The sequence below is a fragment of the Streptomyces sp. NPDC001843 genome (assembly GCF_042891955.1).
Taxonomy (GTDB): domain Bacteria; phylum Actinomycetota; class Actinomycetes; order Streptomycetales; family Streptomycetaceae; genus Streptomyces.
Map to the genome: position 1 here is coordinate 94,058 of NZ_JBIATQ010000009.1, position 224,428 is coordinate 318,485.

206 protein-coding genes, 4 tRNA genes, 3 pseudogenes and 1 riboswitch (1 of these 214 only partly in view) are annotated in these 224,428 nt (G+C 70.8%); of the genes and pseudogenes, 114 read left to right on the forward strand and 99 right to left on the reverse strand.

All coding sequences use genetic code 11. From position 1 onward, the window contains the following. Together ACFYZQ_RS22990 and ACFYZQ_RS22995 are read right to left on the reverse strand one after the other, a co-directional pair. The coding region (locus tag ACFYZQ_RS22990; protein ID WP_389150667.1) for a TIR domain-containing protein at positions 1 to 3,733 on the reverse strand (3,733 nt) is incomplete at its 3' end. 261 nt (positions 3,734 to 3,994) lie between these two features. Continuing rightward, positions 3,995 to 4,132 carry a hypothetical protein gene (locus ACFYZQ_RS22995; protein WP_389150670.1) on the reverse strand — a complete coding sequence of 46 codons (138 nt, stop codon included), beginning with the start codon at positions 4,130 to 4,132 and terminating at the stop codon, positions 3,995 to 3,997. A gap of 221 nt (positions 4,133 to 4,353) precedes the next feature. On the opposite strand from ACFYZQ_RS22995, the gene ACFYZQ_RS23000 reads away from it, so the two are divergent. The 4 genes from ACFYZQ_RS23000 (at position 4,354) to ACFYZQ_RS23015 (ending at position 9,842) form a co-directional block, all read left to right on the forward strand. Then, the gene (locus ACFYZQ_RS23000) at positions 4,354 to 4,998 is read left to right on the forward strand and encodes an RNA polymerase sigma factor (RefSeq protein ID WP_389150672.1); all 645 of its coding nucleotides are present in this window, start codon (positions 4,354 to 4,356) and stop codon (positions 4,996 to 4,998) included. After that, a complete protein-coding gene (locus tag ACFYZQ_RS23005; protein WP_389150675.1) occupies positions 4,995 to 6,080 on the forward strand; it encodes a CU044_5270 family protein in 1,086 nt (361 codons plus the stop codon). Before ACFYZQ_RS23000 ends, ACFYZQ_RS23005 begins: the two co-directional genes overlap by 4 nt. Further along, a complete protein-coding gene (locus tag ACFYZQ_RS23010; RefSeq protein ID WP_389150678.1) occupies positions 6,081 to 9,455 on the forward strand; it encodes a S8 family peptidase in 3,375 nt (1,124 codons plus the stop codon). It abuts the gene before it with no gap. Positions 9,456 to 9,575: 120 nt separating this feature from the next. Next, positions 9,576 to 9,842 carry a tyrosine-type recombinase/integrase gene (locus ACFYZQ_RS23015; RefSeq protein WP_389150681.1) on the forward strand — a complete coding sequence of 89 codons (267 nt, stop codon included), beginning with the start codon at positions 9,576 to 9,578 and terminating at the stop codon, positions 9,840 to 9,842. A gap of 274 nt (positions 9,843 to 10,116) precedes the next feature. Here the strand turns inward: ACFYZQ_RS23015 and ACFYZQ_RS23020 are convergent, their stop codons facing one another. From ACFYZQ_RS23020 to ACFYZQ_RS23030, 3 genes are all read right to left on the reverse strand, one after another. After that, on the reverse strand, positions 10,117 to 10,464 hold the full coding sequence (locus ACFYZQ_RS23020) for a hypothetical protein (RefSeq protein WP_389150684.1): 348 nt from the start codon (positions 10,462 to 10,464) through the stop codon (positions 10,117 to 10,119). 95 nt (positions 10,465 to 10,559) lie between these two features. Beyond that, positions 10,560 to 10,826, reverse strand: a complete 267-nt coding sequence (locus tag ACFYZQ_RS23025) for a hypothetical protein (RefSeq protein ID WP_389150686.1) — start codon at positions 10,824 to 10,826, stop codon at positions 10,560 to 10,562. Between the two features lie 288 nt (positions 10,827 to 11,114). After that, positions 11,115 to 11,450 carry a hypothetical protein gene (locus ACFYZQ_RS23030; protein ID WP_389150689.1) on the reverse strand — a complete coding sequence of 112 codons (336 nt, stop codon included), beginning with the start codon at positions 11,448 to 11,450 and terminating at the stop codon, positions 11,115 to 11,117. 468 nt (positions 11,451 to 11,918) lie between these two features. On the opposite strand from ACFYZQ_RS23030, the gene ACFYZQ_RS23035 reads away from it, so the two are divergent. Next, positions 11,919 to 12,359 (forward strand): hypothetical protein, encoded by a 441-nt coding sequence (locus ACFYZQ_RS23035; protein WP_389150692.1) that lies wholly within the window; start codon positions 11,919 to 11,921, stop codon positions 12,357 to 12,359. 432 nt (positions 12,360 to 12,791) lie between these two features. On the opposite strand, the gene ACFYZQ_RS23040 is transcribed toward ACFYZQ_RS23035, so the two are convergent. Beyond that, positions 12,792 to 13,214, reverse strand: a complete 423-nt coding sequence (locus ACFYZQ_RS23040; RefSeq protein ID WP_389151348.1) for a MarR family winged helix-turn-helix transcriptional regulator — start codon at positions 13,212 to 13,214, stop codon at positions 12,792 to 12,794. Between the two features lie 112 nt (positions 13,215 to 13,326). Between ACFYZQ_RS23040 and ACFYZQ_RS23045 the strand changes: the two genes are divergently transcribed. Next, positions 13,327 to 14,166 (forward strand): alpha/beta fold hydrolase, encoded by an 840-nt coding sequence (locus tag ACFYZQ_RS23045; RefSeq protein WP_389151351.1) that lies wholly within the window; start codon positions 13,327 to 13,329, stop codon positions 14,164 to 14,166. Between the two features lie 1,665 nt (positions 14,167 to 15,831). On the opposite strand, the gene ACFYZQ_RS23050 is transcribed toward ACFYZQ_RS23045, so the two are convergent. Together ACFYZQ_RS23050 and ACFYZQ_RS23055 are read right to left on the reverse strand one after the other, a co-directional pair. Then, positions 15,832 to 17,598 carry an ATP-binding protein gene (locus ACFYZQ_RS23050; protein ID WP_389150695.1) on the reverse strand — a complete coding sequence of 589 codons (1,767 nt, stop codon included), beginning with the start codon at positions 17,596 to 17,598 and terminating at the stop codon, positions 15,832 to 15,834. Positions 17,599 to 18,037: 439 nt separating this feature from the next. Then, complete coding sequence (locus tag ACFYZQ_RS23055; protein WP_389150698.1) at positions 18,038 to 18,505, reverse strand: NUDIX hydrolase; 468 nt, start codon at positions 18,503 to 18,505, stop codon at positions 18,038 to 18,040. A gap of 18 nt (positions 18,506 to 18,523) precedes the next feature. Between ACFYZQ_RS23055 and ACFYZQ_RS23060 the strand changes: the two genes are divergently transcribed. The 12 genes from ACFYZQ_RS23060 to ACFYZQ_RS23115 all read left to right on the forward strand — a co-directional run bounded on the left by ACFYZQ_RS23060 (position 18,524) and on the right by ACFYZQ_RS23115 (position 25,829). Further along, positions 18,524 to 19,303: a GntR family transcriptional regulator gene (locus ACFYZQ_RS23060; RefSeq protein ID WP_389150701.1), complete on the forward strand. Its 780-nt coding sequence runs from the start codon at positions 18,524 to 18,526 to the stop codon at positions 19,301 to 19,303. Between the two features lie 139 nt (positions 19,304 to 19,442). Then, positions 19,443 to 19,796 (forward strand): hypothetical protein, encoded by a 354-nt coding sequence (locus ACFYZQ_RS23065; protein ID WP_389150704.1) that lies wholly within the window; start codon positions 19,443 to 19,445, stop codon positions 19,794 to 19,796. 3 nt (positions 19,797 to 19,799) lie between these two features. After that, positions 19,800 to 21,155: an FtsK/SpoIIIE domain-containing protein gene (locus ACFYZQ_RS23070; RefSeq protein ID WP_389150707.1), complete on the forward strand. Its 1,356-nt coding sequence runs from the start codon at positions 19,800 to 19,802 to the stop codon at positions 21,153 to 21,155. Positions 21,156 to 21,237: 82 nt separating this feature from the next. After that, positions 21,238 to 21,450, forward strand: a complete 213-nt coding sequence (locus ACFYZQ_RS23075) for a hypothetical protein (RefSeq protein ID WP_389150709.1) — start codon at positions 21,238 to 21,240, stop codon at positions 21,448 to 21,450. Continuing rightward, positions 21,447 to 22,112 carry a DUF2637 domain-containing protein gene (locus ACFYZQ_RS23080; protein WP_389150712.1) on the forward strand — a complete coding sequence of 222 codons (666 nt, stop codon included), beginning with the start codon at positions 21,447 to 21,449 and terminating at the stop codon, positions 22,110 to 22,112. Before ACFYZQ_RS23075 ends, ACFYZQ_RS23080 begins: the two co-directional genes overlap by 4 nt. A gap of 19 nt (positions 22,113 to 22,131) precedes the next feature. Further along, positions 22,132 to 22,323, forward strand: coding sequence for a mobile element transfer protein (locus ACFYZQ_RS23085; RefSeq protein ID WP_389150715.1), 192 nt, complete (start codon positions 22,132 to 22,134; stop codon positions 22,321 to 22,323). Between the two features lie 10 nt (positions 22,324 to 22,333). Beyond that, a complete protein-coding gene (locus ACFYZQ_RS23090; RefSeq protein ID WP_389150718.1) occupies positions 22,334 to 22,489 on the forward strand; it encodes a hypothetical protein in 156 nt (51 codons plus the stop codon). 24 nt (positions 22,490 to 22,513) lie between these two features. Then, positions 22,514 to 22,837 carry a SpdD-like protein gene (locus ACFYZQ_RS23095; protein WP_389150720.1) on the forward strand — a complete coding sequence of 108 codons (324 nt, stop codon included), beginning with the start codon at positions 22,514 to 22,516 and terminating at the stop codon, positions 22,835 to 22,837. A gap of 89 nt (positions 22,838 to 22,926) precedes the next feature. After that, a complete protein-coding gene (locus ACFYZQ_RS23100) occupies positions 22,927 to 23,121 on the forward strand; it encodes a hypothetical protein (RefSeq protein ID WP_389150723.1) in 195 nt (64 codons plus the stop codon). Further along, a complete protein-coding gene (gene repSA, locus ACFYZQ_RS23105; RefSeq protein ID WP_389150726.1) occupies positions 23,114 to 24,493 on the forward strand; it encodes a replication initiator protein RepSA in 1,380 nt (459 codons plus the stop codon). Before ACFYZQ_RS23100 ends, repSA begins: the two co-directional genes overlap by 8 nt. Further along, on the forward strand, positions 24,490 to 24,678 hold the full coding sequence (locus ACFYZQ_RS23110; RefSeq protein ID WP_388361263.1) for a helix-turn-helix domain-containing protein: 189 nt from the start codon (positions 24,490 to 24,492) through the stop codon (positions 24,676 to 24,678). The genes repSA and ACFYZQ_RS23110 overlap by 4 nt, the downstream gene beginning before the upstream one ends. Beyond that, positions 24,678 to 25,829 (forward strand): tyrosine-type recombinase/integrase, encoded by a 1,152-nt coding sequence (locus tag ACFYZQ_RS23115; RefSeq protein WP_389150729.1) that lies wholly within the window; start codon positions 24,678 to 24,680, stop codon positions 25,827 to 25,829. The genes ACFYZQ_RS23110 and ACFYZQ_RS23115 overlap by 1 nt, the downstream gene beginning before the upstream one ends. A 68-nt stretch (positions 25,830 to 25,897) precedes the next feature. On the opposite strand, the gene ACFYZQ_RS23120 is transcribed toward ACFYZQ_RS23115, so the two are convergent. The 3 genes from ACFYZQ_RS23120 to ACFYZQ_RS23130 all read right to left on the reverse strand — a co-directional run bounded on the left by ACFYZQ_RS23120 (position 25,898) and on the right by ACFYZQ_RS23130 (position 29,152). Beyond that, positions 25,898 to 25,973, reverse strand: a tRNA-Arg gene (locus tag ACFYZQ_RS23120). Between the two features lie 62 nt (positions 25,974 to 26,035). Next, on the reverse strand, positions 26,036 to 27,709 hold the full coding sequence (locus ACFYZQ_RS23125; protein ID WP_389150732.1) for an IclR family transcriptional regulator C-terminal domain-containing protein: 1,674 nt from the start codon (positions 27,707 to 27,709) through the stop codon (positions 26,036 to 26,038). 135 nt (positions 27,710 to 27,844) lie between these two features. Continuing rightward, complete coding sequence (locus tag ACFYZQ_RS23130) at positions 27,845 to 29,152, reverse strand: M6 family metalloprotease domain-containing protein (protein ID WP_389150735.1); 1,308 nt, start codon at positions 29,150 to 29,152, stop codon at positions 27,845 to 27,847. 297 nt (positions 29,153 to 29,449) lie between these two features. Between ACFYZQ_RS23130 and ACFYZQ_RS23135 the strand changes: the two genes are divergently transcribed. Together ACFYZQ_RS23135 and ACFYZQ_RS23140 are read left to right on the forward strand one after the other, a co-directional pair. Further along, positions 29,450 to 30,094 carry a TetR/AcrR family transcriptional regulator gene (locus ACFYZQ_RS23135; protein ID WP_389150737.1) on the forward strand — a complete coding sequence of 215 codons (645 nt, stop codon included), beginning with the start codon at positions 29,450 to 29,452 and terminating at the stop codon, positions 30,092 to 30,094. 182 nt (positions 30,095 to 30,276) lie between these two features. Then, complete coding sequence (locus tag ACFYZQ_RS23140; RefSeq protein ID WP_389150740.1) at positions 30,277 to 31,803, forward strand: MFS transporter; 1,527 nt, start codon at positions 30,277 to 30,279, stop codon at positions 31,801 to 31,803. A 42-nt stretch (positions 31,804 to 31,845) separates the two neighbouring features. Here the strand turns inward: ACFYZQ_RS23140 and ACFYZQ_RS23145 are convergent, their stop codons facing one another. Beyond that, on the reverse strand, positions 31,846 to 32,355 hold the full coding sequence (locus ACFYZQ_RS23145) for a MarR family winged helix-turn-helix transcriptional regulator (protein ID WP_389150743.1): 510 nt from the start codon (positions 32,353 to 32,355) through the stop codon (positions 31,846 to 31,848). 104 nt (positions 32,356 to 32,459) lie between these two features. Here ACFYZQ_RS23145 and ACFYZQ_RS23150 point away from each other — a divergent pair, with 104 nt between their 5' ends. Further along, complete coding sequence (locus ACFYZQ_RS23150; RefSeq protein WP_389150745.1) at positions 32,460 to 33,251, forward strand: dioxygenase; 792 nt, start codon at positions 32,460 to 32,462, stop codon at positions 33,249 to 33,251. Between the two features lie 63 nt (positions 33,252 to 33,314). Here the strand turns inward: ACFYZQ_RS23150 and ACFYZQ_RS23155 are convergent, their stop codons facing one another. Further along, positions 33,315 to 33,833, reverse strand: a complete 519-nt coding sequence (locus ACFYZQ_RS23155; RefSeq protein WP_389150748.1) for a GNAT family N-acetyltransferase — start codon at positions 33,831 to 33,833, stop codon at positions 33,315 to 33,317. A 195-nt stretch (positions 33,834 to 34,028) separates the two neighbouring features. Here ACFYZQ_RS23155 and ACFYZQ_RS23160 point away from each other — a divergent pair, with 195 nt between their 5' ends. After that, positions 34,029 to 35,027 (forward strand): RNA polymerase sigma factor RpoD/SigA, encoded by a 999-nt coding sequence (locus ACFYZQ_RS23160; protein ID WP_389150750.1) that lies wholly within the window; start codon positions 34,029 to 34,031, stop codon positions 35,025 to 35,027. Positions 35,028 to 35,547: 520 nt separating this feature from the next. On the opposite strand, the gene ACFYZQ_RS23165 is transcribed toward ACFYZQ_RS23160, so the two are convergent. Further along, positions 35,548 to 36,513 (reverse strand): helix-turn-helix transcriptional regulator, encoded by a 966-nt coding sequence (locus tag ACFYZQ_RS23165; protein ID WP_389150752.1) that lies wholly within the window; start codon positions 36,511 to 36,513, stop codon positions 35,548 to 35,550. 62 nt (positions 36,514 to 36,575) lie between these two features. Between ACFYZQ_RS23165 and ACFYZQ_RS23170 the strand changes: the two genes are divergently transcribed. From ACFYZQ_RS23170 to ACFYZQ_RS23190, 5 genes are all read left to right on the forward strand, one after another. After that, positions 36,576 to 38,090 (forward strand): MFS transporter, encoded by a 1,515-nt coding sequence (locus ACFYZQ_RS23170; protein ID WP_389150754.1) that lies wholly within the window; start codon positions 36,576 to 36,578, stop codon positions 38,088 to 38,090. A 207-nt stretch (positions 38,091 to 38,297) separates the two neighbouring features. Next, positions 38,298 to 39,059: a DeoR/GlpR family DNA-binding transcription regulator gene (locus ACFYZQ_RS23175; protein ID WP_389151354.1), complete on the forward strand. Its 762-nt coding sequence runs from the start codon at positions 38,298 to 38,300 to the stop codon at positions 39,057 to 39,059. Further along, complete coding sequence (pfkB, locus tag ACFYZQ_RS23180; RefSeq protein ID WP_389150757.1) at positions 39,056 to 40,003, forward strand: 1-phosphofructokinase; 948 nt, start codon at positions 39,056 to 39,058, stop codon at positions 40,001 to 40,003. Before ACFYZQ_RS23175 ends, pfkB begins: the two co-directional genes overlap by 4 nt. A 301-nt stretch (positions 40,004 to 40,304) precedes the next feature. Then, positions 40,305 to 42,359 (forward strand): fructose-specific PTS transporter subunit EIIC, encoded by a 2,055-nt coding sequence (locus ACFYZQ_RS23185; protein ID WP_389150760.1) that lies wholly within the window; start codon positions 40,305 to 40,307, stop codon positions 42,357 to 42,359. 108 nt (positions 42,360 to 42,467) lie between these two features. Beyond that, positions 42,468 to 42,719, forward strand: coding sequence for a hypothetical protein (locus tag ACFYZQ_RS23190; protein ID WP_389150763.1), 252 nt, complete (start codon positions 42,468 to 42,470; stop codon positions 42,717 to 42,719). A 40-nt stretch (positions 42,720 to 42,759) separates the two neighbouring features. Here the strand turns inward: ACFYZQ_RS23190 and ACFYZQ_RS23195 are convergent, their stop codons facing one another. The 3 genes from ACFYZQ_RS23195 to ACFYZQ_RS23205 form a co-directional block, all read right to left on the reverse strand. Next, the gene (locus tag ACFYZQ_RS23195) at positions 42,760 to 43,506 is read right to left on the reverse strand and encodes a DUF6227 family protein (protein WP_389150766.1); all 747 of its coding nucleotides are present in this window, start codon (positions 43,504 to 43,506) and stop codon (positions 42,760 to 42,762) included. Positions 43,507 to 43,663: 157 nt separating this feature from the next. Beyond that, positions 43,664 to 44,884, reverse strand: a complete 1,221-nt coding sequence (locus ACFYZQ_RS23200; RefSeq protein ID WP_389150769.1) for an Ig-like domain-containing protein — start codon at positions 44,882 to 44,884, stop codon at positions 43,664 to 43,666. Positions 44,885 to 45,046: 162 nt separating this feature from the next. Continuing rightward, entirely contained in the window at positions 45,047 to 46,075 is a 1,029-nt protein-coding gene (locus ACFYZQ_RS23205; RefSeq protein WP_389150772.1) for a P1 family peptidase, read from the reverse strand. A 51-nt stretch (positions 46,076 to 46,126) separates the two neighbouring features. Here ACFYZQ_RS23205 and ACFYZQ_RS23210 point away from each other — a divergent pair, with 51 nt between their 5' ends. Further along, positions 46,127 to 46,303: a hypothetical protein gene (locus ACFYZQ_RS23210; RefSeq protein ID WP_389150775.1), complete on the forward strand. Its 177-nt coding sequence runs from the start codon at positions 46,127 to 46,129 to the stop codon at positions 46,301 to 46,303. A 28-nt stretch (positions 46,304 to 46,331) separates the two neighbouring features. On the opposite strand, the gene mscL is transcribed toward ACFYZQ_RS23210, so the two are convergent. From mscL to ACFYZQ_RS23240, 6 genes are all read right to left on the reverse strand, one after another. After that, entirely contained in the window at positions 46,332 to 46,790 is a 459-nt protein-coding gene (gene mscL, locus ACFYZQ_RS23215; protein ID WP_389150778.1) for a large conductance mechanosensitive channel protein MscL, read from the reverse strand. A 102-nt stretch (positions 46,791 to 46,892) separates the two neighbouring features. Next, positions 46,893 to 47,519: a hypothetical protein gene (locus ACFYZQ_RS23220; protein WP_389151357.1), complete on the reverse strand. Its 627-nt coding sequence runs from the start codon at positions 47,517 to 47,519 to the stop codon at positions 46,893 to 46,895. A 184-nt stretch (positions 47,520 to 47,703) separates the two neighbouring features. Then, on the reverse strand, positions 47,704 to 48,537 hold the full coding sequence (locus ACFYZQ_RS23225; protein WP_389150781.1) for an S-methyl-5'-thioadenosine phosphorylase: 834 nt from the start codon (positions 48,535 to 48,537) through the stop codon (positions 47,704 to 47,706). A 75-nt stretch (positions 48,538 to 48,612) separates the two neighbouring features. Continuing rightward, a complete protein-coding gene (locus tag ACFYZQ_RS23230; RefSeq protein WP_389150784.1) occupies positions 48,613 to 48,939 on the reverse strand; it encodes an FmdB family zinc ribbon protein in 327 nt (108 codons plus the stop codon). A 67-nt stretch (positions 48,940 to 49,006) separates the two neighbouring features. Then, entirely contained in the window at positions 49,007 to 50,302 is a 1,296-nt protein-coding gene (locus ACFYZQ_RS23235) for an MFS transporter (protein WP_389150787.1), read from the reverse strand. 253 nt (positions 50,303 to 50,555) lie between these two features. Next, positions 50,556 to 52,058, reverse strand: coding sequence for a potassium/proton antiporter (locus ACFYZQ_RS23240; protein ID WP_389151360.1), 1,503 nt, complete (start codon positions 52,056 to 52,058; stop codon positions 50,556 to 50,558). Between the two features lie 239 nt (positions 52,059 to 52,297). Here ACFYZQ_RS23240 and ACFYZQ_RS23245 point away from each other — a divergent pair, with 239 nt between their 5' ends. Continuing rightward, complete coding sequence (locus tag ACFYZQ_RS23245; RefSeq protein WP_389150790.1) at positions 52,298 to 55,144, forward strand: penicillin acylase family protein; 2,847 nt, start codon at positions 52,298 to 52,300, stop codon at positions 55,142 to 55,144. 32 nt (positions 55,145 to 55,176) lie between these two features. Here the strand turns inward: ACFYZQ_RS23245 and ACFYZQ_RS23250 are convergent. Further along, a pseudogene (locus tag ACFYZQ_RS23250) lies at positions 55,177 to 55,746 on the reverse strand (5-formyltetrahydrofolate cyclo-ligase); the annotation flags it as partial. 132 nt (positions 55,747 to 55,878) lie between these two features. Between ACFYZQ_RS23250 and galU the strand changes: the two are divergent. The 7 genes from galU to ACFYZQ_RS23285 all read left to right on the forward strand — a co-directional run bounded on the left by galU (position 55,879) and on the right by ACFYZQ_RS23285 (position 61,320). Continuing rightward, positions 55,879 to 56,781: a UTP--glucose-1-phosphate uridylyltransferase GalU gene (gene galU / locus ACFYZQ_RS23255; protein WP_389150792.1), complete on the forward strand. Its 903-nt coding sequence runs from the start codon at positions 55,879 to 55,881 to the stop codon at positions 56,779 to 56,781. Between the two features lie 5 nt (positions 56,782 to 56,786). Continuing rightward, positions 56,787 to 58,109, forward strand: a complete 1,323-nt coding sequence (gene glp / locus ACFYZQ_RS23260) for a gephyrin-like molybdotransferase Glp (RefSeq protein WP_389150795.1) — start codon at positions 56,787 to 56,789, stop codon at positions 58,107 to 58,109. Between the two features lie 64 nt (positions 58,110 to 58,173). Beyond that, positions 58,174 to 58,686 carry a cyclic pyranopterin monophosphate synthase MoaC gene (gene moaC, locus ACFYZQ_RS23265; protein WP_389150798.1) on the forward strand — a complete coding sequence of 171 codons (513 nt, stop codon included), beginning with the start codon at positions 58,174 to 58,176 and terminating at the stop codon, positions 58,684 to 58,686. Next, positions 58,683 to 59,189, forward strand: a complete 507-nt coding sequence (locus ACFYZQ_RS23270; protein ID WP_389150801.1) for a molybdenum cofactor biosynthesis protein B — start codon at positions 58,683 to 58,685, stop codon at positions 59,187 to 59,189. Before moaC ends, ACFYZQ_RS23270 begins: the two co-directional genes overlap by 4 nt. A 20-nt stretch (positions 59,190 to 59,209) precedes the next feature. Continuing rightward, complete coding sequence (locus ACFYZQ_RS23275) at positions 59,210 to 59,812, forward strand: GNAT family N-acetyltransferase (protein ID WP_389150804.1); 603 nt, start codon at positions 59,210 to 59,212, stop codon at positions 59,810 to 59,812. A gap of 160 nt (positions 59,813 to 59,972) precedes the next feature. Further along, positions 59,973 to 61,172, forward strand: a complete 1,200-nt coding sequence (gene glpR, locus ACFYZQ_RS23280) for a gephyrin-like molybdotransferase receptor GlpR (RefSeq protein ID WP_389150807.1) — start codon at positions 59,973 to 59,975, stop codon at positions 61,170 to 61,172. Positions 61,173 to 61,246: 74 nt separating this feature from the next. Next, a tRNA-Ala gene (locus ACFYZQ_RS23285) sits at positions 61,247 to 61,320 on the forward strand. Positions 61,321 to 61,505: 185 nt separating this feature from the next. On the opposite strand, the gene ACFYZQ_RS23290 is transcribed toward ACFYZQ_RS23285, so the two are convergent. From ACFYZQ_RS23290 to ACFYZQ_RS23335, 10 genes are all read right to left on the reverse strand, one after another. Then, on the reverse strand, positions 61,506 to 61,916 hold the full coding sequence (locus ACFYZQ_RS23290) for a hypothetical protein (RefSeq protein WP_389150810.1): 411 nt from the start codon (positions 61,914 to 61,916) through the stop codon (positions 61,506 to 61,508). Between the two features lie 83 nt (positions 61,917 to 61,999). Next, positions 62,000 to 63,259 carry a hypothetical protein gene (locus tag ACFYZQ_RS23295; protein WP_389150813.1) on the reverse strand — a complete coding sequence of 420 codons (1,260 nt, stop codon included), beginning with the start codon at positions 63,257 to 63,259 and terminating at the stop codon, positions 62,000 to 62,002. Between the two features lie 34 nt (positions 63,260 to 63,293). After that, complete coding sequence (locus ACFYZQ_RS23300) at positions 63,294 to 64,094, reverse strand: IclR family transcriptional regulator (protein ID WP_389150816.1); 801 nt, start codon at positions 64,092 to 64,094, stop codon at positions 63,294 to 63,296. Next, positions 64,091 to 64,819, reverse strand: a complete 729-nt coding sequence (locus ACFYZQ_RS23305; protein WP_389150819.1) for an MBL fold metallo-hydrolase — start codon at positions 64,817 to 64,819, stop codon at positions 64,091 to 64,093. Before ACFYZQ_RS23305 ends, ACFYZQ_RS23300 begins: the two co-directional genes overlap by 4 nt. Beyond that, a complete protein-coding gene (locus ACFYZQ_RS23310) occupies positions 64,810 to 65,940 on the reverse strand; it encodes a M20 family metallopeptidase (RefSeq protein ID WP_389150822.1) in 1,131 nt (376 codons plus the stop codon). Before ACFYZQ_RS23310 ends, ACFYZQ_RS23305 begins: the two co-directional genes overlap by 10 nt. Continuing rightward, entirely contained in the window at positions 65,937 to 66,884 is a 948-nt protein-coding gene (locus ACFYZQ_RS23315) for an ABC transporter permease (protein WP_389150825.1), read from the reverse strand. Before ACFYZQ_RS23315 ends, ACFYZQ_RS23310 begins: the two co-directional genes overlap by 4 nt. After that, on the reverse strand, positions 66,881 to 67,834 hold the full coding sequence (locus ACFYZQ_RS23320) for an ABC transporter permease (RefSeq protein WP_389150827.1): 954 nt from the start codon (positions 67,832 to 67,834) through the stop codon (positions 66,881 to 66,883). Before ACFYZQ_RS23320 ends, ACFYZQ_RS23315 begins: the two co-directional genes overlap by 4 nt. Beyond that, entirely contained in the window at positions 67,827 to 69,392 is a 1,566-nt protein-coding gene (locus tag ACFYZQ_RS23325) for a sugar ABC transporter ATP-binding protein (protein ID WP_389150830.1), read from the reverse strand. Before ACFYZQ_RS23325 ends, ACFYZQ_RS23320 begins: the two co-directional genes overlap by 8 nt. 16 nt (positions 69,393 to 69,408) lie before the next feature. After that, positions 69,409 to 70,476, reverse strand: coding sequence for an ABC transporter substrate-binding protein (locus ACFYZQ_RS23330; protein WP_389150832.1), 1,068 nt, complete (start codon positions 70,474 to 70,476; stop codon positions 69,409 to 69,411). Between the two features lie 347 nt (positions 70,477 to 70,823). Further along, positions 70,824 to 72,170, reverse strand: a complete 1,347-nt coding sequence (locus ACFYZQ_RS23335; protein ID WP_389150835.1) for a helix-turn-helix domain-containing protein — start codon at positions 72,168 to 72,170, stop codon at positions 70,824 to 70,826. A gap of 214 nt (positions 72,171 to 72,384) precedes the next feature. Between ACFYZQ_RS23335 and ACFYZQ_RS23340 the strand changes: the two genes are divergently transcribed. The 4 genes from ACFYZQ_RS23340 to ACFYZQ_RS23355 all read left to right on the forward strand — a co-directional run bounded on the left by ACFYZQ_RS23340 (position 72,385) and on the right by ACFYZQ_RS23355 (position 78,449). Beyond that, positions 72,385 to 73,005: a hypothetical protein gene (locus tag ACFYZQ_RS23340; protein ID WP_389150838.1), complete on the forward strand. Its 621-nt coding sequence runs from the start codon at positions 72,385 to 72,387 to the stop codon at positions 73,003 to 73,005. A 103-nt stretch (positions 73,006 to 73,108) separates the two neighbouring features. Further along, positions 73,109 to 73,573, forward strand: a complete 465-nt coding sequence (locus ACFYZQ_RS23345; RefSeq protein ID WP_389150841.1) for a hypothetical protein — start codon at positions 73,109 to 73,111, stop codon at positions 73,571 to 73,573. Between the two features lie 232 nt (positions 73,574 to 73,805). Continuing rightward, on the forward strand, positions 73,806 to 77,645 hold the full coding sequence (locus ACFYZQ_RS23350) for a DNA-binding protein (protein ID WP_389150844.1): 3,840 nt from the start codon (positions 73,806 to 73,808) through the stop codon (positions 77,643 to 77,645). 447 nt (positions 77,646 to 78,092) lie between these two features. Beyond that, on the forward strand, positions 78,093 to 78,449 hold the full coding sequence (locus ACFYZQ_RS23355; RefSeq protein WP_389150848.1) for a hypothetical protein: 357 nt from the start codon (positions 78,093 to 78,095) through the stop codon (positions 78,447 to 78,449). A 225-nt stretch (positions 78,450 to 78,674) separates the two neighbouring features. Here ACFYZQ_RS23355 and ACFYZQ_RS23360 read toward each other — a convergent pair whose 3' ends face one another. Further along, on the reverse strand, positions 78,675 to 79,154 hold the full coding sequence (locus ACFYZQ_RS23360; RefSeq protein ID WP_389150851.1) for a GNAT family N-acetyltransferase: 480 nt from the start codon (positions 79,152 to 79,154) through the stop codon (positions 78,675 to 78,677). A gap of 77 nt (positions 79,155 to 79,231) precedes the next feature. Between ACFYZQ_RS23360 and ACFYZQ_RS23365 the strand changes: the two genes are divergently transcribed. Then, complete coding sequence (locus ACFYZQ_RS23365) at positions 79,232 to 80,035, forward strand: exodeoxyribonuclease III (RefSeq protein WP_389150854.1); 804 nt, start codon at positions 79,232 to 79,234, stop codon at positions 80,033 to 80,035. Here the strand turns inward: ACFYZQ_RS23365 and ACFYZQ_RS23370 are convergent. After that, positions 80,032 to 80,676, reverse strand: coding sequence for a MerR family transcriptional regulator (locus ACFYZQ_RS23370; protein WP_389150857.1), 645 nt, complete (start codon positions 80,674 to 80,676; stop codon positions 80,032 to 80,034). The two genes, ACFYZQ_RS23365 and ACFYZQ_RS23370, sit on opposite strands and share 4 nt — an antisense overlap. A gap of 131 nt (positions 80,677 to 80,807) precedes the next feature. Between ACFYZQ_RS23370 and ACFYZQ_RS23375 the strand changes: the two genes are divergently transcribed. From ACFYZQ_RS23375 to ACFYZQ_RS23390, 4 genes are all read left to right on the forward strand, one after another. Further along, positions 80,808 to 82,340: a flavin-containing monooxygenase gene (locus ACFYZQ_RS23375; protein ID WP_389150859.1), complete on the forward strand. Its 1,533-nt coding sequence runs from the start codon at positions 80,808 to 80,810 to the stop codon at positions 82,338 to 82,340. After that, complete coding sequence (locus tag ACFYZQ_RS23380) at positions 82,337 to 83,266, forward strand: alpha/beta fold hydrolase (RefSeq protein WP_389150862.1); 930 nt, start codon at positions 82,337 to 82,339, stop codon at positions 83,264 to 83,266. The genes ACFYZQ_RS23375 and ACFYZQ_RS23380 overlap by 4 nt, the downstream gene beginning before the upstream one ends. Continuing rightward, positions 83,263 to 84,147, forward strand: coding sequence for an SDR family oxidoreductase (locus ACFYZQ_RS23385; protein ID WP_389150864.1), 885 nt, complete (start codon positions 83,263 to 83,265; stop codon positions 84,145 to 84,147). Before ACFYZQ_RS23380 ends, ACFYZQ_RS23385 begins: the two co-directional genes overlap by 4 nt. Before the next feature lie 124 nt (positions 84,148 to 84,271). Beyond that, positions 84,272 to 84,499, forward strand: a complete 228-nt coding sequence (locus tag ACFYZQ_RS23390; RefSeq protein ID WP_389150867.1) for a hypothetical protein — start codon at positions 84,272 to 84,274, stop codon at positions 84,497 to 84,499. 61 nt (positions 84,500 to 84,560) lie between these two features. Here ACFYZQ_RS23390 and ACFYZQ_RS23395 read toward each other — a convergent pair whose 3' ends face one another. After that, positions 84,561 to 87,851, reverse strand: coding sequence for a S41 family peptidase (locus ACFYZQ_RS23395; RefSeq protein WP_389150869.1), 3,291 nt, complete (start codon positions 87,849 to 87,851; stop codon positions 84,561 to 84,563). Positions 87,852 to 88,016: 165 nt separating this feature from the next. Between ACFYZQ_RS23395 and ACFYZQ_RS23400 the strand changes: the two genes are divergently transcribed. The 6 genes from ACFYZQ_RS23400 to ACFYZQ_RS23425 all read left to right on the forward strand — a co-directional run bounded on the left by ACFYZQ_RS23400 (position 88,017) and on the right by ACFYZQ_RS23425 (position 93,636). After that, on the forward strand, positions 88,017 to 88,622 hold the full coding sequence (locus ACFYZQ_RS23400) for a TetR/AcrR family transcriptional regulator (protein WP_389150872.1): 606 nt from the start codon (positions 88,017 to 88,019) through the stop codon (positions 88,620 to 88,622). Positions 88,623 to 88,773: 151 nt separating this feature from the next. Continuing rightward, entirely contained in the window at positions 88,774 to 91,011 is a 2,238-nt protein-coding gene (locus ACFYZQ_RS23405; protein WP_389150875.1) for an MMPL family transporter, read from the forward strand. A 142-nt stretch (positions 91,012 to 91,153) separates the two neighbouring features. Further along, positions 91,154 to 91,489, forward strand: coding sequence for a hypothetical protein (locus ACFYZQ_RS23410; RefSeq protein WP_389150878.1), 336 nt, complete (start codon positions 91,154 to 91,156; stop codon positions 91,487 to 91,489). Then, complete coding sequence (locus ACFYZQ_RS23415) at positions 91,486 to 92,331, forward strand: EamA family transporter (protein WP_389150880.1); 846 nt, start codon at positions 91,486 to 91,488, stop codon at positions 92,329 to 92,331. Before ACFYZQ_RS23410 ends, ACFYZQ_RS23415 begins: the two co-directional genes overlap by 4 nt. A gap of 66 nt (positions 92,332 to 92,397) precedes the next feature. Beyond that, positions 92,398 to 93,288, forward strand: a complete 891-nt coding sequence (locus tag ACFYZQ_RS23420) for an NAD(P)-dependent oxidoreductase (RefSeq protein ID WP_389150883.1) — start codon at positions 92,398 to 92,400, stop codon at positions 93,286 to 93,288. Between the two features lie 72 nt (positions 93,289 to 93,360). Continuing rightward, on the forward strand, positions 93,361 to 93,636 hold the full coding sequence (locus tag ACFYZQ_RS23425; RefSeq protein WP_388802370.1) for a DUF1876 domain-containing protein: 276 nt from the start codon (positions 93,361 to 93,363) through the stop codon (positions 93,634 to 93,636). Between the two features lie 16 nt (positions 93,637 to 93,652). On the opposite strand, the gene ACFYZQ_RS23430 is transcribed toward ACFYZQ_RS23425, so the two are convergent. The 6 genes from ACFYZQ_RS23430 to ACFYZQ_RS23455 all read right to left on the reverse strand — a co-directional run bounded on the left by ACFYZQ_RS23430 (position 93,653) and on the right by ACFYZQ_RS23455 (position 98,492). Next, positions 93,653 to 94,828, reverse strand: coding sequence for a serine hydrolase domain-containing protein (locus tag ACFYZQ_RS23430; protein ID WP_389150885.1), 1,176 nt, complete (start codon positions 94,826 to 94,828; stop codon positions 93,653 to 93,655). Positions 94,829 to 94,910: 82 nt separating this feature from the next. Continuing rightward, positions 94,911 to 95,357, reverse strand: coding sequence for an organic hydroperoxide resistance protein (locus ACFYZQ_RS23435; RefSeq protein WP_389150887.1), 447 nt, complete (start codon positions 95,355 to 95,357; stop codon positions 94,911 to 94,913). A 106-nt stretch (positions 95,358 to 95,463) separates the two neighbouring features. Beyond that, positions 95,464 to 95,922 carry a MarR family winged helix-turn-helix transcriptional regulator gene (locus ACFYZQ_RS23440; protein WP_389150889.1) on the reverse strand — a complete coding sequence of 153 codons (459 nt, stop codon included), beginning with the start codon at positions 95,920 to 95,922 and terminating at the stop codon, positions 95,464 to 95,466. Beyond that, positions 95,919 to 96,704: an energy-coupling factor ABC transporter ATP-binding protein gene (locus ACFYZQ_RS23445; protein WP_389150892.1), complete on the reverse strand. Its 786-nt coding sequence runs from the start codon at positions 96,702 to 96,704 to the stop codon at positions 95,919 to 95,921. The genes ACFYZQ_RS23440 and ACFYZQ_RS23445 overlap by 4 nt, the downstream gene beginning before the upstream one ends. After that, positions 96,692 to 97,453 carry a cobalt ECF transporter T component CbiQ gene (cbiQ, locus tag ACFYZQ_RS23450; protein ID WP_389150895.1) on the reverse strand — a complete coding sequence of 254 codons (762 nt, stop codon included), beginning with the start codon at positions 97,451 to 97,453 and terminating at the stop codon, positions 96,692 to 96,694. Before cbiQ ends, ACFYZQ_RS23445 begins: the two co-directional genes overlap by 13 nt. Before the next feature lies 1 nt (position 97,454). Beyond that, positions 97,455 to 98,492: an energy-coupling factor ABC transporter permease gene (locus ACFYZQ_RS23455; RefSeq protein WP_389150897.1), complete on the reverse strand. Its 1,038-nt coding sequence runs from the start codon at positions 98,490 to 98,492 to the stop codon at positions 97,455 to 97,457. 142 nt (positions 98,493 to 98,634) lie between these two features. Here ACFYZQ_RS23455 and ACFYZQ_RS23460 point away from each other — a divergent pair, with 142 nt between their 5' ends. Further along, positions 98,635 to 98,964 (forward strand): SsgA family sporulation/cell division regulator, encoded by a 330-nt coding sequence (locus tag ACFYZQ_RS23460; protein ID WP_388802348.1) that lies wholly within the window; start codon positions 98,635 to 98,637, stop codon positions 98,962 to 98,964. A 23-nt stretch (positions 98,965 to 98,987) separates the two neighbouring features. On the opposite strand, the gene ACFYZQ_RS23465 is transcribed toward ACFYZQ_RS23460, so the two are convergent. The 3 genes from ACFYZQ_RS23465 to ACFYZQ_RS23475 form a co-directional block, all read right to left on the reverse strand. After that, on the reverse strand, positions 98,988 to 100,658 hold the full coding sequence (locus tag ACFYZQ_RS23465) for a penicillin-binding transpeptidase domain-containing protein (RefSeq protein WP_389150899.1): 1,671 nt from the start codon (positions 100,656 to 100,658) through the stop codon (positions 98,988 to 98,990). Positions 100,659 to 100,763: 105 nt separating this feature from the next. Then, entirely contained in the window at positions 100,764 to 102,377 is a 1,614-nt protein-coding gene (locus tag ACFYZQ_RS23470; protein ID WP_389150901.1) for a penicillin-binding transpeptidase domain-containing protein, read from the reverse strand. Positions 102,378 to 102,506: 129 nt separating this feature from the next. Continuing rightward, entirely contained in the window at positions 102,507 to 103,403 is an 897-nt protein-coding gene (locus tag ACFYZQ_RS23475; protein ID WP_389150905.1) for a LysR family transcriptional regulator, read from the reverse strand. Between the two features lie 131 nt (positions 103,404 to 103,534). Between ACFYZQ_RS23475 and ACFYZQ_RS23480 the strand changes: the two genes are divergently transcribed. Beyond that, positions 103,535 to 103,924 carry a VOC family protein gene (locus ACFYZQ_RS23480; RefSeq protein WP_389150908.1) on the forward strand — a complete coding sequence of 130 codons (390 nt, stop codon included), beginning with the start codon at positions 103,535 to 103,537 and terminating at the stop codon, positions 103,922 to 103,924. 28 nt (positions 103,925 to 103,952) lie between these two features. Here ACFYZQ_RS23480 and ACFYZQ_RS23485 read toward each other — a convergent pair whose 3' ends face one another. Further along, on the reverse strand, positions 103,953 to 104,648 hold the full coding sequence (locus ACFYZQ_RS23485) for a TetR/AcrR family transcriptional regulator C-terminal domain-containing protein (protein WP_389150911.1): 696 nt from the start codon (positions 104,646 to 104,648) through the stop codon (positions 103,953 to 103,955). Positions 104,649 to 104,753: 105 nt separating this feature from the next. Between ACFYZQ_RS23485 and ACFYZQ_RS23490 the strand changes: the two genes are divergently transcribed. Beyond that, positions 104,754 to 106,130 (forward strand): serine hydrolase domain-containing protein, encoded by a 1,377-nt coding sequence (locus ACFYZQ_RS23490; RefSeq protein ID WP_389150914.1) that lies wholly within the window; start codon positions 104,754 to 104,756, stop codon positions 106,128 to 106,130. Between the two features lie 42 nt (positions 106,131 to 106,172). Here the strand turns inward: ACFYZQ_RS23490 and ACFYZQ_RS23495 are convergent, their stop codons facing one another. Further along, positions 106,173 to 107,912 carry a dolichyl-phosphate-mannose--protein mannosyltransferase gene (locus ACFYZQ_RS23495; protein ID WP_389150917.1) on the reverse strand — a complete coding sequence of 580 codons (1,740 nt, stop codon included), beginning with the start codon at positions 107,910 to 107,912 and terminating at the stop codon, positions 106,173 to 106,175. A 119-nt stretch (positions 107,913 to 108,031) separates the two neighbouring features. Between ACFYZQ_RS23495 and rsmI the strand changes: the two genes are divergently transcribed. The 6 genes from rsmI to ACFYZQ_RS23525 all read left to right on the forward strand — a co-directional run bounded on the left by rsmI (position 108,032) and on the right by ACFYZQ_RS23525 (position 113,949). Then, a complete protein-coding gene (rsmI, locus tag ACFYZQ_RS23500) occupies positions 108,032 to 108,883 on the forward strand; it encodes a 16S rRNA (cytidine(1402)-2'-O)-methyltransferase (RefSeq protein WP_389150919.1) in 852 nt (283 codons plus the stop codon). Positions 108,884 to 109,146: 263 nt separating this feature from the next. Next, on the forward strand, positions 109,147 to 109,563 hold the full coding sequence (locus tag ACFYZQ_RS23505; protein WP_389150922.1) for a hypothetical protein: 417 nt from the start codon (positions 109,147 to 109,149) through the stop codon (positions 109,561 to 109,563). Positions 109,564 to 109,712: 149 nt separating this feature from the next. Then, positions 109,713 to 110,603 carry a TatD family hydrolase gene (locus ACFYZQ_RS23510; RefSeq protein WP_389150925.1) on the forward strand — a complete coding sequence of 297 codons (891 nt, stop codon included), beginning with the start codon at positions 109,713 to 109,715 and terminating at the stop codon, positions 110,601 to 110,603. 114 nt (positions 110,604 to 110,717) lie between these two features. Further along, entirely contained in the window at positions 110,718 to 112,139 is a 1,422-nt protein-coding gene (locus tag ACFYZQ_RS23515; protein WP_389150928.1) for a ubiquitin-like domain-containing protein, read from the forward strand. Between the two features lie 47 nt (positions 112,140 to 112,186). Beyond that, entirely contained in the window at positions 112,187 to 113,059 is an 873-nt protein-coding gene (gene rsmA, locus ACFYZQ_RS23520; protein ID WP_389150931.1) for a 16S rRNA (adenine(1518)-N(6)/adenine(1519)-N(6))-dimethyltransferase RsmA, read from the forward strand. After that, positions 113,056 to 113,949, forward strand: a complete 894-nt coding sequence (locus ACFYZQ_RS23525) for a 4-(cytidine 5'-diphospho)-2-C-methyl-D-erythritol kinase (protein ID WP_389150934.1) — start codon at positions 113,056 to 113,058, stop codon at positions 113,947 to 113,949. Before rsmA ends, ACFYZQ_RS23525 begins: the two co-directional genes overlap by 4 nt. A gap of 5 nt (positions 113,950 to 113,954) precedes the next feature. On the opposite strand, the gene ACFYZQ_RS23530 is transcribed toward ACFYZQ_RS23525, so the two are convergent. Continuing rightward, positions 113,955 to 114,572, reverse strand: a complete 618-nt coding sequence (locus ACFYZQ_RS23530) for a Uma2 family endonuclease (RefSeq protein ID WP_389150937.1) — start codon at positions 114,570 to 114,572, stop codon at positions 113,955 to 113,957. Between the two features lie 182 nt (positions 114,573 to 114,754). Between ACFYZQ_RS23530 and ACFYZQ_RS23535 the strand changes: the two genes are divergently transcribed. The 4 genes from ACFYZQ_RS23535 to ACFYZQ_RS23550 all read left to right on the forward strand — a co-directional run bounded on the left by ACFYZQ_RS23535 (position 114,755) and on the right by ACFYZQ_RS23550 (position 121,203). Further along, positions 114,755 to 116,560 (forward strand): ABC-F family ATP-binding cassette domain-containing protein, encoded by a 1,806-nt coding sequence (locus tag ACFYZQ_RS23535; protein ID WP_389150940.1) that lies wholly within the window; start codon positions 114,755 to 114,757, stop codon positions 116,558 to 116,560. Positions 116,561 to 116,774: 214 nt separating this feature from the next. Then, a complete protein-coding gene (locus ACFYZQ_RS23540; protein ID WP_389150943.1) occupies positions 116,775 to 118,541 on the forward strand; it encodes a PQQ-binding-like beta-propeller repeat protein in 1,767 nt (588 codons plus the stop codon). Between the two features lie 73 nt (positions 118,542 to 118,614). Beyond that, entirely contained in the window at positions 118,615 to 120,324 is a 1,710-nt protein-coding gene (locus ACFYZQ_RS23545; protein WP_389150946.1) for a PQQ-binding-like beta-propeller repeat protein, read from the forward strand. Positions 120,325 to 120,525: 201 nt separating this feature from the next. Then, entirely contained in the window at positions 120,526 to 121,203 is a 678-nt protein-coding gene (locus tag ACFYZQ_RS23550; RefSeq protein WP_389150949.1) for a LuxR C-terminal-related transcriptional regulator, read from the forward strand. A gap of 133 nt (positions 121,204 to 121,336) precedes the next feature. Here ACFYZQ_RS23550 and ACFYZQ_RS23555 read toward each other — a convergent pair whose 3' ends face one another. Together ACFYZQ_RS23555 and ACFYZQ_RS23560 are read right to left on the reverse strand one after the other, a co-directional pair. Continuing rightward, positions 121,337 to 121,666, reverse strand: coding sequence for a hypothetical protein (locus ACFYZQ_RS23555; protein WP_389150952.1), 330 nt, complete (start codon positions 121,664 to 121,666; stop codon positions 121,337 to 121,339). 21 nt (positions 121,667 to 121,687) lie between these two features. Beyond that, positions 121,688 to 123,373, reverse strand: a complete 1,686-nt coding sequence (locus tag ACFYZQ_RS23560; protein ID WP_389150955.1) for a sodium:solute symporter family protein — start codon at positions 123,371 to 123,373, stop codon at positions 121,688 to 121,690. A 121-nt stretch (positions 123,374 to 123,494) separates the two neighbouring features. Here ACFYZQ_RS23560 and galT point away from each other — a divergent pair, with 121 nt between their 5' ends. Genes galT through galK form a run of 3 tightly spaced genes read left to right on the forward strand, consistent with a single transcriptional unit; the run spans position 123,495 to position 126,675 of the window. Then, positions 123,495 to 124,553, forward strand: coding sequence for a galactose-1-phosphate uridylyltransferase (gene galT / locus ACFYZQ_RS23565; RefSeq protein ID WP_389150958.1), 1,059 nt, complete (start codon positions 123,495 to 123,497; stop codon positions 124,551 to 124,553). Continuing rightward, positions 124,553 to 125,521: a UDP-glucose 4-epimerase GalE gene (gene galE / locus ACFYZQ_RS23570; protein ID WP_389150961.1), complete on the forward strand. Its 969-nt coding sequence runs from the start codon at positions 124,553 to 124,555 to the stop codon at positions 125,519 to 125,521. Before galT ends, galE begins: the two co-directional genes overlap by 1 nt. Then, positions 125,521 to 126,675, forward strand: coding sequence for a galactokinase (galK, locus tag ACFYZQ_RS23575; RefSeq protein ID WP_389150964.1), 1,155 nt, complete (start codon positions 125,521 to 125,523; stop codon positions 126,673 to 126,675). Before galE ends, galK begins: the two co-directional genes overlap by 1 nt. 90 nt (positions 126,676 to 126,765) lie before the next feature. Here the strand turns inward: galK and ACFYZQ_RS23580 are convergent, their stop codons facing one another. The 6 genes and pseudogenes from ACFYZQ_RS23580 to ACFYZQ_RS23605 all read right to left on the reverse strand — a co-directional run bounded on the left by ACFYZQ_RS23580 (position 126,766) and on the right by ACFYZQ_RS23605 (position 130,267). Beyond that, the gene (locus ACFYZQ_RS23580) at positions 126,766 to 127,446 is read right to left on the reverse strand and encodes an SMI1/KNR4 family protein (protein WP_389150967.1); all 681 of its coding nucleotides are present in this window, start codon (positions 127,444 to 127,446) and stop codon (positions 126,766 to 126,768) included. Positions 127,447 to 127,483: 37 nt separating this feature from the next. Continuing rightward, a pseudogene (locus ACFYZQ_RS23585) lies at positions 127,484 to 127,824 on the reverse strand (helix-turn-helix domain-containing protein); the annotation flags it as partial. A 9-nt stretch (positions 127,825 to 127,833) separates the two neighbouring features. Next, positions 127,834 to 128,850 (reverse strand): zinc-binding dehydrogenase, encoded by a 1,017-nt coding sequence (locus ACFYZQ_RS23590; protein ID WP_389150970.1) that lies wholly within the window; start codon positions 128,848 to 128,850, stop codon positions 127,834 to 127,836. 46 nt (positions 128,851 to 128,896) lie between these two features. Then, positions 128,897 to 129,265 (reverse strand): MerR family transcriptional regulator, encoded by a 369-nt coding sequence (locus ACFYZQ_RS23595; RefSeq protein WP_389150973.1) that lies wholly within the window; start codon positions 129,263 to 129,265, stop codon positions 128,897 to 128,899. A gap of 65 nt (positions 129,266 to 129,330) precedes the next feature. Next, complete coding sequence (locus ACFYZQ_RS23600) at positions 129,331 to 129,549, reverse strand: hypothetical protein (RefSeq protein ID WP_389150975.1); 219 nt, start codon at positions 129,547 to 129,549, stop codon at positions 129,331 to 129,333. A 73-nt stretch (positions 129,550 to 129,622) separates the two neighbouring features. Beyond that, complete coding sequence (locus ACFYZQ_RS23605; RefSeq protein WP_389150978.1) at positions 129,623 to 130,267, reverse strand: TetR/AcrR family transcriptional regulator; 645 nt, start codon at positions 130,265 to 130,267, stop codon at positions 129,623 to 129,625. A gap of 125 nt (positions 130,268 to 130,392) precedes the next feature. On the opposite strand from ACFYZQ_RS23605, the gene ACFYZQ_RS23610 reads away from it, so the two are divergent. Next, a complete protein-coding gene (locus tag ACFYZQ_RS23610) occupies positions 130,393 to 131,094 on the forward strand; it encodes a rhomboid family intramembrane serine protease (protein ID WP_389150981.1) in 702 nt (233 codons plus the stop codon). A 79-nt stretch (positions 131,095 to 131,173) separates the two neighbouring features. On the opposite strand, the gene ACFYZQ_RS23615 is transcribed toward ACFYZQ_RS23610, so the two are convergent. Beyond that, the gene (locus tag ACFYZQ_RS23615; protein WP_389150984.1) at positions 131,174 to 131,629 is read right to left on the reverse strand and encodes a GNAT family N-acetyltransferase; all 456 of its coding nucleotides are present in this window, start codon (positions 131,627 to 131,629) and stop codon (positions 131,174 to 131,176) included. Between the two features lie 229 nt (positions 131,630 to 131,858). Here ACFYZQ_RS23615 and ACFYZQ_RS23620 point away from each other — a divergent pair, with 229 nt between their 5' ends. Continuing rightward, positions 131,859 to 132,626 carry a LuxR C-terminal-related transcriptional regulator gene (locus ACFYZQ_RS23620; protein WP_389150987.1) on the forward strand — a complete coding sequence of 256 codons (768 nt, stop codon included), beginning with the start codon at positions 131,859 to 131,861 and terminating at the stop codon, positions 132,624 to 132,626. Here the strand turns inward: ACFYZQ_RS23620 and ACFYZQ_RS23625 are convergent. Next, complete coding sequence (locus ACFYZQ_RS23625; RefSeq protein ID WP_388802278.1) at positions 132,585 to 133,082, reverse strand: MarR family winged helix-turn-helix transcriptional regulator; 498 nt, start codon at positions 133,080 to 133,082, stop codon at positions 132,585 to 132,587. The genes ACFYZQ_RS23620 and ACFYZQ_RS23625 overlap by 42 nt on opposite strands. An 89-nt stretch (positions 133,083 to 133,171) precedes the next feature. Between ACFYZQ_RS23625 and ACFYZQ_RS23630 the strand changes: the two genes are divergently transcribed. Both ACFYZQ_RS23630 and ACFYZQ_RS23635 read left to right on the forward strand, forming a co-directional pair. Then, on the forward strand, positions 133,172 to 133,984 hold the full coding sequence (locus ACFYZQ_RS23630) for a trans-aconitate 2-methyltransferase (RefSeq protein WP_389150990.1): 813 nt from the start codon (positions 133,172 to 133,174) through the stop codon (positions 133,982 to 133,984). Between the two features lie 2 nt (positions 133,985 to 133,986). Continuing rightward, positions 133,987 to 134,397 (forward strand): glyoxalase, encoded by a 411-nt coding sequence (locus ACFYZQ_RS23635; RefSeq protein ID WP_389151363.1) that lies wholly within the window; start codon positions 133,987 to 133,989, stop codon positions 134,395 to 134,397. Here the strand turns inward: ACFYZQ_RS23635 and ACFYZQ_RS23640 are convergent. The 3 genes from ACFYZQ_RS23640 to ACFYZQ_RS23650 form a co-directional block, all read right to left on the reverse strand. Then, on the reverse strand, positions 134,369 to 134,971 hold the full coding sequence (locus ACFYZQ_RS23640; protein WP_389150993.1) for a Uma2 family endonuclease: 603 nt from the start codon (positions 134,969 to 134,971) through the stop codon (positions 134,369 to 134,371). The genes ACFYZQ_RS23635 and ACFYZQ_RS23640 overlap by 29 nt on opposite strands. Before the next feature lie 84 nt (positions 134,972 to 135,055). Continuing rightward, entirely contained in the window at positions 135,056 to 135,733 is a 678-nt protein-coding gene (locus tag ACFYZQ_RS23645) for a TetR family transcriptional regulator (protein WP_389150996.1), read from the reverse strand. Continuing rightward, positions 135,730 to 136,737 (reverse strand): acyl-CoA desaturase, encoded by a 1,008-nt coding sequence (locus ACFYZQ_RS23650; protein ID WP_389150999.1) that lies wholly within the window; start codon positions 136,735 to 136,737, stop codon positions 135,730 to 135,732. Before ACFYZQ_RS23650 ends, ACFYZQ_RS23645 begins: the two co-directional genes overlap by 4 nt. A 312-nt stretch (positions 136,738 to 137,049) precedes the next feature. Here ACFYZQ_RS23650 and ppc point away from each other — a divergent pair, with 312 nt between their 5' ends. Continuing rightward, positions 137,050 to 139,782, forward strand: a complete 2,733-nt coding sequence (gene ppc, locus ACFYZQ_RS23655) for a phosphoenolpyruvate carboxylase (protein ID WP_389151001.1) — start codon at positions 137,050 to 137,052, stop codon at positions 139,780 to 139,782. 73 nt (positions 139,783 to 139,855) lie between these two features. Here ppc and ACFYZQ_RS23660 read toward each other — a convergent pair whose 3' ends face one another. The 7 genes from ACFYZQ_RS23660 to ACFYZQ_RS23690 all read right to left on the reverse strand — a co-directional run bounded on the left by ACFYZQ_RS23660 (position 139,856) and on the right by ACFYZQ_RS23690 (position 145,522). Then, entirely contained in the window at positions 139,856 to 140,404 is a 549-nt protein-coding gene (locus ACFYZQ_RS23660) for a hypothetical protein (protein WP_389151004.1), read from the reverse strand. Between the two features lie 42 nt (positions 140,405 to 140,446). Further along, entirely contained in the window at positions 140,447 to 141,049 is a 603-nt protein-coding gene (gene pth / locus ACFYZQ_RS23665; RefSeq protein ID WP_389151007.1) for an aminoacyl-tRNA hydrolase, read from the reverse strand. Between the two features lie 75 nt (positions 141,050 to 141,124). After that, on the reverse strand, positions 141,125 to 141,718 hold the full coding sequence (locus tag ACFYZQ_RS23670) for a 50S ribosomal protein L25/general stress protein Ctc (RefSeq protein ID WP_389151010.1): 594 nt from the start codon (positions 141,716 to 141,718) through the stop codon (positions 141,125 to 141,127). 195 nt (positions 141,719 to 141,913) lie between these two features. Beyond that, complete coding sequence (locus ACFYZQ_RS23675) at positions 141,914 to 142,894, reverse strand: ribose-phosphate diphosphokinase (protein WP_388802247.1); 981 nt, start codon at positions 142,892 to 142,894, stop codon at positions 141,914 to 141,916. 97 nt (positions 142,895 to 142,991) lie between these two features. Beyond that, entirely contained in the window at positions 142,992 to 144,440 is a 1,449-nt protein-coding gene (gene glmU, locus ACFYZQ_RS23680; protein WP_389151013.1) for a bifunctional UDP-N-acetylglucosamine diphosphorylase/glucosamine-1-phosphate N-acetyltransferase GlmU, read from the reverse strand. Positions 144,441 to 144,571: 131 nt separating this feature from the next. Then, positions 144,572 to 144,647 (reverse strand) — tRNA-Gln (locus tag ACFYZQ_RS23685). Between the two features lie 14 nt (positions 144,648 to 144,661). Further along, on the reverse strand, positions 144,662 to 145,522 hold the full coding sequence (locus tag ACFYZQ_RS23690; protein ID WP_389151016.1) for a hypothetical protein: 861 nt from the start codon (positions 145,520 to 145,522) through the stop codon (positions 144,662 to 144,664). Between the two features lie 167 nt (positions 145,523 to 145,689). Between ACFYZQ_RS23690 and ACFYZQ_RS23695 the strand changes: the two genes are divergently transcribed. Then, the gene (locus ACFYZQ_RS23695) at positions 145,690 to 146,991 is read left to right on the forward strand and encodes a sensor histidine kinase (RefSeq protein WP_389151019.1); all 1,302 of its coding nucleotides are present in this window, start codon (positions 145,690 to 145,692) and stop codon (positions 146,989 to 146,991) included. Positions 146,992 to 147,009: 18 nt separating this feature from the next. Here ACFYZQ_RS23695 and ACFYZQ_RS23700 read toward each other — a convergent pair whose 3' ends face one another. Further along, positions 147,010 to 147,504: an SUKH-3 domain-containing protein gene (locus ACFYZQ_RS23700; RefSeq protein ID WP_389151022.1), complete on the reverse strand. Its 495-nt coding sequence runs from the start codon at positions 147,502 to 147,504 to the stop codon at positions 147,010 to 147,012. A gap of 66 nt (positions 147,505 to 147,570) precedes the next feature. Then, entirely contained in the window at positions 147,571 to 148,098 is a 528-nt protein-coding gene (locus tag ACFYZQ_RS23705) for a YwqJ-related putative deaminase (protein ID WP_389151025.1), read from the reverse strand. Between the two features lie 226 nt (positions 148,099 to 148,324). Between ACFYZQ_RS23705 and ACFYZQ_RS23710 the strand changes: the two genes are divergently transcribed. The 6 genes from ACFYZQ_RS23710 (at position 148,325) to ACFYZQ_RS23735 (ending at position 157,228) form a co-directional block, all read left to right on the forward strand. Beyond that, positions 148,325 to 149,344, forward strand: a complete 1,020-nt coding sequence (locus ACFYZQ_RS23710) for an SMI1/KNR4 family protein (RefSeq protein ID WP_389151028.1) — start codon at positions 148,325 to 148,327, stop codon at positions 149,342 to 149,344. A gap of 7 nt (positions 149,345 to 149,351) precedes the next feature. Beyond that, complete coding sequence (locus tag ACFYZQ_RS23715) at positions 149,352 to 151,949, forward strand: SUKH-4 family immunity protein (RefSeq protein ID WP_389151031.1); 2,598 nt, start codon at positions 149,352 to 149,354, stop codon at positions 151,947 to 151,949. Between the two features lie 179 nt (positions 151,950 to 152,128). Next, positions 152,129 to 153,013: a cellulose-binding protein gene (locus ACFYZQ_RS23720; RefSeq protein WP_389151034.1), complete on the forward strand. Its 885-nt coding sequence runs from the start codon at positions 152,129 to 152,131 to the stop codon at positions 153,011 to 153,013. 174 nt (positions 153,014 to 153,187) lie between these two features. Next, positions 153,188 to 153,430 carry a hypothetical protein gene (locus ACFYZQ_RS23725; protein WP_389151037.1) on the forward strand — a complete coding sequence of 81 codons (243 nt, stop codon included), beginning with the start codon at positions 153,188 to 153,190 and terminating at the stop codon, positions 153,428 to 153,430. A 433-nt stretch (positions 153,431 to 153,863) separates the two neighbouring features. After that, positions 153,864 to 154,652 carry an ABC transporter ATP-binding protein gene (locus ACFYZQ_RS23730; RefSeq protein ID WP_389151040.1) on the forward strand — a complete coding sequence of 263 codons (789 nt, stop codon included), beginning with the start codon at positions 153,864 to 153,866 and terminating at the stop codon, positions 154,650 to 154,652. Beyond that, positions 154,649 to 157,228: an ABC transporter permease gene (locus tag ACFYZQ_RS23735; RefSeq protein WP_389151042.1), complete on the forward strand. Its 2,580-nt coding sequence runs from the start codon at positions 154,649 to 154,651 to the stop codon at positions 157,226 to 157,228. Before ACFYZQ_RS23730 ends, ACFYZQ_RS23735 begins: the two co-directional genes overlap by 4 nt. Before the next feature lie 80 nt (positions 157,229 to 157,308). Here ACFYZQ_RS23735 and ACFYZQ_RS23740 read toward each other — a convergent pair whose 3' ends face one another. Next, positions 157,309 to 157,683, reverse strand: coding sequence for a type II toxin-antitoxin system VapC family toxin (locus ACFYZQ_RS23740; protein WP_389151045.1), 375 nt, complete (start codon positions 157,681 to 157,683; stop codon positions 157,309 to 157,311). Next, on the reverse strand, positions 157,680 to 157,952 hold the full coding sequence (locus tag ACFYZQ_RS23745) for a type II toxin-antitoxin system Phd/YefM family antitoxin (protein ID WP_389151047.1): 273 nt from the start codon (positions 157,950 to 157,952) through the stop codon (positions 157,680 to 157,682). Before ACFYZQ_RS23745 ends, ACFYZQ_RS23740 begins: the two co-directional genes overlap by 4 nt. A gap of 189 nt (positions 157,953 to 158,141) precedes the next feature. Between ACFYZQ_RS23745 and mfd the strand changes: the two genes are divergently transcribed. Together mfd and ACFYZQ_RS23755 are read left to right on the forward strand one after the other, a co-directional pair. Then, complete coding sequence (mfd, locus tag ACFYZQ_RS23750) at positions 158,142 to 161,675, forward strand: transcription-repair coupling factor (protein WP_389151050.1); 3,534 nt, start codon at positions 158,142 to 158,144, stop codon at positions 161,673 to 161,675. Positions 161,676 to 161,687: 12 nt separating this feature from the next. Continuing rightward, entirely contained in the window at positions 161,688 to 162,035 is a 348-nt protein-coding gene (locus ACFYZQ_RS23755) for a MerR family transcriptional regulator (RefSeq protein ID WP_389151053.1), read from the forward strand. A 10-nt stretch (positions 162,036 to 162,045) separates the two neighbouring features. Here ACFYZQ_RS23755 and ACFYZQ_RS23760 read toward each other — a convergent pair whose 3' ends face one another. Then, positions 162,046 to 162,810, reverse strand: a complete 765-nt coding sequence (locus ACFYZQ_RS23760) for an SDR family NAD(P)-dependent oxidoreductase (RefSeq protein ID WP_389151056.1) — start codon at positions 162,808 to 162,810, stop codon at positions 162,046 to 162,048. A 233-nt stretch (positions 162,811 to 163,043) separates the two neighbouring features. On the opposite strand from ACFYZQ_RS23760, the gene ACFYZQ_RS23765 reads away from it, so the two are divergent. Beyond that, the gene (locus ACFYZQ_RS23765) at positions 163,044 to 163,877 is read left to right on the forward strand and encodes an HNH endonuclease family protein (protein WP_389151366.1); all 834 of its coding nucleotides are present in this window, start codon (positions 163,044 to 163,046) and stop codon (positions 163,875 to 163,877) included. Positions 163,878 to 163,937: 60 nt separating this feature from the next. After that, complete coding sequence (locus tag ACFYZQ_RS23770) at positions 163,938 to 164,681, forward strand: N-acetyltransferase (protein WP_389151059.1); 744 nt, start codon at positions 163,938 to 163,940, stop codon at positions 164,679 to 164,681. A gap of 18 nt (positions 164,682 to 164,699) precedes the next feature. Here the strand turns inward: ACFYZQ_RS23770 and ACFYZQ_RS23775 are convergent, their stop codons facing one another. After that, positions 164,700 to 165,449 carry a hypothetical protein gene (locus ACFYZQ_RS23775; RefSeq protein WP_389151061.1) on the reverse strand — a complete coding sequence of 250 codons (750 nt, stop codon included), beginning with the start codon at positions 165,447 to 165,449 and terminating at the stop codon, positions 164,700 to 164,702. A gap of 215 nt (positions 165,450 to 165,664) precedes the next feature. On the opposite strand from ACFYZQ_RS23775, the gene ACFYZQ_RS23780 reads away from it, so the two are divergent. The 6 genes from ACFYZQ_RS23780 to ACFYZQ_RS23805 all read left to right on the forward strand — a co-directional run bounded on the left by ACFYZQ_RS23780 (position 165,665) and on the right by ACFYZQ_RS23805 (position 172,922). Next, a complete protein-coding gene (locus tag ACFYZQ_RS23780) occupies positions 165,665 to 167,758 on the forward strand; it encodes an N-6 DNA methylase (protein WP_389151064.1) in 2,094 nt (697 codons plus the stop codon). Positions 167,759 to 167,881: 123 nt separating this feature from the next. Further along, positions 167,882 to 168,499 carry a hypothetical protein gene (locus ACFYZQ_RS23785; protein ID WP_389151067.1) on the forward strand — a complete coding sequence of 206 codons (618 nt, stop codon included), beginning with the start codon at positions 167,882 to 167,884 and terminating at the stop codon, positions 168,497 to 168,499. 38 nt (positions 168,500 to 168,537) lie between these two features. Next, complete coding sequence (locus ACFYZQ_RS23790; protein ID WP_389151369.1) at positions 168,538 to 170,031, forward strand: protein kinase; 1,494 nt, start codon at positions 168,538 to 168,540, stop codon at positions 170,029 to 170,031. 148 nt (positions 170,032 to 170,179) lie between these two features. Further along, positions 170,180 to 171,007, forward strand: coding sequence for a glycoside hydrolase domain-containing protein (locus tag ACFYZQ_RS23795; RefSeq protein ID WP_389151070.1), 828 nt, complete (start codon positions 170,180 to 170,182; stop codon positions 171,005 to 171,007). Between the two features lie 145 nt (positions 171,008 to 171,152). After that, the gene (locus ACFYZQ_RS23800; RefSeq protein WP_389151073.1) at positions 171,153 to 171,800 is read left to right on the forward strand and encodes a SurA N-terminal domain-containing protein; all 648 of its coding nucleotides are present in this window, start codon (positions 171,153 to 171,155) and stop codon (positions 171,798 to 171,800) included. A 120-nt stretch (positions 171,801 to 171,920) separates the two neighbouring features. Continuing rightward, positions 171,921 to 172,922, forward strand: a complete 1,002-nt coding sequence (locus ACFYZQ_RS23805) for a nucleoside triphosphate pyrophosphohydrolase (RefSeq protein ID WP_389151076.1) — start codon at positions 171,921 to 171,923, stop codon at positions 172,920 to 172,922. 57 nt (positions 172,923 to 172,979) lie between these two features. On the opposite strand, the gene ACFYZQ_RS23810 is transcribed toward ACFYZQ_RS23805, so the two are convergent. The 3 genes and pseudogenes from ACFYZQ_RS23810 to ACFYZQ_RS23820 form a co-directional block, all read right to left on the reverse strand. After that, positions 172,980 to 174,608: an IS200/IS605 family accessory protein TnpB-related protein gene (locus tag ACFYZQ_RS23810; protein WP_389151079.1), complete on the reverse strand. Its 1,629-nt coding sequence runs from the start codon at positions 174,606 to 174,608 to the stop codon at positions 172,980 to 172,982. Positions 174,609 to 174,742: 134 nt separating this feature from the next. Next, the gene (locus ACFYZQ_RS23815) at positions 174,743 to 175,273 is read right to left on the reverse strand and encodes a GNAT family N-acetyltransferase (RefSeq protein WP_389151082.1); all 531 of its coding nucleotides are present in this window, start codon (positions 175,271 to 175,273) and stop codon (positions 174,743 to 174,745) included. Further along, positions 175,270 to 175,673, reverse strand: a pseudogene (locus tag ACFYZQ_RS23820) (transposase); the annotation flags it as partial. The pseudogene ACFYZQ_RS23820 and the gene ACFYZQ_RS23815, both read right to left, overlap by 4 nt. Before the next feature lie 102 nt (positions 175,674 to 175,775). On the opposite strand from ACFYZQ_RS23820, the gene ACFYZQ_RS23825 reads away from it, so the two are divergent. From ACFYZQ_RS23825 to ACFYZQ_RS23870, 10 genes are all read left to right on the forward strand, one after another. After that, positions 175,776 to 176,039: a hypothetical protein gene (locus ACFYZQ_RS23825; RefSeq protein ID WP_389151392.1), complete on the forward strand. Its 264-nt coding sequence runs from the start codon at positions 175,776 to 175,778 to the stop codon at positions 176,037 to 176,039. Between the two features lie 223 nt (positions 176,040 to 176,262). Continuing rightward, the gene (locus tag ACFYZQ_RS23830) at positions 176,263 to 177,561 is read left to right on the forward strand and encodes a cytochrome P450 (protein ID WP_389151084.1); all 1,299 of its coding nucleotides are present in this window, start codon (positions 176,263 to 176,265) and stop codon (positions 177,559 to 177,561) included. Positions 177,562 to 177,706: 145 nt separating this feature from the next. Next, entirely contained in the window at positions 177,707 to 178,744 is a 1,038-nt protein-coding gene (locus ACFYZQ_RS23835; protein WP_389151087.1) for a transglycosylase family protein, read from the forward strand. A gap of 189 nt (positions 178,745 to 178,933) precedes the next feature. Continuing rightward, positions 178,934 to 179,118, forward strand: a riboswitch (cyclic di-AMP (ydaO/yuaA leader). Positions 179,119 to 179,122: 4 nt separating this feature from the next. Next, complete coding sequence (locus ACFYZQ_RS23840; RefSeq protein WP_389151090.1) at positions 179,123 to 179,827, forward strand: transglycosylase family protein; 705 nt, start codon at positions 179,123 to 179,125, stop codon at positions 179,825 to 179,827. Between the two features lie 317 nt (positions 179,828 to 180,144). Then, positions 180,145 to 181,446, forward strand: coding sequence for a phosphopyruvate hydratase (eno, locus tag ACFYZQ_RS23845; protein ID WP_389151093.1), 1,302 nt, complete (start codon positions 180,145 to 180,147; stop codon positions 181,444 to 181,446). A 111-nt stretch (positions 181,447 to 181,557) separates the two neighbouring features. Then, positions 181,558 to 182,034, forward strand: a complete 477-nt coding sequence (locus ACFYZQ_RS23850) for a septum formation initiator family protein (RefSeq protein WP_389151095.1) — start codon at positions 181,558 to 181,560, stop codon at positions 182,032 to 182,034. Between the two features lie 26 nt (positions 182,035 to 182,060). Further along, complete coding sequence (locus tag ACFYZQ_RS23855; RefSeq protein WP_389151098.1) at positions 182,061 to 182,585, forward strand: DUF501 domain-containing protein; 525 nt, start codon at positions 182,061 to 182,063, stop codon at positions 182,583 to 182,585. 95 nt (positions 182,586 to 182,680) lie between these two features. Then, entirely contained in the window at positions 182,681 to 183,646 is a 966-nt protein-coding gene (locus ACFYZQ_RS23860; RefSeq protein ID WP_389151100.1) for an exopolyphosphatase, read from the forward strand. Between the two features lie 444 nt (positions 183,647 to 184,090). Continuing rightward, on the forward strand, positions 184,091 to 185,473 hold the full coding sequence (locus ACFYZQ_RS23865; RefSeq protein WP_389151103.1) for an NAD(P)/FAD-dependent oxidoreductase: 1,383 nt from the start codon (positions 184,091 to 184,093) through the stop codon (positions 185,471 to 185,473). A 199-nt stretch (positions 185,474 to 185,672) separates the two neighbouring features. Continuing rightward, complete coding sequence (locus ACFYZQ_RS23870) at positions 185,673 to 186,959, forward strand: class I SAM-dependent methyltransferase (protein WP_389151372.1); 1,287 nt, start codon at positions 185,673 to 185,675, stop codon at positions 186,957 to 186,959. A gap of 67 nt (positions 186,960 to 187,026) precedes the next feature. On the opposite strand, the gene ACFYZQ_RS23875 is transcribed toward ACFYZQ_RS23870, so the two are convergent. Both ACFYZQ_RS23875 and ACFYZQ_RS23880 read right to left on the reverse strand, forming a co-directional pair. After that, positions 187,027 to 189,555, reverse strand: coding sequence for an ABC transporter permease (locus ACFYZQ_RS23875; RefSeq protein ID WP_389151106.1), 2,529 nt, complete (start codon positions 189,553 to 189,555; stop codon positions 187,027 to 187,029). Continuing rightward, positions 189,555 to 190,325, reverse strand: coding sequence for an ABC transporter ATP-binding protein (locus ACFYZQ_RS23880; protein WP_389151108.1), 771 nt, complete (start codon positions 190,323 to 190,325; stop codon positions 189,555 to 189,557). Before ACFYZQ_RS23880 ends, ACFYZQ_RS23875 begins: the two co-directional genes overlap by 1 nt. Before the next feature lie 409 nt (positions 190,326 to 190,734). On the opposite strand from ACFYZQ_RS23880, the gene ACFYZQ_RS23885 reads away from it, so the two are divergent. Beyond that, positions 190,735 to 190,817: transfer RNA gene (locus ACFYZQ_RS23885), tRNA-Leu, on the forward strand. A gap of 78 nt (positions 190,818 to 190,895) precedes the next feature. On the opposite strand, the gene ACFYZQ_RS23890 is transcribed toward ACFYZQ_RS23885, so the two are convergent. The 4 genes from ACFYZQ_RS23890 to ACFYZQ_RS23905 form a co-directional block, all read right to left on the reverse strand. Then, positions 190,896 to 195,008 carry a caspase family protein gene (locus tag ACFYZQ_RS23890; RefSeq protein WP_389151111.1) on the reverse strand — a complete coding sequence of 1,371 codons (4,113 nt, stop codon included), beginning with the start codon at positions 195,006 to 195,008 and terminating at the stop codon, positions 190,896 to 190,898. A gap of 4 nt (positions 195,009 to 195,012) precedes the next feature. Beyond that, positions 195,013 to 195,894: an antibiotic ABC transporter ATP-binding protein gene (locus tag ACFYZQ_RS23895; protein WP_389151114.1), complete on the reverse strand. Its 882-nt coding sequence runs from the start codon at positions 195,892 to 195,894 to the stop codon at positions 195,013 to 195,015. A gap of 149 nt (positions 195,895 to 196,043) precedes the next feature. Then, complete coding sequence (locus tag ACFYZQ_RS23900) at positions 196,044 to 196,295, reverse strand: hypothetical protein (RefSeq protein WP_389151117.1); 252 nt, start codon at positions 196,293 to 196,295, stop codon at positions 196,044 to 196,046. 193 nt (positions 196,296 to 196,488) lie between these two features. Then, positions 196,489 to 196,887: a helix-turn-helix domain-containing protein gene (locus tag ACFYZQ_RS23905; protein ID WP_389151119.1), complete on the reverse strand. Its 399-nt coding sequence runs from the start codon at positions 196,885 to 196,887 to the stop codon at positions 196,489 to 196,491. A 238-nt stretch (positions 196,888 to 197,125) separates the two neighbouring features. Between ACFYZQ_RS23905 and ACFYZQ_RS23910 the strand changes: the two genes are divergently transcribed. The 6 genes from ACFYZQ_RS23910 (at position 197,126) to ACFYZQ_RS23935 (ending at position 203,259) form a co-directional block, all read left to right on the forward strand. After that, complete coding sequence (locus ACFYZQ_RS23910) at positions 197,126 to 197,341, forward strand: hypothetical protein (protein WP_388803150.1); 216 nt, start codon at positions 197,126 to 197,128, stop codon at positions 197,339 to 197,341. A 97-nt stretch (positions 197,342 to 197,438) separates the two neighbouring features. After that, a complete protein-coding gene (locus tag ACFYZQ_RS23915; RefSeq protein WP_388803153.1) occupies positions 197,439 to 197,657 on the forward strand; it encodes a hypothetical protein in 219 nt (72 codons plus the stop codon). 108 nt (positions 197,658 to 197,765) lie between these two features. Continuing rightward, entirely contained in the window at positions 197,766 to 199,691 is a 1,926-nt protein-coding gene (locus ACFYZQ_RS23920; protein WP_389151122.1) for a hypothetical protein, read from the forward strand. A 409-nt stretch (positions 199,692 to 200,100) separates the two neighbouring features. Then, positions 200,101 to 200,781, forward strand: coding sequence for a hypothetical protein (locus ACFYZQ_RS23925; protein WP_389151125.1), 681 nt, complete (start codon positions 200,101 to 200,103; stop codon positions 200,779 to 200,781). Between the two features lie 188 nt (positions 200,782 to 200,969). After that, positions 200,970 to 202,145, forward strand: coding sequence for a 4-hydroxybenzoate 3-monooxygenase (locus ACFYZQ_RS23930; RefSeq protein ID WP_389151128.1), 1,176 nt, complete (start codon positions 200,970 to 200,972; stop codon positions 202,143 to 202,145). Between the two features lie 235 nt (positions 202,146 to 202,380). Continuing rightward, a complete protein-coding gene (locus tag ACFYZQ_RS23935) occupies positions 202,381 to 203,259 on the forward strand; it encodes a Bax inhibitor-1/YccA family protein (protein ID WP_389151131.1) in 879 nt (292 codons plus the stop codon). A 99-nt stretch (positions 203,260 to 203,358) separates the two neighbouring features. Here the strand turns inward: ACFYZQ_RS23935 and ACFYZQ_RS23940 are convergent, their stop codons facing one another. Further along, on the reverse strand, positions 203,359 to 203,589 hold the full coding sequence (locus ACFYZQ_RS23940; protein WP_388803168.1) for a DUF4287 domain-containing protein: 231 nt from the start codon (positions 203,587 to 203,589) through the stop codon (positions 203,359 to 203,361). Positions 203,590 to 203,694: 105 nt separating this feature from the next. Here ACFYZQ_RS23940 and ACFYZQ_RS23945 point away from each other — a divergent pair, with 105 nt between their 5' ends. Continuing rightward, entirely contained in the window at positions 203,695 to 204,006 is a 312-nt protein-coding gene (locus tag ACFYZQ_RS23945; protein WP_389151134.1) for a hypothetical protein, read from the forward strand. Between the two features lie 58 nt (positions 204,007 to 204,064). Here ACFYZQ_RS23945 and ACFYZQ_RS23950 read toward each other — a convergent pair whose 3' ends face one another. From ACFYZQ_RS23950 to ACFYZQ_RS23960, 3 genes are all read right to left on the reverse strand, one after another. After that, positions 204,065 to 204,847 carry a hypothetical protein gene (locus ACFYZQ_RS23950; RefSeq protein WP_389151137.1) on the reverse strand — a complete coding sequence of 261 codons (783 nt, stop codon included), beginning with the start codon at positions 204,845 to 204,847 and terminating at the stop codon, positions 204,065 to 204,067. Positions 204,848 to 205,127: 280 nt separating this feature from the next. Continuing rightward, positions 205,128 to 206,345 (reverse strand): acetyl-CoA C-acetyltransferase, encoded by a 1,218-nt coding sequence (locus ACFYZQ_RS23955; RefSeq protein ID WP_389151140.1) that lies wholly within the window; start codon positions 206,343 to 206,345, stop codon positions 205,128 to 205,130. 143 nt (positions 206,346 to 206,488) lie between these two features. After that, complete coding sequence (locus ACFYZQ_RS23960) at positions 206,489 to 207,526, reverse strand: SGNH/GDSL hydrolase family protein (RefSeq protein ID WP_389151143.1); 1,038 nt, start codon at positions 207,524 to 207,526, stop codon at positions 206,489 to 206,491. A 160-nt stretch (positions 207,527 to 207,686) separates the two neighbouring features. Here ACFYZQ_RS23960 and ACFYZQ_RS23965 point away from each other — a divergent pair, with 160 nt between their 5' ends. Next, positions 207,687 to 209,078, forward strand: coding sequence for a cystathionine beta-synthase (locus tag ACFYZQ_RS23965; protein ID WP_389151146.1), 1,392 nt, complete (start codon positions 207,687 to 207,689; stop codon positions 209,076 to 209,078). 387 nt (positions 209,079 to 209,465) lie between these two features. Here ACFYZQ_RS23965 and ACFYZQ_RS23970 read toward each other — a convergent pair whose 3' ends face one another. Beyond that, a complete protein-coding gene (locus ACFYZQ_RS23970) occupies positions 209,466 to 210,326 on the reverse strand; it encodes a helix-turn-helix transcriptional regulator (RefSeq protein ID WP_389151149.1) in 861 nt (286 codons plus the stop codon). Positions 210,327 to 210,472: 146 nt separating this feature from the next. Between ACFYZQ_RS23970 and ACFYZQ_RS23975 the strand changes: the two genes are divergently transcribed. Further along, entirely contained in the window at positions 210,473 to 211,234 is a 762-nt protein-coding gene (locus ACFYZQ_RS23975) for an SDR family oxidoreductase (RefSeq protein WP_389151151.1), read from the forward strand. A 12-nt stretch (positions 211,235 to 211,246) separates the two neighbouring features. Here ACFYZQ_RS23975 and ACFYZQ_RS23980 read toward each other — a convergent pair whose 3' ends face one another. The 5 genes from ACFYZQ_RS23980 to ACFYZQ_RS24000 form a co-directional block, all read right to left on the reverse strand. Then, positions 211,247 to 211,675 (reverse strand): hypothetical protein, encoded by a 429-nt coding sequence (locus tag ACFYZQ_RS23980; RefSeq protein WP_389151375.1) that lies wholly within the window; start codon positions 211,673 to 211,675, stop codon positions 211,247 to 211,249. Positions 211,676 to 211,747: 72 nt separating this feature from the next. Further along, the gene (locus tag ACFYZQ_RS23985; RefSeq protein WP_389151153.1) at positions 211,748 to 212,680 is read right to left on the reverse strand and encodes an ABC transporter substrate-binding protein; all 933 of its coding nucleotides are present in this window, start codon (positions 212,678 to 212,680) and stop codon (positions 211,748 to 211,750) included. 10 nt (positions 212,681 to 212,690) lie between these two features. Further along, complete coding sequence (locus ACFYZQ_RS23990) at positions 212,691 to 213,353, reverse strand: ABC transporter permease (protein WP_389151156.1); 663 nt, start codon at positions 213,351 to 213,353, stop codon at positions 212,691 to 212,693. Between the two features lies 1 nt (position 213,354). Then, positions 213,355 to 213,996 (reverse strand): ABC transporter permease, encoded by a 642-nt coding sequence (locus ACFYZQ_RS23995; RefSeq protein ID WP_389151159.1) that lies wholly within the window; start codon positions 213,994 to 213,996, stop codon positions 213,355 to 213,357. Next, entirely contained in the window at positions 213,993 to 215,030 is a 1,038-nt protein-coding gene (locus tag ACFYZQ_RS24000) for an ABC transporter ATP-binding protein (RefSeq protein ID WP_389151162.1), read from the reverse strand. Before ACFYZQ_RS24000 ends, ACFYZQ_RS23995 begins: the two co-directional genes overlap by 4 nt. 139 nt (positions 215,031 to 215,169) lie before the next feature. Between ACFYZQ_RS24000 and ACFYZQ_RS24005 the strand changes: the two genes are divergently transcribed. From ACFYZQ_RS24005 to ACFYZQ_RS24015, 3 genes are all read left to right on the forward strand, one after another. After that, positions 215,170 to 216,714 carry an aromatic amino acid ammonia-lyase gene (locus tag ACFYZQ_RS24005; protein WP_389151165.1) on the forward strand — a complete coding sequence of 515 codons (1,545 nt, stop codon included), beginning with the start codon at positions 215,170 to 215,172 and terminating at the stop codon, positions 216,712 to 216,714. Continuing rightward, on the forward strand, positions 216,711 to 217,553 hold the full coding sequence (locus tag ACFYZQ_RS24010) for a MurR/RpiR family transcriptional regulator (RefSeq protein ID WP_389151168.1): 843 nt from the start codon (positions 216,711 to 216,713) through the stop codon (positions 217,551 to 217,553). Before ACFYZQ_RS24005 ends, ACFYZQ_RS24010 begins: the two co-directional genes overlap by 4 nt. 99 nt (positions 217,554 to 217,652) lie before the next feature. Further along, positions 217,653 to 218,237 carry a hypothetical protein gene (locus ACFYZQ_RS24015; RefSeq protein WP_389151171.1) on the forward strand — a complete coding sequence of 195 codons (585 nt, stop codon included), beginning with the start codon at positions 217,653 to 217,655 and terminating at the stop codon, positions 218,235 to 218,237. A 7-nt stretch (positions 218,238 to 218,244) separates the two neighbouring features. Here the strand turns inward: ACFYZQ_RS24015 and ACFYZQ_RS24020 are convergent, their stop codons facing one another. The 5 genes from ACFYZQ_RS24020 to ACFYZQ_RS24040 all read right to left on the reverse strand — a co-directional run bounded on the left by ACFYZQ_RS24020 (position 218,245) and on the right by ACFYZQ_RS24040 (position 222,026). Then, positions 218,245 to 218,619: a hypothetical protein gene (locus ACFYZQ_RS24020; RefSeq protein WP_388803213.1), complete on the reverse strand. Its 375-nt coding sequence runs from the start codon at positions 218,617 to 218,619 to the stop codon at positions 218,245 to 218,247. Between the two features lie 16 nt (positions 218,620 to 218,635). Further along, positions 218,636 to 219,190: a roadblock/LC7 domain-containing protein gene (locus ACFYZQ_RS24025; protein ID WP_389151174.1), complete on the reverse strand. Its 555-nt coding sequence runs from the start codon at positions 219,188 to 219,190 to the stop codon at positions 218,636 to 218,638. 31 nt (positions 219,191 to 219,221) lie between these two features. After that, complete coding sequence (locus ACFYZQ_RS24030) at positions 219,222 to 220,043, reverse strand: transcriptional regulator (protein ID WP_389151177.1); 822 nt, start codon at positions 220,041 to 220,043, stop codon at positions 219,222 to 219,224. Further along, positions 220,040 to 220,432, reverse strand: a complete 393-nt coding sequence (locus ACFYZQ_RS24035; RefSeq protein WP_389151179.1) for a hypothetical protein — start codon at positions 220,430 to 220,432, stop codon at positions 220,040 to 220,042. The genes ACFYZQ_RS24030 and ACFYZQ_RS24035 overlap by 4 nt, the downstream gene beginning before the upstream one ends. Positions 220,433 to 220,604: 172 nt before the next feature. Then, positions 220,605 to 222,026, reverse strand: coding sequence for a diaminopimelate decarboxylase (locus tag ACFYZQ_RS24040; protein ID WP_389151182.1), 1,422 nt, complete (start codon positions 222,024 to 222,026; stop codon positions 220,605 to 220,607). Between the two features lie 97 nt (positions 222,027 to 222,123). On the opposite strand from ACFYZQ_RS24040, the gene hutU reads away from it, so the two are divergent. Together hutU and ACFYZQ_RS24050 are read left to right on the forward strand one after the other, a co-directional pair. Beyond that, on the forward strand, positions 222,124 to 223,803 hold the full coding sequence (gene hutU / locus ACFYZQ_RS24045; protein WP_389151184.1) for a urocanate hydratase: 1,680 nt from the start codon (positions 222,124 to 222,126) through the stop codon (positions 223,801 to 223,803). Between the two features lie 197 nt (positions 223,804 to 224,000). Beyond that, positions 224,001 to 224,428: the 5' portion of an allantoate amidohydrolase gene (locus tag ACFYZQ_RS24050; protein ID WP_389151187.1), read on the forward strand. 775 nt of this gene lie beyond the right edge of the window; 428 of the gene's 1,203 nt are visible here — the first part of the coding sequence; it begins with the start codon at positions 224,001 to 224,003; the stop codon falls past the right edge of the window.

Genomic DNA, 224,428 nt, shown 5'->3' on the forward strand with positions numbered 1-224,428 from the left:
GGTGGTAGCAGGTAGCGATGCCGGCGCGGTCGCCGAGCTCCTCCTTGGTGGTGAGGGAGGCGCGGTAGCGTTCCTCGGCCTGCTGGTAGTCCCCCCGCAGCTGGGCGATGATGCCGAGCTGGTGGTAGCTGGAGGCGATGCCGGAGCGGTCGCCGAGCTCCTCCTTGATGGTGAGGCAGGCGCGGTAGCGTTCCTCGGCCTGCTGGTAGTCCCCCCGCTCCTGGGCGATCATGCCGAGCTGGTGGTAGCTGGAGGCGATGCCGGAGCGGTCGCCGAGCTCCTCGGCCATGGTGAGGCAGGCGCGGTAGCGTTCCTCGGCCTGCTGGTAGTCCCCCCGCAGCTGGGCGATGATGCCGAGCTGGTGGGTGTAGGCGCCGGCGGGGCGGGAGCGGACCGGGAACCAGGTAAGAGTCTCTTCGATCAGGTGCTGTTCCCAGTCCCAGGCTCCCCAGGTGTGCAGCTGCAGGCACACGTGCTGTGTGACGGCGTCCGCTTGGTCGAGATCGCCGGCCTGGTGGTAGTGATGGCGTGCCTCGATGAGCTGGGTGATGTCGGCGGTGCGTGGCTGGAGCCGGACGATGAAGCGCCACTGCCAGTAGGCGGCGGCCCGCTGGTGGGCCGCGGTAAGGGTGTCGGGGTGGACGCGCCTGCGGAGGGCATCAGCGGTCCAGTGATGCACGGTCAGAGCGCTGGGTGAGCTGCCCGGCTCGTCCTGGGCCGCGGAGGCCGGTGAGATCAACCCGAAGTCCAGAAGCCGCTGCAACGCCCTCTCCGCCTGGGCGTCCAAGACGACCGGTGGCCGCCGCAACTCCTCCAGGACGGCCTGGTATTCGATGATTGTCTCGGGCGGCAGGCCCTCACCCTCGTTCAACCCTGCTCCGGCCGCGTGGGCTTCTGCGATCCGGGCGCTCACCGTTCGCAGGCGCCGGTGGAAGGCGGGGTCGGGTTCGGGGGGTGCGGTGAGATCCGACAGTTGCCAGGCGGCCCCGGTGACATCCACCGGAGTGCGGTAGACAGCCATCCCGTCCAGCAGTTGCCGCGCTCCTGGCACGCCGCCCAGCTGGTCGAGCAGGGTGTCGAGGAGGACGTCGTCGACCGCGAGGGTGACGGTCTCGGCCAACGCCGTGTCCAGATCACCCTGGACACCTGTCATCCAGCGTTCCGGATCGGCGACGCCGCGGGCCTCCAGAGCGGCCTCCATGCGGTCGGCGATGTCGGGGAAGCGTGCCTGGCCGCCGCGCAGTAGGGCGTCGAGGTATTCCAGCGCTCTCGGGTGGCCTCCGACATCGGCGTAGGCGCGCCGCTGCTCGGTGGGGGTGAGGGCGTCGAGGCCGGGCAGGCGCCAGATGAGTTTGCGGGTCTCCGCCAATGACAGCGGCCCCAGGTGGTGAGCGGTGAGCCGCTTGTGTGTGCGTCGGGGGAGGTGGAAGGGGTGGCGGCTGGTGACCAGCAGCCGGGTGCGCGGGCCGACCGCCACCCATGCGGCCAGTAGTTCCGCGAGGTCCCCGTCGGCGAGCTCCCATCCCTCGCCCGACGGCCCGGGGGTCAGGAGATCCTCGGCATTGTCCACGATCATCAGGGCCGGCAGGCTGGGCAACACGATCCGACGAACCAGCTCCCACCGGTCCCGCCAGGGAGAACTGGCGTCCGCCAGGGCCACGGCGACCCGCCGCAGGGGGTCCTTCTCCGCCAGATCCTTGTCCAGACAGTGGGCGTTCAGACACTGCCGCAAAGTTTCCAGGACGGCGTCGACGGTGCGGTTCGTAGCAGCCGCGACCGGCACGACCAGGATGCCCGCCGTGCCGTGGTGGTGCAGCAGCTCGGCGGCCAGGGTGGACTTGCCGACCCCGCCGATCCCGTGCACCAGCACCCCGGCCCGCTGAGGGTCCCGCAGGGCGGCCAGCAGCCGGCGCAGCTCGGCGCGGCGGCCGACGAACTCGCCGACCTTGCGCACCACCATGCCCTCCTCCAGCACCGCCTCCGGCACGACCCGCACCCGGTCGTCGCCGTGGGTGCGCTCGACCAGGGGCAATGGGGGACCGGCCAGGAACAGTGCCGGGGTGGCCCACTCCGGCCACCCAGCGCGCGGATTCCGCTCCTCCAGTAGCTTGCGGCGCCGCTGTTCCAAGGTGCGGCGGGCATCCGACAGCGCGGTCAGCGGGTTGGGATGCTCGGCCCGCGCCAGCCTCTGGTACATGTCCGCGGCCAGGTCGGTGGCGTAGCGGTCGGTGACGGCCTCGGTCATCGCCAGCACCGCCGGCACCCCGCGCTCCAGCAACGCGCGCGCCAGCCCCGCCCGGTTCCTCCCCTCCGCACCGGCATCAGTCGTGTCGCCGGGGCCCGTGCCGCCCGTATCCGGGTCCCCCTCGTCCCCGGTCGGCGGCCGCTCTGATGATGCCTGCGCGTCATGGGGCGCACCGTCGCGGGCGGTGGAGCAGCCGGCCAGTACCACCAGCGGGACCCCCCGGTCGGCGGGCAGCACCCCCATGAATCGCTGCGCGTCGACCTCGTCGGCGTGGCCCTGCTCGTCTTCGAGGATCAGCACCCCGGGGGCGGCGTGGCAGGACAGGTGCAGGATGTGGAAACGCTCCTGCTCCAGGGCCGCACGGATCTCGGCCAGGCTGCCCCAGTTCAGCACCCGGACATACGCGCCGTGCCCGGAGCGTGCCGGGTCGACCGCGTCCAGGATCCGCCCCAGTTCCTGCTCGTAGTCGAGGAGTTCGCCTCCGCCGAATTCGGGGCTGGCAACCACCGCCAGGATCCGCAACGGCCCCGGCACCTGTACCGCCACCGGTTCGCCGTCCCGCCGCACGGTGCGGTACAGCTCCACCTGCTCCGACAGCACCAGCGGACCCGCCGCACCGGGAACGGTCAGACTCTCCCACGGCAGATCCACCCACCTGGGATCATCCACCGCCAGCCCGATCCGCAACGACGCGTTCCGCGCCCGGGCCAGCCCCGCCTGCCTGACCAGTTCGCTCGCCGCCTCACCGTGCACGAACCGCTTTCCCAGCGCCTCACCCACAGCGGCCAGTGCCCCCGCCGGCCCTGCGGGAGCGGCCGCCTCCTCCAGCAGCGGCGGCCGCCGCAGGATCATTCCGCCCGTCGCCTGCGCGCGGACCCGTTGCAGCCCCCACAGCTTCTGCTCGAGATCACGGTCAACAGCCAGCGGCACACAGGACACCTCACGGTCCACGGTGGAGAACACCACCGATTCCGCGCCTATCCGTAACTCCCCCGCTACGGGCCCCTCTGGACAGTAGGCCGTGGGTGGAATCACCAACGACCCGCCCCGCTCCGGACGCCGCCCCGACGGCAGTCCCCGCACTGCCCGCTCCACCCGCCCGACGAGGTCCTCGTACTGGTGCGGGGAGGCCACATGGCGGAAGTCGACGTGCAGCCGTGAGGCGAGGAACGGCGGCAGAGCCACCTCACCCAGCAGGACCGGGATCAAACGCTGTCCCCGCTCCACCGCGGCCGTCACGGCAGCCGCGAACTCCTCACCGCACCAGCCCGAATCCATCCAGTGCCGGCTGACGACCGCCACCACCGCACCGGCCTTCGCCAGTCCGTCCTGCAAGCGGGACGCCACCAGGTCGCCCCCGGCGACCTCCCACTGATCCAGCCACACATCAAGACCCAGCCGGTGCAGGTTCTCCGCCAGCGCTCTGGCCCACCGCTCGTCCTTATGCGCGTAAGACACGAATACGTCGAACCGCCCGACACCCGTCACACCGCACCCCCGAACGGGGCACTCCCGCAGCAAGCGAGCGCCCCTGCAACTGGTCTTCACGCCGGCCACACCGTAGGGCAACCACAGTCCACCACGCCGGTAATGGCCTGATTCCCTCATACCCACCGACGCCCGGCGATAAGATCCGCAACCCCGCACATCTGCCTGAACGGAACGCAACGACCCGCCAGGCGGCCTCACACGAGGGCGGTGGAGTCTCAATGACCGAGTCAAGGGTCTCTGCTGGGCCGGGTGGCGCTGTCAGGCGTCGGTGTCGGCGGCCTCTTCAAGTAGATCCATGGCGTGGTTGTGGAAGCGGCGTTCGGCGTCGTGGCATGGGGCGTTGAAGAAGGCTCGTTGAGCTTCGGCAAGATCGCAGTCCAGCAGGCCCATGGTCACGGCCTCGACATCTCCAACGGCTTCTCGACCAGCCTGCGCACCCGAGGACCGGGTCCCGCATCAGATCGAGCGCCTTGCTCTCGGGCCCCGCAGCCTGAGCGGTGCGCGGCTGAGCGGCTGCCATGTCCACCGAGTCTCGTGCGGTCAGCGCCCCGGTGACCTGTGCGACGGCTGTGACGTGTCTCACCGGAACTCGCCCGCACCGGACGTCAGTTCAAGACGTGACCACAGATATGCGAACCCGGGTGCGAAACGGAGATCCGGACGCCTTCGCGGAACTCTTCGACGAGTGCGCCCGCGCGGTGTACAACCACGCCTTCCGGCTGACCGCCGACTGGTCGCTGGCCGAGGACGTGATGTCGACGACCTTCATGGAGGCGTGGCGGCGCCGGGCCTCGGTCGACGCCGAAGGTGGCTCGCTGCGGCCGTGGCTGCTGGGCATCGCCACCAACGTCGCCCGCTCCCACCACCGCAGCAACCGCCGCTACCGCAACGCGGCGAGCGCCGCGGCCGCCGCGCACGCCGCCGAGGAACGGGTCGAGGACCACGCCGAGGAGACCGCCGGACGCCTGGACGACCGGCGCCGTATCAACGCCACGCTCGCCGCCCTCAGCCTGCTCAAGCGCCCCGAGCGTGAGGTCCTGACGCTGTGCCTGTGGGAGGGGATGGAGTACGCCGAGGCGGCCCGTGCCCTCGGTATCGCGGTCGGCACCGTCCGCTCCCGCCTCTCCCGCGCCCGCGCCAAGCTGCGCAAGCTCGCCGATGCGCAACTGCTCGGAGAAAAACGGGAACCCACCCGCACGAACCGGCAGATAACAGGTGATCGCGGATACGCGGTCCGGTCCGCACAGGAAGGAAACCGATGAACGCCAGCCCCTCCCACCGGCCCCACCCGGCTGAGTGGACGGAGACGCAGAGTCTGCTGCCCTCCGCCGAGCGGGATCTGCCGGCGGGCCGCCACCAGTTCCACAAGGAGCAGATGATGGCCCGGATCCACGAAGACCTCCGTACCTCCTCCCGCACGTCCGCCACCTCTCCGGTCGCGCCCGTGAAGCGCTCCAACCCGTTCCTGCGCCGTACGATCCTCCTGCCCGCCGCGGCCTTCGCCCTGGCCGGCGCGGTCGCGGGCGCCCTCGCCCTCACCGGCGGCGGGACCCACGGCGGCAAGACCGCGCTGGCCACCGGCCCCGCACTGACCACCAGGATCGGCACCGCCGACGCCAAGGGCGCCCCCCAGCTCCTCGAACGCATCTCCCTGGCCGCCGCCGACACCGCCGCGCCCACCCCGCGCAAGGGCCAGTACATCTACATCGCCTCGAAGGTGGCCGACACCTACATCAAGACCGACGGCGACAAGAGCGAGGCGGTCAGCAACGAGCTGCACTCCCGCCAGGTCTGGAACTCCCTCGACGGCAGGGACGGCTGGCTGATCGAGGCCGGCGAGACCAGCGACAAGGGCATCACCCTGAAGAGCGACACCCCGTTCAGCGGCGCCTACAACGCCCTGGCCGGACTGCCGACCGACCCCGACGCGCTGCTGCAGCGGATCTACCGTGCCTCGGACGCCGTCCGGGACCCCGAAGTCCCGCGCGACCAGGCCGCCTTCGTCGCGATCGGCGATCTGCTGTTCGAGAGCTACCCGCCCGCCGAGGTCGGCGCCGCCCTCTACAAGGCCGCGGCCAAGATCCCCGGAGTCGTCTCGGTGGATGACGCGGTCGACGCCACGGGCCGGCACGGAGTCGCGATCGCGCGGGAGAACGACACCGACGGCGAGCGCACCGAGTGGATCTTCGACAAGAAGACGCTGCGGTTCCTCGGCGAGCGCATCGTGGTGGTCAAGGCCACGGCGGGCAATCCCCTCAAGGTCGGTACCGTCACGCACACCAGCGCGATCACCGAGCGCGCGGTCGTCGACGCCGCCAAGCAGGTTCCCGGGCAGGTGAGCTGAATGCGCGACAGAACCGCAAGCGCCGCGCTGGCCGCCCTGCTGGTGGCGGGGCTGATGACGGGCGTCTCGGTGGCCGCCACGGGCTCCGGCCTCGGCGTACGGACGCAGGACACCGCCACCGTCGCGGCGCCCGGCAGCCCCGCCTCCGGCGCGCGGACCGCCGGCTCCGCCTCCGCGGCCGGCCGGTACGTCACCCTCCTCACCGGCGACCGGGTCCGGCTGGACGCCCGGGGCCGGGTCACGGGCGTACGCCGGGCACCGGGCCGTGAGCACGTCCCGGTGTCCGTGCGCGGCGTCGGGGGCGATCAGTACGTCGTCCCCGCCGACGCCGCCGCCCTGATCGGCCAAGGCGTCCTGGACATGCGGCTGTTCGACGTCAGCGGCCTGATACGCGCCGGCTACGACGACACCCGGCGCGGCACGCTCCCGCTGATCGTGTCGTACGAGGGCAAGTCCGCCCAGCGTCGGAGCACCCAGAAGTCACTGGTCGCGGACGCGGACGCCACCGTGCGCCGGGAACTGCCCAGCGTGGCGGGCGCCGCGATCACCGTGCCCAAGGCCGGGGCCGACGACATGTGGCAGGCCCTCACCGAGGGGAAGGGAGTCGCGCGGGTCTGGCTGGACGGCCGGTTCAGGGCGCCGGCGGACGAAGACGGCGCGAAGGCCGGGGAGGCGGGCGGCGGCGTCGCGCAGATCGGCGCCCCGGCCGCCTGGGCGGCCGGATACGACGGCAAGGGCGTCAAGGTCGCCGTCCTGGACACCGGCGTCGACACCACACACCCGGACCTCGCGTCGGCGGTGAAGGCGTCGAAGAACTTCACCGGCACCGGCAGCACCGACGACATGGCCGGCCACGGCACCCATGTGGCCGCGACGCTCGCGGGCTCCGGCGCACGGTCCGGCGGCCGGTACAAGGGCGTCGCGCCCGGTGCCGGGATCCTCAACGCCAAGGTGCTGGACGACAGCGGCGAGGGCAGCGACTCCAGCGTCATCGCCGGCCTGGAGTGGGCCGCCGGGCAGGGCGCCAGGGTGGCCAACCTCAGCCTGGGCCAGGCCGACACCCCGGGGGAGGACCCGGTCGAGGCGGCGGTGAACGCCCTCTCGAAGAGCTCCGGCATGCTCACCGTCGCCGCGGCCGGCAACGAGGGTCCCGACGCGGGAACCGTCGACTCCCCGGGGGCCGCGGAGTCGGCGCTCACCGTGGGCGCCGTCGACGGCGAGGACCGGCTCGCCGACTTCTCCAGCACCGGCCCGACCGCCGACAGCGCGCTGAAACCGGACCTCACGGCGCCGGGCGTGGACATCGTCTCGGCGAGGGCGGCGCACGGCCACATGGGCGACCCGGCTGCCGACGGCTATGTCTCCATGTCCGGTACGTCGATGGCGACGCCGCATGCCGCGGGGGCGGCCGCGATCCTCGCCCAGCGGCACCCCGACTGGACCGGCGCACGGATCAAGCAGGCGCTCACCGCGTCCACCACCCCGACCACCGGCGCGACCGGCTACCAGCAGGGGACGGGCCGGCTCGACGTGTCCCGGGCACTGCAGGGGGCGGTGGCGAGCGAACAGACCTCCGTGTCCTTCGGCAAGCAGCTGTGGCCCCACACCGACGACCGGCCGGTCACCCAGCACCTCACCTACCGCAACGACGGCGACCACCCCGTCACCCTGGCCCTGACGGCCACCGCGACCGGCCCCGGAGGCAGCACGGCCCCCGAAGGCATGTTCACGCTGAGCACCACACAGCTCACCGTCCCGGCGGGCGGCACCGCCGGCGTCGATCTCACCGCGGACACCCGCGTCGAGGCGGCGGACGGCGCCTACTCGGGCACGCTGGTCGCCACCGCGCGGAACGGCGCCGACCCCGCTGCCGCACGGACCGCCTTCGGCGTCGTACGCGAGGCCGAGGCACATGACCTCACCCTGAAGTTCCTCGACCGCGGCGGCAAGCCCGTGAGCGCTCCGCTGACCGAGATCCTCGGGTACTCGGGCACGTACTGGACCACGAACCTCGAGGACTCCGAGCAGATCTCCAAGGGCGTGTACCGGGTGCGGGTCCCGCGCGGCGACTACGTCGTGGACACCGTGATGGACGACGCCAGGGGCACTTCCGCGCTGGTCCGGCCGCGGCTCTCGCTGACCGGGGACACCACGGTCGTCTTCGACGCGCGCAAGGCGAAGCCGGTCCGGATCACCGCGCCGCAGGGCGCGAAGATGTCCGACGGCCAGCTCAACCTCGCCGTGGGCACCGGAGACACCGGGAGCGAGCCGCACAACACCACCCTGTTCCTGGGGGCGTTCAAGAACCTGCGCACCGCGACCCTGGGCCCGGCCTCCCCGGCCGGGAGGCTCAGCACGCAGCTCGGCGGCCTGTGGCAGAAGGGCAGCACCACCTACCACCTGCTCCACAACCTGCCCGACCGCTTCCCCACCGGCTATCGGCACACCACGCGCATGAACGAACTGGCCCTGCTGAAGCGGACCTTCGGCTCGTCCGTCGCACACCGCAAGGGCATCGTCAACGTCCTGTGGAGCGGCCCCACCCTGTCGCTGGGCACGGTGAGCGACCCCTTCCCGCTGCCGACGACCGCGAAGATCTACGTCACCACGCCCAAGGGCTTCAAGTGGACGGCCAACCTGGGCCAGCGAAACGCCTCCGGAGACGACGATGACGTCTTCTACGGCACGGAGAGCGCGAAGTCGTACCAGGCGGGCCGGACCTATACGGCCACGTACAACGTCGGTGTCTTCAGCCCGATCACCGGCGGCCCGTACGGCGCACGGCGCGACGGCGACACCCTCGACCTGTGCGTCCCCGACCTCGCCGACGGGACCGGACACCCCGCGTCCTCCACAGCGAAACGCCACACCACGGTCACCGCGGACGGCAGCACCCTGCTCGACAACGACGGCGACCTCTGCCAGACCGTGGAGAAGCTCCCGTCCGTCCCGGCCCGCTACACGATCCGGACGAACATGACCCGCCCGCCAGGCGTGGCCGCGACCACGAGCCGCCTGGCAGCGGCCTGGACCTTCACGTCCAGCCCGTCCGACTCCGGCTCCCTGCCCCTCTCCACGGTCCGCTTCCACCCGAAGCTGACCCCGACCGGCACGGCCCCCGCGGGCCGCCGCACCACGATCCCCCTCTCCCTCCAGGGCCCGGCGGCCACCGACCTGAAATCCCTGACGGTGAGGGTCTCCTACGACGCCGGCAAGACCTGGTCCCCCGCCCCGGTGACCACCGCCCACGGCAAAAGGGCCCTCACCCTGACCCACCCGGAAAACGCCCGCTCGGTCTCCCTCAAATCCACCCTGACCGACACCACCGGCAACACCTACGCGGTGACGATCCTGAAGGCATACCTCCTGACCTGACGTGGTCCAGACACTCCTCGACGCGGTCACGCACCATCCGGAGCACTTCGCCGCTGCCGACCGCGACACCCGCCTTCGTCGGTCCGCAGAGGAGGGCAACTGCGGTGGAGAGGCGACTGGGTGAGGACCCGGAAGGCTGCGGGCGTCTCAGCCGAGCTGCACTTCCACGACCTTCGGCACACGGGCAACACGCTCGCCTCGACGGCGGGAGCCAGCACCCGGGAGTTGATGACGCGCATGGGCCACAGCAGCTCCCGAGCCGCGCTGATCTACCAGCACATGACCAGCGACCGGGACCGGGCCGTCGCCGAGCGGCTTGGGGCCATGATCCGGGGCGGCGGGGGAGCGGCCCCCGAGCCCTCCGAGAAGGACCCGGCGGGCCCGTAGCGGCACGCGTGTGGCACGGCGCCTGAAACGGCCAAGGGCCAGCCCGGGAGGAAACCCCTCCTGAGCTGGCCCTTCTGTCTGTGCCCCCGGCAGGATTCGAACCTGCGACACCCGCTTTAGGAGTTTTCCCTGGGCAGGGCTGTGACCCGCGGAAATGTCGTTGCGGTGCGTCTGGCCTGGGGACACACTCCTCCACAGATCTCACGTCTTCACGGTGCTTCCCGCCCCCGTGCGTGCTGAATACGTGCCGGTGGATGCTGCGGGCGGCGTCTTCTCAGACCTTCTCGACTCGCACGGTGTGGCCCGCGAGGAGTTGATTCATGTCGTCCGTGTCGGAGGTGAAGACGGTTGCCTGGGCTCCCTGCACGGCTTCTCGTCCGGCCACGGCCGCCAGGACGGCGTCGATGGCGTACTTGTGCCCATGCAGGCCGGCTGCTTTCAGCATGTCGCGCGCCATGGCGATCACCTGGTCGTCCGTGTGCACGATGCGGATCCGGGACAGCGTCCAGTTCCACAACGCCTGCCTCGATGCTTCGCGAGGGTCCCATGCCTCCAGGGTCGTGAGCGCCGAGGTGATGATCGGGATGTCGAGTCGCGGAGCCGTCTTGATGAGCGCGGCCATCTCCCGATCTCCCTGAACCGCCTTCGAGAGAGCCTCGGAGTCGAACACGAAGACGCGCTGCCGCGGCCGGTGCGTCTTCGCTCGGGCAGGGCGGTTCACGCAGCCTCGTTCGAACTCGGCTGCTGCTCGTCATGCCAGCCATCGATGGCGGCGATGCGGTCCAGCGCTGCTTGCTGCTCGTCGTCCGTCACGGCACCGTGCTCTTCTTCGAGGCGTTCGGCCAACTCGCGCAGCCGGTCCATGGCGTCCTGATGAGCAGCGGCGGCCGCGATGTAACCGGACACTCCGCGCGCATCGACGCGCTCCTTGATCGACTCCACCAGCTCTTCCGGCACGGTGATGGTGATCTTCCTAGTGGCCATACTTCAAGTATGCCAGGCTTTCATCCGTGCCGCATGGCTTCCTATCGGCATTACTGCGCCTTGTGCGGCCCCGCCGCCATGCGCGGCCTTGACAGGTGAGGCTGCCGCTCGCATCCGATTCGTCCGCCTTTCCGCCCAGCCCGCAGGCGTCCGTGCTTGTCTGCCACTGTCCGTCGGCGTTGTCTCTCAGTTAGTCACTCGCTGAGGCTGGGGTGTGGGTCATCAGCCAAGAACACTCCGGCCAGCGCCACGACGGCGGCCTCGGCATTCGGGGTGGTCAACACGAGCTCAGGGTTCGGAGTCCCGAACATGACCCCGTTCCACACCCGGAAGACAGGTGTGCCACCCGGCCCGCGTGTCGAAGGAGATGCTCCCCGGCAGGCTCTTCACGTCATCCCGCCCACCGGGCATCCAGGGCGGTTCACCGTCAGAGAAGCGAAGGTGGTTGTGGTTCATGAACGGATGCCACTGACTCAACTCACTTACCCGCGCAGCCGCGACCAGCTCCTCCTCGACGGCCGGTACCCAGGAGTCCGTATCGCGCACCGAGGCATCAGCAACCTGAGCTGATTCCTCCATCCATTCCCATGCGTCAATCAGGGACCACGTTCCGTCCTTCCTCATGCACCGAGTCTGGATGGCTGCGGCCTGGATGTCACTGTGCAGGGACGGGCCTCAGTTGGTCTTATGTGCCCATGCGTAAGGCATCGCGTCAGTGGTGTCGATGACCCACGGCTCCACGTACCGCGCGTGGCATCCGGTGCACCGCGCGACGAACTGGCCTCATCCTCGTCAGGTCGATCACGGCCGTCCGGGAGCTCGGAGAGGCTTTAGCTCGGCAAGGGGGTGACGACCGCTGGGGGCCGCTCTCGTCCGGCCTGGTTCGTCCCTGTTGGTGTCAGCAGTTGGTGTCAGACATCAGCTGGCGGCTTGACAGCCGGCCAGGTCGGCTATAGCTACCATATCTGCGGCGGCTATGGACTCAGCGGCTCGTGGCCAATGACTCTTCCGGGTGGTGCCAATGCCTGGTGAACGGCAACCCATCTGTGCTGCACTGGCCGGATGGGTGGCGCTCTGACAAGCCTCGTGGCCGTGGCAGGTACCTTACTTGGATCGTTCGTCACCTTCCTTTTCCAACGAAGGACGGCGGACCGCGCCGAAGCCTTCACTTGGAGACGGCTGACCCGAGAAGAACGACTGACCGCCTACAGCGGCTTTGCCGAGGCCGTCGTCGCCTACCGCCGTGCGCAGTACGACCCGTTCCATCGAAGGCTAGAAGATCAAAACAGCCCGGAGCTTGTCAGCGCGAAGACGGAGTCGTACCACCGTCGCATGATTGCGCAGCAGGCTCTCTTCCGGGTTCAGCTTGTCACCGATGACCCAGGTCTTGTCCCGCTCGCAGAAGGAGCACTTGAGGCCACCAGATTGATGGCCGAGGCGACGGACGGGCCCAGCCTGGAGAACAGCGTTGAGCGAGCCAAGCACGCGCTCAGTGACTTCCTACTCGCTGCGGGTGAACACATGCGCACCTGAACTCGTCTGTGCTCTGCTTCCGCTTTACGCCGCTGCTGCCTCTTCGAGCCGCACCTGCCCGCTGTCTTTACCCACCACTCTCCCCAGCTCCCATCCCGTCCGCCGTCGACCCACACACCGTGGAGCGGGCGTGGTTCATGGCGTCCAGGTGGAGCGCGCCACTGTACGAACGACCTGGACGCCATGGGCCGCGTCTGCTCGGCTCTGCCTGGGGCGATGGCGGACGGGATGGGAGCTCCCCGCGCACGCCCCTACGGACCCGCGGGCGGGAACGGCGCCCCCAAGCCGGACGTGAACCCGAACCGCAATGGCTGGTCGTTCTGGCTGCTTGATGATGGGTCCGGCGGGACCCTGCAGAGTATCCGGTACTCGGCGTAAGTTCGCGGAGGGTGACCTGTTGCCTGGCTTCCCGCCCATGTGGAGGCGGGCCGCCTAGTCCACGTCCACGTCGTCGAAGAGGTCGAGCATCCGGGTCAGCACCCGCGTGCACGCCCGCACGTCGGCCTCGGTCAGGTCGCCGCTCACCTGCCGCAGCAGGGCGTACTCGCGGGCGGTGACGGCGTCGATCACCGCCTGCCCCGCGCGGGTGAGCCGGAAGAGGGGGGAGCGCTTGTGGGCGGGGTTCGGGATGCTTTCGACCAGTCCACGGGCCGCCGCCTCGTTGGCCATGCGCTGGACGAACTGCCTGCTGAGCGCCTGATTACGCCCCATTTGCGGGACGGTCATGGGCCCGTCGTCGCACAGCAGGGCGAGAACGGCGCGGACGCCGACGGAGACGCCCTCGACCGCCTCCGCCTGTTCGACTTTGCGCTGCACCCGCCGGTACAGCGGACCCACCAGGGCGAACACCTCCATGAGACGGGGCGCGAGGGCATCCGGGGCGAGTGGCGCGTTCTCATCGGTCACGTCGGCGATTATGACACCTCGGTTGTCAAGTGCGAGAAAAGTTGACACTTTGGTTGTCATGATGGACAGCGCGAAAACACTCAAGACCTTCGAGACGGGCGACGGCCGGCTGGCATATCGCGACGAGGGCTCGGGGGCGCCGCTGGTACTGCTGCACGGCGGCTTCCTCGACCATCGGATGTGGGACGCCCAGATCCCGGTGTTCGCGCGGACCCACCGGGTGATCGCTCCGGACGCGCGCGGCCACGGCGCGTCCGCGAACGCGACGCGCCCGTTCCGCCACACCGACGACGTCGCCGCGCTGCTGCACCACCTTGGCACCGGCCCAGCGACCCTGGTCGGGCTGTCGATGGGCGGAGCGATCGCCGTGGACACCGCTCTCGAGCATCCCCATCTCGTCCGCGCTCTCGTCGTCAGCGGCGTTGGTACCAGCGAGCCCGACTTCCGCGACCCGTGGACGCGGGCCGCCAACGCCGCGTACTGGAAGGCACTCGGCGCGGGCGACCTCGACGCCTTCGTGGACGCGTTCGCCCGGTTCACATACGGCCCGCAGCGCACCGCCGAGGATGTCGACCCCGAAGTCGACCGGCGCGTAAGGGAGATGGCCCGGACGACGATCGCCAAGCACAGCGGCGGCGAACCCGACTACTGGGTCCGCCTCGTTGACACCTGGAACCGGGCAGCGGAGATCGAAGTACCCGTGCTGGCCGTCAACGGCGGCATCGACTCCGTCGACCACATCCGGATGGCCGAGCGCCTGGTCCGCACCGTGCCCCACGGCCGGACCACGGCGGTGGAAGGCACCGCGCACTACCCCAACATGGAGCGGCCGGACGCCTTCAACGCGATCGTCCAGGAGTTCCTGCACTCCGCGGTCGCTAGGGCGGAGAGGCGGACGTAGTGGCACGTGTGTGGCACTGCCCCTGAAACGGCCAAGGGCCAGCCTGGGAGGAAAACCCTCCTGAGCTGGCCCTTACGTCTGTGCCCCCGGCAGGATTCGAACCTGCGACACCCGCTTTAGGAGTTCGATCCGAGTGCGGCCAGACGGTGGCCGCGGGCGGTCGGGTCGGGCGTGCCGGGCCGTCCATGGGCGCCCGCGTCCGGTGCTGTTGATGTCACACGTGGATGTCAGCTGCTAGCGCTTCCTGCGAATCTTGCGCTTCTTCTCCTTGGCTTCCTTCTCCTTGCGCTGGGCCACACCGTACGCGGACCAAGGGCCCTGGTGGATTGGGCACCGCGAGGTCCCCGTCACCACCTTCCGCTGACAAGATCCTCCCGTCTTGGTCGGCGCACCACACTTCGCCACGCTGCTACCCCCAGGTCTCGTCTCGCGCTACATGAGCTTCTAGGCACCGTGGCCTGGCCCCTGCCGGCAGGGAAGGCGCGAACAGGACCTGCGGGAGCACGCGGGCGCATATCAAGGCACGCAGCTTGGCAGGCACTGTTCCCCGAGGCTCCAGCTCCGGGCATCATCAGCGTTCATGGATCTTCAAGGCTTAGGTGCTGTCGCGTCTGCTCTCGTCGCGTTCATCGGTATACCCGCTGCTGTCCTGGTCGGGCGCGCTCAGACCAAAGCTGCTGTACGGGCAGCCGAGGTTGGAGCTGAAGCAGGTCAAGCGCAGGCCCGAGCTGCTGCCGACGCGGGAATCGCACAAGCAGAAGCCACCTACCGCGCTGCCCTTGACGCTACCCGTGACCAAGCTCGCGCCGAGTATCGACAGTGGCGTCATACCCTGCGGCGGGAGGCGTGGGCGGCATTCGCGTCGACGGTGCATGAGGCCACCACGGCTGCTGCTGACCTGGTTAGTAGGGTCGAGCCGCATGAGGACTTCGACGGGCTGAAGAATGCCTGTATGGCTGCGAGTCGCGCCGTTCAGTTCGCATACTCAGTAGTTGAGCTGGAAGGTCCCGTGCACGTGGCGGAGCTGGCCAAGCGTGTGCGTGAGGGGGTTGACGCTGTCCTCCTGCGAGCTGCCAAAGCCGCAGGCGTCGAACGGGCGAATGGCGTCTTGCGTGCTATCGAGAACGGGCAGGGGCCAGCTGGCACCGACTTGGATGACGTCACGGCTGCGCGGGACGCTCTGCACGATCTACGTGCAGCGGCACGAGCCCAAGCGGAGGGCGGCAGCTATCCGATCAGGGCTGCGGGTGCGCGCAACGCTGCCGTAGCCGAGGCCCAGGCTCGTGCGCTGACGACCTTGGCGAGGTGCGGGGTTATCGGCCGGAGGGCGACGTTGTTAATCGACGATGCTAGGCAGGGGCTTGCCCCAGAAAACCGACGGAATACCTTCTACGAAGCACGCACGGCATTGGAGCAAAGCCTTGCAGAGTGGATTGAGTCTGCCCGCGCCTATCTAGATCGTGACAGTCACGACTGAGGCGATAAGGGCAGTGGGTTATGGCCCACCGCTCCTTACAAGAGCGACTTGGTTGGGCGCTCAACCTCGGCGAATTTCGGTGCTGACCTGCAGCGACGACCTGCAGACACGCGTGCCTCTCCGGCGCTGTCCGTCGACGTTGTCACGCAATCAGTCACTCAGCGCCATATGAGGAGTCGACCGAGCTGTCAGCCTGAGGCCCGCCACTTTGCGTTCTTGGAGCGCGGCCTGCCGATCATTGTGACCTGCCCTTTCTCTCTCAGGCTTTGGAGCGCAGCGATCACCTGGTGCTGGGCGAGTCCCGTACGTCCCTCGATCTCAGACCGTGAGACCTCTTCTAGTCCAATGGCATCTAGAACCTGCTGCTGCAAGGGGGAGAGACGGATATCCTCTGCTGGCTCCTCAAGATGAACTTCTTCCTCTTCTTCTGGCTCATTGATGGACAACTCGCCTTGAGAGGGAAGCGTGCCTGCTAGGTGATAAGTTGCAGCGCCACGTGTTCCTTGCAACTCGATTAGGTGTCGATCGACTAGTTCCTTTAGTTCTCGACCGGCGGCGCGGCTGTCCTGAATTCCGGTCGCCATTCGATACGTGCTATTAGTCATGATCGCGCCATTGCGCATCGTGGCGAGCGCAGTCATCTGCGACCGAGTAAGAGGGCGATTGTCGAGACTTTGCAGCCACGTCAATGCTTCTTCATCGAGTAGAGTGTGGTTCGGGAATTCCGCAGTGAACGATGCGATGTCATCCAGGAATCGCGGAGGCTCCATACCTGCCTCGGTAAGGGCGACTCGAATACGCGTGATTCCGCTGCCGCGATTTTCACACACCATGTGGCCGTCGCCGTATGGGGTGTCCTCAAGAATCTTGAGCAATGCCTTGTTTCGAGATGACGAGACGGTACTAGTTCCAAGGGCGCCGACTTCGACAGGTCCGTATAGCCCGCCAGGGTTACGAATTACTAGCCGGTCCGGATACATCTCGACCTGAACCTGCATTCCTCGGGCGTGCTCTGAGTAGTCGCGGTGAACAAGGGCATTTACCAGGGCTTCCCGAAGGACTTCCTCCGGATACTCCCACTCATCTACGCGGTAGATACCCGTAACGATGCTCCGGCGCTTCATGTTCCGCTTCAGGACGCGGATGCACTCGCTGACCATCGCAGGGATGGGTCCGTCGATTGCCCGATTTTCCGTGAATCGCTCACCTACTGAGCCGAGGATTCCAGGCTCGCTGGTGGGGTAGGCCACGAATGTTAGATCGAGCTGGGGCTCGTACGTCTGCGGGTACTCCCCGAATGCGAGAAGGCCGGCCAGGGTCGGAACGATCCTCCCCTCGTGCGGTCGGAGGACATTGAGCATAATCAAGGCGCGTTCATCGTCGACCCTGCGAAAGATCTCCCCCTTGGTGTCTCGCACGCGACGCAAGAACGAGGAGAGCAATTCTTGATTCAAGTCTGTCGGGCTGGCGAAAGAGATGGGCGTCGTGTCGTGACGGGGCTCGGTGCGATTGGATAGAAGGACTGACACCTCGTAGTCGGTGAATTTTCTATCCCCGTCGGCTACGCGTATCCGTGATCCTGCATATGGGCCGAGATTCCTTTTATAGCAAGGCCTCTGGTCGCGGGGAATCGGTGGGATGTAGCTGGTGATAACAGATTTACCGTCAATCTGGACAGTGGAGATCTCAGATCTGACGGGCGGCTCCATTTCTGAGCACACTGCAGCAAGCTGGGATTCGATTTCTGCAGGGTTGTCAACGCCGACGATTCGGAAGTCGTGCTTCTCATCCACTCCCAGAATAATCCAGCCGCCTTGGGCATTAGCTAGAGCGCTGATGCTTTCCCACAGCGTATGCGGGAATCCACGTTGCGACTTCTTGACCTCGCACGTGCTGTGATCTCCGCCGAGGTTCCTGCACTCTTCTAGCAGTGCCTCCAGCTCTGCTACGTCCATCCTGCCTCCTGCTGTGCCTCGTCAGGATGCACCCAGGGGTGCATCTGTAGACTCTACAGACAGATCTGTAGTCGTCTGTAGACATCTGTAGACCGCACATGCTCTACACAAGCTCTCAGGTCGGCGGAGCGGCTTTGGGCTGGAGCTGCTTTGGGGCGAGTGATCATGGCCCCGTAAGCTTCCGGCGAGTCGGGCAGTCTGTGGACCTGCCCGTTAAAGCACGACGTTGGGGCCATGATCTTAGAGGCTCGCCCCAAAGTGGCTGCCTAAAGCCGTGGAGCCGACCGTCCCAGCCACAGAGGGTGTCTCCCACCTCATGCCCGCAGCCGCTGAGCGCGCCGCCGGGCGCGGCCAGCCGGGGCGAAGACAGGAGGCAGGCCGCGCCGGCAGAGGCGGCGCGCCCGCGCCGTGCGCGGGCCTTGATGAAGTAGGGAAAGTTCTATCCCGCTGGGATGAGGTGCTTGCCGTCGTGGCTCCGCACGTGCGGGCCGTTGCCGTCCAAGGCGTCCAAGAGCCTGATCGCGAAGACCTCGGCCATGCGCTCCGCAACCTCGTCGGGCGTGAGCCACGCGACGGCTGTCGACTCGCTCGATGTCCGCTCGATGCCGCCGGAAGGCTTACAACGGAAGACCAAGGCCACAACGCCCCGGGTCGTGTTCTTGTAGACGCCGGTGAGCTCGTCCACCTCGACGTGGATGCCTGTCTCCTCAAGGACCTCGCGGGCGACACCTGCCTCGGGGGTCTCGTCGAGCTCGAGTACGCCGCCAGGGAGCTCCCAAGTGCCGTTGTCCGCCCGGCGGATCGCTAGAAGGCGGCCGTCCTCGCGTACCACCACTCCGGCCACAGATACGGAGTGCAGCGGCATCGACGACCTTGCTTCCCGTGATGTACTCATGTACAGGAGCATAGGAGGCAGAGAAGGACTATGGGAACTGCAGTAGGAGGAGAGAGGTCCGTACCTCGGTACGTACAGATCGCTGACGAGATCGTCCAGCAGATCAGGGCAGGCGTCCTCAAGCCCGGCGAGATGGTGCCGAGTGAGTCGGAGTTGGTAGACCGCTACGGCGTCTCGGGCGGCACGATCCGCAAGGCCATGGTCGAGGTGCGCGCGAGTGGGCTCGTCGAGACCCGGCACGGCAAGGGTTCGATCGTGAAGGATCGGCCGCCGGTACGGCATCGCTCTTCTGATCGCTTCCGGCGTTCGCTCCGGCAGGGCGGTAAGGCCGCATACCTGGCCGAGTCCGCACAGTCCGGCGCCACGGCCAAGGTGAGCGTCCTCTACATCGGTCCGATGGAGGCCCCGGAGGATGCGGCCCGGCGGCTGGGCGTTCCGGCCGGCACCCAGGTGCTCGCCCGGCGGCGCCTCTACTTCCGCAACGGCACCCCCGTCGAGACCGCAACGTCGTACCTGCCGTGGGATGTCGTAAAGGAGATCCCAGAACTCTTCGCCGAGAACCCCGGCGGCGGTGGCATCTATGCCCGCCTGGAAGACCACGGCCATGAGTTCGCCGAGTTCGTCGAGACGCTGCAAGCGCGTCCGGCATCCAAGGCAGAGGCGTCCGAGCTGGCGCTCAGTCCCGGCGCGCCGGTGGTTCACCTCATCCGCGAAGCGCGGACGACCGAGGGCATCGTCGTCGAGGTCTGCGACACGCTTATGGCCGCTGACCAGTTCGTTTTCGAGTACCGGATCCCCGCCGCCGACTGACGCGCGCTCAACTTCCCGCAGCCCGTCGCGAGTTCTTTTTCGCGGCGGGTTGACTCATGTATAGGAGTCAGGCACTCTTCTTCATGTCACTCATATACATGAGTGACGGAGTCCAGCCTCTATAGAGGAGTGATCTGCTGTGCGTCAGATTCCCGTCGACACCTCCAACGCGACCGTGATGGTCGCCAAGGCCCCGCAGCCCAAGGTCAAAGACCGCCGTACCGGCGAGATCGCCACCGACAAGGACGGCGTCACCCTGATGACGGTGGAGGTCATGTTCTCCACGCCGGATGAGGTGGAGATCCTCAAGCTCACCGTTCCGCAGCCGGGCCTCTCCGAGGACCTGGCCATGGGTACCCCGGTCGCTCTGACCGGGCTGGTCGCCTCGGCGTGGGAGAACGAGTTCAACGGCCAGAAGCGCCACGGCATCGCCTTCCGCGCGGTCGCCGTGACCTCGCTGGCCGCCGCTGCCGCGAAGCCGAAGGCGGCCTGAGCCATGACCTGGTTCACGGTCGCCCTGGTGCTGGTCGTCGCTGCCGCGGGTCTCCTGCGGTGGCGGCGCCCCGCCTGGTACTGGCTCGCCTTCGGCGCCACCCTCGCGGGCCTGCGGGTCCTGATCCGCTACGGCTCCGTCATGGACGCATGCGGCCTGACCGTCCCGCCCTCGCGCTGGCGCCTGGCCCTGGCCCGGGCCGCCAACCGGCCGATACCTGGCCCCCGCGCTCCGCGCATCCTGCGGCTGCGGCCCACCAGGACCGGCCTGGTGATGCGGCTCAAGCTCCGCCCCGGACAGGACGCCTTCGACATCGCCGCCGCCTCCGACCGGCTGCGCCACTCCTTCGCCATGTACGGCGTGACCTCGCGTGAGGTGCGCTCCGGTGTGGTCGAGGTCCGCATGACCGGCTACGACGTCCTCAAGCGGGTGCAGATGCCCGCCACGACCGACGTCCGGCCGATGCGGGTCCCGGTGGCGCTGCGTGAGGACGGCGCCGTGCACTACCGCGATTACCGCTCCGTCCCGCACGCGCTCACCCTCGGTGCGACCGAGTCGGGCAAGTCCGTCTATCAGCGCAACCTGGTCGCCGGACTGGCCGCGCAGGATGTCGCTCTGGTCGGGATCGACTGCAAGCAGGGTGTGGAGCTGTTCCCGCTGGCACGCCGGTTCTCCGCGCTGGCCGACACCCCCGACACCGCCGCCGACCTCCTCGACGCGCTCGTGGCGCATATGGAGGGCGTCTATCAGCTCATCCGTGCCGAGCAGCGCATCACCTCGGACGTGGCGGATGCGGAGATCGCGGCCGACATCTGGGACCTGCCCGAACACCTGCGGCCGGTGCCGGTCGTGGTCCTGGTCGACGAGGTCGCCGAACTCGCCCTGTTCACCAACAAGGAGCAGGAAAAGCGCCGCGACCGGATCATCACCGCGCTCGTCCGCCTCGCCCAGCTCGGCCGCGCGGCCGGCATCTATCTGGAGATCTGCGGGCAGCGCTTCGGCTCCGAACTCGGCAAGGGCATCACCATGCTCCGTGCCCAGCTCACCGGCCGCACCGCCCACCGCGTCAACGACGAGACATCCGCCAACATGGCCTTCGGCGACATCGCCCCGGACGCCGTCCTGGCCGCGATCCAGATCCCTGCCGAGATGCGCGGTGTCGCGATCACCGGCGACTCGACCGGCGGCTGGCACCGCATCCGCGCCCCACACACCACGCTCCGCCAGGCCGTCAACACCTGCAACCGGCACGCCGACAAGACCCCGGACCTGCCCGCCCTGGCCCCCTTCCGGCCCGCCCTCGGCATCCCGGCCCCGGCCGATGCCCCGGCCGTGGAGTCCATCCCGGCCACCGCCTGAACCCTCCCCTGTTCCACGGTCGGCGCGACCGCTTCGCGCCAGGTCCCTACCCGGCCCATGCCCGATAAGGAGATCACCCGCCATGTGCCCGAACTGCGAGGACTTCGTCCTGACCGTGGCGATGCTCGGCCAACTCGCCCTCTACGCCGACATGTTCGGTGCTGACCAGGACTTCATCGACACCCTCGGCCCGTGCCTGGCCGCCTCGCTGCCGGAGCCGCCGCCCGGACTGTTCCCGCCCGGCTACGACCCCACCGAGGGCCCGGAGTACCCGGGTGAGGGGTGGACGCCGTGACCCGTTCGATCCGCCCGGACGCCGTCCTCGTGCAGGCTGTGATCGCCGGAGCCCTGTCCTTCGCCCACCTGCACGACCTCGCCGCCGCCTCCGGGCAGTCCGGCTGGAAAGCCTGGGCTTACCCCGTCTCGGTCGACCTGCTCCTGGTCGCCGCCTGGCGACGCTTGCGCTCGGACGGTCCGTCCCGGCTGGCCTGGTGCTGGTTCCTCATCGCCCTCGTCGCCTCGCTCGGAGCCAACATCGCCACCGCCGGATTCCTCGACCTCGACCAGCCGCCCGCCCTGCTCCGCCTCGGCGTCGCCGGATGGCCCGCCCTCGCCTTCCTCGGCGGCACCCTCCTCGCCCACTCGCCAACACCCCCCGGTGACCGGGTGCCGGTCCCGCCGGCACCCGCAGCCCCGGCCCCCGGACCCGTTCCTGAGCCCGAATCGGCTCCCGCACTGGAGCCTGAGACGGCCCCGGCTCTGCCCGCCGCCGACCAGGCTCCGGCTCCGGCGTCTGCTCCCGCGGTGCCGGTCCCGGCCGCGCTGGTCGACCACGCCCGCAAAGTCGCCGACGACCACCAGGCCCGCACAGGCAGCCGCATCGACACCGACACCTTGCGCGCCCGCCTCGGCGTCCCCGCCCCTCTGGCTGCCGCCATCGCCGCCCAACTCGCCTAACTGACAAGGAGATTGACCCATGGCTGCCCGCGATCACTTCCACTCCGTGATGAGCATCGGCCCGGTGCAGATCGGCACCCACCGCGACCGCCACGGCCAGACCAAACACGCCGCCGTGTGCAGCGCGGACGGCTGCGGCTGGTCCGCCGACTACACCAGCGCCTCCGCCGCCCAGCTCGCCGCCCGCACCCACCGCTGCAAGATCCGCTAGGAGGCACCCCGTGCAGGTTCCGCTCTGGTTCGCGCTGCTCGTCGTCGGCTACCTCGGCGTCAAGCTCATCCGCCCGCCCGCCTGGCTCGTCGCCGTACTCCTCCTCGGCGGCTTCCTCCTCGCCGACAGCGTCCTCGCCCCCGCCATCAACACCTTCGTCAAGTAACCCGCCACAGAAGGGAGTTCAACCATGCTCCGCCCGAAGATCCCGACCATGCCCACCCCGACCGGCCGCGTCACCCCACCCGCCGTCGTCGTCGAGCCGACCACCGTCACCCCCGGCAGCCAGACCCCGGTCCCGCCGCCCGTCCCGGTGGCTGCGGCGTCTTCCCGGCCGATCGTGCAGCTCACCCCCGGCACCGCGCTCGCCCTCGTCGGCGGCGGCACCGCGGTCGTCCTGGCGGTCGGCGCCGTCCTGGTCTCCATGCTCCTCGCGGTCGCCATCACCGGCGCTTCGCTCGCCGTCGTCGCCGTGGTCGTCCGCTCCATCCTCGCCAGCGACAACCGACGTTGACCGGCCCCCGGAGCGGCCTTAACCGCCAAGTCTCGTCCGCTCCGGGCGCCGTCCCACTCCGAACCAACGATCCGGAAGGAACCTCCATCATGACCGGCCCCAACCAGGCCACCGCCACAACCGCGCGGATCTGCCCGAACTGCGACGGCTTCGCCACCGTCGCCGTCACCCTCGGCGGCCGCGACCGGCACGGCCACCTGCGCACCATCACCGCGCACTGCCCGGCCTGCAACGGTCTCGGCGTCACCCGCCCCCGCCGCATCCGGGAGGGTGCCCGTGTCTGACACACAGCTCGACCCGACCACCCTCGGCGACCTGCTGAGGGTGGCTTCGGCCCCCGACTATGACCGCTGGCAGGACCAGGTCCGCCGCACCGGCGGCTGCTCCGACCCGATCCACCTGACCGGCTGGGTCCTGCACAAGGACAAGACCACCGGCGAGACCCTGCACCACTACTCCACCGAGTCCGAACCGGGCGGACGTCTCCGCGTCGCCTGCGGCAACCGCCGTGCGTCCCGCTGCCCGTCCTGCGCCTGGACGTACGCGGGCGACACCTACCACCTGATCCGCGCCGGACTCGCCGGAGACGACCTCCGCGACATCCCCGCCACCGTCCGCGACCACCCGCGCGTCTTCGCCACCTTCACCGGCCCGTCCTTCGGCCCGGTCCACAACCGCCCTGACCGAGGCACCTGCCGCTGCGGCACCCGCCATGCCACCGACGACCCCGCCCTCGGCACCGCCCTCGACTCGGCGACGTACGACTACGCGGGCGCCGTCCTCTTCAACAATCATGCGGGCGACCTGTGGCAGCGTTTCACCACGCGCCTGCGTCGTGAGATCGCCGCCCGCGCTGGACTTACCCGCCGCGAACTCGCCGACCACGTACGCATCTCGTACGGCAAAGTCGCCGAATTCCAGAAGCGCGGCGCCCTGCACTTCCATGCCGTGATCCGCCTCGACGGCCCGGACGGACCCGACTCTCCGCCGCCCTCCTGGGCCAGCACCGACCTGCTCACCGATGCGATCCGCGCCGCCGCCCGGCACTCCTACACCTCGGTCTCCGTCCCGGCCGCCGCCGACCAGCCCGCCCGCGCGTTCCAGTGGGGCCGACAGCTCGACGTCCGGCCCGTGAAGGCCTTCGGGGACGGCTCCGACCTGACCGAACAGGCCGTCGCCTCCTACGTCGCCAAATACGCCACCAAAGCCGCCGAGAACACCGGCACCCTCGACCGCCGCATCGGCGAACTCTCCGAACTCGACCGCCACGGCGTCCCCGACCACACGCGCCACCTGATCGAAGCATGCAAGACCCTCGATCTGCTCTACCCGGACCGCCGCCTCTGGGCCTGGGCCCACATGCTCGGCTTCCGCGGCCACTTCAGCTCAAAGTCACGCCGCTACTCGACCACCCTCGGGGAGCTCCGCCAGGCCCGAGCCGACTTCCGCGCCGCCCAAGAGCGCGAAGCCCTCGGCCTGGACGACATCGAGCCGAACACCGTCCTCGTCCTGAGCGACTGGCAGTACGCCGGCCATGGCCACACCCCCGGCGAGTCCGCCCTCGCGGCCACCATCGCCCGCGACCTACAGCTCAACCGCGAAACAGCCCGAGAGGCAATACGCGACCAACTCGACCTGGAAGGAGCCGCAGCATGACCACCGCCACCCCCGAACTGCTGACCGTGCCCGACGTCATGGCGCGGCTCAAGCTCGGACGCTCCAAGGTCTACGACCTGATCCGTTCGCACCGCTTGGTCTCGATCAAGATTGACGGCGCCCGCCGCATCCCCGCCGACGCAGTACGGGATTTCATCCTCGGCCAGATCGAGGAGGCTGCCTGATGGCCAGTCAGCGCAAGCGCAACCCCAACGGCGCGGGCACCATCACCAAGCGCAAGGACGGCCGCTATCAGTGCGCGGTCTACGTCCTCCAGCCGGACGGCACCCGTGCCCGCAAGTTCGCGTACGGCAAGACATGGCAGGAGTGCGACACCAAGCGTCGTGAACTGCTGGCCAAGGTCGACCAGGGCGTACCCGTGCCCACCCGCTCGGCGAAGCTCTCCGACTGGCTGCCCTACTGGCTGGACAACATCGTCAAGCCCCGCCGGAAGCTCAGCACCTACGACAAGTACGAGACGCACGTCAGGCTCTACCTCGTGCCCATGCTCGGCTCCAAGCGGCTCGAATCCCTCGGCGTCGCCGACGTCCGACGCTTCCTGACCCAGCTGGAGCACAAGACGACAGCGGCCACGGCCAAGGAGTCTCACCGGGTGCTGCGTACGGCCTTGTCCGCTGCCTGCCGGGAAGAACTGATCGCACGGAACGTTGCGGGCCTCGTCGAGCCGCCCCGGGCCTCGTCACGTGAGCTGAGTCCCTGGACGCTCGACGAGACCTTGGACTTCCTCGCCGCCTCTCGGAAGGACCCGCTGTACGCGGCCTTCGTTCTCGCCATCGCCATGGGGCTGCGGCGCGGTGAACTCGTCGGGTTGCGCTGGACCGACGTAGACCTGGACAAGCGGGTCCTGTACGTCCGCCAGCAGACCCAGCGACGGCGCGGGGTCCTCTACGACGACGACACCAAGAACCGCCGCAACCGTGCCCTTCCGCTCCCGGCCATGTGCATCGCCCCGCTGCGCTGGCACCGGATGCGGCAGGTGGCTGCCAAGCAGCGCGCGGGGGAGCCGTGGGATGACGGCGGCTACGTCTTCGTCACCCGGAACGGCCGTCCGGTGGAGCCGCGCAACATGTACCGCTCCTTCACCCGCGTCGCCCAGTCCGCCGGCCTCCGCGTGATCCGGCTGCACGATGCCCGGCACGGGTGCGCCACGCTGCTCACCGCCGCCGGGGTGGCTCCCCGCGTGGTGATGGAGATCCTCGGGCACAGCCAGATCAGCATCACCATGGACGTGTACACGCACGTCGTACAGGACACCCAGCGCGAGGCCATCAGCCACATGGACCGGCTGCTCAAGAGGCGGCCCGGTCGTGAGTGACCGCCCCGGTTGATGTCAGAAGTGGATGTCAAAGGCCCCGGACCATGATCGGTCCGGGGCCTTTGCGCTGGTGCCCCCGGCAGGATTCGAACCTGCGACACCCGCTTTAGGAGAGCGGTGCTCTATCCCCTGAGCTACGAAGGCAGGGCGTGGTCGTGTTGGCCACTGGCGTCAGCGTACCGGATCTCGTCGGTGGGGGTGGGGAGTCAGGTCGGGGGGACGTGGGTGAAGCGGGAGGCGGTGTGGAGGTCGGTCTGGATGTGGGTGGCTGTGGCGGTGAGGGCGGGGAGGAGGTGGGTGACGCAGTCGTCCAGGGTGCGGCGGGCCGCGTGGGTGGAGATGTTGATGGCGGCGATGACCTGGCCTGTGCGGTCTCGGATGGGGACCGCGATGGAGCGGAGGCCTGATTCGAGTTCTTCGTCGGCCAGGGCGTAGGGGTGGGAGGGGGCCGACGGCAGTAGTGCGCGGCCGAGGGAGGTTGCCCGGGCGGGAAGGCGGGTGCCCACCGTGATGTCCGGTGAGAGGACTCGGCTCGTGGTGGCTCTGGCCGTTAGTTGGATCATGGGCTCCCTCCTGCTCGCGGACGGCTCCGGGGGCACCAGTACCGCCATGGCCGTCGACTCCCCCACCTGGTTCGCCAGCGCTCTGAGGTGCCAAGTGGCCAGCTGGGGCAGGGTCGTGCGGGAGAGGGGCGGGAAGCCGAGGGAGAGGACGCGGGGGGTGAGGGTGAAGGTGCGGCGGTCGGGGGACGTGGCCATCAGGCCCAGGTGTTCGTAGGTGATCAGGGCTCGTCGCGCTGTTGCACGGGCCAGGCCCGTCGCCTTCGCCAGTTCCGCCAGGGTCAGGTGCGCGCGGCCCTCGCCGAAGGCGGTCAGGACCGTGAGGCCACGGGCCAGGGATTCGACGAAGCCGCGGCCGAGTTGGGTCTTGGACGCCGTCGTCCAGGTCGCCAGGCCGGACGGGTGCGGGCCGGGAGACGTCGGCGGCGCGTCGCGCAGATCCGTTTCCATCGCCGTCACCGCCTCCCGCAGGCGGGGGAGCAGGGTGTCGCGCAGGCCGGTCGCCGTGTGGCGGCTGGTGTGGCTGACGACGTTCGCGGCGCAGGCCACCCGGCCCGTCGCCGGGTCCCGTACCGGTACGGAGACGGCCACCAGGCCCGGTTCGATCAGTTGGTCGTCCAGGGCGTAGCCGTCGGTTGCCGCCTGTGCGGAGCGGTGGGGGAAGTCCCCGTCGGTATCGGAGGCGGCGCCTGACTCGTGCCTTGTCCGGGGGACCGCCGGGAATCCGGTGTCCTCCGGGTCCGCTGCCCTGCGCGCGCGCCACCGCGTCCAGTCCGCCTCCGTCCAGTCCGCCGCGAACAGTGGGCCCGGCGCGGTGCGTTCGGCGGGGAGGAGGTCGCCGATGCGGAAGCTGAGGGACATCGCGCGGCGGCGGGTGGCCTGGTGGATGAAGCGGATGCCGTCGCCGTCGGCGACCGCCAGCGACACCGACTCGTCGAGCTCGTCGGCCAGGGCGTCGGCGCGGGCGTCCAGCAGCGCGGGCAGGTGGAGGGCGGCGAGGTAGGCGTTGCCGAGTTCCATCACGGGGGGCGCCAGTACGACTTCCCGGCCGTCGGGACGTACGTACCCCATGTGCTCGAGCGTCGCCGTGATCCGGTCCACGGTGGAACGGGCGAGGCCGGTGGCCCTCTCCAGCGCGCTCGGGCTGAGGGTGCCGCCCGCCTCGGTGAGCTCTCGCAGTACGGCGATCCCGCGGATCAGAGGGGTGACCGCCTCCGCCGGTGGCTCGGCGGTGCCCGCTGCGCCCTCGGTCCGTGCGGCTCCTGCGGCTTCCGCGGTGCCCCGCGGGGCGTCGGCGTCCAGTGCGGTGTTCGCGGGCATCGGCTCCGGCTCTCCGGTACGGCGGCGGTCTCCGTGCGACCGTCGCGGTACGGCGGCCACGTTGCGACCGTCGCGGTACGGCGGTCTCGGCACGCCTACCGTAATCCCAAGCGGTCCGGCGACCCCGTGGTGTGGCTAGCTCCGCGTCACCCGCACCCGGTAGTCCCCGGCCGAGTTCCCCTCGGTCACCTTCACGGTGATCCCCCGCAGCGGGTCCTTGAAGGTCTCCCCGGGGCCGAAGGGCGCGTCGGAGAGTTCGGCGTGGACGTTGGGGCTGCTGGTGCAGCCGCCGGAGTGGCCGTGGGCGTCGTAGACCTTGATGGGGCCGCTGCCGGTGTCGACGTTCGCGTCGACCTTGTAGACGAGGATGCCGGGGCTGCACACGGTCTCGTCGTTGCCGCCCTGGGCGCGCAGTTCCAGGGCGTAGCCGCTGTGGCCGCTGACCGGTATGAAGACGAGTTTGCGTCCGCCGGTGCGGTACAGCGGGGTCAGTTCGTACTCGGTGGTGCCGCGGGCCGCCGCGCAGCTGACCTGGGCGGGGTCCAGCCAGCCCAGTTTCCACTTGTGCCAGGCGAGCAGGTCGTTCCCGGCGCCCCAGTCCTCGCTCATGATGTCCCAGTGGCCGACCGCGCCGCCGCCCTCCTGGGTGTAGAGGTCGGGCAGGCCGAAGACGTGGCCGTTCTCGTGCGGGAGCACGCGGTAGCCGGTGAGGGCGTAGGAGCCGGATCCGTCGTCCTGGCGGGAGTAGACGAAGGAGGCGTTGGCGACCGGTGTTCCGTCGGCGACCGGCGCCTCGGCGTTGCCGGCGAACGTCACCGACAGGACCGTGTCCAGGGCGGGCGGGCCCGCGTTGGGGGTGATCAGCACGTTCAGCAGGTCGTACGAGTGGAAGTCCACTGCGGGGTCGGCGGCGGCCACGATGTCCTGGACCAGCCGGCGGTAGCCGGGGTCGAAGGGGGCGCCGCGCTCTATGCCGTAGGCCTTGAACGGTTTCGGCATGCGCAGCCAGTCGGTGACCGGTGTCTCGGGGCGGTAGTCGAGACGGCCGTAGGAGGCGGTGTGGAACCACTCCTGGGTCTGCGGGAAGAACTCGTGGAAGCGGTCGAGGGCGCGGCCCTGGCCGGGCGCGTCGGAGAAGTCGACCATGAGGGTCAGGGCACGGACGGTGCCGGTGGAGCGGGCGTAGCCGCCGGGCGTCGGTATGCCCTCGGTCATCTGGACGTCCGGCCCGCCGCTGATCATGCAGCGGGCGAGGGCGGGGGAGCGGGCCAGGGCGACCGGTCCGGCTCCGGCGGCGGTGGAAGCATCCGTGAGGTGTCCCGTGCCCGCCGAGGTGCTGACCGCGAGGGTCAGCGTGGTCACGGACGCGAGGGCGGCCACACGGCGCGGGCGTATCCGGTGTGCGCCCGGCGCACGCCGGCCGCTGGACGACTGCGGCTGCATGCAGGGACCTTCCGCTCCAGGCAGCCGCCGGTCGCCGACTGCACCCTTTCGATCACCCTGTGTCAGAGGGGTGCTGGGCGCGCGTTGGAGGAGACCGATCGTGGGTTTCTCGCCGGTACGCGAGCGGGGGGAGGGGGGAGGGCGGACGTGGAGTGATCCAGCTCACACACATATTCCTGCCGAGCCGGAAATAACCGGGGACTGTTTCCCCGTTTAGCCCTGTGTCCAAGCGAAACGGGGACTCATCCCCCGGATCGCCTCACCCGACGAGCTCACCCGACGAGTCAGGAGTACGCCGTGCCCACCGCGACCCCCGTGCAGCGCAAGGTGACCCGGCCGCGCGCCGACGCCCTGCGCAACCGGGAGCGGATCATCACAGCCGCCCGGGAGATGTTCGTCGAGTACGGCCCCGACGTGCCGCTCGACGAGATCGCCCGCCGGGCCGGTGTCGGCAACGCCACGGTGTACCGCAACTTCCCGGACCGCGACGCCCTGGTCCGGGAGGTCGTCTGCTTCGTCATCGACCGTACGGCGCGCGCGGCGGAGGAGGCTCTCGCGGAGACGGGGGACGCCTTCGCGGCTCTGGAGCGTTTCGTGCACACCGCCGCCGACGAGCGGATCAGCGCGCTGTGCCCGATGGTCTCCACCACGTTCGACCAGAACCACCCCGACCTCGAAGCGGCCCGCAAGCGGGCCGAGCAGACCGTCGAGGAAGTCATGGACCGCGCCAAGGCGGCCGGCCGGCTCCGCCCCGACGTCTGTGTCGGCGACCTGATGCTCGCCGTGAACCAGCTCAGCCGGCCCCCGGCCGGTGCGGACTGCATCAGCATGGACCGCTTCGCCCACCGACTCCTGCAGCTGTTCCTGGACGGGCTGCGGGCCCCGGCCCGCTCCGTACTCCCGGGTACGGCCGCGACCATGGAGGACTTCCGGCAGACCTGACCGATGAGTTCCGGGCCGTACACCGGTCGAACCCCGTAACAGCCGACCTCATAACAGCCGACCTCCGGCCGCCGTGCGCACGGCGAGCCGCCGATGCCCTCATGCCTTTTTCCTTACGGCGTCCAGGACGTTACTCATGACGTCCCCGACGTGCTTTACGACGTCTTGAAGTGAGTATCCCCATGTCAGAAACAGCCCCGGCCACCCTCGGCACCGCCGACCCCAACCGCTGGAAAGCGCTCGTCTTCATCGCGCTCGCCCAGCTGATGGTCGTCCTCGACGCGACCATCGTGAACATCGCCCTGCCCTCCGCCCAGCAGGACCTGGGCATCTCCGACGGCAACCGCCAGTGGGTCGTGACGGCGTACGCCCTGGCCTTCGGCGGTCTGCTCCTCTTCGGTGGCCGGATCGCCGACCTGTGGGGCCGCAAGCGGGCCTTCGTCATAGGTCTGGCCGGCTTCGCCGCCGCCTCCGCGCTCGGCGGTGCCGCGACCAACGGCACGATGATGTTCGGCGCCCGCGCCCTCCAGGGCGTCTTCGGCGCCATGCTCGCCCCCGCCGCGCTCTCGCTGCTCGCCGTGATGTTCACGGACGCCAAGGAGCGTGCCAAGGCGTTCGGCATCTACGGTGCCATCGCCGGTGGTGGCGGCGCCGTCGGCCTGATCCTCGGCGGCTTCCTCACCGAGTACCTGGACTGGCGCTGGACCTTCTTCGTGAACGTCCCCTTCGCGGTGGTCGCCGCGGCCGGTGCCTACTTCGTCATCCGTGAGCCGGAGGGCGGCCGCAACCGCTCCGCGCTCGACATCCCGGGTGTGGTCCTGTCCACGCTCGGCCTGGTGTCCCTGGTCTACGGCTTCACCCGCGCCGAGTCCGACGGCTGGGGCGACTCCCTGACGGTCGGCATGTTCGTCGCGTCCGCCGTGCTGCTGCTCGCCTTCGTGGTCGTCGAGTCCAGGGTCGCGGCCCCGCTGCTGCCGCTGCGCGTGGTCACCGACCGCAACCGCGGTGGCATCTACCTCTCGCTGGGCCTCGCGATCATCGCGATGTTCGGCCTGTTCCTCTTCCTGACCTACTACCTGCAGGTCGTGAAGGGCTACTCCCCGGTGAAGACCGGATTCGCGTTCCTGCCGATGATCGCGGGCATGATCACCGGCTCCACCCAGATCGGCGCCCGTCTGATGACCCGGGTCCCGGCCCGGCTGCTGATGGGCCCTGGCTTCCTGGTCGCCTCGCTCGGCATGCTGCTGCTGACCCGGCTGGAGATCGGCTCGTCGTACGCGACCCTGCTGCTGCCCGCGATGCTGCTGCTCGGCCTCGGCATGGGTACGGCGTTCATGCCGGCCATGTCCCTGGCGACCACGGGCGTCGAGCCGCGGGACGCCGGTGTGGCCTCGGCGATGGTCAACACGTCGCAGCAGGTGGGCGGTGCGATCGGTACGGCCCTGCTGAACACGATCGCGTCCTCCGCGACCACTTCGTACATCAAGGACCACATGGCGACCGCGGCCACCAAGCCGCAGCAGCAGCTGGTCCAGCTCCAGGGCATGGTGCACGGCTACACCAACGCCATCTGGTTCGCGGTCGGCATCCTGGTGCTCTCCGCCGCGATCGTGGTGACCTTCGTCAACGCCGGCAGCCCGGGCTCCGGCGCGGTCGCCTCCGGTGACGGGGTCGAGGACGAGGCCGCGGTGCCGGTGATCGCTCACTAGGCAGGGCGCCGCGGCTCCCTCAGGCAGCGCGCCGCGGCTCCCTCAGCGGAGCCACGGCAGGTCGGCACCCGCTTCGTCGGGCTGAAGGCCCTCGGCGACGATCTCCATGATCTCGCCGAGGGTCTTCTGCTGTTCCGGGGTCAGGCGCTCGAAGAGGGCCTGGCGTACGGCGGTGACATGGCCCGGCGCGGTGCGCCGCAGCACCTCGTACCCCTCCTCGGTCAGCACCGCGAACTGGCCGCGCTTGTCGGAGGGGCAGTCCTCGCGGCGTACCCAGCCGTTCTTCTCCAGGCGGGCGATGGCGTGCGAGAGGCGGGAGCGGGTGATCTTGGCCCTCATGGCCAGCTCGGTCATCCGCAGCCGGCGACGCGGGGCCTCGGCGAGTCCGACGAGCAGGCCGTAGTAGACGTGCGGCATTCCGGCGTCGCGCTGCAGCTGACGGTCGAGGAAGTCCTCCAGCAGCGTGGTGGCGTGCAGGTACGAGCGCCAGACGCGCTGCTCCTCGTCGGTGAGCCAGCGGTGCTCGTCGGCGGATTCGGATGCCGTGTTCATGCGTCCCACTGTACGGGGTGCCTTCTTGAAGCTTAAACAAGTGTGGCCTACACTGTTCGGTAGAGCTTGAGAGTTAAAGCAATCGTCGACGAGGGAGCCGCCTCATGTCTGCCACCGCGCCGGAGCGCATGCCCGCCCTCTACCTCAGCCACGGTGCCCCGCCGCTCGCCGACGACCCCGTCTGGCCGGGGCAGCTCGCCGCATGGTCCGCCGACCTGCCCCGCCCCAAGGCGATCCTCATGGTCTCCGCCCACTGGGAGGAGGCACCCCTCGCCCTCGGTGCGACGACGACCGTCCCGCTCGTCTACGACTTCTGGGGGTTCCCCGAGCACTACTACCGGGTGAAGTACGAGGCCCCCGGCGCACCGGAGCTCGCCGAGTCCGTACGCAAGCTGCTGCGCGCCCCCGGTATGCCCGTGCAGGACATCCCGGACCGCGGTCTCGACCACGGTGCCTACGTCCCCCTGGTGGAGATGTTCCCCGCCGCCGACATCCCGGTCCTGCAGATCTCCATGCCGACCCTCGACCCGGTGCGCCTGATGGAGATCGGCCGCAGGCTCGCCCCGCTGCGCGACGAGGGTGTGCTGATCGTCGGCTCCGGCTTCTTCACCCACAACCTGGCCGCGCTGCGGCACGCGGGCAACGGGGTGCCCAGCTGGTCCTCCGAGTTCGACGACTGGGGACGGCGTGCGCTGGAGACCCGCGACTGGGACGCTCTGCTGGACTTCCTCGACAAGGCCCCCGCGGGCCGCTACGCCCACCCGCGCACCGAGCACTTCGCCCCGCTCTTCGTCACCATGGGCGCGGCGGAGGCCGGCGATGAACTCGACGCGCAGAAGTCCGTGATCGACGGCTTCTGGATGGGCATGGCGAAGCGGTCGGTGCAGTTCGGCTGAGCGGCGGCCCGCGGTCGGCCGGGCGGCTGGGGATGCCGACCGCGGGCCGGGTCGACCGTGGGGTCAGAGCTCCTTCTCGTACCAGGCGACGTCCCAGTACCGGCCGAACTTGCGGCCGATCTCCCGGTAGGTGCCGATGTGGCGGAAGCCGAAGCGCTCGTGCAGCCGGGTGGACGCCTCGTTCGGCTGTGCGATACCCGCGTAGGCGCGATGCAGGTCCTGGCCGGACAGGGCCTCGAAGAGGGCCTTGTACAGCAGGGTGCCGATGCCGCGGCGGCCGGCGTGCGGTGCGAGGTAGACGGTCGTCTCCACGGACGTGCTGTACGCGGGCTTCGGCCGGTGGGGGCTGGACGTGGCGTAGCCCAGAATCTCCTGGGACTCCGCGGCCACGGCAACCATCAGGCGGTACGGGCCGTCTTCCGGGTGGGAGAGCAGCCAGGGGCGACGCTCCTCGGGCGTGAACGGCGTGATGTCGAATGTGATGGGCGTCTCACGCACGTAGTGGTTGTAGATGTCGGTGAGGGCTTCGAGGTCACCCTCGGTACCCGGCCTGACCTGCACCTCTGCACGCTCTGAGAGCATTGCACCTCCCTGTGTGGCCGGACAGGGTACTGCATGATCAGAAAAAACGAGGGGTGGGTTGGGAATTCTGTCCGGATTCCAGTCGTTGTTTCCTTCGGATGCCGGGCACCCGAGGAGAGTCCCAACCGTTCCACCCGCGGAGTGCCGAGTGTCCGCCTGGACCACCCGCTGACCCACCATCGCAAGGGAGCACGCATGGCAACCCGTGCCGTCGCCCGTCGTCAGTCCGCCACCGGCGAGACGACCGACGCGGCAAGCAGTGTTCGCGCCCATGGCGGCGAGATCGCCGACCGCGACCTGGTCGGCATGTACCTCGACGAGATCGCACGGACACCGCTGCTCGACGCCGCCAAGGAAGTCGACCTGTCCCAGACCATAGAGGCGGGCGTGTTCGCACGGCAGATCCTCGACGGGTACGAGGAGTCCAAGACGGACGCCACCCGTGAGGAGCTCGAGGCCCTGGTCGCCGAGGGGGAGCGCGCCAAGGACGTGTTCATCCGCTCCAACCTGCGCCTGGTCGTCGCCGTCGCACGCCGTTACCCCCGCAGCGGACTGCCCCTGCTCGACCTGATCCAGGAGGGCAACGCGGGCCTGGTGCGGGCCGTCGAGAAGTTCGACTACCGCAAGGGCTTCAAGTTCTCGACCTACGCCACCTGGTGGATCCGGCAGGCGATCACCCGCTCGATCGCGGACCAGTCCCGCACCATCCGGCTGCCCGTCCACCTCGTGGAGGAGCTGGGCCGCATCCGGCGTGTGCAGCGCGAGTTCAACCGGGAGAACGGCCGTGAGCCGGAGCCCTCGGAGATCGCCGCCGAGCTCGGCTCGACGCCCGAGCGCGTCACCGACGTGCTCGACTGGGCCCGTGACCCGGTCTCGCTGAACATGTCGGTGGACGACGAGGGCGAGACCCAGTTCGGCGACCTGCTCGAGGACACCTCCGCGGTGTCGCCCGAGCAGTCGGTGCTTACGCTGCTGCGCAGCGAGGAGCTGGACGATCTGATCGGCCGCCTCGACCAGCGCACCGCCTCCATCATCAAGATGCGCTACGGCATCGAGGACGGCCGCGAGCGCACGCTGACGGAGGTCGGCAAGGAGCACGGTCTGACCCGCGAACGCATCCGCCAGATCGAGAAGCACGCACTGCTGGAGCTGAAGAAGCTGGCCCGGAGCACCGGCTTCGACGCGGCCGCGTAGGGCGGCGGCGCAGGGCCTGCCCGGTGTGCCGATCGCCCCGGCGACCGCGGACGCGTACGCCGGGTGGCGGAAGACCGCGCAAACATGGCTCTGGAGCGCCGCTTCAACTCGTGGGGCCCCGGGAAAAACCCCTCGGGGCCCAGCAGTCCGCGGCCCTGACCCGCGCTCCCTCAGAGGGGGCACCTCCCAGCCGCCGTGAAGAGAGACGTGAGCGGAAACGTTCTCTCACCCTGATGCCACGTCCCGACGCACATCCCCCCCGGCGCCGGGACCTTCCCAGAGCCGGGCTTCGGTGCCTGTCCCCCCGGGTGCCGGAGCCCGGCTCCTCGGCGTCACGCGGGCATGCCGGGGCGGCGGGGCGGCGGGGCGGCGGTCCACCCCGTACCTGAACCCCGGGGTGAACCGCGGGCATGCCGGGGCGGCGGGGCGGCGGTCCACCCCGTACCTGAACCCCGGGGTGAACCGTCGGACCATAGATTTTGCCACACGGGTATGGCGCACCGCCGGTGGCACGAACTCCTCACAGGCACCCCGCCCTGCTCAGGCGCCCGCCCAACTCCCTCACGCAGGTGAGGAGTTCCTCGGGCCGCCGGACGACGAAGTCGCAGCCCACCATCGCCAGCCGCACTGCCAGCCACTCCATGGGGCCCCCGGACGTTCCGCGCACCACGCACCTCGCGGAGCCCACCGCCTCCGGTCGGCCCACCCAGGCCGGCACCCGGGACGCGACGAAGTCCACCGACTCCGCGAACTCGACCTCGTACTCGTACGCGTCCTGCCGTCCATGAATGGACTGGCGCAGATACTCCGCCGCGCTCCCCGTGGGCAGCTCGCGCGGGGTGAACCGCGCCCCGGTCGCGAACGGATCGCTCACCCGGTCGACCCGGAACGTGCGCCAGTCGTCCCGGTTCAGGTCGTACGCCACGAGGTACCACCGCCGCCCGGTCGACACCAGCCGGTAGGGCTCGGCCAGCCGCCGCGACTCGCTGCCGTCCTTGGCCCGGTACGCGAACCGCAACCGTTCCCGGCCGGCCACCGTCGACGCCATCACGGTGAGCGTCTCCGGTGCGATGCTCGCCCCGTCCCCGCTGGTCAGCGGGGTGGTAGCGGCCTGCAGCGTGGAGACGCGGTGGCGCAGCCGGGCCGGCAGGACCTGCTCCAGTTTCGCCAGGGCGCGCACCGAGGCCTCGTCGACTCCCGCCACCGCGTGCCCGGCGCCCGCCCGCAGCCCCACGGCGATGGCCACCGCCTCCTCGTCGTCGAGCACCAGCGGCGGCATCGCCTTGCCCGCGACCAGCCGGTACCCGCCGTCGGCACCCATCGTCGCCTGTACGGGATAGCCGAGCTCGCGCAGCCGGTCGACGTCCCGGCGGACCGTGCGGCGGGACACCCCGAGCCGCTCGGCGAGCTCGCCGCCCGGCCATTCGCGGGGCGTCTGGAGGAGGGAGAGGAGCTGGAGGAGCCGGGCCGGGGTGTCCGTCGTCATACGTCAGAGGATGCCGCAGAACTAGGACATGATCTGACCTACTCAGTCTCTACCTTCGGTGCATGACCTCCTCCGAGACCCGTAAGCCCACCCCGCACGAGGCGGCCGACCGCCGTCGCTGGTTCGCCCTCGCGATCGTGATGACCGCCGCCTTCATGGACCTCGTCGACGTCACGATCGTCAACATCGCGATCCCGTCGATCCAGCAGGACGCGGGCGCCTCCTTCAGCCAGATCCAGTGGATCACCGCCGGTTACGCCCTGGCCTTCGCCGCCGGGCTGATCACCGGCGGACGGCTCGGCGACATCCGCGGACGCAAGCGACTGTTCCTCGTCGGCGTCGGCGGCTTCACCCTCGCCTCCGCGCTGTGCGGCTTCGCCGCGAACCCGGAGATGCTGGTCGCCTCCCGCATCCTGCAGGGTGCGATGGCGGCGATGATGGTGCCGCAGGTGCTGTCGATCGTGCACGCCACGTTCCCGGCGCACGAGCGCGGCAAGGTGTTCGGGCTCTTCGGCGCGATCGTCGGCCTCGGCGCGGTCTCCGGTCCGCTGCTGGGCGCGCTGCTGACCGAGTGGAACCTGTTCGGCCTCGAGTGGCGGCCCATCTTCCTGATCAACCTGCCGGTCGGTGTCGTCGCCCTCCTCCTCGGCCGCCGCTTCATCACCGAGTCCAAGGCCCCGAAGGCGCTGAAGCTGGACCTCGTCGGCGTCGCGCTGGTGACGCTGGGCCTGCTGATGCTGCTCTACCCGCTCACCCGGGGCCGTGAGCTGGGCTGGCCGCTGTGGGGCTACGTGTCGATGGCCGGCTCGGTCGGCGTCTTCGCGGCGCTGGTGGCGTACGAGCGGCGCAAGAGCGCGCGGGACGGGTCCCCGCTGGTCGAGCTGTCGCTGTTCCGGGTGAAGAGCTTCGCGGCGGGCATCGCGGTGCAGACCGTCTTCGGGGTCGCGCTCGGCGTGTTCTTCCTGGTGTGGACGCTGTACATGCAGGTCGGCCTCGGCTGGAGGCCGCTGCGGGCCGGGCTGACCGGCGTGCCGTTCTCGATCGCGGTCTCCATGGCGGCCGGGCTCTCGGTGCAGAAGCTGGTGCCCCGCTTCGGCCGCAAGGTGCTCCAGGCGGGCGCCCTGCTCATGGCCCTCGGTGTCCTCATCTACATGGCGGAGGCCCACCGGTACGGCCTCGCGATCGCCTCCTGGCAGATGGCGCTGCCGCTGGTCGTCATGGGCACCGGCATGGGCCTGATCGTCGCCCCGCTGACGGACGCGGTGCTCTCCGAGGTGCCGCGGGAGCACGCCGGTTCGGCGTCCGGCCTGATCAACACCGTGCAGCAGATGGGTAACGCGCTCGGGCTCGGCCTGGTGTCGGTGGTCTTCTTCGGTTCGATCGGCGACCACCTGACCCGCCCGGAGGTCGGCCCCGCCTTCGTGAACGCGTTCCAGCACGCGCTGGGCTGGGTGGCCGCGGTGATGGGCGTGATCTTCCTGCTGATGTACGCCCTGCCGAAGCGTCCGGCGCAGCATGTGGAGGGCGGCGCGACCGAGCTGCCGGCGCAGGACAGGGAGCGGGAACTCGTGTCCTGAGCTCGGACGGGGTCCGGAGGCGGGGTTCCGCTCCGGCCGGAGGCAAGGGCCCGGCGCCATCAGGTGCCGGGCCCTTCGGCCTGCCCCGATCGCGGCCGGAAGTCCGTTCATGCCCGAATGCGGTCCGAACCCGTTTACTTTTCGGACATCCGGGCGTAGCCTCCGAATGAAACCACACGTTCGGGCATGAGTCGGAGGCGAACGGACATGTACGCACCGGAGCGGCAGCAGGCGATCCTCCGGCTCGCCCGTGACGGCGGCCGAGTGGACGTGCTGTCGCTCGCCGAGGAGTTCCAGGTGACGGCGGAGACGATCCGCCGCGACCTGAAGGCCCTCGACCGCGCCGGCCTGGTCCGCCGGGTGCACGGCGGTGCCATCCCGGCCGGACGCCTCGACTTCGAGCCGGACCTCGCCGAGCGCGAGGGCACCGCCGCCGACGAGAAGGACCGGATCGCCAAGGCGGCCCTGGCCGAACTGCCGACCGAGGGCACGATGATCCTCGACGCCGGCACCACGGTCGCCCGCCTGGCCGGAGCCATCCCGCTGGAGGCCCGGCTGACCGTGGTCACGCACTCCCTGCCGATCGCGGCCCGTCTCGCCGACCACCCGGGCATCCAGCTCCATCTGGTCGGAGGACGCGTACGGCACCGCACGCGGGCCGCCGTGGACGCCTGGGCGCTGCGCGCGTACGGCGAGATCCGCGCCGACGTCCTGGTCCTCGCCGCCAACGGCTTCTCCGCCGAGCACGGTCTGACCACCCCCGACCTCGCCGAGGCCGCGGTCAAGCGCGCGGCGATCGCCGCCGCCCGCCGCGTGCTGCTGCTCGCCGACGCCACCAAGCACGGCCAGGAGCACTTCGCCCGCTTCGGCGACCTGAGCGACGTGGACCTGCTGATCACCGACAGTGGGCTGAACCCCGAAGACGCCGTCGCCATCGAGCGCGGCGGTACGGAAGTAGTGCGCGCATGATCCTCACCGTCACCCCCAACCCGTCCCTCGACCGTACCTACGAGGTCCAGGCCCTGAAGCGCGGCGAGGTCATCCGCGCCGAGACCGAGCGCATGGATCCCGGTGGCAAGGGCGTCAACGTGTCGCGCGCGGTGACCGCCGCCGGGCAGCGCACCGTCGCCGTCCTGCCCCTGGGTGGTGCGCCCGGTGCGCTCGTCGCCGAGCTGCTCGACGCGCAGGGCATCGAGGTCGCGCCGGTCCCGGTCGCCGGGGCCACCCGCTCCAACATCGCCCTCGCGGAGGCGGACGGCGTACTGACGAAGATCAACGCGCCCGGCCCTGAGCTGTCCCGTCAGGAGCAGGAGCTGCTGCTGGAGACGGTCCGCGCGCAGTCGGGCGACGCCGACTGGATCGCGTGCTGCGGCAGCCTGCCGCGCGGCCTCGCCCCGGCCTGGTACGCCGACCTCGTCGCGCGGGCGCACGCCGCCGGCAAGCGCATCGCCCTGGACACGTCGGGACCCGCGCTGCTGGAGGCGCTGCGGGAGCGCCCCGACGTCGTGAAGCCGAACGCGGAGGAGCTGGCGGAGGCCGTCGGGCGCCCCCTGGCGACCGTGGGCGACGCGGTGAAGGCGGCCGAGGAACTGCGCGAGATGGGCGCGCGGGCCGTGCTCGCGAGCCTGGGCGCCGACGGGCAACTGCTGGTGGACGCCTCGGGGGCCTGGTTCGGCAGCGCGCGGGTAGACGCGGTACGCAGCAACGTGGGCGCCGGCGACTCCTCGCTCGCCGGTTTCCTGATCGCCGGCGGCAGCGGTCCGGAGGCCCTCGCCTCGGCCGTCGCGCACGGCGCGGCCGCCGTCCAGCTGCCCGGCAGTGTCATGCCGACCCCCGCCGACCTGGACCCGGCGGCGGTGACGGTCACAAGGGAGGTCCCGGTGAACCGCGATCTGACGGAGCCGGTGTCATGAACGCACGTACGCCCCTGCTCGCCGCCCCGCCCCGGCTCCTCGCCGCCCCCTCCCGGCGCCCCGAGCTGAAACGGTTCGCCATGAAGCGGCGAGACGCCCCGTTACTCGCCGCGGCCACCGGCCGGCAGGGCAACCTGAGCCGCTCTGCCGGCCCGCGGAGGCGGGGCTTCCCCGGTCCCGCCTCCGCACCCACCGCCACCCCCCACCCGGCTTTCCCCCACCCCGCTTCCCCCCACAGCACCCCCGTCCCCACCCCCGCCCACCCCACCCCCCGGGCGATACGCGTGCTAAGGAGCCCGCGATGAGCGAGATGATCACCGCGGACCTGGTCGACCTCGACCTGTCCGCCGACACCAAAGAGGCGGCGGCGCGCGCCCTCGCCGAGCGCATGGTGGCCCTGGGCCGGGTGACCGACCTGGACGGCTTCCTCGCGGACGTGGCCGCCCGTGAGGCGCAGATGCCGACCGGCCTCGACGGCGGCATAGGCATCCCGCACTGCCGCAGCGAGCACGTCACCGAGCCGACCCTGGCCTTCGGGCGCAGCGCCGCCGGGATCGACTTCGGCGCGCCCGACGGACCCGCCGACCTGATCTTCCTGATCGCCGCGCCGGCCGGTGCCGACGACGCCCACCTGACGATCCTGTCCTCGCTGGCCCGGCAGCTGATGAACGCCGAGTTCACCTCCGCGCTGCGCTCGGTGGGCGACGCCGCCGCGGCGGCCGCGCTCATCCGGGGCGAGGAAGCGGCCGACGAGGCCGGCGCATCCGAAGACTCCGCTGCGGCGTCGGCGGCGGCCTCCGCCGACGCCGCAGCGGGCGGCACGGCCCCCGCCGGGACTCCCGCCGAGGAGCAGCGGCCGTTCCGAGTCGTCGCCGTCACCTCCTGTCCGACCGGCATCGCCCACACCTACATGGCGGCCGAGTCGCTGGAGACCGCCGGCCGGGAGGCGGGCGTCGAGGTCGTCGTCGAGACGCAGGGTTCGGCCGGCTTCACCCGGCTCGACCCGGCGGTGATCGCGGCGGCGGACGGCGTGATCTTCGCCCACGACGTGCCGGTGCGCGACAAGGACCGCTTCGCCGGGAAGCCGACCGTCGACGTCGGCGTGAAGGCCGGCATCAACCGGCCCGGCGAGCTGATCACCGAGGTCCGTCAGAAGGCGGAGCGCGGCGAGGTCACGGCCGCCGCCGCGCCCGGCACGCCGGTCGAGCGGGCCGGGGACGCCGGCGAGGGCTACGGCACCAAGCTGCGCAAGTGGCTGATGTCCGGCGTCAGCTACATGGTCCCGTTCGTCGCGGCCGGCGGTCTGCTGATCGCCCTGGGCTTCGCGATCGGCGGCTACCAGATCAAGTCGGCGCCCTCCGTCATGGACCACTTCGTGTGGACCCAGTCGCACAGCTGGGCGGCCCTGATGTTCCAGATCGGCGCGGTGGCGTTCGGCTTCCTCGTCCCGGTCCTGGCGGGCTACATCGCCTACGGCATGGCGGACCGGCCCGGCCTGGTCCCCGGCTTCGTGGGCGGCATGATCGCGTCCACGATCAACGCGGGATTCCTCGGCGGTCTGGCGGCCGGTCTGATCGCCGGTGGCGTGGTGATGGCCATCCAGAAGGTCCGCATCCCGGCGGCGTTGCGCGGCATCATGCCGGTGGTGGTGATCCCGCTGATCTCCTCGGCGATCGTCGGGTTCCTGATGTTCGTGGTCATCGGCAAGCCCATCGCGTCCGCACAGAAGGGCATGACCGACTGGCTGAACGGCCTCTCCGGCGCCAACGCCCTGCTGCTCGGCGCCCTGCTCGGCCTGATGATGTGCTTCGACCTCGGCGGCCCGGTCAACAAGGTCGCGTACACCTTCGCCACCGCCGGTATCGCGGTCTCCAACCCCAGTGACTCCGCGATGAAGATCATGGCGGCGGTCATGGCGGCCGGTATGGTCCCGCCGCTGGCGATGGCCCTGGCCACCACCGTCCGGGGCAAGCTCTTCACCCAGACCGAGCGGGAGAACGGCAAGGCCGCCTGGGTCCTCGGCGCCTCCTTCATCTCCGAGGGCGCGATCCCGTTCGCGGCGGCCGACCCGCTGCGGGTCATCCCGTCCTCGATGGTCGGCGGCGCGATCACCGGCGCCCTGTCGATGACGTTCGGCGCCACCCTGCGCGCCCCGCACGGCGGCATCTTCGTGGTCCCGCTGATCGGCAACGCGTTCCTCTACCTGATCGCCATCGCGGCCGGTGTGTGCGTCACCACGGCGATGGTGGTCGTCCTGAAGGGCATGCGCAAGCAGGCCGGTGAGGCCGCGGGCACCGGTGCCGCGGCCGGCGCGGCCACGGGGACGGCGGAGCGGAAGCAGCCCGTCGCGGCGTAACCGCCGTCGCTTCTTCGCCCTTTGGGATGCTGTGAGTCCTTCACGGCACCTGCGAGATACGTCACGGTCCGGGACAGAAGTCCCGGACCGTGGTGTGTACTGGGGCTTATGCCTGCGCACGTCTCGATCCACCAGCTCGTGGTGGTCACCCTCCTCGCTCTGGCGACCGCCGCCTGGGTGACCGTCGTGACGGGCGTCCTGCGCCGCCGCCGCTACGAGGCCGCCGCACGGCGCTCCGCCCGGTTCCCGCGCGCCCTCCCGGAGCAGCATCCGCACGCCCCGGAGCGGGAGTCGGTGGAACTCACCCCGGCGGAGCAGGACGCCTTCGCCGGTCTGATACGTCGGCTGCACAGGCCGTAGGCCAAGCCGCGGCGGGCTCGGCGGGCTCGGCAGGCCCGGCTCAGGCCTGCTGGGCCGCCCGCCGCTCCATGGCGTCGCGGGCCGCGTCCTCCGAGGCGTACACCTCGCACATGTGCCGTCCGTCGGGCGTCGCCGTGTGCTCGACCTCCCAGAGGGAGAGCTCCTTGCCATCGTGCAGCAGGAAGGCGTGCTCGTAGAGCGAGAAGCTGGGCGTGCCCCGGCCGGTCCGGCTCGGCCGGCCGAAGGCCTGGGTGATCTGGTGGGCGAACGCCGTGGACAGCAGCGCCACCGTCTCCTCGTCCGGCCGGTCCGCGTTCTCCGCGCGGCGCAGCAGCCGGCGCGCGTGGTCCGCCGAGTCGTCCGGGGCGTACAGGTGCCGCGGCTCCGGGATCGGTGACAGCTGGGTCAGGACCGGCAGCTCGAAGTCCGGCGTGTCCGGCGGCAGCGGCAGCCGGGACGTGGCGGCGCGCAGCTCCTCCTCGTCCACGTACACCTCGTGCTGCGGCTCGCTGCCGGGCGCGGTGTTGTGCACCAGCTCCCAGAGGGTGACCGCCGAGCCGTCGGCCAGCAGCCAGCTGTGCCGGTACGTCTCGCGGTGCAGCCCGGCGCTGTGGTGGGCGGAGTGCAGCGAACTGTCGTGCGCCAGCGGGCAGTCCAGCTGACGCAGGCACTCGTCGGGCAGCTCGAAGGAGTTCAGGGCACGGCCGAGGAGCCGCGCGAGGTGCTCCTCTGGAGACTCGGGCGACTCGGCTGGTTCGTACGCTGCCGTCTCGTACGGAACGCTCAAGGCTTCTCCCGGCGTTGCTGCATGTCACCTTGTGGGTGCATACCGTAGCCCCTCGGTCGGACATCATGTCCGGGAACCGAGAAAACGTATGCTTGGGAAACGCGCGGGCCGCGCGGAAAATTCCCGCACGGCCCGAGTTCCCCTCAAAGACCGCCGGTCAGGCGTCACTTCCCGCGGTCCACTCGCTCCAGGACATGTTCCAGCCGTTGAGCCCGTTGTCCGGGGCGACCGTCTTGTCCGGGGAGTTCTTGACGATCACGACGTCGCCGACGAGGGAGTTGTCGTAGAACCACTTGGCGGTCGTGGCGCCCTGGGCGCCCTGCACGTCCGCGAGCCCCACGCAGCCGTGGCTGGTGCCCGTGCGCCCGAACGGCGGATTTCCCTTGTCGTACCAGTAGTTGCCGTGGACGAAGGTGCCGGACTGGGTCAGGCGCATCGCATGCGGCACGTCCGGGATGTCGTACTCGCCGCCGAAGCCGACCGTCGAACCGTTCATACGGGTCTGCGTGAACTTCTCGGAGATCACCATCTGCCCGTTGTACGTGGTGTGCTCCGGGCTGCCCGCCGAGATCGGGACCGACCTCAGGGTCTTGCCGTCGCGGACCACGGTCATGGTCTGCGTGTTGACGTCGACGGTCGAGACCTGCGAGCGGCCGACGGTGAAGGTCACCGTCTTCTTCTGCACGCCGTAGACGCCGTTCGCGCCCTGGACACCGTCCAAGTCGATCTTCATCGTGACCTTGGAGCCGGCCTTCCAGTACTCCTGGGGCCGGAAGTCGAGCCGCTGCGCGCCGAACCAGTGCCCCACCACCTGCTGCCCGCTGCTGGAGGTGACGGTGATGTGCGACCGGACGGCCTTCTTGTCGGTGATGGCCTTGTCGAAGGTGAAGGACACCGGCATCCCGGCGCCCACCGTGGCGCCGTTGTCCGGCGTGTAGGTGCCGATGAAACTGTTCGACGTCGAGACGGTCGTGAAGATGGAGTTGGCGGCGGCCGTGCGCCCGCTGCCGTCCTTCGCGGTCGCCGATATCTGGTACTTCGTCCCGCGCTCCAGCTGCCCCTTCGGCTTCCAGCTGCTGCCGTCGGCCGTCACGGCACCCGGCACGGCCTGTCCCGACCCCGCCACGGTCATCTTCACGTCGGTCAGCTTTCCGTCGCTGACCTTCACGCCGGTGGCGTTGATGGACGCGCCGGTCGAGCCGTCCTTCGCCGAGATCACTATCTTCGCGGTCGACGTCTTGGCGGAGGTCTTGCCGCCCTTGCCGTCGCCGTTGTCGGCGCTGGCGTCACCGCCGCACGCCGTGAGGGTGAGGGCGCCGACCATCAGGGCGGCACAGGCCCCCAGTACGCGCCGCGCTGCAATGTCCGGCGTTGTCACGGGCTTCTCCAGGTTCTTGTGTGGTGCGTGATCAGCTTCGGTGTGTGATCGAAGAGGGAACCCGGGCCGGGAGGGGTTCCAGCCGTGCGCGCTGAAGGCCACCACGTGACAGAACCAGGACAATTACAGCCGCCCGCGGACCTGGAGCCGCGGAACGGGGATTCACCGGGCGCCGTACAGCTCCTCGTACGACGGCCACGACCCGCCCGGTCCGGACACCGGCTCGGCGGCGCGTACGGCGCGGGCGATCGCCCGGGTGACCAGGTCCGGGCAGGCCGCGAGGAGGGGGTTGAGCGCGAGCGGGTCCTCGCCGGCGAGCGGGCGGGCCCCCGTGGCCAGGGCGAACACGGTGTCGCCGTCGTTGAGGAGATGGACCGGCCGGACGGCGCGGGCGATGCCGTCGTGGGCCGTGCCGGCCAGCTTCTGCGCCTGCGCCTTCGACAGGTCCGCGTCGGTGGCGACCACCGCGAGCGTGGTGTTGAGCGGCGGCAGCGCGTTGCGTGCGGCGGACTCGGCGATGCGCCGGCGCGCGGCCTCGTGGACGTGCGCCTCCGGATACTCCACCCGCCCCTGGAAGAACTCCCCGTACAGCACCCCCGTTTCCGGATCCACCGCCGACCCGACGGCGTTGACCACCACCAGCGCGGCCACCGTGACTCCCGAGCCGAGCACCGTGCTCGCGGTCCCGATGCCGCCCTTGAGCGCGCCCACGACGGCGCCCGTGCCGGCGCCCACGCACCCCTGGGGCACCGGAGCGCCGGGCGCGCTCGCCGCGGCCGCCTCGACCGCCGCCCGCCCCGTGGCCGCGTCCGGCCGGGCGCGGAAGTCCCCGCCCCGACCGAGGTCGAAGACACAGGCGGCGGGCACCACCGGCACGACGTGCGCCGGATCCGCCCCGACCCGCACCCCGCGCCCGCGCTCCTCGAGCCAGGCCATCACGCCGGCCGCCGCGTCGAGCCCGTACGCGCTGCCGCCGGTCAGCACCACCGCCTCGACCTTCTGCACCATGTTGCGTGGGTCGAGCGCGTCGGTCTCCTTGGTGCCGGGGCCGCCACCGCGCACGTCCACGGCGGCGACCGCCCCGCCCTCCGGCGCCAGCACGACCGTGGTGCCGGTGAGCCGGCCGTCGCCGATCCTGGTCGCGTGCCCCACCCGGAGACCCGTGACGTCCGTCAATGCGTCAACTGTCATACGGGCCAGTCTGGCCCGGCCCGGGACACAGGGGGCCCGTACCCTGGAGGTATGAGCAGCGCCCCCGACCCCGAGCCCCGCGAGCCGAAACCCCGGCTGGTCTTCGACGACCCGTTGGACCAGCAGTCCTCGGACGACACCGACCGAGGATGGGGCGAGCGGTCGGAACCCGACGCCGCCGGTGACCTCAGGCGCTTCCTCGACGAGAAGCCGCCCCACCACCTCTGAACCGCCCCGCCGCCCGCGCGGGCGGCCGCTACCGCTCGCCGCGGTCCAGGGCCCGCTGGGCGACCAGCTCGTCGCGGATCTCCCTGAGCACGTCCAGCTCGGTCACCTGCACGACCTCCGTCGTGCCCTCCCGCGCCTTCCTGCGGGCTTCCACCCGGGCCAGGTACCTGGACATCGGCAGGACCATCAGGAAGTACACCACCGCACCGGTGATCACGAAGCTCAGGGTGGCACCGAGGACGGATCCCCACATCAGCCGGATGCCGTGTGTGCCCTTGCACGACGAGCTCAGGCACGAGCTGTAGTTGTCCAGGTTCTTCGTGCCGACCGTTCCGACCAGCGGGTTGATTATCCCCTTCACCACCGAGTTGACGATGTTCGTGAAGGCGGCGCCGATGACCACCGCGACTGCCAGATCGACGACGTTGCCGCGCATCAGGAACGTCTTGAAACCCTGCCAGACGCTCGGTTCGTTCTTCTCGATCACCTAGGGGCCTCTCTTCGCATGCACAGGCTGTGGAACAAAGCGCTCCGCAACCTACGGCACGCCCCGGTGCCCCTGTCCACCGCGATGACCCCGGCGGGCGGCTCAGCACAGGGTCACCGCCAGCCGTGCCGTCGCGCTCGCGCCGACGAGCCGTGCCGCGGTGCGACGCGGCACCGCGAGGACCACCAGCGCCCCGCTGTCGGCGGCACCGTCCAGGGCCTGCGGCACTCTAGTGACCCGGGCCCCACGGGCGACCACTCGGGCGTCACCGCCCGCGGCGGGATCCTCGGCGGCGATGACGTCGACCCGGTCACCGGGCCGCAGCAGCCGCACGGTGGCCGCGTCCGCGATCCGGACCGGAGCCGTCACCAGGCCGTCCGCGGGACGCCGTGGCACCGGGGCCGCCACCGGATGCCCACGGGCCCGCCCGGCGCGGTCCGGCTCCGGCCCGGTGCGCGGTCCGGCCGCCACCAGCGCGGCAGCGGTCACGGCGAGCCCGGCCGCCAGTGCCCGCCTGCGCTGCCGTACCAGCCGCTGCAGCTGATACCGCCCGCCGCGCACCCGCACCGGTGCGAAGTGCGGCACCTCCGACGTGGCGGGGGCGTCGGGGCCGGGCGGGTGCGGAAAGGGAAGGGCCCAGGAAGGACGGGAGGGAGAGGAGGGAGGGGAGGGAGGGGAGGGAGGGGAGGGAGGGGAGGGAGGGGAGGGAGGGGACGGCGAAGGGGACATCTGCACGGGGACCACCACCTGTGGCGAGGAGACGAGGAATCGGCCTGCGATGCCACGATGAGGCCTCGCGCCTAAGCTCGCCGGAGCCGGTGGACGACCGGCGGATTGTGGACAACCCCGCCACCCGAACGCGTACTTCCGCCACCGCGGCACCACGTCGCCCCGCCACCTTGCCGCTGCGGCACTACGGCAGCGCGAACCCCGGATCCATCCCGCCCAGCGCGTTCGCGCACAGGCAGTCCCGGCCCGCGGTGTCGGGCAGCGCCGCCACAGCGTCGAACAGCACGCCGCGCATCCGGTCCACGTTGGCCGCGAACACGCGCAGCACCTCCTCGTGGGAGACGCCCTCGCCGGTCTCCGCGCCCGCGTCGAGGTCGGTGACCAGGGTCAGCGAGGTGTAGCAGAGCTCGAGCTCACGGGCGAGCGCGGCCTCGGGGTGGCCCGTCATGCCGACCACGGACCAGCCCTGCGCCTGGTGCCACAGCGATTCCGCCCGGGTCGAGAAGCGCGGGCCCTCGACCACGACCAGCGTGCCGCCGTCCACGGGCTCCCAGTCCCGGCCGCGGGCCGCCTTCAGCGCGGCGGACCGCCCGGTGGGGCAGTACGGGTCGGCCAGCGACACGTGCACGACGTTCGGAATGGTGCCGTCCGGCAGCGGCAGCCCGTCGAAGTAGGTGTTGGCCCTGGACTTCGTGCGGTCCACCAGCTGATCCGGGACCAGCAGTGTGCCGGGCCCGTACTCGGGGCGCAGGCCGCCCACCGCACACGGACCGAGGACCTGGCGCACACCGACGGACCGCAGCGCCCAGAGGTTGGCCCGGTAGTTGATGCGGTGCGGCGGCAGATGGTGCCCGCGGCCGTGCCGGGGCAGGAACGCGATCCGTCGGCCGGCGACCTCACCGAGGAAGAGGGAGTCGCTGGGCGCCCCGTAAGGGGTGTCCACCTGGACCTCGGTCACGTCGTCGAGGAACGAGTAGAAGCCGGAGCCGCCGATTACACCGATCTCTGCGTTCGCCATGCGCAGCACACTAGTCGTACCGGCAGACGCCGAAGACCCCGCCGTCCATGACGGCAGGGTCCCGTAAGAGAAAGGTCAGGCGGCCGAGCTGCCGGCGGAGCTCGAGGCCGACGAGCCCGAACCGGACGAGGAGGACGTCGAGGACGACGAGGACGTCGAGGACGACGAGCCGGAAGCGGTCGACGAACCCGACGACTTCGAGGCCGGGCTGCTGCTCGACGAGGAGCCGCGGCTGTCGTTGCGGTAGAAGCCGGAGCCCTTGAAGACGATGCCGACCGCGGAGAACACCTTCTTCAGGCGGCCACCGCAGTTGGGGCACTCGGTCAGGGCGTCGTCGGTGAACTTCTGCACCGCCTCGAGGCCCTCGCCGCACTCGGTGCACTGGTACTGGTAGGTCGGCACTGTCTTCCTCCTGGCACTCTCACTCGATGAGTGCTAACGACGATCCATAGTGACGTATTCCCGGGGATCAGTCCACCGTGACCGGCGCGCGGTGACCCACGCCACGTGCGACCGTCCGGTTGACGGACCGGGTGGCCAGCAGCGACCGCAGCGCCACCAGGGTCGCCAGGGCCAGCAGGGTGCCGGCCGCCGGCACCAGGAAACCGGCGCCGTCCCACAGGCGGTCCTCCAACTGCCCGGCGACGGTGACGGCGGCCGCCTGACCGAGTGCGACCGCACCGGTCAGCCAGGTGAAGGCCTCGGTGCGGGCCGCCGCCGGGACCAGGCTCTCGACCAGGGTGTAGCCGGTGATCAGGGCGGGTGCGATGCACATGCCGACCAGCAGGCCGAGCCCGGCGAGGAGGAGCACCGAGTGGGCCGTCCACAGGGCGGAAGCGGTCAGCGCGAGCGCCGCGTAGCCGACGACCAGGCGGTGCTGCGGGGCGGTCTTCCACGCGAGCGCACCGCAGACGAGACCGGAGAGCATGTTGCCCGCGGCGAAGGTGCCGTACAGGACGCCGTTCAGGCCCGGCTCGCCGATCGACTCGGTGAACGCGGCGAGCCCGACCTGCATACCGCCGAAGACCGTGCCGATGCCGAGGAACGTCACGACCAGGACGCGCACTCCGGGGACGCGCAGTGCGGAGACGTGCTTCACGCGCGCGTGCCCGGCGTCCGCGCCCACGGCGGGCTGGGTGCCCTTGCTCGCGGCGAACAGCAGACCGCCCACCAGTGTCAGCCCCGCCTCGGTGACCAGGCCCGCCGCCGGGGCCACGGTGGTGCACAGGGCGGTCGCCAGCAGCGGGCCGACGACGAAGGTCAGCTCGTCCGTGACGGACTCGAAGGCCGCCGCCGTGGACATCAGGGGCGAGTCCTGCAGCTTCACGCCCCAGCGGGCGCGCACCATCGGCCCGATCTGCGGTACCGAGGCACCGGTCGGAACGGCCGCGGCGAACAGTGCCCACAGGGGCGCGTGGGCCAGGGCGAGCGCGGTCAGGGCCAGGGCCGAAAGGGCGTGCACGAGGACCCCGGGGACCAGTACCGCGCGCTGGCCGTAACGGTCGGCGAGGCGGCCGCTGTAGGGCGCGAACAACGCCATGGACACACCGGTGGCGGCCGCGGCGGCGCCGGCCGCTCCGTACGAGCCCGTGGTGTGCTGCACGAGGAGCACGATGGACAGGGTGAGCATCGCGAACGGCTGGCGTGCCGCGAAGCCGGGGAGCAGGAACGTCCAGGCGCCGCGGGTGCGCAGCAGTCGCCCGTATCCGGGGCGGGAGGAAGCCGGCGAGGTGCTCGACGGCTCGGTGGTGACCGTGGACTCCACGGCCCGTGCCTTTCTGCCGCCTGGTAGCGCTGCCCCTCATCCCGTCGGGGGGCGCCGAGAGCTGTCCTCTTGCGCGGAACTGCGGTAGATACCGGCACCCGTGATCAGGGTGTCCCGGCCGCCATACGGTCGCGCCAGCTCTGCATCAGGCAGAGTTGGTTCGATCAAGGTTGCATACAGCCTTCGTATACAGCCTTCATCGTACAGGGATCAAGCGGCGCACGGCTGTGAAGAAGAGCACCGTGCCCCGCTCTCACCTGGGATTCGCGCCGTTCATCCCCAGCCAGCCGGCGAGCTTGCCGCCCCTCGCGACCGCGCGCAGGCGCCGTTCCGCCGCGTCCCGGACCGGGTCGGTGGCGACCACGAGCAGTTCGTCCCCGTGCCGCAGCACCGTGGTGGGCAGCGGAACAAACGATTTTCCCTCGCGGACGACGAGAGTCACGGCGGCTCCGGCCGGCATGCGCAGCTCGTGCACCTCGACACCGTGCATCCGCGAGCCCTCGGGGACCGCCACCGACAGCAGGTGACCGCGCAGCCGCTCCAGGGGCGCCGACTCGATGCCGAGGTCGGCGGCCTCGGTGCCGTCGCCGAGCCGCAGCGCGCGCGCCAGCCAGGGCAGCGTCGGGCCCTGGACGAGGGTGTAGACGACCACCAGGACGAAGACGATGTTGAAGATGCGTCGGCTGCCTTCCACGCCGTTCACCATGGGGATCGTCGCCAGGATGATGGGCACCGCGCCGCGCAGCCCGGCCCAGGACATCAGGGCCTGCTCCGGCCAGGGCACCCGGAACGGCGTCAGGCTGAGCACCACGCTCAGCGGACGCGCCACCATGGTGAGCCCCAGACCGATGAGGAGCGCGGGCACGACGTCGTCGCCCAGCTCGTGCGGGGTGACCAGCAGACCGAGCAGGACGAACATGCCGATCTGGGCGATCCAGCCGAGCCCCTCGGCGAAGCCGCGCGTGGCGGGCCAGTGCGGCAGTCTGGCGTTTCCCAGGACCATGGAGGCGAGGTAGACGGCGAGGAAGCCACTGCCGTGCGCCAGGGCGCCTTCCGCGTAGGCGGTGACCGCGATGGCCATCACGGCGATCGGGTAGAGGCCCGAGGCGGGCAGCGCCACATGCCTGAGGCCCCAGGCGCCGAGCCAGCCCACCGTGAGGCCGACGGCCGCGCCGATGGCCAGTTCCAGGGCTATCTCGCCCACCAGCACGTACCAGTGTTCGACCGGGCCCGCCGTGGAGAAGGCGACGACCAGGATGACCACAGGGGCGTCGTTGAAGCCCGACTCCGCCTCCAGCGTGCCCGTCACGCGCGCGGGCAGTGGGATCCGCCGCAGCACCGAGAAGACCGCCGCCGCGTCCGTGGAGGACACCACCGCCCCGATGATGAGCGCCTGCCGCCACTCCAGCCCGACCAGGTAGTGCGCGGCCGCCGCCGTGACGCCGACGCTCACCGCGACCCCCGCCAGCGCCAGGGTGGCGGCGGCCGGCAGGGCGGGTCTGATCTCCTGCCACTTCGTGCCCAGACCGCCCTCGGCGAGGATCACGACCAGGGCCGCGTAGCCGATGACCTGGGTCAGCTGGGCGTTGTTGAAGTGGATGTCCCCGATGCCGTCCTGGCCCATGAGGACGCCGATCGCCAGGTACACGAGCAGGCTGGGGAGCCCGCTGCGCGAGGAGATCCGGACCGCCGCGACGGCGACGAGCAGGACGAGGGAGCAGACGAGCAGGAGCTGGTCGAGGTGGTGGACGGACAGAGGCGGTTCCTCCCTTGGGCCCGGAAGGCGGGTTCCCGGCCAGTTTTCCGGTCGACTTCTGTGGTTACTTCGTTAGCTTACCTAATTCTTGACGATTTCTTGACGATCCACAAGGCAAGATCGAACGTCCGTCCGTGCCTGGACCCGACACCGCGTCAAGAGGCACCGGGCCCTGCGCCTATGGTTGCTCCAGCACTCCAGTACCGCCTGCCGCTCGCGTTAGGACAGCAAGGACAGCGATGCCCCCCAATACCACCGCCTCATCGGGTGACAAGCCCGGCAAGTCCGGCAGGAAGAAGGGGCGCAAAGCCCGTCTTATCGTGCTCGTCCTGGTGTTGGCCATCATCGGAGGCATCGCCTACGGGGCCTACTGGTCCATCAGCACCGTGCGCGCCTCCTTCCCGCAGACCAAGGGATCCATCACACTCGACGGCCTCTCCGGGCCCGTCGACGTGAAGCGGGACGGCTACGGCATCCCGCAGATCTACGCCTCGTCCGACGAGGACCTGTTCATGGCGCAGGGGTTCGTCCAGGCGCAGGACCGGTTCTACGAGATGGACGTGCGCCGCCACATGACCTCCGGCCGCCTGTCCGAGATGTTCGGCAAGGGCCAGGTCAAGAACGACGCGTTCCTGCGCACCATGGGCTGGGACCGCGTCGCCAAGCAGGAGTACGACACCAAGCTGTCGGCCGCCACGAAGAAGTACCTCCAGGCCTACGCCAAGGGGGTCAACGCCTACCTCCAGGGCAAGGACGGCAAGGACATCTCCCTGGAGTACGCGGCCCTGGGCTTCACCAACGACTACAAGCCGGAGAAGTGGACCCCGGTCGACTCGATCTCCTGGCTCAAGGCGATGGCCTGGGACCTGCGCGGCAACATGCAGGACGAGATCGACCGCGCCCTGATGACGAGCCGCCTCGGCCCCCAGCAGATCGCCGACCTGTACCCGGACTACCCGTACAAGCGCAACAAGACGATCGTCCAGGAGGGCCAGTACAACGAGCTCACCAAGGCGTTCGAGCAGGGCAGCGGGACCACGGGCAGCGGTACGACGGGCAGCGGTACGACGGGCAGCGGTACGACGGGCAGCGGTACGACGGGCAGCGGTACGACGGGCAGCGGTACGACGGGAACGACCGGCACCACCTCGTCCGGCACCGCGTCCGGCACCTCGTCCGGTTCGGCCGTCACGAGCCAGCTCGAGGGCCTGTACCACGTCCTCGACGACGTCCCCACGGCCGTAGGCGTGAACGGTCAGGGCATCGGCTCGAACTCCTGGGTGGTCGGCGGGCAGCACACCATCAGCGGCAAGCCGCTGCTGGCCAACGACCCGCACCTGTCGGCCTCGCTGCCCTCCGTCTGGTACCAGATGGGCCTGCACTGCCGGACCGTCTCCAGCAAGTGCCAGTACGACGTCAGCGGCTACACCTTCGCGGGCATGCCCGGCGTGATAATCGGCCACAACGCCGACATCGCGTGGGGCATGACCAACTCCGGGGTCGACGTCACCGACCTCTACCTCGAGAAGCTCAGCGGCGACGGCTACCTGTACGACGGCAAGGTCCGGCCCTTCACGACCCGCGAGGAGACCATCAAGGTCGCCGGCGGCTCGTCCAAGAAGATCGTCGTCCGCCAGACCGAGGACGGTATGCCCCTGCTGTCCGACCGTGACGACGAACTCGTCCAGGTCGGCAAGAAGGCCACCGTCGACACCGCCGCCCCCGACCGCGGCGACGGCTACGGCATCGCCCTGAAGTGGACCGCGCTCCAGCCGGGCACCTCCATGGACGCCGTCTTCGCCATGGACAGGGCGTCGAACTGGAGCGACTTCCGGTCGGCGGCCGCGCTGTTCGACGTGCCCTCGCAGAACCTGGTCTACGCCGACACCAAGAACCACATCGGCTACACGCTGCCCGGAAAGATCCCCACGCGCGCGAAGGGCGACGACGGCTCCATCCCGGCACCCGGCTGGAACTCCAAGTACAGGTGGACCGGCTACATCAAGCAGGACGAGCTGCCCTACGAGTTCGACCCGAAGCGCGGCTACATCGTCACCGCCAACCAGGCCGTCGTCGACAAGGACAAGTACCCCTACACGCTCACCACGGACTGGGGCTACGGCACCCGGAGCCAGCGGATCACCGATCTGATCGAGTCGAAGATCAAGGGCGGCGGCAAGATCTCGACCGACGACATGCGCCAGATGCAGATGGACGACAGCAGCGAGATCGCCAAGCTGCTGGTGCCCTACCTGCTGAAGATCAATTTGAAGGACAAGGACGTCCGCGAGGCGCAGAAGCTCCTCGAGGGCTGGGACTACACCCAGGACGCCGACTCCGCGGCGGCCGCCTACTTCAACGCGGTCTGGCGCAACATCCTCAAGCTGGCCTTCGGCAACAAGCTGCCCAAGGAACTGCGGGTCGAAGGCCAGTGCCTGTGGGTGGACAAGACCGACTCGACCGGGCCGGTGGACGACGAGACCAAGGTGCGCGAGTGCGGCGAGCGTGCCGCCGACCAGGCGCAACCGGACGGCGGCGACCGCTGGTTCGAGGTGGTGCGCAACCTCATGGACAAGCAGAACAGCGACTGGTGGAAGACGCCCAAGTCGGGCATCCGCACGGGCACGGACAACCGGGACCAGTTGTTCGAGCGCGCCATGGTCGACGCCCGCTGGGAGCTGACCGCCAAGCTCGGCAAGGACATCGACAGCTGGAGCTGGGGCAGGCTGCACCGCCTGTTCCTGAAGAACCAGACCCTGGGCACCGACGGCCCCGGCATCATCAAGTACGTCCTCAACCGCGGCCCGTGGAAGCTCAGCGGCGGCGAGGCGACGGTCGACGCGACCGGCTGGAACGCGGCCGGCGGCTACGGCGTGGTGTGGGTGCCGTCGATGCGGATGGTGGTCAACCTCGGCGACCTCGACAAGTCGAAGTGGATCAACCTCACCGGCGCCTCGGGCCACGCCTACAGCGCCCACTACACCGACCAGACCGGCAAGTGGGTCAAGGGGGAGCTCCTGCCGTGGTCCTTCTCGGACAAGGCGGTCGACGGCAGCACCAGCGACACGCTCGTGCTGAAGCCGTGAGCACCGGGACCGGACAGTGAAACGGCCCGCCCGAAGCGCCGCACCCCCGACGGCGTCACCACCGCGTGCACCGGCCGGTCGTGCGGCTCCTCGGGGACGCGCTCGACGACCTCCCGGTCGTACAGCAGCACCACCAGCGCCGGGTCCGCACCCGAACGTTCCAGTCGTTCCAGGACACGGTCGTACGACCCTCCGCCGCGCCCCAGCCGCATCCCGCGCGCGTCCACCGCCAGCCCGGGCAGCAGGACGGCGTCGGCGGCCGTCACCGCGTCCGGGCCGAGGCGTTCGCCGGCGGGCTCCAGGAGTGCCATCCGACCGCTGTGCCGGACGCTCACGAGGGAGTCCGGCCCGGCGTACACGCCCCAGTCGAGATCGTTGTCCGGCAGCAGTACGGGCAGGAGTACGCGCACGTCCCGCGCCCGCAGCGCGTCGAGCAGAGCGAGGGTGCCGGGTTCGCCGCCCACGGAGACGTACGCGGCCACCACGCGCGCGTGCGCCAGTTCCGCCAACTCCAGGGCATGCCCGGCCAGCGCGGCGGCGGCCTCCCGTACGTCACCGGGCGTCAACCTGCTTCTCACCGTGAGGAGCTCTCGCCGCAACATTCGCTTGTCAGCCTCGGACTGACGTTTCGCGTCGTCCACAAGTGGTTTCCGCGCCTTTCTCATTGCGCTCATATGAGAGCCAACCGGCCGGAGCCACAGTTTTCCCACAAAGGCACCGGATAAGGTTCGGGCATGACTCAGTCGCACCCCAGGATCAGCAAGGCTGTCATCCCCGCAGCAGGCCTCGGCACCCGGTTCCTGCCGGCCACCAAAGCCACTCCCAAGGAGATGCTGCCGGTCGTGGACAAGCCCGCGATCCAGTATGTGGTCGAGGAGGCGGTGTCGGCGGGGCTCGACGACGTCCTCATGATCACCGGACGCAACAAGCGTCCCCTGGAGGACCACTTCGACCGCAACTACGAGCTGGAATCGGCCCTTCAGAAGAAGGGTGACGCCGGCCGGCTCGCCAAGGTCCAGGCGTCCAGCGACCTCGCCACCATGCACTACGTGCGTCAGGGCGACCCCAGGGGCCTCGGCCACGCGGTCCTGTGCGCCGCTCCGCACGTCGGGCACGAGCCCTTCGCCGTCCTGCTCGGCGACGACCTGATCGACCCCCGCGACCCGCTCCTGCAGCGCATGATCGAGGTACAGGAGCGGAACGGCGGCAGCGTGATCGCGCTCATGGAGGTCGCGCCCGAGCAGATCCACCTCTACGGCTGCGCGGCCGTGGAGGCCACCGAGGACGGCGACGTGGTGAAGGTGACCGGCCTGGTGGAGAAGCCGGACGCCGCGGACGCACCGTCCAACTACGCGGTCATCGGCCGGTACGTCCTCGACCCGCACGTCTTCGACATCCTGCGCAAGACCGAGCCCGGCCGCGGTGGCGAGATCCAGCTCACCGACGCGCTCCAGCAGATGGCCAACGACGAGAAGGCCGGCGGCCCCGTGCACGGCGTCGTCTTCAAGGGCCGCCGCTACGACACCGGCGACCGCGGCGACTATCTGCGTGCCATTGTCAGGCTCGCGTGCGAACGTGAAGACCTGGGCCCGGACTTCCGGACCTGGCTTCGCAGCTTCGTAGCCGAGGAGATGTAGCAGAGTTGAGCAGCCCCGCGACCCGCCCCGCCGCCCCCGACCGCCTGTGGTCGGTGGACGAGCACCTGGAGGACATCCTCGCCACCGTCCGTCCTTTGGAACCCATCGAGCTGCAACTGCTCGACGCCCAGGGCTGTGTCCTGGTCGACGACGTCACGGTGCCGGTCTCGCTGCCGCCGTTCGACAACAGCTCCATGGACGGGTACGCGGTGCGGGTCGCGGACGTAGCGGGCGCGGGCGAGGAGTTCCCAGCCGTCCTGGAGGTCGTCGGGGACGTCGCCGCCGGCGCCGCCGAGCTGACCCCCGTCGGCCCGGGACAGGCCGCCCGGATCATGACCGGCGCCCCGCTGCCGCCCGGCGCCGAGACCGTCGTCCCCGTCGAGTGGACCGACGGCGGGCTCGGCGAGGGCCCGGTCGGGGGGATGCGCGCCCGCAGCCTGGCCCCCGAGGGCGCCCGCGGGCACGTGCGCGTGTACCGACCGGCGGAGGCACGCGCGCACGTGCGCGCGCAAGGCAGCGACGTGAAGGCCGGTGACCGCGCGCTGGAGGCCGGCACCGTCCTCGGCCCGCCGCAGATCGCGCTGCTGGCAGCGATCGGGCGCGGCACGGTCCGGGTGCGCCCCCGCCCGCGCGTGGTGGTGCTGTCCACCGGCAGCGAACTCGTCCAGCCCGGTGAGCCGCTGGGCAGCGGCCAGATCTACGACTCCAACAGTTTCGCCCTCACCGCGGCCGCCCGGGACGCGGGCGCCATCGCCTACCGGGTGGGCGCCGTCGTCGACGACGCCGAGACCCTCCGGACCACCATCGAGGACCAGCTCGTCCGCGCCGACCTGATGGTCACCACGGGCGGGGTCAGCGTCGGAGCGTACGACGTGGTCAAGGAGGCGCTGCAGCACGTCGGCGACGCGGAGGAGCCGGGCAGCGGGGTGGAGTTCCGCAAGCTCGCCATGCAGCCCGGCAAGCCCCAGGGCTTCGGCTCCATCGGCCCCGACCACACGCCGCTGCTGGCCCTGCCCGGCAACCCGGTGTCGTCGTACGTGTCCTTCGAGCTGTTCGTCCGCCCCGCCATCCGCACCCTGATGGGGCTGGAGGACGTGCGCCGGCCCACGACCAGGGCGGTGCTGAAGGCCGCGGAGCCGCTGAGCTCGCCGAAGGGGCGCCGCCAGTTCCTGCGCGGGGCGTACGCCGACGGCGAGGTGACCCCCGTGGGCGGTGCCGGATCACACCTGATCGCGGCCCTGGCACAGGCGGACGCGCTGATCGTCGTCCCCGAGGACGTGGAGAGCGTGGAGCCCGGCACCGAGGTCGAGGTGGTCCTGCTCGGCTGAGCGGGGCCGGCCCACGGTACCGTGTCGCGCACAACAGGCCCGGACCGAAAGCGCCGCACCCACCATGACTGTGCCTTCCCGGGGGGAGACCCCCGGACCCTCTGAGCAGGACCGACTGACGCACATCGACGACGCGGGCGCCGCACGCATGGTCGACGTGTCGGACAAGGACGTGACGGCGCGCACCGCCCGCGCCAGCGGCCGGGTCCTCGTCTCCCCGCGCGTGGTCGAGCTGTTGCGCGGCGAGGGAGTTCCCAAGGGCGACGCCCTCGCCACCGCGCGCATCGCGGGGATCATGGGGGCCAAGCGCACCCCGGACCTGATTCCGCTGTGCCACCCGTTGTCGGTGTCGGGTGTGAAACTGGACTTGTCGGTCGCGGACGACGCCGTAGAGATCCGGGCCACCGTGAAGACCACGGACCGCACGGGTGTCGAGATGGAGGCCCTCACCGCCGTGTCGGTCGCCGCGCTCACCGTGATCGACATGGTCAAGGCGGTCGACAAGGGAGCGGTCATCACGGACGTACGGGTGGAGGAGAAGACGGGCGGCAAGTCGGGCGACTGGAGCCGGTCATGACGTACCGGGCCCTCGTGGTCACGGCGTCCAACCGGGCCGCGGCCGGGGTGTACGAGGACAGGGGCGGCCCGCTGGTCGCCGACGGCCTGAAGCGGTTCGGGTTCGACGTCGACGGGCCGCGGGTCGTCCCGGACGGCGATCCGGTGGAGGTGGCCCTGCGCGCCGCGGTGGAGGCGGGGTACGAGGTCGTCGTGACCACCGGCGGCACCGGCGTCTCGCCCACGGACCGCACGCCCGAGGCGACGCGCCGGGTGATCGACTACGAGGTGCCGGGCATCGCGGAGGCGATCCGGGCGTTCGGCCGGGACAAGGTGCCGACGGCGGCGCTGTCGCGGGGCCTGGCGGGGGTTGCGGGCGGCACGCTGATCGTCAACCTGCCGGGGTCCACGGGCGGGGTGAAGGACGGACTGGCCGTCCTGGAACCCCTCCTGGCGCACGCCGTCGACCAGATCCGGGGCGGCGACCACACCAGACCCGGCGCCGGCAGTGGGGGTGCGAGCTGAACAGTCCATCCTGGCCCGCCGTGCTGACGGACGGCGACATCGTCCTCAGGCCGATAAGGCTGCGCGACCAACGGGCGTGGCGCGAGGTGAACCGGCGCAACCGGGAGTGGCTGCGCCCCTGGGAGGCGACGATTCCGCCGCCCACGCCCACCGGTCCGGTCGCACACCGGCCGACCTACCGGCAGATGGTCCGTCACCTCAGGTCGGAGGCGAACGCGGGCCGGATGCTGCCGTTCGTCATCGAGTACCAGGGGCGCATGGTCGGCCAGTTGACGGTGGCCGGGATCACCTGGGGATCGATGTGCTCGGGGCACGTGGGCTACTGGGTGGACCAGTCGGTGGCCGGCCGCGGGGTGATGCCGACGGCCGTGGCGCTCGTCGTCGACCACTGTTTCCGTACGGTGGGACTGCACCGTATCGAGGTCTGCATTCGCCCCGAGAACGGGCCCAGCCGCCGGGTCGTGGAGAAACTCGGATTCCGCGAGGAGGGCCTCAGACCCCGTTATCTCCACATCGACGGGGCCTGGCGGGACCACCTGGTCTTCGCGCTGACCGCGGAAGAGGTGCCCGAGGGGCTGCTCACGCGCTGGCGGCGCGCACGCTCGCGGAACGCCTCCAATTGAATAGGCCCCGCTGTAAGGCCGCCCACTTAATCGAATAGCCGTTCGAAATTGATCAGTTGATCCCAACGGGCGCAAAAAAAGCTGGAAATATCAGCCAGATCGTGCGACACACCGGCCGAATTGGCAGATGGCCTCATGCAAACCCCTCTACCGTGTGAGCGTGAGCAGCAGCGGCCTCATCTACGCAGTCATCGTCGGGGCCTGGGCCGCCTACTTGGTGCCCATGTGGCTCCGTAGGCAGGACGAGCTGAATGAGGCCCGTCCGACGGAACGCTTCAGCACTGCCATCCGGCTGCTGTCCGGACGGGCGGGGATGGAGCGTCGGTACGCCAGGGACCTGCGGGCGCGCTCCGCCCAAGAGGGGGAGCGTGACGTCGACGCCCCGGACGCCGTCACCGACTCGGTGGACGTCCGGGCCTTCGCCGTGTCCCCGACCCGCCGGGAGGCGCGGGCGGAGACCGGACCGGAGGCCCCGGAACACGCGGAACCGGCGCGCGACCGGAAGGGCGGCACGCCCGCACCCGAGTCCACCGCGGAACCCGCGCCCACGCCCCAGCGGGAGCCGGCCGCACGGCGTGCCCCCTCCAAGGAGGCGGCCGCGGCGCGCGCCAGGCGCACGAAGGTACTCGCACGCCGTCGCCGTACCACCGTGATGCTCTTCGTGGCCTTCACCTGCGGCGCGGTCGTCGCCGCCGTCGGCGGACTCGCGTTCCTGTGGGCCCCTGCCGTGCCCGCCGCCATGCTCAGCGCGTACATCGTCTACCTGCGGGCCCAGGAACGCCGTCGCTTCGCCTACCAGATGGACCGGCGGCAGGCCGAGGTCGCGGCGCAGCGGCTGCGCGAGCGCCAGCCCCGCCGCCGCCCGCCCCTGGAAGCGGGTGTGGGCGCCCCCGAGCCGGACGAGGGCCCCGAGGCGGAGACCGACCCCGGGGAGTCCGCGCTCGCCGCCGACCGCCGCGCCCTCGTCGAGCAGACCGATCACGCCGAGTGGGTCGACCAGCAGCGCGAGCGCCGCCGCCGGCCCGGGCACGGGGACAGCTGGGACCCGGTGCCGGTACCGCTGCCGACCTACGTGACCGCGCCGGTCGCACCCCGGGCCACCTCCGACGTGGATCTCACGGCGCCCGACACCTGGAGCTCCGCGCGGTCCGGCCCGGCGACCCCGGAGCACGAGGCGCAGACCGCCGCGCACGAGCCGGAGTCGGGCGAGCCCGAGGCCACCGCCGAGGACAGACCGGCCGACGACGGCCGCACCGACGCCCGCCGCGCCGCCTCCGCCCGCCGCGCCCGCGAGCGCGGACGCACCCCGCTCTTCGACCAGTACGAGGACGGCGACCGGCCGCGCGCGGCCAACGAGTGAAGCCCGGCCCTGACCAGTCAGGGAACGGATTTCCAAGCACCCCGACGGGGATGCTAGAGTTTCACTCGTTGCAAGGGCCTGTGGCGCAGTCCGGTAGCGCACCTCGTTCGCATCGAGGGGGCCAGGGGTTCAAATCCCCTCAGGTCCACGCAGCTCGAAGCCCCGGTCGGGATATCCCGACCGGGGCTTCGACATGCCGTGCAGCCGCGAAGCACAGCAACTACTTCGGATCAACTCCCGCTCCTCCTGCCTGCGCGGCTCCCCACCGCTGCCCCGTACGCACGAAACCGCCGCCCACGAGAAGTGAGCGGCGGCTCCGTGAACCGGCCAAGGTCAGTACCAGGCAGTGCAGATGGTCCGGTGACCGCTGGTGTCACCACATGCCCGCACCTTGTGCGGCGAGCCGTCGAACAGCAGGTTGTTCTGCGGCGTCTGCGTCGACCTCGACGAGTCGGTCGTGTACTGGCGGGCGGTCCAACTGCTCCCGCCGTTGATCGAGTCGTCCAGCCACACCCGCGCCCTGGAGGCACTGGCGCTGCCGGAGATGATCCCCTTGGCGTAGTCGTGCCCGTCAGGGCACCGCCAGATCTGAAGGATGACCGTGTCCCCGCTGCCCGAGGCCGTCCTCTGCGTCGAGTACCTGCAGTCCCCGTCGCCGTACGCGCTCGCCGTACCGCTGGTGGCCACCACGCCGCCGACGGCCACGGCGAAGGCAATGGCGATTTTGCCGACCGTCTTCTTCATTCGTGCCCCGTTCCTTCGTCACGCCGCGCAGCGTGAACCCCTCGGGTCGAGTGAGGAGTTGCGCCCGATTCTAGCCTCCAAGATCATCGGTCTCCCCCGGCCGCTTTGAGGGCCGTGGGGATGCGGTCCAGCACAGTGAAGGGGAACAGGCCGTAGTGGTAGAAGTCCACCGCGCCGGCACCGCCCCGACCGGTGGCCGCCGCCGTCTTCTCGGCGAGGTGCTCGGCTGAGTCGGTGTCGGGCGCTCCCGGGCGCAGTACCGCGCGCAGGGCGCAGGCATCCGGCAGGACGGCCCGGTAGGCGGCGGTGTCGGAGGCGATCCGGGCGGGGTCGCGGGCGTAGGCGAGCACTCCGTAGCCGGGCACGACCGCGCCGACGGCCGCCGGGTCGACGCCGGTCAGCCAGGCCTCATGGGCGGCGGGCAGGCCGGTGGGCAGGCCGTCGGCGTACCCCTTGACCGCGCCGGTCAGGTCGAGGAAGACCAACTGGGAGCCCTCCGCCGCCACCGCCTCGGCCACGGTCGCGGCGAGCGAGGTGACCGTGGCCCCCCGGGTACGGGCGTACTCGGCGACCGGCTCGGGCAGGTCCTCGGGGGCGAGGGCGCAGGGCCGCGGTTCGGCGCCGTCGAGCACCCGGCCGACCGCACGCTCCGCCGCGGCGCGGGCAGCGGCGGCGTCCACTCCGGCGATATCGGCGCGCTGCGTGCAGGACGCGCAGAAGCACAGGCCCAGCAGGAACTGCTCCAGCGGGCCGAGGGGGACGAAGCTGCGCTCGTGGTGGTAGCCGTGGCCGAAGGTGCCGTAGTGCAGGGACTCGGCGACCACCGCGTCCACGCCGAGGCGCGCCACCGAACGGGCGAGGGCCACGGCGTACGCCCTTACCTCGGGGTGGGCGGGGCACAGGTCGGCCGGAGCGGCCCGGTCGCCGAAGCAGTTCTCCTGGGTGACCTCGGGGTGGGCGAGGCCGAGGGTGGTGTTGTGCAGGAAGACGGTCCAGCCGTGCAGGGCGGCTCCGCGTTCGGCCGTACGACGTCGCACCGTGCGCAACGGCTCGTGCTCGGCGCCCGTCTGCACCGGCGGGGTCAGACGCAGGCCGTCGAACAGCTCGGCGGGCGGGGGGAAGTGGACGCCGTCCCGGCGCAGGGTGACCCGGGCGGGGCCGTGCGGGGTGACGTCGCGGGCGCGGTGGTAGGCGGCGGCGACGGTGAGGGTGTCGCAGCCGTAGTCACCGAGGACGCGGTCGAGGACCGCGTCGGTGCCCTCGGCGCGCAGATCCTCCACGAAGGTGTAGACGGACGAGGTGAAGGCGGGGACGGCCGAGGCGTCCACGGCTGAGGCTTCCACGGTTGACGCTTCCAATCCGGGGCTCCTGCCCTGTTCAGTGACCGTTGTCCCGGGCCCGGGAGGAGCCGAGGACGTGGGAGATCTCCAGGCCGGCGCGGACGACCATGGGGCCGACCTCGCGGACCCGGGCAGGGGTCATCCGGGTGGTGAGGCCGGAGACGCTGAGCGCCCCGATCGCCTGGTCGGTGTGGTCGAAGACGGGCGCGGCCACGCAGCGCACCTCGCACTCGTTCTCCCGGTCGTCGATGGCGTAGCCGAGTCGCCGCACCCGGCCGAGTTCGGCGCGCAGCCGCTCCGGGTCGGTGCAGGTGTGCTCGGTGACCGGCGGCATGCCGGCGGCCACCACGATCCGGAACGCCTCCTCGCCCAGCCAGGCGAGGATGGCCTTGCCGACGGCGGTGCGGTAGGCGGGGACGCGGCTGCCGACGCGGGAGGCCATGCGGACGTTGGTCTCGTTCTCGACCTTGTCGATGTAGACGACGTCCGGCGGTTCGTAGACGACCAGGTGGCAGGTCTCACCCACCGCTTGCTGGAGCAGCCGCAGCGGTTCGGCGGCGACGGTCCGCATGTCGAGGGACGACAGGTACGCCTGGCCGAGGCGGAGGGTGCCGTGGCCGAGACGGAACCAGCCGGTCTCGCGGTCGCGGACCAGCAGGTCGGCCTCCATGAGCGGGGTGGCCAGGCGCAGCACCGTGCTCTTGTTGATGCCGAGGTCGTCCGCGATCCGCGTCAGCGACATGCCCCGGCCGGTGCCGGCGTGGTCGCGGACGTACTCGAGGACGGTCAGGGCGCGGCGCAGTGACGAGGACTGGTTGCGGTGGGCCGGTGCGGTCATGTCGTACTCCTCGGCAGCAGGCCACGGGCGACGGTGTCCCGGGCGGCGGCCAGATGGCGCCCCGCCCGGGCGAGTGAGATCTCGTGGTGGCCGGGGAAGAGCGCGTCGATGTCGAGCGCTGCCAGCAGGGTCAGACTGGCCGCGTAGGCGGGCACGCGGCAGTCGTGCAGATTCTGCAGGGAGATCCGGCCTCCGGAGAAGACGCAGTCCCCGGAAAAGAGCGCCTGGTAGCCGGGGGTGCGCAGGTGGTAGCAGAGGTGGCCGTCGGCGTGGCCGGGGGTGGCGACGGCCCTTACGACGACTTCGCCGCCGAGGTCGATCTCCGCGCCGTCCTCCAGGGGCTCGACGCGGGGGCAGGGCGGGAAGGCGTAGTCGGCCGGATAGACGCCGGCTGCTCTGCCCTTGTCCACGCTGAGGGCCGTCTCGTCTCCCGCGGCGATCCACTCCGCGGCCGGGGCCCCTGCCAGCACCCGCAGCCCGGGCAGCCGCTCGGCGAGGGCGGCGGCCCCACCCGCGTGATCGGCGTGGCCGTGGGTGAGCAGGAGGTGGCCGGGCTCGGTGCCGGCATTGCGGAGGACGGCGTCGGCCGACCGGCCGGACCCGGCGTCGATCAGCACGCTGCGGAGGCTGCCGCGGACCAGGTAGACGTGGCAGTCCAGCGGGTCGGTGAGGTCGAAACCGGCGGCACCGCTGGCGACGAGGGTGACGTGTTCTGTCAGACGCACGGCGGCTCACCCAGCCCTCGCACGGCCGCCTGCACGATCCGCGCCGCCAGCTCCACGTCCGCCAGCGCCACCGACTCGGCCGCCGAGTGCGCGTCCGTCACCGAACCGGGACCGAAGACCACCGACGGGATTCCGGCGCGGGCGAGCTTGCTCGCGTCCGTGCCGAACGGCATGCCCTGAGCTTCCGCTGGGCGGTCGTGCCTGGCGAGGGCGCGGCACAGGGCGGTGACGACCGGGCTGTCGGGTGGGGTGTCCAGGGCCGGGTCGACCGTGAACGGCGAGTCCAGTTCGGCGCCCAGTGAGGCGAGTTCGGCCCGGTCCTTCCGCCAGACCGTGTCCGGGTCCTCGCCGGGGAGGGTGCGGCGGTCGACGTCCAGTTCACAGGTGCCGGGGACGGTGTTGGGGCCGGTGCCGCCGCGGATGCGGGTGACCGTGCGGGTGGCCGGGCCGAGCAGCGGGTGCGGGGCGGTGGCGGGCGGTGTGGTGGTCAGGTGGGCGATGACCGGGGACATCAGCGCGATCGCGTTGACGGCCTCCTCGGGGCGCGAGCTGTGCCCGGCTCGCCCCCTGGTTCGCACGGTGTAGCGGACGACGCCCTTGTGGGCGATGGCCGGGATCAGCCCGGTGGGCTCGCCGACGATCGCACCGGCCATCGGGCGGTCCCCCAGCCACTCCAGCAGGCGCAGCACGCCCCGGTAGGCGTGCTCCTCGTCGCAGACCCCGGCGAGCACGACGGTGTGCGGCGGCGGCTCCCCGTGGGCGAGTTGGGCTGTGGCCAGCAGGAACGCGGCCAGCGGCCCCTTGGCGTCGCAGGCGCCCCGGCCGTACAGCCGGCCGTCCCGGACCACGCCCTCGTGCGGCGGCACCGTCATGCCGTCCGTTTCCACGGTGTCGAGGTGGGACTCCAGCAGCACCGCCGCCGGGTCCCGCCCGGGCACGACGGCCACGACGTTGCACCGGCCCGGCAGCACCTCGTGCAGCTCGGCGCGAACGCCGTGCCGGCCGAGCCAGTCCCGTACGTACTCGGCGACCGCCCTCTCGCCCCCGTCGCCCGCGCCGGAACGGGGGTTGACGCTGGGAATCCGTACCAGACCGGTCAGCAGGGACGCCGCCCCGGTCATGTCCGCCGCTCCCTCGCGTAGACCAGCAGCAGACCGATGATGAGGACCCCCAGCACGACCTGTCGTACGCCCTCCGAGAGGTTCCAGGACGTCAGGAGGGCGGTGAGCAGGGTGAGCAGCAGGGCCCCGCCGACCGTGCCCAGCAGGTGGCCCCGCCCGCCGAGGATGGAGGTGCCGCCGAGCACCACCGAGGCGATGGACAGCAGCTGGTAGGGGTTGCCCATGGTCAGCGAGCTGGTGCCGGTGAAGCCGAGCAGGACCAGGCCGGAGACCCCGGCGAGCAGCGCGCAGGAGACGTACGCGGTGAACGCCGTCACCGCGAGCGGCACCCCGGAGGCGCGGGCGGCGCTCTCGCCCGCGCCGAGCGCGAAGGCGTAGCGCCCCGTGCGGGACAGGTGCAGCAGCCAGAACGCGACGGCGGTGACGGCGAGCCAGAGGACGAACGCCCAGGGGACGCCCAGCAGACGGCCGTTGGCGAGGGAGTCCAGCAGCGGCAGCTGAGCCGAGCTGGGCGAGCCGTCCGTGTACACGAGCAGGGCGCCGGACAGGATCGTGCCGGTGGCCAGCGTCATCACCATCGGCGGCACCCGCAGCCACACCACGCCCGCCGCGTTCACGGCGCCCACCAGTGCGCTCAGCGCCAGCGCCACCGTGATCGCCGTGGCGGCGCCGCCGGTGCCGGAGGCGACCTTGGCGCACACCACCGCCGACAGCGCCACCACGCCCGACACCGACAGGTCGATACCGCTCATCATGACGACCAGGGTCTGTCCGACGGCGACGATGCCGAGGAACGACGCCGTCTGCACCAGGTAGCGGAAGCTGGCGACGCTGTCGAAGCCGTCGGCGAACAGGACCGCCGCGAGCCAGGTGACCGCGAGCACGGCGAACGCCCAGGCGGCGCGGCTGCCGCGCAGCACGGCCAGTGCTTCGGTGCCGCTCATACGGCCGCCTCCCTCGTGAGGTACGTCTTCAGGGTCAGCGCCCCGATGAGGATCACGCCCTGCAGGATGAGCTGGTAGAAGGGCGAGATCCCGGTGAACAGCAGCAGGTTGGTCAGCAGGCCGATCACCAGCGCGCCCAGCACCGTGCCGCGCATCCGGCCGACCCCGCCGAAGAAGCTGATGCCGCCGAGCACACAGGCGGCGATGGAGTTGAGCGTGTACGGCGTGCCGATCGTCGGGTCCGCCGAGCCGGTCTGGACGGCGAGACCGATGCCGGCGAGGCCCGCGAAGGCACCCGCGAGCGCGTAGCCGCCGATCTTCACGCTTCGGGTGTGCAGACCGCTGGCGTAGGCGCCGTGTTCGTTGCCGCCGACGGCGTAGAGCGCGAGGCCGTGGCGGGTGGTGCGCAGCAGCTTCCAGGCGGCGAGGACGAGGGCGACGGCCACCGCGGGCAGGGCGACGCCGTTCCAGCCGTTGTTGTACGCGTTCACCAGCCCGCCGGGGACATGTCCGCCGGGCTGCGGCAGGACGACGAGGGTGACGCCGCTCCACAGGAAGGAGGCGGCGAGCGTGACGACGATCGGCGGCAGTCCGGCGTACGCGACCAGCGTGCCGTTGACGGCTCCGGCCGCGAGGGCGACGCACAGGGCGAGCACCGTCGCCGTCACCACGCCGCCCGCGCCGTGGGCGTCGTACGTGGCGAACACGGCCATGGCGAGGCCGAGTACGGCGCCGAGCGACAGGTCGATGCCGCCGAGGAGCATCACGGTGGTCTGCCCGCCGGCCGCCAGGACCAGCGGCAGGAACTGGGCGGAGAGGATGGTGACGGAGGCGGGGGTCAGCAGGCTGGGGTCGTAGTGCTGGTAGGCGACGAGGAGGACCAGCAGCAGGGCGGCCAGGCCCAGGAGATCGGGGTTGGCGCGGGTCGCGGCCGTGATGCGCTCACGCATGGGCCACGCTCCCGGCCTCGGCCTCGGGAGGCGTGCGGGGCGCGGGGATCGCGTCCGTGGCGGCGGTGCCCATCACGGACGCCCGTACCAGGTGCTCCTCCGTCAGGGCGGCGCCCGTGAGGTGGTCGACGACCCTGCCCTCGTACAGGACCGCCACCTCGTCGCACAGGCCGACCAGTTCCATGGTGTCTCCGGAGGTGACCAGGACCGCCAGGCCGTCGTCGGCCAGGCGGCGCAGCAGATGGTAGATCTCGCGCTTGGTGCCGATGTCGATGCCCCGGGTCGGTTCGGCGAGCAGCAGCACGCGCGGCTCGGTGGGCAGCCACTTGGCGAGCGCCACCTTCTGCTGGTTGCCGCCGGACAGCCGGCGGGCCTCCTGCGCGGGAGAGGCCGCCTTGATGCGCAACCGGTCCGTAAGGTCGGCGACCAGCCGGGACTCGGCGGTGCGCGAGACGGTGGTGAGGCGGTTCGCCGGGGCGAGGCTGCGCAGGCTGGGCAGGGCGAGGTTGGCGCGGACACTGCGCGCGGTGTGGACGCCTTCCGTCTTGCGGTCCTCGGGGACGTAGGCGATGCGGTGCCGGATCGCGTCGCGGGGTGTGGACAGCCTTACCGGTCGCCCGTCGAGCGTGATCCGGCCGGTGTGCCGGGCCAGGCCGAACAGGGCGCGCAGCACCTCGCGCTGGCCCTGGCCCTGCAGTCCGCCGAGTCCGGTGATGCGGCCGGGCACCAGGTCGAGGCCGACCGAGGCACAGGCACCGGGGACCGTCAGCTCCCTGGCCTGAAGCAGGGGCGGACCGGGTTCCGTGGCGGCCTTGGGCGGGAACAGGGCCGACAGCTCCCGGCCCACCATCAGCCGTACGACGTCGTCGTGGCCGGTCTCCTCCCGTGCCCGGGTCGCCGTCACGGCGCCGTCCTTCAGGACGGTCAACCGGTCGCTGACGGCGAACAGTTCGGCCATGCGGTGGCTCACGAAGATCACTGAGCCACCGCGGTCGCGCAGTTCGCGTACGACCCGGAAGACGGCGCCGACCTGGTCCTCGTCCAGTGCCGACGTGGCCTCGTCGAGGATCAGCAGGCGGGGCTCGCCCGCCAGCGCCTTGGCCAGTTCGACCAGTTGCTGGCGGCCGAGCGGAAGCCGTCCGGTCCGGGTACGGGGGTCGACGTCCAGGCCGACCCGTTCGAGGAGCGGCCGGGCCCTCGCCATGAGGTCGCGGGCCCGCACCAAGCCGCCGCGGCTGGGCCAGGCGCCGAGGAAGACGTTCTCCGCGACGCTCTGGTGCGGGTTGAGGCTCAGCTCCTGGTGGACGGAGCCGATCCCGGCGGCCCGGGCGCGGTGGGGAGACCACGCCCGGGATACGGGGGCGCCGTCGAAGACGACGCGGCCGGAGTCGGGTGCGAGGAGCCCGGTGACGAGGGAGAGCACGGTGGACTTTCCGGCCCCGTTCTCGCCGACGAGCGCCAGCACCTCGCCGGGCTCGACGGTGAGGCTCACCTCGTTGAGCACCTGGTTGCCCGCGAACGACTTCGACACCTGTTCCACGCTCAGCAGCGGCGTCATGGTCACCTGTGTCCGCTCACTTGCCGATGAGCTTGTCGATGTCGGACTGCGGAATGTCCTTGATCGGGTACGAGTCGTCCGGCTGGTCCGTCTTCACGTACTCGTCGAGGTTGTTGTCGGTGATCTCGGGCAGCGGGACGGTGATGTCCTGCGGCACGGACACGCCCTCGCGCTGGGCGACGGCCGCCTCCAGGGCGATGACCGACAGGTAGTTGGGCTGGGCGGTGGCGAGGGAGGAGAAACCTTTCTTCTGCTTGGCCTTCCACATCTTCAGGAAGCCGTTGTAGTTCTCGCCGGTGACGGGGACGAGCTTCTTGTCCTGCTTCACCAGCGTCTGCAGCGCGGCGGCCGACAGGGCACCGCCCTGTGAGAACACGCCGTCGATGCCGGGGTGGGCGGAGTAGGCGGAGGCGAAGGCCTGGGCGGCGGGGGCGAGGTTGTACTCGCTGTGCACATTGCTGACGATCTTGATGCCGGGATACTTCTTGAAGACCGTCGCGGCTCCGGACCAGCGGTCCTCGCTGACGGCGACGCCGGCCGGGCCGTTCATGGCGATGATGCTGCCCTTGCCGTGCAGCTTCTTGGCCAGCCAGGTGGCCATCATCGCGCCCCAGGCCTTCTGGTCGGTACCCACTCTGATGACCTTGGTGCTGGTGGGCAGCGAGTCGAAGGCGACGACGGTGATGCCCGCGGCTTCGGCCTGTTCCAGCGCCGGGTTCAGGGCCGTGGAGGAGCCGGCGTCGACGAGGATGACGTCGTACTTCTGCTGGATCATGGCGCGGATCTGCGAGATCTGCTGCGAGGTGTCGCCGTTGGCGTTGAACGTCTTGAACGACGACACCTTGCCCGCGGTCTTCAGCTTGTCGACGTCGGTCTGCAGCATCTTCAGGGTCTGCTGCATCCAGGACGGGGTCAGGTAGATGGTGGACCAGCCGACCTTGAGGTCCTTGGCCTGCGCCGGGGAAGCACTCTGCCCGCTCTTCGCGGTGGTGCTGCCGGACTGGACGTCGCAGGCGCTGACGCCGATCAGCGCGCACACGGTCGTCGCCGCGGCCACGACACCACGTACGGAACGTGCGTTCATCGAAACTCCTCGAATCCCTCGAAGCGGTGGGTTGGGGAGGGGGGAGTGGCGGGTCCGCGCGCGGGAACGTCGGTGTTCCCGGTGGTGGGGGGCGCTTCGCCCGGTGGGGACCGGTCTGTTGAGACGGGAACGTAAGAGGTCGGCGTGGCCGTGCACCACGTCTGCACCACAGAATTTCGCATTGCACAACACGCCCGCTCCGAGAGCATGCCCGAGCGGTCGGCGGAGCGGGATGAAAAGGGGGCGGGGCCCGGCCCTACCGCTGTGGCGGCCGGGTGCCGTCCGGCTCGGCGGCGGGTGCCGTCAGCCCCCGGCCGACGACGGGGCGAACGTCGTCCGATGGGGCACTAGTTGCCGTAGGGCACCCATTGGCGCTCGCCGGAGTCCTTCGTGCCGTACCAGTAGCGTGGCGTTCCCTTGATGCCGCTGGTGTGGAACGGGCGGCCGTGGTCGTCGATGCGGATCGTGCCGGTGCGGCCCCGGGAGGACCAGTCGAGCTCGAGGTACCAGCGGGCGTCGTAGGCCTGGGTCGTCGCGTCGACCAGCAGCACTTCGGGGTCCTCGGCGGAGACGCGGTACGGGAAGTGCACGGCCGGGATGGTGTGTTCGCTGTCGGCGCCGTCCTTCGGGCGGGCGCTGGGGCGGTCGGCGTCGAGGTCCACGGTGAATCTGCGGGGTGTGAGTTCACCGCCGCAGCCCTGGTCCATGGCGTACGCGTTGCCGGCGGCCGGGTTGCCGCGGCTGACGACGCGGACCCGGAGCGCTTTGAGGACGACGGCCGTGGACGACCGGCCCTGCACCGAGATCTGCACCATCGTCTGCCGCCCGTGCACCGCCCCCTGCGTCGCCGCCCACGCTGCGGCGTCCTGCTGCACCGGGGGCGGGGGGACCTGCGCGGGCGGCCTGTCGATGACGTAGTCGTGGCCGCAGCCCATGTCCCAGACCTGGGAGTCGGCGCTCCAGGTGACGGGCAGGCCGCCGGCCGGTTCAGCGGCGCCGGTGGGGGCCGGACCCGGGGCGGACGGAACGGAGGCCTTGTTCTTCTTGCTCTTCTTGTTCTTCACGCGGGGTAAGGACGAGCTCCGCTCGTCGGTGGGGGAGGGGCTCGCGGACGGTTTCGGCTTCGACGAGTGATGGGGCGTCGGGGGAGCGGTCGTCCACGGGCCGGAGGAGACGTGCGCGCCGGACACGGCCGGGGAGCGGTCGGCCGACCGCTCCGGCAGAACCGACAGGCCGACCGCGGCCGCGAGCAGCGCGCAGGCGGCAGCGGTGGAGACCAAGGGCCGTCGTCGGCGGTACCAGGGGCGGGGAGCCGGGGCGGGGGAGGGCGCGGGCTCTGTTGCGCCCTGCGGCGCTGCGACTACCTGCACGGTGCCGGGCGCTTCGTCCACCGGCTGCTCACCCGCCGTGGCCCCCGTACGCACCCGCTGCCGCTGCGCCACCGCGAGCAGCCACAGCCGGTGCAGTTCGAGTCGTTCCTCCGGCGTCGCCTCGCAGAAGGCCGCCAGCCGTTCCACGGGGGCGAAGTCCTGGGGCACGGCCTCCCCCGCGCAGTAACGGTGGAGCGTGGAGGTGTTCATGCTGACGCGCCGGGCCAGGGAGTCGTAGCTCCGGTCCGTACGGTCCTTCAACCGCCGCAGCAGCTCCGCGAACTGCTCGACGTCGCCCCGAGCCGACACCCGTTCCCCCGTCATCCACCGACTCCCGCATCCCAGGCACTCGTATACCTGCACGTCAGCAGGGCTGGGATGGTTCCACCGTCGCCGAACGGGCGCCGAGCGTTGCGCCGGGCTCCCCTGACGGCCGATGCTCTTGGTGTCGCACCGACCAGGGCCGGACCGGCCAACCGGCGTCGCCGCGGTATCCGACACCCATGCACTCATCTGCACTCATCCACGGGGGACAGCCATGCCCAAGCGCACCCGAGCAGGCGCGCTCATCGCACTCACCGCCGCAGGTCTCGCCTTCGGCACCGCGCTCGCCGCACCGGCGAACGCCGCCACGAAGACACCCGGTTTCCTCGCGGCCAAGGACCTCCCGCCGCACCCCTCCTCGTCCTGGACGGCCGGCAAGGTCACCGCGGGCCTGCCGGAGGCGGTGGAACTGGACCGCTGTCTGGGCATGGTGCTCGACGACGACCGGGACACCTGGCACCGCGACTTCCGGACCGACCTCGACACGAGCGCCCGCCAGGTCAGCGTCGAGTCGTCGAGCGTCAGCGCGGCCAAGGGCCGGGTCTCACGGCTGAACCAGGACATCGAGTCCTGCGCGGCACGGACCGAGAAGGCCGACCCGGACCTCGAGGTCACGTTCAAGGACTACGGCACGCTGCCCGTGGAGGAGGGCGCCCATCTCTACGGCCTGCACACCGAGGCCTCCTGGGGCGCGAGCGACATCCGTCTCCTCGCGGTCGGACGGGACGGCAGGACCGTGACGGTCGTCGACTGGGGCCAGATGGGCGGCTTCCAGGACACGCCGGTGAAGGCCTTCAAGAAGACCGTCACCACGGCCGTGAACAAGCTCCACTGACCAAAGCTCCACTGACCGCACGACCAGGGACGCCCTCCCGCCACGGGGGTCGGGAGGGCGGCCCACCGACCATCACCGCACACATCGGAAACGGGGAACACACATGAACAGCAAGACCCGCACCGCCCTGACCGCCGGCGTCCTCGCTGTCGCCCTCGGCCTCGGCGTCACCGCCCAGGCGGCCTCCGCCGGCACCCCGCGCAGCGTCAGCGGCAAGACGAACGACAACATCACCCGCATCGCCGACTTCTACGGCGCCTACATCGACGCGGTGTTCGACGAGGACAGCGGCAACCTCGGAACCGCCCTGCGCAACCACTACCTCACCCCCGGCTTCCAGAAGGAACTGAAGGCCTGGGAGGAGAAGGAGCACGCCAACGGCGTCCTGCGCGCCCAGAACGTCCCGCTGGCCTGGAAGGTCACCGAGAGCGGCACCACCCGGAGCTACACGGAGGCCGTCGTCACCTTCACCTGGGGCATGAGCCGCCCCTCCAAGGTGGTCGTGGACATGACCCGCGACAGCCACAAGATCTTCCACATCGGGGAGAAGGGCATCGGCGGGAAGTAGGGGAAGCAGCGGCCACACGCCGGCCGCAGCCGCCGTGAACATCTGGAACGGCCGCCGCGCGACGCCGAGTCGCTTTCGCGCGGCGGCCGTTGCAGCAGTTGTGCAACCCCGGCACGGACTCCTGACCGAAGAAGGCGCCTCGGGTTTGCCCTCCTGCCGCGGGCGCACATACCTTCTACGGCCACAAAGCCGCCTTCATGGGGGAAGCGGGCGGAGCGGGGGAGAGTCGTCGATGGCGGGGCGTCCGGAAAGTCCACTGGACCCCAGTGCGGGTCATGTCCAGCGGTTCGCTGCCGATCTGCGCAAACTCCGGGTGGACGCGGGCAGTCCGACCTACCGGGTGATGGCGCAGCGCTCGGGGCACGGGGCGAGCACGCTGTCCCAGGCTGCCGCGGGGGAGCGGCTGCCGACCCTGCCCGTCGCCCTCGCCTACGTGAAGGCCTGCGGGGGCGACCCGGAGGAATGGGAGTCCCGGTGGCGTGAGGCGGCTGCCGAGGTGGCGGCCGAGCCCCGCACCGAGGACGAGGAGGCCGAACCGCCCTACCGGGGCCTGGCCCGCTTCGAACCGTCGGACGCGGCCCTGTTCTTCGGTCGGGACCAGTTGATCGACGAACTGGTGGCGTTGACAGCCAGGGCACGTCTCACGGCCGTGGTCGGGGCGTCCGGGAGCGGGAAGTCGTCACTCGTACGCGCCGGCCTCGTACCCCGCCTGCGCAGCACCGAGGATCCACGGCTGCGTCCGGCGACGGTGCGCATCATCACCCCGGGCGACCATCCGCTGCGTACGCACGGCGAGCGGTTGACGGCTGTCGAGGGCTCCGAACGGGACACCTGGCTGGTGGTGGACCAGTTCGAGGAGATCTACACGCTGTGCACCGACCGGGAGGAACGGGCTCTCTTCGTCGACCGGCTCCTGGCCGCGCTGGATCCGGCCAATCGGTTGAGGGTGCTGATCGCGGTGCGGGCCGACTTCTTCGGGCGGCTGGCCGGCCACCGCCCGCTCGCCGACGCACTGCGCGACGCCACCCTCCTCACCCCGCCCATGAGCCGTGACGAATTCGGTGAGGCCATCGTCAAACCGGCACAGGCAGCCGGCCACATCGTCGAACGCACCCTGACCGCGCGCATCGTCGCCGAGGTCGAGTCAGAGCCCGGCGCGCTGCCGCTGATGTCCCACGCCCTGCTGGAGACCTGGCGCCGACGAAAGGGCCGCGCGCTGACCGAGGCGGCGTACGAGGCGGCCGGCGGCCTGCACGGCGCCATCGCCCGCACCGCGGAGCAGGCCTTCGGCGGGCTCACCACCGCCCAGGCGGACCGGGCCCGGCGCATGCTGCTGCGCCTGGTCACCCCCGGCGACGGCACGCAGGACACCCGCCGCCCCGCCGACCGTGCGGAACTCGTCGGTCCGGGTCCGGGGAAGGCCCGGGACGATGCCGCCCTGGTCCTGGAACGCCTGGCCAGGGCCCGGCTGATCACACTCGACGGCGACACGGTGGACCTCGCGCACGAGGCGGTGATCACTGCCTGGCCCAGGTTGCGCGGTTGGATCGACGCCGAACGCGACCGGCTTCGCGCCCACCGCCAACTGACCGAGGCGGCCCGCGTCTGGCGGGACCTGGACCGCGATCCCGGAGCCTTGTACCGGGGCACCCGTCTGGCGACGGCCCAGGAGATCTTCGCGGCACCGGAGCAGCGTGGGGATCTCACCGAGCTGGAGTGGTCCTTCCTGTCCGCCGGACTCGCCGCCGCGGAGCAGGAACGCCTCACGGCCGCGCGCACCGCCAGACGCACACGCACCTTTGTCGCGGCCCTCTCCGTCGTCGTCGTACTGGCTGTCGTGGCCGCACTCGTGGCGTGGCAGCAGAACCGGTCGGACGAGCGCAGACGGATGGAGGCCGAGGCCCGCCGCGTCGCCGCCGTGGCGGAGAGCCTGCGCCCTACGGAGCCGAGGACCGCCCTGCGTCTCAGCCTCGCCGCCTGGAAGGTCGCCGACCTGCCGGAGACCCGTTCGGCGCTGCTGGGGTCGCTGGCGCAGCCGAATCAGGACGCCTTCCGGCTGCCGGGGCTTTCCGACGCCGCTAGCGTGGACCTCAGTGCGGACGGACGCCTGGCTGTCGCCGTGGAAGAGGGGCAGGCCACACGGTGGGACGTGCGCGCCCATCGTCGGCTGTCGTCCTTCCACGTCGCCGAGTCCACCGATGATCCGTCCCTTTCGATGGACAGGTCCCTTTCGACGCGCATGGTCCTCTCTCCGGACGGACGGACCCTGGCGGTCGGCACCGGCCGGGACGTGAACCTGTACGACGTACCGACGGGGAAGCCGACCGGGCGGTTGCCGGACGTCTACGGGGCGGACCTCTCCTTCGGCCCCAGCGGGCGGACACTGCTGCTCGCCGTTACGGCCGACAACTCGCCTCCCGTCATCCGGCTTTGGGACGTGCGCCGTCACAAACTGCTGTTCAAAGCCAGCCGGGTCGAGCCCGCCGGAGTGCCTGCCGACCTGGGCTGGCTCCGCGGCAGCTCGGGCAACGTGGCCGTGGCCTCGGCACTCAGCGGCGTCGTGGCCGTCAGCGCCGACGACCGCTTCCTCGCCGACTGCTCGCACGACAGACTCGAGATCTGGGACGTCGGGACGCACCACCGGTCACCAGGTTCCTGGACGTCGCTGCGCGGCCCTCAGTGCATGTCGGCGGAGATAAGCTTTGTTCCGGGCGCCCACGAATTCGCTGTCACCACCGATCGCGGAGTGCGGATCTGGGACGTGCCGTCGGGCAGGGAACGGACCGGCATCGGCCAGGACGGCCTCGACACCACCGCGTACACGCCGGACGGCCGGTTCGTCATCGGATCCGACGGCGGCCAGGTGTTCCTGTGGCGGCTCGACGCTCCGCAGGCTCCTGTGTTCCGGGCCCCCGTGGCGGGGGCGGGATCCTGGAACCTCCGGCTCGACCGGCACGACGGTGTGATCCGGTACGTGTCGAATGACGCCAGCCCCACGGTGTGGTCACTTTCCCTCGGCCACGCGTTCCAGCCGGGCTTCCGGCCGGACGGCACCACGAGCGCCGCCTTCAGCCCCGACGGCCGACTGCTCGCTGTCGCGCGGCAATCGGGCGGCAGACACCGCCTGCGCCTGATCGACGTGGCACACAACACAGAGGCGGCGGATGAACTGCCCACGGCCCCGTGTCCGGTGGCCGAAGGGGAACCGACCTGCACGGACATCATGGCTTTCTCTCCCGATGGCCGGACCATGGTCTACTCCACCACCGACAACGACTACGACAGCGAGCCGGCTCTCACCGTGGTGAACAGCCGCCGCCCGGCCCGCCCGGCCACCTTCGGCATCACCACGAGGTCCGACGAGGGGCCGACGGTCGAGTCCCTCGCGCTCGACAGCGAGGGAAACGCACTGGTGTCACTGAACGGTGAGCGGACGGAGAGATGGGACACACGCCGTCACGTCCGAACCGGCCGATGGCGGGGCGTCGCGGGGGAATCCCTGGCGCTGAGGGATGACGGCCGGCTCCTGGTGAGCCTGGACGGACACGTCACCGACCTCACGTCCGGCAGAACAACGCGCCACACCCTCACCCAGACGACCCCCACGGTAGTGGCGTTCACCCACGACGGTACGCGGCTCGCGGCCGGCGACGATTCCGGATGGGTCAGCCTCTGGGACGGCCACGCCCGGCGGCGCCTGGGTGAACTGCCCGCCGACTCCTCCCGCGCCTCGGACGATGAGGACGGCGACGGGGTCTCGGCGATGACCTTCTCCCATGACGGCACAACTCTGGCCGTCGGCACGGACGACGGCCTCGTCCGTCTCTGGGACGCCTCGACCGGGCTGGCGATCGGCTCTCCTCTGTACAGCACGGGAGGGCCGGTCGAGGCGCTGGCCTTCGGCGGTGACGACCGCGCCTTGTACCTGTCGAGCGAGCATGTACCGCTGGAACGCTACGACATCGCCCCGGACACGGTCGCGGCCGACATCTGCCGACGCGTCGGCACAGGCCTGTCACGGTCCCAATGGGGAACATACGTGCGCGACGTCCCGTACCGCGGCTTGTGCTGACCGCAGGTCGGGACAGGGACCACGGCACGTTCGGCCTCCATCCTGTCCGAGCTCCGGCGCGTTCGGGACGGTCGATGCGCCTGGGCTAGGAGTTCGCGCGACCGGACGTCAGTGAGCTCCGGACCGGTATCGGGGCTCACGTCCTCACCGTTACCGTCGAAGGACAGCTCGGGCAAGTCCTCATCGAGGTCGGCCAACAGGCCGCGCACCCACGTTCGCGCCCCATCGTTGGCGGCTCAGTCGACCGTGATTGCCGTACCCGGTCAAGCCGGTGAATACCTACACGGTTATGGCCGCAGGTCCGCGAAAATGCCTCGGCCCCGGTCCGCCGCGCCGCTACTGTGCTGCCGGTACGTCGTTCACCGACGAGGGGCTGAGTCGTGCTGACCGCTTCGCACCCACCGTAGGTACCTCTGGAGAGCCCAGAGGGCCCTATGGAGGCTCTCGATGTCCAGGACTGTTCGTACGACTCCCCGGCGACTCCGCGTCCGAGACGGCGCAGCGGAGTTCATGTCCCTGTACGACCTGCGCTACACACATGCTGAACTGGCCCAGGCCGCCCGCGAAGGCCGTCGCCCCGCCCCGACGAAGACACTGCGCCGGATCACCTCCTGGCAGCCGTTGCTGCTCGACCGCAGAGACGGCTCGTTCTCCGCCGCGGTCGCCACGGCTGAAGGCCGGGCCCGGCTCCGGGGCCGGCTCGAAGCCCAGCGGATCCGCGGACTGCACCACGCAGGCCACGACCTCGACGACGTGGACATCCCTCCGGTCCGCCACCGGCACGATGAGCTCTGGCATGCGTAGGAGAAGAGGTGCGTAGGGGGCGGGTCGTGGCAGTGACTCGGTCGCCGCGCCGGAGGGCATGCTCGGTGATGTGGCGGCCCAGCCCGCCGGAGGCGCCGTGCGGCAGGGACCCGGAGAGCAGGCCCGACGACTCGTCGACCTCCTCATGGACGCTCTGACCAAGGACTCGACCGCGAGCTGAGCTCAAATCGCCGGAGGTGCGTCAGCCGACGTCCGGCGCACGCCTCACCGCAGGGCCTTCGCGAAGCAGCGGCTGTCCTCGTAGTGGCGGTAGTAGCCGAACTTGGTGCACGGCTCGTAGCCGCTGGAGGTGTACAGGGCGATGGCCTCCGGCTGCTTGAGGCCGGTCTCCAGGACCATGCGGAGGCGGCCGGCCTCGCGGGCGTCGTCCTCCAGAGCGGCCAGCATGCGGCGGGCGAGGCCCCGGCCGCGCAGCTCCTCGATGACGTACATGCGCTTGAGCTCGGCGTCGCCGTCCTCGTTGCCCTCGTCGTTGGCGTCCTGGCTGCGCCAGCCGCCCGTGGCCACGGGCCGGTCGCTCTCGTCGTAGGCGATCAGGTAGACGCCTCTCGGCGGCCGGAAGTCCGACGCGTCGAGGACCGTGGCGTCACCGCCGTCGCCGTAGCGCAGGTGGTACTCGGCCTGAACCTCGTCGTTGAGCTTCACGGCGTCGGGGTGGTCGAAGGGCACGCGGTGAATATTCATGCTGGGCATCGTACAATCATGCATAGTCAAGGACTGGTGGAATCAGGGCCCGTCCAGTGTGCCGGTATCGTGCCCGGGTGCTGACAGTGACCTCGGTGAACGTGAACGGACTGCGGGCCGCCGCGAAGAAGGGCTTCGTGGAGTGGCTCGCGGACACCTCGGCGGACGTGGTGTGCCTGCAGGAGGTGCGCGCCGAGCCGCGGCAACTGCCCGAGCCCGTACGGCAGCCCGACGGCTGGCACGTCGTCCACGCCCCCGCCGCCGCCAAGGGCCGTGCGGGCGTCTCCCTGTACACGCGGCGTGAACCCGACCGGGTCCAGGTCGGGTTCGGCTCCGCCGAGTTCGACACCAGCGGCCGGTACGTCGAGGCCGACCTGCCCGGGGTCACCGTCGCCTCCCTTTACCTCCCCTCCGGTGAGGTCGGCACCGAGCGGCAGGAGGAGAAGGTCCGCTTCATGGGCGAGTTCCTCGCCCATCTCAAGGGCCTGCGCGAGCGCGCCGCCGCCGACGGGCGCGAGGTCCTCGTCGTCGGCGACTGGAACATCGCCCACCAGCAGGCCGACCTCAAGAACTGGCGGTCCAACACCAAGAACTCCGGGTTCCTGCCGGAGGAGCGGGAGTGGCTGAGCCGGGTCTACGACGAGACGGACGGCGGGTACGTCGATGTCGTACGGGCGCTGCATCCCGATACCGAGGGGCCGTACTCGTGGTGGTCGTACCGCGGGCGGGCCTTCGACAACGACGCCGGCTGGCGCATCGACCTGCATGTGGCCACCCCCGGGCTCGCGGCCAGGGCCGTCAAGGGCTTCGTGGAGCGGGCGGCCACCCACGCCGAACGGTGGTCGGACCACGCGCCGGTGACGGTGGTCTACGACCGCTAGCTCTGCTTGCGCTGCCGTCGGTCCAGGGCCAGTGACAGTTCCGCCTCCACCACACTGCGGGCCAGCGGGCGCAGGCGACCGAGGTCCTCCTCGCCGGCGTGGCGCAGGACGAGGTCGGTGAAGAGGGCGGCGAGGGCGTCGGCGTGTTCGCGGACGTGCTTGCCCACCGCGAGGACCTCCGCCAGCGGGATGCCCTCGCGGACCAGGGCGGAGGAGACGTCCAGCAGGCGGCGGCTGATGTGCACGATCTCGTCGCCGTCGGTGCCCAGGTAGCCCAGTTCGAGGGCGGCGGCGAGGTTCTCCGGGGTGACCTCGCCCTCGAAGCGGGCGGCGAGCTCCTCGGGGGTGAGGCGGACCGGCTCCTCCTCGGTGGGGGCGCCGACGCCCAGCAGGTCGGCGACGTCGCGGCCCTGGTCGAGGGCCTCGGCCAGTTCCGCGATGCCGTTCAGGGTGTGCCCGCGCTCCAGCAGGGCCGAGATCGTGCGCAGGCGGGCCAGGTGGTGGTCGTCGTACCAGGCGATGCGGCCCTCACGGCGGGGCGGCGCTATCAGCTTGCGTTCGCGGTAGAAGCGCAGTGTGCGCACTGTGATGCCGGCCAGCCGGGCCAGCTCCTCCATGCGGTACTCGCGCTTGTCCGTCACGCCCGCACTTTATGTCGTACCCGGGGTAACTTCCTCGTCCCGCCCCCTACCGGTCGGTACGGAGCTGCTCTACAGTCCCATTGCGCCAGTGTTCACTGGCGGAGTCCGACGCGATGCCTGGAGGCTTCGGGATGGCCGAACACGAACACGTACGCGAGCACGTACGGGTGGCGGTGATCGGGTCCGGATTCGGCGGGCTGGGCGCGGCCGTGCGGCTGCGCCGTGAGGGGATCACCGACTTCGTGGTCCTGGAGCGGGCCGGCAGCGTCGGCGGCACCTGGCGGGACAACAGCTACCCGGGCTGTGCCTGTGACGTCCCGTCACATCTGTACTCGTTCTCCTTCGCGCCGAACCCCGACTGGCCGCGCGCCTTCTCCGGGCAGGAGCACATCCGTGCGTACCTGGAGCATGTGACCGACGTCTTCCGGCTGCGTCCCCACATCCGCTTCGGCTCCGAAGTGAAGCTGATGACCTGGGACACCGAGAGGCTGCGGTGGGACATCGAGACGAGCAGCGGCTCGCTGTCGGCGGACGTCGTGGTCTCCGCCACCGGGCCGCTGTCCGACCCGAGGATCCCGGACATCCCCGGTCTGGACTCCTTCCCCGGCAAGGTCTTCCACTCGGCCCGCTGGGACCACGACTACGACCTCACCGGCAAGCGGGTCGCGATGGTGGGGACGGGGGCCTCGGCCATCCAGATCGTGCCCGCCGTCCAGCCCCGCGTCTCCCGGCTGACCCTCTTCCAGCGCACCCCGCCGTGGGTGCTGCCCCGTGTGGACCGGGCGATCGGCGGGGTGGAGCGGCGGTTGCACCGGGCCCTGCCGTTCACCACGCAGCTCAGGCGCGGACTGCTGTGGGGCATCCGGGAGTTGCAGGTCCAGGCGTTCACCAGGCACCCGGAGGAGCTCGGCCTGGTCGAGCGGTTCGCCAGGCTCAACATGGCCAGGGCCGTCAAGGACCCGGCCCTGCGGGCCAGGCTGACCCCGGACTACCGCATCGGCTGCAAGCGGATCCTGCTGTCCAGCGAGTACTACCCGGCCCTCGCCCGCCCCAACGTGGACGTCGTCGCCAGCGGGCTCGCCGAGGTGCGTGGGTCGACCGTCGTCGGGGCCGACGGAAGCGAGGCCGAGGTGGACGCGATCGTCTTCGGCACCGGCTTCCACGTCACCGACATGCCCATCGCCGAGCGGGTGGTCGGGGCGGAGGGCGTCACCCTCGCCGAGGCCTGGAAGAAGGACGGGATGCAGGCGCTGCGCGGGACTTCCGCCGCCGGGTTCCCCAACTGGCTGTCGATCATCGGGCCCAACTCCGGCCTGGCGAACTCCTCGATGATCCTCATCATCGAGTCCCAGCTGAACTACATGGCGGACTTCGTGCGCCAGCTCGACGTCCTCGGCGGCCGGGTCGCCCTCGACGCCCGCGCCGACGCCGTACGGGCCTGGAACCACAAGGTGCAGGAGCGTATGAGGCCCACGGTGTGGAACACCGGCGGCTGCACCAGCTGGTATCTGGACTCCAGTGGCCGCAACACCACCATCTGGCCGGGTACCACCGCGGAGTTCCGCCGGGCGACCCGGCGGGTGGAGCTGGCGGAGTACCGGGTCGTCCGGCAGACCGCCACGAAGAAGACCACCTCCGCCGACCCGAGCGAGGTCACCGCATGAGCCGCCCCACTCATGTGACCTCCGGCCCGTACGCCCCGCCCACCCCCGGCCGTGTCCTGACGGCCGTCTCCGCCGACGGCGCCCGGCTGCACGTCGAGGTGCACGGCCCCGAGGACGCGCCCCCCGTCGTCCTGGCCCACGGCTGGACCTGCTCGACCGCGTTCTGGGCGGCGCAGATCCGGGACCTGGCCGCGGACCACCGGGTCATCGCCTACGACCAGCGAGGCCACGGGCGCAGTCCGGCCGGCCCCGCGTGCACCGCCGAGGCGCTCGCGGACGACCTGGAGGCGGTGCTCGCGGGGACCCTCGCGCCCGGGGAGAAGGCCGTGATCGCGGGCCACTCCATGGGCGGGATGACGCTGCTGGCCGCCTCCGGGCGGGCCCGCTTCCGGGAGCACGCGGCGGCTGTTCTGCTGTGCAGCACGGGCAGTTCGCGGCTGGTCGCCGAGTCGCTCGTGGTGCCGTTGCGTGCCGGCCGGGTGCGCGCCTGGCTGACGGCGCGCATCCTAGGCTCGCGCGCCCCGCTGGGGCCGGTCACGCCTCTCGCGCAGGCCGTCCTCAAGTACGCCACCATGGGCGCCGGTTCGGCCCCGCACATGGTGGAGGCGTGCGCGCGGATCGTGCACGCCTGCCCGCGCGCCGTGCGTCACTCCTGGTCGCGGGTGCTGGACACGCTCGATCTCGACCACGGGGTACGGGAGTTGAGTGTGCCGACGGTGGTGGTCGTGGGCACGGCGGACCGGATGACCCCGCCGGTGCACGCGCGCTCGCTGGTGGCCGCACTGCCGCACTGCGTGGGCAGTGACGAGTTGGCCGGCGTGGGCCACATGACGCCGGTGGAGGCACCGAAGCTGGTGACCGGCAGGATCCGGGAACTGGTCCGCGAGTACGTGACGGTGACGGACACGGTCAGGGAGGGCGCATGAGCAGGGTCGGTCTCGAGGGTCAGGTCGTGGTGGTCACGGGAGCCGCGCGCGGTGTCGGTGAACTGCTCGCCCGGAAGCTCTCCGCGCGCGGTGCCACGGTGGCGCTGGTCGGACTGGAACCGGAGGCGCTCAAGGAGGTCTCGGCGCGGCTGCACGGCGACAGTGACCACTGGCACGCCGACGTCACCGACCACGAGGCCATGTCCCGGGTCGCCCGGGAGGTCAAGGAGCGGTTCGGCAAGGTCGACGTCGTCGTCGCCAACGCCGGGGTGGCCACCGGGGGCCCGTTCGTGGACTCCGATCCGGAGGCCTGGCGGCGGGTGATCGAGGTCAACCTGATCGGTTCCGCCGTGACCGCGCGCGCCTTCCTGCCGGTGCTGATCGAGAGCCGGGGCTATCTGCTGCAGATAGCCTCGCTCGCCGCGATCACCCCGGCGCCGATGATGACGGCGTACTGCGCGTCCAAGGCGGGTGTCGAGGCGTACGCGCACAGTCTGCGGGCCGAGGTCGGGTACCGGGGCGTGCGCGTCGGCGTGGCCTATCTGTCCTGGACCGACACGGACATGGTGCGCGGCGCCGACCAGGACGAGGTGATGCGCGAGCTCAGGCAGCGGCTGCCATGGCCGGCCAACAGGACCTATCCGCTGGGCCCGGCGGTCGACCGGATCGTGGCCGGGATCGAGCGCCGCGCCGGCCACGTGTACGGGCAGTGGTGGCTGCGCGGGATGCAAGGGGTGCGCGGGTATCTGCCGGGGATCGTCGGCACGGTGGGACAGCGGGAGATGCGCCGGTTCGCGCCCCGGCTGCGGGGCATGCGCACGGGTCTGGTCGGCGCGGGCGGGGCGGCTGACGAGCAGGAGCGGTCGGTGCGGCGAAACTGACTCCGGACCAGCGGGTGTTACGCACCGTTAATGATCGAAATGCGTACCGTGTCCGCCCGTGTGAATCTGGTCGAGGCCCCACCGAGGGGCCAATTCCCCTCACCCACCACGGGAGTGAACCCACATGGGTATGAAGGACCAGTTCCAGGAGAAGGCCCGCGGCATGCAGGAGCAGGGCAAGCAGAAGGCCGGCGAGGCCCGTGAGAAGGCCGGGCAGCGTGGCCAGCAGTCCCCGCAGCGCGGCCAGCAGTCGCCGCAGCGCGGCCAGCAGCCGCGTGAGCGTGGTCGTCACGAAATGGACGACACCGAGCGCGAGATGGAGGACCGCTTCAGCCAGGATTACGACGCCTGACGCGGTCTCCTGACCGGAAGGGGCGCCCCCTTGGCGGGCGCCCCTTCCCTCGTGCGGGCCCTCAGCCGTCAGGCTGCCGTCGCGGCGGCAGCTTGGGCCGCGACCGGTCGGGTATGTCCCGGTGGTCCGGCGGGGTCGCCGCGGGCTGGGTGGTCAGCAGATCGATGGCCAGCACCACCGCGTCGTCCAGTTGTGCGTACCGGCCCTCCGCCCAGTCCAGCGGGGTGCGCAGGGCCTCCAGGTCGGGGGCGACGCCGTGGTTCTCCACGGACCAGCCGTAGGCGTCGAACCAGGCCGCGTTCATGGGCACGGTGATCACCGTGCCGTCGCCCAACCGGTGCCGTCCGGTCATGCCGACCACACCGCCCCAGGTGCGCTGCCCGACCACCGGCCCGATCCGCAGCAGCTTGAAGGCCGCCGTGATCATGTCGCCGTCGGAGGAGGTCGCCTCGTCGGCCAGCGCCACCACGGGTCCGCGGGGCGCGTTGGAGGTGTACGACACCGGCTGGGCGTTCCTGGTCAGGTCCCAGCCGATGATGCTCCGGCTCAGCTTCTCGACCACCAGCTCGCTGATGTGCCCGCCCGCGTTGCCGCGCACGTCCACGATGAGCGCGGGCCGGGACACCTCCATGCGCACATCCCGGTTGAACTGGGCCCAGCCGGAGCCGCCCATGTCGGGGATGTGCAGGTAGCCGCACTTGCCGCCGCTCAAGTGCCGCACCACCGCCCGGCGTTTGGCGACCCAGTCCTGGTAGCGCAGGGGACGTTCGTCGACGAGCGGGACGACGGCGACCCGGCGTGCGGGGCCCTGCTCGCCCTCCGCCGGCGCGAAGGTGAGCTCCACCGTCGTACCGCCCGCCCCCGCCAGCAGCGGGTACGGCCCCGTCACCGGATCCACCGGCCGGCCGTTGACATGGGTGAGGACCGCGCCCTCCCGGATGCCGGTGCCGGCCAGCGGGGAGCGGGCCTTGGAGTCGGAGGAGTCGCCGGGCAGGATCCGCCGGACCGTCCAGCCGCCGTCCCGGCGCACGAGGTTGGCGCCGAGCAGGCCCTGCCGGCGCTGGTACGGGGAGGGGCCCTCGTTGCGGCGTGCGGCGCCGACGTAGGCGTGCGACGTGCCGAGCTCGCCCAGCACTTCGCGGAGCAGGTCGGCGAACTCGTCGGGGGAGGCGACGTGTTCGACGAGCGGCCGGTACTGGTCGAGGACCGCGTCCCAGTCGATGCCGCACATGTCCGGGTCCCAGAAGTACGCCCGGATCAGCCGGCCCGCCTCCGCGTACGCCCCTCGCCATTCGGCGGCCGGGTCGACGGTGTGCAGGATCCGGCGGGCGTCGATCCAGGTCGTCGTGTCGGCGTCGCCGGACTCGGTGGACGGCACCGCCCGCAGGTCGCCCTCGTCGACCACGACCAGCCGGGTGCCGTCGCCGCTCACCGCGAACCAGTCGAGATGGCCGACGAGTTCGGACTTCTTCGCCCTGCTGATGCTGAAGTGCTCCAGTGTCGGCCGGCCGGTGGTGTCGTCCGGGTTCGCGAACGTCTCGCCCAGCGCCCCGGAGATCGGCCAGCGCAGCCAGACCAGGCCGCCACCGGCGACCGGTTGCAGCGCGGAGTACTTGGAGGCGGCGACCGGGAACGGCGTCACCCGGCTCTCCAGCCCTTCGGCCTCCACGGTGACCGCACCGGCCTCACCGCCGTCCTCGTCGTCGAGCGGGTCCAGGCCGCCGGCGGCCGGCCGGCCCTCGGGGTTCAGGGCGAAGGGGGAGGGGGTCGCCGAGGACAGGGGAACCAGGTAGGGCTTGCAGCCGAGCGGGAAGGACAGGTCCCCGGTCTGCACGTCGTACACCGGGTCGAAGCCCCGCCAGGACAGGAAGGCCAGGTAGCGGCCGTCCCAGGTGAACACCGGATTCTCGTCCTCGAAGCGGCCGTCGGTGACGTCGACGATCGTCCGGTCCTTGATCCGGGCCAGCTTGATCTGCCGCAGGGTGCGGCCGATCCCCGGATGCGACCAGGTCAGCCACGCCCCGTCGGGGGAGAAGGCGAGATCGCGCACCGGCCCGTTGACCGACCGGATCAACTCGGTGACCTCGACCCCGGGGCCGTCGGGGGAGTCCCCGGCGGCGTCGTCCGCCTCGGTCACGTCGAGCAGCAGCAGCCGTCCGTCGTGCGCGGCGACGGCCAGCCGTTCCCCGTCGGGGTCGGCGACCATCTCCAGGACGCGGCCCAGCCGGCCGGAGGCCAGCCGGCGCGGCGCCCGGTCACCTGTTGCCCGGGGGAGGTGGGCGATCTCGACGGCGTCCTCGCCCTCGGCGTCGGTGACGTAGGCGATCTGCCCGGTCGAGCCCAGCATCTCCGGGAGCCGGACGCGCACCCCGGGCGTGTCCGTGATCGTGCGGGCGGGGCCGTCGCGGTGGGTGAGCCAGTACAGGGAGCCGCGTACGACGACGGCGCTGGCCCGGCCCGTCTCGTCCACGGAGACGCCGTCGACGTGCTGGGCGGCCGGGATCTGGTACGTACGGCGGCCCGCGCGCGGCCCGGACAGGCGTACGTCCAGCCTGTGCGGTTCCGAGTCCGGCGCCAGGTCGTCGACCATCCACAGGTCGCCCGCGCACTGGTAGACGATCCGGGTGCCGTCGCTGGAGGCGTGCCGGGCGTAGAAGGCGTCGTGGTCGGTGTGCCGGCGCAGGTCGGTGCCGTCGTACGCGCAGGAGTAGAGGTTGCCGACGCCCTCGTGGTCGGAGAGGAAGGCGATCCGGCCGCCGACGAACATCGGCGAGTGCAGGTGCCCGCCGATGTCGGGCAGCAGCCGCTCACCGTGCAGCCACAGCCGGCCCGTGGCGCCGCCCCGGTAGCGCTTCCAGGAGGCCGGTTCGTGCGGCGGGGTGCCGGTCAGCAGCAGGGTCCGGTGCGCGCCGTCGACGTCGGCGACCTGGATGTCGGAGACGGGACCCCAGGGCAGCTTGCGGCCCGGGTCGCCCTCCGGGGTGATCTTGTAGGCCCAGGTGAAGTGGGAGAACGGCTCGCCGTGGGAGGCGACGGCGAGGATGTCGCTGTGGCCGTTTTCGTCGGGTGGGGTCCAGCCGCAGACCTGGGTGTCCGGGCTGCCCCAGTAGGTCAGTTGCCGGCCCGGTCCGCCGTCGACCCCGACCAGGTGGATCTCGGGGACGAGACTGCGCCAGGACGTGCAGGCGATGTGGCGGCCGTCGGGCGAGAAGCGGGGGTGGCCGGCCTTGGTGCGGTCGACGGTGAGCCGCCAGGCGCGGCCCGGGGAGTCGAGGGGGGCCAGCCAGAGGTCGTCCTCGGCCACGAAGCACAGCAGATCGCCGCTGAGGTGCGGCAGTCGGAGATAGCTCACCTCCCCAGGCTTTCCCCGGGGACGGAAGGGAGCAACTCGTGAGGAATGACCCCGTTCCGACCAGGCGTGACCCACAACACGTACGAAACGGTTTCGTTTCGTAGAGCGCTGCGCTACATTCGTCCTGTACGAAACCGAGTCGTTCAGAGCAGGAGGGTGAGGGAGATGACCGAGGTCGCCACCGGGCGTCGCAGTCGGATCACGCCCGAGCGCGAGGCCGAGCTGTACGAGGCCGTGCTCGACCTGCTCCGAGAAGTCGGCTACGACGCCCTCACCATGGACGCCGTGGCCGCCCGCACCCGGTCCAGCAAGGCCACCCTCTACCGCCAGTGGGGCGGCAAGGCCGAGCTGGTGGCGAAGGCCGTACGGCACAACAAGCCGGGCGCGCTCGGCCTCGGCGACATCGACACCGGGTCGCTCAAGGGGGACCTGCACGCCCTCACCATGAGCTCGGACGACTGCGAGATGGAGCAGAACTCCGCGCTGATGCGGGGCCTTGCCATGGCCGTGCACAGCAACCCGGACCTGCTGAAGGCCTTCCGCGAACATCTCATCGAGCCGGAGATGGCGGAGATCCGCCGCGTGGTGCGGCGGGCTGTCGACCGGGGCGAGGTCCGCGCGGACAACCCGGCGATCGACTACATGATGCACATGATGCTCGGCGGGTTCGCCGCCCGCACGATGCTCGACGAACTGCCGCCGACGCAGGCCTTCCTCATCTCGTACATCGACGCCGTCGTCCTCCCCGCCCTCGGCGTCACCACCGGCTGAACCCCCTCCCCAGCACCGGCTGAACCTCCTCCCCAGCACCGGCTGAACCCCTTCCCCAGCAAGCCCACCACCTGACGTAACCGCTCACGTCGTCGGGCTGATCACCCCTGCCCAGAAGAACGCCAAACGACCTGACCGGGAGTACGCCTCCGTGGCCACTTTCCTCTACAAACTCGGCCGACTCGCCTTCCGGCGACGGCACTTCGTCGCCCTGATATGGGTGGCGCTGCTCACCCTCGCCGGGGTTGGCGCCGCCTCCGCGCCCGCCGCGGGCAACACGTCCTTCTCCATCCCCGGAACCGAGGCCCAGAAGGCCTTCGACCTGCTGGAGCAGCGCTTCCCCGGCACCACCGCCGACGGCGCGACCGCGCGGGTCGTCTTCAAGGCGCCGAGCGGCGAGAAGATGACGGACACCGTCAACAAGGCGACCGTGAAGAAGACGGTCAAGGAGCTTTCACACGGCTCTGAGGTCACCTCCGTCGCCGACCCCTACAAGGCCCACGCCGTCAGCAGGGACGGCCGGATCGCCTACGCGTCGGTCAGGTACAAGGTCTCCGGCATGGAGCTCGAGGACTCCTCGCGCGACGCCCTCAAGGAGGCCGCGCAGCAGGCGCGGGACGCCGGGCTCACCGTGGAGATCGGCGGTGACGCGCTCACCGCCACGCCCGAGACCGGCTCCAGCGAGGTCATCGGCATCGCCGTCGCCGCGGTCGTCCTCGTCATCACCTTCGGCTCGCTCCTCGCGGCCGGATTCCCGCTGCTCACCGCGATCATAGGCGTCGGTATCGGCGTCTCCACGATCACCGCGCTCGCGTCCGCGCTCGATCTGGGCACGACCACCTCCACCCTGGCGTCGATGATCGGCCTCGCCGTCGGCATCGACTACGCCCTCTTCATCGTCTCCCGCTACCGCGCCGAACTGGCCGAGGGCCGCGAACGCGAGGACGCGGTCGGCCGCGCCGTCGGCACGGCGGGCTCCGCGGTGGTCTTCGCGGGCCTGACGGTCGTCATCGCCCTGGTCGGCCTGTCCGTGGTCAACATCCCGATGCTGACCAAGATGGGTGTCGCGGCCGCCGGTACGGTCGCCATCGCCGTGCTGATCGCCCTGACGCTGATCCCGGCGCTGCTCGGCTACGCGGGCCGCAGGATCAAGCCCGCCGGTGAGAAGAGCAAACTGCTCGGCGGCGGCCGCGCCAAGAGCGCCGGGAAGCAGGCCCGCCCCAACATGGGCACGCGCTGGGCGAGTTTCGTCGTACGCCGCCCGGTGGCGGTCCTCCTCCTCGGCGTGGTCGGACTCGGCGCGGCGGCGATCCCGGCCGCCTCGCTCGAACTGGGCCTGCCCGACGACGGCTCCCAGCCGACGTCCACCACCCAGCGCCGCGCCTACGACCTGCTCTCCGAGGGCTTCGGGCCCGGCTTCAACGGGCCGCTCATGATCGTCGTCGACGCCAAGGACAACGCCCACCCGAAGGCCGCCTTCACCGAGGTCGGCGACGAGATCAAGGGTCTCAAGGACGTCGTGACGGTGACCCCCGCCGCGCCCAACAAGGCCGGCGACACCGCGACGATCACCGTGATCCCGAAGTCCAAGCCGTCCTCCGCCACCACCGAGGACCTGGTCCACGCCATCCGTGACAAGGGCGCGGGCATCACCGCCAGGACCGACGCCAAGGTGCTGGTCACCGGCTCCACGGCGATGAACATCGACTTCTCCCAGAAGCTGAACGACGCGCTGCTGCCGTACCTGGCCCTGGTGGTCGGCCTGGCCTTCCTGCTGCTGATCCTGGTCTTCCGCTCGATCCTGGTCCCGCTGAAGGCGGCCCTCGGATTCCTGCTGTCGGTGACGGCCGCGCTGGGCGCGGTGGTCGCGGTCTTCCAGTGGGGCTGGCTGTCCGGCCTGTTCGGCGTGGAGCAGACCGGACCGGTCATGTCGATGATGCCGATCTTCATGGTCGGCGTCGTCTTCGGCCTCGCGATGGACTACGAGGTGTTCCTCGTGACCCGGATGCGGGAGGCGTACGTGCACGGGGAGAAGCCCGCCCAGGCGGTCGTGACCGGCTTCAAGTACAGCGCGCGGGTGGTGACGGCGGCGGCCGTGATCATGATGGCTGTCTTCTCCGGCTTCATCGGCTCCAGCGAGTCGATGATCAAGATGATCGGCTTCGGACTGGCGATCGCCGTCTTCTTCGACGCGTTCATCGTCCGCATGACGATCGTCCCGGCCGTGCTCGCCCTGCTCGGCAGGAAGGCCTGGTGGCTGCCCGAGTGGCTGGACCGCGTACTGCCCGACGTTGACGTCGAGGGCGAGGGCCTGCGCAGGCGGGACGAGTCCCGTGCCGGGGACGGGTCCAGGGACGGGGACGGGGACCGGGAGCCGGTGCGCGTCTGACGCCCCGCTCCTGATCGCGACCGCCGGTGAGGGCGCCTTGGGGACGGCGCGCCCTCACCGGCGGTCGGCTGTGCGTCCCCAAAAAAGCGGGCCACGCGAAGCCGGTCGCCTGCCCGGTACACGTACCACTAGCGTGCCGGGCATGACGACGACAGCCGCCACCGACGCCGACGGCACCGGTGCCCACCCGCGTTTCGCCGCCGCCCTCGACGAACTCGGTCTAGGGGAGCTCCGCTCAGGCAACCGCCGCTACCCGGAGGCGACCCGTACCGCCGGGGAGGCCGCGGCCGCGATCGGGGGCGTGCCGCCCTTCGGGCAGCGGACCCGGACGCGGGTGCTCGCCGACGGGGGGCTTCTCGGCCACGACCTCGTGTGGACCACCGCCGGTACCCCCTACGCCGTCTTCCCCATGGACCCCGGGACGCTGGTCACCCACGCCGGCGCGACCCTGGCGGACGTGCGCGAGCGCACCTCGTGACGCCGCTGGTCACCTGCGCCGTCCTGCTCGCCGCCGTCACCCACGCCAGCTGGAACGCCATCGCCCACCGGATCACCGACAAGCTCGTCGGGTTCACCCTGATCATGACCGGCGGTGTGCTGATCGGACTGGTCCTGGCGTGCTTCGCCGACCTGCCGACGGGGAAGGCGTGGCCGTATCTGATCGCCTCCGCGGGCATCCACTTCGTGTACGTCGTCCTGCTGATGACCTCCTTCCGGCTGGGCGACTTCGGACAGGCCTACCCCATCGCCCGCGGCTCCGCGCCCATGCTGGTCACGGTGCTCGCCGCCGTCTTCGCGCACGAGATGCCCGACGGATGGGCGGCGGCCGGGATCGCGCTGTCCTGTGCGGGGCTCACCGGCGTCGCCCTGTGGGGCCTGCGCGGACGGCGCCCCGACTGGGCGGCGATCGGGGCGGCGCTCGCGACGGGGACGGCCATCGCCGCGTACACCGTCGTCGACGGGCTGGGTGTACGGGCCTCCGGCACCGCCCTCGGATACACCGCCTGGCTGATGGTGGTGCAGGGGCTGTGGATGCCCGCGTACGCCCTCTGGCGGTGGCGGCGGGAGACGGTCGCCGTCCTGCGGCCCTTCGCCGGCCTCGGCCTGTCCGGCGCCGCCCTCTCCGTCGCCGCCTACGGCCTCGTCCTGTGGGCCCAGACGCGGGCCGAGCTGGCGCCCATCGCCGCCCTGCGGGAGTCCTCGATCATCGTCGGCGCGGCCATCGGGGCACTGTTCTTCAAGGAGCGCTTCGGCCTGCCGCGGATCGCCGCCGCGGGACTCGTGGTGGTCGGCATCGGGCTGATGCTGCACACCGGATAGCGGGCGTGCGGGTGCCGCGTACGGGAAGCTGAGGCCTGTACGCGACAGGGAACAGGAAGTGACGTGATGACCGACAAGCTGACCGTGAGCGTCCTCGGCACCGGCATCATGGGTGCCGCGATGGCCCGGAACATCGCCAGGGCCGGACACTCCGTCCGCGTCTGGAACCGCACCCGGGCCAAGGCCGAACCGCTGGCCGCGGACGGCGCGCACGTCGCCGGCACGCCCGCCGAGGCCGTAGAGGGGGCCGACGTCGTGCTGACCATGCTGTACGACGGTTCCGCGGTACGGGAGGTCATGCGCGAGGCCGTCCCCGCCCTGCGCTCCGGCACCGTCTGGGCGCAGTCCACCACCGCCGGGATCGAGGCCGTCGCCGAGCTGGCCGGGTTCGCCCGCGAACACGGTCTGGTCTTCTACGACGCCCCGGTGCTGGGCACCCGGCAGCCCGCCGAGGCCGGACAGCTCACCGTGCTGGCCGCCGGGCCGGAGGAGGGGCGGGAGAAGGTCACGCCGGTGTTCGACGCGGTCGGCGCCCGTACCGTGTGGGCCGGCGACGACGCGGCGGCGGCCGGGGCCACCCGGCTGAAGCTGGTCGCCAACAGCTGGGTGCTGGCGGCCACCGCGGCGGCCGGGGAGGTGCTGGCGCTGTCGAAGGGGCTCGGTGTCGACCCGAACAGCTTCTTCGACCTCGTCCAGGGCGGCCCGCTCGACATGGGCTACCTGCGGGCCAAGTCCCGGCTGGTGCTGGAGGGGGAGCTGACCCCGGCCCAGTTCGCGGTGGCCACCGCGGAGAAGGACGCCCGGCTGATCGTCCGGGCCGGCGAGCGGGCCGGCGTACGGCTCGACGTCGCCGAGGCCACCGCCGAACGGCTCGCGCGCGCCGCCGCGCAGGGGCACGCGGACGAGGACATGGTCGCCGCGTACTTCGCCAGCTTCGACGAGAAGCCGACGTCCTGACGAACCGCCTCCGACGTGACGGGGCAGGCCCCGAGGAGCACCCTGGAATCAGGGTTCTCGGAGGTGGTCCTCATGATGCACACCACGGTGGGATGGCACGTCGAGCTCGAGTTCCAGGAGGACGACCAGCACACGCGGGCAGCGGCCATGGTCCGCTTGCCCGACGGCACGGAGGTGCGGGCGCACGGCCAGGCCAGCCGTCACCGCACCGACTCCAACCAGCCACGGGTGGGCGAGGAGATCGCGGGCGCCCGCGCCCTCAACGAGCTGGCCATGGAGCTGCTGACCAAGGCTCACGGGGAGATCGACGAGGCGTCCGGCCGGACGTCCCACCCGATCCACATCTGACCCGGCCCGAGGTCCGTCAGCGGGCGTCCGGCAGGGACTTCCGTACCGCTCGCACCAGTGCCTGCGCCCGGGGGTCCGCGGTCACGCTGGTGCGCAGGCCGTTGGTGACGTAGCCGAAGGCGACGCCCGTCTCGGGGTCGGCGAAGCCGAGGGCGCCGCCGCGGCCGGGGTGGCCGAAGGAGCCGGGGCCGAGCAGCGGGGACGCGCTGCCGTGGAGCATGTAGCCGAGGCCGAAGCGGGTGTTCACGACGAGCACCCGGTCGGGGCCCGCGGAGTGCTCGGTGCGGGCCAGCCGGACCGTCTCCGGGGTGAACAGGCGCGTGCCGCCGTCCACCTCGCCGATCAGCGAGGCGTAGAAGCGGGCCAGGCCGTCTGCGGTGGCGATGCCGTTGGACGCCGGCAGGGCGGCGGCGCGGTAGGCGGGGGAGTTCTCGTCGGGCAGCGGGGTGATCGCGGCGAAGGCGCGGCGGGTCAGGGAATCGGGGTCGGCGTAGGCCTCGGTGACCGCGCGCTTCGGGCGGACCTTCAACGCACCCGACTTCTCGGGGGCCTCGATCCGGCCGATCCGGCCCACGCGTCCGGCCTGCTCCTGAGGCAGGCCCAGCCACAGCTCCGCGCCGACCGGGCCGGCGATCCCGTCCGCGATCCACTCGCCCATCGGGCGGCCGGTGACCCGCTGGAGCAGAGCACTCGTCAGCCAGCTGAACGTCTGCGCGTGGTAGCCGTGGTCGCTGCCCGGCTCCCACACCGGTGCCTGGGCGGCGACGGCCGCCGCGCCCAGGTCGGGGTCGGCGGCCTGCTCCGGGGTGAGCGGCCGGTCCAGGACGGGGACACCGGCGCGGTGCGCGAGCAGGTCCCGGACCCGCGTGTGCTCCTTGCCCGCCGTCTTGTACTCCGGCCAGTACTCGCCGACCGGGGCGTCCAGGTCCAGCTCACCGCGCTGGTGCAGGAGCAGCAGCGCGGCGGCGGCGACGCCCTTCGTCGCTGAGCGCACGATCTGGGCCGTGCCGCGCTCCCAAAGTGCGGTGCCGTCGACGTCTCTGCTGCCGGCCCACAGGTCCACGACCTTGTGCCCGTCCCGGTACACCGCCACGGCCGCGCCCCGTTCGCCGAGCAGCTCGAAGTTCGCCGCGAACGCCTCCCTGACCGGCTCGAAGCCCTCGGCCACCGCACCGTTCACGTCCGCGTCCACGTCCACCGTCCTGCACTTCCCTCCGGCTCGCCTTCGACAGCGGGTGCAACATCCGCCGTGCGCCTGGGATTCCTGGGTTCCGTCAGCCGAGGACGATCGTCACATCGATGTTGCCGCGCGTGGCGTTCGAGTACGGGCACACCTCGTGGGCCGCGTCCACCAGCTTGCCGGCGATGTCCGGGTCGAGGATCGGCAGGGAGACGCTGAGGGCGACCGCGAGGCCGTAGCCGCGGGTCTTGTTCGGGCCGATGCCGACCTTCGCGGCGACCGTGGAGCCGGTGAGGTCGTAGCCCGCGCGGTTGCCGACCAGGATCAGCGCGTTGTGGAAGCAGGAGCTGTAGCCGGCCGCGAAGAGCTGCTCGGGGTTGGTGCCGTCGCCGTCGCCGCCCAGCTGCGGCGGCATCGCGACCTTGAGGTCGATATGGCCGTCCTGGCTGGTGACATAGCCGTCCCGGCCGCCGTGTGCGGTGGCCTCGGCTACGTACATGATCTTGGTCGGGCGGGTGTCGGCAACGGTGCCGTCAGTCATGGTCGGCCTTCCACGGAACAGGTGCGCACAAGTACATCGTGCACAAGGTACTGGCCGGTAGGCCCGCTGTCGCCGCCCGGGTGAGGTAACTGTGGGTAACTCGCGGTCATCCGGTGGACGGCGCGCGGGCAGCGCGTTCCGCGAGCCTCCACAACTCCTCACGCAACCGCGCGACCTCCGCTGGATCGAGCCCCGTCGTCGTCAGGAGGGCACCTGGTACGCGCGCCGCCCGCTCGCGCAGTTCCTCCCCGCGTCCCGTGCACGCGACCAGCACCGAGCGCTCGTCCCGCGCCGAGCGCTCCCGGCGCACCAGGCCCGCCGCCTCCAGCCGCTTCAGCAGCGGCGACACCGTGCCGTAGTCGAGGCGCAGGGCGCCGGCGAGGTCCTTCACGGTCGTCTCGCCGCGCTCCCACAGCACCAGCAGGACCAGGTACTGCGGGTAGGTGAGCCCGAGCTCGTCGAGGAGCGGGCGGTACGCGGCCGTCACCGCGCGCTGGGCGGCGTACAGCGCGAAGCACAACTGCTCGTCAAGGAGCGGTGCCCCGGACTCCTCCTGATGTGTCACGCGCCCATTGTCACGGACCGGGGGTCGAAGCCGAAGGGCAGTTCCAGGCGGTGGGCGCGCATCAGCGTGTCGTCGGAGAGCAGCTCGCCGGTCGGGCCGTCGGCGGCGATCACTCCGTTGCTGAGGATCAGCGAGCGCGGGCACAGTTCCAGCGCGTACGGCAGGTCGTGCGTGACCATCAGGACCGTGACGTCCAGGGAGCGCAGGATGTCGGCCAGCTCGCGGCGGGAGGCCGGGTCGAGGTTGGAGGACGGCTCGTCCAGGACGAGGATCTCCGGCTCCATGGCGAGCACGGTCGCCACCGCCACCCGGCGGCGCTGCCCGAAGGACAGGTGGTGCGGCGGCCGGTCGGCGAAGTCCTGCATGCCGACCCGCTCCAGGGCGGTGCGCACCCGCTCCTCCAGCGCGGGCCCCTTGATCCCGGCCGCCGCCGGTCCGAACGCCACGTCCTCCCGCACGGTCGGCATGAAGAGCTGGTCGTCGGGGTCCTGGAAGACGATGCCGACCTTCTGTCGGATCTCGGCCATGTGCTTCCTGCCGACCGGCAGCCCGGCCACGGCCACCGTCCCCGTGCCGCCGCCCAGGATGCCGTTGAGGTGCAGTACGAGGGTGGTCTTGCCGGCGCCGTTCGGCCCCAGCAGCGCGACCCGCTCGCCGCGCGCGACGGAGAAGTCGACGCCGAACAGGGCCTGGTGCCCGTCGGGGTAGGCGAAGGCGAGGCCGGAGACCTGCAGGGAAGCAGTGGTCACGGCGTCGGTCACAGCATCAGTCACAGGGTCCATCCCAGCAGACAGACGACGAGGGCGGCCGAGGGGAGGGCGAGGGCGTACGACCACTGCGCCCGGGACGCGGTCACCTCGTCGATCACCGGCATGGAACCGGCGTAGCCGCGGCTGACCATGGCCAGGTGGACCCGCTCGCCGCGTTCGTAGGAGCGGATGAACAGCGCGCCGGCCGACTTCGCGAGCACACCCCAGTGCCGTACACCGCGGGCCTCGAAACCGCGGGACTCCCGGGCGATCCGCATGCGGCGCATCTCGTCGGTGATGACGTCGCCGTAGCGGATCATGAAGGAGGCGATCTGGACCAGCAGCGGCGGCAGCTTCAGACGCTGCAGGCCGAGGAGGAGTTCGCGCAGTTCGGTGCTGGCCGCGAGGAGGACGGACGCGGCGACGCCGAGGGTGCCCTTGGCGAGTACGTTCCAGGCGCCCCACAGCCCGTTCACGCTCAGGGACATCCCGAGCACGCCGACCCGCTCGCCCTCCGCGACGAACGGCATGAGCACCGCGAACGCCACGAACGGCACCTCGATCAGCAGCCGCCTCAGCAGGAAGCCGGCGGGCACGCGCGCGGCGCGGGCCACGAACGCGAGCAGGGCGGCGTACAGCGCGAACGCCCACATCGCCTCGCGCGGAGTGGACACCACGACCACCACGAAGGCGAAGGCGGCGGCGAGCTTGGTGTGCGGCGGCAGGGCGTGCACGGGGGAGTGCCCGTGCCGGTAGAGCCGGTGTGCGTGCCCGGCGCCCATCTCAGGCGGCCTCGGCCGGTTCGCTCGCCCGGCGCCTGCGGGCGACCACCCAGAACACCGTGCTGCCGACGACGACGGTGAACCCGACGCCGATCACCCCCGCGAGACCGCCGGACAGGCGGGCGTCGGAGATGTCCTTGACGCCGTAACCGGCCAGCGGGGAGTCGGAGCTAGCGTGCCGTCCCGTCTTCTTGTCGATGCCCTTGTCGTGGGCGACCTTCTCCAGACCGTCGGGATTGGCCGAGGCGTAGAAGCTGACGAACCCGGCGAGCACCAGCGAGGTGACCAGGCCGGTGATCCACAGCCCGCGGCGCGAGGTCCGTGCGGCGGCCGGCACCGGCGTCGCGGGAGCGTCGACCAGCTCGCCGTCCACGCGCAGCTTCAGCCGCTGCCGGAGGCCACGGGCGCCGTACACCAGGTCCGGCCGTACGGCGACGACCGCGCCGACGGTGAGCGAGGTGATCACCGCCTCGCCGATGCCGATGAGGACGTGGACGCCGATCATCGCGGTGGCGACCTTGGAGATCGCCACGTCGGTGGTGCCGCCGACGGCGTAGATCAGGGTGAAGGCGACCGCGGCGGCCGGCACCGACACCAGCGCGGCGACGAAGGAGGCGACGGTGATCGAGCGCCGCCCGCGCGGCAGCACCTTCACCAGGCCGCGGAAGACGGCGTAGGAGACCACGGTCGTGACGATCGCCATGTCGGTGACGTTCACGCCGAGCGCGGTGAGGCCGCCGTCCGCGAAGAGGATGCCCTGCATGAGCAGGACGACGGACACGCACAGGACTCCGGTGCACGGGCCGACGAGTATCGCGGCCAGCGCGCCGCCGAGCAGATGGCCGCTGGTGCCGGCGGCGACGGGGAAGTTCAGCATCTGCACCGCGAAGATGAACGCCGCCACCAGTCCGGCCAGCGGCGCCGTGCGTTCGTCGAGTTCACGCCGGGCGCCGCGCAGGCTCACGGCGAGGGCGCCGGCGGCGACCACACCGGTGACCGCGGAGGTGGGGGCGTCGATGAATCCGTCAGGTACATGCACCGTTTGATTTTAAAGGCTTGTTGCGAACCCCTTGCAAGAGCGAGGCGACGGCACGGTGCGCGCAAATCGGAACATATGCGACATTGGAGGGGAGGTGGTCGCACGACTTCCACACAGGTCGCTGAGGGTAAGGGGCCGTCCGATGTCCGTAGTCGAGCAGTACGCGCGAGCCCACATAGTCACCGACGAGGACAATCCGGACGATCCCGCCGTCCCGGTGGTACTGCGCTACGACCCCGACGCCGACCCGCGGTCGGTGCGGGTCGGCCTGCCCGGGCCGCACGAGTGGACGTTCTCCCGGTCGCTGCTGGAGCAGGGGTTGACGGCTCCGGCCGAGAGCGGGGACGTACGGGTGTGGCCGCTGGGCCGGGTGCAGGCCGTGGTGGAGTTCCACGACAAGCAGGGCGTCTCGGTGGTGCAGTTCGACCTGAAGCCGCTCATACGGTTCCTGCGCCGGACCTACACGGCATAGCCCCGCCCCGCTCTTGGGGCCGGTCAGCCGCCCATCTTCAGCAGGGCCGCCACGATCGGTCCCGCGGTGTCGCCGCCGTGGCCGCCCGCCTGGACGACACCGGCAGCCGCGAGGTCGCCGCGGTACGCGGTGAACCAGCCGTTGGGCTTCTTCTGGCCGTCGACCTCCGCCGAGCCGGTCTTGGCGCCGTAGTCCGGGCCGAGGCCCGCCATCGCCTTGGCCGCCGTGCCGTAGGTGGCCGTGTACTGCATGACCTCCTTCAGCTCGGCCCGCGTCTTCGACGACATCGTGCGGGAGGCCTTCGCCACCGTGCGCTTGTCCACGGTCGGAGAGACGAGGTACGGCTGGTGGAAGACACCCGTCTCCACCGTCGAGGACACCGAGGCCATGTTCAGCGGGTTCATGCGCACCCCGCCCTGTCCGATCAGCGACGCGCCCATCTGCGCACCGCTCTGCACCGGGACCGAGCCGTCGAAGGTCGGGACGCCGATGGCCCAGTTGTTCATGCCGAGGCCGTAGACCTGCTGGGCCTCCTTCGTCAGGTCGCTGTTCGACAGCTTCGGTGCGAAGTTGATGAAGGCGTTGTTGCAGGAGGCCCCGAAGGCCAGCTTGAACGTGCCCTTCTTGATCTCGGAGTCGTCGTCGTTGTGGAACGTCCAGCCGGCGAGTTTGTACGTCTTGGGGCAGGGGTGCGACTCGTCGGGGTGGACGAGGTCCTTCTCGAACAGCATCGTCGACGTCACGATCTTCATCGTGGAGCCCGGCGCGAGGGAGCCCTGGAAGGCCGTGTTGAAGCCGTGGTCGGTGTTGGCCACCGCCAGGATCTCGCCCGTCGAGGGACGCATGACCACCACCGACGCCCGCGCCCGCTTGCTCACCTGCTTCTCGGCGGCGGCCTGGAAGGCCGGGTCGAGCGTGGTCTTCACCGTGCCCGGTGTGCCCTTGCTCAGTTCGAGGAGCGTCTTGTCGGACAGCTTCGCCTTCGTCGACGCCTTGCCGCGCACCACGCGCAGCTCCACGCCCGCCTTGCCGCCCGCGACCTTGCCGAACTTCTCGCGCAGCCCGTCCAGGACGGTGCCCAGCGACGGGAACCTCGCGGCGGTCACCTCCGCGCCGTCGCGGTCGAGCGCCTTCACGGGCGGAGTGCCGGACTCGCCGGTGACCAGCTTGTCGCCGTCCCTGAGGTCGGGGTGGACGACGGAGGCGTGCCAGTCGACCAGCGGCTTGCCGTCGCTCGTCCGTCGTACGACGGTGAGCGTGCTGTCGTAGGCCAGCGGTTTGCTCATGCCCTTGTACGACACCGTGCACTTCACGCGGAAGGGGACCTTGGCGCCGGTGCGGGCGCCGACGGCGACGGTGACGTCCTTGAGGTGGGCGTCCCTGGTGTAGCCGGTGAGCAGCGAGGCGGCGGCCGAGGACTTGTCGGTGGCGGCCGCGGCCTGCGTGACCTCGCCGTGCTGCCAGGCGGTCAGGAAGCGCTCGGCGGTGGTGCGCACCTCGGTCGCGGACAACGGGCCGGTCTTCACCGGCTTGTGGGTGGAGGAGGCGGAGTGCTTGCCGTCCTCGGCCGCCGCACCCCCGTCGTACAGCGCGTAGACACCGAGCCCGGCGCCACCGACGACCACGGCGATCATCCCGCCGAGCACCGCCGGCGAGGTCTTCCGTCGCTCGGCGACGCGTCTTCTATTGCCCACAGCTTCCGAATCCTCCGCGTATCCCCAGGGCCCCCGTTGCCCTCGTAACCCTCACAATCCCCAACGACAACGACCACCCTAGAGTCCCGATGTGCACAGGTGACGTCAGCCACCACTCCGTAGCACGCTTGCGACAATCGGGCCGGCCGCGTCGATGCCGTGACCGCCGTCCTGGGTCATCGCGGTGGCGGCGATGTCGTCGCGGTAACCGGTGAACCAGCTGTTGGACTTCGCCTGCCCGTCGACCTCCGCCGAGCCGGTCTTCGCGCCGAAGTCCGGGCCGAGGCCCGCCATCACGCCGGCCGCGGTGCCACTGGTGGCGGTGCGGTTCATCATCGAGCGGAGCTGGGCGACCGTGGTCGCGGACAGGCCCCGGGCGGTGGCGATCTCACGCCCGTCCAGTTTCGGGGAGACGATGACCGGCTGCCGGAAGACGCCCGTCATCGCGGTCGCTGTGACGGACGCCATGTTCAGCGGACTCATCTGGACCTGGCCCTGCCCGATCAGGTTGGCGGCCTTGTCGGGGCCGTCGGAGGCGGGGACACGGCCGTCGAAGGACGGGACGCCGACCTTCCAGTTGTTCCGGCCGAGCCCGAACCGTTCCTCCGCCTCCGTCTCGAGGGAGTTCACCTTCACCTCGTCCGCGAACTTCACGAAGGCCGTGTTGCAGGAGCGGGCGAAGCTTTCGGAGAGGGTCGCGTGGTCGTCGGGTGCCAGGCCCTTGAGGTTGTGGAAGGTCTGGCTCAGTGACACGGCGGACGGCGGGCAGGGCGCCGGGCCGCTCGCCGTGGCCTTGCCCATGTCGATGAGGGTGGCCGCGCTGAGGATCTTCATCGTGGAGCCGGGTGCGAGCTCACCGAGGAAGGCGGCGTTGAAGCCGTCGTCGCGGTGGTTGGCGACCGCGAGTACCTCTCCGGTGCTGGGCTTGAGGGCCACCACCGACGACTCGGTGTACTTGGCCACGGCCGTCTCGGCCGCCGCCTGGACGCTCGCGCTGAGCGTCGTCGGGAGCCTGCCCGCCCTGCCCTTGGCGAGGGTGAGGAGGGTGGTGTCCGCGGTGTTCTGGTCCGCGTGTCTGATCACCAGCTCGACGCCGGGCGTGCCGCCCGCCTTGTCACCGTACCGGCGGCGCAGTTCGTCCAGGACCGGCCCGAGAGACGGGTACTTCTCCTTCGTCAGCACCTTCCCGTCGCGGTCCACGGCCTCGATCGGCGCCTTCGCCGTGTCACCGGTGACGAGTGTGTCGCCCTTGCGCAGCCGCGGGTACACGACGGACGGCTGCCAGTCGACCAGCGCCCGGTGCGTGGTCTCGCCGCGCACCACCGTCAGCCGGCTCCTGTACTCGAGGGGCTTGGACACGCCCTTGTACGCCACCGTCGCCCGCACGGTGAAGGGCACGGTGTCCCCGCTCGCGGCACCGGGTGTGACACGCACCTTCGTGATGTGCGCCTCCTGCCCGTACGCCGTCAGCAACGACGCGGCGTCCTCCGGGTAGTTGGTGTACGAGGCCGCGGTCGCCGCCCGCCCCTTCTCCCAGGCCGTGAAGAACTTCCCTGTGGTCTCCTTCACCTCGGCACCGGACGGCGGTCCCGTCCGCACGGACGCCGTCCCGCCGTCGTCGTTCAAGGCGGACAGGATGTTGTACGCCCCGTACCCGGCCCCGCCGACCAGGACCACGAACACCCCGCCCACGACGGCGACCTTGACCCCTTTGCGCATGCGCGCTCTCCTCCCCCGTTCCCCGCCCCCCGTTACCGTCCTCGCACTGTAAGTGACATGTCAGATATCTGTGAGGGCGGTTTGCGGAACGGTGTCCGAACGGAGATCAAGGATGTGCCCGGATGTGCGTCATGGGTGGGCTTCCGGCCGTATATGTGAACCGTCGTCCAGCAGGGAGAGGAAGGCGGAGGCCGCGGGTGACGGTGTGAACCGGCTCCAGACGAGGTGCTCCACCCGTACCGGCCCGTTGGTGATCGGCACGCACCGCAGTCCGTGCAGTTCCGCGGTGAACGCCGCGGGCAGCAGGGCGATGCCCAGTCCGTGGCGGACCATACGGACCATGAGCTCGACGCCGGACACCTCGAAGGCGACCTCGCGCCGCAGCCCGGCCGCCGTGAACGCCTGGTCGGACTGGGCGCGGGCGGCGCTGCCCCCGGCGAAGTCCACGAACACCTCGTCGGCGAGGAGGCGAAGGTCCACCTCGTCCTTCGCGGCCAGCGGGTGCTCGGGGGCGACCACCGCGACGTGCTGCCCGTGGGCGAGTTCCCTGTCACGGACGCCCTGCGGCCGGAACCCCGGCGGTGCGCCGAGGAAGGCCACGTCCACGCCGCCGTCCCGGACCTGCTCGACGAGCCGCTCACTGGAGCCCGCCCGGAGACTGATCCGCACCTCGGGATAGCGCAGGCGGTAGTCCCGGAGCACGGCCGGGAGGTCGACGGCCGCCACGGTGGGGATGGATCCGACGGTCAGCGTGCCCCGTATCTCGCCGGTGGCCGCCGCCACCTCCGCCCGGGCCCGCTCGGCCGCGTCCAGGGCCTGACGGGCGGCCGGCAGGAACGCCTCCCCGGCGGCGGTCAGCCGCACCCGGCGGCTGGTCCGGTCGAACAGCCGGGCGCCCAGTTCCTTCTCCAGCCGGGCCACCTGGTGGCTGAGCGCGGACTGGACGATGTGGCACCGCTCGGCGGCGCGGGTGAAGCTGGCCGTCTCCGCCACCGCGAGGACGTAACGCATCTGCTGGAGATCCATCCGTCCATCGTGAAACGCGATGGATCGGATGACAAACATGTGTTGGACCCATGGATACCTGCTCGGCGATGCTCGAACCACCGGCAACCGGCACCGGCGCCCCCGGCGCCCCGAATCCGCGGGAGACCCCCATGCGTGTGATCGCCTTCGACCATCTCGTCCTGAACGTCGCCGACATCGAGCGCTCGCTCGCCTTCTACACCGGCCCCCTGGGCCTGGAACCGGTGCGGGTGGAGGAGTGGCGGGCCGGCAAGGTGCCCTTCCCGTCCGTGCGGGTGAGCCCCACCACGATCATCGACCTCGTCGAGGCGCCCGCCGACCGGCCGCAGGGCTCCAACGTCGACCACATCTGCCTGGTGGTCGAGCCGCTCGACTGGCAGCAGGTCGTCGACTCCGGCGTCTTCACGGTCCTGGACGGCCCCGGCGAACGCTTCGGCGCCCGTGGCACCGCGCTCTCCCTCTACGTGCAGGACCCGGACCGCAACACGGTGGAACTGCGCTGGTACCCGCAGGCCGACTGAGTGCCGGCCGGGTGCCGTCCCCGAGGGGTCACTCGCTCCGGCCCGCGCGGTCGGCGGTGAGGCGGGCCTCGAAACCGTCCAGGAGGGACTGGAGGCCGAACGCGAAGGTGTCGTCGGGCGCCGCGGCGTACTCCGTGGCGGCGGTGGTGCCGAGGCGTTCACGCAGGCGAGGGAACTGCATGGCTGTCTCGGTGGCGCGCGTCATGGCGTCGGCCATCTGCTGTTCGGCGTCCGCGCCGTTCCTGCTCAGCCGGCGGTTCAGCGAGACCTGCGCGGCGGGGCCGAGGGCGCTGCCGAGCACGAAGGTCAGCACGGTGGCGGCCGCCTGGTCCGCGCGGGCCGCGCTGAAGCCCGCCTTCTCGTAGATGGCGAGGCTGAGGTCGTTGTGCCGGGCCTGGCCTGTTCCGTACAGGAAGTTGCTGCCGAACGCCTGGACGAGCCAGGGGTGCCGGGTGAGCATCGCGTGCACACCGGTGGCGTGGGCGGTGGCGGCCGTGCGCCAGTCGGTGGCGTCGAGATCGGGCAGTTCGACCTCGTGCCAGATCGCGTCGCCGGCGAGTCGGACCAGCTCGTCCTTGGTCTTGATGTGCCAGTAGACGGCCGTGGCGGCCGAGCCGAGCCGTTTCGCCAGGCTCCGCATGTTGAGCCCGTCCAGCCCCTCTTCGTCGAGCAGCTCGATGGCGGCACGGACGATCCGGTCTGCGGTCAGGTTGTCTCGTGGCATGGCCCACACCCTACTTGAACTTAGTTCTGGTCGGCTCTTGCACTTAGTTCGAGCGGTGCCCTACGCTCCTTCTCGTACTTAGTTCAAGTGCTGGAGGGGGAAACCATGTCGCAGGACAAGCTGTCGGAGTTCGTCAGGACACAGGCCGTGGAGCTCGGCGTTCCCGGCGTCGCCGTCGGGGTGCTCGTGGACGGCCAGGAGCTCTACGCCTCGCACGGCGTGACGAGCCTGAGCAACCCGCTGCCGGTCGACGAGAGGACGCTGTTCCATCTGGCGTCGGTGTCCAAGACCTTCACGGCGACCGCGCTGATGCGCCTGGTCGCCGAGGGAAAGGTGGACCTGCACGCGCCGGTGCGGAGCTACGTGCCCGAGCTGGAACTCGCCGACGAGCAGGCCGCGGCGCGGATCACCGTCCTCAATCTGCTCAACCACACCGCGGGCCTGGACTGGAACCTGATCGACGACGGCGAGGGCGACCGCTCCCTGGCCGGACTCGTGGCGAAACTGCCCCAGCTGCCGCTGATCGCACCGCCCGGGACCCGCGCCTCCTACAGCCAGGCCGGATACAACCTGGCCGGGCGGATCGTCGAGAAGGTCACGGGCCTGCCCTTCGAGCAGGCCATGGCCTCGCTCCTCCTGGAACCGGTGGGCCTCGAGGACACGGTGTACGGGCTGACGGAGGTGATGCTCCGCAAGTTCGCCGTGGGCCACAACCGCGGCGACGACGGCGAACTGCGCCCCGCCCGCCCCTGGGCGGCGTTCCGGGAGGGCGCGCGCGGCGACAACCCCGGCGGCGGCCTCGCCTCCTCGGTGAGCGACCTGCTGCGCTGGGCACGGTTCCAACTCGGCGACGGCGAGCGCGTGCTGCCGGCCGCGGAGCTGCACCGTATGCGGGAGCAGACGGTCGGGCTGCGCGCCAGCACACTCGGCGACGGCTTCGGCATCTGCTGGTTCCTGCACGACCTGGACGGCGCCCAGGGCATCGGCCACGGCGGTTCGGGCAACGGCCAGTTCGCCGAGCTGCTCATCGTGCCCGAGCGCAACTTCGCGGTGGTCTCCCTGGCCAACGTCGGCCCGGACGGCTACCCCTTCAACCAGTCCGTCGTGCGCTGGGCACTGGAGCACTACCTCGGCATCGTCGAGAAGACGGTGGAGCCGCTCCCGTACGACGAGGGGCAGGCCAAGCAGTTCGCCGGCCGCTACGAGATCGACGCCATGAACCTCGACATCGACTCCGACGGCACCCGTCTCACCCTGGCGGTCGGGATCAAGCCGGAGATCCGCGCGGCGTCGGACGAGGAGATGCCCCCGGACTACCCGGCCGCGGGCATCGGCATCCTTCCCGGCGACGGCGACGAGTACATCGTCACGGAAGGCGGTCTCAAGGGGCAGCGCGGCTACTTCTCCCGCGACGCCGCCGGCGCGATCACCGGCGTCGACCTCGCCGGCCGGCTCTTCGGCCGGGTCGCGGGAGCATCCTGACCCGACACCGGAAGGGGCGGTCCAGAGGGCCGCCCCGCCCGGCTAGACCCACGTGTCGATCCACATCCGCGACCGCCAGTCGTCGATCGGGATCGCGGTGCCCGTGTACAGGGGCCAGAAGTAGATGAAGTTCCACGCGATCAGCAGCACCAGCACGCCCGCCCCCGACGCGCCGATCAGGCGGCGGGTGTCGGTGGAGCCCGGGCGGCCGACGAGCGCGCCGATCAGCATCGCCACCGCCAGGCAGAGGAACGGGACGAAGACGACGGCGTAGAAGAGGAAGATCGTGCGCTGCTGGTACATGAACCAGGGGAGGTAGCCGGCCGCGATGCCGCAGGCGATGGCGCCCGCCCGCCAGTCACGGCGGAAGGCCCAGCGCCACAGGATGTAGAGGATCGCGAGGCAGGCCGTCCACCACAGCAGGGGCGTGCCGATGGCGAGGACCTCGCGGGCACACTTCTGGCCCGCGTCGGCCGGGCAGCCGTCGACACCGGGGGAGGGGGACTCGTAGAAGTACGAGACCGGGCGGCCCAGGACGAGCCAGCTCCACGGGTTGGACTGGTACGTGTGCGGGGTCGACAGGCCGACGTGGAACTTGTACACCTCGTGCTCGTAGTGCCACAGGCTGCGCACCCAGTCCGGCAGGAACGTCCAGTGACCGCCCCTGCCGTCGGTGGCCGCCCAGTTGCGGAAGTAGCCGCCGGAGCCGTCGGTGGGGGAGAGGATCCAGCCGAGCCAGGACAGCAGGTACACCGCGATCGCCACCGGGACCATGGACAGGAAGGCCAGGCCGGTGTCGTACTTGAGGACGGCCAGGTAGGGGTGCCGGGCACCGGCCACCCTGCGGGCGCCGACGTCCCACAGCACGGCCATCAGACAGAACGCGGCCAGGATGTACAGGCCGTTCCACTTGGTGCCGATGGCGAGGCCCAGCAGCACACCGGCCCCCCAGCGCCAGGGGCGCCACCCCAGGCGGAGGGTGTCGGCGACCTGGGCGTCCGGGCGCAGGCGGCCGTCGGCGTCCACGGGCAGCGCGGCGGCGAGCCGCTCCCGGGCCCGGTCGCGGTCGACGACCAGACAGCCGAAGGCGGCCAGCACGAAGAACATCAGCACGCCGTCGAGCAGCGAGGTCCGGCTCATGACGAAGTGCAGGCCGTCCACCGCCATCAGCGCACCGGCGAGACAGCCGAGGAACGTGGAGCGGAACATGCGGCGGCCGATGCGGCACAGCAGGAGCACCGACAGGGTGCCGAGCAGCGCCGTCATGAAGCGCCAGCCGAACGGGTCGAAGCCGAAGACCAGCTCGCCGAGCCCGATGACGTACTTGCCGACCGGCGGGTGCACGACGTACGAGGCGTCCGTCGGGACGGCGATGTGGCCGTTCGTCTGGACGATCAGGTCGTTGGCGTTCTTGTTCCAGTTGACCTCGAAGCCGCGGTGGACGAGCGCCCAGGCGTCCTTGGCGTAGTACGTCTCGTCGAATATCACCTTCTTCGGGCTGCCCAGGTCCCAGAACCGCAGCAGGCCCGCCATCAGCGTCACCAGCAGCGGACCGCCCCAGCCCGACCAGCGGTTGACCCGCTCGGCGAGGGTCGGCGGCACGCCCAGGGACGCCCACAGACGGGAGCTGGGCTCGGCGTACGGCGGCACCAGGCGGTCGCGGAGGTCGCCTCTCGGCCCCGCCGTGTAGCCGAATCGGCGCAGCCGCTGCTGCCACCCAGGCCGCTGGTCTTGCGGGGCCCGGCCCTGCCGGATGTCGGTGGAGGACGCGGTACTGGTCACCGCGCCATCGTAGGGAACCGTTCTGTGTGAGTCCCGTGCATGGGGGGTACCGGTCGCACTGCGTCCGGTCCCGCGGGCCTTCCCGGAGGCCTCCCGCCGGCCCCTGAGAGGATGACGGCGTGACTGGAACCCTTGTTTTGGCGGGCACCCCCATCGGCGACATCGCGGACGCGCCGCCCCGGCTCGCCGAGGAACTGGCCGGCGCCGATGTCGTGGCCGCCGAGGACACGCGCCGGCTGCGCCGGCTCACGCAGGCCCTCGGGGTGACGCCCAAGGGGCGGGTGGTGTCGTACTTCGAGGGCAACGAGTCCGCCCGGACACCGGAGCTGGTCGAGGAGCTCGTGAACGGCGCGCGCGTGCTGCTGGTGACGGACGCCGGGATGCCGTCGGTGTCCGACCCCGGGTACCGGCTGGTCGCCGCGGCCGTCGAGCGGGACGTCCGGGTCACCGCCGTCCCCGGGCCGTCCGCCGTGCTCACCGCGCTGGCGCTGTCCGGGCTGCCCGTCGACCGGTTCTGCTTCGAGGGCTTCCTGCCGAGGAAGGCGGGGGAGCGGCTGACCCGGCTGCGGGAGGTCACCGAGGAGCGTCGCACGCTCGTGTACTTCGAGGCGCCGCACCGGCTCGACGACACCCTCGCCGCCATGGCCGAGGTCTTCGGCGGTGAGCGGCGGGCCGCCGTCTGCCGGGAGCTGACCAAGACGTACGAGGAGGTGCGGCGCGGCCCGCTCGCCGAACTGGCGGCCTGGGCCGCCGAGGGCGTGCGCGGCGAGATCACCGTCGTCGTCGAGGGCGCCGCCGAGCGCGGTCCCGAGGAACTGGACGCCGCGGAACTGGTGCGCCGGGTCAAGGTCCGGGAGGAGGCGGGGGAGCGCCGCAAGGAGGCGATCGCGGCGGTGGCCGTGGAGGCGGGGATCCCCAAGCGTGAGGTGTTCGACGCAGTCGTGGCGGCCAAGAACGCCGGGGGGTTGTGAGGAAGCAGGGGGTGCGAAAGAAGGTGTGAAGGGGCTCACACCCCCTCTGAGCAGGCCTCTTCACCCATGAGCGTGCGCCCCATGGCGGGGCAAAGCAGGGCCGCCGAAGGCAAAGCGCAGACCCCGCCGCCGGGGCCGGTACGGCAAGGAACGCCCAAATCGCCTCCAACACTCGACAGGCCTGCTGCATTCACGTCGGCGGGAGAGTCCACTGGTCAGCAGGGACGCACCTGTCCCTCGCCCCCAAGGGGAGGAGAGCTGGCATGAGTGAGATCGCTGGGCAGACCGGCCCGCGCGGTACCGCGGCGGCAGTCGTTCACGAGTCGTATTCCTTCGCCTGCATGCGGTGCGGGCACGGCTGGGAACAGTCGTACGAGATAGAGCACCACACGGACGCGGACGGACACGAGTTCGTCATGTACGTGTGCGGTGGTCAGGTCGTGCCGTCCCCGCTGAGCCGGCCCGCGTGCCGGAACTGCGACGGACACGTGGTGCGGATCATGCGAGCCGGCCAGGTCTCGGCGGTACGCGACGCCGTCGCGCGGTCCCGCGCACCGCAGGCCGGTCCCGTGGAGGCGCCGAAGGCCCCTGAGGAGGCACCGGCGGACCGGGCCGACGGGGAACACCACCACTGGCACCTGTCCGACCTTCTCCACCCGTTCCAGCGCAAGGCGAGCTGACCGCCAGGGCCTGTCCGGCGGATCATGCCGCGGACACGGGGCCTGGCACGCCCTCCCCGCTCTCGGCTTCGCTCGAGCGGGCGGTGCCCCCACCGGCGTTGTCGTCGGTTGCCGACGGGCCGGGCATGCCCCTTTCGTAGGATCGGGGCATGCCTTCGAACACCTCCGCCGCGGCCGAGAAGAACGCGGCACCGCCCCTCCCGGAGCCCCTCCGGATGCCGGTCGCCGACTCCCACACCCACCTCGACATGCAGTCCGGCTCGGTCGAGGAGGGCCTCGAGAAGGCCGCGGCGGTGGGCGTGACGACCGTCGTCCAGGTCGGCTGCGACATCAAGGGCTCGCAGTGGGCCGCCGAGACCGCGGCGACGTACGACAGCGTGCACGCGACGGTCGCCCTGCACCCGAACGAGGCCCCGCGCATCGTCCACGGGGATCCTGACGGCTGGTCGCGGCAGGGCGCCCGCGAGCCCGGCGGGGACGCCGCGCTGGACGAGGCGCTCGCCGAGATCGACCGGCTGGCCGGACTGCCGCAGGTGAAGGGGGTCGGCGAGACGGGACTCGACTACTTCCGCACCGGCCCGGAGGGCAAGGCGGCGCAGGAGCGGTCCTTCCGGGCGCACATGGAGATCGCCAAGCGCCGGGGCAAAGCACTCGTCATCCACGACCGCGACGCCCACGCCGACGTCCTGCGCGTGCTGAAGGAGGAGGGCGCACCCGAGCGCACCGTCTTCCACTGCTACTCCGGTGACGCCGAGATGGCCGAGATCTGCGCCCGCGAGGGCTACTACATGTCCTTCGCCGGCAACGTCACCTTCAAGAACGCCCAGAACCTGCGCGACGCCCTCGCCGTCGCCCCGCTCGAACTGATCCTCGTGGAGACCGACGCGCCCTTCCTGACGCCGGCGCCCTACCGGGGGCGCCCGAACGCCCCGTACCTCGTCCCCGTCACGGTCCGTGCCATGGCCGCCGTGCGCGGCATCGACGAGGACACCCTCGCCACGGCGCTGGCCGCGAACACGGCCCGCGCCTTCGGTTACTGATCGTACGTTCGGACGGCGACGGTCCGTAGTCGCGTCGCTTTGGAGAGTGACGTCCGCTCCGCTAGGTTCTGGGGGCCCGATCCGGACCCCTCTGGCCCTCTGGAGCGTGTCGGCGTGAGCAAGCCGCAGTACGAGCCGTACGAGACCCACGAGCCGTACGAGTCGTACCAGCCGTACCAGCCGTACGGTCATGGCGCCTCCGTGCAGCGTGCGGAGACCGTGGCGTACGGCGTGTACGAGGACACCTACCGGCCCGCGTACGAGGCGCAGGCGTGCCTCGTCACCGAGCCCGCGCCGCCGCGGCGGACGGCGAGCCGGCCCGCGACGGCGGTCCCGGCGCCCGAAGCGCCCGCCGCGGCCGCGGTGACCGCGGCGGACGCGGTGGCCGCGGCGGCCGACGGGCGGGCCGGGCGCAGGCGCAGGGCCCGTCGGCCCGAACGGCCAGAGACGGCCGTGCGCCGGCTGCTGCCGCAGGCACTGGTCGTCGCGGTCCTCGCCGGCGGCACCACCGCTTTCGTCGCCAAGGACAAGGCCGTCGAGCTGAACGTCGACGGCAGACCCCGCACGCTGCACACCTTCGCCGACGACGTGACCGAACTGCTCGCCGAGGAGGACGTACCGGTCGGCGCGCACGACGTCGTGGTACCCGCCCCCGGCGTCCCCCTGGCCAGCGGCGACGAGGTCGCGGTGCACTACGGGCGCCCCCTGCGGCTCACGCTCGACGGGCAGCGCCAGGAGGTGTGGACGACGGCACACACGGTCCAGGAGGCGCTGGAGCAGATGGGAGTGCGCGCCGAGGGCGCCTACCTGTCGACGTCGCGCTCCCGGCGCATCGGACGCGCCGGCCTCGCGCTCGACGTGCGCACCGAACGCGCGGTCACCATCATGGCGGACGGCCGCGCCCGGACCATCCGCACCAACGCGGCGACCGTACGGGAGGCGGTGACCCAGGCCGGGATCACCCTCCACGGCCAGGACACCACCTCCGTGCCGCCCGGCAGCTTCCCGCGCGACGGGCAGACGGTGACCGTGCTGCGGATCACCGGCGCCAAGGAGGTCCGCGAGGAGGCCATCCCCTTCGAGGTGCGGCGGAGAGACGACCCCTCGCTGCTGCGGGGCACGGTCGTCGTCGAACAGGCCGGGCAGCCGGGGCTCAGACGGGTCACCTACCACCAGCGGATCGTCAACGGGGTCAGGCAGGAGCCGCGCCGCGAGAAGTCCGAGGTGGTGCGCGACCCCCGGCCACAACTGGTGAAGGTGGGCACCAAACCGCACCCCCCGTCCGTGCGGGGCACCGGCCACCTCGACTGGAAGGGGCTCGCGGTCTGCGAGTCCGGAGGCCGGCCCGACGCGGTGGACTCCTCCGGGACGTACGGCGGCCTCTACCAGTTCGACACCCGCACCTGGCACAGCCTCGGCGGCCTCGGCCGCCCCCAGGACGCCCCGGCGGAGGAACAGACGTACCGGGCGAAGAAGCTGTACGTCCGGAAAGGGGCCGCTCCCTGGCCGCACTGCGGGGGCCGGTTGCACGGGTGAGGAGCAGGGCCGCGGGAGCGCCTGCCGCCGCCCCGTACCCTTGTCGGGTGAACAGCCCCACCCCCGACGCCCTGCTGGGCCCCGCCGACATCCGTGAACTGGCGGCCGCCCTCGGTGTGCGCCCCACCAAGCAGCGCGGCCAGAACTTCGTGATCGACGCGAACACGGTCCGCCGGATCGTGCGCACCGCCGAGGTCCGCCCGGACGACGTGGTGGTGGAGGTCGGCCCGGGGCTCGGCTCCCTCACCCTCGCCCTGCTGGAGGTCGCCGACCGCGTCACGGCCGTCGAGATCGACGACGTCCTCGCCGCCGCACTGCCCGCCACGATCGCCGCCCGCATGCCGGGGCGCGCCGACCGGTTCGCGCTGGTCCACTCCGACGCCATGCACGTGACCGAACTGCCGGGGCCCGCCCCGACCGCGCTGGTGGCGAACCTGCCGTACAACGTGGCGGTGCCGGTGCTGCTGCACATGCTCGACACCTTCCCCGGCATCGAACGCACCCTGGTGATGGTGCAGTCCGAGGTCGCCGACCGGCTCGCCGCCGCGCCCGGCTCGAAGGTGTACGGCGTCCCGTCCGTCAAGGCCAACTGGTACGCCGAGGTCAAGCGGGCCGGCGCCATCGGGCGCAACGTCTTCTGGCCCGCGCCCAACGTCGACAGCGGGCTGGTCTCGCTCGTGCGCCGGGCCGAGCCGGTCAAGACCACGGCGTCGAAGAGGGAGGTCTTCGCGGTGGTCGACGCGGCGTTCGCACAGCGCCGCAAGACCCTGCGGGCCGCGCTCGCCGGGTGGGCCGGATCGGCGGCGGCCGCCGAGGCGGCCCTGGTCGCGGCCGGGATCTCGCCGCAGGCGCGCGGGGAGTCCCTGACGGTCGAGGAGTTCGCGCGCATCGCGGAGAAGAAGGAGCCCGGTCAGCTGTGAGCGTCACGGTACGCGTCCCCGCCAAGGTCAACGTCCAGCTCGCGGTGGGCGCCGCCCGCCCCGACGGCTACCACGACCTGGCCAACGTCTTCCTCGCCGTCGGCCTGTACGACGAGGTCACGGTCACCCCGGCCGGTGAACTGTGCGTCACCTGCGAGGGGCCGGACGCCGAGCAGGTCCCCCTGGACCGTACGAACCTCGCCGCGCGCGCCGCCCTCAGCCTCGCGGAGCGCCGGGGCATCGAGCCCGCCGTGCACATCCACATCGCCAAGGACATCCCGGTCGCCGGGGGCATGGCGGGCGGCAGCGCGGACGGCGCGGGTGCGCTGGTCGCCTGCGACGCGCTGTGGGGAACGGGGGCTTCGCGGGCCGAGCTGCTGGAGATCTGCGCCGAGTTGGGCAGCGACGTGCCGTTCAGTCTGGTGGGGGGCGCGGCGCTCGGGGTCGGGCGCGGCGAGCGGCTGACCGCGCTGGAGGTCGGCGGGACCTTCCACTGGGTGTTCGCGATGGCCGGGCGGGGGCTGTCCACCCCGGCGGTCTTCCGCGAGTTCGACCGGCTGGCCGAGGGGCGGGAGATTCCGGAGCCGGTGGCCTCGGCGGAGCTGGTGGAGGCGCTGGCGAAGGGGGATGCGGAGGCGCTGGCGGGGGCGGTGTCGAACGACCTTCAGCCTGCCGCGCTCTCCCTGTTCCCGGAGCTGGCCGACACGCTGAGCGCGGGGCGGGCGGCGGGGGCCCTGGCAGCGCTGGTGTCAGGGTCGGGGCCGACGACGGCGTTCCTGGTGCGCGATGCGGAGTCGGCGGCGGCGGTGGCCGAGGCGCTGCGTGCGTCGGGGACGTGCCGGACGGTGCGGGTTGCGGCGGGGCCCGCACCGGGGGCGACGGTGGTTTGAGCGGCTCAGAGGGCGTCGATGGCGGTCAGGTCGATGTCGATGGGGTAGGGCTTGGCGACTTCGATTCGGTCGCGATGCATGCCGACGTGCACGTACGCCCTGGTGACCGGGTCGAGTTCGTAGACGTGGATCACAGGCCTGCCGGTCTGTCCGTTCTCCTCGACCCGCCAGAAGTTCTCGATCCCGGCGCGGGCGTACTTGTGCGGCTTGGTGGTGCGGTCACGGGATTCGGAGTCGGGGGATACAACCTCGATGGCCAGGAACACGTCCCTGGCCTCATAGCTGGTCTGGCCGGGCCCGATCACCGCATCCGCCCGGATCACACTGACGTCGGGCTCGGGACCGTTGCGTTTGTCGAGCACTACGGTCATCTCTCGGCTGACCTTGAACTCGGGCGGCAGGTTCTGACGCAGTCCTTGGACCAGCAGGTCGATGACATTGGCATGGAAACGACGCTGCGGGCTCACGAAGACCAGGCTCCCGTCGATCAACTGGGTGTGCGGCGGGAGGTCGGGCAATGTGAACAAGTCGTCCACGCTCCAGCCGTCCGCTGGAGGCACAGGCCACGGCGAGGTCGGCTCGGCATCGGGCGCGGCGGCCTCGGAGATCGGCTCGGCAGTCATGGTTCCTCCCATGGCGGGATCGTGCAGCCTGCCTTCCCACCGTAGCGGCCGTATCCCGATCAAGTCACCACAAAGAGTGATCGACTGCTCACGCGCCGCCCCCCACCCCACAGGCCCTACGCTAGAAGGCTGACCCACGCGGCGGAGCCGCACATCGATACAGTCCCGCCCGCAGGAGTGAAATGGCCGTCAACCTGGTCAATGTCGAGAACGTCAGCAAGGTGTACGGCACGCGTGCGCTGCTGGACGGTGTCTCGCTCGGCGTGTCCGAAGGGGACCGGATCGGGGTCGTCGGCCGCAACGGCGACGGCAAGACCACCCTCATCCGGATGCTGGCCAAGGTGGAGGAGGCCGACACCGGCCGGGTCACGCACTCCGGCGGGCTGCGGCTCGGGGTGCTCACCCAGCACGACTCCCTCGACCCCGAGGCCACCGTGCGGCACGAGGTCATCGGCGACATGGCCGACCACGAGTGGGCGGGCAACGCCAAGGTCAGGGACGTACTGACGGGGCTGTTCGGCGGGCTCGACCTGCCGGGCTTCCCCAAGGGGCTCGACACCGTCATCGGGCCCCTGTCCGGTGGCGAGCGGCGACGGATCGCGCTGGCCAAGCTGCTCATCGAGGAGCAGGACCTGCTCGTCCTGGACGAGCCGACGAACCACCTCGACGTCGAGGGCATCGCCTGGCTGGCCCGGCACCTGCGGGAGCGGCGCTCGGCGCTGGTGTGCGTCACCCACGACCGGTGGTTCCTCGACCAGGTGTGCACGCGCATGTGGGACGTGCAGAGGGGGACCGTCTACGAGTACGAGGGCGGCTACTCCGACTACGTCTTCGCCCGTGCCGAACGCGAGCGCATCGCGGCCACCGAGGAGACCAAGCGGCAGAACCTGGTCCGCAAGGAGCTGGCCTGGCTGCGGCGCGGGGCGCCCGCACGCACCTCCAAGCCGCGCTTCCGCGTGGAGGCCGCCAACGAGCTGATCAAGGACGTGCCGCCGCCCCGGGACAGCAGCGAGCTGATGAAGTTCGCCTCCTCCCGGCTCGGGAAGACCGTGTTCGAGCTCGAGGACATCACCGTCCAGGCCGGCCCCAAGGTGCTGCTGAAGCACGTCACCTGGCAGCTCGGCCCGGGTGACCGCATCGGCCTGGTCGGCGTCAACGGCGCCGGGAAGACCTCCCTGCTGCGGGCCATGGCCGAGGCGGCACGCACGGAGGGCGAGGCACAGCCCGCCGGCGGGCGCATCGCCGTCGGGAAGACCGTGAAGCTCGCCTACCTCTCCCAGGAGGTCGCCGAGCTGGACCCCGACTGGCGGGTCCTGGAGGCCGTGCAGCGGGTGCGCGAGCGCGTCGACCTCGGCAAGGGGCGGGAGATGACCGCCGGCCAGCTCTGCGAGACGTTCGGCTTCGGCAAGGAGAAGCAGTGGACGCCGGTCGGCGACCTGTCGGGTGGTGAGCGGCGCCGGCTGCAGCTGCTGCGGCTGCTGATGGACGAGCCCAACGTCCTCTTCCTCGACGAGCCCACCAACGACCTCGACATCGAGACCCTCACCCAGCTCGAGGACGTCCTCGACGGCTGGCCCGGCTCGATGATCGTCATCTCCCACGACCGGTTCTTCGTCGAGCGCACCACCGACCGCGTGTACGCCCTCCTCGGCGACGGCACCCTGCGGATGCTGCCGCGCGGCATCGACGAGTACCTGGAGCGACGGCAGCGGATGGAGGAGGCGGTCGCCTCCTCCGCCGCCTCGGCCGCCAAGCCGGCCGTCCCCGAGAAGAGCGCCGCCGACCAGCGGGCCGCCAAGAAGGAACTGCAGAAGATCGAGCGGCAGTTGGACCGCGTCTCCGAGAAGGAGTCCAAGCTGCACGCCCAAATCGCGGACAACGCCACGGACTTCGCCAAGGTCGCCGAACTCGACGCTCAGCTCCGCGAATTGACCGGTGAGCGCGAGGAACTGGAGTTGCGTTGGCTGGAACTCGCCGAGGACGCGTAGGCGGGGCGCGCGCCGCGCGCAGATGCGGTGAAGGCGCGTAACGGCGGCATCACGGGCCGGTCCTCCCTTGGGAACAGGGGTTGGTCCGGCCCGCTGCGTTGTCCGACCCGAGTGGTAGAAAGAGCGGTCCGACAACAGTCTGAGTACGACCTTGGGGCCGTGAAGGAACCTTGGGGCGTGGCTAAAAATCAGTGAACGAGGGGGAGACGCGCTGATGACCCAGCCGCCCGAACATCCGCCGCAGCAGGGCGGTTTCGGCCCACCGCAGACCCCGCCCGCCGGGCCGCCCCAGCCTCAGCCGGGATACGGCTACCCGCAGCAGCCCGGCCCCTACGCCCAGCCCGGCCCCCACGCCCAGCCCGGCCCCTACGCCGGGGCGCCCGGCACGCCCGGCACGCCCGGCACGCCCGGCCCGTACGGCCAGCCGCCGCAACCGGGGCCGTACGGGCAGCCGTACGGACCGCAGTACGCCCAGCAGCCCGGGTACGGATACCCGCAGCAGCCGCAGTACCCCGGCGCCCCCGGCACACCGCCGCCCGGCGGTCCGCGCGGTCCCTTCAGGGGGAAGCCCGCCCTGGTCATCGGTGCGGCGGTGGCTGCGCTGCTGGTCGTCGGCGGCACCGTGTACGCGGTCGCCGGCGGTGACGACGGCGGCGGGAAGAAGCCGGTCGCGCGAAAGAGCGACGCCGGCGAGCCCACAGCCGCCGGCACCCCGGTCAATCCCGGTGACGGCAGCGGCGACGGCAAGGCCGGCCCGCAGGACCTCAACGCGGACCGGAAGCCCGGCGAGGCCAAGGTGCTCTGGTACAAGACGGCACCGGACGCGCCCGGTTCCGGCGCCGAGGCACCCGGGATGTGGATCACCGGCAGGACGGCGGTGAAGGCCGCCTACAAGCAGGTCTTCGCCTACGACGTCGGTGACGGCAACCCCACCTGGGCTCCCCTCACGTTCCCGCAGAAGATCTGCGCCGTCACCCCGCAGAAGTCGGCCGACGACAAGATCGTCGTGGCGTACATGAGCGGCACCAGCGACCGCGCCAAGTGCAACCGGCTCCAGCAGATCGACCTGAACACGGGGAAGAAGGGCTGGAGCGGCACGGTCGCCGACGGCGAACTCTTCGACAGCGCGCTCGACGTGGGCCTGACCATCAGCGGCAAGGTCCTGATGGTGGGCCGCTCGCAGTCGGGTACGGCGTACGACCTCGGCAGCGGCAAGAAGCTGTACGACAAGAAGAGGTACGGCACCGACTGCTTCCCGACCGCGTTCGCCGGCGGCACCGGCCGACTGGTCTCCGTCGCCTCCTGCGGCGCCGGCGGAAGCAACGAGCACGACGAGATCCAGTCGCTGGACCCGGCCACCGGCAAGGTCAGGTGGACCCAGAAGGTCAAGAAGGGCTGGACGGTCGCGCGGACCTACTCCGTCGACCCGCTCGTGGTCTACCTGACCAACGAGGACAAGAAGGTGTGGAACATCTCCACCTTCACCGCCGACGGCAGGTTCCGCTCCGAGGTCAAGGTCGACGAGAAGTTCGCCCCGCAGTGCGGCTGGGCCGTGCTGGAGCGCGACCTCCAGGGCTGCCAGGGCGTCGCGGCCGACGCCGACACGCTGTACCTGCCGACCGACACGAGCGGTGGCGCCAACGAGATCGTCGCGATCAGCCTGGCGAACGGCAAGGCGAAGTGGCGCGTGAAGTCCCCGACGGACGAGTCGATGACCCCGGTCGAGGTGGAGGGCGGCAAGCTCGTCGCGTACGTGCACCCCTCCTACGACACGGGCGGCCAGGTCGTGTCCATCCCGACCGGCGGCTCGAGCCACAGGACCACGAAGCTGCTGCAGAACCCCAGCGGCACCGCGGAGATCGAGGACGGCTTCTACGACGGAGCCGTGGACTGGGCCGACGGGCGCTTCTACATCTCTTCCACCCGGCTGTCCGGCAACGACGACGCCAAGGAGAAGCTGATGCTCGCCTTCGGCCAGTGAGACCGGCCCCCGCCGCAGCCCACCTCCCTCCCCGCTTCCCCGCTCCCGGGCTTCCTTCCGAGGTACACCAGCCATGACCCAGCCGCCGCCCCCGCCGCCGAACCAGCCCCCGCAGCAGGGCGGCTTCGGCCCGCCGCAGCCACCACAGCCCCCGCCCCAGCAGCCCGGCTACGGCTACCCTCACGCGCCGCAGCCGCCCCAGGCTCCGCCCCAGCAGTCCGGCTACGGCTACCCCGGCCGGCAGCCGAACCCGTACGCCCAGCAGCCGACCGCGTACGGTCAGCCCGGCTACGGCTACCCGGGACAGCCGACCATGCCGATGCAGCCGCAGCCCGGGCAGCCCGGCGGTGGCGGGCGGAAGACGAACACCTCCCTGGTGATCGTCGTCTCGGCGCTGGTCGCGATCGCCCTGATCATCGGCGGTGGGGTCTGGTACGCGAAGTCCGGCCGTGGCGACGGCAAGCAGGACACCGCCGGCTCCAGCGGCGGCGGCAAGGGCGGCACCGGCGGCACGTCCTCGGGCGGCAAGGAGAAGGTGCCCGCCGACACCGCCTCCGACGTCCTCTTCAAGGTCCCGCTGCCCAAGGCGAACGACACGGTCGTCACCAGCGGCTCCTGGATCACCGACAAGGTGTACGCCAAGAGCGGCGTCGCCCGGATCACCGGCTACGACCCCGGCGACGGCAGCGAGCTGTGGACGGTCGCACTGCCCGGCCCGGTCTGCGCGGCCGCGAACCACGTCACGTCCGACGGCCTGACGGCGGTCACGTTCCAGCCGAAGATGCCGAAGAAGGGATCCTCCGAGGGCTGCAGCCAGGTCGCGGCGATCGACCTGAACGCGGGCAAGAGGCTCTGGACGAAGTCGGTCGACTCCGGAGACCGCGCGATCGGTCTCGACAACGTGACGGTCGCGCAGAGCACCGTCGCCGTCGGCAGCACCAGCGGCGGCGCCGCCTTCGACATCACCTCCGGCAAGGTGCTGTGGCAGCCGAAGCCGAGCGACAGCTGCTACGACGCCGGGTACGGCGGCGGCGAGAAGCTGGTGGCGGTGCGCAAGTGCAGCGACAGAGACAGCCGTCAGCTGCACATCCAGACCATCGACCCGACGTCCGGGAAGGTGATCTCCGAGTACAAGATGTCCGAGGGCATCGAGTACGCCTCCGTCGTCTCCACCGACCCGCTGGTGGTCGCGGCCGACGTCGGCGACAGCGCGGGCGACGGCAGCGGCGTCTCGGACTACTTCTCCATCGACAACCGGACCGGGAAGCTGCGCACCCGGATCGCCGCGCCGAGCGACTCCTACGGCGGCCACTGCGACGGCATCACCCGCGTCGAGTTCTGCCAGGGGATCGTCGTCGGCAACGACAGGCTGTACGTGCCGACCGAGGAGAAGGAAGGCAGCGACAAGTTCAGCAGGACCAACGAGATCGTCGCCTTCGACCTGGCCACCGGCAAGCAGACCGGCCAGCGCGCCGACGCCGGCGACGGCTACACGATCCACCCGGTGCGCATGGACGGCGGCAACCTGATCGCGTACAAGCGTCCGCCCTACGACAAGGGCGGGCAGGTCGTCAGCATCGCCGGCGGCTCCTTCAAGGAGACCAAGCTGCTGGAGAACCCCGCCACCGGGCCGGGGCACGAAGCGGAGACCCGCATGGGGCCGGACTCCGCGGAGATCCTCTTCTCCCGGGGCCGTCTGTACATGTCGGCGGTCTACGCGCACAAGCCGGACTCCACGAACGGCGACGAGTACCTGGTCGTCGCCTTCGGCACCGGAAACTGATCACCCATCAGACCCGGTGAATGCGCGGAATAGCAGGAATTTCAGCGTTCCGGGGCACTTCTCACCAGTAGGGGCAGCGCGACGTCGAACAAGCGTGTAGCTTCCGGGGGCATGAGGGGCGGGGTGCCGGGGGGCCCTCTGTCCATGTGGACCGTGGGCATCCATAGTGAGGCATCCATGGGGGGGACTGGGGGTTGCTCTATGGGAGTGCGGCTCATGGTGGTCGACGACCACCGACTGCTCGCGGAGGCACTGGCCTCGGCGCTCAAGCTGCGCGGACACCGGGTACTCGCCGCGGCGGCACCGGCCGCGGGCGCGGCGGACCTGGTGATCAGCCGGGCGCCGGAGGTGTGCCTGCTGGGCACGGCGGCGCCCGCGGAGCCGGGGATCTTCGACCCCGTGGTGAAGATCAAGCGGGAGCGCCCGCAGGTCGCGGTCCTCGTGCTCGGCCCGGTCCCCTCGCCCCGGGGGATCGCGGCGGCCTTCGCGGCGGGCGCCTCCGGCTACGTCCGGCACGACGAGCGCATCGAGGGCGTGGAGCGGGCGATCATGAAGGCCAGGGCCGGGGAGGCCGCGGTCGCCCCCCAGCTCCTGCAGGGCGCGTTCAGTGAACTCCTCAACCCCGCCGCCCAGCCCGACGACGAGGGCCAGCGCCTCCTGCAGATGCTCACCCCGCGTGAGGTGGAGGTCCTGGTCCGCGTCGCCGACGGCGAGGACACCCGCCTGATCGCGGCAGGCATGGGCATCGCCCCGTCGACGGCCCGGACCCACGTCCAGCGGGTCCTGATGAAACTGGGCGTCGGCTCCCGCCTGGAGGCGGCAGCGCTGGCCGCGCGCACGGGGTTGTTGGACCGGGCGTCGGCCGGGCCGGAGCTTTGAGCGCCGGTCAGCATTACTCAGCCCGTCTGGGGGTGCCCCCTCTGGGGGAGTTTGAGGACGAGGCCGTTCAGGCCGACGCGGGGGTCCGGGGGCGGCAGCCCCCGGTACGGCCCGCATCGTTCCGCGGTACCTCTCACTCGCCCTCGGCGTCACCGGCCTCCGGCGGAAGTTCCACAGGAGGCGGCGTGGGCCGCAGCTTCAGCCACGCCAGGAAGAACAACCCCAGCAGCAGCATCCCGATGCCGGTCCACAGGTTGATGTTGATGCCCTGCGCCCTGGCGATCTCCGCGTCGGAGTCGGTGATCCCGGCGATCGTGACGATGATCCCGTACACGACGAACAGGCCGCCGATGATCCGCCGCAGGTCGAAGATCCGCGCGGCCGTGGCCGACTTCTGCTCCAGCTCGGTGACTTCCCGCTGGACGTCTTCCTCGGAGTACCAGGAGTGTTCGGACTCGGACATGGTCTTTCCATCCTCCCGCGGTCAGAGCGAGAACGAGAACGGGACGTAGCAGGCGGCGGCCAGGATCACCGCGCCCCAGCCCAGCAGCGCGGGCCGGCGGTACCAGGCCTCGTCCCCGGGGGCGGGTGGTTCGGCCATGCCGGGCGAGCGGGTGCCGTACACCAGACCCTGCAGCTCGTGCTCCGGCTTCGGCCGCGTGAACAGCGACACCGCGACCATGACCACCGCACCGGCGACGAACCCCGCGATGGCGGAGACGAAGTTCGCGCCCTGGTCGGTGGGGATGCCGATGATGCCCTTCTTGTAGAAGACGAAGTAGTTGACCATCGCGGTCACCGTCCCGGCGAGCAGCCCCCAGAACCCGGACTTCGCGGACGCGCGCTTCCAGAACATGCCGACGATGAAGGCGACGAACATCGGCACGTTGAAGAAGGAGAACAGCGTCTGCAGGTAGGCCATGATGTTGGAGAAGGACGACGCGAGGAACGCCGTGCCGATGGACGCCACCACGCCGATCGCCGTGATCAGCCGTCCGAACCGCACGTAGTACCCGTCCTCACGGCCCCGGACCACGTACCTCCCCCAGATGTCGTTGGTGAACACCGTGTTGAAGGACGACACGTTGGCCGCCATGCCCGCCATGAAGGCGGCGAGCAGACCGGTGACGGCGATGCCGAGCACACCGTTGGGCAGCAGCCGCGACATCAGGTACGGGATGGCGTCGTTGTACTGCAGGCCCGAGGCGGACGTGCCGATCTTCGGTACCAGCGCCGCCGCGACCAGGCCCGGGATCATCACCAGGAAGACGATGAAGATCTTCGGGTACGCCGCGATCAGCGGGGTGCGCTGGGAGGCGGAGAGGTTCTTCGCGGACAGGGCGCGCTGCACCTCGGCGAAGTTCGTCGTCCAGTAGCCGAAGGACAGCACGAAGCCGAGGCCGAGGACGATGGTCAGCCAGTTCGCGCCGAGCGGGTTGGCGTGGCCGATGCCGGTGCCGCCCCAGGCGGTGGTGAAGTTCGCGCCGTGCCGCGCGGTGAGCTTGTCGGTCAGACCGCCCCAGCCGCCCACCCGCTTCAGCCCGAGGACCGTGATCGGGATGAGGGCCGCCAGGATGACGAAGAACTGGAGCACCTCGTTGTAGATCGCGGAGGACAGACCGCCGAGGGTGATGTATGCCAGCACGAAGGCGCCGGCGACCACGATGGCCACCCACTGCGGCCAGCCCAGCAGCGCCTCGACGACGATCGCGAGGGCGTACAGGTTCACCCCGGAGATCAGGATGGCCGCGAACGCGAACAGGATGGAACTGAGCAGGTGGGCGCCCTTGTCGAAGCGCAGCAGCAGGAACTCGGGCACCGAGCGGACCTTGCTGCCGTAGTAGAAGGGCATCATGACCAGGCCGAGGAAGACCATGGCCGGGATGGCGCCGACCCAGTACCAGTGGACGGTGTACGCGCCGTACTGTGCGCTGTTGGCCGCCATGCCCAGGATCTCGGTGGCCGCCAGGTTGGCCGAGATGAAGGCGAGACCGGTGATCCAGGCGGGCAGGGAACGTCCGGACAGGAAGAAGTCGAGACTGGTCTTCACCGACCGGCGGGCGGCGAAACCGATGCCCAGGACGACGACGAAGTAGATCGCGAGGATCGTGTAGTCGAGCCAGTTGGTCGGGAGCCGGAGCTCGGCGGCCAGGATTGTGGGGGTTCGCATGCGGCGCTCACCTTGCTTGGTGTTCTTTGTTTGGTTGTGATGGTGACGTGCGTGGGGGTTTGTGCTTTGATGTGTTCGGTTCTGTTTGGTGCCTTGCTGGGTGTACGGATGGAGAGTCGCGGTGAAGAAGACCTCGACCCGGTTGGCCGACGGGCGTGAGCTCATCTACTACGACCTGAAGGACGACGCGGTACGCGACGCGGTGGACCGGCGCCCGCTCGAGCGCACGGTCACCACTTCGGAGGTACGCCACGACCCGCTGCTCGGCGATGCGGTGGCCATCGCCTCGCACCGGCAGGGCCGCACCTACCACCCGCCGGCCGACGAGTGCCCCCTGTGCCCGTCGCAGGGGGACCGCCTGAGCGAGATCCCGGACTCGTCGTACGACGTCGTCGTCTTCGAGAATCGTTTCCCCTCGCTGGCCGGCGACTCGGGCCGCTGCGAGGTCGTCTGCTTCACCTCCGACCACAACGCCTCCTTCGCCGACCTCACCGAGGAACAGGCGCGGCTGGTGCTGGACGCCTGGACCGACCGGACCTCCGAGCTGTCGCACCTCTCCTCGGTCGAGCAGGTCTTCTGCTTCGAGAACCGCGGGGCCGAGATCGGCGTGACGCTGGGGCATCCGCACGGACAGATCTACGCGTACCCCTTCACCACCCCCCGCACCGCACTGATGCTGCGCTCGCTGGCGGCCCACAAGGACGCCACCGGCGGGGAGAACCTCTTCGACACCGTCCTGGAGAGCGAACTCGCCGATGAGCGGGTCGTCCTTGAGGGTGAACACTGGGTCGCCTTCGTGCCGTACGCCGCGCACTGGCCCTACGAGGTCCACCTGTACCCCAGGCGCCGTGTCCCCGATCTGCTCGCGCTGGACGAGGCGGCACGCTCAGAGTTCCCCAAGGTTTATCTGGAACTCTTGAGGCGCTTCGACCGGATCTTCGGCGACGGTGAACCTCCCACGCCGTACATCGCCGCCTGGCACCAGGCGCCGTTCGGCCAGCTGGAGGACTTCGAGGGCGTGACGCGGGACGACTTCGCGCTCCACCTCGAGCTCTTCACCATCCGCCGCACCTCCGGCAAGCTCAAGTTCCTCGCGGGTTCCGAGTCCGGCATGAGCGTGTTCATCAACGACGTGCCGCCGGAGCGCGCGGCCCAGCGACTGCGAGAGGTAGCGAGTTGATGAGCGGGAAGTACCTGGTGACGGGCGGCGCGGGTTACGTCGGCAGCGTGGTCGCCCAGCACCTGCTGGAAGCCGGCCACGAGGTCACCGTCCTGGACAACCTCTCCACCGGCTTCCGCGAGGGCGTGCCCGCCGGGGCCGCCTTCGTCGAGGGCGACATCCGCGACGCGGGCAAGTGGCTCGACCCCTCCTACGACGGCGTCCTGCACTTCGCCGCGTCCTCCCAGGTCGGCGAGTCGGTCGTGAAGCCCGAGAAGTACTGGGACAACAACGTCGGCGGCACCATGGCCCTGCTCGGCGCCATGCGTGAGGCGGGCGTGCGCCGGCTCGTCTTCTCCTCCACGGCCGCCACCTACGGCGAGCCGGAGCAGGTCCCGATCGTCGAGACCGCCCCGACCAAGCCCACCAACCCCTACGGTGCCTCCAAGCTCGCCGTCGACCACATGATCACCGGCGAGGCCGCGGCCCACGGGCTCGGCGCGGTCTCGCTGCGCTACTTCAACGTGGCCGGCGCCTACGGCGCGCAGGGCGAGCGCCACGACCCCGAGTCCCACCTGATCCCGCTGGTCCTCCAGGTCGCCCAGGGCCGCCGCGAGTCCATCTCCGTCTTCGGCGACGACTACCCGACCCCGGACGGCACCTGCGTCCGCGACTACATCCACGTCGCGGACCTCGCCGAGGCCCACCTGCTGGCCGTCAAGGCCGCGACCCCCGGCGAGCACCTGATCTGCAACCTCGGCAACGGTGAGGGCTTCTCCGTCCGCGAGGTCATCGAGACCGTCCGCAAGGTCACCGGCCACCCCATCCCGGAGGTCGTGGCCCCGCGCCGCGGCGGCGACCCGGCGGTCCTGGTCGCGTCCGCCCAGGCCGCCCGCGAGCGCCTGGGCTGGCAGCCCTCCCGCACCGACCTCGCGGGTATCGTCGCGGACGCGTGGGAGTTCGCCCAGCACATCGCAAGGGAGCAGTAGTGGGGGCACAGCAGGTCCGCGAGGACTTCGCCGCACTGTACGGAGCCGAGCCGGAGGGCGTCTGGTCGGCGCCCGGCCGCGTCAACCTGATCGGCGAGCACACCGACTACAACGACGGCTTCGTCATGCCGTTCGCACTGCCGCACGAGGCGACGGCCGCGGTGTCGCGCCGCGCCGACGGCGTGCTCCGCCTCCACTCCGCGGACATCGAGGGAGGTGTCGCGGAACTCTCCCTGGACGCCCTCGCCCCCGAGAGCGACCGCGAGTGGACGGCGTACCCGGCGGGCGTGGTCTGGGCGCTGCGCGAGGCCGGCCACCCGGTCACCGGCGCCGACATCCACCTGTCCTCGACCGTCCCGACCGGCGCGGGCCTGTCGTCCTCGGCGGCCCTGGAGGTCGTCGTCGCGCTCGCCCTGAACGACCTGTACGAGCTCGGCCTGCAGCGCTGGCAGCTCGCCCGCCTGTGCCAGCGTGCCGAGAACGTCTACGTCGGCGCCCCCACCGGCATCATGGACCAGACCGCGTCCGCGTGCTGCGAGGAGGGCCACGCCCTCTTCCTCGACACCCGTGACCTGTCCCAGCAGCAGATCCCCTTCGACCTCGCGGCCGAGGGAATGCGGCTGCTGGTCGTCGACACCCAGGTCAAGCACGCCCACAGCGGCGGCGAGTACGGCAAGCGGCGCGCTGGCTGTGAGAAGGGCGCCGCACTGCTCGGCGTGGACGCCCTGCGCGACATCCCCTACGACGAACTCGACCAGGCCCTCGCCCGCCTCGGCGACGAGGAGGAGGTGCGCCGTCTGGTACGCCACGTCGTCACCGAGGACCAGCGGGTCGAGCGGGTCGTCTCCCTGCTCCAGGCGGGCGAGACCCGGGCGATCGGCCCGGTGCTGACCGAGGGCCACGCCTCCCTGCGGGACGACTTCCGCATCTCCTGCCCCGAGCTGGACCTGGTCGTCGACACCGCGCTCGCCCACGGCGCCCTGGGCGCCCGGATGACCGGCGGCGGCTTCGGCGGCTCGGCGATCGTCCTCGCGGAGGCCGCCGACGTCGACACCATCACCAAGTCCGTAGAGGACGCCTTCGCCACGGCGGGCTTCACGGCCCCCCGCGTCTTCGAGGCGGTACCGGCACCGGGGGCGCGACGGGTGGGCTGACGCACCGCTCACCCGGACCACACCGGCCCGTACGCGACGCACGCGTGCGGGCCGGTGCCGCTTTCCCCGCTCATGCACGGGCCAATGGGCCTATGGTGCCGACAGGGCTGTGCGCTCGGCCTTCTCCAGCCAGTCGGTGTACCAGCGGGCGAACGTCACCGGCGCACCGTCTTCGTCGAGCAACGGGGCGAGGTCGACATCGTCCACCCGGCAGTCGGACCAGACCGTGCCGCGGTGGCTGCCGCTGATGATCAGCCACTCCCTCTGGGCGCAACCCAGGTGGGATATCACGATCGCGCCGGCGGTGCGCTCCGGGGCGAACATGACGACCTCCCACCGCTCGTCCCATGTCTCCATGGCGTCGTCGAAGTCCTCGATGTCGTCGAAGTCCTCTTCCTCGGGGTGCTGTGCGAGAAGGTCGTCGACCAGTTTCTGGTCCGGGCCCTGGTCGGGAAACGGCTCGGCAAGCCTCGACAGGTCGGCCAGGTCCGCACCGTCGCCTTCCCAACGCCAGCGGCCCTGCACACGCCGCACCGGGAACAGTCCGTACGCGGGGCCGGCACCTCCCGCGCCGACGTGCAACAGGAAGGCCCGGTACTCCTCCGGCAGTCGCACGCCTGTCTGCGCCTCGAGTTCGGCGAGCTCGTCCTGGTTGAGCGGCTCCTCCAGGACCCACTTGTGCCCCAGCGCCCCGAACACCTTGCCGCCCCCAGGCCCCGACGCCACCGCCTCGACCCGCTGACGCACGCCCACCCACCACTGATCAGTCATGCGCAGACCGTACGCGCACCCACCGACACCTTTGCCATCCAGGGCTTCGCCACCCAGTGGGCCTCCGCCCCGGAGGCGATGACGGATGGACGCAAGCCGACATGTGGCCTGGATGGCGGACTGTGATCTTCCGTGGCGCCCGGTTCGTGTCACCGCCGGGGTCGATGAAGCGGCGCCGGTCGCGGTCGGTCGGCGTCGGGGTGTTGAGGAACGGTCCAGCAGTCCGCGTTCGCCGTGCTGGCGGTAACGGTTGACCCACTTCGACGCGCACGAGCGGGAGATGCCCATCTCCGTGGCGATGTGCGCGATAGGGCGGTGGCAACGCCGCACGAGACGCAGCCGTCCCTCGAACGACAGCGGGGCGTTTCGGTGAGTCACAACTGGTTCCTACCGCCACGGATCGAGAGCATGCTTGCCACGGGTCCGGCCCGCTTCGAGTTCCTGCAGCACGGCCGGTCCCTCCGCCAGGGGGTGGACCTCGGGCGTGCCGGGCACGTACACGCCGGCGGCGATGAGTGCGTCGAGCTCGGCGAGCAGTTCGCCATAGATGGACGGGGCCGCAGTCGCCAGCGCGCCGATGTGCAGGCCCTTGACCTGCACGGGATGAGTGAAAACCAGGTCGTGTGTGGTCAGGCCGGCGTCGCCGGATGCCGCACCGAACACGACGATGCGTCCGGTGAAGGATTTGGTGACGGCCAGGCTGACGTGGAACGTGGCTTGTCCTACGGACTCCAGGACCAGGTCCACGCCGCCGGTCAGGCGCGTGATCTCCGCGGCCAGATCGGGGCGGGTGCTGTCCAGGACCGCTTCGGCGCCGAGCGCTTTGACGGTGCCGTGTTTGGCCGGTGATGCCGTGGCGATCACGCGTGCGCCGTAGTGGTGGGCGAGGCGGACGGCGGCCTGGCCCACACCGCCGGCCGCGGCATGAATGAGCACCGCGTCACCCTTCTTCACCCCGCCCAGCGGCTTGAGTGCAGCCAACGCGGTCGCCCAGTTCAACACCAGTCCAAGAACTTCACTGTCCGTCCAGCCAGGTGGGACGGCAAGCACCTCCGCGGCCGGCATCGTCATGTACTGCGCGAAGGCGCCTGGTCCGGCTCCGACGACGTGGGCGCCGACCTCAAGTGGGTTGGCGACCCCCGGACCAACGGCGACGATCTCGCCGGCCGCTTCGAAGCCCGCCACGTAGGGCGCCTGTGGTCCTCCTGCGTAGGTTCCACGGGTCTGCATGACGTCCGCGAAGTTGACCCCGGCGGCACCGACTCGAATGAGATACTCGCCTGGGCCCGGGGTGGGGCAGGGATGGTCCGTCGTGAGGCTCTGGTCCTTCGGCCCGCGGTGCGAGTGCTGGATCAGGGCCCGCATCGTCTGCTCAGCGTTGTGGTGCTGCTCGTTGATCTCCATGCCGGGAACGTAGAAGTTTGACACAGGCGTCAAGGTCAAGCGGCGATCACGCGTCCGAGGGCTGGGCCTCTCGCAGGTAGGCGTCGAGTGCCGCCTGCTGAGCACTGAGATCGACGATGCGGGCAGCGAGCCGATCGCGATAGCTCTGGACCTCGTGAAGGAACTCTGCACACACCACGTCCGTGCCGACATCACCGGGGCCGTCCGTGAGGCGAGGCAGGACCTCCTTGATCAACCGCACAGGCAGTCCCGACTCCAGCAGCGAGCGGATGACGAGGACTCGGTCGATGGTCGACCTGCAGTAGTCGCGATACCCATTGCTGAAACGACCCGGGACTATCAAGCCCTCATCCTCGTAGTACCGCAACGATCTCGCACTCGCGCCGCTGGCCCTGGACGCTTCGCTGATCCTCATACCTAGAAGCAACGTCCGTGCGTTCCGCGAACTTCCAAGCGGCACCAACCTTTGTCCCGCAACAGCTAGGCCTTTGCGCAAGCGTCGTCGTCGACGCGGCGCACAGAGCCGTCGAAATTCTTGCGCCCGGACGGAAGGAGTGGTTCGCCGGAAGGCGTGTGGTCGTTGCCGAACTGGCCCCGGACGTCCTCGATGAACCACCGCAGCGTGCGATCGGCACCGTTGATCAGCAGCACCATCCGCTCGAGCGGGCCGGAGCGACGGGTGCCCTTGCCGTGGCACACGATCACTTCCCGTGCGGCGCGGGCATGACGAACGGTCAGCGGGCCCGGCTGTCCGGTCGAGCTTGTCCGACGTTCATCGTCCGCTTCCGAGGAGGCCGTGTGCCGTCAGGTCGAAGGCTGCCTGGGCCGCGGCGCGGGCTTCGGGGTGGATGGTGTCGGCGCTTTCGCCGGCCAGGAGGCGGCGCACGTTTTCCGCTGCCAGTTCTTCGCGAAGACTGATGAGTTGGGCTGCCTGGACGCGGGCGAGGACGTCCGGGTTGTCGTGCCGGCCGGGTTCGGCCAGTTCAGCGGCCAGGAGGGCGCGGTCGCGGGCGGTCAGGCGCAGGGCGCGGTCGGCCAGCGTGGGAGTTTCGTCCAGCAGTCGGCGGACGGCCAGCACGTGGGGGGCGTCGCACAGGCCGGTGGCGGCGTCGCGGGCATCCAGTCCGGCCAAGAAGGCGTGGCGCAGTGCTTCGACCGGGCTCTGGCCGGGCGGGCGTAGGCGGACGATGCGTGCGGCGTCGCCGATGTGGTCCTCGATGGGGCGCAGCGCGAGGTCTTCCTTGGTCGGGAAGTAGTTGTAGACCGTCATCCGTGACACCTCGACCGCCTCGGCGATCTGGGCGACGGTGACGTTGTCGAAGCCGTGCTTGAGAAACAGGCCGATGGCGGTCTCCCACAAGGACTGGGCGGTGCGCTGCTTCTGGCGCTGGCGAAGGCCTGCTGCTGGCTGCGTCATGACGCAATCGTACAACGTCAAATATTCATCAACGCCAAAACATTGACGCTGTACAAAAATATGGCTTACGGTCTGAGCCGCGGCCGAGAGCGCCGCTGACCGTGTCTTCAAAGAGAAGAGCACCCATGAACGTTCACGACCTGCCGCTGTACGCCTGCGCCGCTGCCGTGGTCGGCCCCGGCATCAAGGTGCTCAACGCCTCGCTCCCCGCCCCGGTCTCAGGGCAGGAGCCGCAGACCGGGGCGCGGGCCCTGCTGCGCGCCTGGCATCCGGCGGTGCCTGTGGTGGCGGGCGCCATGGTTGCGGTCATGGCGGCGTTAAATCTGGCGCAGACGGCCTGGCCGGGTCTGATCGGCCACCTTCAGCGGCAGCCCGGCGGTGCCTGGTGGCGGGCGGTCACGGCGCTGCTGGTGCAGTCCAGCGGCTGGATGCAGCTGCTGTTCAACCTGGCGGCGCTCATCGCGGTCGCGCCCGTCGCACAGCGTGTCCTCGGCCCGGCCTGGACCCTCGCGATCTACCTCGCCTCCGGGGTCGCCGCCCAGGCGGTGAGCATGGCGTCCTGGAGCCCGTACGGCGGAGGGAACTCGGTGGCCATCTGTGGCCTGATCGGCGCCCTCGCCGCGGCCTACGCCCTGCGCGGGCCGGACACATCGCTGCGCCGCATGGCGCTGCTCGTTCCGGCGGCCGGGCTGGTGCTCTGCGCGATGACCAACAACCACGGAGTGGGGCTACTGGCCGGATCCCTGCTCGGCGCCGGCCTGGCGGCCGCCGACCGCACCGGACGTCGCATCCACCTCCCCGTCCGCCCCGAAACGGCCGCTGCCTGACGCCTGCTCAAGGGATCGTCAACTGCTCGGTCCCATACGGGAGACGGGTCCAGGCCGAGCTGACCGCGACGCGGGCCGCTCACCCCAGCCGCTTCGTCAGCGTGTACTCCGTGATCCCCGGTGGATAGCCGGGGATCACGCACACCACATCGTAGCCCTGCCTGCGGTAGAAGTCCGGGGCCTGGAAGTCCCAGGTCTCCAGGCGGGCGTGGCGGCAGGCGTGGTCGGTATGGGCGATGCGTTCGGCGGTGGCGAGGAGGTGGGAGCCCAGGCCGGCGCCGCGGTGGCGGGCGTCGACCCACAGGTAGGTCACGTGCAGCCAGGTAGCCCAGGTGTGACCGACCAGCCCGCCCGCGAGACCCCCCGTCTCGTCCGACGCCCACACGTGCAGGGGACGTTCCCGTTCGCCCGGGGTGCCGCGCAGGGCGGCCAGGACGGGGGACGCGGCCGTGTTGGCGTCGCGCAGGCGGGAGCGGAGAAGATCGTGCCGGGCCTTGTCGACTTCCGCCTCAATACGAAACATGCGGCACACCATAAACGCGCCGGACGGTCAGTTCTGCAAATAGCCTTCCGCCGCCCGCCCCGGTCCGTACCCTGATGGCAGTACCGGTGGGGGCCGGTGCTGATCAGGGGGCGAGACACGCGGGTACGACGCCCGCGGTGGGGGTAGCAGTGTCCGCACGGCGGCGGCCGTGCGGTTGTGTTTCCGTCAGCCGTGGGGTCGTGCCCGCAAGGTCGTCGTTCCCGGACCAGTGGGGGTTTCAGTGGTTCGCATCCGAGTCCTGGTCGTCGACGACCACCGCATCTTCGCCGAGTCGCTCGCCGCCGCCCTGGCAGCCGAGCCCGACGTCGACGTCTCCGCCGCCGGCAGCGGTCCGGCCGCGCTGCGCTGCATGGAGCGGGCGGCCGGCGAGGGCCGCCGCTACGACGTGCTGCTCGTCGACGCCGACCTGGGCGGCCACGTGCCCGGCATACGTCCGGCCGCGCCGGTGCAGGAGGTGGGCGAGGAAGGCCTCGTCGACGGGATCTCCCTGGTCGCGGGCGTGCGCGCCGCGCAGCCCGGGGTACGGACCGTGGTCCTCGCCGAGAAGGACGACCCGCGCCGGGCAGCCCTCGCCCTGCAGGCGGGCGCCTCGGGCTGGGTCGCCAAGGACTGCTCGCTGTCCCGGCTGCTGAACGTCATCCGGGGTGTGCTGCGCGACGAGACGCATCTGCCGCCCGCCCTGCTCACCGGCGTGCTGCGGGAGCTGACCGCCGCGCGCAAGCACCGCACCGAGAGCGAGCGGCTGGTGGAGTCCCTCACCCCGCGCGAGCGCGAGGTGCTGCGCTGCATGGTCGCCGGCCTCGGCCGCAAGGCGGTCGCCGAGCGACTGTTCCTCTCCCCGCACACCGTGCGCACCCATATGCAGAACGTCCTCGGCAAACTGGGCGTCCACTCCACCCTCGCCGCGGTCGCCCTGGCCAGGCGGGCGGGCGTCGGCCCGGCGGACCTAGCCGGGGATGTTGTCGAACGGGGCGGTCAGCTGGCGTAGCAGGCCGGCCAGTTCGCTGCGCTGGGCGGTGGTCAGCTCCGCGAGGATCGCCCGCTCCTGGTCCAGCAGGCCGGCCAGCGCCTGGTCCGCGCGGTCGCGGCCCTCGGCCGTCAGCCGGACCAGCACGCCCCGTCGGTCGCTGGGATCGGGTAGCCGTTCCACCAGGCCCTTCTTGGCCAGCCGGTCGATGCGGTTGGTCATCGTGCCCGAGGTGACCAGGGTCTGGGTCAGCAACTGCCCCGGCGAGAGCTGGTACGGCGTCCCCGCCCGGCGGAGCGCGGTGAGCACGTCGAACTCCCAGGGCTCCAGCTGGTGCTCGGCGAAGGCCAGCCGGCGCGCCCGGTCCAGGTGCCGGGCCAGTCTGCTCACCCGGCTGAGCACCTCGAGCGGTTCCACGTCGAGGTCCGGGCGCTCCCGGCGCCACGCAGTGACCAGCCGATCGACCTCGTCCTCCATGACGATCAGTGTAGTGGTTGTGTCGATGTGAAGTCTCTTGATGTCGAGCTTCTTGACGTCAAGATGATTGGGCTGGGAAGGTAGAGCACATGACCACTCCCGCCTGGGATCCCGCCCAGTACCTCCGTCATGCCGGGCACCGCGCCCGCCCCTTCGCCGACCTCCTCGCCCGTGTCCCCGGCCTCCCCGGCGAGCAGCCCCGCATCGCCGACCTCGGCTGCGGCCCCGGCAACGTCACCGCGGTGCTCGCCGAGCGCTGGCCGACCGCGCGGATCACCGGGTACGACAACTCGCGCCCGATGCTCGACAAGGCCGAGGCCGAACACGCCGGGCCCACCCCGGGCGGTGGCCGCCTCGACTTCGCCTACGCCGACCTGCGGACCTGGACGCCGACGCGGACGTATGACCTGATCGTCTCCAACGCCGCGCTGCACTGGGTCCCCGGCCACCTGGACGCCTTCTCCGCCTGGCTCGACGGTCTCGCCCCCGGCGGTGCCTTCGCCTTCCAGATCCCCAACAACATCGACGCGCCCCTGCACGCCCTGATGCGCGAGCTCGCCGCCACCCCGCGCTGGAAAGCCCGCCTCGCCGACGTCCTGCGCGCCGAGGACTCCGTGCACGCACCCGGCGTCTACCTCGACCGGCTGGCCCGGCTCGGCTGCGCGACCGACGTGTGGGAGACGACGTACCAGCACGTCCTCACCGGCGAGGACCCCGTCCTCGACTGGGTCAAGGGCACCGGCCTGCGCCCCGCCCTGACCGTGCTGGCCGACGACCCGGAGGCCCGGGACGCGTTCGTCGCCGAGTACCGGGACCTGCTGCGCCAGGCGTACCCGAGTGCGCCGTACGGCACCGTGCTGCCGTTCCGCAGGCTGTTCGCGGTCGCCACGAAGGGGGCGTGAGCATGCTCGCCGCCGTGGACCACGTCCAGCTGGCCGCCCCGCCCGGCTCCGAGGACGTCCTGCGGTCGTACTACGTCGACGTCCTCGGCATGACGGAGATCCCCAAGCCGCCGGTGCTCGCCGCGCGTGGGGGCTGCTGGTTCCGGTCGGGGGCCGTTCAGCTGCACCTGGGGATCGAGGCGGCCCCCGCCGGAGGCGGAAAATGTCACTGCCGCCCCGCGAAGAAGGCCCACCCGGGGCTGCGGGTGAAGGGCATCGAGACGTACGCGGCCCGGCTTGTGGCGTTCGGAGCGCCGGTGACCTGGGACGACAACCTGCCCGGACACCGGCGCTTCTACTCCGTGGATCCAGTGGGGAATCGGCTGGAGTTCCTGGAGCCGCGGACTACGGCTTCCTCAGGGCGTCCAGGCTGATGTCGATGTCGATGTCGAAGGGAACAGTGACCTTGAGGCGCTCGTGGTACGTGCCAGTCGGCCCGTACGCCTTGGTCACCGGGTCGAACTCGTACGTGCGGACCACAGGCTGCTGATTCCCCTCGGCCATCTCGACCAGCCAGAAGTGCGGGATGCCGGCAGCCGCGTACTTCAGGGGCTTGGTGTCGTGGTCCCGGGCCTCGGAGTCCGGGGAGACCACCTCGACCGCGAGCACCAGGTCCGCCGCCTCGAACCGTGTCTGCTCGAGTCCGGTCACCGCTTCCGCGTGGACGACGCTGACGTCCGGTTCAGGGCCGTTGCGGCGGTTCAGGACCACGGTCATCTCCCGCTCGACGCTCAGGTGGTCCGGCAGAGTCGAGCGCAGCCCGCGCACCAGCAAGTCGATCATCAGCATGTGGAAACGTTGCCGCGGACTCACGAAGACCAAGCTCCCGTCGATCAACTCGGTGTGCGGCGGGAGGTCCGGCAGGGTGAACAGGTCGTCGACCGTGAAGCCCTCGGGGGGCGGCACAGGCAGGTGGATGCCGGGCTCGGTCATGGTGATTCCTCCCATGAGCGGGATTCGACGGCCTGGATGCCCACCGTAGCCGCCGGAACCGACAAAGGTCACCACAACGGGTGATCAAGCCGCGGCGCGTCACATCCTCCGGTGCCCGATCAACCGCGGCCGCTGCTCCAACCCGTCCAAGCCATGCCAAGCCAGATTCACCAGGTGGGCGGCCACCTCCGCCTTCTTCGGGCGGCGCACGTCCAGCCACCACTGGCCGGTCAGCGCGACCATCCCGACCAGCGCCTGCGCGTACAGCGGGGCCAGCTTGGGATCGAAGCCGCGGGACTTGAACTCGCGGCCCAGGATGTCCTCCACCTGGGTGGCGATGTCGGAGATCAGCGAGGCGAAGGAACCCGTCGACTGCGGGATGGGGGAGTCACGGACCAGGATGCGGAAACCGTCCGTGTACTCCTCGATGTAGTCCAGCAGCGCGAACGCGGCCTGCTCGCACAGTTCACGGGGGTGACCGGCGGTGAGCGAACCCGTCACCATGTCCAGCAGGCGCCCCATCTCGCGGTCCACCACCACCGCGTACAGGCCCTCCTTGCCGCCGAAGTGCTCGTACACCACCGGCTTGGACACCCCGGCCTTCGCCGCGATCTCCTCCACCGACGTGCCCTCGAAACCTTTCGCCGCGAACAGGGTGCGACCGATCTCCAGCAGCTGCTGGCGGCGCTCGGCACCGGTCATCCGGGTGCGACGCACTCGCCGCGGCTTGTCATTGCTCGGGGTGCTGCTGGAGTCGGTCGCCACGGCGTCAATCATGCCGCCTCGGCGGTCTCCTTCCGGCGCCGGGAGTCGCCTTCCCCGGTGTTACGGCGCGAATCGATACGCGAGCGTGACGGCCAGCGCACGTCGTACGCCCATCCGAGCTTCTCGAACCAGCGGATGAACCGCGCCGACGAGTCCAGCTGGCCCCGCTCCACCCCGTGCCGTGCCGCGGTCGGGTCGGCGTGGTGCAGGTTGTGCCAGGACTCCCCGCAGGACAGGACCGCCAGCCACCACACGTTGCCGGAACGGTCCCGGGACTTGAAGGGACGCTTGCCGACCGCGTGACAGATCGAGTTGATCGACCACGTCACATGGTGCAGCAGAGCCACCCGCACGAGTGAACCCCAGAAGAAGCCGGTGAACGCGCCCCACCACGACATCGTGACCAGCCCGCCGATCACCGCCGGCAGCGCCAGCGACACCAACGTCCACAGCACGAACTGCCGCGAGATCGCCCGGATCGCCGGGTCCTTGATCAGGTCCGGAGCGTACTTGTCCTGCGGAGTCTGCTCCTCATCGAACATCCAGGCGATATGCGCCCACCACAGGCCCTTGATCAACGCCGGAACGGTCTCCCCGAACCGCCACGGCGAATGCGGGTCCCCCTCCGCGTCGGAGAACTTGTGGTGCTTGCGGTGATCGGCCACCCAGCGCACCAGAGGCCCCTCCACCGCCAGCGAACCCATGATCGCCAAAGCGATCCGCAACGGCCGCTTCGCCTTGAACGAACCATGCGTGAAGTACCGGTGGAAACCGATCGTGATCCCGTGGCAGCCCAGGAAGTAGAAGAACACCAGCAGACCGAGGTCCAGCCAGCTCACCCCCCACCCCCACGCCAGCGGCACCGCCGCCAGCAGCGCCAGGAACGGAACGGTGATGAACAACAGCAGCGTGATCTGCTCGATCGAACGCTTCTGCTCCCCGCCCAGCGTGGCCGAGGGCGTCGGGGTACCGGTCGACTGTGAGGCGTCTTCCATCACATCGGAGCTTGAGGTCATGCGCGTCCCCTGGGGGGTCGAGGGTTGAGAAAGGTGCCAGGCGGCAGGAGCCGGAAGGGACTTGCACAACGCCTCCCTACGGTTCCGTAACCTACGGCGTCGTAAGTATGGCAGCGTGCCGACAGGCGGCAAGAGCCCGACGGCCTGCGCGTCCGCGTGGACACCTATCCTTGGTCTCGGTCGGACAGCGCGGTCCGCTCTGTTTTCTTCCCGGAAGCCCGGCCCGTATGCGGCGCCGCGCCGCGCGGCACACGGTCCCGGACCGACGGGTCCCCTCCCAGACGAGCTTCAACACTGCAAGGAGCCGCACCTGTGAGCAGTGCCGACGACCAGACCACCACGACCAGCAGCGAGCTGCGCGCCGACATCCGGCGACTGGGTGACCTCCTCGGCGAGACCCTCGTCCGGCAGGAAGGCCCCGAACTGCTCGAGCTCGTCGAGAAGGTCCGCCGACTGACCCGCGAGGACGGCGAAGCCGCCGCCGAGCTGCTGCGCGGCACCGAACTCGAGACCGCGGCCAAGCTGGTCCGCGCCTTCTCCACCTACTTCCACCTCGCCAACGTCACCGAACAGGTGCACCGCGGCCGCGAACTGCGGGCCCGCCGCGCCGCCGAGGGCGGCCTCCTCGCCCGCACCGCCGACCGCCTCAAGGACGCCGACCCCCAGCACGTCACCGAGACGGTCCGCAACCTCAACGTCCGCCCCGTCTTCACCGCACACCCCACGGAAGCCGCACGCCGGTCGGTACTCAACAAGCTCCGGCGCGTAGCCGCGCTCCTGGAGACCCCCGTCATCGACTCCGACCGCCGCCGCCACGACACCCGGCTGGCCGAGAACATCGACCTCGTCTGGCAGACCGACGAACTCCGCGTCGTCCGCCCCGAACCCGCCGACGAGGCCCGCAACGCCATCTACTACCTCGACGAACTCCACGCCGGCGCCGTCGGCGACGTCCTCGAGGACCTCACCGCCGAGCTGGAACGCGTCGGCGTCAAGCTCCCCGACGACACCCGCCCCCTCACCTTCGGCACCTGGATCGGCGGCGACCGCGACGGCAACCCCAACGTCACCCCCCAGGTGACCTGGGACGTCCTCATCCTCCAGCACGAACACGGCATCAACGACGCCCTGGAGACCATCGACGAACTCCGCGGCCTGCTGTCCAACTCCATCCGCTACACCGGCGCCACCGAGGAACTCCTCGAATCCCTCCAGACCGACCTCGAACGCCTGCCCGAGATCAGCCCCCGCTACAAGCGCCTCAACGCCGAAGAGCCCTACCGGCTCAAGGCCACCTGCATCCGGCAGAAGCTCGAAAACACCAAGCAGCGCCTCGCCAAGGGCACCCCCCACGAAGAAGGCCGCGACTACCTCGGCACCAGCGAACTGCTGCAGGACCTGCGGATCATCCAGACCTCCCTGCGCGCACACCGCGGCGGCCTCTTCGCCGACGGCCGCCTCGCCCGCACCATCCGCACCCTCGCCGCCTTCGGCCTCCAGCTCGCCACCATGGACGTCCGCGAACACGCCGACGCCCACCACCACGCCCTCGGCCAGCTCTTCGACCGCCTCGGCGAGGAATCCTGGCGCTACGCCGACATGCCCCGCGACTACCGGGCCAAGCTCCTCGCCAAGGAACTCCGCTCCAGAAGGCCCCTCGCACCCACCCCGGCCCCCGTCGACGCCGCCGGACAGAAGACCCTCGGCGTCTTCCAGACCGTCAAGAAGGCCCTCGAAGTCTTCGGCCCCGAAGTCATCGAGTCCTACATCATCTCCATGTGCCAGGGCGCCGACGACGTCTTCGCCGCCGCCGTCCTCGCCCGCGAAGCCGGCCTCCTCGACCTCCACGCCGGCTGGGCCAAGATCGGCATCGTCCCCCTCCTGGAAACCACCGACGAGCTCAAGGCCGCCGACACCATCCTCGAGGACATGCTCTCCGACCCCTCCTACCGACGCCTCGTCGCCCTCCGCGGCGACGTCCAGGAGGTCATGCTCGGCTACAGCGACTCCTCCAAGTTCGGCGGCATCACCACCAGCCAGTGGGAGATCCACCGCGCCCAGCGCCGCCTCCGCGACGTCGCCCACCGCTACGGCGTCCGCCTCCGCCTCTTCCACGGCCGCGGCGGCACCGTCGGCCGCGGCGGCGGCCCCAGCCACGACGCCATTCTCGCCCAGCCCTGGGGCACCCTCGAAGGCGAGATCAAGGTCACCGAACAGGGCGAGGTCATCTCCGACAAGTACCTCATCCCCTCCCTCGCCCGGGAGAACCTGGAACTGACGGTCGCCGCCACCCTGCAGGCCTCCGCCCTGCACACCGCCCCCCGCCAGTCCGACGAAGCCCTCGCCCGCTGGGACGCCGCCATGGACGTCGTCTCCGACGCCGCCCACGCCGCCTACCGCAACCTCGTCGAGGACCCGGACCTGCCGACGTACTTCCTCGCGTCGACACCCGTGGACCAGCTCGCCGACCTCCACCTCGGCTCCCGGCCCTCCCGCCGCCCCGGCTCCGGCGTCTCGCTCGACGGCCTGCGCGCCATCCCCTGGGTCTTCGGCTGGACCCAGTCCCGCCAGATCGTCCCCGGCTGGTTCGGCGTCGGCTCCGGCCTCAAGGCACTACGCGCCGCCGGACTCGACACCGTGCTCACCGAGATGCACGAACAATGGCACTTCTTCCGCAACTTCATCTCCAACGTCGAGATGACCCTCGCCAAGACCGACCTGCGCATCGCCCAGCACTACGTCGACACCCTCGTCCCCGACGAGCTCCGCCACGTCTTCGACACCATCAAGGCCGAACACGAACTCACCGTCACCGAAGTCCTCAAGGTCACCGGCGAGAAGGAACTGCTCGACGCCACCCCCGTCCTCAAGCAGACCTTCGCCATCCGCGACGCCTACCTCGACCCCATCTCCTACCTCCAGGTCACCCTCCTCAAGCGCCAGCGCGACGCCGCGAACGCCGGCGAGGAACCCGACCCGCTGCTCTCCCGCGCCCTCCTGCTGACCGTCAACGGCGTGGCAGCAGGCCTGCGCAACACCGGCTGACCCACACACACGCACACGACATGAAGGTGCCCCCGGATCCACACGGATCCGGGGGCACCCTCACGCCATACGCTCACACAGCCACGAAAGCCGCCGTCAGCAACGCGACCCCCGACCCCGCCAGCACCCACGCCACCCGCGTCCGCCGCAGACCACCGGCCACCACCACCGACGCCAGCAACAGCGCACCACCCAGCGGCGCCCACGCATACAGAACCCCCGCCGGACCCGAACGCACCACCTGATCCGAATTCGGCTTCACCACGACCGAATACGTACCACCCCGGTGCACCGCCACCGTCTGCGCGATCACCACCCGCTTCCGCGCCGTCGAACCCGACGACACCGGCCGGTACGACCCCGTACACGTCCGATCACCACACGACACCACCGTGATCGTGCCGTGCTCCCGCCCCTTCGTCAGCATCACATGCTGCGCCGTACCCCACGACGCCCACACACCCGCGATCAGGATCAGCGCCGCGACCGCACCCATCACCGCGACACGGCCGAACCGGAGCGCGACCGACGAAGCCTGACGGGAACGGGCGGCGGAGCCCCGACGGGAGCGGGCGGCGGACACCTGACGAGAGCGGGCGGTGGCAGGCATGGCCGGGATCATTCGCCATACCGCGACGACCGGTCAACCCGCCTGGGCGACAAGTCAGGAGTTGTACGTACCCTGAGCCCGCTCCAGCCCCTCGATCACCAGACACTCCACCGCGTCCGCCGCCCGGTCCACGAAGTAGTCCAGCTCCTTGCGCTCCCCCGACGAGAAGTCCTTCAGCACGAAATCCGCCACCTGCATCCGCCCCGGCGGCCGGCCGATCCCGAACCGCACCCGGTGATACTCCGCGCCCATCGCCTTCGTCATCGACTTCAGACCGTTGTGCCCGTTGTCCCCGCCACCCAGCTTCAGCCGCAGCGTCCCGTAGTCGATGTCCAACTCGTCGTGCACCGCCACGATGTTCGCCACCGGCACCTTGTAGAAGTCCCGCAACGCGTTCACCGGACCACCCGACAGATTCATGTACGACATCGGCTTGGCCAGGACCACCCGGCGGTTGTTCGGCCCCGGCGGACCGATCCGCCCCTCCACCACCTGCGCCTGCGCCTTCGAAGCCCGCTTGAACCTCCCCCCGACCCGCTCGGCCAGCAGATCGGCCACCATGAAACCCACGTTGTGCCGGTTCATCGCATACTCGGGCCCCGGATTCCCGAGCCCCACGACGAGCCACGGGGCATTGGCGGGAGTGCTCACGTCCATGTCTCCTTGATACACGCGCCAGCCGCCGTCCCCGAACGGGAACAGCGGCTGACGAACGGTGATGAGAAGCGAGGATCAGGCCTCGGCGACCTCTTCGCCCTCGGTCTCCTCGCCCGTGGACTCCTCGGCCTGCGCGGCCAGGACCTGCAGGACGACCGCGTCCTCCTCGACGGCCAGGCTCACGCCGTTCGGCAGCGTGATGTCCTTGGCGTGGATCGAGGCACCGGCCTCCAGACCCTCGACGGAAACCGTCACGCTCTCCGGGATGTGCGTGGCCTCGGCCTCGACCGGCAGCGCGTTCAGGACGTGCTCCAGCAGGTTGCCACCCGGGGCCAGCTCGCCCTCGGTGTGCACCGGAATGTCGACCGTGACCTTCTCGCCACGCTTGACCAGCAGCAGGTCCACGTGCTCCAGAAAGCCCTTGATCGGGTCACGCTGAACCGACTTCGGGATCGCCAGCTCGTTGGTCTTGCCGTCGATGTCCAGAGAGATCAGGACGTTCGGCGTACGCAGCGCCAGCAGCAGCTCGTGGCCCGGGAGGGTCAGGTGCAGCGGGTCGGCACCGTGGCCGTACAGCACACCGGGAACCTTGTTGTCGCGGCGGATACGACGGGCGGCACCCTTGCCGAACTCGCTGCGCGTCTCGGCGCTGAGCTTCACCTCGGACATGTTCACTCCTCGTAGAACTAGAGAACGGACGTGGTCACCCGGCCACGAACGGCCTGCTACGAAGAGCGCGTCGATAACGGACAGCCGAACATCCGCCGAAACGGAAACGGCCTCCCTCGCCGAGCAACTCGCACAGTCTACTCGGAGAGGGAGGCCGTCCCCAAAAGGATCTACGACGGAAAGAAGGGGGAACCCCTACTGCTCGTCGAACAGGCTCGTCACCGAACCGTCCTCGAACACCTCACGCACCGCACTCGCGATCGTCGGCGCGATCGACAGCACCGTGATCTTGTCCAGCTCCCGGTTCAGCTCACCCGGCGTCGGCAACGTGTTCGTGAACACGAACTCACTCACCCGCGAGTTCTTCAACCGGTCCGCCGCCGGACCCGACAGCACACCGTGCGTCGCCGTCACGATCACATCCTCCGCACCATGCGCGAACAGCGCGTCCGCGGCGGCACAGATGGTCCCACCCGTGTCGATCATGTCGTCCACCAGGACACACACACGCCCCTTGACCTCACCCACGACCTCGTGGACGGTCACCTGGTTCGCCACGTCCTTGTCACGCCGCTTGTGCACGATGGCCAGCGGCGCACCCAGCCGGTCACACCAGCGGTCCGCCACCCGCACACGGCCGGCGTCCGGGGAGACCACCGTCAGCTTCTCCCGGTCGACCTTGCCACCCACGTAGTCCGCCAGCAGCGGCAACGCGAAGAGATGATCCACAGGCCCGTCGAAGAAACCCTGGATCTGGTCCGTGTGCAGATCCACCGTCAGGATCCGGTCCGCACCCGCCGTCTTCATCATGTCCGCGATCAGACGCGCCGAAATCGGTTCACGACCACGGTGCTTCTTGTCCTGCCGCGCGTAACCGTAGAACGGCACGATGACGGTGATCGAACGGGCCGACGCACGCTTCAACGCGTCGATCATGATCAACTGCTCCATGATCCACTTGTTGATCGGAGCCGTGTGGCTCTGAATCAGGAAACAGTCCGCACCACGCGCTGACTCCTGATAACGCACATAGATCTCGCCATTGGCGAAGTCGAAGGCCTTCGTCGGGACAACCCCGACACCCAGCTGCTGGGCGACCTCCTCGGCAAGCTCGGGGTGGGCGCGGCCGGAGAAGAACATCAACTTCTTCTCGCCGGTCGTCTTGATCCCGGTCACAGCACTGTCTCCTCAGAGGTGTCTCAGCTGGTGGCGGCTGGGGGCGTGCGGATGTGCACCTATCACGGTACGCCGTGTCCGACGCGCCCGTTTCCGGTCAGTCCTCGCGCGAACCCTGCTCGGAGGCCGCCTCGGCCGCCTTCGCAGCCGCACTCCCCGGACGCTTACGAGCCACCCAACCCTCGATATTCCGCTGCTGACCACGGGCCACGGCCAGTGAACCCGGCGGCACATCCTTCGTGATCACAGACCCCGCAGCGGTGTACGCACCGTCCCCGACCGTGACAGGCGCCACAAACATGTTGTCCGAACCGGTACGGCAATGAGAGCCCACGGTGGTGTGGTGCTTCTCCTGACCGTCGTAGTTCACGAAGACGCTCGCCGCACCGATGTTGGAGTACTCACCGATCGTCGCGTCCCCCACGTAGGAGAGATGCGGGATCTTCGTCCCCTCACCGATCGACGCGTTCTTCGTCTCCACGTACGTACCGATCTTGCCCTTCTCCCCGAGACGCGTACCGGGCCGCAGATACGCGTACGGCCCCACACTCGCCCGAGCGCCGACCCGGGCACCGTTGGACACGGTGTTGTCGACCCGGGCCCCGGCACCGACGTGCGTGTCGGTCAGCCGGCAGTTCGGGCCGACCTCCGCACCCTCGCCGAGATGCGTGGAGCCATGGAGCTGCGTACCCGGGTGGACGACCGCGTCCTGCTCGAAGGTGACGGTGACATCGACCCAGGTGGTCGCCGGATCGACGACGGTCACACCGGCCAGCATCGCCCGCTCCAGCAGGCGGTCGTTGAGGATGCGGCGGGCCTCCGCGAGCTGCACGCGGTTGTTGATCCCGGCGATCTCCCGGTGGTCACCGGCGACCGAAGCCCCGACCCGGTGACCCGCCTCACGCAGGATCCCGAGCACGTCCGTCAGGTACTCCTCACCCTGACTGTTGTCCGTCCGCACCTTCTTCAGCGCGTCCGCCAGGAGCTGCCCGTCGAACGCGAACACACCCGAGTTGATCTCCCGGATCTCCCGCTGTGCGTCGGTCGCGTCCTTGTGCTCGACGATCTCCGTGACGGCACCGGTGGCCTCGTCACGGACGATCCGCCCGTACCCGGTCGCGTCCGGGACCTCGGCGGTCAGCACCGTGACGGCGTTGCCGTCCTGCTGGTGCGTCCCGGCCAACTGCTGCAGCGTCCGGCCGGTGAGCAGGGGCGTGTCCCCGCAGACCACGACCACGGTCCCGTCCACCCCGCTGCCCAGCTCCTCCAGACCCATCCGCACGGCGTGCCCGGTCCCGTTCTGCTCCGCCTGCACCGCCGTGCGCACGGCCGGGTCGACCTCACCTAGGTGCGCGGTGACCTGCTCACGGGCGTGACCCACGACGACGACCAGGTTCTCGGGGTCCAACTCACGAGCCGCGGCCAGCACATGGCCCACGAGGGAACGGCCGCAGATCTCGTGCAGGACCTTCGGTGTGGCCGACTTCATACGGGTGCCCTCACCCGCTGCGAGAACGACGACGGCTGCCGGGCGAATGGAGCTCACGGGGTTGCCCTTCGGCTTTGACGGGTGGGGATGACATCCGCAGGATACCGGGGCGTTTCGCGGGGGACATGGGAGCGGGCCCTGACGGTTGTGTCACCGGTCAGGACCCGAACCGAGGTCTTGTGTCGCTGTGGCTCCCCCGCAAGGATTCGAACCTTGTCCTGCTGGTACCAAAAACCAGTGTGCTGCCAGTTACACCACGGGGGACAGCGCTTCAGACCTTACCGGAGACGTGCCTCTGCCTGGGCCACGGTCTCCGCCCACCAGCCTTCGATGCGGTTGTACAGGTGGGCGCTCCGCGCGACTGTGATGACCAAGCAGCCGTGGTAGTCCTCACCGGTGTTCTTGCGGACGGTCTTCGGGTTGTGCCTCTTGAGAGTCGGCTTGGCGAATACCGAAGGGTCGACGTCTGCGATGTCCGCCCAGAATTGATGCGCAGCATCGACGTCTGCCGATTCATGGATGAGCACGCGGAAACGGAGACGCTCCCGGTTGACGTCGAGAAGGTCGAGCCACGCCAGGTAGACCTTGATCACGCCCGGGTCGCTGTTGACGAAGATCGCTCGCTCCCGTCGGTCGTACGGCTTGCTCTTCGAGCCTTCGGCCCAGTACAGCGCGACCCCTGCCATGAAGAGCTCACGGTCCGTCGTCTCGCCGACTTCCCGGCGAGCCGCCAGCTTGGTCTTGTGGCGTTCCTCGTCCTCTGCCGCGCGACGCCTCGCGAGCCCTTCGTTCATGAGGGCTCGTTGTTCCTCGGGGGTGTACCGGGGTGCCGGACGCGGGAGATCACGTACCCACAGTGAGACCGAGCTCCTTGAGCAACCCAGTTCCACCTCGATCTGGTCGTACGTCCAGCCCTGGAGCCGCAGCTCCCGCGCCTTCGCCCGCAGGTCGTCCTTCGCGTTCGGTCGCTTCGTCCACTCGGGCGGCGGCTCCCCTTTCACCAGCTGGTTGAGGATGTCGTTGTTGTAGATCTTCAGCTCGTCCCGGATCTGCCGAAGGCTGTAGCCCCCGCGCCGCAGGGCGACCGCCCGCTCCCGCAGCCCCTCGAAGTCGGCGTACTTGCCTGCTGAATGTGCCATAGGCATACCGTCCAGCCGGAATGACCGGTTCCGGCCTCGAACGGTCATAGTTCAGCCGTTCGAGGGATACCGGGCGGTTTCCCTGTGATTCGGCTACGGCGTGTGGTGTAGGCCAGTCCGCGAAACTCACCGGAAAAGCGGTACCTGGCGACCGTAGGCTGGGAGCCATGACCGTGACGGGGGAAGAGCACGCCGCGGGCCCGGCCGGCCCGTGGTGGTGGGACAGGCGGCGCAGTGCCGTGTTCGACGGGAGTCTGGCGCTGGCGTCGGCGCTGGAGTGCGGTGCGGAGGGGATCCCGTTCGCGAGGGACGCGGGGATCCCGCTGGCCGTGGGGATCGTGTTCGGGCTGCTCGCGGGCTCCGTGTTGCTGATCCGGCGCCGGTGGCCGATCGCGGTCGTGCTGGTGGCGATCGCGATCACACCGGCCGAGATGGGCTTCCTGCTGGGCATCGTGGGCCTGTACACGCTGGCCGCCTGTGAGCTGCCCCGCAGGATCCTGGCGGCTCTCGCCGGTATGTCCCTGGTGGGGACGATGGTCGTGACGTTCGTGCGGGTGCGGCAGGACATGGCGCGGGGAAGTCTGACCCTCGGGGACTGGTTCGTGCCGTTCGCGGCGATCACGACCTCGCTGGGGCTGACCGCGCCCCCGATCCTGCTCGGTCTGTATGTGGGGGCCCGGCGCCGGCTGATGGAGAGCCTGCGGGAGCGGGCGGACAGTCTGGAGCGGGAGCTTCAGTTGCTGGCCGAGCGGGCCGAGGAGCGGGCGGAGTGGGCGCGGGGTGAGGAGCGGACGCGGATCGCGCGGGAGATGCATGACGTGGTCGCGCACCGGGTGAGTCTGATGGTGGTGCATGCGGCGGCGTTGCAGGCCGTGGCGCGGAAGGACCCGGAGAAGGCGGTGCGGAACGCGGCGCTGGTGGGGGACATGGGGCGGCAGGCGTTGACCGAGTTGCGGGAGATGCTCGGGGTGCTCCGGTCGGGGGACGGGATGGTGCGGCGGGCCGCGCAGGCGCAGTTGGCGGCGATCGACGTGGTTGCGGCGAAGGAGGCCTCGCGGGCGGCGGAGGAGGACGGGCCGTACCTGTCGGGGCTGGACGAGTTGGTGGGGCAGTCGGCGGCTGCGGGGATGGTGGTGGATCTGTCGGTCGAGGGGGATGTGCGGGAGTACAGGCCGGAGATCGAGCAGACGGCGTACCGGGTGGTGCAGGAGGCCCTGACGAACGTGCACAAGCACGCGGCGGGGGCGAAGACGTATGTGCGGCTCGCGCATCGGGTGTCGGAGATCGCGATGCAGGTGGAGAACGAGCCGCCGCCCGAGGTGGGGTCGGCGTCGGCGGTGGGGTTGCCGTCGGGGGGGAATGGTCTGGTAGGGATGCGGGAGCGGGTTGCGGCGTTGGGTGGTGTGTTCGTGTCGGGGCCGACGGATGCGGGTGGTTTCCGGGTGTCGGCGGTGATTCCGGCGGCGTGAGCCCGGAGATGTGTGGGGTCAGCCGGTGGTGAGGCGGGCGGGTTCGATGCCGGTGATGAGTGTGGTGAGGGCGTGGTCGATGTCGGGGCCGAGGTACCAGTCGCCGGTGTGGTCGAGGGCGTAGACGCGGCCTGTGGCGTCGATGGCGAGGAGGGAGTGGGTGTCGGTTTCCTCGCCGAGGGGGCAGACGTCGGTGTCGAGGGCGCGGCCGAGGTCGCCGAGGGTGCGGGCGTGGTGGAGGCCGTGGAGGGGGTCGAGGTGGAGGGTGGCGGGGGCGACCTGGCGGCCGGGGCCGGTGGGGGTGATGTGGAGGCCGCCGAATTCGGCCCAGGCCTCGACGGCGGCGGGGAAGACGGTGTGGCGGTGTCCGGCGGGTGAGGTGTGGTCGCGCAGGGTGTCGGCCCAGTATTCGGCTTGTTTTATGTCCCAGTGTCCGGGTTGCCAGCCGGCGGCGCGCAGGGCGGCGTCGACGGGTACGGAGAAGCGGGTGGTGGAGGTGCGGTCGGCGTGCATCTGACCCTCGTTCGTCGTGCGGGTGTGGTGCGGGTGGTGCCGGTGGTGCGGGGAGGGTGACGGGGGTCAGTTGTCGTTTGCGTCGGTGTCGACGATGCGGACGCCGAAGTGGGCGCTGAGGGCGGTGCAGGCGCGGCAGGGTGTGGCGAAGCTGCCGTGGAGGGGGTCGCCGTCCTCGCGTATGCGGCGGGCGGTGAGTTTGGCTTGTTTGAGGGCTTTGCGTGCTTCGCCGTTGGTCATGGGTTTGCGGGCGGCGCGTCTGCTGCGGTCGGCGTCGGCGGCGGTGATGTGGCGGGAGATGAGGATGGTTTCGGCGCAGCGTCCGGTGAAGCGGTCGCGTTGGGCGCTGGTGAGGGTGTCGAGGAAGTCCTGGACGAGGGGGTGGAGGGGTGGGGGCTGGTCGCTGCGGGCGGCGGTGCCGGTGAGGGTGGTGCCGCGGACGGAGAGGGCTGCGGCGATGGTGGGCAGGATGCCGTCGCGGCGGTGGAGGAGGGCGGGGGCGTGGGGTGCCGCGGTGCTGCTCCAGCCGATGCGGGGGTCGCCCGCTCGGAGGTCTCCACCGCCTCCGGCCTGCATGGTGTTCATGGTCGTCATCCCCTCCCGGGTTTCCCCCGAAGGTCACAGGGTGCCAAATTCTGTGGCTGGTGCGGAAGCTGGGGCGTGCGACACGCCCGTGTTCGGGCGACTCGTCACGGTGGGGTGACGGCTGGTCACGGAAGTGGTGGGCCGGTGACCGGTGTCGGTGTACCGCTTAGGCTGTCGGCATCCGCGATCGATACCGCCGTACAGGCCTGAGAGAACGCCGCAGGGGGCTACCGCCATGACGACAGGTCGGCTCGGGCTGGGGGCACCGCCCAGCCGCCAGGCCGGGGGACGGGCCGCGCCGCCGAACGCGGCCTATGCCGGGCAGGTGGTGCATTTCCCGGATCCGGTCCGGGCGGCACGTCATCCGAGGGGGGTGCGTGTCGATGAGCGCGGGTACCCCGATTTCTCGCCCTATGCGCGTGCGGCGGCGGAGATCGCCGATCCGCCGGAGGGTTTCGGTGTGGACGAGCTGCGGTTGACGGATTATGTGTCGGCGAACGCGGCGTTGGCGGCGACGGGGCACGAGTTGTGGGACCTGGTGCCGGATGTGGCGACGCCGCACGGGTGGACGTGGCATCACGTGGTGGGTTCGCGGCGGCTGCAGTTGGTTCCGGTCGAGGTGAAGGCGCTGCTCAGGCATCACGGTGGGGTGGCGACGGCGCAGGTGGACCAGGAGAAGCGGGGGACGCGGCCGTTGCAGGAGACGCGTCCGGCGCATTTCGGGTTGCCGAAGTCGGGTGTGGCGGTGACGGAGCAGCAGGTACAGGGGGTCGAGGAGGACCTGGGGTACCGGTTGCCGGGTGCGTACCGGTCGTTTCTGAAGGCGGCGGGTGGGTGTGCGCCGGTGGGTACGGCGTTGGACGCCGAGTTGGGGTTGTTGGTGGATCAGCCGTTCTTCACGGTGCGGGACGAGGCCGCGGTGAACGATCTGGTGTATGTGAACAAGTGCCTGCGTGACCATCTGACGAAGGACTATCTCGGGGTGGCGTTCGTGCAGGGTGGTCTGCTGGCGGTGAAGGTGCGGGGCGAGCGGCCGGGTTCGGTGTGGTTCTGTTCGTACGACGATGTGCGGGACGTGGATCCGGGGTGGTCGCCGGCGGAGCGGGTGGAGCGGTTGCTGCTGCCGTGCGGTGATGACTTCGACGCTTTTCTGTCGCGGCTGGCGGGCAGTCCGCCGGAGTTGGAGACGGTGGCGAACCTGATGGTGGACGGTGGTTTCGCGCGTGCCGTTCCGGTCTCTTCCGTGGGGGAGTGAGTCTGCGATGGTGACGTTCGCTCAGGCGCAGGAGCGCGCGGAGGAGTGGATCAACGGAGACGTGCCGGTGTACCAGCACCGTGAGGTGCGGGTGCGGGAGTTCGAGCTCGGCTTCGTGGTGTGGGGTGAGGATCGTGCGGAGGGTCCGCGGTCGGACGCGGGCGCGCAGCGGTTGGTGATCGCCCGGGACAGTGGTGAGGCGACGTTGTGGCCGGGGTTGCCGGTGGGTGAGGTGATCCGCCGGTACGAGGAGGAGTACGGCCGTGAGGGCGAGGTGGCGGACGCGGTTCCGGCGCCTGCGGCGCGGGTGGATCTGAATCAGACGTCGTTCTTGTTGAGTCCGCCGGAGTGGTTGCAGGAGGCGGCGGACAAGCTGGGGATCGCGGATCGCCGGTCCGAGCGTGACGCGCTGCCCGAGACGCAGGCGGGGACGCCGGTTCCGGGGGCCGGGGGTTCGGGTGCTGTGCCGTCGGATGCGGTGCCGGCCGGTGCCGTGTCGTCGGATGCGGTGGCGTCCGGTGCGGTGCCGTCGGATGCGGTGCCGGTCGGGGCTACGCCTTGGGCGGGTACGGACACGAACGCGGACGCGGGTGAGGATCGTTCGGTGCCGTTGCCCGACACGGTGTTCGCGCCGCCGTTGAGTGAGTCGGGCGAGGGCCCGCCGACGCCGCCGGATGCCAGGACGGCGTTGCTGAAGGGCGGGAGCGGGCTGCCGCGGACGGCGGTCGCGCCGGTGGACGGGCCGGTCGTGGACGGGCCGGGTGCGCCGGTTGCTCCGCCGGTTCCGCCGGTGCCGGGGGGTGCGCAGGGGGCGCCGCCGCCTCCGCCGCCGGGTGCGCCGCGGTACGGGTATCCGCCGGTGCCAGGGGGTGCTCCGGGTGTGCCTCAGCCTGCGGCCGGTGGGCCCGGTGGTCCTGGTGCGCCCGGTGGGCCGGGGCGGCCGTTGGCGCCGAACGCCGGGGACATCGCGGACGCCGCGACGAGCAAGGCCGCGCCTCCGCCGCGCCGGGCGCGCGGCGGGGTGGGTGCTCCGCCGCCTCCGGGTGCGCCGGGGACTCCGGGTATGCCGCCGCCTCCGCCCGGGGCGCCGGGTATGCCGCCGCCCCCGCCGGGTGCGCCCGGGGCGCCGGGTGCGTCGGCGGGCGGGTACGCGCCGACGCAGATGGTGTCGGGGCTCGGTCCGCAGGGGCCCGCGGGGCCGAATCCGCCGGGTGACACCGCGCGGCCGCCGGGTGGAGCCGCTCCGCAGCGTCCGGCGGGTCCGGCCGGTCCCGGTGCGCCGGGTGGGCCTGGTGCGCCGGGTGCGCCGGGTGCTTCGGCGGGCGGGCGTGGCGGTGCCGTGCATCACGCGGAGACGGTGCTGGCCGCGCCCCCGGTGACGGGTCCCGGCGCACCGCCTCCGCCGCCGCCCACGCCCGGGGCGCCGGGTGGGCCGCAGCCTATGCCGCCCGGTGCGATGCCGCCTCGCGGTGCGATGCCGCCGCCTGGTGCCATGCCGCCTCCCGGCGCGATGCCCCCGGCCGGTGCGATGCCGCCTCCGGGTGCCATGCCTCCCCCCGGTGCCATGCCGCCGCCAGGTGCGATGCCCCCGCCGGGGCAGCCTCCGTCGTACGGCTATCCGCAGCAGGGGCAGCCGATGGTCGGCCCGGGTTATCAGGCCGTGCTGCGTTACCGCGCGCACGACGGTTCCGAGCAGCAGCTGATCCGGCGTTCGGCGCCGGGCACGCCGCACCCGGAGTGGCAGATCTTCCATGAGCTGCGCGCGATGAACGTCCCGCCGGACAAGGTGCTGGAGCTGCACACGGAGCTGGAGTCGTGTGAGCTGCCGGGTGCGTACTGCGCCCGGATGATCCGGGAGCAGTGGCCGCAGGCGCGGATCGCGAGCATCGCGCCGTACGGTACGGATCACGCGAGCCGGCGGCAGGGGATGCAGCAGTTGCTGGCGCACCAGGGGGAGTTGCACCAGGTGGCGGACGGTCCCGCGCGGCCGGCGCCGGTGCGGGCGCCGCTGCCGCCGGTGCAGTCCGCGCCGCCGGTTCCGCCGGAGGCGGTCGGGCAGGAGCTGGCGGCGGCGTTCGGGCCGGGGGTGTTCCGGTTCGACCAGCAGGCGGTGTCGCGTCAGGGTGTGCCGCCGGTCGTGGCGCACACGCTGGTGGTGGCCGGGTTGCCGGTGGACATGGGCCCGTTCTTCTGGGCGCAGGCTCAGCCGGGCCGTCCGGTGCCGACGCTGGCGGAGCTGGCGGCCGAGCGCGGGGTGCAGCCGGCGCCGGACGCGGGGTCGTACCTGGTCATGGGTACGGACTTCGGGAAGGCGATCTGTGTGCAGTACGGGACGGCGAACATCGTCGCCGTGCCGGTGGAGGCGGGGCCGGGCGGTGGGCCCGTACCGCCGCAGTTCGTGAACACCGGTCTGCCGGAGTTCGCGCGCTGTCTGGCGCTGCTGGGCCGGATGTGGCGGCTGCGGTTCGGGCTGAATCCGGAGCAGGCGGGCCGCTGGACGGTCGATTTCCAGGCGCAGTTGGCGTCGCTGGACCCGGCGGCGCTGGGTTCGCCGGAGAGCTGGTGGTCGGTGCTGCTCGAGCAGATGTGGGACGGGCTTCTGTAGCGCGGTCGGTGCAGTCGGTGGGGCCGGACCCGGGTGACCGGGGCCGGCCCTTTCGCATGTGCGGGAACCTGGCCGCGACATGTCTGCGGAGTGTCGTGTTGTGAACGCTTACGTCCGATAGATCAAAATATGCCCGAAATCATCATTTCGTGTGTGTCTGACGGAGAGGGGTTCACAGGATGCGCAGCGCACCGGTGTCGCCGCACGGCTTCGTCGCCGTCCGGGGACGGGGCTACCGGCCCGGCCAGGTCGACGCGTTCACCGAGGCGCTCTCGCGGGACCGGGACGCCGCCTGGGAGCGGGCCGCCCGGCTCACCGTGCTCGCCAAGGACATGGCGGTGGAGGTGGCCCGGTTGCGCGAGACGGTGGCGCGGCTCGCACCGCAGACGTACGAGGCGCTCGGAGAGGGCGCGCGGCGTCTCTTCCAGCTCGGGGTGGAAGAGGCGCAGGCCGTACGGGAGTCGGCGCGGGCCGCGGCACGGGACGAGGTCTCGGAGGCGCAGGCGTACGCCGAGAGCGTGCGCCGGGCGGCCGCGGAGTACGCGGACACGCTCGTCGGGGACGTCGAGGAGCGCGCCCGCCAGCGGCTCCTGGCGGCGGGCGCCGAGGCGGACGAGATCCGGATCGGCACGCGGCGCGCGGTGAAGGAGGGGCGCAGCGAGGCCCTTGCCGCGCTGCGGGAGATGCGGCAGCGGACCTCCGGGATGCTGACCGAACAGACCCGGGAGCATGCGGCGCGATGGGCGGCGCTGGAGCAGGAGGAGGTCGAGCGGTCGGCCGCGCTCGACGCGCTGCACGCCGAGCGGATGGTGCGCGCGCAGGCCGCGTTGGCGGAGGCGGAGCGGCAACTGGAGGAGGCTCGGGCATCGGTGGGCCCGTGCCTGGAGGAGGCGCACGCGCGTGCCGCGGAGATCCTCGCCGAGGCCCGGGTGCGCGAGGACGCGATCGCCCGGGAGACGGAGCAGGTGCTGCGTGAGCACGGGGAGACGTGGGACGACATGCAGGCGCAGATGGACGACGTGCGCAGCAGCCTCACGACGTGGACGGGGCGGGCGGTCGAGTAGGCGTCCCGCCGTCCCCGGACCCACGCCCGCCCACGGCGCGCGGGCGTGCGACCGGAGTCGGAGGCCCGGGCCCGGATGTCCGACCGCAGGAGGCTGTCGTGCCCCTGTGGGACCAGGATTGGGTAGCTCCCTGCGGCGATGCCGTTCCGCGGTCCACCTCCTAGGGTCTCCCGCATGAGCCGGTCTTCTGGATCTGCTCGCTTACGCCGCCCGGCCGCCGTCACGGCCGCCGCGCTCGCGTTGGCCCTGTCCCTGCCGCTCCTCGCCGCCGGCCCCGCCTCCGCCGCCGCGGCGCCCACTTCCGCCGCGGCGCCCACTTCCGCCTCGGCCGCGCGCGAGGCCGCGGTCGCACTCGCCCAGCCGCTTCTCGACGGGCCGTCACCGCAGAATCCCGAGGTCTCCGTGCGGTTGCCCTGAGCGGCCGGGCGGCACCGCCCACCGGAACCCCCTGATCCTTTGCCCCCTGCACCTATCTCCCCGGAGAAGGTTGCCACTTGACCCTCACGCGGCGGCAGGGTGCAGGCTGACGGGCCGATGGGTGGACAGGGCCCCTAGGCGCGCTCCACCCCGGGGTGGACAGCCCCTAGGGGTTCCTCCGTACAACGGCCGGGGGAGGGTTCGTCCCGCCGGAGGAGGAGATGGCACCGGTCCGGTCCTTAACCTGGCTTTACGCCGTCGGGGGGCGGCTGACCGAACCGGCGCCGGTGGGGTTAACCCCCCTGGAAGACGGGGCTTCGCACCAGCGCGCGGCGGCCCGTCGGCCGGGAGACTCATCGGCGTACCCAGAACGACGCACCGGCTCACCGGGGCGGATCCACGCAGACTTGCCGACCGATATAGGAGACATACCGTGACTTCGGCTGTGACCATTCCCAGGCACGGGGGCACTGGAGGGCGTACGGCCGTTGCCGCGCGGGCGCGGCAGGTCGTGAAGGCGTACGGGTCGGGGGAGACCCGCGTCGTCGCCCTCGACCACGTCGACGTGGACATCGACCGCGGCCAGTTCACCGCGATCATGGGCCCGTCGGGATCCGGCAAGTCCACGCTGATGCACTGCCTCGCCGGGCTCGACACGGTGACCAGCGGTCAGATCTACCTGGACGAGACCGAGATCACCGGCCTGAAGGACAAGAAGCTCACGCAGCTGCGCCGGGACCGGATCGGGTTCATCTTCCAGGCGTTCAACCTGCTGCCGACGCTGAACGCGCTCGAGAACATCACGCTGCCCATGGACATCGCCGGCCGTAAGCCCGACAGGGCGTGGCTGGACCGGGTGGTGGAGACCGTCGGCCTCGCCGGGCGGCTCAAGCACCGGCCGACCCAGCTCTCCGGCGGTCAGCAGCAGCGCGTCGCCGTGGCCCGCGCCCTGGCCGCCCGCCCCGAGATCATCTTCGGTGACGAGCCGACCGGAAACCTCGACTCCCGGGCCGGCGCCGAAGTCCTCGGGTTCCTGCGCACGTCGGTGGACGAGCTCGGCCAGACCATCGTGATGGTCACCCATGACCCGGTGGCCGCCTCCTACGCGGACCGGGTGCTGTACCTCGCCGACGGCCGCATAGTCGACGAGATGCACCAGCCGACGGCCGACCAGGTCCTGGACCGGATGAAGGACTTCGACGCCCGGGGGCGTACGTCATGACCGTCCTGAAGACCTCGATGCGCAACTTCTTCGCGCACAAGGGCCGTATGGCGCTGTCGGCGATCGCGGTGCTGCTGTCGGTGGCGTTCGTGTGCGGCACGCTGGTGTTCACCGACACGATGAACACCACCTTCGACAAGCTGTTCCAGGCCACCTCCTCCGACGTCCAGGTCAGTGCCAAGGGTGCCTCCGACACCGGTCAGACGACCTCCGACAACGGCAAGCCGCCGGTGATGCCGGCCGCGGTGCTGGACAAGGTCCGCCGCACCCAGGGCGTCAAGGCCGCGGAGGGCACGGTGTTCTCCACCAAGGTCACCGTCGTCGACGCCGACAAGGACAAGCTCTCGCCCAGCAGCGGCGCCCCGACCATCGTCGGCAACTGGAACGGCAACGACGCCCGCACCATGAAGATCACCACCGGTGCGGCGCCCAAGGGCTCCGGCCAGATCATGGTCGACGCGGACACCGCCGACAAGCACCACCTGAAGCTCGGTGACGAGATCGGTGTGATCACCGCGGTCGGCACGCACACCGCGCGCATCTCCGGCATCGCCACCTTCACCGTCACCAACCCCGGCGCGGCGATCTTCTACCTCGACACCCGCACCGCGCAGCGGACGCTCGTCGGCGAGACCGGCGTCTACACCAACGTCAACGTCACGGCGGACAAGGGTGTGACCGACGCCCGGCTGAAGAAGAGCGTGGCGGCCGAACTCGGCGGCGGCTACAAGGTGCAGACCGCCAAGGAGGTCGCCGACGCCAACCAGAAGGAAGTCGCGAGCTCGCTGAACGTCATGCGGTACGCGATGCTCGGCTTCGCCGGGATCGCCTTCCTCGTCGGCATCTTCCTGATCATCAACACCTTCTCCATGCTGGTCGCCCAGCGCACCCGGGAGATCGGCCTGATGCGGGCCATCGGATCCTCCCGCAAACAGGTCAACCGTTCGGTACTGGTCGAGGCACTGCTGCTCGGCGTGGTCGGGTCCGTGCTCGGCATCGGCGCGGGCATCGGCATCGCGGTCGGCCTGATGAAGCTCATGGGCAAGATCGGCATGCACCTGTCGACCGACGACCTGACGGTCGCCTGGACCACCCCGGTGATCGGACTGCTCCTCGGTGTCGTGGTCACCGTCCTGTCCGCCTACCTGCCCGCACGGCGGGCCGGCAAGGTCTCCCCGATGGCCGCGCTGCGCGACGCCGGCACCCCGGCCGACGGCAGGGCCGGCTGGATACGGGCCCTGATCGGTACCGTCCTCACCGGTGCCGGCGGTCTGAGCCTGTACGTCGCCGCCCACGCCGACAAGGCGAAGGACGGCTCCTCATGGCTGGGCCTGGGCATCGTGCTGACCCTGATCGGCTTCGTCGTCATCGGCCCGCTGCTGGCCGGCGGCCTGGTGCGCGTCCTCGGCGCCGTACTGCTGCGGATCTTCGGGCCCGTGGGGCGGATGGCCGAGCGCAACGCGCTGCGCAACCCGCGCCGCACCGGTGCCACCGGCGCGGCCCTGATGATCGGCCTCGCACTGGTCGCCTGCCTGTCGGTGGTCGGCTCCTCCATGGTGGCCTCGGCCACGGACCAGCTCGACAAGACCGTCGGTACGGACTTCATCATCCAGAACGACAACGGGGACGTGGTCTTCCCGCAGGCGGTGAAGGCCGTGAAGTCGACGCCGGGCCTCGCACGGGTCACCGAGTACAAGACGACCAAGGCCGACTACACCACCCCCGACGGTCAGACGCTCAAGGACACCGACATCACGGCGGCCGACCCCACGTACGCGTCCGACCTGCGCAAGAAGACCGTCGCCGGCGACCTCAAGGACGCCTACCTGCCCGACTCGATGTCCGTCCACGAGAAGTTCGCCAAGGCCCACGGCATCCACATCGGCTCGAAGATCACCGTCGCCTTCGAGAAGGGGTCCACCGCCCATCTGACGGTCCGCGCGATCACCAGCAGCGACGAGGTGATCGACCAGGGCGCCAAGTACACCTCCATCGCCACCCTCGCCAAGTACGTGCCGGCCAAGGAGATGCCGCTCGACCAGCTGGTCTTCGCCAGCGCCAAGGACGGGCAGCAGGCCGCCGCCTACAAGGCGCTGAAGTCGGCACTGCACGAGTACCCCGAGTACACCGTGCGCGACCAGACCGACTACAAGAAGGCGCTCAAGGACCAGATCGGCCAGCTCCTCAACATGATCTACGGCCTGCTGGCGCTGGCGATCATCGTGGCGGTGCTGGGCGTGGTGAACACCCTGGCCCTGTCGGTGGTGGAGCGCACCCGGGAGATCGGCCTCATGCGGGCCATCGGCCTCTCCCGCCGCCAGCTGCGCCGCATGATCCGCCTGGAGTCGGTGGTCATCGCCCTCTTCGGCGCCCTGCTCGGCCTCGGCCTCGGCCTCGGCTGGGGGGCCACCGCGCAGAAGCTGCTCGCCCTGGCGGGCCTGAACGTCCTCGACATCCCCTGGCCCACCATCATCGCCGTCTTCGCCGGCTCGGCCTTCGTGGGCCTGTTCGCGGCGCTGGTCCCGGCGTTCCGGGCGGGGCGGATGAACGTACTGAACGCGATCGCGACCGAGTAGCCACACCGACGGGGGACACGGGGGCACGGGGAGGCCCGGCGCCGAGAAGTCACGGGGGACTTCTCGGCACCGGGCCGTTGTCATGCGCGCAGGACGGGGACGTCGTACTTGGGGATCCAGGTGTCACGAGTGATGACGGTGAGGTCTTCGAGCTGTGCCTGGGCGATGAGCATGCGGTCGAAGGGGTCGCGGTGGTGGAGGGGCAGCCGTGCGGCGTGGATACCGTGACCCATGCTGATCGGAAGGGACCTGAGCTGGCAGTCCCGGGCCCGTTCCGGCAGGTCGGCCGGTGCGTCCAGCTTGCCGAGTGCCTGCTTGAGCGCAAGTTCCCAGGGTGTGACAGCGCTGATGTACGCCTCGGGCTCCGCGTCGAGCAGCCCCTTGATCTCGTCGGAGAGTTCCGGGGAGTCGAGCAGCCACCAGACCACGACGTGCGTGTCGGCGAGAAGCCTCACGTGTTCGTCTCCTGCCCAAGACCGAACGCCTCGGCGAATCCCGGATCGTCGGACATGTCGTCGAAGTCGTCATGGAACACCACCGGCTCCTTCAGGGAGCCGCGAGCGGTCCGCTGAACAGTGGCCCGGAACGGCACGACCTTGGCCACCGGCTCCCCCGCCCGGCTGATGATGATCTCTTCCCCTGTTTCCACCAGCTGCAGTATCCGAGAGAAGTTGGTCTTGGCGTCGTGGACGTTGTACTGCCGCTGGGCGTGCTGCGTGCTCATAAAGACCTCCCGAATGGTGGACTAACCAACGGGCTAGCCCACGTGAATACGGTAGCCGCCGTCCTTCCACAGGGCCACCGCGTTCACTCCCCCGAGTGACAGCCCCCGGCGTCGTACTCTGGGAACCCCCGGCCCGCCACGCGTGTCGGGCCCGTCGTGTTGCCCACCCCGGACGAAAGCCGCCCCCGAATGAGCCTGCACGGTCTGCTCGACGCCGTAGTCAAGGACCCCGCCCTCGCCGAAGCGATCAAGGCGGCGGCCGACGGCAACCGCATGCACGTCGACCTGGTCGGCCCCCCGGCGGCCCGCCCCTTCGCGGTCGCCGCCCTGGCCCGCGAGGCCGGACGCCCCGTGCTGGCGGTCACGGCGACGGGACGGGAGGCCGAGGACCTGGCCGCCGCCCTGCGCTCGCTGCTGCCCGCGGAGGGCGTCGTGGAGTACCCCTCCTGGGAGACGCTGCCCCATGAGCGGCTCAGCCCGCGCAGCGACACCGTCGGCCGTCGCCTCGCCGTCCTGCGCCGCCTGGCCCACCCCACCCCCGACGACCCCGAGACCGGCCCGGTCTCCGTCGTCGTCGCGCCCGTACGGTCCGTGCTCCAGCCGCAGGTCAAGGGCCTCGGCGACCTCGAGCCGGTGTCCCTGCGGACCGGGCAGACCGCCGACCTGAACGCGATCGTCGAAGCCCTCGCGGCCGCCGCGTACGCGCGCGTGGAACTGGTCGAGAAGCGCGGCGAGTTCGCCGTACGCGGCGGCATCCTCGACGTGTTCCCGCCCACCGAGGAACACCCCCTGCGCATCGAGTTCTGGGGCGACGACGTCGAGGAGATCCGCTACTTCAAGGTCGCCGACCAGCGCTCCCTGGAGGTCGCCGAGCACGGCCTGTGGGCCCCGCCCTGCCGTGAACTGCTGCTGACGGAAGACGTCCGTACACGCGCGCGTGCCCTCGCCGAACAGCACCCGGAGCTCGGCGAGCTGCTCGGCAAGATCGCCGAGGGCATCGCGGTCGAGGGCATGGAGTCCCTCGCTCCCGTCCTCGTCGACGACATGGAGCTGCTGCTCGACGTGCTGCCCAAGGGCGCCATGGCGCTCGTGTGCGACCCGGAGCGGGTACGCACGCGTGCCGCCGACCTCGTCGCGACCTCCCAGGAGTTCCTGCAGGCCTCCTGGGCGGCCACCGCGGGTGGCGGCGAGGCGCCCATCGACGTCGGCGCGGCCTCCCTGTGGTCCATCGCCGACGTCCGCGACCGCGCCCGCGAACTGGACATGATGTGGTGGTCGGTGTCACCGTTCGCCGCCGACGAGACCCTGGACGACGGCACCCTCAAGCTCGGCATGCACGCGCCCGAGACCTACCGCGGCGACACCGCCAAGGCCCTCGCCGACACCAAGGGCTGGCTCGCCGACGGCTGGCGCACCGTCTTCGTCACCGAGGGCCACGGCCCGGCCGCCCGCACGGCCGAGGTGCTCGGCGGCGAGGGCATCGCCGCCCGCCTCGACGCCGACCTCGGCAAGCTCAGCCCCTCCGTCGTGCACGTCTCCTGCGGCTCCATCGACTACGGCTTCGTCGACCCGGCGCTCAAGCTCGCCGTGCTCACCGAGACCGACCTCTCCGGGCAGAAGGCGGCCGGCCGGGACGGCACCCGTATGCCCGCCCGCCGCCGCAAGACGATCGACCCGCTCACCCTGGAGGCCGGCGACTACATCGTCCACGAGCAGCACGGCGTCGGCCGGTACATCGAGATGGTGCAGCGCACCGTCCAGGGCGCCACCCGTGAGTACCTGGTCGTCGAGTACGCGCCCGCCAAGCGCGGCCAGCCCGGGGACCGCCTGTACATCCCCACCGACCAGCTGGAGCAGATCACCAAGTACGTCGGCGGCGAGGCCCCCACCCTGCACCGGCTCGGCGGCGCCGACTGGACGAAGACCAAGGCCCGCGCGAAGAAGGCGGTCAAGGAGATCGCCGCCGACCTGATCAAGCTGTACAGCGCGCGCATGGCCGCCCCCGGGCACGCCTTCGGCGCGGACAGCCCCTGGCAGCGCGAGCTGGAGGACGCCTTCCCGTACGCGGAGACCCCCGACCAGCTCACCACCATCGCCGAGGTCAAGGAGGACATGGAGAAGTCGGTCCCCATGGACCGGCTGATCTGCGGCGACGTCGGCTACGGCAAGACGGAGATCGCGGTCCGCGCCGCCTTCAAGGCCGTCCAGGACGGCAAGCAGGTCGCGGTGCTGGTGCCGACCACGCTGCTGGTGCAGCAGCACTTCGGGACGTTCTCCGAGCGCTACGGCCAGTTCCCGGTCAACGTGAAGGCGCTCAGCCGGTTCCAGACCGACACCGAGGCCAAGGCCGTCCTGGAGGGCCTGCGCGAGGGCTCGGTGGACGTCGTCATCGGCACCCACCGGCTGTTCTCCTCCGAGACCAAGTTCAAGGACCTCGGGCTGGTCATCGTCGACGAGGAACAGCGCTTCGGCGTCGAGCACAAGGAGCAGCTGAAGAAGCTGCGGGCCAACGTGGACGTGCTGACCATGTCGGCCACGCCCATCCCGCGCACCCTGGAGATGGCGGTCACCGGCATCCGCGAGATGTCGACCATCACCACCCCGCCGGAGGAGCGGCACCCGGTGCTGACCTTCGTCGGCCCGTACGAGGAGAAGCAGATCGGCGCGGCCGTCCGCCGCGAACTGCTGCGCGAGGGCCAGGTCTTCTACATCCACAACCGGGTCGAGTCCATCGACCGGGCCGCCGCCAGACTCCGGGAGATCGTCCCCGAGGCGCGCATCGCCACCGCGCACGGCCAGATGTCGGAGTCGGCGCTGGAACAGGTCGTCGTCGACTTCTGGGAGAAGAAGTTCGACGTGCTCGTCTCCACCACCATCGTGGAGTCCGGCATCGACATCTCCAACGCCAACACCCTGATCGTCGAACGGGGCGACACCTTCGGCCTGTCCCAGCTGCACCAGCTGCGCGGCCGGGTCGGCCGAGGACGCGAGCGCGGGTACGCGTACTTCCTCTATCCGCCGGAGAAGCCGCTGACGGAGACCGCGCACGAGCGGCTGGCCACCATCGCCCAGCACACCGAGATGGGCGCGGGCATGTACGTGGCGATGAAGGACCTGGAGATCCGCGGCGCCGGAAACCTCCTCGGCGGCGAGCAGTCCGGCCACATCGCCGGCGTCGGCTTCGACCTGTACGTCCGCATGGTCGGCGAGGCCGTCGCGGACTACCGGCGCCAGCTGGAGACCGGCGAGATCGAGGAGGAGCCGCCGCTCGAGGTCAAGATCGAGCTGCCCGTCGACGCGCACGTCCCGCACGACTACGCGCCCGGCGAGCGGCTGCGCCTGCAGGCCTACCGGGCCATCGCCTCCGCCAACTCCGAGGAGGACATCAAGGCGGTACGGGAGGAACTCACCGACCGGTACGGCAAGCTGCCCGAGCCGGTGGAGAACCTCCTGCTGGTCGCGGGGCTGCGCATGCTCGCGCGCGCGTGCGGGGTCGGCGAGATCGTGCTGCAGGGCACCAACGTCCGCTTCGCGCCGGTGGAGTTGCGGGAGTCGCAGGAGCTGCGGCTCAAGCGGCTGTACCCGGGAACGGTCATCAAGCCTGCCGTCCACCAGGTGCTGGTGCCGCGGCCCAAGACCGCGAAGGTGGGCGGGAAACCGCTGGTCGGACGGGAGTTGCTGGGCTGGGTCGGGGAGTTCCTGGCCTCCGTCCTGGGGTCCTGAGCAGGGGGGCGCGTGCGAATCGGTGAGCTGGCGGCGGCGACCGGGGCGACGCCGCGTGCCCTGCGCCACTACGAGCAGGCCGGACTGATCGCATCCGAACGCGCCCCCAACGGATACCGCGAGTACGACGCCGGGGCGGTGGTCCGCGTCCGCAACATCCGGTATCTGCTGGACGCGGGGCTCACCTTGGACGACGTACGGGTGTTCCTGCCCTGTCTGGACGGAGACGTGACGGCCGGGGGGATCTCCCCGAAGGGACTGCAGGTCGCCAAGGACCGGCTGGCCGTCATCGACGCACGGATCGCGGCACAGGTGGCCGTGCGGGAGCGGCTGGCGGCGGCGCTGCGCGAGGCCACGTGACCACTGGAGGTCACCCCACCACGGCGCCGCCGTCCACCGGGAGGACCACGCCGGTGATGAACGACGCCTGCGGCGAGGCCAGTCGGCTGATCGCCCAGGCCACCTCCTCGGCGCGGCCCACCCGCCCGAGCGGGGTGTGGTCGAGCTGCCATGCGCGGATGGCGGCGCGCTGCTCGGGCGTGTAGCCCGAGTGGTCGGCGATCGGCGTCTCGATGGCGCCGGGGGCGACGGCGACGACCCGGATCCCGAGCGGTGCCAGCTCCACCGCCCAGCTGCGGGTGAGTACTTCGAGGGCCGCCTTGCCCGCCGCGTACAGGGAGTTGCCGGGCCAGCCGCGCTGGCCGACCGACGTCGTCACGTTCACCACGACACCGCGGCTCTCCCCCAGCGCGGGGAGCGCGGCCTGGGTGAGCAGGACGGGGGCGAGGAGGTTCGTGGCGAGCTGGGGTTGTACGGAGGCACGCGTGTAGGTGCGCAGGGACTCGGTGTTGACCACGGCCGCGTTGTTGACCAGTACGTCGATACGGCCGTGGCGTTCGAGTGCGGCACGGACGACGGTCGCCGGGCCGTCCTCGGCCGTGATGTCGGCGGGGAGAGGGACGATCCCGGGATACCCGTCGGCGGTCTCGGCGAGGGGTGCGGGGCGTCTGCCGACGGCCAGGACCTGCGCGCCCTCGGCGGCGAACGCGCGGGCGGTGGCGCGGCCGATGCCGGTGCCGGCTCCGGTGACCAGGACGGTGCGAGGGGTGCGGTGTGGTGTGCTCGGTTCGCTCATGCCGGGATCGTCGGACCCTGACGCCAGGGTCAGGGTCAAGCCCGGTCGGCCGAGGCAAGGTTGGAGGAAAACGGGGTACGAGGCTCACCGGGTCAGGACTGCTCGCGCGCTGCACGCGCCTGCCGTTCTGCCCCCGGGCGCTCTCCGTTCCCCACCGGCCGGCCGCTACGGTGGACCAGGAAGGATCCGCCCGTGCGGCGGCGGCACAGGGCGGGCAGGAGGAGGCGCACGTGATGCGTCCGAGGGGCGGGACGGTCAAGGGGCATGCCAACGGGGCCGGTTGTACGGGACGCGGTGCCGGAAGGCGGCGCGTCCTCCTGGCGTCCACCGCGGTGCTGGCCACCGGAGTCATGCTCGCCGGCTGCAAGGACCTCACCACACCCGCGGACGGAGGGCCCTCCGGTTCCGCCGTCCCGACCGGCGGGAACGGCCGGGCGGTGAGTCCGCTGGACAATCCGGACGGAACGAAGCCGGGGCTGGCGGCGATCACGTCGGCCGCGGACAAGGCGAAGGCACGGTCGCTGATCGAGAAGGTGGCGACGAAGGGTCGCGGCCCCAAGACGGGCTACGAGCGGGACAAGTTCGGCTACGCCTGGATGGACTCGGCCCCGGGCGGCATCCCCTTCGCCCACAACGGGTGTGACACCCGGAACGACCTCCTGAAGCGTGATGGGGAGCAGGTCCGCTACCGGGCGGGCTCGAACTGCGTCGTCACCTCCATGACGCTGCACGACCCGTACACCGGGAAGACGATCGAGTGGACCAAGTCCCGTGCGACCACGGTCCAGATAGACCACGTCATGCCGCTGTCGTACGACTGGCAGATGGGCGCGGCACGCTGGACGAAGGGTGAGCGGGAGGACATCGCCAACGATCCGCTCAACCTGATCCCGGTGGACGGCCCGACCAACGGCGCGAAGAGCGACTCCGGCCCGGCGACCTGGCTGCCGCCGGACAAGACGATCCGCTGCGCGTACTCCGTGCGCGTCGCCCAGGTGTCACTGAAGTACAAACTGCCCGTGACGGTCGCCGACAAGCGGATGATGCTGGCGCAGTGCGGCGCGTGAGCCGACCGGTGGGGGAAAACCCGGTTCTCGCCAGGCGGTTGTCTCCCCTACCGTGACCGCATGGAACTGAAGGTGTCGAGTCTCGCCGACCGCCCCGAGATGCTCGGTGCGATTCTCGACATGCCCGATACCTGGGCGGAGTTCACCACTCAGGACGCGGTGGGCGGCGCGCACTACCCGCGGATCCCCGTCGAACTCCCGGAGTACGTGCTGTTCGCCGAGGACGAGGGCGGCGAGGTCGTCGCCCACGCCTACAGCGTGCCCTTCGCGCTCCACGCCGACGGCTGTCGTGAACTGCCCGCCCGCGGCTGGGACGAGGTGCTCGTCCGTGCCTTCTCCGATCTGCGCCGCGGGGTGCGGCCCGACACGGTGAGCGCGATCTCGATCGTGGTCGCCCCGCACGCCCAGGGGCTCGGCCTGTCCGGGCGGATGCTGTCGGCGATGCGGGACAACGCCCGAGCGAAGGGCTTCACCGAGGTCGTCGCCCCGGTCCGTCCCAACGCCAAGCACCTGGAACCGCATACGCCCATGGCCGAGTACGCCCACCGGGTGCGCGAGGACGGGCTGCCGTACGACCCGTGGCTGCGTGTCCACGCCCGGGCCGGCGCGACCATCGACTCCATCGCCCCGGCTTCCATGACCGTCTCCGGCTCGCTGGAGCAGTGGCGCCGCTGGACCGGGCTGCCCTTCGACACCCAGGGCGACATCGAGGTGCCCGGCGCGCTGGTGCCGGTGCGCTGTGAACCGGAGCGCGGGTACGCCGTGTACGTCGAGCCCAACGTATGGATGCGGCACCCGCTGTGAGCGGGTGCCGGGACCGGCTCAGCCGTCCAGCGCGTCCAGGTCGAGGATCTTGCCGGCGGGCTTCTTCGCCGGCACCGGCCGGTTGTAGTCGCTGAAGGTGAGGTTCAGCGGCTCCTTGGCGGACGAGCCGTCGATCCGCAGCAGATACGGCTTGCCCTCGGTCGCGACGTAGGCGGTGTAACGGTCCTTGCCGTCCTTCTCGTGCAGCACGATCGCGGGCGTGCCGTCGACGGTGGTCGTCCTGCCGCGGGTGGCGTCCGAGTCGCCGTCCTCGGCGCCGCCGAGCACCGAGTCCAGGTCGCAGAGGCCGGCGATGTCCTTGGCGTCCTGCCCCTTGGCGGCCATCCTGGTCCACTTCCCGGCCAGCATGGACACGGCCGCGTCCGTGTCCTCCTTGGACTCGCCCTTGCTCTGGGCGCGTACGAACGCCTCGTCGTACTTCATGTAGACGGTGTCGCCGGTCTTGATCAGTTCGGCCTTGCCCTGGCCGCCCATGCTCATGGTGCCGGCGCACTCGCCCTTCTTGTTCACGGCCATGTCGATCTGGATGGTGCCGTCGCTCTCGTCGTCGCTGACGTCGCCCTTCATCCGCAGCGACGCGGCTCCGGTGGTGGACTTCATCGCCCGGTCGACGATCTCGCCACCGGTCAGTCCGGCGAACGGGCCCTTCGGCTTGCTGTCCGCCTTGGCCTGCCCGGGCATGCAGCCGGTGAGTCCGACGGTGGCCGCGGCGGCGAGACAGACAACGGCAAGTGCGGTGCGACGCATGGGAGTTCCTTGGTTGGGAGACGGCGCGGTGTGGGTGGGGCGGGGCGGGGCCGGTCCGGGACCGGCTGTCGCCCGTTCGCTGGGTCAATAAGAACAGAACCTGTGAACCGAGTCAACACGGTTCACGGTATCGAGTGGGTACACGCTCGTGAATGCGTGGATCTTGTGTACGCCGGTATGCTCGCCGCACACACAGGACGAGGGGAGCGGCGCGGGTGCAGGACAACGCCACAGAAGTGACCGCCGCCGGAATCGCACGGCTCGCGGGGGTCGGCCGTGCCGCCGTGAGCAACTGGCGCCGTCGGCACGCCGACTTCCCCAAGCCCGTCGGCGGCACCGAGACCAGCCCCTCCTTCGCCCTGGCCGAGGTCGAGGCATGGCTGCGCAAGCAGGGCAAACTCGCCGAGGTCCCCTTGCGGGAACGCGTCTGGCAGCAGCTCGCCGGACACCCGGGCGGCCCGGTCACCGCGCTGGTGCACGCCGGCTGCGTCCTGCTGCTGATCCACGACCGCCCCACCGTCTGGCTGGACGTGAGCGCCGGGTCCGACGCGCGCATGGCCGCGATGCTGCCCGACGCGCTCGAACAGGTGCTCGTCCCGCGTTTCGGTCCGACCCCCGACCGTCGCGTCCACCAGCGGCGCGATGCGGCCGGGGCGGGCGCTGTGAACAGCGCCCCGAGCGCCCCAGCGGTTCACCTCCCCGCCGGCCCCGAACTGCTCCCCTCCGCGCCCCTCCTGCGCGGCGCCGCCGAACTCGCGGCCGAGCTCGGGGCGCGGCAGACCTTCGAGTTCCTGCTGGGACGCCATCTGGACGCCAACCCCCGCCAGTACACGCTCACCCCCGCCGAACTCGCCCGGCTCATGGCCGAGCTCGCCGGTCCGGCCCGCACCGTGCTCGACCCGGCCTGCGGCACCGGCGCCCTGCTCCGCGCCGTCGAAACCGGCCCCGACCAGGAGCTGTACGGGCAGGACAGCGCCCCCGAGCTCGCTGCGCTCACCGCGCTGCGGATCGCGCTGCACGCGCGCGTGGCGGTGTGCGCCGCCGTCGGCGACAGCCTGCGCGCCGAGGCCTACCCCGAGCTGCGCGCCGACGCCGTCCTGTGCCATCCGCCGTTCAACGAGCGCAACTGGGGGCACGACGAACTCGCCTACGACCCCCGCTGGGAGTACGGCTTCCCGGCGCGCACCGAGTCCGAGCTGGCCTGGGTGCAGCACGCGCTCGCCCGGCTCCGGGACGGCGGCACCGCCGTGCTGCTGATGCCGCCCGCCGCCGCCTCCCGCCGCTCCGGCCGCCGTATCCGCGCCGACCTGCTGCGCCGGGGCGCGCTGCGCGCCGTCGTCGCGCTGCCGGTGGGTGCGGCGCCGCCGTACAACATCCCCCTGCACCTGTGGGTGCTGCGCCGCCCGGACCGGACGCCCGCGCACCCCGAGGTGCTCCTGGCGGACACCGGGCGGTTCGCCACCGGGGGGCGTGGCGGCCCCGACTGGCAGGCCGTGCGGGACGCGGTCCTCGACGCCTGGTGTGCCTTCGCGCGCGAGGGACGGTGCGAGGAACGGCCGGGGCTGGCCCGTTCGGTGCCGGTCATCGAACTCCTCGACGACGACGTGGACCTCGCCCCCGCCCGCCACCTGCCGCCGCCCGCCGCACCCGACGGCGCGCGACAGCTCACGGCCGTACGCGAACGCCTCGGTGAGACGCTGCGCCTGACCGCCGACCTCACCCCGCCCCCGGCCGACTCCGCGCAGCCGGCGCGCTGGCCGCTGACCACCGTCGGGGAACTCGCGCGCGGAGGCGCCCTGGTGATGCGCACGGGCGGAAGCGGCGGCCACGCGCGCGTAGCCGTTCTCACCGACCACGACGTCCTCGCCGGCACCGCGCCTTCGGGGACGCTCCCCGAGAGCGACGACGAGGCCGTGCTGACCGAACCGGGCGACGTCGTCGTCCCGGTGCTCGGCGGCGGCTCGGTGGCGCGCGTGATCGACGACGCGACCGCGGGCGCCGCCCTGGGACGCAACCTTGTGCTGCTTCGCCCGGACTCCACCGCGCTCGATCCGTGGTTCGTCGCCGGGTTCCTGCGCGGTACCGCCAACAACCGCCAGGCCAGCAGCTACGCGTCCACCGCCACCCGCCTCGACGTGCGCCGCCTGCAGCTTCCCCGGCTGCCGCTCGACGAACAGCGGCGCTACGGCGAGCGTTTCCGCGCCCTCGACGAGTTCGAGCGGGCGCTCAGGCACGCGGGCCGGCTCGGCGAGCAGCTCGTGCGCGGCATGTACGACGGCCTGACGGACGGCACGGTGGCGCCCGGCTGAGCCGTGCTGTGATCAGCAGTACAACGGTTCGGCACAACCCGGGGCCGCTTGTCCGTGTCGGCCTATACGCTCGAAGCGACAACGCGACGATCGCAGGTCCTCTTCAGGCGAACAGGAGCAGCCATGCAAGGCCACGGCTACGCACAGCCGGTGCAGCAGCCGCCGCACACCGGGTGGCTGATCTTCCTGCGCCTGCTGTTCGTGGTGATCGCCTTCTTCAGCATCGGGTTCTTCGCCTGGGCGATGCTGCTGCGCCTGGCCATCGTGACCCGCAGGTCGCTGGACTGGGGACTGTTCGTGGCGGTGCTCGCAGCCGACGTCCTCAGCATCGTGCTGATCGGCAGCGAGCCGGGCGACGACATCCACACCGCGGGCGGCTATGTGGGCATCACCCTGCTCCTCGGTACGCTGGTGGCCGCGTTGGCGTACTACCTGGCCGCGGACATACGCCACTTCCAGCGACTCCGCGGCGCCTTCCGCGCGCAGCAGCCCGCGGCGGCGTACGGCTACCAGCAGCCGTCGCCGTTCACCGCGGCGACGGTGCCGAGCGTGCCCCAGACACCGTTGAGCCCGCACACACCGCCCCCCATGCCGCACACGCCCCTGCCCCAGCCGCCCGTGTCGACCCCGCCGCCGCCCCAGCGCCCGGCGCCCGCACGCATCGACCAGGTGCGCGCGGAGCTGGACGAACTGAGTGACTACCTGCGCAACCACGACGGCAACCACGAGAGCGGAAGGTGAGCGTGGCGCAAGGCCGCGTCGTCGCCGGCCGCTACGAGCTGTCCACGCTCATCGGGCAGGGTGGCATGGGCCAGGTGTGGACCGCGTACGACCAGCGGCTCGACCGGCGTGTGGCGGTGAAGCTGCTGCGCCCCGACAAGGTGGCCGGCCAGGAGGCCGACGAGCTGCGCCGCCGCTTCCAGCGCGAGTGCCGGGTGACCGCGCAGGTCGACCATCCGGGACTGGTGACCGTGCACGACGCGGGCAGCGAGGGCGAGGAGTTGTTCCTCGTCATGCAGTACGTCGACGGCGCCGACCTCTCCGACCACCTCGCCGAGCACGACCCCTACCCGTGGCAGTGGGCGGTCGCCGTGGCCGCGCAACTGTGCGCCGTCCTCAGCGCCGTGCACGCGGTGCCGATCGTCCACCGCGACCTGAAACCGCGGAACGTGATGGTGAAGCAGGACGGCACGGTCACCGTCCTCGACCTCGGCGTGGCGTCCGTCATGGACACCGACACCACACGACTGACGCACACCGGTTCGCCCATCGGCTCGCCCGCCTACATGGCGCCGGAGCAGGCCATGGGCGGCGCGGTCGGCCCGTACACCGACCTGTACGCGCTCGGTGTGCTGCTGCACGAACTGCTCAGCGGGAACGTCCCGTTCGTGGGTTCCACGGCGCTCGGCGTGCTGCACCGGCATCTGTACGAGCCGCCGCTGCCCGTGCGCCGGATCCGTCCGGAGGTCCCGGAAGCCCTCGAGGCGCTGGTCCTGCGCCTGCTGGCCAAGGACCCGCAGCACCGGCCCGCCTCCGCGCAGGAGGTGTACGAGCACCTCGCGCTGCTCCTGCCCGCGCGCGGTACGCCCACCGGAGCCCCGCTCGACCCGACGCGCCCCTTCTTGCGCCCGCACGCCCCCTGGCCGGACCGGGCGCGCACGCCCGCGCCTCAGCCCGCCCCCGTGGCACCCACGCCGCCCGTGGCCGAGAAGCCCGACGTCGCCGCCGCCGTCGACGAGGTCAAGCGGCTGCTCGGCGAGGGCCGTATCACCCAGGCCGTCGACATCCTGGGCGCGATCCTGCCCGTCGCCGCCGACCAGCACGGCGAGCACTCCCCGGTCGTCCGCACCCTGCGCAAGCAGTACGCGGCCACCCTCATGGACGACGGCCAGTACCGGCGCGCGCTGCCCGAGTTGCGCCGCCTCGCCGACGAGCGCGCCGCCGAGGCCGGCCAGGCCGACCCGCAGTCCCTGCGTTTCCGCTACGACGCCGCCCAGTGCCTGGAACAGCTCGGCGAACCGGCGGCGGCACTCGCCGAGTACCGGGCGCTGCTGCCGTACTACGAGAACCAGTACGTCTCCGGCGATCCGCAACTCGCCCACGACGTCCGTCGCCGCATCGGCCACCTGCTGCTCGCCCTCGGCGACCGGCCCGCCGCCCATGACACGCTCGCGCGGCTGCTGCTGGACGTCGAGCGGATACACGGCCCCGGCAACCCGCTGGCCGCCGAGATCAGGCGGACCCTGCAGTGGCTGGGGCAGGTCCGTGGCTAGTCTTTGCCGTTCCCTGGGAGATCCTTGTGGCCCTCCTGAGGCGGAGTTCTCCGGACACGGACCCGGCATCGGATAGGTTGCGGTCCGTTTTTCGCACAGCAATACACCAAGCAGCGCATACAGCAGCACACACAGGGGTGGGATTTTCATGTCGAGCCATCGGCAGTCCAAGAAGCGCAGATACATCACGTGGGGCGTCGCCGGTGCAGCCGTCGTGGCCGGAGCGGGCATCGCCGCGCAGACCTCCATGGCCGCCACCACCTGGCCCGCGCAGAAGACGTACACCGGCCGCGCGTTCGACACCTGCACCGCGCCCTCCCTGTCGGCCATGAAGGCCTGGCACACCGGCTTCTACGGTGCCGCCGCCGTCTACGTGGGCGGCAAGAACCGCGGCTGCAACCAGCCGAACCTGACCGCCTCCTGGGTCAAGTCCGTCAGCGGCATCGGCTGGAAGCTGATCCCGCTCTACGTCGGCGCGCAGCCGCCCTGCCAGTCCGGCTCCAACCCGGAGAAGCTGACCGCGTCCACCGCCGCCTCCCTCGGCGCCTCCGACGCCTCCGACGCCGTGGCCAAGGCCTCCGCCCTGGGCATGAAGGCGGGCAGCCCGATCTACCTGGACATGGAGGCGTACGACATCACGAACAAGTCGTGCAACGACGCCGTGCTGACGTATGTCCGCGCCTTCGACAAGGCCCTGCACGCCAAGACGTACCGCACCGGCTACTACGGCTTCACCAGCTCCAGCGCCAAGGCCGTCGCCACCGCCACGAACAAGACCGACCTGCCGGGCAACCTCTGGTACGCGCTGTGGGACAAGCAGAACACCACGACCGCGGACTGGCCGTGGGGCTCCACCCAGTTCACCGGCCACAGCCGCGCCCACCAGTACCTGGTCAACAGCAAGGAGACGCACGGCGGCGTCACGATCACCGTCGACCGTGACGCGTGGGACGCGCCGGTGGCCATCACCGGCTGACCGGCGGTCCGGCCGGGGCGGCGCGACGGTGCCCGAAGCGCGCGCGAATCGTTGGTCGAATGGGTTGGCCAGAGCTTGCCCACTGCCTACCATCGATCACCGCAAGACTTTGTGCACCGTCGCACAATCTCCTCGGGAGGTTCCCTTGCACCGCCGCCGACGCACCGCGCTCGTCCTGTCCGCCGCGATCGCCGCCGCGGCCCCCCTGCTCACCGCGTGCGGAGACGAAGCGCATCCGGGCGCGGCGGCCGTCGTCGGCGGGCAGCGGATCACCGTGGCCCAGCTGGAAGGCCGGGTGAACGAGGTCCGCAAGGCGCAGAAGGCCGCGGTCCCGGACGAGGCGCAGTACCAGCAGGTCCTCGCCGCCACCAGCAGCCTCACCCGCGACACCCTGCACAACATGGTCCTCGACCGGGTGCTGCACCGCGCCGCGCAGGACCAGGGCATCACGATCAGCCGCCTGGAGATCCAGCAGATGCGTGCCCGCCTGGAGCAGCAGGCGGGCGGCTCGAAGGGGCTGGAGGCGACCTGGCTGCAGAAGTACGGCATCGCGCCGAAGCGCCTCGACGACAATCTGCGCCTGCAGGTCGAGGCGACGAAGCTCGCCGGCAAGCTCGGCACGCAGACCACGGACCCCGCGTTCTGGAAGGCGCTGTCCACCGCGTCCGAGGAGCTCCACGTCGACCTGAACCCGCGCTACGGCACCTGGGACGTGCAGAAGAGCAGCCGGGTGGACGCGAAGACGCCGTGGGTACGGGACGTCACGGCGGGCGGGGCGCAGGAGACGGCGTAGGCCGGCACCAGGGCGGTCACACCAGATCGGTCACACCAGGTCAGTCGTACGAACCGATCATCGCCCACACCCTGTGGACAACGCGGGAGGTGACGGGCAGGCGTGCGTTACGTTCGAAGCGTGAACACCACCAGCCTCGAAGACACCCAGGCACCGGGCCCGGACACGGACCCCGGCCGGATCGTCCTGCTCACCACCAGCCACCGGGTCGCCCCCGGCCTGCTGTCCTGGCCCGCCTGGCAGGTGCTGCGCACCGCCGACCGTGTGCTCTGCGCGGACGGTGCCCATCCGCAGCTGCCCTATCTGCGCGAGGCCGGGATATCCGTCGACGAGGCCGCCCCGACCGCCCAGGAACTCGTCGACGCCTGCGCCGGCGGCCGCACGGTGGTGGTCGTGGCGACGGGCGAGGGCGATCCGGCCCTCACGGACGGCCTGGCCCGCCTCGCCGGCACCGGCCGCGTCACCATGCCGGAGCTGGAGCTGCTCCCCGCCTCCTACGACCTGCCCGGCGCCCGTCTCCTCGACCTCGTCCAGGTCATGGACCGCATCCGCGCCGAGTGCCCCTGGTCCTCCCGGCAGACCCACCAGGGCCTGGCCAAGTACGGCATCGAGGAGGCGTACGAACTCGTCGAGGCGATCGAGGCGGGCGACCGTGAGGAGCTGCGGGAGGAACTGGGCGACGTCCTGCTCCAGGTGGTCTTCCACGCCCGCATAGCCGAGGAGGACGCCGAGGCCCCGTTCTCCGTCGACGACGTGGCCGGCGGCATCGTCGCCAAGCTCGTCCACCGCCACCCCCATGTCTTCGGCGACGCGACGGCAAAGACGCCCGAGGAGGTCAAGGAGCACTGGCTGCGGACCAAGGCGGTCGAGAAGCAGCGCACCTCGGTGACGGAGGGCGTACCCCTCGGCCAGCCCGGCCTCGCCCTCGCCGCGAAGCTCTCCTCCCGTGTGCGCACCGCGGGTCTGGACGTGCCCCTGCCCCAGGGCGAGGGCATCGGCTACGACCTCCTGGCACTGGCGGTCCGGGCGGAGGCGGACGGCGTTGACCCGGAGGCGGCACTGCGTGCGGCCGCGCGAGCCTACCGGGACGCGATACGGGTCGCCGAGGGCGTGGCGGAGTAGCGGCCCAGGGGGCACGGCCCCGGGCGCGGGCGTTCAGGGGGTGACCAACCACCGTTCTTAGGGACTGAGCGGGAGTGAGTCCTGGTGCCAGGGCTCGTGCTCAGTCGCGTGCCCCGAACGGTTGTGGGCACGCTGGTGGCCCGCTTTCACTCCGCGTCCGGTGCCGACGGATCGTGTCCGTGGTCCGGGGATGCGGGGGCGGGTTCCCTCACGCCCTGGGATGCTCGGTGCGGCCTGGACGGTCCGATGCCCCACTGCATCACGCTGGTGCGGTGGGGGCGGTGTCGTCCGTCGCCGGATCGGGTGTCCCAGGGCGCGCCTTCCGATGGCCACGGCGGCAGCCTCGTGGCGTGTGGTCTTCCTGGTTGTGGTGGTGAGGGGTTTCTGCCAGTGCTGGGCGCCCCATCGGCTGGTGTAGGCGGGGTCGACAGCGACGAGGGGGATACCGAGTTCGGCGGCCATCGATACCAGCCGGGCGCGCACCTTGGCCGTGGGCAGGCTGGAGATAAGCCGGCGGAATCGTTTGCGCCGCCCGTGCTTCTCCCGGGTCTTCTCCGCGTGGAAGTCCAGGTCCTCGATCGCGACCGCCAGGCCCTGGCGTTTGGCCCAGTGCAGGAGTCGGATCAGGGCGTGGCGGATCTGGGCGTCGCGGTGTGGTGCGCTGCCAGTCAGGTCGTAGTCGAATCTGCGTGGTTCACCGACCGGGTTGCCGTGGGCGTCCAGGCGCCAGGCGGCCAAGTGGTCGGCGTTCATGTCGACACCGGTCAGCCCCGTGGCGCGGACGGCCTCCAGCGGCACCGTCTGCACGGGCGGGATCTGCCACGAGGCGGTCAGATACCAGCGGCCACGGCCGACATCGTGGTGGATGCGGTAGGCAACGGGCCGGTTGGCGGTGATGCGGTCGGCCCACTGCTCGCCCCGGTGCCGGAAGCCGACCCGGCAGGTCAGCACATACCGGCCCTGCGGCGCGTTCGCCAGACCAGCCAGCGGCGCGGGAAGCTTGATGCTCACCTCACCGTCCGCACTGACCCGGATGGTCTCGTTCCCGTACCGCTTCCCCGACTCGCCATCGGCCTGGAGAAACCAGCGCTCGGCCTCCCACCGCAGACGCCACTCGACCTCGGTCAAGTGGGCGGCCTGAAGGTTGTGCCGGGAGCGCAGCAGCTTCTTACCGCCACGCACCACCCGCACGCGCCCGGCCTCACGGTCGGCCTTTGCACATTCCAGCCGGTCTTCGAGCAGGTGCAGGCGCCGGGACTTGGTAAACCATTCCCGCTTCGAGCGGTACCCGCCCGGCCGCCCCTGGAAGCCCTTGGTGCCGATGGGCAGTGACAGCCGGTATGTGATCGTGTCCACGCCTGCCTGGAGATGCTGGATGTGGGCGAGCTGGCCTCGCCGGGCCAGCGCCCACTGGTCATGCGTGGCCTTGGTGATGCTGCCCGCCCAACGTGAAGAGGACTGTCCGGTCAGAGCACGTTTGCGGCGCGCCCACTGCTCACTGTCATGGTCCAGGCCCGCCGCGCAGCGGGCCTTCAGGTCCCGGCAGGCCAGGGAACCGAGCAGGTCACCGACCAGGCGCAGGACCTTCTCGTCCTGCTCGGTCAGCCCCTTGAGGCTGTCCCGGATCGCCACCCCGGACGGGCCGGGCACCACGAACGAAGCCGCCACCCCACGCAACCCGCCCATCGCCCCCACCCCCTGCCCGGTGACCAAGAAGCCGTCACGACGCTCAACGAACGCCTTACGCAAAGGTCACGCATTCGACGCAAGAACTCTCGTTCCCCACCCACCCCTGCACATCGTGATCGAGAGAGCAATAGTCAAGAGTTGTCGGCTGACTGAGATGCTGATGCGTTCTTGCGTTCCAGCAGCGTGACCGTGACGCCGGGCGCGATCTGGCGCTCGCCGACAGGTATGAATCCGCGCCGACGGTAGAGCGCGACCGCGGGTAGGTTGGCGGTTCCGGTGGAGACTACGGTCAGTTCCGCGGGCTCGATCGAGTCCAGAGCGTCGAGCAGTGCCGTTGCGACGCCGCGACGATGCGCGACGGGATGGACCACGAGGCGGCAGATGTCCAGAGCCCCGTTCGGCAAGCGGGTCCAGGCGACCGCTCCGACCAGTCGCAACTCGTCGCGAACCCCGAGGAAGGACTCGTCACATGCGCGCAACTGCTCAAGGGACTCGTGCAGGGGCGGGATGCCGTCGAAGCCGATAAGCCGGGCTTCGACCTCATAGGAGGCCCGCTGAAGGTCCCGCAGATGACGCAGGGTGTCGGGATCGGACAGGTCGAGCCGGACCGGTTCGGCAATGGATTGGTGGGATTCGGTGACGGCGTGGCGTTGACCGGTCATGCTGTGATCCTCTCAGAACGCTCGACCAGGGCGCCGTTCTCGAACTGGGCGCCCGCACGGACCAGTGGCACCAGGTGGGCTCCGGTGATCGCGCGCCAGCGGATTCGACGAGCTTGAACACCATCGCGAGGGCTGTGGCCGGGCTGCCGGCGCCGCGCGTGACCTTGGTGCGGAGCTTGACCGTGGAGAACGTCGACTCGATCGGCTTCGTGGTCCGCAGGTGGATCCAGTGCTTGGCCGGGAAGTCGTAGAACGCCAGCAGCTCCTCCCGGTCGTCGGTGATCTTGGCGACGGCCTTGGGCCACTTCGCGCCGTAGGTGCGCGCGAACGCCTCGATGGCCTTCTCGGCGTGGGCGCGGCCCTCGGCGTTGTAGATCTCCTGCATCGCTTTCGTCGCACCCGATCGCCAGTGCGGAAGACCCTGACGACCCGAGCTACAACCCGTCGAAAGCGTCGGACCTGCGTGTCGAGATGGCGCGACATCACTCGGGGAGGCGACTGCGTGACGTCCGAAGTGAGGAGCTACGCGGTCCCGGAAGTGGAAGTGGGTGACCGGCTCGTCGTCGACAACCTCCCGTTCCGGCGGTGGGTTGAGTGCGCGTCCTGCATTGACTTCGTAGGCATTGACCCCATCAGTGAAGCCCAGACATGGGCCCGCGAGCACTTCAAGCCAAACCCTAGACACGACCGCTACCGCGTTGTCCGGCGGACGGGTTGGCGCTTCCTCCCGCAGTACAACGACAAGCCTGAGGCAGAAACCCCATAGACCCACGGACTGGGCGCCCGTGCGCCTGGCTCGCGGTGGGCGCAGCGGAGGTGTCCGGTGCCGGGTGAGGCCGGCCCTCTGCTAGTGACCTGAGTCAGGTCCACCACGCTTGGACTGCTCGGGGCGGACGATGACCCTCCGTTTCCCCCCGAGGCGGAGGGAGCTTTCGTCTGCTGGTTCCCTATATAGAGGTGCGCTGCGGATCGCTGCATAGGGTCAGGCCATGCACCATGACGAGCCTCGCCTACCCGAACTCTTCTCGTGGGAGTTCGCGGCGAACCCCTACCCCACGTATGCGCAGCTCCGCGACACAGAGCCCGTGCGCCGGACGACCCTCCCCAGCGGGGTGGAGGCCTGGCTGGTCACCCGGTACGCCGACGCCAAGCAGGCCCTGGCCGACCAGCGGCTGTCCAAGAACCCGGCGCACCACGACGAGCCGGAGCACGCCAAGGGCAAGACCGGGATCCCCGGTGAACGCAAGGCCGAGCTGATGACGCATCTGCTCAACATCGACCCGCCGGACCACACCCGGCTGCGCAGACTCGTCTCCAAGGCCTTCACACCTCGCCGTGTCGCCGAGTTCGCCCCCCGCGTGCAGCAGTTGACCGACCACCTCATCGACCGGTTCGTCACGAAGGGCTCCGCCGACCTCATCCACGAGTTCGCCTTCCCGCTCCCCATCTACGCCATCTGCGACCTGCTCGGCGTCCCGGCAGAGGACCAGGACGACTTCCGGGACTGGGCGGGGATGATGATCCGGCACGGCGGAGGCCCGCGTGGCGGGGTGGCGCGGTCGGTGAAGAAGATGCGGGGCTACCTCGCCGAGCTGATCCACAAGAAAAGGGAGGCGCTCCCGGCCGAGCCGGCACCGGGCGAGGACCTCATCTCCGGTCTCATCCGCGCCTCCGACCACGGTGAGCACCTCACCGAGAACGAGGCCGCCGCCATGGCCTTCATCCTCCTGTTCGCCGGTTTCGAGACCACGGTCAACCTGATCGGCAACGGCACCTACGCCCTGCTCACCCACCCCGGACAGCGGCAGCGGCTGCAGACCTCCCTCGAACGCGGCGAACGGGGCCTCCTGGAGACCGGGGTCGAGGAACTCCTGCGCTACGACGGCCCGGTGGAACTGGCCACCTGGCGGTTCGCCACCCGGCCCCTCACCATCGGCGGACAGGACATCGCACCCGGCGACCCCGTCCTCGTGGTGCTGGCGGCGGCGGACCGGGATCCCGAGCGGTTCGCCGACCCGGACGTCCTCGACCTCACACGCCGTGACAATCAGCACCTCGGCTACGGCCACGGCATCCACTACTGCCTCGGCGCCCCGCTCGCCCGGCTGGAGGCCCAGACCGCGCTCGCCACCCTCCTCACCCGTGTCCCCGACCTCCGACTCGCGGTGGAAGAAACCGATTTGCGCTGGCGCGGCGGACTCATCATGCGTGGACTGCGCACCTTGCCCGTGGAGTTCACACCCGCCCCGCAATCGGCTGAAAAGCAGGGCGGCCACCACAAAAAGTGACCGGCGTTCAACTCTGTGATCTTCACGTGATCTGCGCGGCATTAACTTGTGACAAGTGATCGTCTGCCGATACGTTCACTCGTCAGCGCGGTGCCTCACGGTATTCGCCGCGCTGGGTCACTGCTGTCTTGCGAAAGGTCACCGCATGCTCTCCGGGAACGGTCGCCACCGTCGCCCCCGTCAGGCTCCGGCTCTCCTCGTCGCGGCCGGAGTGACCGGCTCCGCAATCGCCATCCCGCTGATGGGCGCATCCGCCGCGAACGCGGCCGACGGGACCACCTGGGACAAGGTCGCAGAGTGCGAGAGCGGCGGCTCCTGGAGCGCCAACACCGGCAACGGCTACTACGGCGGCCTGCAGATCTCCCAGGACGACTGGGACAACCACGGCGGCCTCGAGTACGCCTCCAGCCCCGAAGAGGCCAGCCGCTCGCAGCAGATCGCGGTCGCCGAAAAGATCCTCGCCGACCTGGGCACCAAGCCCTGGGCCACCTGTGCCCTGCTTTCCGGTCTCACGTCGAATTCCGGTTCGGTGGACGTCGACACGGGTGTCGGAGACTCCGGATCATCCGATTCCGGCAACTCCTCCCATTCAACCGGCTCATCTGGTTCATCCGGTTCATCTGAATCATCCGGTTCCAAGGGGTCCGCGCCTTCCGGGAATTCCGCCGATTCCTCGAATTCCGCGTCCGGTTCATCCGGGTCGTCCGATTCCGGCCCCTCGTCGGAACCCTCGCCCTCGCCGGGCTCGAGCAAGGGGACCGGCGCCGCGGACAGCTCCTCCGGTTCCGGCAAGCCGGACAAGTCGACATCTTCCGGCTCCGGGAACTCGCAGGGCGCCAGCGGTTCGTCCGCGTCGACCCCCGAGGTCGACGACTCGGACAATTCATGGCAGACGGGAGGTTCCTGGAGCCTCGTCGACACCGGGGCTATCAGCGGTGGCCGCCATCGAGGCGGCAGTGCGGAGGAAAACGTGACAAAAAGCCAGACGGCTCCCTCTTCCGGCCGTCACGCCGCACGTGACTACACCGTCCACGCCGGCGACACCCTGGCCTCCATCGCCGACTCCCTCGACCTCGAGGGTGGATGGCGGGCGCTCTACTCCGCCAACAAGGACGCCATCGGCACCGACCCGAACAACATCGCCCCCGGTCAGACGTTGGAACTCAGCGCCGAAAACGGTTGAAAACAGGGGTAGTTGACGCCCCGTTTTAGGCTTGATTGTCCGGTTTGGTGAAAGTGTGGGATGAGTCTCAGAAGCCCTGATCGTCTTTGAAATCCGGCGGATCGCATGTCTACGGTCATGACCGCTCGCCAACGCGAGCCCCGGCTGCCGCAACGCCGAATCCTGCCAGCGGCTGCCCGGGAACAGTCGTCGCGTCAAGCGCCGTAGGCAGGAGCGGGGGACCCAAGGTAGGCGCCGGGTCCGGAGGTCGACAGACCGACGGAAACGGCTAGGGGTGGAGCCGCGTCTCGCACGAGAACCACGCGAGGTGCGGCCGGGCAACTCAACCGGCCCGAACCCGACAGCTCACCTCGCAGGCGTCGGTGAGGGGATCGATCCATGCTGTTTTCCGGCAAGGGCAAGCACCGTCGTCCGTCCAAGGCCGTCCGCGCCATCGCTGTCGCCGGTGTCACCGGCGCCGCCGTCGCCGCCCCGCTGATGGCGTCCGGCAGCGCCTCCGCCGCCACTGCCTCCGAGTGGGACTCGGTCGCCCAGTGCGAGTCCGGCGGTAACTGGTCCATCAACACCGGCAACGGCTACTACGGCGGTTTGCAGTTCTCCGCCTCCACCTGGGCCGCGTACGGCGGCACCAAGTACGCCCCGCAGGCCAACCAGGCCAGCAAGTCCCAGCAGATCGAGATCGCCGAGAAGGTCCTCGCCGCGCAGGGCAAGGGCGCCTGGCCGGTCTGCGGCAAGGGGCTGTCCGGCGCCACCTATAGCGGCTCCAGCAGCTCCAGCAGCTCCAGCAGCTCGTCGAGCTCCGCCGGCTCCTCGTCGAACGGCACCACCACCCGCTCGACCGACCAGCAGGCGGCCAACCGCTCCGAGGTGCGGTCGACGCCCAAGAAGACCGTCACCACCCCGACCGGCAAGAAGGTCGAGAAGGGCGACGGCGAGTACAAGGTCGTCACGGGTGACACCCTCAGCTCGATCGCCGCGAAGCACCACGTCGCCGGCGGCTGGGAGAAGCTGTTCCAGCTGAACAAGGACATCATCGACGACGCCAACGTCATCTACCCGGGCCAGCAGCTGCACCTCAAGTGACACCTGGTCCTTACCCGAACCACAGCGCCCTCATAACCCTGGCTCCCATAGTGGGGGCCAGGTAAGGGTCGCCCCCGCCCTCACGGGCTCCCCGCTCCGGTGCGTGTTCCCCCGTACGCACCGGGGCGGGGTTTTTCGTTCCCCCGGGGTTTCTCTTCACCCCACCCTTTGTTCCGACAAGGAACAATGTGTACGGTCACCGTGTCCACGGGGCGGTCGGTCGGCTGCCGACGCCCCGGGGACGGTTAGGCTCTAGTCGCAAGGCCCAGCCGCAAGGCAGACAGCCCCGCACTTCCAGCGTCACATCCAAGAAGGAGATGCTCGTGCCGTCCATCGACGTCGTCGTAGCCCGGGAAATCCTGGACTCCCGAGGCAACCCCACGGTCGAGGTCGAGGTCGGCCTCGACGACGGCAGCACGGGTCGTGCCGCCGTCCCGTCCGGCGCCTCCACGGGCGCCTTCGAGGCCATCGAGCTCCGCGACGGTGACCCGAACCGCTACCTCGGCAAGGGCGTGGAGAAGGCCGTCCTCGCCGTCATCGAGCAGATCGGCCCGGAGCTGGTCGGCTACGACGCCACCGAGCAGCGCCTGATCGACCAGGCGATGTTCGACCTGGACGCAACCGACAACAAGGGCTCGCTCGGCGCCAACGCCATCCTCGGCGTCTCGCTCGCCGTCGCCCACGCCGCCTCCGAGGCCAGCGACCTCCCCCTCTTCCGCTACCTGGGCGGCCCGAACGCGCACCTGCTGCCGGTGCCGATGATGAACATCCTGAACGGCGGCTCGCACGCCGACTCCAACGTGGACATCCAGGAGTTCATGATCGCCCCGATCGGCGCGGAGTCCTTCTCCGAGGCGCTGCGCTGGGGTGCCGAGGTCTACCACACCCTGAAGAAGGTCCTGAAGGCCAAGGGCCTGTCCACGGGCCTCGGTGACGAGGGCGGCTTCGCCCCGAACCTGGAGTCCAACCGCGCCGCCCTCGACCTCATCCTCGAGGCGATCAAGCAGGCCGGCTACGTCCCGGGCGAGCAGATCGCGCTCGCGCTCGACGTCGCCGCGTCCGAGTTCTACAAGGACGGCACGTACGAGTTCGAGGGCAAGTCCCGCTCCGCCGCCGAGATGACGGAGTACTACGAGGAGCTCGTCGCCTCCTACCCGCTGGTCTCCATCGAGGACCCGCTGTTCGAGGACGACTGGGCCGGCTGGAAGGTCATCACCGACAAGCTCGGCGACAAGGTCCAGCTGGTCGGCGACGACCTGTTCGTCACCAACCCGGAGCGCCTGGCCCGCGGCATCGAGGAGGGCACCGCCAACGCCCTGCTGGTCAAGGTCAACCAGATCGGCTCGCTGACCGAGACCCTGGACGCCGTCGAGCTGGCCCAGCGCAACGGCTTCAAGTGCATGATGTCGCACCGCTCGGGTGAGACCGAGGACGTCACCATCGCCGACCTCGCCGTCGCCACCAACTGCGGCCAGATCAAGACCGGCGCCCCGGCCCGCTCCGAGCGCGTCGCCAAGTACAACCAGCTGCTGCGCATCGAGGAGATCCTCGACGACGCGGCGGTGTACGCGGGCCGCAGCGCGTTCCCGCGGTTCAAGGGCGCGATCTCCAAGGGCTGACCCCGCCAGGGTCAAGCGACAGCCAGTCGTACGTACGTCCCCGTACCCGGTCCCGTACCGTGTCCGGGGACGTACGCACGTAGGAAGCACCCAGGGGAGGCGGAGAGCCAGATGGCCGCGAAGGAACGGGACCGTTTCTCCACCGCGACCAGGATCCGGCTGCTCGGCGAGCAGACCGCGGCCCGGGTCTACCGCTCCCAGACCAAACGGCAGGCCCGCCGCTCCCGGCTCACCAGCCGGGCCGCGCTGCTCGCCCTCGTGGTCTGCACCATGGTGGTGGCCCTGGCCTACCCGATGCGGCAGTACGTCTCGCAGCGCGCCCAGATCGCCGACCTGCAGCGGCAGAAGCAGCAGGCCGAGCAGCGGGTCGAAGAGCTGCGCGACCTCAAGGCGCGGTGGAAGGACGACGCCTACGCCGAACAGCAGATCCGGCGGCGGCTGCACTACGTGATGCCGGGGGAGACCGGATACGTCGTGATCGACCCCGACGCGGCCAAGCAGGCGCGCGCCGATCTGGTGGCGGCCGACCGCCCCTGGTACGCGAACGTCTGGGACGGGGTCGACAAGTCCGACGCCTCCGACCAGTGACACGACAGAGAGACTTTCGTACAGGCATGGAAACGCCCCCTCCCTCCACCCCGCGCACCGAGCCCACCGACGCCGACGTCGAGGCCTTCAGGCAGCAGCTCGGCCGGCCGCCGCGCGGACTGCGCGCCATCGCGCACCGGTGCCCCTGCGGGCAGCCGGACGTCGTCGAGACGGCCCCGCGGCTGCCCGACGGCACGCCCTTCCCGACGCTGTACTACCTGACGTGCCCGCGTGCCGCCTCGGCGATCGGCACGCTCGAGGCCGACGGCGTGATGAAGGAGATGACGGAGCGGCTGGCCACCGACCCCGGGCTCGCGGCCGCCTACCGCGCCGCGCACGAGGACTACATACGGCGCCGCGACGAGATCGAGGAGCTGACGGGTTTCCCGAGCGCGGGCGGCATGCCGGACCGGGTGAAGTGCCTGCACGTCCTGGTCGCCCACTCCCTGGCCGCCGGCCCGGGCGTCAACCCGCTCGGCGACGAGGCGATCGCGATGCTGCCGGAGTGGTGGCGCAAGGGGCCGTGCGTCGTTCCCGCCGCCGACGAGTGACGGTGGGTCCGCTCCCGCCCCCGGCGGCTGGGGCCCCCAGTCGGGCTGAGACACACCGGCGCTGCAACATCTCCCCAACGAAGAAGGGCCCGCTCATGACCCGCGTCGCCGCGATCGACTGCGGTACGAACTCCATCCGCCTGCTCGTCGCCGACGCGACCGTGTCCGACAGCGCCTCCGGCGCGGGGGAGACGGCCGAACTGGTCGACCTGGACCGGCGCATGACCATCGTGCGGCTCGGGCAGGGCGTCGACCGCACCGGGCGGCTCGCCCCCGAGGCGCTGGAGCGGACCTTCGCGGCCTGTCGTGAGTACGCGGCGGTCATCAAGGAACACGGCGCCGAGCGGCTGCGGTTCGTCGCCACCTCCGCCTCCCGGGACGCCGAGAACCGGGACGAGTTCGTGCGCGGGGTCGTGGACATCCTCGGGGTCGAGCCCGAGGTGATCTCCGGCGACCAGGAGGCCGAGTTCTCCTTCACCGGTGCCACGAAGGAACTGACGGGGCGTGCGGACCTCGCCCGGCCCTTCCTCGTGGTGGACATCGGCGGTGGCTCCACCGAGTTCGTCGTCGGCGACGACCACGTGCGGGCCGCCCGTTCCGTCGACGTCGGCTGTGTGCGGATGACGGAGCGGCACCTGGTGCGCGACGGCAGGGTGAGCGACCCGCCCACCGAGGAGCAGATCGCGGCGATAAGGGCGGACATCGAGGCGGCCCTCGACCTGGCCGAGGAGACGGTCCCCCTGCGCGAGGCGCGCACCCTGGTCGGTCTCGCCGGGTCGGTCACCACCGTGTCGGCGATCGCGCAGGACCTGCCCGAGTACGACTCCGAGGCCATTCACCACTCCCGGGTCCCCCTCGACCGCGTCCGCGAGATCACGAGTGAGCTGCTCCGCTCCACCCACGCCGAGCGCGCGACGATCCCCTCCATGCACCCGGGCCGCGTCGACGTCATCGGCGCCGGTGCCCTCGTGCTGCTCGCGATCATGGAACGCATCGGGGCGGAGGAGGTCGTCGTGAGCGAGCACGACATCCTCGACGGCATCGCGTGGTCGGTGTCCTAGGCCTCATTTGCTACTGATCGGTAGCCGACGGGTGAGCAGGTCGGATAACGTTTGAGCGCTGCCGGGGGCCCGTCCAGGGCCCTTCGGCGCACCCCCGCCGAGAAAGTTCGTGAAGTTCTTCACAAGGAATTCTGCCCCCAAGAGGGATCCAGGCGGTCCCATTGCGCCGTTCGGGGGTTCCAGCCGCCGGAGAACCTGCTCAGAAGGGCTTGTGTGCCGGTGTTCGGTGCACTCCGGAAGTGGGTGTTTCCGGGGGCTCTCAGGGGGGTGCAGCCCGCCGGAGAGGCAGCTCATGCGGCATTGACAACGGATCAAGGTGGCCGCCGGTTCCCGGTCGTGATCATGATCTGTGTCACGAGGGCCGCGGAGTCTAACACAGGCCCTCAAGGAGCTTGTGAAGGGGCGCACGAGCGACCCCCTAGGGCCGGGTGGATACTCGATGGCATGAGCACCACGGAGCGTCCCAGGATCCTCGTAGTAGGCGGTGGGTACGTAGGCCTGTACGCAGCTCGGCGCATCCAGAAGAAGATGCGCTACGGCGAGGCGACCGTCACGGTCGTCGACCCCCGGTCGTACATGACCTACCAGCCCTTCCTCCCCGAAGCCGCCGCCGGCAGCATCTCCCCTCGCCACGTCGTCGTCCCGCTGCGACGCGTGCTGCCGAAGGCGGAGGTCCTCACCGGCCGGGTCACCACCATCGACCAGGACCGCAAGGTCGCCACGATCGCCCCGCTGGTCGGCGAGGCGTACGAGCTGCCCTTCGACTACCTCGTCATCGCGCTCGGCGCCGTCTCCCGCACCTTCCCGATCCCCGGCCTCGCCGAACAGGGCATCGGCATGAAGGGCATCGAGGAGTCCATCGGCCTGCGCAACCACGTCCTCGAGCAGCTCGACAAGGCCGACTCCACGACCGACGAGGAGATCCGCCGCAAGGCGCTCACCTTCGTCTTCATCGGCGGCGGTTTCGCCGGCGCGGAGACCATCGGCGAGGTCGAGGACATGGCCCGGGACGCGGCCAAGTACTACAAGAACGTGTCCCGCGAGGACATGCGCTTCATCCTGGTCGACGCCGCCGACAAGATCCTCCCCGAGGTCGGCCCCAAGCTCGGCCAGTACGGCAAGGAGCACCTGGAGAGCCGCGGGGTCGAGGTCTACCTCTCCACCTCCATGGACTCCTGCGTCGACGGCCACGTGGTGCTGAAGAACGGCCTCGAGGTCGACTCCAACACCATCGTGTGGACCGCCGGCGTCAAGCCGAACCCGGCGCTCTCCCGCTACGGCCTGCCGCTCGGCCCGCGCGGCCACGTCGACTGCGAGCCCACGCTCCAGGTCAAGGGCACGGACTACATCTGGGCCGCCGGTGACAACGCCCAGGTTCCCGACCTCGTCGGCCGCAAGGCGGGCAACGAGAACGCCTGGTGCCCGCCGAACGCCCAGCACGCGCTGCGCCAGGCCAAGGTCCTCGGCGACAACGTGATCTCCGGCATGCGGGGCTTCCCGCAGAAGGAGTACAGCCACGCCAACAAGGGCGCGGTCGCGGGCCTCGGCCTGCACAAGGGCGTCGCGATGATCGTCATGGGCAAGATGAAGATCAAGCTCAAGGGCCGTCTCGCCTGGTACATGCACCGCGGCTACCACGGTCTGGCCATGCCGACCTGGAACCGCAAGATCCGCATCTTCGCCGACTGGACGCTCGGCATGTTCCTCAAGCGCGAGGTCGTCTCCCTCGGCGCCATGGAGAACCCCCGCGAGGAGTTCTACGAGGCCGCCAAGCCGGCGCCGGTCGCCGCCGCGAGCAAGACCGAGGAGAAGGCCAAGGCCTCCTGACCCTCATCGGTCGCTGAACACACCGAAGGACCTCCCGCCATCCGTGGTGCGGGAGGTCCTTCGGCGTTTCCCGGTCCCGCGCGTTGCTCGGAAAGGGTGTTTGCCCAGACATGACTTCATTGCGGGACTCCCCGGAGGGTATGGGGATGTTTACGTGGTGGAGGACATTCCGGGGTACGTCGTCACGGAGGTACGCGCCATGGCCGACGCCGCGTCGCGGCTCAAGAGCCTGCTCGAACAGTTGCTGGGAGTACCGCTCCCGGTGTCCATCCGGGCCTGGGACGGTTCGCAGGCCGGCCCGCCGGACGCACCGACCCTGGTGATCAGAAACCGCCGCGCCCTGCGCCGTCTGCTGTTCAAGCCCGGCGAACTGGGCTTGGCCCGCGCCTGGGTGGCCGGTGACCTGGAGATCGAGGGTGACCTGTACGCCACCCTGCGGGCCATGTCCGGCCTGGTCTGGGAGCGCGGGGAGGACGCCCGCACCCTCGCCCAGGCACTGCGCGACCCGGACTTCAGGTCCGCCGCCCGGGGGCTGTTCCGGCTCGCCGGGCCCCCGATCCCGCCCACGCCGCCCCGCGAGGAGGTGCGCAGGCCCGGCCACCTGCACACCAGACGCAGCGACAGACGCGCCATCAGCCACCACTACGACGTCGGCAACGACTTCTACGAGCTCGTGCTGGGCCCGTCCATGGTGTACTCCTGCGCCTACTGGGAGGAGGCCGGCACCCTCGAGTCGGCCCAGCGCGACAAGCTGGAACTGGTCTGCCGCAAGCTCGCCCTGACGCCCGGACAGCGGCTCCTGGACGTCGGCTGCGGCTGGGGCTCCATGGCGATCCACGCCGCCCGCGAGCACGGCGTGCGCGTCGTCGGCGTCACGCTCTCCCAGGAGCAGGCCGCCTACGCCCGCAAGCGGATCGCCGACGAGGGGCTCACCGACCGGGTGGAGATCAGGGTCCAGGACTACCGGGACGTCACGGACGGCCCGTACGACGCGATCTCCTCCATCGGCATGGCCGAACACGTAGGCGCCGAACGCTACCTGGAGTACGCCACCGCTCTGTACGCCCTGCTCAGGCCCGGCGGCCGCCTCCTGAACCACCAGATCGCCCGCCGCCCGCAGCGTGAGGAGTCCGCCTACCGGCTGAACGAGTTCATCGACGCCTACGTCTTCCCCGACGGCGAACTCGCCCCCCTCGGCACCACGGTCACCCAGCTGGAGCGGGCCGGTTTCGAGGTCCGGGACGTGGAGTCGATCCGCGAGCACTACGCCCGCACCCTGCGCCGGTGGGTCGCCAACCTGGAGGCCGGCTGGCCGCACGCGGTCCGGCTCACCAGCCCCGGCCGCGCCCGCGTCTGGCGCCTGTACATGGCCGCCTCCGCCCTCGCCTTCGAAACCAACCGCATCGGCGTCAACCAGGTCCTCGCGGTACGCACCCCCGAGTCGGGTGAGTCGGGGCTGCCGCTGCGGTCCCGTACCTGGAACTGAAACGCGCGGGGCCCCGCTCTCCTCCTGGAACTCGTGGGAGGAGTGCGGGGCCCCGGCGTCCGTACGGCTACTCCGCCTTGATGGCGGACAGCATGTTCAGCCGGGACGCCCGCCGGGCCGGCCACAGGGCCGCCAGGACGCCGACCGCGCCGGCCAGCAGCAGGAAGAGGGCGATCCGGGCCCACGGCACGACCAGTTCGTAGGTCTCCATCTTCGTGGCGAGCAACTGACCCGCCGCCCAGCCGAAGAACACGCCCAGACCGATACCGAGCACCGCGCCGAAGAGGGAGATGACCAAGGACTCCAGGCGGACCATCCGCTTGACGGCCTTGCGGTCCAGGCCGATCGCACGGAGCATGCCGATCTCCTGGGAGCGTTCGAAGACCGACATGGCCAGGGTGTTGACGACCCCGAGCACCGCCACGATCACGGCCATCGCCAGCAGGCCGTAGACCATGTTCAGCATCAGCGTGAACATCTTGGCGACGGAGTCGGACAGGTCCTGCTTGTCCTGCACCTGGATCGCCGGGTTGTTCCCGAGCGCCTTCTCCAGCCTGTCCTTGGTGGTGTCGGACGCGCCGCCCGCCGTCCTGACCATGACCCGCGCGTCGGCCGGGTCCGTCAGGTGCGGGCTGAGGGCCTTGTTGTCCAGCATGATGCCCTGGATCAAGTCGTTGGCCTCGTACACCCCGGCGACCGTCAGCTTCTGCTGCTTGCCGTCCTCGTAGTGGACGGTGAAGCCCGAACCGGCCGTCCAGTGGTGGTTCTTGGCCGTGTCGGCGTCGACGACCACCTGTGAGCCGCCCACCTTGAAGGAGCCGTTGTCGACCTTCAGATCGGTCAGCTCGGCGATGGCGGAGCCGTTGACACCGGTCAGGAGCTCGGACGTGCCGTCGATGCGGGAGTAGCCGTCGCGCATCGGGCTGCTGGCGGTGACGCCGTCGGCGGCGGAGAGCTTCTCGGCCACGTCGGGGGAGAGGGGGTTGCCGTTGGCCATCGACACCACGTAGTCCGCGCGGATCGCCGAGCTCGCCATCTTGTCGATCGACTTCTGCAGACTGCCCGCCATCACCGTCATCCCGGTGATCAGGGTCAGGCCGATCATCAGCGCGGAGGCCGTGGCGGCCGTGCGGCGCGGGTTGCGCACCGAGTTCTGCCGGGCCAGCTTGCCGGAGACCCCGAACACGCGCAGCACCGGCGCGGCGGCCGCGATAAGCGGACGGGAGAGCAGCGGTGTCAGGATGAACACGCCGATGATCAACAGGACGGCACCCAGACCCATCGGCCCCTGGGCCGCGTCGGCGTCCATCGTCGTGGCCGCGAGGACCACCGCGATGCCGGCCGCCGAGAACAGGGCACCGATCGTGTTGCGCAGCACCAGGGACTTGGTGGTGGCCTTCGCGTGGATCGCGCTCATCGCGGCAACCGGCGGGATCTTCGCGGCGCGGCGGCCGGGCAGCCAGGCGGCCAGCATGGTGATGACGACACCCACCGCCAGGGCGGTGACAACCGTGCCGGGCGTGATGACCAGCGGGCCGTCCGGGACGGTCGCGCCGAGCGAGCCCATCAGCGACCGCAGCCCGGCGCCGATGCCGATGCCGGCGACCAGCCCGGAAACACCGGCGACCGCACCCACCACGAACGCCTCGATCAGCACCGACCGGGTGACCTGGCGGCGGGAGGCGCCGACCGCGCGCATCAGGGCCAGCTCCTTGGTGCGCTGGGCGACCAGCATGGTGAAGGTGTTGGCGATGATGAACGTGCCGACGAAGAGCGCGATGCCCGCGAAGACCAGCAGGCTCTTCTTCATCCCGCTCATCTGCGCGGAGATCGCCTTCGCCTGGTGGTCGGCGAGTTCCTTCCCGGTGGTGGTCTCCACGAGCTTCTTCGACAGGGCCTGCTCCACGGAGTGCCGCAGCGCGGTCTGGCTGGTGCCCGGCTTCGCCTCGACGTCGATCTCGTCGTACGTGCCCGGCTTGCCGAACAGCTTCTGCGCGGTGGCCGTGTCGAACAATGCGAGACTGCCGCCGGCGGCGACGTTGCCGTCGTCGGTGGTGAAGATGCCGCTGACGGTCGGCTCGAGCACCGGGCCGTCGACCGAGATGCGCACCTTGTCGCCGACCTTGTAACCGGCCCGCTCGGCGGTCCTGGAGTCGATCAGCACCTCGTCCTTGCCGTTCGGCGCGTGGCCGTCGACCAGCGGGTACCGGGCGTCCTTGGTACCCCAGTAGTTGCCGCCCTCGGACTGCCAGCCACCGCCGATCAGCTTGCCGTCCTTGTCGGCGATGGCGGTGAAGCCGGTGACGACACCGGTCGCGGAGGCGGCCCCCGGCACCTTCGCGCTCTTGTCGAGCATCGTCTGCGTCAGTTTCACCGTCTTCCCGACGGTGTTGCCCTCGTCCTCCTGGTACTGGGCCGTGACGGCGACGTCGACCCGGTCGAAGCCCTTGGCGGAGCTCTTCTGGTAGGCCTGGGAGATGGTGCTGGTGAAGACCAGGGTCCCGGACACGAACGCCACGCCGAGCATGACGGCGAGCACGGTCATCAGGAGCCGGGCCTTGTGCGCGAGTACGTTGCGCAGGGCGGTGCGGAACATCAGCTGGTACGGCCCTTCGAGTCGAACTGCTTCATGCGGTCGAGCACGGACTCGGCCGTGGGCCCGTACACCTCGTCGACGATCCGGCCGTCGGCCAGGAACACCACCCGGTCCGCGTACGCCGCGGCCACCGGGTCGTGGGTGACCATCACCACGGTCTGCCCCAGCTCCCGCACGGAGTTGCGCAGGAAGCCCAGCACCTCGGCGCCCGAGCGGGAGTCGAGGTTTCCGGTGGGCTCGTCGCCGAAGATGATGTCCGGCTTGGAGGCCAGGGCGCGGGCGACGGCGACGCGCTGCTGCTGGCCGCCGGAGAGCTGGGACGGCCGGTGGCTCAGCCGCCCGGACAGGCCGACCATCTCGATCACGGTGTCCAGCCACTGCTTGTCCGGCTTACGGCCCGCGATGTCCATCGGGAGGGTGATGTTCTCCAGCGCCGTCAACGTGGGCAGCAGGTTGAACGCCTGGAAGATGAACCCGATCTTGTCCCGGCGCAGCTTGGTCAGCTGCTTGTCCTTCAGGGAGCCCAGCTCGGTGTCGCCGATCCGTACGGACCCGGAGGAGAAGGTGTCCAGCCCGGCCACGCAGTGCATCAGGGTGGACTTGCCGGACCCGGACGGGCCCATGATCGCGGTGAACTCGGCCTGCCGGAAGTCGACCGAGACCTGGTCCAGGGCGACCACCCGGGTCTCACCCTGACCGTAGATCTTCGACAGCTCCGAGGCGCGCGCGGCCACGGCGGTGGTCCGGTCGGCGGTGGGTGTGGTGGTCACGGAAACGTGCTCCTGTCGGGACGACGGCGTTCATCGGGGACGTGAACCATCGTCCCGGCCGCTGCGCGCCCCGGAGTCAGCCGCTGTTCCGGTTCCGGGGGCCGACTGCGGTCGGACCGGGCGGCGCCATGTCATACCTGGGGATGACGGCCGAACCCTGAAAGGCCCTCAGGGAGGTGGACAAGCTGTCGAGAACAGGTGGGGCCCCCTTGTTCGTACGGTGAAATTCCGTCATTCCACGTACGCGGGAACCCACCGCGCGTAACGCTATTGGCAAGTGCTGATGGCTAGTTCAGTGGGCTGATGCACCCTCAGACCTCAATAAAATAAGACAACATCGGTCCGACCTCCCGCTGTTCGGGGGATGCACCCCCGATAGGGTCGAACCTCGAAGCGGAGCCCATGGCCTGCCCGGATGGTGGAATGCAGACACGGCGAGCTTAAACCTCGCTGCCCCTCGCGGGCGTACCGGTTCAAGTCCGGTTCCGGGCACTTCGATCTGCAACAAGCGGGACGCCACCGCCCTGGGGGCACCCCCCGGGCTGCATGGCGCGTGGACCTGACGCCCAGTCACCGGCACTTGGTCATGACCACGACTTCGTTGCGCATGCCGATGACGATGTCGTCGCCGCATACGGCTATCGCATCGATGGGCAGAGGCAAGGCGATGGTCTCCACGAGCCGGTGGACTCCAAGATCCCAGTGGCGAACAGTCCTGTCGTGGCCGGCGGTGATGGCGTGGGGTCGGCCGTCGATGGTGGTGCAGGCGATGGCGTTGATGGTGCCGGTGTGGCCGGTGAGGGTGGCGCGTTGGGTGGCGTCGGTGAGGTCCCAGACGCGAGCGACTCTGTCGTGGCCGGCGGTGATGGCGTGGGGTCGGCCGTCGATGGTGGCGCAGGCCACTGCTTCGATCCAGCTTTTGTGGCCGATGAGGGTGGCGCGTTTTGTGGCGTCAATGAGGTCCCAGACGCAGGCGACTCGATCGTGGCCAGCGGTGATGGCGTGGGGACGATCATTGATGGTGGTGCAGGCGATGGCGTTGATGGTGTTGGTGTGGCCGGTGAGGGTGGCGCGTTGGGTGCCGTCGGTGAGGTCCCAGACACGAGCGACGTCGTCGGCGCCCGCGGTGATGGCGTGGGGTCGGCCGTCGATGGTGGTGCAGGCGATGGCGTTGATGGTGCCGGTGTGGCCGGTGAGGGTGGTCCGTTGTGTGGCGTCGGTGAGGTCCCAGACGCGAGCGACTCTGTCGTGGCCGGCGGTGATGGCGTGGGGTCGGCCGTCGATGGTGGCGCAGGCCACTGCTTCGATCCAGCTTTTGTGGCCGGTAAGGGTGGCGCGTTGGGTGGCGTCGGTGAGGTCCCAGACGCGAGCAACCTCGTCGCCGCCTACCGTGACGACGTATGGCCGGTTTTTCATGGGAGTCCAAGCGACCGCTTGGACCCAGTCGGTGTGGCCTGGGAGATTGGCGCGTGTTGTGCTATCCGTGAGGTCCCAGACGCGAGCGACTTCGTCGTCGCCGGCGGTGATGGCGTGGGGCCGTTCGTCGATGGTGGTGCACGCGATGGCATTGATGGCGTTGGTGTGACCGGTGAGGACGGCGCGTTGGGTGCCGTCGGTGAGGTCCCAGACGCGAGCGACTTCGTCGTCGCCGGCGGTGATGGCGTGGGGCCGTTCGTCGATGGTGGTGCAGGCGATGGCGTTGATGGTGTCGGTGTGGCCGGTGAGGGTGGCGCGTTGGGTGCCGTCTGTGAGGTCCCAGACGCGAGCGACCTGCTCGTGGCCGATGGTGATGGCGTGGGGTCGGCCGTCGATGGTGGTGCAGACGATGGCGTTGATCCAGTTGGTGTAGCCGGTGAGGACGGCGCGTTGGGTGCCGTCGGTGAGGTCCCAGACGCTAACGGCACTGTCGTAGTAAGCGGTGATGGCGTGGGGTCGGCCGTCGATGGTGGTGCAGGCAATCGCGCTGATCCAGCCGGTGAGGGTGGCGCGTTGGGTGCCGTCTGTGAGGTCCCAGACGCGAGCGACGTCGTCGGCGCCGGCGGTGATGGCGTGGGGTCGGCCTTCGATGGTGGTGCAGGCGATGGCGTTGATGGTGCTGGTGTGGCCGGTGAGGGTGGCGCGTTGGGTGCCGTCTGTGAGGTCCCAGACGCGAGCGACCTGCTCGTGGCCGATGGTGATGGCGTGGGGTCGGCCTTCGATGGTGGTGCAGGCGATGGCGTTGATACTGCTGGTGTGGCCGGTGAGAGTGGCGCGTTGGGTGCCGTCGGTGAGGTCCCAGACATGGATGACCTTGTCGTTGCCGGCGGTGACGGCATGGGGTCGGTCAGAAATCGTGGTGCAGGCGACAGCGTGCACTCCGTGGTGGCCGCTGAGGGCGCTGTGGAAGGCGGGATGCACCAGGGACCCCGTCGCCCAGCGAGGGCGCCAAGTGCGCCCCTGCGACAGTTCCCGGACCAGGTCCTTTTCCCCGTACCGGGCGGCGTCGACGGCGAGGATGTCTCGGCGCTGCTGTGGTCCGGCCGAGGAATGGACGTCTGCTGAGGCCCGATAGATGGCGCAGCGAAGACGGCACTCGTCGGAGGTGGTGGCGTGCAGTGCATGGAGCAGGTGCGCGGGCGTGGCGTGGACGAGGAACTCGACGTCGTGGAGGAGTTCATCGAGACAGCGGCCTGCCGCGGCGTGTGTGGCGAGATGGTCACGCAGATAGGGGTGAGCGGCGGGCCAGTCCCGGCGTCCGGTGATCGGATCGTGGGTAACCTGCGCCAGGAGGGCCGAAGTGATGGCCCGGTGCGCGGTGAGGTCGTCATCCCGTTCGCGCAGGTGCTCGGCCATGGTCTCGTGGAAGAGACGAAAGGCCGAGCCGGCCGGCGTCGAGGTCTCGACCACATAGGCCCCGGCGTGCTCGTGAAGCCAGTACAGGTCGTCCTGGGAGCAGGGTATGCCGGACAGGGCCTCGGCCACCGGTCCCCACAGGGTCGACCAGGGAAGCCCGACGCCCTGGGCGTAGGCCAGCGGACGCAGGAGCCGCTCCACCTTCGGCCGGTCGGGACCGAACCGAGCCAGGTAGGCGGCGAAGGCCTGTCCAGCGTCGCTGGGGAGTTCCTTCTCCCAGCCGGGGCGGGTGGTGTCGACTGTGATCTGGCCGTGTACCAGGGCTCGTGCTGTCATTCGTGTGACTAGGAACGACTTCTCCGCCCTGGACGCGATCCCTCGGGCGACCCTGTCCGCTTCGTCAGGGAGCCCCTTGTACGGGGAGCAGCTGGCCGGGTCCTGGGCGTCGAGGAGGAGCGCCCGGGCGTAGTCGACCACGTCCTGGTGGGTGATGTGCTCGGGCTCGTCCAGGTCCAGCGTCACCACCGCGCGGCCCACGGCCGGGATCAGCGGGCGGCGGGTGCCGACGATGAGGCGTACTGAGGGAAGCGTGCTCAACGGCTGCAGGAACTCACGGGCGATGCGGTTGCCCTCGGCCGTGTCACCTGCCGTGCCCGCTTCGTCGAGGGCGTCGATGACCACGACGACCGGCTGGGCGCGCTCACCCAGCGAGTCCAGGAGCTCCTCCTGGTCGCTGCCCTTGGGCAGAGCGAGCGCGGCGGCCAGATCGGCGGCCAGATCGTCGAGGACGGCACGCCGGGCGTGGAGCCGTACGACTGCCAGTCCCGCTGGTGGCAGGAGCCGCTCGGGAGAGTTGGCACGTGCCGGGTGGTCGGCGTCGCTGAGCATCAGGAAGCGGCCGAGCAGGGCCGACTTCCCCGATCCGGGGTCACCGGTGATCACGCGTGCCTTGCGGTCATGCTGTGGCGCAGCGAGCCACGACGCCAGAGCGGTGAGCGCGGTGGTTCGGCCCGTGAAGTAGTCGCCCCGATCGCTGGTGTGCTCCACGCCCCGGCCGCGCGCTTCGAAGTGGCCGCGGGTCTGCTTGCGCAGACGGGTCAGTGTGTCGACGTCCAGGTCGTCGGTCGGCAGGCCCGGGATGTGGGCTCGGTTGCGGAAGAACGGGGCGTGGCCGTCACTATCGATGGTGGAGTGGCGGGCATGTTGTGCGGGGTGCCGAGTCCGGAAGTACTCGTTGACGCGCTCCGTGATCTCCCGGACGCCCAGGTACTCCGGACGGGCTCCCGCCTGCGGCTGCTGCAGGACATGGGCCAGGGCATCCACGAAGGCGTTCTCGCGGGCCCGTTCCTTCCCCCGGGCCGCCGCCATCATCCAGCGCCCCGCCGCACCTCGCTGGGACGCCGCCAGTTCGGCGGCCAGTTTGGCGATGTCCTCGGTGCCCGCTCCGGCGTAGCAGGTGTCGAGGACGACCAGGAGATGGCCGACCGGACTTGTCATCAGCGGACGGCACAGGTCCTCGCTGGCCAACGCCGACGTGTAACGCCCTGCCTTGCTGCCCGCGCAGAGCAGGTAGTGCCGGTCGGCCGCCTTCACGCCGTGGCCGGCGAAATAGACCACCACCACGTCCTGCGGCCCCAGGTCCGCCTGCAGCGACCAGTCCTCGATGTGCTCCACCAGGTCCTTGCCGGGGTCGGCCGCCAGTTCGGGCAGAACCACGGTGTAGTCCATCGGCTCCAGCAGTTCCCTCACCCGTGCGACGTCCTGGGGCACGCCCGGCAGGTCATCGATCCCCGGGTCCGCGTACCTCCCGACGCCCACCGCGATCAGGAACCTGCGGCCTTGTGCTGCCATGTACTCAGCCCTCCAGACCGCGTGCGACGGCCCTGCCCGTGCTGGTCGCGGTCAGGTAGCGCAGCAGGTCGTGCATACGCATGCCGTTGCTGATCGAGACGTCCTGGACCCGGCCCCCGAATCGGGGCGCCAGATGGTCGGCAAGGGCCACGATGTCCCCGCGGTCGGCCACGTTCGTCCACCGCGCGACTGAGCCGGGCCAAGCGCCGGTCCCATCCGTGGGCCGGGGCTGCAGTCGGTCGAAGACCACGCTGCGCATGCCCAGCGGCGACCCCAGCGTGACGAAATCGGTGACCGGCCAGTCGGGATGGGCACACAGCGCTTCGTACGCCACCACGGAGCCGAGCGAGTGGGCCACCAGCACCCGGGTCTCGTCGGTGATCTCCTCGGCGATACGCGTCTGTGCCTCGCTCCTCAACTCCGGGTCGGTCATATAGCGACGTACCTGCTTCAGAGCGAAGATGAGAAGCCGGTCGGACACCTTGGCGAAGAACCGGGACGCGCTGAGGGCGTCGAGAGCGGCGCGTACCCGCTCGGAGAGCAGCAGCCGGGACGCACCGAAACCGACTGCCCCGCGGGTACCGGTCGCGTCAGGCCCGAGGATCTCCGGCTCGACTTGAGCGGCCTGCTCCCACCAGGCCTCGAGCAGCTCGGCTTCGAGGCCGTCCTCCACGTCCGTCTCGTCCCATGGAGGCAGGTCGAGGGAGCGGGTTCCTGCCTCGAAGTACAGGTTCCCGTAAAACGCGCACGCCACATCCTCCGGCCGCAGATGGGGCCCACCCGCGAGCCGCAGCCCGTCCCGGAGTGCGGGTCCGACCTCGAGTCCCATCGACTCGGGTCCGAGGAACTCCTGCCCGATGCCGTGGACGACGACCACGCGTGCCATGACTAAACACCCCCGTTGTGGCGACTCCAGTACGTTCCACACCGGTTTACCGCACAACGGGCAGCCGGTGCGGCTTAGTTGGCGTAATCCCTGGCTTGCTGAGTCGTCTCCCCCCGAGACGAGAACTCCGCGGGCCCCTGCAGAAGGATTCAGCCTTCGTAAACGGTCAGCACGGCGCCCCCCACCTCGATCCGCCGGCCCGCGCGCATGCCGTTGCGGCGGAGGGTTTCCAGGCAGGTGCGGAACAGGGCGAGTTCTTCCGTGTCCAGGATGGCGGCGGCCAGGTCCAGCAGGCCGTCGACCGCCTCCACGGTGAGTACCTCGGGCAGGTCTCCGGACAGCAGGACGACCGATTCACCGGCGGGTCCCCGGACCACTGCCGTGGTCGGTCCGCCATGCACGAACAACACATTCCCCCCTGAGAGCCCGTGGTCGTGCGGCTCTCGCGCGTCGGCAGGACGAGAGGCTGTCGGGCAGGACGAGAGACTAGCGGGGGTTCTCGGCGGTTTCGGGCGGTGTCGGATTCTTTAACCGACTTGGTGACAGAGCGACCGTTCGCGTTTCAGGGCGCGGCCGGGCCGGCCGGGGCCGCGGTCAGTTCTCCCGCGCGGAGCGGTCCAGCAGGGACTCCACCAGGGCGGCGACGTGGCGGCGGTCGTCCGAGGACAGCTTCTGCACACTCGCGATGAGCAGGTCCACCTCGGGGTCGGTGGCGGGAGCGGCCCCGGCGTCGGCGGCCGTGGCGGACGGGGCGCCGTAGACGTGGATGCCGCAGGCCTCGGCGGCGGCGCGCCGCACGGTGTCCAGGGGGAGCTCCAGCCCCTTGGCCAGGCCCTCCAGGGTGGCCGCCTGGGGCATGCGCACGACGCGGTCGGCGGTGGCCAGGTGGTGGACGGTGGAGCGGGGGATGCCGCCGCGGCGCGCCACGTCACCGTAGGACCAGCTCTTGCGGTCGAGGCGTTCCCGGATCAACTGCTGCAGTGCGTTGGCCACTGACGGTCACTTCCTGCTCGCCGCTCGGCTTGGGGCCTGGCTGTCCATGTCGGGGCCGATTCTACGGTCGGGGGCGGGTGCGGCCGAAAGGGTGATTACCCGAACGGGTTGCGCGGAGGGTCCTCGACCCCGTAGTGTCCAATCTCGTTGGACAGCACGTCCGACCACGTTGGACAGAGTCCGGGGGGAACCTGACTTCGTCCGACCGGAAATGTCTATCCCTGAGGGGGAATCGATCATGATGGACGCCCACGAGCTCGAGGCCGAGTCCGCGGAGCTGCTGCCGGGCCGCGAGGCCCTGGGTCGCCTGAAGTTCAGCTTCGGCAAGACCGTGAACGTCACCAAGCACGTCGCGAACATCCACGCCGCCAACCAGTCCGCCGCCGTGAACGACCACTCGCTGTGGTCCGCGGCCGACTCCGGTGCCGCGCAGGCCATCAACGTCGCCCAGTGACACGTACGCCCGGCTGAGCGGCTGGGCGGCTGAGTAGCTGAGCATCTGCAACACCGAAACACCTGAAACGTCGGAAACACCCGAAAGGACATCCATCATGAGCATGGACATGCACGAGCTCGACACCGAGTCCGCGGAGCTGCTGCCGGGCCGTGAGGCCCTGGGTCGCCTGAAGTTCAGCTTCGGCAAGACCGTGAACGTCACCAAGCACGTCGCGAACATCAACGCGCACAACGAGTCGGCCGCGCTCAACGACCACTCGGCGTGGTCGGCCGCCGAGTCCTCGGCCGCCCAGACGATCAACGTCACGCAGTAAGCGGCGGCGCCGCGACGACGGCCTGACGGGGGCGGACCGCGAGGTGGCGCGGTCCGCCCCCGTCAGCCGGATGGGGGGGAGCGGTGAGCACGTGGGGGGAGATCACGGATGACGGTGCTCGGAGACGGGACCGCGGCGCTTCACGACACAGGACCGGTCCCCGGCCCCGGCGGCTGGCCGGTGACCTACGAGCAGGTGGCGACGGGCAGCCTGCCGGTCGTCGAGCCGCCACCGCTGGTGCCGAGACTGAGCGCGGGGCTGCAACTGCACGGTGAGTACCAGGGATCGGGCTTCACCGACCCCAAGTACATCGCCCGTCGGGGGGACGGGCAGGTCGTGCAGTTGTCGCGGCTGCTGTACCTCGTCGCGTCGTCCGTGGACGGCGAGCGGGACGTCGAGGCCATCGCCCACCGGGTCAGCGCCCGGTACGGCAAGGAGGTCAGCGGTGACAACATCCGCTACCTGGTCGAGAAGAAGCTCGAGCCGCTCGGGCTGACGGTTCCCGAGGGCCAGGAGGACGACGAGGTCGAGGCTCCGCGCTCCGATCTGCTGCTCGCCCTCAAGGGGCACCGGGTCATCTTCAACGAGCGGCGCACCGCGAAGATCGCCCGGGCGCTGGCCTGGCTGCACCGGCCGGCCGCGGTCGCGTTCGTACTGCTGTCGGCCGTGGCCATGGACGTCTGGCTGTTCGGGTTCTTCGGGGCGATCGAGCCGGTCCTGGAGGTTCTCGACCAGCCGGTGCTGATCCTCGTCGTCTTCGTGCTCACCGTGGCCTCCCTCGTCTTCCACGAGTTCGGTCACGCGTCGGCCTGCAGATACGGCGGTGCCAGACCCGGCTGCATCGGCTGCGGGCTGTTCCTCATCTGGCCGTCGATGTACACCGACGTCACCGACGTCTACCGGATCGGGCGCGGCGGCCGGCTGCGCACCGACCTGGGCGGGGTGTACTTCAACATCGTCTTCATGCTGGCCATGGCGGGGCTGTACTTCGCCACCGGAGCGCAGTTCCTGCTGGCCACGGTCTATCTCGGGCACTTCGAGATCCTGGAGCAGTTGATGCCGGCCGTCCGGCTGGACGGCTACTACATCCTGGGCGACCTCGCCGGCGTGCCGGACCTGTACGGCAAGATCAAACCGATCCTGCTGAGCCTGGTCCCGGGAGCGAAGGGACGCGCGGCCCGCGAGGAGGTCGCCGGGCTGAAGAAGTCCGCCCGGACCATCGTGGCCACCTGGGTGCTGACGATGGTGCCGCTGATCGTCGGCGAACTCGGGTACGCCCTGTGGAACCTGCCCCGGATCGTCGCCACGATGACCCGGTCGCTGACCGAGCAGCTCCTCGGCACCGGGTCGGCCTTCGTGCACGGGCAGATCGTCGAGGGTCTGGTCGGGGTCATCGGCTGCGTGATGCTGCTGTGCCCCATGGCCGGAGTCGTCTACCTGTCGGTGAAGATGGGCGGCCGGATCCTGCGGGCGGCGAAACGCTCCACCGACGGCCGGCCGCGGCTGCGGGTGGTGCTGTGCGCGCTGGCCCTGGCCGGGCTGGCGGGGCTCAGCTACGCCTGGGTGTCCGGGGTGACGCCGCAGCCGCTGCCGAAGAAGCCGCCGATCGCGCCGATTCTGCAGCCGGGGGTCTCCACGCGGGATCCGGAGCCGCGGGAGGCGTCCACGCCGGACGACGGCACCTCGTACGCCCCGTCGGGCGGGGGCGCCTCGTCGCCGTCGGGGGTGGCGGGCACCGGATCGGCGCGGCCGGGGGCGGGTCCGTCGGCCTCGGCCTCGGCCTCGCAGAGCGCGTCCACGTCGGCTTCGGCCTCCGCCTCGGCGAAGCCGAGCCGGACGGCGCACTCGCCGAAGGCGGGGGCGCCGAGCGTCCCGCCCACCCGGGATCCCGTGCCGCCCACCACCTCCGGCGGGACCGGCGGCGGGCCGGCGGTCGATCCCACGCCCACCCCGTCCGAGAGCGTCCCGGCGACCCCGACGGACAGCCCCTCCGCACCACCGGTCTCCGACTCGCCCGCGCCGGCGACGTCCTGACGACCCGTTGAACGCCGGCGGCGGCAGTCACCTCGCCACTCCGGCCGGTCACGGCAGCCGACCGCCCACCTGCGGCGGCAGCCGCGAACCGTGCCCTCGTGAGGGCAGCCGCCGACAGCGCCCGCGGCAGCCGGGCGGCGTCGGTGGTGGCAGGCCACCGCCCACCTGCGGTGGCAGCCACCCTCGGTGTCCCGGCCGTGCCGGCCGCGAGCCGCAGGCCTGTCGCAGCCGCGAAGCTCGTGTTCGCGGCAGTCGCCGCCGGAGCCCGTGGCGGCCATGCGGGGGCCGGTGGTGGCCGGCCACCGCCCACCTGCGGTGGCCCCCACCCACCATGCCCCGGCCTCGGCAGCCGATCGCCCACCTGCGGCGGCAGCCATCCGTACGTGTCCGATCCATCGCTGGAGATCCCATGAACAGCCATCGAAAGCCACGCTCCACCACCAGCCACCTCACCCAGCGGGCCGTCCGCATAGGGCTCTTCGCCGCCGGTATCGCCGGTGTGGCGACCGCCGTGCCGGCCCAGGCCGCGACGGCCGCGCCGCAGACGCACATGGCCTTCGCCTCGGACCACGTGTTCAGCCACGCCGACCGGGCGCACCACACGCAGACGAAGGACTCCTTCACCATCCGCCAGTTCGGCAAGGTGGACGCCACCGCCGTGCGCAACCAGGCGAACGCGGTCTCGGCGGGCTGCTCGGCCGACGCCCACTGCCGTTCGGTGGCGCTGTCCTTCCAGATCGTCACGGTCGCCGGGGAGCACGCCAGGCTGAACGCCGTGAACCTCAGCGACGCGGCGAACAAGAAGTGCACGGGCTGTCAGACACTGGCCGGCGCCTACCAGTTCGTCGTCTCCACGCCGACCCCGCTCGCCCTGGACGACACCGCCCGCGGACAGCTCGCCGACATCCACCGCCGGCTGGACGAGCTGACGCGGTCCACGCTCCCGGCCGCCGAGCTCAAGTCGAAGGTCGACGGCCTCGCCGCTGAGGTCACCGGTGTCCTCCACGACGCGGTGGCACAGGCACCGAAGGGTGACACGCAGCCCGACGTGACCGTGCACCGCCACCTCGACGGCTGGCCCGGCCACTGACCCGAGCCGCCGTCGCCCCCCACCCTCCGCCGGGCCCGCGCGTTGTTCGCCGGCCCGGCGGACGGCTGTACGCGTACGGCCATTGACATCACCGCAGGCCGGGCGGAAACTCAAGCGAACAGTGAAGGAAGTTTCACCAGGCGAACGCAGACGGCGCGAGACCGCGCACCGACCGAAGGGAACGACCGATGCGCACCACCGTCGGCATCATCGGAGCAGGCCCCGCCGGGCTTCTTCTCGCGCGGCTGCTGCACACCGCGGGCATCGACGCGGTCGTCCTGGAGAGCCGTGACCGCGCGTACGTCGAGCACCGGCAGCGCGCCGGGATCCTGGAGCAGGGCACGGTGGACGTGCTGCGGTCGGCCGGCGCGGGGGAGCGCATGGACCGGGAGGGGCTGCGGCACGACGGGATCGAGCTGCGGTTCGCCAAGCGGCGCCACCGCGTGGACTTCCCGGCGCTCACCGGCGGCCGGTCCGTGACGGTCTACGCCCAGACCGAGGTCTGCAAGGACCTCATCGCCCTCCAGTTGAAGGAGGGCGGCCCGCTGTTGTTCGAGGCGGAGGCCCTGGCCGTCGAGGACGTGGACACCGACCGGCCCCGCGTCCCCTTCCGGCACGCGGGGCGTGAGGACGTGCTGGAGTGCGAGTACGTCGTCGGCTGCGACGGCTTCTGGGGGGTGTCCAGGAAGGCCGTTCCCGCCGCACTCTCCCAAGTCTTCGAACGCACGTACCCCTTCGGGTGGCTCGGCATCCTCGCCGACGTCGCCCCCTCGCACGACGAACTGGTCTACGCCCGCCACGACCGCGGCTTCGCCCTGCTGTCCATGCGCTCCCCGTCCGTCTCCCGCCTCTACCTGCAGGTGCCCGCCGGAACCGAGGCGGAGACCTGGGCCGACGGTGAGATCTGGGACGAACTGGAGCGCCGGTTCGAGACCGCCGACGACTGGCGGCTGGAGCGCGGGCCCATCACCCAGAAGTCGGTGACCCCGATGCGTTCCTTCGTCCACGAACCCATGCGGCACGGCCGTCTCTTCCTCGCCGGGGACGCCGCCCACATCGTGCCGCCGACCGGTGCGAAGGGACTGAATCTCGCCGTCGGTGACGTCGTCACCTTCGCGCGGGCGCTGACCCACCGGCGGGAGACCGGTTCGGCGGAGCTGCTCGACTTGTACTCCGAGACCTGTCTGCGCCGGGTGTGGCAGGCCGAGCGGTTCTCCTACGACATGACGACCCTGCTGCACCGCGCCCCCGACACCACGGTGTTCGAGGACCGCCTGCAGCTCGCCCGCCTGGAGCGGATCGCCTCCTCCCGGGCCGCGGAGACCGACCTGGCCGAGGCGTACACGGGGTTCGCGTTCGACTGACGGAGGCCGGCGGCCGGCGATCGACGGCCGATGACGGACGCCGTCATCCCTGTCCGGTTCCGGCCGTGTACCGGTTCGGTGAGGAATGGATCCCTCCGTGGCCGGGAATCACGCATCCGCGTAGCGTGTTGGCCAGCACGGGCAGGGAAAGATCCTCCTCAAGTACGAGGGGCATTCCTTTGCCAATCCATTACTCTTGAGCCAAGGCCACGAAGGGTGGCCATGGAGGAGTGAAATGAGGAGCAGTAACCCGGTCTTCTCGCGACGGGGGTTCAGCCGCGACAACGGCTACGCGGGCTTCAACACCGCGCCGCAGGCCGGGTACGCACAGGGCAACCCGTACGCGCAGGGCAACCCTTACGCGCAGAACCCCTACGCGACCAACCCGTACGCCCAGCAGGACCAGCAGCTCGGCGCTCCGCCGCAGGCACCGGTCGCCACCGGCCGGATGACGATGGACGACGTCGTCATGCGCTCGGCCATGACGCTCGGCACCGTCGCCGTCGGCGCGGTCCTCGCCTGGGCCCTGCTTCCCGTCTCGGCCGGCAGCTACGGCCTGGCGATCGGGTCCGCGCTGGTCGCGATGGTCCTGGCCCTCGTCCAGAGCTTCAAGCGCACCCCGGTGCCCGCGCTGATCCTGGGATACGCCGCCTTCGAGGGCGTGTTCCTCGGCGTGATCAGCGAGATGTACAACAGCCAGTGGAGCGGCGCCCCGTTCCAGGCGGTGCTCGGCACCATGGCGGTCTCGGCCGCCACCCTGCTGGTCTACAAGGCGGGCTGGATCCGCGTCACCGCCCGGTACGCCCGCATCGGTCTGGCCATCGCCATGGCGTTCGTGCTGGTCATGGCGGTCAACCTGCTGCTGGTCGCGTTCGGCGTCGCGAGCGACGGCGGTCTGCGCAGCTTCGGTCCGCTGGGCGCGGCCGTGGGCATCCTCGCGGTGATCATCGGCGCGTTCTTCCTGACCCTCGACTTCAAGCAGATCGAGGACGGCATCGCCTACGGCGCCCCGCGCCAGGAGGCCTGGCTGGCCGCGTTCGGCCTCACCATGACCCTGGTGTGGATCTACGTGGAGATGCTGCGGCTCGCGGCGATCTTCAGCAGCAACGACTAGCCACCGCCCGGCGGTAGCGGGACAACGGCTGCGAGAAGGGCCCCGGGTTTTCCCGGGGCCCTTCGCCGTCTCGCCGTCTGGGTACGGCGTGATGCGCGACTAGAGGAGTTTGCGCGCGGCCCTCCTCAGGTCGTACTCATGGACGATCGCCTTGGCGTGGCCGTACGCGAGGTTGTGCTCGTGCCGGAGCCAGCTGACCTTTTCCTCGAAGCGGAAGAGAGCGGGACCTTCTTCTACGGCGCGAAGCCAGTCGGATACTTCACGACCGGTGCAGTGGGGGATGCGGGCGAGCAGGTTGCGGTGGGTCTCCTCGGAGAACAGTTGGGACATCGGCGCCTCCGAACGCAAAGGGGATGTAAGCCGGTCCTTCAGGTCACCGTGCCCTAGCGTTGGCGTATTGGCAACAGTCCCGATGGGACGCGTTACGCTCACCGCGTGGTTGATACGACGCCCCTGACCCGTGCCGTGGAACATTTCGCCGACCGGTTGCGGGCGGCGCCGCAGTCCCGACTGCAACGAAGCGCTGCCGCCGAGGCACTGCAGTTGGCCAGGGACCTGGCGGTGCGGGCCCAGCGAATCGAGTGCCCCGATCTCGAGCCGAGGCAGATGCCGGACGCGGGGATGTTCGCGGCCGCCGACCAGATCACCGTCGCCGCACACGACTTGGCGCTCCTGCTGTCCAGTGACACCGAGGTCGAGGAGGCGGTGCGGCTGGTAGCCGAGGCGCAGAAGCGGGCGGGGGTCTGAGCGTCGCCCCTCTTGCCGCGATCGCCGCGAGGTTCGCCCCTTTCGCCGGGGCGCTCCGCTACTGGGACGCGATGACGCGGTCCGCCAGGATGTAGACGCTCTCCTCGCCGCACGCGAACGTCAGCGTGTAGGCGCCCGAGATGCCCGAGCCGCCCATCAGGTACGGCTTCTCACCCGCCCGCAGGGCCGCCGCCAGGCGCTCCGCCGTTTCGCGGTGGCCGGGGGTCATGCACAGGGTCGTGCCGTCGGCGAAGACGTAGACGTCGAGGGTGCCGAGGGGCCCCGGGCGCACGTCGGTGAGTTCGACGCGGGAATCGGCGAGCTGTTCGAGGATGGTGACCGTGCGCTCATGGTCGTTCACGGCGGGCGACTGCACGGGGACGAAGTCGGGGTGGGAGGGATGGCGGCGGCGGGCCGCGGCCAGCTCCGGGGACTCCCCGGCGAACTCGTCGGTGTCCACGCCGGGCTCCGCCACCGGCTCCAGGCCCGCGAAGTCGGACGGGCGGGGCAGGAACAGCTCGCTGTCGGGGAGACCGAGCAGGGTGGGCGCGTCCGGGGTCTCACGGGCCTCCTGCGCGGCCCAGAACGCCCGCGCCTCGGCCAGCTCGCGCTCCCGCTCCTCGGCGAGCGCAGCGGCCACGGCCGCGCGTATCTCGTCGGTGTCGGCCGCGGTGCGGGCGGCGGGCAGCAGGGCGCGCGTCGCGGCGGACCGGTTCTCGGCGAGCTGCTGGTGCAGGGCCGCGAGCTGCCGACGCAAGCCCAGCAGTGCGCGCAGGACGGCGACGCCCACGGCGCCGGTGGCGGCCGTGGTGACCAGCAGGGCGATCGGCATGGCGCTCACTGACGTACTCCCGGTTAAAAGTCGACCCCCGATTTCCTACATCAGCTTGAAGGGCGGACTAACCAGCTGTCAGTGCGTAACGTCACGAAACGGACAGTTCTCTGCCCGGGTTTTCCTGTGTTGGCCGCTCTGACCTGGCTGGATACCTCCTGCAGGAGATAGGTCACATCCTGGGGGAGATTGGATCACAAACCGGCCCGGCGTTCGAGGTTTTCTCGAACGCCGGGCCATTGGGTCACGTTGGGTCCCGCGGCGGTCACCGCGCGGCGCCCGCCGGGTCTCAGCTCAGGCGCTCGATGACCATCGCCATGCCCTGGCCGCCGCCGACGCACATCGTCTCGAGGCCGAACTGCTTGTCGTGCCACTGCAGCGAGTTGATGAGCGTGCCGGTGATCCGGGCGCCGGTCATGCCGAAGGGGTGGCCGACGGCGATGGCACCGCCGTTGACGTTCAGCTTGTCGAGGTCGATGCCGAGCTCGCGGTACGAGGGAATCACCTGGGCGGCGAAGGCCTCGTTGATCTCGACCAGGTCGATGTCGTCGATGGTCAGACCGGCCCGCTGGAGGGCCTGCTTGCTGGCCTCGACCGGGCCGAGGCCCATGATCTCGGGGGACAGGCCGGAGACACCGGTCGACACGATGCGGGCGAGCGGGGTCAGGCCCAGCTCGCGGGCCTTGGTGTCGGACATGATGACGAGCGCGGCGGCACCGTCGTTGAGCGGGCAGCAGTTGCCGGCGGTGACCAGGCCGTCCGGACGGAAGACCGGCTTGAGGCCCTGCACGCCCTCCAGGGTGACGCCGGCGCGCGGGCCGTCGTCCTTGCTGACCACGGTGCCGTCCGGCAGGGTCACCGGGGTGATCTCCCGCTCCCAGAAGCCGTTCTTGATGGCCTCCTCGGCGAGGTTCTGCGAGCGTACGCCGAACTCGTCCATCTCCTGACGGGTCACGCCCTTCCAGCGGGCGAGGTTCTCGGCGGTCTGGCCCATGGAGATGTAGGCGTCCGGCAGCAGACCGTCCTCGCGCGGGTCGTGCCAGGTGGTGCCCTCCTGCTCCGCGACGGCGGCGGTGCGGGCCTCGGCCTCGGCGAACAGCGGGTTGTGCGTGCCCGGCATGTCGGAGGTGCCGTTGGCGTAGCGGGAGACCATCTCCACACCGGCCGAGACGAAGACGTCGCCCTCACCGGCCTTGATGGCGTGCAGCGCCATGCGGCTGGTCTGGAGCGACGAGGAACAGTAGCGGGTGACCGTGCAGCCCGGCAGGTGGTCCATGCCCATCTGCACGGCCACGATCCGGCCGAGGTTGTGGCCCTGCTCGCCGCCCGGCAGACCGCAGCCGAGCATCAGGTCGTCGATGTCCTTCGGGTCCAGCTCGGGGACCTTTGCCAGCGCGGCCTGAATGATCGTGGCGGTCAGGTCGTCCGGGCGCAGGTCCTTGAGGGAGCCCTTGCCGGCGCGGCCGATCGGGGAGCGGGCGGTCGAGACGATGACTGCTTCGGGCATCACGGCTCCAGTTCAAAAGGCAGCGCGTAGCGCTCGCGGGCTACGGGGATCTGGTCGGCTCCCTCGGAAGTTACCCGTACGTATGGCTCAGGTCACGGGTAACCGGGTGTGACTCTGACCGCACTTTCTAAGCGCTTGCTTTGTCACGTCAGGCGGGTCGTCGGGGCCGGTTCGGAGCTCGGCTCCGGCTCGGCCACCCGCCGCCTCCTGCGGCGCTTGAGCAGGGCCCACGGCCCCCGGGGTCCGGTCGGCATCGCCGCGGTGACCTCCGTACCGGCCTCGTCCGCCGCCTCCGCCGCCGCGCGGGCCACCGGCAGGAAGCCCTCGCGCCGCGAGACGTCCGGGCGCTCCTCGTCCGCCGGCCACAGCCCCAGGGCGGCGCAGACGGTCGGCAGGACCGCCATCGCCGCCGTGGCGTAGCCCTCGGCGGAGGGATGGTAGTTGTCGGGGCCGAACAGCTCACGCGGGTTCGCGGCGAATTCGGGGCCCAGCAGGTCGCCCAGCGACACCGTGCGCCCGCCCTGCTCCACCACCCCGATCGTCTGGGCCGCCGCCAGCTGCCGGGAGGCGCGGCGGGCCAGCCAGCGCAGCGGCTGCTGCACCGGCTCGATGGTGCCCAGATCCGGGCAGGTCCCGACCACCACCTCGGCACCCGCCGTGCGCAGCCGGCGTACCGCGGCCGACAGGTGACGGACCGAGCGGGTCGGGGGCATCCGGTTCGTCACGTCGTTCGCCCCGACCATGATCACGCAGATGTCGGGCACGGCGGAGGGATCGGCGAGGACCAGGCCGACCTGGCGGTCCAGGTCGTCCGACCGGGCGCCGGTCTGGGCGACGTTGCGCAGCTCCACCGGGCGTTCCGCCACCGCCGCCAGCCCCGACGCCAGCAGCGCGCCCGGTGTCTGCCCCGAGCGGTGCACACCCTGGCCCGCGGCCGTGGAGTCGCCCAGCATGGCCAGCCGGAGGGGCGGTTCGCCGGGGGTCTCGTAGGAGCAGCCGTACACACCGTCGGCCACGGGCACCCGCCCGCGCACGCCGTTGCCCACGTGCCGCCTGGCCAGCCGGACCTCGGCCAGGATCACCCCCACGGTGGCCGCGCCGACCAGCCCGACCCCGCCGCCCCCGTATGCCGCGCCGGCCGCGATCCGCCGGGCAACTCTCGCCCTTGACATGCTCGTCATGCCTCGCCGCCACCTCCTCTTACCGTTCACCCACTCCTTGCCCCGTACGGCCCGTACTCCAATCTCAACGGTCAGTGAACGCCCACCGCGGCGCCGACGGGGGCCGTAGGCTGGCGGCACCAATCACGACCACCTTTTTTGCAAGCAACCGGAGACAACGGTGCGATTCCACGACTCGATGATCAGCCTCGTCGGCAACACCCCGCTGCTGAGGCTCAACAGTGTGACCAAGGGGATCCAGGCGACCGTCCTGGCCAAGGTTGAGTACTTCAACCCGGGTGGTTCCGTGAAGGACCGCATCGCCCTGCGCATGATCGAGGCCGCCGAGCAGAGCGGGGAGCTCAAGCCTGGCGGCACCATCGTCGAGCCGACCAGCGGCAACACCGGCGTGGGCCTGGCCATCGTGGCCCAGCAGAAGGGGTACAAGTGCATCTTCGTGTGCCCCGACAAGGTGAGCACCGACAAGATCAACGTGCTGCGGGCGTACGGCGCCGAGGTGGTCGTGTGCCCGACCGCCGTGGCCCCCGAGCACCCGGACTCGTACTACAACGTGTCCGACCGGCTGGTGCGTGAGACGCCCGGCGCCTGGAAGCCCGACCAGTACTCCAACCCCAACAACCCGCTGTCGCACTATCACTCGACCGGCCCCGAGCTGTGGGAGCAGACGGAGGGGAAGATCACCCACTTCGTCGCCGGTGTCGGCACCGGCGGCACCATCTCCGGCACCGGCCGCTACCTGAAGGACGCCAGCGACGGCAAGGTCCAGGTGATCGGCGCCGACCCCGAGGGCTCGGTCTACTCCGGCGGCTCCGGGCGGCCCTACCTCGTCGAGGGCGTCGGTGAGGACTTCTGGCCGACCGCCTACGACCGGACGGTCGCGGACGAGATCGTCGCCGTGTCCGACAAGGACTCCTTCCAGATGACCCGGCGGCTGGCCAAGGAGGAGGGCCTGCTGGTCGGCGGCTCCTGCGGCATGGCGGTGGTCGCGGCGCTGAAGGTCGCCGAGCGGCTCGGCCCGGACGACGTCGTCGTGGTCCTGCTCCCCGACAGCGGGCGCGGCTACCTCAGCAAGATCTTCAACGACGAGTGGATGGCCGACTACGGCTTCCTCGAGGACGAGGGCCCCAGCGCCCGCGTCGCCGACGTCCTGCAGGACAAGGCGGGCGGCATCATCCCGTCCCTGGTCCACATGCACCCGGACGAGACCGTCGGCCAGGCCATCGAGGTGCTGCGCGAGTACGGCGTCTCGCAGATGCCGGTGGTCAAGCCGGGCGCCGGTCACCCGGACGTGATGGCCGCCGAGGTCGTCGGCTCGGTCGTCGAACGCGAGCTGCTCGACGCGCTGTTCAGCAAGCGGGCCTCGCTGGAGGACCCGCTGGAGAAGCACATGTCGGCCCCGCTGCCCCAGGTCGGCTCCGGCGAGCCGGTCGCGGACCTGATGTCCGTGCTCGGTTCGGCGGACGCGGCGATCGTCCTCGTCGAGGGCAAGCCGACCGGCGTGGTCAGCCGGCAGGACCTGCTGGCCTTCCTCGCCAAGGGCGGGAAACACTAGGGCCTGTCCGGCGGATCATGCCGCAGGAGCGGGACCTGATCCGCCGGACAGGTCCTGGCGAACGGCCGGTGAACGGCAGGTAGCCGTGCGGTAGTTGCGGTCTCCTGTCCCAGCGGTGGACTTCGCGGAAGTGGTACGAGCGCGTCACGTGCGCGCAGCACCCGCTTAACACATGTACGGCACATTGGTGGGTGTCGGCAGGGCGGGAGCGGCTCCCCGCCCAGGCCGGCGCCCAGCGGCGCCAAGGACTACCGGAGCGGCTCCCGGACCTCCATGGACGCCACGGACGCGCAAGCCCGGCCCTGACCCGGCCCGCGTCCCTCGCGGGGACCGCCGTCGTCCCGCCCCCCGGTCACGGGGGTGCGGCGGTCCCCGCGCATGTGCTTCTCAGCAAGCGTGCGCGGATTCCCAACTGCCCAGCAGCGCGAGGCGTTCGGCCGTTTCCGAACCCGGCTCCGGTGTGTACACCACGATCGTCTGCTCCGGCTCCGACGGCACGGTCAGGGTCTCGTACGGGAGGGTGAGCACGCCCGCCACCGGATGCCGGATCCTCTTCACGCCGTACGCGCACTCCGCGACCTGGTGGTCGGCCCACAGTCGGCGGAAGTCCTCGCTCTTCAGGGACAGTTCGCCGACCAGGGCGCACAGCGCGGGGTCGTCGGCGTACGTCCCCGCGGCCAGCCGCAGATAGGCCACCGTCTGGGCGGCCACCGCGGACCACTCCGGGTAGAGGTCCCGGGCCGCGGGGTCGAGGAAGACCTGCCGGGGCATGTTCCGGTCGCCCGGGGCCATACGGCCGAAGCCGTTCACCGCGTCCCCGAGGGCGTTCCAGGCCAGTACGTCCATACGGCGGCCGAGGACGAAGGCCGGGCTGCGCTCCATGCCGTCCAGCAGCAGTTGCACGCCGGGGCGCACGCGGGGCGCGGGCGGGCGCTTGCTCTGCTTCTGCCGCGCGGGCCGCGCCACCGTGCGCAGGTACTCGTGCTCCGTCTCGTCCAGCCGGAGTACCCGGGCGACCGCGTCGAGCACCGCGTCGGAGACTCCCCCAGACTTCGTCCGGGAGGGGCCCCCAGGCCCCCGCCCCTGCTCCAGCCGGATGTAGTAGTCGACGCTCACCCCCGCGAGCTGCGCCACCTCCTCGCGGCGCAGGCCCGGGACGCGGCGCCTGCCGTGCGTGGCCAGCCCCACCTCCTCGGGCTGGATGCGGGCGCGGCGTGAGCGCAGGAAATCTCCGAGGTCCCCGTCCATGGGTTCGATCGTAGGGGAACGGCCGGCCCGGAACCTGGTACTGGCAGACCCAGGAAAAGCGCATCCCTGGGTACGGCCGCGACGACGGCGCAGGGTGGTGAGTGCCGCCGGGGAGACGCCCCGGCCGCGAACCCAGGGAGCCACCCATGTCGTACGAGAACCTTTCCGGTCGCACCGCCGTCGTCACCGGCGCCGCCAGCGGAATCGGCGAGGCCGTCGCCGTGCTGCTCGCGGCGCGGGGCGCGCGGGTTGCGCTGCTCGCCCGGCGCGGGGAGCGGCTGGAGGAGATCGCCGCCAAGATCAGGGCCGACGGCGGGCAGGCGCTCGCCGTCGTCGCCGACGTCACCGACGACGCGTCCGTGCGGGCCGCCAAGGAGCGGATCCAGAAGGCCTACGGGCCCGTCGACCTGGTCGTCAACAACGCCGGCGTCATGCTGCCGAACCCGGTCGACGACGGCCGTATCGACGAGTGGCAGCGGATGCTCGACACCAACGTGACCGGCGTGCTGCGGATGATCCGCGCGTTCACCGCCGACCTGGTGGGGGCCGCCGCCGAGGGCCGTACCGCGGACCTGGTGAACATCAGCTCCATCGGAGCCCACATCCCCTTCCCCACCTACGCGGTGTACGGGGCGACCAAGGCCGCCGTCACCTATCTCTCCCAGTCGCTGCGCACCGAGTTCGGGCCGCGTGACGTGCGCGTCACCAACATCGAGCCGGGGCTGACGCAGACCGAGCTCGCGACGCACGTGGACAGCGCGGAGCTGTCCGGACAGCTGGACGGCATGCTGGAGGCGATGGGCGCACTGACGTCCGAGGAGGTCGCGGACGTCATCGCCTACGCGACCAGCCGCCCCCGGCACGTGAACCTGCGGCAGATCATGGTGCTGCCGACCCGGCAGGCGTGAGGGGCCACCCTGTCATTCCTCCCAGTCGGAGCCCTGGGAGGAGGTGTGGCGCCGGTGGCCGAACAGGCCGGGGTTGGCGCGGGCCGCCTGGACCACGTTGACCCCCACGATGCCCGCCCAGGCGGCCAGCAGGCCGGGCAGGTGTGCGATGCCGCCGCCGATCGCGGACAGCGGAATCGCCAGCACCAGCGAGACGATGCCGAAGCCGAAGCGCTCGCCCCAGGAGTCGCCGTTCTTCGGCTCGCGGCTGCCCCGGGCGACCTGCAGCTGCTGCTCGGCCAGCTGCCGGCGCACGCGGCGCTCCACCGCGCCGTCGATGCGCTGGTCGACCTTCTCCAGGAACGACTCCACCAGCGCGGACTCGTACTCCTCACCCAGCTCCCTGCGCGCCTGCAGGGTGGCGTTGAGTTCCTTCTTCAGATCGGCGTCCCGCGCCTCCATAGCGGTCATGGGACCAAGCTAGGCAGCGGGGACGCCCGCCGCACTGGGGTTAGCCCCCCTGTTCCCGGACGGTCACTTGATGAGCCCGTGCTGCTTCGCGTAGGCGTTCGCCACGTCCTCCGGGTCCTTCTTGTCGTTGTCGACCTGGCTGTTGAGCTGGGTGAGCTGGGCGGTGGTGAGGGTGTTGCCGAGGCGGGCGAGGGCCTTGCGGACGACGGAGTCGGCCTTGCGGTCGGCGATGAGCGGGACGATGTGCTGGCTCGGGATCAGGTTCTTGGGGTCGGCCAGCACCACCCAGCCGTTGGCGGCGATGTCGGTGTCGGTGGTGAACAGGTTCGCCACGTCCACGTCGCCCTTCTTCAGGGCGCCCTTGACCAGCGGGCCGTCGGAGTCGAGGGACTTGAACTCCTTGAACTCCACGCCGTACACGTCCTTCAGCCCGACCGCGCCCACCCGGCGCTTCTTCACCTCGGGCGCGGCGCCGATGACCAGCTTGCCGTTCTGCTTCGCCAGGTCGGCGAGTGAGGCCAGGCCGTACTTCCGGGCGGTCGCCCGGGTGACGACGAAGCAGTCGGAGTCGGCCGCCTCCCCGTACGGCAGCACCTGGAGGCCGGCGGGCAGTGCCAGGGTGAGCGCGTTCTGCATGGTGCCCGGATCCGCCGAATCGTCCTTCGGGGCGAGGTAGTTGAGCAGGGCGCCCTGGTACTCGGGGAGCAGGTCGATGTCGCCGGCCTTGAGCGCGGGGATCACGATCTCGCGGGTGCCGAGGTTGGGGCGGACCTTCACCTTCACACCGGCCGCGGACAGGACGGCCGCGTAGAGGTAGCCGAGCACCTGGTTCTCGGTGAAGTTGGCGGTGCCGATGGTGATCCCGCCCTTGCTGGAGCCGCCGCCCGCGGTCGAACCGCTCTCCCCGTTCAGGGAGGTGATGCCGCCGGCGCAGGAGGAGAGGGCGGGGACGGAGGCCGCTGCGAAGAGGCCGCCGAGGAGAGTACGTCGGTTCATCGAGGGGCCCCTAGGCAGTGCGGTGTCGGAAGAGGAAGCGCTGGAGGGTGCTCAGCAGCAGGTCGAGTACGACGGCGACGACCGCGACCAGCACCGCGCCGCCCAGCACCTGGACGAGGTCGCGCTGGGCGAGTCCGTCGAAGACGTAGCGGCCGAGGCCGCCGAAGGAGACGTACGCGGCGATGGTGGCCGTGGCGACGACCTGGATGAGCGCGAGCCGCAGGCCGGTCATGATCAGGGGGAGGGCCAGCGGCAGCTCCACCTGGAACAGCACCTGGTGGCCGCGCATGCCCTGGCCGCGCGCGGCGTCGCGGACGTCCGGGTCCACGGCCGTCATCCCGGCGTAGGTGTTGGTGACGATCGCGGGGACGGCCAGGGCGACCAGCGCGACGTACACCGGCAGCATCGACAGCCCGCCGGCCAGGAAGACCAGCACCACCAGGCCGACGGTCGGCAGGGCGCGGCCGAAGGACGCCAGGTTGATGGCGATGAACGCGCCCTTGCCGGTGTGGCCGATCAGCAGGCCGAGGGGCAGGCCGATCGCGGCGGCGATGGCGGTGGCGAGGAGCGAGTACTGGAGGTGCTCGGCGAGGCGGTGGGCGATGCCGTCCGGGCCGGCCCACTGGGAGCCGCTGGTCAGCCACTCGGCGAGGTTCTTGAACAGCTCGTACATCTCAGGCCCGCCTCCTGCGCCACGGGGTCAGCACGTACTGGAGGGCCACCAGCAGCGCGTCCGCGACCACCGCGAGCAGGATGGTGAGGACCACGCCCACGATCACCGGGGTCGGGAAGTCGCGCTGGAAGCCGTCGGTGAACAGTTGGCCGAGGCCGCCGTCGCCGATGTAGGTCGCGACGGACACCAGGGAGATGGACATGACGGTGGCGATGCGGACGCCCGCCATGATCACGGGGAGCGCGAGGGGGAGCTCCACGGTGAGGAGGGTGCGCAGCGGGCGCGTGCCCATCGCCTTCGCGGCCTCCTTCGTCTTCGCGGGGACCGATTCGAGGCCCTCGACCGTGTTCCTGAGCAGGACGACCAGGGTGTAGACGGTCAGGCCGATCACGGTCGTGGTGCGGGTCAGGCCGCTGACGGGCAGCAGGAGTACGAAGATCGCGATCGAGGGGATCGTGAACAGGATGTTCGAGACGCCGAGCAGGAAGCCGCGCAGGGGGCGGACCCGGTGGGCGATCACCGCGAGGGGCAGGGAGATCAGCAGGCCGAAGAACACGGCGGTCAGGGCGGCCTGGAGGTGGGAGAGGGTGAGGCTGGTGAGGTCGTCGGTGTGGTCGCCTATCCACGACCAGTCGACGGTCACGCGGCCACGCCCACTTCGGTGTGGGCCCGTCCCGCGTGCTCGTGGATGTCGTCGCGGGACGTGACGCCGGTGAGCGTGCCGGTCGCGTCGACGCGGGCGATCAGGCCGGTGGGGGAGGAGACCGACTCGTTGAGCGCGGAGAGCAGGGAGTCGGTGTCCCGCAGCGGCCGTACGGGAAGCTCGGCGCCATGTGTCGAACGCCAGTGCGTTGGCTTGCGCGTCTCGTCCAGGACGAGCGACCAGGTGCCGCCCTCGGGCGCCGGGCCCTGCGGGACATCGGCGAGGGACTTGAGGGACAGCAGCTTCAGGCCGCGCTCGGCGCCGAGGAAGTCGGCCACGAAGTCGTCGGCGGGGCGGGCGAGCAGTTCGGCGGGCGGGGCGCACTGGACCAGGTGGCCGCCGGTGCGGAAGATCGCGATGCGGTCGCCCAGCCGTACGGCCTCGTCGATGTCGTGGGTGACGAAGACGATGGTCTTGCTCAGCTCCGTCTGCAGACGCAGGAGCTCGTCCTGGAGCTGGGTGCGCACCACCGGGTCGACGGCGCCGAAGGGTTCGTCCATGAGCAGTACGGGCGGGTCGGCGGCCAGGGCGCGAGCGACGCCGACCCGCTGCTGCTGGCCGCCCGAGAGCTGGTGCGGGTAGCGCTTCCCGGCGTCGGCGGCGAGACCGACGGTCTGAAGGAGTTCGGCCGCCCGGGCGCGGGCCTTCCTGCGGTTCCAGCCGAGCAGGAGCGGGACGGTGGCGACGTTGTCGAGCACCGTGCGGTGCGGGAAGAGGCCCGCCTGCTGGATGACGTAGCCGATGGAGCGGCGCAGTTCGGCGGCGTCCTGTTCGGTGACGTCCCGGCCGCCGACCCGGATGGTGCCGGAGGTCGGCTCCACCATTCGGTTGATCATCCGCAGGGTGGTCGTCTTGCCGCAACCGGAAGATCCCACCAGGACGGTCACTCCGCCCTCCGGCATCTCCAGGGTGAGGTCGTGGACCGCTGTAGTGCCGTTGGGGAAGCGCTTGTGGACCGCGTCGAACTGGATCATGAGATGTCCCTTGCCCGGCTGTATAACGTCATGCAGAGTTCTTGGTGTCTGAATAGGTTGTCAATGCTCCGGCGTTAATCCGGCGTAACGATGACCGGCAGGCAAGATGGAATGTCCGGCTGGAGGGGATTTGGGCTTTATGTCGTCTCGAATCGTGGACTTGCCGGGAGTCGAGACCTCCGGGCATCGCGGACTCGTCGTCCTCGACGGGGTCGGTCTCGGCGTGCTGGACGTCGTACGGCTCGCCGACGGCGCGGCGCGGCCGGTGCCCGGCACCGACGCGATGAAGCGGGCGGCGGAGTCCTGGGACGCGGCCCGGAGGATCGCCGCGACCGGGCGGGTCTACGGCCGCTCCACCGGCGTGGGCGCCAACCGGAACGAGGACGTGCCCACCGAGGCCGCCGCCGGACACGGCCTGCGCCTGCTGCGCAGTCACGCCGGCGCCATCGGCGCGGAACTGCCGGCCCGTCAGATACGGGCGATGCTCGCCGTCCGCGCCAACCAGCTCCTGGCCGGGGGCGCCGGCCTGCGCCCCAGCGTCGTCACCGCCCTGTGCGAGGCCCTGGAGGCGGGCGCGTACCCGGTCGTCAACGAGTTCGGCTCCGTCGGCACCGGTGACATCGCGGCCCTGGCGCAGGTCGGGCTGGCGCTGGCGGGCGAGCATCCCTGGCGGGGGCCGGACGGGCCGGCGGCACCGCCCGCCGTCCGCGCGCCCGAGCCGCAGCCCCTCGACAACAACGACGCCCTGGCCCTGATCAGCAGCAACGCCCTCACCCTCGGCCAGTCCGCCCTCGCCCTGCACGAGCTGCGCGGCCTCATCGCCGCCACCCAGGTCGTCGCGGCCCTCTCCCTGGTGGCCGTGGACGGCTCGCACGAGGCCTACGCCGCTCCCGTGCACGCGGCCCGCCCGCACCGGGGCAGCGCGGAGGTGGCGCGCCGGATGCGGGAGCTGATCGGCGCCGCCGACCGGCCCACGCCGCCGCTCGGCCGTATCCAGGACCCCTACGGCTTCCGCTGCCTGCCCCAGATCCACGGCCCCGCGCACGACGCGGCGGACCTGCTGGAGGAGGTGCTCACGACGGAGATCAACGCGGCCGCCGAGAACCCCCTCATCTGCCCCGAGGACATGGCCGCCTACCACCACGGCGGCTTCTACCAGGCCCGACTGGCCCTGGCACTGGACCACTTCAGGCTGGCGGTCACCCAGGTGGCCCGGCTGTCCACGTCCCGGCTGTCCACCCTCAACGAGCCCGCCTACACCCGGCTGCGCCCCTTCCTCGCCGACCAGGAGGCCGCCTCCTCCGGAGTGATGATCCTGGAGTACTCCGCCGCGGCCGCCCTCGGCGACCTGCGGGCGTTCTCGGCTCCCGCGTCGCTCGGGCACGCTGTACTCTCCCGGGGCGTCGAGGAACAGGCCAGCTTCGCCTCGCTCGCCGCCCGGCAGACGCTGCGCGCCTGCGGTGCGTACCGTCTGGTGGTCGGCTGCGAACTCGTCGCCGCCGTCCGCGCGCTGCGCCAGCGCGGCATCAGGCCGGACCCGGACCTCCCGGCCGGACACGCGCTGGCACTGGCCGAGTCGGTACTCGACGACGACCAGGCCGACCGGCCGCTCACGGACGACGTGACGGCCGCGGCCGCACTGCTCGACCGGTTCACGGACATCTGGAGGGGGAGCACGTCATGAACGTGACCGACAGTCCTGCCGCCCGCTTGCAGGCGCTCTTCGAGGGGCACCGGCTGACACCGACCCAGCGGCGCATCGCGCACAGCATGGTGCGGCGCGCCGCCGACGTGCCGTTCCTGTCCAGCGTGGAGCTGGCCGAGCTGGCCGGGGTCAGCCAGCCCTCCGTGACCCGGTTCGCGGTGGCCCTCGGTTTCGACGGCTACCCGGCGCTGCGCAAGCACCTGCGCGAGGTCGTGCCCGCCGAGCCCGCGGCCGGCGCGGCGTCGTACAACGAGTACCAGCAGGCCGTGGAAGCCGAGATCGAGAACCTCAGGCACCTCGCGGAGCTGCTGGGCGACCCGCGGCCGGTGCACAACGCCGGACGGATCCTCGCCGCCTCCCGCCCGCTGCCGGTCCTCGGGCTGCGGGCCGCCGCCTCCCAGGCGTACGGCTTCGCCTACTTCGCCGCCAAGGTCCACCCGGACGTCCGGCTGCTCAACGAGGGCGGCACGATGCTCCACGACCGCATCGACGCGGCAGTCCGGGCCGGCGCCACCGCCCTGCTGTGCTTCGCGTTGCCCCGGCATCCGCGCGAGGTCGTCGACACCCTCGCCTACGCCCAGGAGGCGGGCCTGACCGTGGTCTCCGTCGCCGACTCGGCGTTCGCGCCGGTCGCCAAGGCCTCCGACCTGCTGCTGCCGGCCGCCGTCGGCACCGGGCTCGCCTTCGACACCGCGTGCGCGCCCATGCTGCTGGGGCGGGTGCTGCTGGAGGCCATGTGCGACGACCTGCCGGACGCGCAGGCCCGGCTGGAGGAGTTCGACGCGAAGGCGGCGTCGCGGGGCCTGTTCGTCGAGTGACCGGCCCGGTTCGCCCTGCGCGCTCTTAAGACTCGTCTCACCTTGTCCCGTTAACGTTCCTGCGCACAGGCGCTGCGGACCACGAGACGGGAGGCTGAGGTGGCGCGCGGAGGACAGGGGCTGGCAAGGGTCGCCGTCGTCGTACGGGCGGGGGCGGCCCCGCTGTGGTGGGTCGGGGTGTTCGCGGCGGGCATCGGGGTGCTGCCGCCCGGCGTGACCGGGCGCCGGATCGGTGTCCTCGCCGGGGCCGCGCTGTTCCTCGTCACCGCCGTCGTGGTGGCCCTCGCGCGCCGTCGGCGGTACGCGGACCTCGCCCGCGGGGCGGCCCGCGCGGGCAAGCACGACGTGCTCCAGGACCGCGCGGTGACGGTGCGCAACTGGCGCCGGGGCAACCGCTGGTGGCTGCTGGCGGCCTACGCCGCCGCGCTGGGCAGCTCCTTCGCGGTGCCCGCGGCCGGCGGAATGCTGCTGGCCGGGGCCGGCACCGGGCTGCGGCTGAAGGCGGCCTGGCTGGGCCGGCGGGAGCGGTCCCTGGACACGCTGCTGTGGGTGCGCGTCGACTGGCTCGACAAGCGCGGCGGAAGCCCCGCCGGCAAGGCCGTCAGGGCCTACCGCGGTACGGGCATCGCCGCGGGCGACGCGGCCCCGGGCGGGGCGCGCCGCCGCGACGCGGCCCTCGTGTGAGCCGAGCTCAGACCTCCAGGTCCTCCTCGATCTTCTTCAGCTGGTGCCGGGCCATCGCCAGGTTGGCCCGGCTGGAGTCGAGGACCAGGTAGAGGAACAGACCGTTGCCGCCGCGGCCCTTGAGCAGCCGGATCAGGTGGTACGCGTTCGACAGGGTGATCAGGATGTCCTCGATCTCGCCCTTCAGGCCGAGGTGCTCCATGGTGCGCATCTTGGCCCGGATGACGTCGGTGTTGCCGGCGGCGGCCACGTTCAGGTCGAAGCTCTTGCTGCCGCCCAGCGTGCCCAGCGCCATCCCGCTGGTGTAGTCGACGAGCGCGACGCCGGTGGCTCCCTCGATGGAGGCGAGGCATTCCTTCAGTGCGGTCTCGGTGTTCGCCATGGTTCCTGTTGTCCTTTCAACTTTCGGTTGCGGTGCGCGCGTCGGTGGCCGCGGCGCGTGGCGTGCGAGTGGGTCTGGGTGGTAGTGCGGTGGTGCTCCGGCCGGACGACCGGGCGCGCGGGGCGGGCTGGGCCGCCTGTGCGGTCTGTGCTGTCCGCGTCTGCGTCGTCTGGGCGGCTTGGGCGGCCGCCTCCGCCGCGTCGACCAGCTCACCGATCCGGGCGCCGGCGCGGCGGCCCTCCAGATGCAGCCGGCCGACGTTGACACGGTCCTGGGCGAGCAGGGTCAGGACCGCGGTGCGGCCTGCCGCGTAGGTGGCGACGTAGCCGTGCTCGCCGCGGACCAGCAGCTCACGGAAGCCGCCCTGCCCGGTGGCGTCCGCGACCCGTACGGCGACGCCCAGCGCGGCCGCGGTGAGTGCCGCCAGCCCCTCCGGATCGACGCCGGGAGTGTCGTGGGCGACCACCAGGCCGTCGACGCCGGCGGCAAGGGCGCCGGTGAGCTGGGGGACGCGGCTGCGCAGTCGTCGTAGTTCGTCCAGGATCACGTGGATCTCCGGCTCGGCCGCCATCAGATGTCTCCTCTCGGCGGGGCGGTGCCGTTCAAAGGGCCTCCAGCGCATCCCTGAGCCTCTTCAGCAGCGCGATGTCGGGGTCGGTCACCGGGGTCGGGGGCGGCGGCAGAGCCGGCGGGGCGGGCACCGCCGGGTCCGGTGCCACCAGGCCGGCCGCCGCCATGCGTCGTACGTCCATCAGCGTGTGGAAGGCGGGCCGGCCGAGCTCCAGCGCGATGCCCGCCGCCGTACGGACCCCGTCCACCCGGGCCAGGACCGCTCGCTGGCGGGGGGTGACCTGCGGGGCGGAGAGCGGGGCGGTCCGGATCAGCGGCGCGCTGTCGGTCGCCGGCTCCGGCCAGACGCGGTGCAGCAGCAGGCGGCGGCGCAGGGTCTCCCGCTCCAGCACGGTGACCGGGACGGGGTGCGGGGTGGCCGGGGCGGTCACGGGCCCGTACCGGAAGTGGCCGGGGGTGCTGCTCGGGGCCAGGGCGAAGTACCCGGCGTCGAACACCGCGCCGAGGTGGCACAGCTCCAGGGCGCCCGCCGTCAGCTGTCCGGCGCCGAGCAGCAGACGGGCGGCGCCGGGCGCGTCGCCGGCCCGTTCCGCGGCCTGCCGCCAGGTGGCCGGCGCCAGTGTGCCGTGGGCCGTGAGGAGCAGGCCGAGACCCGGGGCGAGGGGGCTCTCGGCATGCACCACCCGGCCCTCGGCGAGATGCAGGGTGCCGTGCTCGCGGACGAGGACACCGGTGGCCCGCTCCTCCGCGAGCCGGGTCAGCATCGGCGAGAGGGCGGCGCGGTCCCACTCCCGTTCGGCTGCTCTGTCCCGCACGGGCAGGGGCGGCGGCGTAGGCGTTCTGACCATGGTCATCCCAGCACCAGCCCGGCAGCCATCTCGCCGAGCCTTATTCGGGCGAGGGCGAGGTTGCCGTCCTCGCGGGTCAGCCACAGGTGCAGCAGCACGGTGCTGTCGAACGACGTGTCCACGAACCGCAGCAGGTGGTAGCTGTCCCGGTTGCTGATGATCAGGTCCTCGACCGGTGGATGCTCGTCCCCGGCGTCCCCGGCGGCGGCGAACGCCCCGTGCTCCGCCGCCAGCCGGGCCAGTTCCGCCGCCTCGGCCGCGGTGGTCTCGTGGTCACCGCCGGGGGAGTCCCCGACCGTGCCCAGCGCCAGCCCGCTCGTCCAGTCCACCAGCGCCGCCCCCCGGGCACCGGGCAGGCGCATCGCTTCCAGCAAGCACTCGTCGATTCCGGGCACCGTAGGGCTCCCCTCCCGCCTGGGACTCCGGCTGAGTGACGCAGACACTACGCAACGTGTGCGTGGCAGGTGAGCCTTCTGGCATTTTCCAGTGGAACATGCTTCCGGGGGACTAGTGTGGGTCAACTTGCCCTGATGTCATCCCACTTGATCGAGTGAACGTGGGGGTGCGTCAACGGCGTGGGGACGCCCCGAGGGTGGTGAGGGCGGTGACGTGCGCCCCTCCGGATTCGGACACGATCTCCTCGACCGTCTGCGGTTCGCGCACCGTCACGAACGCAACGCCTCCCGCCCCGTCCGGAGCGAAGCCGTAAATGCCGGGCCGGAAAAGGGAGTTGTAGGCGTAGTGGGAGGCGAAGCAGTAGGCGCCGGTGTCCAGTGCCGCCGCGTGGTCGCCCTGCTCCAGCAGCGGCAGGGCGCGCGCCTGCGCGAGCAGGTCGCCCGAGAAGCAGGCCGGCCCGGCGATGTCCTGGACCACCTCGGGCCCCGTCTTCGGCCGTCCCTCCGCGTCGTAGGCGGCGATCCTGAGCGGCCACGCGCCCGGCACGTACACCGTCCGCGCCGCCACCTGCACGCCCGCGTGGGTCACCGCCACCCGCCGCCCGCCCGCGCTCTTGGCGTACTCCACCCGGGCGAGGGTCGTCCCGTGCTTGGCCAGCAGCGACCGCCCGAACTCCGTGACCAGCCCGTACCGCCCGTCGAACAGCCCAGGGACCTCCTCGCGCAGCAGCCGGGCGTACTGGGCGTACGTCGGTGTCGTCGCGTCGGAGTAGAAGTTCACCGGCAGGCCGCCGCCGATGTCGAGCGTGTCGACCTGCCGCCGTCCCGCGCGCGCGTTGATCTCCTCGGCGAGCCCGTAGGTCTCCGCCGCTCCGCGTGCCATCAGCGACAGCGGGATGCCCTGCGAGCCGGTGTGTGCGTGCAGCCGGGTCAGCCACGGCCGGTCCAGGTACGCCCGCACGACCCACTCCCGGGCCCCCTCGTCGCGCAGCGCCACCCCGAACTTCGAGGTCTCCGTCGCCGTCGAGGTCGCCTCGATCGTGCCCCCGCCGATCTGCGGATTGACCCGGAGCCCGAGCGGGGCAGGGCTGGGCGCGGCGCGCACCGCGGCGTCGATGCGGGCCAGCTCCTGAGGGTTGTCCGCGTTGACGGCGATCCCGAGCAGCAGCGCCTCCCGCAGCTCCTGCGGTGTCTTGGCGGGCGAGTCAAGCACGATCCGGTCCGGCGGAACCCCGGCCGCCCGCGCCAGGGCCAGCTCGCCCGGGCTGGCCACCTCCGCGCCGATCCCCGCCTCGTGCAGCAGCCGCAGCACGGGCACCAGCGGGGTCGCCTTCACCGCGAAGGCGTGCAGCACCGGCGCCCCCGGCGCCGACACCGCCTCGAACGCGGCGCGCAGCTCGGCCGCCGACTCCCGGATGCCGGTCACGTCCAGCAGTCCCACGACGCCGTGGCCGAGCAGCCCCTGCCGCACGGCGGCCCGCACCGCCTCGTCACGCCGGGCGGCGCGGCCTTCCCCTGTTGCGTCGATGCCCTGCTGCACGGTTTTCCCCGCCTTCGTCGGTGTACGTACCTGTTCCTCCGGTACTTCAGCCATACACCCGTGCGGCGCCGGCTTGGCGCCCCGATGTATTGACTAGCTCTATTCAGGTCGACATGATTTGAATAGACGCAGTAACAGGAGGAGGCAGACGATGTCGGGACCCCGCCCCGTACGAGCCCCGCGCGGTACGGAACTGAGCACCCTGGGCTGGCAGCAGGAGGCCGCCCTGCGGATGCTGCAGAACAACCTCGACCCGGAGGTCGCCGAACACCCCGACAAGCTCGTCGTCTACGGCGGCACCGGCAAGGCGGCCCGTGACTGGCGCTCCTTCGACGCGATGGTGCGGACGCTGAAGGGGCTGAAGCAGGACGAGACCATGCTCGTCCAGTCCGGCCGCCCGGTCGGCGTCATGCAGACCCACGAGTGGGCCCCGCGCGTCCTCATCGCCAACTCCAACCTCGTCGGCGACTGGGCCAACTGGGAGGAGTTCCGCCGTCTGGAGGCCCTCGGACTGACCATGTACGGCCAGATGACCGCCGGCTCCTGGATCTACATCGGCACCCAGGGCATCCTCCAGGGCACCTACGAGACCTTCGCCGCCGTCGCCGCGAAGAAGTTCGGCGGCACCCTCGCCGGGACCATCACCCTCACCGCCGGCCTCGGCGGCATGGGCGGCGCCCAGCCCCTCGCGGTCACCATGAACGACGGCGTGGCGATCTGCATCGACTGCGACCCGCGCGCCATCGAACGTCGCATCGAGCACCGCTACCTCGACGTCAAGGCCGACAGCCTCGACCACGCGCTGCAGCTCGCCACCGAGGCCCGCGACGCCCGCCGCCCGCTGTCCATCGGCGTCCTCGGCAACGCGGCCGAACTGGTCCCACAGCTCCTCGCGATGAACGCCCCGATCGACATCGTCACCGACCAGACCTCCGCCCACGACCCGCTGGCCTACCTGCCGCTCGGTGTCGCCTTCGAGGACATGGCCGACGCCGCCGCCAAGGACCCGGCCGGCTTCACCACCCGCGCCCGCGAGTCGATGGCCCGGCACGTCGAGGCCATGGTCGGCTTCCAGGACGCGGGCGCCGAGGTCTTCGACTACGGCAACTCCATCCGCGGCGAGGCCCAGCTCGCCGGATACGACCGCGCGTTCGCCTTCCCCGGCTTCGTCCCCGCCTACATCCGCCCCCTCTTCTGCGAGGGCAAGGGCCCCTTCCGCTGGGCGGCCCTCTCCGGCGACCCCGCCGACATCGCCAAGACCGACAAGGCGATCCTCGACCTCTTCCCGGAGGCTGAGTCCATTCAAAACGCGTCCCTCGCCCGCTGGATCAAGATGGCCGGCGAGCGGGTCCACTTCCAGGGCCTGCCCGCCCGTATCTGCTGGCTCGGCTACGGCGAGCGCGACAAGGCCGGCGAGCGCTTCAACGACATGGTGGCCTCCGGCGAGCTGGCGGCCCCCCTGGCCATCGGCCGCGACCACCTGGACTGCGGCTCCGTGGCCTCCCCGTACCGCGAGACCGAGGCCATGCTCGACGGCTCCGACGCGATCGCCGACTGGCCGCTGCTCAACGCCATGGTCAACGTGGCCTCCGGGGCCTCCTGGGTGTCCATCCACCACGGCGGCGGCGTCGGCATGGGGCGGTCCATCCACGCCGGGCAGGTGACCGTCGCCGACGGAACCAAGCTTGGCGGGGAGAAGATCCGCCGGGTACTCACGAACGACCCGGGCATGGGGGTCATCCGGCACGTGGACGCGGGGTACGACATCGCGGAGTCCGTTGCGCAGGAGCGGGGCGTGCGGGTGCCTATGCGCGAGGGTGGCGAGGCGTGACGCGGAGCGAAGGCAGGCACGGCAACTCTCCGGCGGGGGCTGAGGTCTCGTCGCCGCCTGCCGGTCCGGCTGTGCCCACCCGCCCCCAGTCGCGGCTTCGCTCGACCGGGGGGACCCCCATCGCCCTGCGGAACGACTGCCCACAGCCTGTACGGCCTGCGGGTTCGCCTGGTGGCACCGGAAGCTCCTTCCACGAGATGTGGCGCGAGCTGCTCCCCCTCGGCCGGCACGCCGACTCCGGTGGCTACCGTCGCTACGCCTGGACCGGTGCCGACACGGACTGCCGGGCCTGGTTCAAGGAGCAGGCGGAGGCACGCGGGCTGGCGTACGAGGTCGACCGGAACGGCAACCAGTGGGCCTGGCTGGGGGACCCGGCCGCCGGGGATGCCGTCGTCACCGGGTCGCATCTGGACTCCGTGCCGGACGGCGGGGCCTTCGACGGGCCCCTCGGGGTCGTGTCCTCCTTCGCCGCCCTCGACGAACTGCGCGGGAGGGGATCGCGGTTCGCCAAGCCCCTGGCCATCGTCAACTTCGGCGACGAGGAGGGCGCCCGGTTCGGGCTCGCCTGTGTCGGGTCGCGGCTCACCGCCGGGCAGCTCACCGTCGAACAGGCGCACCGGCTGAC

Excerpts from the sequence above, each read along its gene's own strand:
- ACFYZQ_RS23005 (WP_389150675.1), top strand. The coding sequence starts at position 4,995 with ATGAACGCCAGCCCCTCCCACCGGCCCCACCCGGCTGAGTGGACGGAG.
- ACFYZQ_RS23010 (WP_389150678.1), top strand. The coding sequence starts at position 6,081 with ATGCGCGACAGAACCGCAAGCGCCGCGCTGGCCGCCCTGCTGGTGGCG.
- ACFYZQ_RS23020 (WP_389150684.1), bottom strand. The coding sequence starts at position 10,464 with ATGGCCGCGCTCATCAAGACGGCTCCGCGACTCGACATCCCGATCATC.
- ACFYZQ_RS23025 (WP_389150686.1), bottom strand. The coding sequence starts at position 10,826 with ATGGCCACTAGGAAGATCACCATCACCGTGCCGGAAGAGCTGGTGGAG.
- ACFYZQ_RS23030 (WP_389150689.1), bottom strand. The coding sequence starts at position 11,450 with ATGAGGAAGGACGGAACGTGGTCCCTGATTGACGCATGGGAATGGATG.
- ACFYZQ_RS23040 (WP_389151348.1), bottom strand. The coding sequence starts at position 13,214 with ATGGAGGTGTTCGCCCTGGTGGGTCCGCTGTACCGGCGGGTGCAGCGC.
- ACFYZQ_RS23045 (WP_389151351.1), top strand. The coding sequence starts at position 13,327 with ATGGACAGCGCGAAAACACTCAAGACCTTCGAGACGGGCGACGGCCGG.
- ACFYZQ_RS23050 (WP_389150695.1), bottom strand. The coding sequence starts at position 17,598 with ATGGACGTAGCAGAGCTGGAGGCACTGCTAGAAGAGTGCAGGAACCTC.
- ACFYZQ_RS23055 (WP_389150698.1), bottom strand. The coding sequence starts at position 18,505 with ATGCTCCTGTACATGAGTACATCACGGGAAGCAAGGTCGTCGATGCCG.
- ACFYZQ_RS23060 (WP_389150701.1), top strand. The coding sequence starts at position 18,524 with ATGGGAACTGCAGTAGGAGGAGAGAGGTCCGTACCTCGGTACGTACAG.
- ACFYZQ_RS23070 (WP_389150707.1), top strand. The coding sequence starts at position 19,800 with ATGACCTGGTTCACGGTCGCCCTGGTGCTGGTCGTCGCTGCCGCGGGT.
- ACFYZQ_RS23075 (WP_389150709.1), top strand. The coding sequence starts at position 21,238 with ATGTGCCCGAACTGCGAGGACTTCGTCCTGACCGTGGCGATGCTCGGC.
- ACFYZQ_RS23085 (WP_389150715.1), top strand. The coding sequence starts at position 22,132 with ATGGCTGCCCGCGATCACTTCCACTCCGTGATGAGCATCGGCCCGGTG.
- ACFYZQ_RS23095 (WP_389150720.1), top strand. The coding sequence starts at position 22,514 with ATGCTCCGCCCGAAGATCCCGACCATGCCCACCCCGACCGGCCGCGTC.
- ACFYZQ_RS23100 (WP_389150723.1), top strand. The coding sequence starts at position 22,927 with ATGACCGGCCCCAACCAGGCCACCGCCACAACCGCGCGGATCTGCCCG.
- ACFYZQ_RS23110 (WP_388361263.1), top strand. The coding sequence starts at position 24,490 with ATGACCACCGCCACCCCCGAACTGCTGACCGTGCCCGACGTCATGGCG.
- ACFYZQ_RS23115 (WP_389150729.1), top strand. The coding sequence starts at position 24,678 with ATGGCCAGTCAGCGCAAGCGCAACCCCAACGGCGCGGGCACCATCACC.
- ACFYZQ_RS23125 (WP_389150732.1), bottom strand. The coding sequence starts at position 27,709 with ATGCCCGCGAACACCGCACTGGACGCCGACGCCCCGCGGGGCACCGCG.
- ACFYZQ_RS23130 (WP_389150735.1), bottom strand. The coding sequence starts at position 29,152 with ATGCAGCCGCAGTCGTCCAGCGGCCGGCGTGCGCCGGGCGCACACCGG.
- ACFYZQ_RS23140 (WP_389150740.1), top strand. The coding sequence starts at position 30,277 with ATGTCAGAAACAGCCCCGGCCACCCTCGGCACCGCCGACCCCAACCGC.
- ACFYZQ_RS23145 (WP_389150743.1), bottom strand. The coding sequence starts at position 32,355 with ATGAACACGGCATCCGAATCCGCCGACGAGCACCGCTGGCTCACCGAC.
- ACFYZQ_RS23150 (WP_389150745.1), top strand. The coding sequence starts at position 32,460 with ATGTCTGCCACCGCGCCGGAGCGCATGCCCGCCCTCTACCTCAGCCAC.
- ACFYZQ_RS23155 (WP_389150748.1), bottom strand. The coding sequence starts at position 33,833 with ATGCTCTCAGAGCGTGCAGAGGTGCAGGTCAGGCCGGGTACCGAGGGT.
- ACFYZQ_RS23160 (WP_389150750.1), top strand. The coding sequence starts at position 34,029 with ATGGCAACCCGTGCCGTCGCCCGTCGTCAGTCCGCCACCGGCGAGACG.
- ACFYZQ_RS23165 (WP_389150752.1), bottom strand. The coding sequence starts at position 36,513 with ATGACGACGGACACCCCGGCCCGGCTCCTCCAGCTCCTCTCCCTCCTC.
- ACFYZQ_RS23170 (WP_389150754.1), top strand. The coding sequence starts at position 36,576 with ATGACCTCCTCCGAGACCCGTAAGCCCACCCCGCACGAGGCGGCCGAC.
- ACFYZQ_RS23175 (WP_389151354.1), top strand. The coding sequence starts at position 38,298 with ATGTACGCACCGGAGCGGCAGCAGGCGATCCTCCGGCTCGCCCGTGAC.
- pfkB (WP_389150757.1), top strand. The coding sequence starts at position 39,056 with ATGATCCTCACCGTCACCCCCAACCCGTCCCTCGACCGTACCTACGAG.
- ACFYZQ_RS23185 (WP_389150760.1), top strand. The coding sequence starts at position 40,305 with ATGAGCGAGATGATCACCGCGGACCTGGTCGACCTCGACCTGTCCGCC.
- ACFYZQ_RS23190 (WP_389150763.1), top strand. The coding sequence starts at position 42,468 with ATGCCTGCGCACGTCTCGATCCACCAGCTCGTGGTGGTCACCCTCCTC.
- ACFYZQ_RS23205 (WP_389150772.1), bottom strand. The coding sequence starts at position 46,075 with ATGACAGTTGACGCATTGACGGACGTCACGGGTCTCCGGGTGGGGCAC.
- ACFYZQ_RS23210 (WP_389150775.1), top strand. The coding sequence starts at position 46,127 with ATGAGCAGCGCCCCCGACCCCGAGCCCCGCGAGCCGAAACCCCGGCTG.
- ACFYZQ_RS23220 (WP_389151357.1), bottom strand. The coding sequence starts at position 47,519 with ATGTCCCCTTCGCCGTCCCCTCCCTCCCCTCCCTCCCCTCCCTCCCCT.
- ACFYZQ_RS23225 (WP_389150781.1), bottom strand. The coding sequence starts at position 48,537 with ATGGCGAACGCAGAGATCGGTGTAATCGGCGGCTCCGGCTTCTACTCG.
- ACFYZQ_RS23245 (WP_389150790.1), top strand. The coding sequence starts at position 52,298 with ATGCCCCCCAATACCACCGCCTCATCGGGTGACAAGCCCGGCAAGTCC.
- galU (WP_389150792.1), top strand. The coding sequence starts at position 55,879 with ATGACTCAGTCGCACCCCAGGATCAGCAAGGCTGTCATCCCCGCAGCA.
- moaC (WP_389150798.1), top strand. The coding sequence starts at position 58,174 with ATGACTGTGCCTTCCCGGGGGGAGACCCCCGGACCCTCTGAGCAGGAC.
- ACFYZQ_RS23270 (WP_389150801.1), top strand. The coding sequence starts at position 58,683 with ATGACGTACCGGGCCCTCGTGGTCACGGCGTCCAACCGGGCCGCGGCC.
- ACFYZQ_RS23290 (WP_389150810.1), bottom strand. The coding sequence starts at position 61,916 with ATGAAGAAGACGGTCGGCAAAATCGCCATTGCCTTCGCCGTGGCCGTC.
- ACFYZQ_RS23300 (WP_389150816.1), bottom strand. The coding sequence starts at position 64,094 with ATGACCGCACCGGCCCACCGCAACCAGTCCTCGTCACTGCGCCGCGCC.
- ACFYZQ_RS23310 (WP_389150822.1), bottom strand. The coding sequence starts at position 65,940 with ATGACCGGGGCGGCGTCCCTGCTGACCGGTCTGGTACGGATTCCCAGC.
- ACFYZQ_RS23315 (WP_389150825.1), bottom strand. The coding sequence starts at position 66,884 with ATGAGCGGCACCGAAGCACTGGCCGTGCTGCGCGGCAGCCGCGCCGCC.
- ACFYZQ_RS23320 (WP_389150827.1), bottom strand. The coding sequence starts at position 67,834 with ATGCGTGAGCGCATCACGGCCGCGACCCGCGCCAACCCCGATCTCCTG.
- ACFYZQ_RS23325 (WP_389150830.1), bottom strand. The coding sequence starts at position 69,392 with ATGACGCCGCTGCTGAGCGTGGAACAGGTGTCGAAGTCGTTCGCGGGC.
- ACFYZQ_RS23330 (WP_389150832.1), bottom strand. The coding sequence starts at position 70,476 with ATGAACGCACGTTCCGTACGTGGTGTCGTGGCCGCGGCGACGACCGTG.
- ACFYZQ_RS23335 (WP_389150835.1), bottom strand. The coding sequence starts at position 72,170 with ATGACGGGGGAACGGGTGTCGGCTCGGGGCGACGTCGAGCAGTTCGCG.
- ACFYZQ_RS23340 (WP_389150838.1), top strand. The coding sequence starts at position 72,385 with ATGCCCAAGCGCACCCGAGCAGGCGCGCTCATCGCACTCACCGCCGCA.
- ACFYZQ_RS23345 (WP_389150841.1), top strand. The coding sequence starts at position 73,109 with ATGAACAGCAAGACCCGCACCGCCCTGACCGCCGGCGTCCTCGCTGTC.
- ACFYZQ_RS23350 (WP_389150844.1), top strand. The coding sequence starts at position 73,806 with ATGGCGGGGCGTCCGGAAAGTCCACTGGACCCCAGTGCGGGTCATGTC.
- ACFYZQ_RS23355 (WP_389150848.1), top strand. The coding sequence starts at position 78,093 with ATGTCCAGGACTGTTCGTACGACTCCCCGGCGACTCCGCGTCCGAGAC.
- ACFYZQ_RS23360 (WP_389150851.1), bottom strand. The coding sequence starts at position 79,154 with ATGAATATTCACCGCGTGCCCTTCGACCACCCCGACGCCGTGAAGCTC.
- ACFYZQ_RS23375 (WP_389150859.1), top strand. The coding sequence starts at position 80,808 with ATGGCCGAACACGAACACGTACGCGAGCACGTACGGGTGGCGGTGATC.
- ACFYZQ_RS23380 (WP_389150862.1), top strand. The coding sequence starts at position 82,337 with ATGAGCCGCCCCACTCATGTGACCTCCGGCCCGTACGCCCCGCCCACC.
- ACFYZQ_RS23385 (WP_389150864.1), top strand. The coding sequence starts at position 83,263 with ATGAGCAGGGTCGGTCTCGAGGGTCAGGTCGTGGTGGTCACGGGAGCC.
- ACFYZQ_RS23390 (WP_389150867.1), top strand. The coding sequence starts at position 84,272 with ATGGGTATGAAGGACCAGTTCCAGGAGAAGGCCCGCGGCATGCAGGAG.
- ACFYZQ_RS23400 (WP_389150872.1), top strand. The coding sequence starts at position 88,017 with ATGACCGAGGTCGCCACCGGGCGTCGCAGTCGGATCACGCCCGAGCGC.
- ACFYZQ_RS23410 (WP_389150878.1), top strand. The coding sequence starts at position 91,154 with ATGACGACGACAGCCGCCACCGACGCCGACGGCACCGGTGCCCACCCG.
- ACFYZQ_RS23420 (WP_389150883.1), top strand. The coding sequence starts at position 92,398 with ATGACCGACAAGCTGACCGTGAGCGTCCTCGGCACCGGCATCATGGGT.
- ACFYZQ_RS23425 (WP_388802370.1), top strand. The coding sequence starts at position 93,361 with ATGATGCACACCACGGTGGGATGGCACGTCGAGCTCGAGTTCCAGGAG.
- ACFYZQ_RS23435 (WP_389150887.1), bottom strand. The coding sequence starts at position 95,357 with ATGACTGACGGCACCGTTGCCGACACCCGCCCGACCAAGATCATGTAC.
- ACFYZQ_RS23445 (WP_389150892.1), bottom strand. The coding sequence starts at position 96,704 with ATGGACCCTGTGACTGATGCTGTGACCGACGCCGTGACCACTGCTTCC.
- cbiQ (WP_389150895.1), bottom strand. The coding sequence starts at position 97,453 with ATGGGCGCCGGGCACGCACACCGGCTCTACCGGCACGGGCACTCCCCC.
- ACFYZQ_RS23460 (WP_388802348.1), top strand. The coding sequence starts at position 98,635 with ATGTCCGTAGTCGAGCAGTACGCGCGAGCCCACATAGTCACCGACGAG.
- ACFYZQ_RS23470 (WP_389150901.1), bottom strand. The coding sequence starts at position 102,377 with ATGCGCAAAGGGGTCAAGGTCGCCGTCGTGGGCGGGGTGTTCGTGGTC.
- ACFYZQ_RS23475 (WP_389150905.1), bottom strand. The coding sequence starts at position 103,403 with ATGGATCTCCAGCAGATGCGTTACGTCCTCGCGGTGGCGGAGACGGCC.
- ACFYZQ_RS23480 (WP_389150908.1), top strand. The coding sequence starts at position 103,535 with ATGCGTGTGATCGCCTTCGACCATCTCGTCCTGAACGTCGCCGACATC.
- ACFYZQ_RS23485 (WP_389150911.1), bottom strand. The coding sequence starts at position 104,648 with ATGCCACGAGACAACCTGACCGCAGACCGGATCGTCCGTGCCGCCATC.
- ACFYZQ_RS23490 (WP_389150914.1), top strand. The coding sequence starts at position 104,754 with ATGTCGCAGGACAAGCTGTCGGAGTTCGTCAGGACACAGGCCGTGGAG.
- ACFYZQ_RS23505 (WP_389150922.1), top strand. The coding sequence starts at position 109,147 with ATGAGTGAGATCGCTGGGCAGACCGGCCCGCGCGGTACCGCGGCGGCA.
- ACFYZQ_RS23510 (WP_389150925.1), top strand. The coding sequence starts at position 109,713 with ATGCCTTCGAACACCTCCGCCGCGGCCGAGAAGAACGCGGCACCGCCC.
- ACFYZQ_RS23530 (WP_389150937.1), bottom strand. The coding sequence starts at position 114,572 with ATGACTGCCGAGCCGATCTCCGAGGCCGCCGCGCCCGATGCCGAGCCG.
- ACFYZQ_RS23535 (WP_389150940.1), top strand. The coding sequence starts at position 114,755 with ATGGCCGTCAACCTGGTCAATGTCGAGAACGTCAGCAAGGTGTACGGC.
- ACFYZQ_RS23540 (WP_389150943.1), top strand. The coding sequence starts at position 116,775 with ATGACCCAGCCGCCCGAACATCCGCCGCAGCAGGGCGGTTTCGGCCCA.
- ACFYZQ_RS23545 (WP_389150946.1), top strand. The coding sequence starts at position 118,615 with ATGACCCAGCCGCCGCCCCCGCCGCCGAACCAGCCCCCGCAGCAGGGC.
- ACFYZQ_RS23550 (WP_389150949.1), top strand. The coding sequence starts at position 120,526 with ATGGGAGTGCGGCTCATGGTGGTCGACGACCACCGACTGCTCGCGGAG.
- ACFYZQ_RS23555 (WP_389150952.1), bottom strand. The coding sequence starts at position 121,666 with ATGTCCGAGTCCGAACACTCCTGGTACTCCGAGGAAGACGTCCAGCGG.
- ACFYZQ_RS23560 (WP_389150955.1), bottom strand. The coding sequence starts at position 123,373 with ATGCGAACCCCCACAATCCTGGCCGCCGAGCTCCGGCTCCCGACCAAC.
- galE (WP_389150961.1), top strand. The coding sequence starts at position 124,553 with ATGAGCGGGAAGTACCTGGTGACGGGCGGCGCGGGTTACGTCGGCAGC.
- ACFYZQ_RS23580 (WP_389150967.1), bottom strand. The coding sequence starts at position 127,446 with ATGACTGATCAGTGGTGGGTGGGCGTGCGTCAGCGGGTCGAGGCGGTG.
- ACFYZQ_RS23590 (WP_389150970.1), bottom strand. The coding sequence starts at position 128,850 with ATGGAGATCAACGAGCAGCACCACAACGCTGAGCAGACGATGCGGGCC.
- ACFYZQ_RS23595 (WP_389150973.1), bottom strand. The coding sequence starts at position 129,265 with ATGAGGATCAGCGAAGCGTCCAGGGCCAGCGGCGCGAGTGCGAGATCG.
- ACFYZQ_RS23605 (WP_389150978.1), bottom strand. The coding sequence starts at position 130,267 with ATGACGCAGCCAGCAGCAGGCCTTCGCCAGCGCCAGAAGCAGCGCACC.
- ACFYZQ_RS23610 (WP_389150981.1), top strand. The coding sequence starts at position 130,393 with ATGAACGTTCACGACCTGCCGCTGTACGCCTGCGCCGCTGCCGTGGTC.
- ACFYZQ_RS23615 (WP_389150984.1), bottom strand. The coding sequence starts at position 131,629 with ATGGTGTGCCGCATGTTTCGTATTGAGGCGGAAGTCGACAAGGCCCGG.
- ACFYZQ_RS23625 (WP_388802278.1), bottom strand. The coding sequence starts at position 133,082 with ATGGAGGACGAGGTCGATCGGCTGGTCACTGCGTGGCGCCGGGAGCGC.
- ACFYZQ_RS23630 (WP_389150990.1), top strand. The coding sequence starts at position 133,172 with ATGACCACTCCCGCCTGGGATCCCGCCCAGTACCTCCGTCATGCCGGG.
- ACFYZQ_RS23635 (WP_389151363.1), top strand. The coding sequence starts at position 133,987 with ATGCTCGCCGCCGTGGACCACGTCCAGCTGGCCGCCCCGCCCGGCTCC.
- ACFYZQ_RS23640 (WP_389150993.1), bottom strand. The coding sequence starts at position 134,971 with ATGGGAGGAATCACCATGACCGAGCCCGGCATCCACCTGCCTGTGCCG.
- ACFYZQ_RS23645 (WP_389150996.1), bottom strand. The coding sequence starts at position 135,733 with ATGATTGACGCCGTGGCGACCGACTCCAGCAGCACCCCGAGCAATGAC.
- ACFYZQ_RS23650 (WP_389150999.1), bottom strand. The coding sequence starts at position 136,737 with ATGACCTCAAGCTCCGATGTGATGGAAGACGCCTCACAGTCGACCGGT.
- ACFYZQ_RS23660 (WP_389151004.1), bottom strand. The coding sequence starts at position 140,404 with ATGATCCCGGCCATGCCTGCCACCGCCCGCTCTCGTCAGGTGTCCGCC.
- pth (WP_389151007.1), bottom strand. The coding sequence starts at position 141,049 with ATGGACGTGAGCACTCCCGCCAATGCCCCGTGGCTCGTCGTGGGGCTC.
- ACFYZQ_RS23670 (WP_389151010.1), bottom strand. The coding sequence starts at position 141,718 with ATGTCCGAGGTGAAGCTCAGCGCCGAGACGCGCAGCGAGTTCGGCAAG.
- ACFYZQ_RS23690 (WP_389151016.1), bottom strand. The coding sequence starts at position 145,522 with ATGGCACATTCAGCAGGCAAGTACGCCGACTTCGAGGGGCTGCGGGAG.
- ACFYZQ_RS23695 (WP_389151019.1), top strand. The coding sequence starts at position 145,690 with ATGACCGTGACGGGGGAAGAGCACGCCGCGGGCCCGGCCGGCCCGTGG.
- ACFYZQ_RS23700 (WP_389151022.1), bottom strand. The coding sequence starts at position 147,504 with ATGCACGCCGACCGCACCTCCACCACCCGCTTCTCCGTACCCGTCGAC.
- ACFYZQ_RS23705 (WP_389151025.1), bottom strand. The coding sequence starts at position 148,098 with ATGACGACCATGAACACCATGCAGGCCGGAGGCGGTGGAGACCTCCGA.
- ACFYZQ_RS23710 (WP_389151028.1), top strand. The coding sequence starts at position 148,325 with ATGACGACAGGTCGGCTCGGGCTGGGGGCACCGCCCAGCCGCCAGGCC.
- ACFYZQ_RS23715 (WP_389151031.1), top strand. The coding sequence starts at position 149,352 with ATGGTGACGTTCGCTCAGGCGCAGGAGCGCGCGGAGGAGTGGATCAAC.
- ACFYZQ_RS23720 (WP_389151034.1), top strand. The coding sequence starts at position 152,129 with ATGCGCAGCGCACCGGTGTCGCCGCACGGCTTCGTCGCCGTCCGGGGA.
- ACFYZQ_RS23725 (WP_389151037.1), top strand. The coding sequence starts at position 153,188 with ATGAGCCGGTCTTCTGGATCTGCTCGCTTACGCCGCCCGGCCGCCGTC.
- ACFYZQ_RS23735 (WP_389151042.1), top strand. The coding sequence starts at position 154,649 with ATGACCGTCCTGAAGACCTCGATGCGCAACTTCTTCGCGCACAAGGGC.
- ACFYZQ_RS23745 (WP_389151047.1), bottom strand. The coding sequence starts at position 157,952 with ATGAGCACGCAGCACGCCCAGCGGCAGTACAACGTCCACGACGCCAAG.
- mfd (WP_389151050.1), top strand. The coding sequence starts at position 158,142 with ATGAGCCTGCACGGTCTGCTCGACGCCGTAGTCAAGGACCCCGCCCTC.
- ACFYZQ_RS23760 (WP_389151056.1), bottom strand. The coding sequence starts at position 162,810 with ATGAGCGAACCGAGCACACCACACCGCACCCCTCGCACCGTCCTGGTC.
- ACFYZQ_RS23765 (WP_389151366.1), top strand. The coding sequence starts at position 163,044 with ATGCGTCCGAGGGGCGGGACGGTCAAGGGGCATGCCAACGGGGCCGGT.
- ACFYZQ_RS23770 (WP_389151059.1), top strand. The coding sequence starts at position 163,938 with ATGGAACTGAAGGTGTCGAGTCTCGCCGACCGCCCCGAGATGCTCGGT.
- ACFYZQ_RS23775 (WP_389151061.1), bottom strand. The coding sequence starts at position 165,449 with ATGCGTCGCACCGCACTTGCCGTTGTCTGTCTCGCCGCCGCGGCCACC.
- ACFYZQ_RS23785 (WP_389151067.1), top strand. The coding sequence starts at position 167,882 with ATGCAAGGCCACGGCTACGCACAGCCGGTGCAGCAGCCGCCGCACACC.
- ACFYZQ_RS23795 (WP_389151070.1), top strand. The coding sequence starts at position 170,180 with ATGTCGAGCCATCGGCAGTCCAAGAAGCGCAGATACATCACGTGGGGC.
- ACFYZQ_RS23810 (WP_389151079.1), bottom strand. The coding sequence starts at position 174,608 with ATGGGCGGGTTGCGTGGGGTGGCGGCTTCGTTCGTGGTGCCCGGCCCG.
- ACFYZQ_RS23815 (WP_389151082.1), bottom strand. The coding sequence starts at position 175,273 with ATGACCGGTCAACGCCACGCCGTCACCGAATCCCACCAATCCATTGCC.
- ACFYZQ_RS23830 (WP_389151084.1), top strand. The coding sequence starts at position 176,263 with ATGCACCATGACGAGCCTCGCCTACCCGAACTCTTCTCGTGGGAGTTC.
- ACFYZQ_RS23835 (WP_389151087.1), top strand. The coding sequence starts at position 177,707 with ATGCTCTCCGGGAACGGTCGCCACCGTCGCCCCCGTCAGGCTCCGGCT.
- ACFYZQ_RS23840 (WP_389151090.1), top strand. The coding sequence starts at position 179,123 with ATGCTGTTTTCCGGCAAGGGCAAGCACCGTCGTCCGTCCAAGGCCGTC.
- eno (WP_389151093.1), top strand. The coding sequence starts at position 180,145 with ATGCTCGTGCCGTCCATCGACGTCGTCGTAGCCCGGGAAATCCTGGAC.
- ACFYZQ_RS23850 (WP_389151095.1), top strand. The coding sequence starts at position 181,558 with ATGGCCGCGAAGGAACGGGACCGTTTCTCCACCGCGACCAGGATCCGG.
- ACFYZQ_RS23855 (WP_389151098.1), top strand. The coding sequence starts at position 182,061 with ATGGAAACGCCCCCTCCCTCCACCCCGCGCACCGAGCCCACCGACGCC.
- ACFYZQ_RS23860 (WP_389151100.1), top strand. The coding sequence starts at position 182,681 with ATGACCCGCGTCGCCGCGATCGACTGCGGTACGAACTCCATCCGCCTG.
- ACFYZQ_RS23865 (WP_389151103.1), top strand. The coding sequence starts at position 184,091 with ATGAGCACCACGGAGCGTCCCAGGATCCTCGTAGTAGGCGGTGGGTAC.
- ACFYZQ_RS23870 (WP_389151372.1), top strand. The coding sequence starts at position 185,673 with ATGGCCGACGCCGCGTCGCGGCTCAAGAGCCTGCTCGAACAGTTGCTG.
- ACFYZQ_RS23875 (WP_389151106.1), bottom strand. The coding sequence starts at position 189,555 with ATGTTCCGCACCGCCCTGCGCAACGTACTCGCGCACAAGGCCCGGCTC.
- ACFYZQ_RS23890 (WP_389151111.1), bottom strand. The coding sequence starts at position 195,008 with ATGGCAGCACAAGGCCGCAGGTTCCTGATCGCGGTGGGCGTCGGGAGG.
- ACFYZQ_RS23895 (WP_389151114.1), bottom strand. The coding sequence starts at position 195,894 with ATGGCACGCGTGGTCGTCGTCCACGGCATCGGGCAGGAGTTCCTCGGA.
- ACFYZQ_RS23910 (WP_388803150.1), top strand. The coding sequence starts at position 197,126 with ATGATGGACGCCCACGAGCTCGAGGCCGAGTCCGCGGAGCTGCTGCCG.
- ACFYZQ_RS23915 (WP_388803153.1), top strand. The coding sequence starts at position 197,439 with ATGAGCATGGACATGCACGAGCTCGACACCGAGTCCGCGGAGCTGCTG.
- ACFYZQ_RS23920 (WP_389151122.1), top strand. The coding sequence starts at position 197,766 with ATGACGGTGCTCGGAGACGGGACCGCGGCGCTTCACGACACAGGACCG.
- ACFYZQ_RS23925 (WP_389151125.1), top strand. The coding sequence starts at position 200,101 with ATGAACAGCCATCGAAAGCCACGCTCCACCACCAGCCACCTCACCCAG.
- ACFYZQ_RS23930 (WP_389151128.1), top strand. The coding sequence starts at position 200,970 with ATGCGCACCACCGTCGGCATCATCGGAGCAGGCCCCGCCGGGCTTCTT.
- ACFYZQ_RS23935 (WP_389151131.1), top strand. The coding sequence starts at position 202,381 with ATGAGGAGCAGTAACCCGGTCTTCTCGCGACGGGGGTTCAGCCGCGAC.
- ACFYZQ_RS23940 (WP_388803168.1), bottom strand. The coding sequence starts at position 203,589 with ATGTCCCAACTGTTCTCCGAGGAGACCCACCGCAACCTGCTCGCCCGC.
- ACFYZQ_RS23955 (WP_389151140.1), bottom strand. The coding sequence starts at position 206,345 with ATGCCCGAAGCAGTCATCGTCTCGACCGCCCGCTCCCCGATCGGCCGC.
- ACFYZQ_RS23960 (WP_389151143.1), bottom strand. The coding sequence starts at position 207,526 with ATGACGAGCATGTCAAGGGCGAGAGTTGCCCGGCGGATCGCGGCCGGC.
- ACFYZQ_RS23970 (WP_389151149.1), bottom strand. The coding sequence starts at position 210,326 with ATGGACGGGGACCTCGGAGATTTCCTGCGCTCACGCCGCGCCCGCATC.
- ACFYZQ_RS23975 (WP_389151151.1), top strand. The coding sequence starts at position 210,473 with ATGTCGTACGAGAACCTTTCCGGTCGCACCGCCGTCGTCACCGGCGCC.
- ACFYZQ_RS23980 (WP_389151375.1), bottom strand. The coding sequence starts at position 211,675 with ATGGAGGCGCGGGACGCCGATCTGAAGAAGGAACTCAACGCCACCCTG.
- ACFYZQ_RS23985 (WP_389151153.1), bottom strand. The coding sequence starts at position 212,680 with ATGAACCGACGTACTCTCCTCGGCGGCCTCTTCGCAGCGGCCTCCGTC.
- ACFYZQ_RS23990 (WP_389151156.1), bottom strand. The coding sequence starts at position 213,353 with ATGTACGAGCTGTTCAAGAACCTCGCCGAGTGGCTGACCAGCGGCTCC.
- ACFYZQ_RS24000 (WP_389151162.1), bottom strand. The coding sequence starts at position 215,030 with ATGATCCAGTTCGACGCGGTCCACAAGCGCTTCCCCAACGGCACTACA.
- ACFYZQ_RS24005 (WP_389151165.1), top strand. The coding sequence starts at position 215,170 with ATGTCGTCTCGAATCGTGGACTTGCCGGGAGTCGAGACCTCCGGGCAT.
- ACFYZQ_RS24010 (WP_389151168.1), top strand. The coding sequence starts at position 216,711 with ATGAACGTGACCGACAGTCCTGCCGCCCGCTTGCAGGCGCTCTTCGAG.
- ACFYZQ_RS24020 (WP_388803213.1), bottom strand. The coding sequence starts at position 218,619 with ATGGCGAACACCGAGACCGCACTGAAGGAATGCCTCGCCTCCATCGAG.
- ACFYZQ_RS24025 (WP_389151174.1), bottom strand. The coding sequence starts at position 219,190 with ATGGCGGCCGAGCCGGAGATCCACGTGATCCTGGACGAACTACGACGA.
- ACFYZQ_RS24030 (WP_389151177.1), bottom strand. The coding sequence starts at position 220,043 with ATGACCATGGTCAGAACGCCTACGCCGCCGCCCCTGCCCGTGCGGGAC.
- ACFYZQ_RS24040 (WP_389151182.1), bottom strand. The coding sequence starts at position 222,026 with ATGGCTGAAGTACCGGAGGAACAGGTACGTACACCGACGAAGGCGGGG.
- hutU (WP_389151184.1), top strand. The coding sequence starts at position 222,124 with ATGTCGGGACCCCGCCCCGTACGAGCCCCGCGCGGTACGGAACTGAGC.